The 230,686-nt window shown below is 54.9% G+C and carries 212 protein-coding genes, 1 pseudogene and 2 riboswitches (1 of these 215 running past the window's edge); of the genes and pseudogenes, 201 read left to right on the forward strand and 12 right to left on the reverse strand.

What is annotated here, in order from left to right; genetic code table 11:
• Window positions 1-28: 28 nt before the first annotated feature.
• The gene (locus VQ071_RS07045; RefSeq protein WP_340513194.1) at window positions 29-907 is read right to left on the reverse strand and encodes an Rpn family recombination-promoting nuclease/putative transposase; all 879 of its coding nucleotides are present in this window, start codon (window positions 905-907) and stop codon (window positions 29-31) included.
• A gap of 136 nt (window positions 908-1,043) precedes the next feature.
• Window positions 1,044-1,658: a DUF1273 domain-containing protein gene (locus VQ071_RS07050; RefSeq protein WP_340513195.1), complete on the reverse strand. Its 615-nt coding sequence runs from the start codon at window positions 1,656-1,658 to the stop codon at window positions 1,044-1,046.
• 91 nt (window positions 1,659-1,749) lie between these two features.
• Window positions 1,750-1,831, forward strand: a riboswitch (ZMP/ZTP riboswitch).
• 89 nt (window positions 1,832-1,920) lie between these two features.
• Between VQ071_RS07050 and rpiB the strand changes: the two genes are divergently transcribed.
• The 9 genes from rpiB to VQ071_RS07095 all read left to right on the forward strand — a co-directional run bounded on the left by rpiB (window position 1,921) and on the right by VQ071_RS07095 (window position 10,304).
• Window positions 1,921-2,379: a ribose 5-phosphate isomerase B gene (gene rpiB / locus VQ071_RS07055; RefSeq protein WP_340513196.1), complete on the forward strand. Its 459-nt coding sequence runs from the start codon at window positions 1,921-1,923 to the stop codon at window positions 2,377-2,379.
• 24 nt (window positions 2,380-2,403) lie between these two features.
• Entirely contained in the window at window positions 2,404-2,997 is a 594-nt protein-coding gene (locus VQ071_RS07060) for a TIGR01440 family protein (protein WP_340513197.1), read from the forward strand.
• A gap of 770 nt (window positions 2,998-3,767) precedes the next feature.
• On the forward strand, window positions 3,768-5,018 hold the full coding sequence (gene glyA, locus VQ071_RS07065) for a serine hydroxymethyltransferase (protein ID WP_340513198.1): 1,251 nt from the start codon (window positions 3,768-3,770) through the stop codon (window positions 5,016-5,018).
• 109 nt (window positions 5,019-5,127) lie between these two features.
• Window positions 5,128-5,273, forward strand: a riboswitch (cyclic di-AMP (ydaO/yuaA leader).
• Between the two features lie 159 nt (window positions 5,274-5,432).
• The gene (locus VQ071_RS07070) at window positions 5,433-6,512 is read left to right on the forward strand and encodes a KamA family radical SAM protein (protein WP_340513199.1); all 1,080 of its coding nucleotides are present in this window, start codon (window positions 5,433-5,435) and stop codon (window positions 6,510-6,512) included.
• Between the two features lie 174 nt (window positions 6,513-6,686).
• A complete protein-coding gene (locus VQ071_RS07075) occupies window positions 6,687-7,355 on the forward strand; it encodes a PspA/IM30 family protein (protein WP_340513200.1) in 669 nt (222 codons plus the stop codon).
• Window positions 7,356-7,564: 209 nt separating this feature from the next.
• The gene (locus VQ071_RS07080) at window positions 7,565-7,969 is read left to right on the forward strand and encodes a DUF350 domain-containing protein (protein WP_340513201.1); all 405 of its coding nucleotides are present in this window, start codon (window positions 7,565-7,567) and stop codon (window positions 7,967-7,969) included.
• Window positions 7,970-7,993: 24 nt separating this feature from the next.
• Window positions 7,994-8,509 carry a DUF4178 domain-containing protein gene (locus VQ071_RS07085; RefSeq protein WP_340513202.1) on the forward strand — a complete coding sequence of 172 codons (516 nt, stop codon included), beginning with the start codon at window positions 7,994-7,996 and terminating at the stop codon, window positions 8,507-8,509.
• Window positions 8,506-9,294 (forward strand): DUF4247 domain-containing protein, encoded by a 789-nt coding sequence (locus tag VQ071_RS07090; protein ID WP_340513462.1) that lies wholly within the window; start codon window positions 8,506-8,508, stop codon window positions 9,292-9,294. Before VQ071_RS07085 ends, VQ071_RS07090 begins: the two co-directional genes overlap by 4 nt.
• A 215-nt stretch (window positions 9,295-9,509) precedes the next feature.
• On the forward strand, window positions 9,510-10,304 hold the full coding sequence (locus VQ071_RS07095; RefSeq protein ID WP_340513203.1) for a DNA-binding response regulator: 795 nt from the start codon (window positions 9,510-9,512) through the stop codon (window positions 10,302-10,304).
• 869 nt (window positions 10,305-11,173) lie between these two features.
• On the opposite strand, the gene VQ071_RS07100 is transcribed toward VQ071_RS07095, so the two are convergent.
• From VQ071_RS07100 to VQ071_RS07110, 3 genes are all read right to left on the reverse strand, one after another.
• Window positions 11,174-12,208: an NADH:flavin oxidoreductase/NADH oxidase gene (locus VQ071_RS07100; RefSeq protein ID WP_340513204.1), complete on the reverse strand. Its 1,035-nt coding sequence runs from the start codon at window positions 12,206-12,208 to the stop codon at window positions 11,174-11,176.
• A gap of 208 nt (window positions 12,209-12,416) precedes the next feature.
• Window positions 12,417-13,739, reverse strand: a complete 1,323-nt coding sequence (locus VQ071_RS07105) for an MFS transporter (RefSeq protein WP_340513205.1) — start codon at window positions 13,737-13,739, stop codon at window positions 12,417-12,419.
• 131 nt (window positions 13,740-13,870) lie between these two features.
• The gene (locus VQ071_RS07110; RefSeq protein ID WP_340513206.1) at window positions 13,871-14,182 is read right to left on the reverse strand and encodes an acetyl-CoA acetyltransferase; all 312 of its coding nucleotides are present in this window, start codon (window positions 14,180-14,182) and stop codon (window positions 13,871-13,873) included.
• A 185-nt stretch (window positions 14,183-14,367) separates the two neighbouring features.
• On the opposite strand from VQ071_RS07110, the gene upp reads away from it, so the two are divergent.
• The 12 genes from upp (at window position 14,368) to VQ071_RS07170 (ending at window position 24,162) form a co-directional block, all read left to right on the forward strand.
• Window positions 14,368-14,997 (forward strand): uracil phosphoribosyltransferase, encoded by a 630-nt coding sequence (gene upp / locus VQ071_RS07115; protein WP_340513207.1) that lies wholly within the window; start codon window positions 14,368-14,370, stop codon window positions 14,995-14,997.
• Between the two features lie 32 nt (window positions 14,998-15,029).
• Window positions 15,030-16,169, forward strand: a complete 1,140-nt coding sequence (gene wecB, locus VQ071_RS07120) for a non-hydrolyzing UDP-N-acetylglucosamine 2-epimerase (RefSeq protein WP_340513208.1) — start codon at window positions 15,030-15,032, stop codon at window positions 16,167-16,169.
• A 750-nt stretch (window positions 16,170-16,919) separates the two neighbouring features.
• A complete protein-coding gene (locus VQ071_RS07125; RefSeq protein WP_340513209.1) occupies window positions 16,920-17,171 on the forward strand; it encodes an AtpZ/AtpI family protein in 252 nt (83 codons plus the stop codon).
• On the forward strand, window positions 17,168-17,578 hold the full coding sequence (locus VQ071_RS07130; RefSeq protein ID WP_340513210.1) for an ATP synthase subunit I: 411 nt from the start codon (window positions 17,168-17,170) through the stop codon (window positions 17,576-17,578). Before VQ071_RS07125 ends, VQ071_RS07130 begins: the two co-directional genes overlap by 4 nt.
• A 1-nt stretch (window position 17,579) precedes the next feature.
• Window positions 17,580-18,335: a F0F1 ATP synthase subunit A gene (gene atpB / locus VQ071_RS07135; protein ID WP_340513211.1), complete on the forward strand. Its 756-nt coding sequence runs from the start codon at window positions 17,580-17,582 to the stop codon at window positions 18,333-18,335.
• Window positions 18,336-18,370: 35 nt separating this feature from the next.
• A complete protein-coding gene (atpE, locus tag VQ071_RS07140; RefSeq protein ID WP_227886380.1) occupies window positions 18,371-18,592 on the forward strand; it encodes a F0F1 ATP synthase subunit C in 222 nt (73 codons plus the stop codon).
• A gap of 115 nt (window positions 18,593-18,707) precedes the next feature.
• A complete protein-coding gene (gene atpF / locus VQ071_RS07145; protein ID WP_340513212.1) occupies window positions 18,708-19,193 on the forward strand; it encodes a F0F1 ATP synthase subunit B in 486 nt (161 codons plus the stop codon).
• Complete coding sequence (locus tag VQ071_RS07150) at window positions 19,190-19,735, forward strand: F0F1 ATP synthase subunit delta (RefSeq protein ID WP_340513213.1); 546 nt, start codon at window positions 19,190-19,192, stop codon at window positions 19,733-19,735. Before atpF ends, VQ071_RS07150 begins: the two co-directional genes overlap by 4 nt.
• A 42-nt stretch (window positions 19,736-19,777) precedes the next feature.
• On the forward strand, window positions 19,778-21,292 hold the full coding sequence (gene atpA / locus VQ071_RS07155; protein WP_340513463.1) for a F0F1 ATP synthase subunit alpha: 1,515 nt from the start codon (window positions 19,778-19,780) through the stop codon (window positions 21,290-21,292).
• An 85-nt stretch (window positions 21,293-21,377) separates the two neighbouring features.
• Window positions 21,378-22,253 carry an ATP synthase F1 subunit gamma gene (gene atpG / locus VQ071_RS07160; protein WP_340513214.1) on the forward strand — a complete coding sequence of 292 codons (876 nt, stop codon included), beginning with the start codon at window positions 21,378-21,380 and terminating at the stop codon, window positions 22,251-22,253.
• Between the two features lie 76 nt (window positions 22,254-22,329).
• Entirely contained in the window at window positions 22,330-23,736 is a 1,407-nt protein-coding gene (gene atpD, locus VQ071_RS07165; protein ID WP_340513215.1) for a F0F1 ATP synthase subunit beta, read from the forward strand.
• A 24-nt stretch (window positions 23,737-23,760) separates the two neighbouring features.
• On the forward strand, window positions 23,761-24,162 hold the full coding sequence (locus VQ071_RS07170) for a F0F1 ATP synthase subunit epsilon (RefSeq protein WP_340513216.1): 402 nt from the start codon (window positions 23,761-23,763) through the stop codon (window positions 24,160-24,162).
• Window positions 24,163-24,225: 63 nt separating this feature from the next.
• On the opposite strand, the gene VQ071_RS07175 is transcribed toward VQ071_RS07170, so the two are convergent.
• Entirely contained in the window at window positions 24,226-24,846 is a 621-nt protein-coding gene (locus tag VQ071_RS07175) for a class I SAM-dependent methyltransferase (protein WP_340513217.1), read from the reverse strand.
• Between the two features lie 203 nt (window positions 24,847-25,049).
• Here VQ071_RS07175 and VQ071_RS07180 point away from each other — a divergent pair, with 203 nt between their 5' ends.
• The 85 genes from VQ071_RS07180 to VQ071_RS07600 all read left to right on the forward strand — a co-directional run bounded on the left by VQ071_RS07180 (window position 25,050) and on the right by VQ071_RS07600 (window position 144,564).
• The gene (locus tag VQ071_RS07180) at window positions 25,050-26,141 is read left to right on the forward strand and encodes an NAD(P)-binding domain-containing protein (protein WP_340513218.1); all 1,092 of its coding nucleotides are present in this window, start codon (window positions 25,050-25,052) and stop codon (window positions 26,139-26,141) included.
• Between the two features lie 641 nt (window positions 26,142-26,782).
• The gene (locus VQ071_RS07185; protein ID WP_340513219.1) at window positions 26,783-28,279 is read left to right on the forward strand and encodes an alkaline phosphatase family protein; all 1,497 of its coding nucleotides are present in this window, start codon (window positions 26,783-26,785) and stop codon (window positions 28,277-28,279) included.
• Window positions 28,276-29,010: a glycosyltransferase family 2 protein gene (locus tag VQ071_RS07190; RefSeq protein WP_340513220.1), complete on the forward strand. Its 735-nt coding sequence runs from the start codon at window positions 28,276-28,278 to the stop codon at window positions 29,008-29,010. The genes VQ071_RS07185 and VQ071_RS07190 overlap by 4 nt, the downstream gene beginning before the upstream one ends.
• 68 nt (window positions 29,011-29,078) lie before the next feature.
• Window positions 29,079-30,776: a glycosyltransferase family 39 protein gene (locus VQ071_RS07195; RefSeq protein ID WP_340513221.1), complete on the forward strand. Its 1,698-nt coding sequence runs from the start codon at window positions 29,079-29,081 to the stop codon at window positions 30,774-30,776.
• A gap of 104 nt (window positions 30,777-30,880) precedes the next feature.
• Entirely contained in the window at window positions 30,881-31,684 is an 804-nt protein-coding gene (locus tag VQ071_RS07200) for a hypothetical protein (protein ID WP_340513222.1), read from the forward strand.
• Window positions 31,685-31,717: 33 nt separating this feature from the next.
• On the forward strand, window positions 31,718-32,665 hold the full coding sequence (locus VQ071_RS07205; protein ID WP_340513223.1) for an FTR1 family iron permease: 948 nt from the start codon (window positions 31,718-31,720) through the stop codon (window positions 32,663-32,665).
• A gap of 87 nt (window positions 32,666-32,752) precedes the next feature.
• Entirely contained in the window at window positions 32,753-33,214 is a 462-nt protein-coding gene (locus VQ071_RS07210) for a Dps family protein (RefSeq protein ID WP_340513224.1), read from the forward strand.
• Window positions 33,215-33,306: 92 nt separating this feature from the next.
• On the forward strand, window positions 33,307-34,218 hold the full coding sequence (locus tag VQ071_RS07215; protein ID WP_340513225.1) for a hypothetical protein: 912 nt from the start codon (window positions 33,307-33,309) through the stop codon (window positions 34,216-34,218).
• A 124-nt stretch (window positions 34,219-34,342) separates the two neighbouring features.
• The gene (locus tag VQ071_RS07220) at window positions 34,343-38,029 is read left to right on the forward strand and encodes a FecR domain-containing protein (protein WP_340513226.1); all 3,687 of its coding nucleotides are present in this window, start codon (window positions 34,343-34,345) and stop codon (window positions 38,027-38,029) included.
• A gap of 235 nt (window positions 38,030-38,264) precedes the next feature.
• A complete protein-coding gene (locus tag VQ071_RS07225; protein ID WP_340513227.1) occupies window positions 38,265-45,869 on the forward strand; it encodes a cadherin-like beta sandwich domain-containing protein in 7,605 nt (2,534 codons plus the stop codon).
• Window positions 45,870-46,340: 471 nt separating this feature from the next.
• The gene (locus VQ071_RS07230; RefSeq protein ID WP_340513228.1) at window positions 46,341-48,527 is read left to right on the forward strand and encodes a S8 family serine peptidase; all 2,187 of its coding nucleotides are present in this window, start codon (window positions 46,341-46,343) and stop codon (window positions 48,525-48,527) included.
• A 41-nt stretch (window positions 48,528-48,568) separates the two neighbouring features.
• Window positions 48,569-48,820, forward strand: a complete 252-nt coding sequence (locus VQ071_RS07235; RefSeq protein WP_340513229.1) for a DUF1146 domain-containing protein — start codon at window positions 48,569-48,571, stop codon at window positions 48,818-48,820.
• Window positions 48,821-49,050: 230 nt separating this feature from the next.
• Entirely contained in the window at window positions 49,051-50,451 is a 1,401-nt protein-coding gene (gene murA / locus VQ071_RS07240) for a UDP-N-acetylglucosamine 1-carboxyvinyltransferase (protein ID WP_340513230.1), read from the forward strand.
• A 273-nt stretch (window positions 50,452-50,724) separates the two neighbouring features.
• On the forward strand, window positions 50,725-52,140 hold the full coding sequence (gene spoIID / locus VQ071_RS07245; RefSeq protein ID WP_340513232.1) for a stage II sporulation protein D: 1,416 nt from the start codon (window positions 50,725-50,727) through the stop codon (window positions 52,138-52,140).
• Between the two features lie 74 nt (window positions 52,141-52,214).
• Window positions 52,215-52,955, forward strand: coding sequence for a M23 family metallopeptidase (locus tag VQ071_RS07250; protein WP_340513233.1), 741 nt, complete (start codon window positions 52,215-52,217; stop codon window positions 52,953-52,955).
• A gap of 160 nt (window positions 52,956-53,115) precedes the next feature.
• Window positions 53,116-54,258, forward strand: a complete 1,143-nt coding sequence (locus VQ071_RS07255) for an HD-GYP domain-containing protein (protein WP_340513234.1) — start codon at window positions 53,116-53,118, stop codon at window positions 54,256-54,258.
• Window positions 54,259-54,464: 206 nt separating this feature from the next.
• A complete protein-coding gene (spoIIID, locus tag VQ071_RS07260) occupies window positions 54,465-54,752 on the forward strand; it encodes a sporulation transcriptional regulator SpoIIID (RefSeq protein ID WP_340513235.1) in 288 nt (95 codons plus the stop codon).
• A gap of 128 nt (window positions 54,753-54,880) precedes the next feature.
• The gene (mreB, locus tag VQ071_RS07265; protein ID WP_340513236.1) at window positions 54,881-55,879 is read left to right on the forward strand and encodes a rod shape-determining protein MreB; all 999 of its coding nucleotides are present in this window, start codon (window positions 54,881-54,883) and stop codon (window positions 55,877-55,879) included.
• Window positions 55,880-55,907: 28 nt separating this feature from the next.
• A complete protein-coding gene (locus VQ071_RS07270) occupies window positions 55,908-56,774 on the forward strand; it encodes a flagellar hook-basal body protein (protein ID WP_340513237.1) in 867 nt (288 codons plus the stop codon).
• A gap of 27 nt (window positions 56,775-56,801) precedes the next feature.
• On the forward strand, window positions 56,802-57,644 hold the full coding sequence (locus VQ071_RS07275) for a flagellar hook-basal body protein (RefSeq protein ID WP_340513238.1): 843 nt from the start codon (window positions 56,802-56,804) through the stop codon (window positions 57,642-57,644).
• Window positions 57,645-58,307: 663 nt separating this feature from the next.
• Window positions 58,308-58,541 (forward strand): DNA-directed RNA polymerase subunit beta, encoded by a 234-nt coding sequence (locus tag VQ071_RS07280; protein WP_340513239.1) that lies wholly within the window; start codon window positions 58,308-58,310, stop codon window positions 58,539-58,541.
• Window positions 58,542-58,783: 242 nt separating this feature from the next.
• The gene (locus VQ071_RS07285) at window positions 58,784-59,302 is read left to right on the forward strand and encodes a CDP-alcohol phosphatidyltransferase family protein (protein ID WP_340513240.1); all 519 of its coding nucleotides are present in this window, start codon (window positions 58,784-58,786) and stop codon (window positions 59,300-59,302) included.
• 192 nt (window positions 59,303-59,494) lie between these two features.
• Window positions 59,495-59,935, forward strand: coding sequence for a 3-hydroxyacyl-ACP dehydratase FabZ (fabZ, locus tag VQ071_RS07290; RefSeq protein WP_340513241.1), 441 nt, complete (start codon window positions 59,495-59,497; stop codon window positions 59,933-59,935).
• A gap of 100 nt (window positions 59,936-60,035) precedes the next feature.
• Window positions 60,036-61,739: a phospho-sugar mutase gene (locus tag VQ071_RS07295; protein WP_340513242.1), complete on the forward strand. Its 1,704-nt coding sequence runs from the start codon at window positions 60,036-60,038 to the stop codon at window positions 61,737-61,739.
• Window positions 61,740-62,159: 420 nt separating this feature from the next.
• On the forward strand, window positions 62,160-64,196 hold the full coding sequence (locus VQ071_RS07300; protein WP_340513243.1) for a DUF5693 family protein: 2,037 nt from the start codon (window positions 62,160-62,162) through the stop codon (window positions 64,194-64,196).
• Window positions 64,197-64,510: 314 nt separating this feature from the next.
• Window positions 64,511-65,680 (forward strand): polysaccharide pyruvyl transferase CsaB, encoded by a 1,170-nt coding sequence (gene csaB, locus VQ071_RS07305; protein ID WP_445293272.1) that lies wholly within the window; start codon window positions 64,511-64,513, stop codon window positions 65,678-65,680.
• Between the two features lie 2 nt (window positions 65,681-65,682).
• Window positions 65,683-66,450, forward strand: coding sequence for a WecB/TagA/CpsF family glycosyltransferase (locus VQ071_RS07310; protein WP_340513245.1), 768 nt, complete (start codon window positions 65,683-65,685; stop codon window positions 66,448-66,450).
• Window positions 66,451-66,597: 147 nt separating this feature from the next.
• A complete protein-coding gene (locus VQ071_RS07315; protein WP_340513464.1) occupies window positions 66,598-67,728 on the forward strand; it encodes an MraY family glycosyltransferase in 1,131 nt (376 codons plus the stop codon).
• A 239-nt stretch (window positions 67,729-67,967) separates the two neighbouring features.
• The gene (locus tag VQ071_RS07320) at window positions 67,968-71,738 is read left to right on the forward strand and encodes an S-layer homology domain-containing protein (RefSeq protein WP_340513246.1); all 3,771 of its coding nucleotides are present in this window, start codon (window positions 67,968-67,970) and stop codon (window positions 71,736-71,738) included.
• 571 nt (window positions 71,739-72,309) lie between these two features.
• Entirely contained in the window at window positions 72,310-75,027 is a 2,718-nt protein-coding gene (locus VQ071_RS07325; protein ID WP_340513247.1) for an S-layer homology domain-containing protein, read from the forward strand.
• A 185-nt stretch (window positions 75,028-75,212) separates the two neighbouring features.
• Window positions 75,213-77,351, forward strand: coding sequence for a hypothetical protein (locus tag VQ071_RS07330; RefSeq protein WP_340513248.1), 2,139 nt, complete (start codon window positions 75,213-75,215; stop codon window positions 77,349-77,351).
• A gap of 126 nt (window positions 77,352-77,477) precedes the next feature.
• On the forward strand, window positions 77,478-79,919 hold the full coding sequence (locus tag VQ071_RS07335; protein WP_340513249.1) for an O-antigen ligase family protein: 2,442 nt from the start codon (window positions 77,478-77,480) through the stop codon (window positions 79,917-79,919).
• Window positions 79,920-80,073: 154 nt separating this feature from the next.
• Complete coding sequence (locus tag VQ071_RS07340) at window positions 80,074-81,540, forward strand: sugar transferase (RefSeq protein ID WP_340513250.1); 1,467 nt, start codon at window positions 80,074-80,076, stop codon at window positions 81,538-81,540.
• 15 nt (window positions 81,541-81,555) lie between these two features.
• Entirely contained in the window at window positions 81,556-83,973 is a 2,418-nt protein-coding gene (locus VQ071_RS07345; RefSeq protein WP_340513251.1) for an O-antigen ligase family protein, read from the forward strand.
• A gap of 23 nt (window positions 83,974-83,996) precedes the next feature.
• Window positions 83,997-84,974 carry a glycosyltransferase family 2 protein gene (locus VQ071_RS07350; RefSeq protein ID WP_340513252.1) on the forward strand — a complete coding sequence of 326 codons (978 nt, stop codon included), beginning with the start codon at window positions 83,997-83,999 and terminating at the stop codon, window positions 84,972-84,974.
• Window positions 84,975-84,995: 21 nt separating this feature from the next.
• Complete coding sequence (locus VQ071_RS07355) at window positions 84,996-85,496, forward strand: hypothetical protein (RefSeq protein ID WP_340513253.1); 501 nt, start codon at window positions 84,996-84,998, stop codon at window positions 85,494-85,496.
• 116 nt (window positions 85,497-85,612) lie between these two features.
• Window positions 85,613-86,905 carry a glycosyltransferase family 4 protein gene (locus VQ071_RS07360; protein ID WP_340513254.1) on the forward strand — a complete coding sequence of 431 codons (1,293 nt, stop codon included), beginning with the start codon at window positions 85,613-85,615 and terminating at the stop codon, window positions 86,903-86,905.
• A complete protein-coding gene (locus VQ071_RS07365) occupies window positions 86,902-87,981 on the forward strand; it encodes a mannose-1-phosphate guanylyltransferase (RefSeq protein ID WP_340513255.1) in 1,080 nt (359 codons plus the stop codon). The genes VQ071_RS07360 and VQ071_RS07365 overlap by 4 nt, the downstream gene beginning before the upstream one ends.
• Window positions 87,982-88,018: 37 nt before the next feature.
• Window positions 88,019-88,999: a GDP-mannose 4,6-dehydratase gene (gmd, locus tag VQ071_RS07370; protein ID WP_340513256.1), complete on the forward strand. Its 981-nt coding sequence runs from the start codon at window positions 88,019-88,021 to the stop codon at window positions 88,997-88,999.
• A 12-nt stretch (window positions 89,000-89,011) separates the two neighbouring features.
• Window positions 89,012-89,992, forward strand: a complete 981-nt coding sequence (locus tag VQ071_RS07375) for a GDP-mannose 4,6-dehydratase (protein ID WP_340513257.1) — start codon at window positions 89,012-89,014, stop codon at window positions 89,990-89,992.
• A complete protein-coding gene (locus VQ071_RS07380; protein ID WP_340513258.1) occupies window positions 89,985-90,761 on the forward strand; it encodes an ABC transporter permease in 777 nt (258 codons plus the stop codon). The genes VQ071_RS07375 and VQ071_RS07380 overlap by 8 nt, the downstream gene beginning before the upstream one ends.
• 15 nt (window positions 90,762-90,776) lie before the next feature.
• Window positions 90,777-92,036, forward strand: coding sequence for an ABC transporter ATP-binding protein (locus tag VQ071_RS07385; protein ID WP_340513259.1), 1,260 nt, complete (start codon window positions 90,777-90,779; stop codon window positions 92,034-92,036).
• A gap of 1 nt (window position 92,037) precedes the next feature.
• The gene (locus VQ071_RS07390) at window positions 92,038-93,159 is read left to right on the forward strand and encodes a class I SAM-dependent methyltransferase (protein ID WP_340513260.1); all 1,122 of its coding nucleotides are present in this window, start codon (window positions 92,038-92,040) and stop codon (window positions 93,157-93,159) included.
• Between the two features lie 2 nt (window positions 93,160-93,161).
• Window positions 93,162-94,211, forward strand: coding sequence for a glycosyltransferase family 4 protein (locus tag VQ071_RS07395; protein WP_340513261.1), 1,050 nt, complete (start codon window positions 93,162-93,164; stop codon window positions 94,209-94,211).
• Between the two features lie 13 nt (window positions 94,212-94,224).
• Window positions 94,225-95,577, forward strand: a complete 1,353-nt coding sequence (locus VQ071_RS07400; protein WP_340513262.1) for a glycosyltransferase — start codon at window positions 94,225-94,227, stop codon at window positions 95,575-95,577.
• A gap of 48 nt (window positions 95,578-95,625) precedes the next feature.
• The gene (locus VQ071_RS07405; protein ID WP_340513263.1) at window positions 95,626-95,955 is read left to right on the forward strand and encodes a hypothetical protein; all 330 of its coding nucleotides are present in this window, start codon (window positions 95,626-95,628) and stop codon (window positions 95,953-95,955) included.
• A gap of 48 nt (window positions 95,956-96,003) precedes the next feature.
• The gene (locus tag VQ071_RS07410) at window positions 96,004-96,858 is read left to right on the forward strand and encodes a decaprenyl-phosphate phosphoribosyltransferase (RefSeq protein WP_340513465.1); all 855 of its coding nucleotides are present in this window, start codon (window positions 96,004-96,006) and stop codon (window positions 96,856-96,858) included.
• A 9-nt stretch (window positions 96,859-96,867) separates the two neighbouring features.
• Window positions 96,868-97,272: a divergent PAP2 family protein gene (locus VQ071_RS07415; RefSeq protein ID WP_340513265.1), complete on the forward strand. Its 405-nt coding sequence runs from the start codon at window positions 96,868-96,870 to the stop codon at window positions 97,270-97,272.
• Complete coding sequence (locus VQ071_RS07420; RefSeq protein WP_340513266.1) at window positions 97,269-99,056, forward strand: hypothetical protein; 1,788 nt, start codon at window positions 97,269-97,271, stop codon at window positions 99,054-99,056. The genes VQ071_RS07415 and VQ071_RS07420 overlap by 4 nt, the downstream gene beginning before the upstream one ends.
• A gap of 32 nt (window positions 99,057-99,088) precedes the next feature.
• The gene (locus tag VQ071_RS07425) at window positions 99,089-99,832 is read left to right on the forward strand and encodes a sugar phosphate nucleotidyltransferase (RefSeq protein ID WP_340513267.1); all 744 of its coding nucleotides are present in this window, start codon (window positions 99,089-99,091) and stop codon (window positions 99,830-99,832) included.
• Between the two features lie 21 nt (window positions 99,833-99,853).
• On the forward strand, window positions 99,854-100,405 hold the full coding sequence (rfbC, locus tag VQ071_RS07430; RefSeq protein WP_340513466.1) for a dTDP-4-dehydrorhamnose 3,5-epimerase: 552 nt from the start codon (window positions 99,854-99,856) through the stop codon (window positions 100,403-100,405).
• 13 nt (window positions 100,406-100,418) lie between these two features.
• Window positions 100,419-101,435, forward strand: a complete 1,017-nt coding sequence (gene rfbB / locus VQ071_RS07435) for a dTDP-glucose 4,6-dehydratase (RefSeq protein ID WP_340513268.1) — start codon at window positions 100,419-100,421, stop codon at window positions 101,433-101,435.
• A gap of 3 nt (window positions 101,436-101,438) precedes the next feature.
• Complete coding sequence (gene rfbD / locus VQ071_RS07440; protein WP_340513269.1) at window positions 101,439-102,296, forward strand: dTDP-4-dehydrorhamnose reductase; 858 nt, start codon at window positions 101,439-101,441, stop codon at window positions 102,294-102,296.
• Between the two features lie 107 nt (window positions 102,297-102,403).
• Window positions 102,404-102,679, forward strand: coding sequence for an alpha/beta-type small acid-soluble spore protein (locus VQ071_RS07445; RefSeq protein ID WP_340513270.1), 276 nt, complete (start codon window positions 102,404-102,406; stop codon window positions 102,677-102,679).
• Between the two features lie 171 nt (window positions 102,680-102,850).
• Window positions 102,851-104,056 carry a methionine adenosyltransferase gene (gene metK, locus VQ071_RS07450; RefSeq protein WP_340513271.1) on the forward strand — a complete coding sequence of 402 codons (1,206 nt, stop codon included), beginning with the start codon at window positions 102,851-102,853 and terminating at the stop codon, window positions 104,054-104,056.
• Between the two features lie 144 nt (window positions 104,057-104,200).
• Window positions 104,201-108,556: an Ig-like domain-containing protein gene (locus VQ071_RS07455; protein ID WP_340513272.1), complete on the forward strand. Its 4,356-nt coding sequence runs from the start codon at window positions 104,201-104,203 to the stop codon at window positions 108,554-108,556.
• Between the two features lie 65 nt (window positions 108,557-108,621).
• Window positions 108,622-109,404, forward strand: coding sequence for a tyrosine-protein phosphatase (locus VQ071_RS07460; protein ID WP_340513273.1), 783 nt, complete (start codon window positions 108,622-108,624; stop codon window positions 109,402-109,404).
• A gap of 93 nt (window positions 109,405-109,497) precedes the next feature.
• On the forward strand, window positions 109,498-111,687 hold the full coding sequence (locus tag VQ071_RS07465) for an S-layer homology domain-containing protein (protein ID WP_340513274.1): 2,190 nt from the start codon (window positions 109,498-109,500) through the stop codon (window positions 111,685-111,687).
• Between the two features lie 167 nt (window positions 111,688-111,854).
• Window positions 111,855-112,631 (forward strand): YveK family protein, encoded by a 777-nt coding sequence (locus tag VQ071_RS07470; RefSeq protein ID WP_340513275.1) that lies wholly within the window; start codon window positions 111,855-111,857, stop codon window positions 112,629-112,631.
• The gene (locus VQ071_RS07475; RefSeq protein ID WP_340513276.1) at window positions 112,612-113,307 is read left to right on the forward strand and encodes a CpsD/CapB family tyrosine-protein kinase; all 696 of its coding nucleotides are present in this window, start codon (window positions 112,612-112,614) and stop codon (window positions 113,305-113,307) included. Before VQ071_RS07470 ends, VQ071_RS07475 begins: the two co-directional genes overlap by 20 nt.
• 24 nt (window positions 113,308-113,331) lie before the next feature.
• Window positions 113,332-115,152: a polysaccharide biosynthesis protein gene (locus tag VQ071_RS07480; RefSeq protein ID WP_340513277.1), complete on the forward strand. Its 1,821-nt coding sequence runs from the start codon at window positions 113,332-113,334 to the stop codon at window positions 115,150-115,152.
• Window positions 115,153-115,287: 135 nt separating this feature from the next.
• Window positions 115,288-115,884: a sugar transferase gene (locus VQ071_RS07485; protein ID WP_340513278.1), complete on the forward strand. Its 597-nt coding sequence runs from the start codon at window positions 115,288-115,290 to the stop codon at window positions 115,882-115,884.
• Between the two features lie 30 nt (window positions 115,885-115,914).
• A complete protein-coding gene (locus tag VQ071_RS07490; RefSeq protein WP_340513279.1) occupies window positions 115,915-116,847 on the forward strand; it encodes a glycosyltransferase family 2 protein in 933 nt (310 codons plus the stop codon).
• Window positions 116,848-116,878: 31 nt separating this feature from the next.
• Window positions 116,879-117,661: a glycosyltransferase family A protein gene (locus VQ071_RS07495; RefSeq protein ID WP_340513280.1), complete on the forward strand. Its 783-nt coding sequence runs from the start codon at window positions 116,879-116,881 to the stop codon at window positions 117,659-117,661.
• The gene (locus tag VQ071_RS07500; protein WP_340513467.1) at window positions 117,661-118,620 is read left to right on the forward strand and encodes a glycosyltransferase; all 960 of its coding nucleotides are present in this window, start codon (window positions 117,661-117,663) and stop codon (window positions 118,618-118,620) included. The genes VQ071_RS07495 and VQ071_RS07500 overlap by 1 nt, the downstream gene beginning before the upstream one ends.
• Before the next feature lie 2 nt (window positions 118,621-118,622).
• Complete coding sequence (locus VQ071_RS07505; RefSeq protein WP_340513281.1) at window positions 118,623-119,984, forward strand: O-antigen ligase family protein; 1,362 nt, start codon at window positions 118,623-118,625, stop codon at window positions 119,982-119,984.
• Window positions 119,985-119,999: 15 nt separating this feature from the next.
• Complete coding sequence (locus VQ071_RS07510) at window positions 120,000-120,743, forward strand: glycosyltransferase family 32 protein (protein WP_340513282.1); 744 nt, start codon at window positions 120,000-120,002, stop codon at window positions 120,741-120,743.
• On the forward strand, window positions 120,740-121,654 hold the full coding sequence (locus VQ071_RS07515; protein ID WP_340513283.1) for a glycosyltransferase family 2 protein: 915 nt from the start codon (window positions 120,740-120,742) through the stop codon (window positions 121,652-121,654). Before VQ071_RS07510 ends, VQ071_RS07515 begins: the two co-directional genes overlap by 4 nt.
• A complete protein-coding gene (locus VQ071_RS07520) occupies window positions 121,629-123,155 on the forward strand; it encodes a hypothetical protein (protein WP_340513284.1) in 1,527 nt (508 codons plus the stop codon). Before VQ071_RS07515 ends, VQ071_RS07520 begins: the two co-directional genes overlap by 26 nt.
• Window positions 123,152-124,255, forward strand: coding sequence for a polysaccharide pyruvyl transferase family protein (locus VQ071_RS07525; RefSeq protein WP_340513285.1), 1,104 nt, complete (start codon window positions 123,152-123,154; stop codon window positions 124,253-124,255). The genes VQ071_RS07520 and VQ071_RS07525 overlap by 4 nt, the downstream gene beginning before the upstream one ends.
• A gap of 292 nt (window positions 124,256-124,547) precedes the next feature.
• Window positions 124,548-125,357 carry a nitroreductase family protein gene (locus VQ071_RS07530; RefSeq protein WP_340513286.1) on the forward strand — a complete coding sequence of 270 codons (810 nt, stop codon included), beginning with the start codon at window positions 124,548-124,550 and terminating at the stop codon, window positions 125,355-125,357.
• A gap of 97 nt (window positions 125,358-125,454) precedes the next feature.
• Window positions 125,455-126,126, forward strand: coding sequence for a hypothetical protein (locus VQ071_RS07535; RefSeq protein WP_340513287.1), 672 nt, complete (start codon window positions 125,455-125,457; stop codon window positions 126,124-126,126).
• Window positions 126,126-126,830 carry a hypothetical protein gene (locus VQ071_RS07540; RefSeq protein ID WP_340513288.1) on the forward strand — a complete coding sequence of 235 codons (705 nt, stop codon included), beginning with the start codon at window positions 126,126-126,128 and terminating at the stop codon, window positions 126,828-126,830. Before VQ071_RS07535 ends, VQ071_RS07540 begins: the two co-directional genes overlap by 1 nt.
• Window positions 126,831-126,873: 43 nt before the next feature.
• The gene (locus VQ071_RS07545) at window positions 126,874-127,860 is read left to right on the forward strand and encodes a stalk domain-containing protein (RefSeq protein WP_340513289.1); all 987 of its coding nucleotides are present in this window, start codon (window positions 126,874-126,876) and stop codon (window positions 127,858-127,860) included.
• A gap of 113 nt (window positions 127,861-127,973) precedes the next feature.
• Window positions 127,974-128,471, forward strand: coding sequence for a VanZ family protein (locus VQ071_RS07550; RefSeq protein WP_340513290.1), 498 nt, complete (start codon window positions 127,974-127,976; stop codon window positions 128,469-128,471).
• Between the two features lie 245 nt (window positions 128,472-128,716).
• Window positions 128,717-131,404, forward strand: coding sequence for a stalk domain-containing protein (locus VQ071_RS07555; RefSeq protein WP_340513291.1), 2,688 nt, complete (start codon window positions 128,717-128,719; stop codon window positions 131,402-131,404).
• 165 nt (window positions 131,405-131,569) lie between these two features.
• Entirely contained in the window at window positions 131,570-132,748 is a 1,179-nt protein-coding gene (locus VQ071_RS07560; protein ID WP_340513292.1) for a sensor histidine kinase, read from the forward strand.
• Window positions 132,738-133,472: a response regulator transcription factor gene (locus tag VQ071_RS07565; protein ID WP_340513293.1), complete on the forward strand. Its 735-nt coding sequence runs from the start codon at window positions 132,738-132,740 to the stop codon at window positions 133,470-133,472. Before VQ071_RS07560 ends, VQ071_RS07565 begins: the two co-directional genes overlap by 11 nt.
• A 327-nt stretch (window positions 133,473-133,799) precedes the next feature.
• Window positions 133,800-134,615 carry a hypothetical protein gene (locus VQ071_RS07570; RefSeq protein ID WP_340513294.1) on the forward strand — a complete coding sequence of 272 codons (816 nt, stop codon included), beginning with the start codon at window positions 133,800-133,802 and terminating at the stop codon, window positions 134,613-134,615.
• 103 nt (window positions 134,616-134,718) lie between these two features.
• On the forward strand, window positions 134,719-138,318 hold the full coding sequence (locus VQ071_RS07575) for an S-layer homology domain-containing protein (protein ID WP_340513295.1): 3,600 nt from the start codon (window positions 134,719-134,721) through the stop codon (window positions 138,316-138,318).
• 95 nt (window positions 138,319-138,413) lie between these two features.
• On the forward strand, window positions 138,414-139,133 hold the full coding sequence (locus VQ071_RS07580) for a TlpA family protein disulfide reductase (protein ID WP_340513296.1): 720 nt from the start codon (window positions 138,414-138,416) through the stop codon (window positions 139,131-139,133).
• 48 nt (window positions 139,134-139,181) lie between these two features.
• Window positions 139,182-140,546 (forward strand): dicarboxylate/amino acid:cation symporter, encoded by a 1,365-nt coding sequence (locus VQ071_RS07585; protein WP_340513297.1) that lies wholly within the window; start codon window positions 139,182-139,184, stop codon window positions 140,544-140,546.
• Window positions 140,547-140,967: 421 nt separating this feature from the next.
• Complete coding sequence (locus VQ071_RS07590) at window positions 140,968-141,882, forward strand: IS1595 family transposase (RefSeq protein WP_340513298.1); 915 nt, start codon at window positions 140,968-140,970, stop codon at window positions 141,880-141,882.
• A 585-nt stretch (window positions 141,883-142,467) separates the two neighbouring features.
• Window positions 142,468-142,932, forward strand: a complete 465-nt coding sequence (locus VQ071_RS07595; protein ID WP_340513299.1) for a hypothetical protein — start codon at window positions 142,468-142,470, stop codon at window positions 142,930-142,932.
• 111 nt (window positions 142,933-143,043) lie between these two features.
• Entirely contained in the window at window positions 143,044-144,564 is a 1,521-nt protein-coding gene (locus tag VQ071_RS07600) for a hypothetical protein (protein ID WP_340513300.1), read from the forward strand.
• 35 nt (window positions 144,565-144,599) lie between these two features.
• Here VQ071_RS07600 and VQ071_RS07605 read toward each other — a convergent pair whose 3' ends face one another.
• Together VQ071_RS07605 and VQ071_RS07610 are read right to left on the reverse strand one after the other, a co-directional pair.
• Entirely contained in the window at window positions 144,600-145,784 is a 1,185-nt protein-coding gene (locus VQ071_RS07605; protein WP_340513301.1) for a site-specific integrase, read from the reverse strand.
• 2 nt (window positions 145,785-145,786) lie between these two features.
• Window positions 145,787-146,440: a LexA family protein gene (locus VQ071_RS07610; RefSeq protein ID WP_340513302.1), complete on the reverse strand. Its 654-nt coding sequence runs from the start codon at window positions 146,438-146,440 to the stop codon at window positions 145,787-145,789.
• 143 nt (window positions 146,441-146,583) lie between these two features.
• Between VQ071_RS07610 and VQ071_RS07615 the strand changes: the two genes are divergently transcribed.
• The 14 genes from VQ071_RS07615 to VQ071_RS07680 all read left to right on the forward strand — a co-directional run bounded on the left by VQ071_RS07615 (window position 146,584) and on the right by VQ071_RS07680 (window position 153,750).
• Window positions 146,584-146,823 carry a helix-turn-helix domain-containing protein gene (locus tag VQ071_RS07615; protein WP_340513303.1) on the forward strand — a complete coding sequence of 80 codons (240 nt, stop codon included), beginning with the start codon at window positions 146,584-146,586 and terminating at the stop codon, window positions 146,821-146,823.
• Between the two features lie 20 nt (window positions 146,824-146,843).
• The gene (locus tag VQ071_RS07620; protein ID WP_340513304.1) at window positions 146,844-147,080 is read left to right on the forward strand and encodes a helix-turn-helix domain-containing protein; all 237 of its coding nucleotides are present in this window, start codon (window positions 146,844-146,846) and stop codon (window positions 147,078-147,080) included.
• An 18-nt stretch (window positions 147,081-147,098) separates the two neighbouring features.
• Window positions 147,099-147,305: a hypothetical protein gene (locus tag VQ071_RS07625; RefSeq protein WP_340513305.1), complete on the forward strand. Its 207-nt coding sequence runs from the start codon at window positions 147,099-147,101 to the stop codon at window positions 147,303-147,305.
• 14 nt (window positions 147,306-147,319) lie between these two features.
• Window positions 147,320-147,541: a hypothetical protein gene (locus VQ071_RS07630; protein ID WP_340513306.1), complete on the forward strand. Its 222-nt coding sequence runs from the start codon at window positions 147,320-147,322 to the stop codon at window positions 147,539-147,541.
• Window positions 147,542-148,264: 723 nt separating this feature from the next.
• A complete protein-coding gene (locus VQ071_RS07635; RefSeq protein WP_340513307.1) occupies window positions 148,265-149,053 on the forward strand; it encodes a RecT family recombinase in 789 nt (262 codons plus the stop codon).
• Window positions 149,034-149,837, forward strand: coding sequence for a PD-(D/E)XK nuclease-like domain-containing protein (locus tag VQ071_RS07640; RefSeq protein ID WP_340513309.1), 804 nt, complete (start codon window positions 149,034-149,036; stop codon window positions 149,835-149,837). The genes VQ071_RS07635 and VQ071_RS07640 overlap by 20 nt, the downstream gene beginning before the upstream one ends.
• Window positions 149,838-149,846: 9 nt before the next feature.
• The gene (locus VQ071_RS07645; RefSeq protein WP_340513310.1) at window positions 149,847-150,173 is read left to right on the forward strand and encodes an HNH endonuclease; all 327 of its coding nucleotides are present in this window, start codon (window positions 149,847-149,849) and stop codon (window positions 150,171-150,173) included.
• Window positions 150,174-150,182: 9 nt separating this feature from the next.
• Entirely contained in the window at window positions 150,183-150,914 is a 732-nt protein-coding gene (locus tag VQ071_RS07650; protein ID WP_340513311.1) for a hypothetical protein, read from the forward strand.
• Window positions 150,853-151,704 carry an ATP-binding protein gene (locus VQ071_RS07655; protein WP_340513312.1) on the forward strand — a complete coding sequence of 284 codons (852 nt, stop codon included), beginning with the start codon at window positions 150,853-150,855 and terminating at the stop codon, window positions 151,702-151,704. Before VQ071_RS07650 ends, VQ071_RS07655 begins: the two co-directional genes overlap by 62 nt.
• Window positions 151,701-152,003 (forward strand): hypothetical protein, encoded by a 303-nt coding sequence (locus VQ071_RS07660; RefSeq protein WP_340513313.1) that lies wholly within the window; start codon window positions 151,701-151,703, stop codon window positions 152,001-152,003. Before VQ071_RS07655 ends, VQ071_RS07660 begins: the two co-directional genes overlap by 4 nt.
• 347 nt (window positions 152,004-152,350) lie before the next feature.
• Window positions 152,351-152,890, forward strand: a complete 540-nt coding sequence (locus VQ071_RS07665; RefSeq protein WP_340513314.1) for a hypothetical protein — start codon at window positions 152,351-152,353, stop codon at window positions 152,888-152,890.
• A gap of 75 nt (window positions 152,891-152,965) precedes the next feature.
• A complete protein-coding gene (locus tag VQ071_RS07670; protein ID WP_340513315.1) occupies window positions 152,966-153,139 on the forward strand; it encodes a hypothetical protein in 174 nt (57 codons plus the stop codon).
• A 45-nt stretch (window positions 153,140-153,184) separates the two neighbouring features.
• Entirely contained in the window at window positions 153,185-153,541 is a 357-nt protein-coding gene (locus VQ071_RS07675; RefSeq protein WP_340513316.1) for a hypothetical protein, read from the forward strand.
• Between the two features lie 53 nt (window positions 153,542-153,594).
• Window positions 153,595-153,750, forward strand: coding sequence for a hypothetical protein (locus tag VQ071_RS07680; RefSeq protein WP_340513317.1), 156 nt, complete (start codon window positions 153,595-153,597; stop codon window positions 153,748-153,750).
• Here VQ071_RS07680 and VQ071_RS07685 read toward each other — a convergent pair.
• A complete protein-coding gene (locus tag VQ071_RS07685) occupies window positions 153,747-153,920 on the reverse strand; it encodes a hypothetical protein (protein ID WP_340513318.1) in 174 nt (57 codons plus the stop codon). The two genes, VQ071_RS07680 and VQ071_RS07685, sit on opposite strands and share 4 nt — an antisense overlap.
• A gap of 24 nt (window positions 153,921-153,944) precedes the next feature.
• On the opposite strand from VQ071_RS07685, the gene VQ071_RS07690 reads away from it, so the two are divergent.
• The 40 genes from VQ071_RS07690 to VQ071_RS29270 all read left to right on the forward strand — a co-directional run bounded on the left by VQ071_RS07690 (window position 153,945) and on the right by VQ071_RS29270 (window position 184,428).
• Entirely contained in the window at window positions 153,945-154,184 is a 240-nt protein-coding gene (locus tag VQ071_RS07690; RefSeq protein ID WP_340513319.1) for a hypothetical protein, read from the forward strand.
• 27 nt (window positions 154,185-154,211) lie between these two features.
• On the forward strand, window positions 154,212-154,988 hold the full coding sequence (locus VQ071_RS07695) for a DNA cytosine methyltransferase (RefSeq protein ID WP_340513320.1): 777 nt from the start codon (window positions 154,212-154,214) through the stop codon (window positions 154,986-154,988).
• Window positions 154,989-155,034: 46 nt separating this feature from the next.
• Window positions 155,035-155,646 carry a hypothetical protein gene (locus tag VQ071_RS07700; RefSeq protein ID WP_340513321.1) on the forward strand — a complete coding sequence of 204 codons (612 nt, stop codon included), beginning with the start codon at window positions 155,035-155,037 and terminating at the stop codon, window positions 155,644-155,646.
• A gap of 29 nt (window positions 155,647-155,675) precedes the next feature.
• Window positions 155,676-155,864, forward strand: coding sequence for a DUF3850 domain-containing protein (locus VQ071_RS07705; protein ID WP_340513322.1), 189 nt, complete (start codon window positions 155,676-155,678; stop codon window positions 155,862-155,864).
• A complete protein-coding gene (locus VQ071_RS07710; protein WP_340513323.1) occupies window positions 155,861-156,832 on the forward strand; it encodes a DUF551 domain-containing protein in 972 nt (323 codons plus the stop codon). Before VQ071_RS07705 ends, VQ071_RS07710 begins: the two co-directional genes overlap by 4 nt.
• Window positions 156,832-157,287 (forward strand): hypothetical protein, encoded by a 456-nt coding sequence (locus tag VQ071_RS07715; protein WP_340513324.1) that lies wholly within the window; start codon window positions 156,832-156,834, stop codon window positions 157,285-157,287. The genes VQ071_RS07710 and VQ071_RS07715 overlap by 1 nt, the downstream gene beginning before the upstream one ends.
• 23 nt (window positions 157,288-157,310) lie before the next feature.
• Window positions 157,311-157,598 (forward strand): hypothetical protein, encoded by a 288-nt coding sequence (locus VQ071_RS07720; protein WP_340513325.1) that lies wholly within the window; start codon window positions 157,311-157,313, stop codon window positions 157,596-157,598.
• A gap of 209 nt (window positions 157,599-157,807) precedes the next feature.
• Window positions 157,808-158,194 carry an HNH endonuclease gene (locus VQ071_RS07725; RefSeq protein ID WP_340513326.1) on the forward strand — a complete coding sequence of 129 codons (387 nt, stop codon included), beginning with the start codon at window positions 157,808-157,810 and terminating at the stop codon, window positions 158,192-158,194.
• Complete coding sequence (locus tag VQ071_RS07730) at window positions 158,191-158,790, forward strand: hypothetical protein (protein ID WP_340513327.1); 600 nt, start codon at window positions 158,191-158,193, stop codon at window positions 158,788-158,790. The genes VQ071_RS07725 and VQ071_RS07730 overlap by 4 nt, the downstream gene beginning before the upstream one ends.
• The gene (locus VQ071_RS07735) at window positions 158,787-159,113 is read left to right on the forward strand and encodes a hypothetical protein (protein ID WP_340513328.1); all 327 of its coding nucleotides are present in this window, start codon (window positions 158,787-158,789) and stop codon (window positions 159,111-159,113) included. The genes VQ071_RS07730 and VQ071_RS07735 overlap by 4 nt, the downstream gene beginning before the upstream one ends.
• A complete protein-coding gene (locus VQ071_RS07740) occupies window positions 159,106-159,612 on the forward strand; it encodes a hypothetical protein (RefSeq protein ID WP_340513329.1) in 507 nt (168 codons plus the stop codon). The genes VQ071_RS07735 and VQ071_RS07740 overlap by 8 nt, the downstream gene beginning before the upstream one ends.
• Window positions 159,609-159,863 carry a hypothetical protein gene (locus tag VQ071_RS07745; protein ID WP_340513330.1) on the forward strand — a complete coding sequence of 85 codons (255 nt, stop codon included), beginning with the start codon at window positions 159,609-159,611 and terminating at the stop codon, window positions 159,861-159,863. The genes VQ071_RS07740 and VQ071_RS07745 overlap by 4 nt, the downstream gene beginning before the upstream one ends.
• A complete protein-coding gene (locus VQ071_RS07750) occupies window positions 159,860-160,132 on the forward strand; it encodes a hypothetical protein (protein WP_340513331.1) in 273 nt (90 codons plus the stop codon). The genes VQ071_RS07745 and VQ071_RS07750 overlap by 4 nt, the downstream gene beginning before the upstream one ends.
• On the forward strand, window positions 160,129-160,470 hold the full coding sequence (locus tag VQ071_RS07755) for a hypothetical protein (RefSeq protein ID WP_340513332.1): 342 nt from the start codon (window positions 160,129-160,131) through the stop codon (window positions 160,468-160,470). The genes VQ071_RS07750 and VQ071_RS07755 overlap by 4 nt, the downstream gene beginning before the upstream one ends.
• Window positions 160,471-160,475: 5 nt before the next feature.
• Entirely contained in the window at window positions 160,476-160,919 is a 444-nt protein-coding gene (locus tag VQ071_RS07760) for an ArpU family phage packaging/lysis transcriptional regulator (RefSeq protein WP_340513333.1), read from the forward strand.
• A gap of 471 nt (window positions 160,920-161,390) precedes the next feature.
• Window positions 161,391-161,648 (forward strand): hypothetical protein, encoded by a 258-nt coding sequence (locus VQ071_RS07765; RefSeq protein WP_340513334.1) that lies wholly within the window; start codon window positions 161,391-161,393, stop codon window positions 161,646-161,648.
• A gap of 1 nt (window position 161,649) precedes the next feature.
• Window positions 161,650-162,132: a hypothetical protein gene (locus tag VQ071_RS07770; RefSeq protein ID WP_340513335.1), complete on the forward strand. Its 483-nt coding sequence runs from the start codon at window positions 161,650-161,652 to the stop codon at window positions 162,130-162,132.
• Window positions 162,089-163,570, forward strand: coding sequence for a terminase large subunit domain-containing protein (locus VQ071_RS07775; RefSeq protein ID WP_340513336.1), 1,482 nt, complete (start codon window positions 162,089-162,091; stop codon window positions 163,568-163,570). Before VQ071_RS07770 ends, VQ071_RS07775 begins: the two co-directional genes overlap by 44 nt.
• 17 nt (window positions 163,571-163,587) lie before the next feature.
• Window positions 163,588-165,333 (forward strand): portal protein, encoded by a 1,746-nt coding sequence (locus VQ071_RS07780; RefSeq protein ID WP_340513337.1) that lies wholly within the window; start codon window positions 163,588-163,590, stop codon window positions 165,331-165,333.
• A gap of 95 nt (window positions 165,334-165,428) precedes the next feature.
• Window positions 165,429-166,232 (forward strand): hypothetical protein, encoded by an 804-nt coding sequence (locus tag VQ071_RS07785; protein WP_340513338.1) that lies wholly within the window; start codon window positions 165,429-165,431, stop codon window positions 166,230-166,232.
• A gap of 20 nt (window positions 166,233-166,252) precedes the next feature.
• Window positions 166,253-167,188, forward strand: coding sequence for a N4-gp56 family major capsid protein (locus VQ071_RS07790; protein WP_340513339.1), 936 nt, complete (start codon window positions 166,253-166,255; stop codon window positions 167,186-167,188).
• Window positions 167,189-167,245: 57 nt separating this feature from the next.
• Window positions 167,246-167,593 carry a hypothetical protein gene (locus VQ071_RS07795; RefSeq protein ID WP_340513340.1) on the forward strand — a complete coding sequence of 116 codons (348 nt, stop codon included), beginning with the start codon at window positions 167,246-167,248 and terminating at the stop codon, window positions 167,591-167,593.
• A gap of 49 nt (window positions 167,594-167,642) precedes the next feature.
• Window positions 167,643-168,200 (forward strand): phage adaptor protein, encoded by a 558-nt coding sequence (locus tag VQ071_RS07800; RefSeq protein ID WP_340513341.1) that lies wholly within the window; start codon window positions 167,643-167,645, stop codon window positions 168,198-168,200.
• Between the two features lies 1 nt (window position 168,201).
• On the forward strand, window positions 168,202-170,061 hold the full coding sequence (locus VQ071_RS07805) for a glycosyl hydrolase family 28-related protein (RefSeq protein WP_340513342.1): 1,860 nt from the start codon (window positions 168,202-168,204) through the stop codon (window positions 170,059-170,061).
• Between the two features lie 10 nt (window positions 170,062-170,071).
• Complete coding sequence (locus VQ071_RS07810) at window positions 170,072-170,344, forward strand: hypothetical protein (protein ID WP_340513343.1); 273 nt, start codon at window positions 170,072-170,074, stop codon at window positions 170,342-170,344.
• 35 nt (window positions 170,345-170,379) lie between these two features.
• A complete protein-coding gene (locus VQ071_RS07815; RefSeq protein WP_340513344.1) occupies window positions 170,380-170,937 on the forward strand; it encodes a phage adaptor protein in 558 nt (185 codons plus the stop codon).
• A 4-nt stretch (window positions 170,938-170,941) separates the two neighbouring features.
• Window positions 170,942-172,351: a hypothetical protein gene (locus VQ071_RS07820; RefSeq protein ID WP_340513345.1), complete on the forward strand. Its 1,410-nt coding sequence runs from the start codon at window positions 170,942-170,944 to the stop codon at window positions 172,349-172,351.
• A gap of 12 nt (window positions 172,352-172,363) precedes the next feature.
• Window positions 172,364-173,050, forward strand: a complete 687-nt coding sequence (locus VQ071_RS07825) for a hypothetical protein (RefSeq protein WP_340513346.1) — start codon at window positions 172,364-172,366, stop codon at window positions 173,048-173,050.
• A 54-nt stretch (window positions 173,051-173,104) separates the two neighbouring features.
• Window positions 173,105-173,623: a hypothetical protein gene (locus VQ071_RS07830; RefSeq protein WP_340513347.1), complete on the forward strand. Its 519-nt coding sequence runs from the start codon at window positions 173,105-173,107 to the stop codon at window positions 173,621-173,623.
• A 47-nt stretch (window positions 173,624-173,670) separates the two neighbouring features.
• On the forward strand, window positions 173,671-175,125 hold the full coding sequence (locus tag VQ071_RS07835; RefSeq protein ID WP_340513348.1) for a hypothetical protein: 1,455 nt from the start codon (window positions 173,671-173,673) through the stop codon (window positions 175,123-175,125).
• 56 nt (window positions 175,126-175,181) lie between these two features.
• Window positions 175,182-175,541: a glucosaminidase domain-containing protein gene (locus tag VQ071_RS07840; protein WP_340513349.1), complete on the forward strand. Its 360-nt coding sequence runs from the start codon at window positions 175,182-175,184 to the stop codon at window positions 175,539-175,541.
• Window positions 175,542-175,543: 2 nt separating this feature from the next.
• Window positions 175,544-180,514, forward strand: a complete 4,971-nt coding sequence (locus VQ071_RS07845) for an LPD38 domain-containing protein (RefSeq protein WP_340513350.1) — start codon at window positions 175,544-175,546, stop codon at window positions 180,512-180,514.
• A gap of 58 nt (window positions 180,515-180,572) precedes the next feature.
• Entirely contained in the window at window positions 180,573-180,932 is a 360-nt protein-coding gene (locus tag VQ071_RS07850; protein WP_340513351.1) for a hypothetical protein, read from the forward strand.
• A 13-nt stretch (window positions 180,933-180,945) separates the two neighbouring features.
• The gene (locus VQ071_RS07855) at window positions 180,946-181,221 is read left to right on the forward strand and encodes a phage holin family protein (protein WP_340513352.1); all 276 of its coding nucleotides are present in this window, start codon (window positions 180,946-180,948) and stop codon (window positions 181,219-181,221) included.
• Window positions 181,208-181,990 (forward strand): DUF1906 domain-containing protein, encoded by a 783-nt coding sequence (locus VQ071_RS07860; RefSeq protein ID WP_340513353.1) that lies wholly within the window; start codon window positions 181,208-181,210, stop codon window positions 181,988-181,990. Before VQ071_RS07855 ends, VQ071_RS07860 begins: the two co-directional genes overlap by 14 nt.
• A gap of 330 nt (window positions 181,991-182,320) precedes the next feature.
• Entirely contained in the window at window positions 182,321-182,752 is a 432-nt protein-coding gene (locus VQ071_RS07865) for a hypothetical protein (protein WP_340513354.1), read from the forward strand.
• A gap of 68 nt (window positions 182,753-182,820) precedes the next feature.
• Window positions 182,821-183,447 (forward strand): hypothetical protein, encoded by a 627-nt coding sequence (locus tag VQ071_RS07870; RefSeq protein WP_340513355.1) that lies wholly within the window; start codon window positions 182,821-182,823, stop codon window positions 183,445-183,447.
• Window positions 183,444-183,971, forward strand: a complete 528-nt coding sequence (locus VQ071_RS07875) for an accessory gene regulator ArgB-like protein (protein WP_340513356.1) — start codon at window positions 183,444-183,446, stop codon at window positions 183,969-183,971. Before VQ071_RS07870 ends, VQ071_RS07875 begins: the two co-directional genes overlap by 4 nt.
• On the forward strand, window positions 183,964-184,083 hold the full coding sequence (locus VQ071_RS07880) for a cyclic lactone autoinducer peptide (protein ID WP_340513358.1): 120 nt from the start codon (window positions 183,964-183,966) through the stop codon (window positions 184,081-184,083). The genes VQ071_RS07875 and VQ071_RS07880 overlap by 8 nt, the downstream gene beginning before the upstream one ends.
• 12 nt (window positions 184,084-184,095) lie before the next feature.
• Window positions 184,096-184,428, forward strand: a complete 333-nt coding sequence (locus VQ071_RS29270) for a LytTR family transcriptional regulator DNA-binding domain-containing protein (protein WP_445293265.1) — start codon at window positions 184,096-184,098, stop codon at window positions 184,426-184,428.
• Window positions 184,429-184,657: 229 nt separating this feature from the next.
• Here VQ071_RS29270 and VQ071_RS29275 read toward each other — a convergent pair whose 3' ends face one another.
• Window positions 184,658-184,879, reverse strand: coding sequence for a helix-turn-helix domain-containing protein (locus VQ071_RS29275; RefSeq protein ID WP_445293266.1), 222 nt, complete (start codon window positions 184,877-184,879; stop codon window positions 184,658-184,660).
• A 58-nt stretch (window positions 184,880-184,937) separates the two neighbouring features.
• On the opposite strand from VQ071_RS29275, the gene VQ071_RS07885 reads away from it, so the two are divergent.
• From VQ071_RS07885 to VQ071_RS07995, 23 genes and pseudogenes are all read left to right on the forward strand, one after another.
• On the forward strand, window positions 184,938-185,198 hold the full coding sequence (locus VQ071_RS07885; protein ID WP_340513359.1) for a hypothetical protein: 261 nt from the start codon (window positions 184,938-184,940) through the stop codon (window positions 185,196-185,198).
• A 156-nt stretch (window positions 185,199-185,354) separates the two neighbouring features.
• Window positions 185,355-186,368, forward strand: a pseudogene (locus tag VQ071_RS07890) (helicase-related protein); the annotation flags it as partial.
• A complete protein-coding gene (locus VQ071_RS07895; RefSeq protein WP_340513360.1) occupies window positions 186,365-187,144 on the forward strand; it encodes a ComF family protein in 780 nt (259 codons plus the stop codon). The pseudogene VQ071_RS07890 and the gene VQ071_RS07895, both read left to right, overlap by 4 nt.
• Before the next feature lie 78 nt (window positions 187,145-187,222).
• Entirely contained in the window at window positions 187,223-187,615 is a 393-nt protein-coding gene (locus VQ071_RS07900; protein ID WP_340513361.1) for a flagellar protein, read from the forward strand.
• Between the two features lie 90 nt (window positions 187,616-187,705).
• Complete coding sequence (gene flgM / locus VQ071_RS07905) at window positions 187,706-187,972, forward strand: flagellar biosynthesis anti-sigma factor FlgM (RefSeq protein WP_340513362.1); 267 nt, start codon at window positions 187,706-187,708, stop codon at window positions 187,970-187,972.
• A 25-nt stretch (window positions 187,973-187,997) separates the two neighbouring features.
• A complete protein-coding gene (locus tag VQ071_RS07910; protein ID WP_340513364.1) occupies window positions 187,998-188,498 on the forward strand; it encodes a flagellar protein FlgN in 501 nt (166 codons plus the stop codon).
• Between the two features lie 20 nt (window positions 188,499-188,518).
• Window positions 188,519-190,090, forward strand: a complete 1,572-nt coding sequence (flgK, locus tag VQ071_RS07915; protein ID WP_340513365.1) for a flagellar hook-associated protein FlgK — start codon at window positions 188,519-188,521, stop codon at window positions 190,088-190,090.
• A gap of 19 nt (window positions 190,091-190,109) precedes the next feature.
• A complete protein-coding gene (flgL, locus tag VQ071_RS07920; protein WP_340513366.1) occupies window positions 190,110-191,030 on the forward strand; it encodes a flagellar hook-associated protein FlgL in 921 nt (306 codons plus the stop codon).
• Window positions 191,031-191,047: 17 nt separating this feature from the next.
• Entirely contained in the window at window positions 191,048-191,629 is a 582-nt protein-coding gene (locus VQ071_RS07925) for a DUF6470 family protein (RefSeq protein ID WP_340513367.1), read from the forward strand.
• A gap of 123 nt (window positions 191,630-191,752) precedes the next feature.
• Entirely contained in the window at window positions 191,753-192,217 is a 465-nt protein-coding gene (fliW, locus tag VQ071_RS07930; RefSeq protein WP_340513468.1) for a flagellar assembly protein FliW, read from the forward strand.
• Between the two features lie 4 nt (window positions 192,218-192,221).
• Window positions 192,222-192,482, forward strand: a complete 261-nt coding sequence (csrA, locus tag VQ071_RS07935; protein WP_340513368.1) for a carbon storage regulator CsrA — start codon at window positions 192,222-192,224, stop codon at window positions 192,480-192,482.
• A gap of 151 nt (window positions 192,483-192,633) precedes the next feature.
• Window positions 192,634-194,250, forward strand: coding sequence for a flagellin N-terminal helical domain-containing protein (locus VQ071_RS07940; protein ID WP_340513369.1), 1,617 nt, complete (start codon window positions 192,634-192,636; stop codon window positions 194,248-194,250).
• A gap of 99 nt (window positions 194,251-194,349) precedes the next feature.
• Window positions 194,350-194,640 carry a hypothetical protein gene (locus tag VQ071_RS07945; protein ID WP_340513370.1) on the forward strand — a complete coding sequence of 97 codons (291 nt, stop codon included), beginning with the start codon at window positions 194,350-194,352 and terminating at the stop codon, window positions 194,638-194,640.
• 60 nt (window positions 194,641-194,700) lie between these two features.
• Window positions 194,701-196,587, forward strand: coding sequence for a glycosyltransferase family 2 protein (locus VQ071_RS07950; RefSeq protein WP_340513469.1), 1,887 nt, complete (start codon window positions 194,701-194,703; stop codon window positions 196,585-196,587).
• Window positions 196,588-196,620: 33 nt separating this feature from the next.
• Window positions 196,621-198,204, forward strand: coding sequence for a TDP-N-acetylfucosamine:lipid II N-acetylfucosaminyltransferase (locus VQ071_RS07955; RefSeq protein ID WP_340513371.1), 1,584 nt, complete (start codon window positions 196,621-196,623; stop codon window positions 198,202-198,204).
• 226 nt (window positions 198,205-198,430) lie between these two features.
• Window positions 198,431-199,642 carry a DegT/DnrJ/EryC1/StrS family aminotransferase gene (locus VQ071_RS07960; RefSeq protein WP_340513373.1) on the forward strand — a complete coding sequence of 404 codons (1,212 nt, stop codon included), beginning with the start codon at window positions 198,431-198,433 and terminating at the stop codon, window positions 199,640-199,642.
• On the forward strand, window positions 199,639-200,217 hold the full coding sequence (locus VQ071_RS07965) for an acyltransferase (RefSeq protein ID WP_340513374.1): 579 nt from the start codon (window positions 199,639-199,641) through the stop codon (window positions 200,215-200,217). The genes VQ071_RS07960 and VQ071_RS07965 overlap by 4 nt, the downstream gene beginning before the upstream one ends.
• Complete coding sequence (locus tag VQ071_RS07970) at window positions 200,214-201,521, forward strand: nucleotide sugar dehydrogenase (RefSeq protein WP_340513375.1); 1,308 nt, start codon at window positions 200,214-200,216, stop codon at window positions 201,519-201,521. Before VQ071_RS07965 ends, VQ071_RS07970 begins: the two co-directional genes overlap by 4 nt.
• A gap of 24 nt (window positions 201,522-201,545) precedes the next feature.
• Window positions 201,546-202,574 (forward strand): Gfo/Idh/MocA family protein, encoded by a 1,029-nt coding sequence (locus VQ071_RS07975; protein ID WP_340513376.1) that lies wholly within the window; start codon window positions 201,546-201,548, stop codon window positions 202,572-202,574.
• Window positions 202,575-202,661: 87 nt separating this feature from the next.
• A complete protein-coding gene (locus VQ071_RS07980; RefSeq protein WP_340513377.1) occupies window positions 202,662-203,087 on the forward strand; it encodes a flagellar protein FlaG in 426 nt (141 codons plus the stop codon).
• Between the two features lie 63 nt (window positions 203,088-203,150).
• Window positions 203,151-205,289, forward strand: a complete 2,139-nt coding sequence (fliD, locus tag VQ071_RS07985) for a flagellar filament capping protein FliD (protein WP_340513470.1) — start codon at window positions 203,151-203,153, stop codon at window positions 205,287-205,289.
• Window positions 205,290-205,345: 56 nt separating this feature from the next.
• Window positions 205,346-205,744, forward strand: a complete 399-nt coding sequence (fliS, locus tag VQ071_RS07990) for a flagellar export chaperone FliS (protein WP_340513471.1) — start codon at window positions 205,346-205,348, stop codon at window positions 205,742-205,744.
• Window positions 205,737-206,087: a hypothetical protein gene (locus tag VQ071_RS07995; RefSeq protein ID WP_340513378.1), complete on the forward strand. Its 351-nt coding sequence runs from the start codon at window positions 205,737-205,739 to the stop codon at window positions 206,085-206,087. The genes fliS and VQ071_RS07995 overlap by 8 nt, the downstream gene beginning before the upstream one ends.
• Before the next feature lie 283 nt (window positions 206,088-206,370).
• Here VQ071_RS07995 and rffA read toward each other — a convergent pair whose 3' ends face one another.
• Window positions 206,371-207,501, reverse strand: a complete 1,131-nt coding sequence (gene rffA, locus VQ071_RS08000; protein WP_340513379.1) for a dTDP-4-amino-4,6-dideoxygalactose transaminase — start codon at window positions 207,499-207,501, stop codon at window positions 206,371-206,373.
• A gap of 307 nt (window positions 207,502-207,808) precedes the next feature.
• Here rffA and VQ071_RS08005 point away from each other — a divergent pair, with 307 nt between their 5' ends.
• From VQ071_RS08005 to argH, 16 genes are all read left to right on the forward strand, one after another.
• Window positions 207,809-208,753, forward strand: coding sequence for a formyltransferase family protein (locus VQ071_RS08005; protein ID WP_340513380.1), 945 nt, complete (start codon window positions 207,809-207,811; stop codon window positions 208,751-208,753).
• Window positions 208,754-208,921: 168 nt separating this feature from the next.
• Window positions 208,922-209,119, forward strand: coding sequence for a cold shock domain-containing protein (locus VQ071_RS08010; RefSeq protein ID WP_143106717.1), 198 nt, complete (start codon window positions 208,922-208,924; stop codon window positions 209,117-209,119).
• A gap of 247 nt (window positions 209,120-209,366) precedes the next feature.
• Window positions 209,367-209,933: a ribosome hibernation-promoting factor, HPF/YfiA family gene (hpf, locus tag VQ071_RS08015; protein WP_340513381.1), complete on the forward strand. Its 567-nt coding sequence runs from the start codon at window positions 209,367-209,369 to the stop codon at window positions 209,931-209,933.
• Between the two features lie 177 nt (window positions 209,934-210,110).
• Entirely contained in the window at window positions 210,111-210,800 is a 690-nt protein-coding gene (locus VQ071_RS08020) for a hypothetical protein (protein ID WP_340513382.1), read from the forward strand.
• An 88-nt stretch (window positions 210,801-210,888) separates the two neighbouring features.
• Window positions 210,889-212,319, forward strand: a complete 1,431-nt coding sequence (locus tag VQ071_RS08025) for a transposase (protein ID WP_340513383.1) — start codon at window positions 210,889-210,891, stop codon at window positions 212,317-212,319.
• Window positions 212,320-212,615: 296 nt separating this feature from the next.
• On the forward strand, window positions 212,616-215,132 hold the full coding sequence (secA, locus tag VQ071_RS08030) for a preprotein translocase subunit SecA (RefSeq protein WP_340513384.1): 2,517 nt from the start codon (window positions 212,616-212,618) through the stop codon (window positions 215,130-215,132).
• Window positions 215,133-215,233: 101 nt separating this feature from the next.
• Window positions 215,234-216,362, forward strand: a protein-coding gene (gene prfB, locus VQ071_RS08035) for a peptide chain release factor 2 (RefSeq protein ID WP_340513385.1) whose coding sequence is annotated in 2 segments (ribosomal slippage) — window positions 215,234-215,311 and window positions 215,313-216,362 — 1,128 coding nt in all. Because the reading frame shifts where the segments join, the coding sequence is not laid out codon by codon here.
• 224 nt (window positions 216,363-216,586) lie between these two features.
• Entirely contained in the window at window positions 216,587-217,528 is a 942-nt protein-coding gene (locus tag VQ071_RS08040) for a YitT family protein (RefSeq protein ID WP_340513386.1), read from the forward strand.
• 256 nt (window positions 217,529-217,784) lie between these two features.
• Window positions 217,785-217,994, forward strand: coding sequence for a hypothetical protein (locus VQ071_RS08045; RefSeq protein ID WP_340513387.1), 210 nt, complete (start codon window positions 217,785-217,787; stop codon window positions 217,992-217,994).
• A gap of 559 nt (window positions 217,995-218,553) precedes the next feature.
• Window positions 218,554-219,645, forward strand: a complete 1,092-nt coding sequence (argC, locus tag VQ071_RS08050; protein WP_340513388.1) for an N-acetyl-gamma-glutamyl-phosphate reductase — start codon at window positions 218,554-218,556, stop codon at window positions 219,643-219,645.
• Between the two features lie 22 nt (window positions 219,646-219,667).
• Entirely contained in the window at window positions 219,668-220,894 is a 1,227-nt protein-coding gene (argJ, locus tag VQ071_RS08055) for a bifunctional ornithine acetyltransferase/N-acetylglutamate synthase (protein ID WP_340513389.1), read from the forward strand.
• Window positions 220,895-220,907: 13 nt separating this feature from the next.
• Complete coding sequence (gene argB, locus VQ071_RS08060) at window positions 220,908-221,690, forward strand: acetylglutamate kinase (protein WP_340513390.1); 783 nt, start codon at window positions 220,908-220,910, stop codon at window positions 221,688-221,690.
• A 62-nt stretch (window positions 221,691-221,752) separates the two neighbouring features.
• Window positions 221,753-222,934 carry an acetylornithine transaminase gene (locus VQ071_RS08065; protein ID WP_340513391.1) on the forward strand — a complete coding sequence of 394 codons (1,182 nt, stop codon included), beginning with the start codon at window positions 221,753-221,755 and terminating at the stop codon, window positions 222,932-222,934.
• A gap of 670 nt (window positions 222,935-223,604) precedes the next feature.
• A complete protein-coding gene (gene argF, locus VQ071_RS08070; protein WP_340513392.1) occupies window positions 223,605-224,567 on the forward strand; it encodes an ornithine carbamoyltransferase in 963 nt (320 codons plus the stop codon).
• A gap of 56 nt (window positions 224,568-224,623) precedes the next feature.
• Window positions 224,624-225,862, forward strand: coding sequence for an argininosuccinate synthase (locus tag VQ071_RS08075; protein WP_340513393.1), 1,239 nt, complete (start codon window positions 224,624-224,626; stop codon window positions 225,860-225,862).
• Between the two features lie 481 nt (window positions 225,863-226,343).
• Entirely contained in the window at window positions 226,344-227,759 is a 1,416-nt protein-coding gene (gene argH, locus VQ071_RS08080; RefSeq protein WP_340513394.1) for an argininosuccinate lyase, read from the forward strand.
• A gap of 314 nt (window positions 227,760-228,073) precedes the next feature.
• Here argH and VQ071_RS08085 read toward each other — a convergent pair whose 3' ends face one another.
• On the reverse strand, window positions 228,074-229,021 hold the full coding sequence (locus VQ071_RS08085; RefSeq protein ID WP_340513395.1) for a LysR family transcriptional regulator: 948 nt from the start codon (window positions 229,019-229,021) through the stop codon (window positions 228,074-228,076).
• Between the two features lie 121 nt (window positions 229,022-229,142).
• On the opposite strand from VQ071_RS08085, the gene VQ071_RS08090 reads away from it, so the two are divergent.
• Complete coding sequence (locus VQ071_RS08090; RefSeq protein WP_340513396.1) at window positions 229,143-230,321, forward strand: ABC transporter substrate-binding protein; 1,179 nt, start codon at window positions 229,143-229,145, stop codon at window positions 230,319-230,321.
• 2 nt (window positions 230,322-230,323) lie between these two features.
• A protein-coding gene (locus tag VQ071_RS08095; RefSeq protein ID WP_340513397.1) for an ABC transporter permease crosses the window boundary here: on the forward strand, window positions 230,324-230,686 show its 5' end (the start). It continues 1,332 nt past the right edge of the window; 363 of the gene's 1,695 nt are visible here — the first part of the coding sequence; it begins with the start codon at window positions 230,324-230,326; the stop codon falls past the right edge of the window.

The following is a 230,686-nucleotide window of genomic DNA, read 5'->3' on the forward strand; positions in this document are numbered from 1 at the left end:
CCCCTCTGGAGCAGGCGGCGCTACTTTTTTAATGAGCGTCTCTCAGCTTCGCTACCTCGTCCGGCTGCAGATCGAGCAGGTCGGCGATCTGAGCCGGCGAGAGGCCCTTGGCCAGCAGCTTGCGCACGCTCTCTTCACGGCCCTTCTCTTTGCCTTCCTCCAGCCCTTCCTCGTAGCCCCATCGCTTCCAAGCCGGCATCAGTTCCATCACGCGTTCGGCCTCCTTCGGATCGCGGGCATGCAGCTCGCGCAGAATGGATCGGTCCTCCTCGGCTTCAGGCCGATAGTAGAGGTCAGCGATCGACATGACGAGCGCCAATCTGGCGTCGTCCAGCTTCGGATGCAGCCTCGCCAGCATCTTAAGATAAGCCATGCGAAGCTCGCGTCTATCCTTTTCATTATAACCCATCCGTGCCAGCAGCGCAGCGGCCACCGGATTGTCCGACTTGGCGAAGCGCCGCCAATCTTGGCGCGCCAGCTCCAGCTTGCGGTAGCGGAACTCGACAATTCGTTCCTCCCCAAAGCGCATCGTGTACCCGTCGGGCTCCTCCCGTCCGCCGCTGCCGGTGAATACGGCCACAGGGAGAATCACTTTATAGTTTTTGCGATGCCGCTCGAGCAATCTCGCGAAGTACAGAAACATGCGCTCCCCAAAGTCCGCCTGCGCATAAGATTGGGGCTCCAGATGGATAAGGATGTACACATTTCTCCCACGCAGACGGACTTCGACCAGCAGATCGACCGTACGTTTCTCACCCCCGACGACGTCGACCAAGAGCTCCTGCATGAGAAACCGGGTATGGGAAAAGTCGATCATACGATGGAGCTCGGGGAAAAACAGCGCCATAAATTCGGCGAAAAAAGCTTGCAGCAGCTTTTTGAAAACCTCGTCATGCGGCACCACCACCTCGACTCGTCACGCTCCCCCGGACAAACAAAAAGCGCCGCAAACTCTCGCTTGAGAGCGTGCGGCGCATGCTTTGCGTCCGTATTCGTGATCTCAGTGTACCAGGCCGACCGAATGCACGCAATGCCGAACTTCCTCAAATCTCCTCGTTCCAGTCCGGACCCTTGTCACCGTAATTATCCGCTTCGCCGAAGCCATCTCCCATATCGGCCAGTTCCTCGTTGGCGGCATTCTGGATGTCCTCGGAGCTGACGGAGAGATAGAGGTAGCCGTCCTCTCGGCTCTTGCGCAGCGCCTTCTCCTTCATGAACCTCGGGCTGGCATCCCCGGCATCCTCGTCGTAGACGAGGATGATGCCGTCTGTCTTGCGCAGCAGCAGATCGTCGCGCGCCGTGAACTGCCACGGTCCGCTGTAGGGCTGCTTGCTCACGGTGCCGTAGTAATCTACATTCTTCAGAATGCCGCGATAGTACTCCTGCTTGTCCTCGCTCCATTTTTCCTCTTGCCCCTCGAAGGCCGTCAGGATCGACAGTTTGAGATGCGGATAATCGGACTTGAGCGCGATGACGGATTCGCAGGCCCACAGATCGACGCCGTACTGCCCGGGGGTGATGACCCATTCGAGCCCCTCCTCGAGCAGCGGGATCAGCTTGCTCTCGATCGCTTTGCGAATGTAAGGGATGCCTTTGTGTTTTTGTCCGAAAATGCCCAGCTCGTGGGCGCGGTAGCCGGTAACCAGCAAATTGTTCATGCGTGCTCCTTGCTCGATTTGTTGGTTCCATTATAGTACATTTTGCGATTGACTTCGGCTTTTTCCTTCGCTATGATGTAGCTACAAGTTGCAGTTCCGGTGTAACTGGCGACACAAGTGGGATTAACCACAGTGGAGCACCGGAATGTCGGCCGGTCGCCTGGGCAGAGAGCAGCGTGCTTTGAGCACGTGTGCTCTTTTTCGTCTTTTTGCGGCAAATTCGGTATAATACATCTGACAATCAAGGGAGGTAGGTACAGTCATGATCATCGCTATCGGCGCCGACCACGCGGGCTATCGTCTGAAGGACGTCATCGTTCCGTTTCTGGAGGCGCAGGGTCACAGCATCATCGATCTGGGCTGCAATTGCGCGGATTCGGTGGACTATCCCGACTATGCAGTTCCCGTATGCGACAAGGTCGTCCGCGGCGAGGCGGAGCGGGGGATTCTGATCTGCGGGACCGGCATCGGCATGTCGATCGCGGCGAACAAGACGCCGGGCATCCGCTGCGCGCTCGTGCACGATCTGTTCTCGGCCAAGGCGACCCGCGAGCACAATGACACCAACGTGCTGGCGATGGGCGAGCGCGTGGTCGGCCCCGGCGTCGCCGAGGAGATCGTCCGCGTCTGGCTCGAGACGCCGTTCTCCGAGGGACCGCGCCACGTCGGCCGCCTGAACAAGGTCAAGGCGCTCGAAGAGCAGCAGGCGCTGCACCCTTGAGTGGATGCGGGAGGCGCGAAGCGAATGACTGACCGAGACCAAGCGATAGCTATAGCCGGCCAGGTCGAGCAGGCGCTGACGGAGCTGGCCGCGGCCGCCGCGCTGGGCGCGGGGCGCGTCGTCGTGCTGGGCGTCAGTACGAGCGAGGTGCAGGGCCGGCATATCGGGACGTCCGGTGCGACCGAGATCGCCCGGGACATCTATGAGGGCGCCATGCGCGTGCGCGAGCGGTTCGGGTTCGAGACGGTGTGGCAGTGCTGCGAGCACCTGAACCGCGCGCTCGTGACCGAGCGCGCCCTGGCCGTCGCACGGGGCTGGACGGTCGTATCGGCCGTCCCCGTCCCCAAGGCCGGCGGCTCCATGGCGGCGTACGCGTACGGGCAGCTCGCCGAGCCTTGCCTCGTCGAGGCGGTATCCGCCGACGCGGGCATCGATATCGGCGAGACGATGATCGGCATGCACCTGCGCCCGGTCGCGGTGCCGGTGCGGCCGGCGAGCCGCTGGATCGGCGAGGCGCGGGTGGTGATGGCGTATTCGCGGCCCAAGCTGATCGGCGGCGAGCGCGCGGTGTATGCGCGTCCGGCGGCCGAAGCGCCTCCGTCCGGCACCTGCGACTGAGGCGGCATGCCCGAGATCGCGAGATAGCCGGTACAATCGGCTAACGGCGCGCCCGCAGGCCGATTCTGGCCGAGATAGCCGATACAATCGGCTAACGGCGCGCCCGCAGGCCGATCCCGGCCGAGATAGCCGGTACAATCGGCTAACGGCACGCCACAGGCCGATTCTGGCCGAGAAAGCCGGTACAATCGGCTAACGGCACGCCACAGGCCGATTCTGGCCGAGAAAGCCGATACAATCGGCTGACGGCACGCCACAGGCCGGATCCCGGCCGAGATAGCCGATACAATCGGCTAACGGCACGCCACATTCCGGATCCCGGCCGAGATAGCCGGTACAATCGGCTAACGGCGCGCCACAGGCCGGATCCCGGCCGAGATAGCCGATACAATCGGCTAACGGCGTGCCACAGGCCGGATCCCGGCCGAGATCGTCGGATCAAATAACTGCAATTGTGCAGTTAATGTACCGAGAGAACGGCCGGTTTTGTCCATTACCTGCAAAAATGCAGTTATATTGCTCCGGGCGCACATCAAGCAACCAAAATGAAGAGGAATAACTGCATATTTGCAGCTATTCTCTCCTCGGCGGCGAACATAAATGAAAATAACTGCATGATGGCAGTTATGATCTTCGACCGTTCAACATGCTGGAGCGGGTCACAGCCTCATTCGGGGCCAAGTCCCCTTGCAGCCGTCGCTGTGCTTTTTTATCGCTTTTCAACGTCCTGAACAAATAAACGATGCTTATAACCCTAAGGAGGACCACCCATGACCGCCAATTTGCGCAAGCAAGATCCCGAGATCGTCAAAGCCCTGAACCTGGAGCTCGGCCGCCAACGCGACAACCTGGAGCTGATCGCGTCCGAGAACATCGTGAGCGAGGCCGTCCTTGAAGCGATGGGCACCGTGCTGACCAACAAGTATGCCGAAGGCTACCCGGGCAAGCGTTTCTATGGCGGCTGCGAGTATGTCGATATTCCCGAAGAGATCGCCCGCAACCGCGCCAAGGAACTGTTCGGCGCCGAGCATGCCAACGTGCAGCCGCACTCCGGCGCGCAGGCGAACCTCGCCGTCTATCTGGCGACGCTGCAGCCTGGCGACACCGTGCTCGGCATGAACCTGGCGCACGGCGGTCACCTGACGCACGGCAGTCCTGTCAACGCTTCGGGCCTGCTGTACAACTTCGTCGCTTATGGCGTTGACGAGCAGACGTTCACGATCAACTATGACGAAGTCCGCAAAGCGGCGTTCAAGCACCGTCCGCGCATGATCGTCGCCGGCGCGAGCGCTTATCCGCGCATCATCGACTTCGAAGCGCTCGGCCAGATCGCACGCGACGTAGGCGCGCTGTTCATGGTCGATATGGCGCACATCGCCGGCCTCGTGGCGGGCGGCCAGCACCCGAGTCCGGTGCCGCACGCGCACTTCGTCACGACGACGACGCACAAGACGCTGCGCGGACCGCGCGGCGGCCTGATTCTGTGCACCAAGCCTTGGGCGGCTGCGATCGACAAGGCCGTATTCCCGGGCACGCAGGGCGGCCCGCTCATGCATACGATCGCAGCCAAGGCGGTCGCGCTCGGCGAAGCGCTGCAGCCTTCCTTCAAGGATTATGCAGCCAACGTCGTGACCAACGCCAAGGCGCTCGCCGAGACGCTGACGGCCGAGGGCATCAGCCTCGTCTCCGGCGGCACGGACAACCATCTGATGCTCGTCGACACGCGCAGCCTCAACATCACGGGCAAGGACGCCGAGCATGTGCTTGACTCCGTCGGCATCACCGTCAACAAGAACGCGATCCCGTTCGACCCGACGAGCCCGTTCATTACGAGCGGCGTTCGGATCGGCACCCCGGCCGTCACCTCGCGCGGCATGGACGCGGCTGCGATGCAGAAGATCGGCCGTGCTGTAGCGATCACGCTCAAGAACCCGAAGGACGAGGCCAAGCTGGACGAAGCCCGCCAGCTCGTCCGCGAACTGGCTGCACAATACCCGCTGTATACGGGATTGGAATACTAAGATCCGGGAGTCGTCAGGCTCCGGAGCATCAAGCTTTTGCGCTCAATTTTGCCTGCTCAGGCTGAATTGGGCGCTTCTAATGTTTGACGATCTGGAGCAATCGGTATAAACTAAGTATACGCTTAATTCTCGGCATCGGCCGGGAAGCGGGGGAACCGAATCTTTAGGGGGCGAATTGGCGCTGCAGTTCAGGCGTCATAGGGTACCATCTTACCCGAGCCCGTCAGCTAACCTCGTAGGCAGGGGATGGGTCTCATCCAATTTATTGAAGCTTGAATGACCCTCATCGGGTCTTTTGGCGTCTTCACAAGGACCCCTCTGTCTGGCTAAGCGTATCGCGCACGCCTGCTGCAGAAGGGTCTTTTCTGTCCTTCCCGGCGTGTCGCCATTAGACCGGAGAAGGAGGAATTCACGTTGGCCATGCCGGAATACTACGCTAGGAACATGGACCAAGACGCTGCCGCCCATCCTTGCTCGAATACGTACTATCATAGTCTGATCGATTGGGACGATGCGAACGATCCGCTCCGCAAGCTGATGTCGCCTTCGCTCCCCGCATCCGGCAGCGCGGGAATATGGGGCGCCTCCGACGACGAGTCGGAGTATTTGGCTCAGGGCTACCGCCACAAGTTCCGGACAGCCGCCTTTCTGGTGCTGCCAGAGACCGAAGCCGAGGAGGGCGCCGCCCCTGCGCTCGAATATATTGCCTCCCATCCGGAGATCCGGCAGGTCATCCTTGCCGGCGGCGATTGCTTCGGCCTGCCTGCCGGCAAGCTCCGCAAGCTCATCGCGAGCCTGCGCGCGATCCCGCATGTCGGGATTATCAGGCTGAGCACGCGTTTGCCTGTCATAGAGCCGATGCGCATCGCCGAGGACAAGCGGCTGCTTCGGATCATTTCCGAATTTTCGACGCCGGCCAGGCCCATCTATCTGATGGCCCATGTGCATCACCCGCGCGAGGTGACGGATGCGGCGGTACACGCATTCCGGGCCTTGCAGAGCGCTGGAGCGGTGATCGTGAACCGGACGCCGATCCTGGGCGGCATCAACGACAGCGCCGAGTTGCTCGGCAGTCTGCTGGACCGGCTCGAGCTGGCAGGGGTGACGCCGTATTACTTTTTCGTCGACCGTCCGGGCGAGGACGGCGGGGAATTCGCGGTACCGCTGTCGCGCGCGTACCGGCTCGTCGAGGAGGCGAAGCTGGCGACGAACGCCGGCCTGGGCAGACGCGCCCGGCTCGCGCTCAATCACGATGCGGGATTCGTCGAGGTGCTGGCCGTCGAGGACGGCAAAGCCTATCTCAAGTTCCACGCATCGCCCGACGACGATATCGGCAAGTTCATCACGGCGGATTGCCCGGACGACGCGGTATGGCTCACCGATCTTCCCGGCAGCGAGTCCAAGATCGGGTCGCTGCGGATCGACTGGACGGACTCCGCCGATTACGGTCTGCGTACTTCCTACGTCAAGCGTCCATATCAGATCGGCGACTGACCCGCAGCGCATGCTGCGCCCTACATCCGGCTTTGCCTCTCGAGGCGGGCCGGATGTATATTTATGTGGGGGAATACCCGCGAGTGTTCGGGGAAATGTTGAAACGGTCGGCCTGTGTACATCGTAATAAACTACATAGCCGCGAACAAGCGGACAAGAGGAGGATTCGTGTACATGTCTATTTTCAAACGGTTGCGCGATCTCACGCTGTCTAACGTATATGCCCTGATCGAGAAGGCGGAAGACCCGGTCAAGATGACCGATCAATATCTGCGTGACATGGCAGAGGATCTCGAGGATGCGGAAAAGGCGGTCGCCGCCCAGATCGCAATCGAAAAGCGGTTCAAGCAGTTGTACGAGGAACAATCCGCGCTGGTCGCCAAGCGCGACGAACAGGCGAACATCGCAGCCCAGGCGAAGAACATCGATCTGGCCCGCCGCGCGCTCGAAGAGAAGAAGGCTGCGGAGACCAAGGTCGCCGAGTACAAGGCCAGCTACGAGCAGAACAAGCAGGCGGCCGACAATCTGCGGCTGAAGCTCGAGGAGATGCGCAAGCAGTTCACCGAGCTCAAAAATCGCCGCGAGACGCTGGTCGCGCGCGCCAACGCCGCCAAGGCGCAGGCCGGCATCAACAAGGCGATGGCGGGCTTCGGCGCAGACACCGCGCTGTCCGGCCTGAGCCGCATGGAGGAGAAGGTGCGGCAGATGGAAGCCCACGCCGAGGCGACCGAGGAGCTCAGCCAGTCCAAGGGCAAATCGCTCGACGACGAATTCGCGGCACTCGGCAAGGACAAGGCGGTCGAGGACGAACTCGCCGCGCTGCTTAAGAAGTACGAGAGCTAACGCAAGCGAGGACTCCCCAGCGGGGTCCTTTTTCTTGGAAGCTTCGCAGGAGCGAGGCGACGGCTGGACCGTTGCGGGGCGGATTCCGATTCGGATAAAATAGGAAACAAGGCTTGAATATTCGATACGGATGATGCCCGGCGGCTGCACCCTCATAATGATGAAGGCACAGCCGCCTCGCTCTATTCGCGGGAGGAGAGACATTCACATTGGCGATTGAAAATGTAGTCGGCACGCTGCTATGGACGGCGGCAGGCGCGGTGCTCCTGTTCATCCTGATGGGCATCGACGCTTACTTTACCAAGTACAAGGATATGGAAGAGATGAAGCGGGGCAATACGGCCGTCGCCGTCCGCTTTGTGCTGAAGCTGGTCGCGCAGGGCTACATTCTGTCGCGCTCGATCGTCACGTCGGACGATCTCTGGGAGGCGCTGGTCGTCTCGTTCATCTCGTTTGTAATCCTGTTCGTGCTGGAATGGATCGTCGAATTCGCCTTCAGGAAGATCGGAGATCTGCGGCTTGACGAGGGCGTGCGGGACGGCATCGTGGGACACGGTCTGATTGCAGGCTCTCTGCATCTGGTCGGGGCGCTCATTATCGGCTCGTGCCTGTAGGGCTGCGGAGAGGAGGACACGAGGATGAGCCTGTTCAAGCGGGTTAAAAATATATTGAAAAAGGCCGAGCCGCTGCCGGAGGAACGGAGCGTGCTGACGATGGGGCCGGGCGATGTGTGCGAAGTGTCGCTCGTCACCTACCAGGTGACGGGACGTACGAAGCCGACCGCGCGCAATGAAGTGTGGCTGACGCTGCGCGACGGCGCCGCCGTCCGCTATCTGAACATCGAGCAGCGGCTCGATACGGCGTATTCGCTGTTCAGTCCGATCGACGGACGCCTCGATTCGATGGACGAGGTGCCGGCGCATATCGAGCTGGACGGCATCGACTATCATCTGGAAGACCAGTACAGCACGCGAATTGCCGAGGCAGGCAGCACGCCCTTTGCCGCAGCAGGCGGGGAACTGTACGTGTGGAGGTTCCAGTCCGACGGGCGCAAGCTGCTGCGGATCGAGTGGCAGGATGGGCGCTTCATGCTGTACGAAGGTGAGAGCGTGCTGCCGGGGGATGTGGCGTGGCTGAGAGGAAGCGGACGATGAGCCGGCCTGCGCGCCGGCGGGCCGGTCGCGGCTGGCTGCGCTCCTCCATTCACCTGACAGTCATGCTCGCGCTCGTCGTGACGCTGCTGTCCGCATGCGGGCCGAGCCTTAACGTCGAGGAGACCTATCCGCTCGAGTCGGTGAGCGGCAGCGGCAGTCAGACCTCATACGTCTACCGCGCTGCGGGCGAGACAGTGCAGGAGGTCGCGACCGGACTTGAGGCCAAGAAGAAGCCCGAGCAGGTGTCCAAGGAAGATCCGCAGCATATGTTCCTCGTCTATTCGGATCAGATCATCCACGTGCAGCAGGATCCGAACAAGCCGGAGGATAGTCTGGTCGAGGTCGACTCCAAGGAGTACGTGCGTCAGAACTACAGTCCGTCGTTCCTCGAAGGATATCTGCTGGCGAGCCTGATCGGCAATCTGTTCGACTCGTCGCGGGGCGGATACTACGGCGACTATCGCGGCTACGGCAGCCAGAAGGCCCATCCGCCGAGCACGGGCACCTATCGCACGCCGACGGTCAGCGACCAGAAGACCGCCCCGCCGCTCACGGTGGACAAGAAGGGATCGATCTTCAAGCGCGGCGGCTCGTCAGGCTCAAGCTCGGGCAGCGTAGGCTCGGACGGCCTGTTCGGCAAGAAAAAAGGCACGAGCGGGAGTATCACCAGGGACGGTACGTCCGGCTCCGGCAGCAGCAAGTCGGGCTCCAGCTTCAAGCCGCGCAAGACGACGAAGCCGCGAACGAGCTTCGGCGGCTCGGGACGCATATCCAGGCGACGATGACGCCGCAAGCAAGGTGTGGCCCTGCGCTCTGATTGAGCGTGGGTTTTTTTCGAATTAGCGGAATGAACCCTTGCCGTTTGCCTGGAGATACGGTATCTTTTGGAAGAAGATGTATTCTCGGTGCGAAGCACGCGCCGTTCGTTGCTGTGATCTGCGGATTACGGTGCGGGCGGCGTTTTTTTGCGTCTTATCTCAATTGCGAAGGAGAGATTGGCATGAAACATTCAACCGACATCACACTTGCACGACTACCGGTCCACGCAGCCGAATCGTCCCCTCCCGTTACGCTGCAAGCTTTTCAACGAGACCCGGCTTACATGCAGGCAGACCCGGATTTGAACAGACAATTCGAGAGCGCGTTCGTTGCGTGGTGGTCCGGGTTGTTGCGGTCCGCCAAAGGGAACAGGCTTCGAAGGCTGAGACCCGGTCTAACCTATGCATCCATGTACTTTCTTCGGTTCACGTGGTTTGCTGCGTTCGGCAGCTTGAAGGGGGTGGAGCCCGAATATGAGGTGAAGGATTACAAGGACGGCTTCAGGTACATCGACTTTGCTTACTTCACGAATGCGTATCGAATCGCCATCGAAGTCGACGGTCGCTCATCCCATCGCGTCAACGCAACGGCCGCCGAATACGAAGATGAACTCATGCGCCAAAACCACCTCGTGATCGACGGTTGGTCCGTATTGCGCCTGGCATTTTTATCGATACGGGACAAGCCTCGGCAATCTCAACAGCTGCTGCAGCAGATGCTGGGGAGATGGAGGGATATTCGGGTCGATAAGGTGGAGCTAACGGCAGTCGAGAAGCAAATCATGGCTTATGCATGCCGTTCATCGTCCCCCTTGCAACCGGTTGAACTGCGTACTGTGCTGGGATTGCATCGAAACACGATATACAAGTATATAGACTCGCTGGTAAAGAAGGGATTGATCATGCCGGTAAGTAAGTCGCATAAGCGCAAATATCGATATTTAGTGAACGAAATGAATCCGGAAAAATCGATGTAGATGCGGGAAGGTGCACAAGAATGGTGCATGAGCGGCGCGGAAGCGGAGGGATATGGCGAGACGAGGGGGCATGGAGCACAAGAATGGTGCATGAGCGGCGTGGATGCGGGAGGAGACGGCGTGGCGAGGGGGCATGGTGCACAAGAATAGCGCATGAGCGGCGCGGATGCGGAGGGAGATGGCGTGGCGAGGGGGCATGGAGCACAAGAATGGTGCATGAGCGGCGCGGTTGCGGGAGGAGATGGCGTGGCGAGAGGCATGGAGCACAAGAATGGTGCATGAGCGGCGCGGTTGCGGGAGGAGAGGGCGTGGCGAGAGGCATGGTGCACAAGAATGGTGCATGAGCGGCGCGGATGCGGAGGGATGTGGCGTGGCGAGGGGGCATGGAGCACAAGAATGGTGCATGAGCGGCGCGGAAGCGGAGGGATATGGCGTGGCGAGGGGGCATGGTGCACAAGAATAGTGCATGAGCGGCGCGGATGCGGAGGGAGATGGCGTGGCGAGGGGGCATGGTGCACAAGAATGGTGCATGAGCGGCGCGGATGCGGAGGGATATGGCGAGACGAGGGGGAATGGAGCACATGAATGGTGCATGAGCGGCGCGTTTGCGGGAGGATATGGCGTGGCGAGGGGGCATGGAGCACAAGAATGGTGCATGAGCGGCGCGGATGCGGGAGAAAATGGCGAGACGAGGGGGGCATGGAGCACAAGAATGGTGCATGAGCGGCGCGGTTGCGGGAGGAGATGGCGTGGCGAGAGGCATGGTGCACAAGAATAGTGTATGAGCGGCATGCACCGGGGTGAAGCCGCCAAAAATGAGGCCGATGCGTAAGAAGACATGCATCGGCTTCGAGGTGAGGTGGTTAGGCTTATCGGTGCCCGGGATACCCGCGCTCGTACGCCTTCGGGATGTCGGCCTTGCCGTCGAGATGGCGCAGCGCGTCGATCGCCCAGTACGGGTTGCGCAGCATGGCGCGGCCGATGACGGCGAGGTCGGCGTCGCCCGATGCGACGACGTGCTCGGCCAGCTCGGCATCGTCCAGCATGCCGACTGCGCTGACGGGGACGCCCAGCGCCTGCTTGAAGGCGCGCGCGTACGGCACCTGGTAGCCCGGGTAGTTGCCGGGCTTGCCCTTCACCGCCGGACCGCCTTCGCCGCCGGTCGAGATGTCGAACATATCGACGCCCGCTTCGCGGTAAGCGCGCGCGACTTCGAGCATATGCTCGAGCTCGTAGCCGTACTCGGCGTATTCGATCGCGGACAGGCGCATGAGCAGCGGCATATCCGCGGGCAGTACGGCCTTGACGGCTTTGATGACTTCAACGCCGAACTTGGCGGGATCGCGGCCGAATTCGTCGTCGCGCTTGTTGATGCCCGGCGAATGGAACTGATGGATCAGGTAGCCGTGGGCGCCGTGGAGCTGGATCGTATCGAAGCCGGCCTGTACGGCCCGCGAGGCGGCCTGGGCGAACTTGTCGACCAGCGCCCACACTTCCTCGGTGCTGAGCGTGCGAGGCTGCTTGGCTTGGTCGTCGAACGGCTCGTTCCACGGACCGACGGGCGGTTCTGCATCCAGCGCCTTGCGTCCTGCATGTGCGAGCTGCACGCCGATCTTGGCGCCGTATTTGTGAGCTTCGTCTACGATGCGGCGATAGGCGGGGATTTGTTCGTTCGACCACAGGCCCAGATCGCGGTTCGAGATGCGTCCGTCCGGCTCGACGTCCGTCATCTCCACCAGGATGAGTCCGGCGCCGCCGACAGCGCGGGAGACGTAATGCACGAAGTGCCAATCGTTCGGTGCGCCGTCCTCCGCTTCGACGGAATATTGGCACATCGGGCTCATGACGATGCGGTTGCGGAGCGTTAGACCCTTTAGCGTATACGAGGATCCGAGATGACTCATTAGCTTCACTCGCTTTCCGATGAACTGTATATAAAAAAGTATCAGTTGTAATTGTAACTTGAATGCGCACAGTTATGCAACTAGAGAACTTGGAATTTGAATCGCATCACGCGTGCGCATCGACTCGGGGGCGAGCATCCATGAGCTGACAAGTCACTCGGTGCTGGAAGGCTCGAAGCCTGCCCGCATGCGTCTACCTTACCTCTCCTCAACCCGGATTTTTTCCCGTTTTCCCGACTACTGAATGTGATGCGGCGCGAAGACGTTGGCGAAGCAGCGCCCACACCAGCACAGGAGAGCTGCCGAAAATAAGCAGCAGAATCCGGATCAGCATCGGGTTCGCGCTGCGGGACACGCATGCGATAAAGACGACGGTGCCGATGAGGCGTCCGGCGTTGAGTGCCAGTTCGCGCAAAATAACCCGTTCCTCGCGTTGTCTCACATCGGCTTCGTTGCCGCCGATCTGATCGAATACGACGGATACGGACGGAATGGCGAAGAGCGGCATGAAGACAGCCGTGCCGAGACCGAAGATCAGCATGGTGGAATAGCCCGTCCCCCACAATAATGGCAAGATGAACAGGCTCATCATGAGGGCGCCAGTCAGCATGCCCCAGAAGCGGCGGCTCGGCTTGAGCAGTCTGCCCGCCACCCAGAAGCTGAGCAGCGCCGCTGCCGAGGTATACAGCGAGAAGTTGCCGAGCTTCATCTCGCTGCCGGTTGAGGTATAGACGAGCAGCGCGATGACGAAGCCGAAGATGCCTTCCCGCAGGCCCTGCGCGACCATCGCCCAGGTGATGGAGCGCCAGGGGCTGCCTCGCCGCAGCAGCGTGCCGAGCCCGATGCGCCATTCGTAGCGGCCGGACGGTTCGCGCCTGTGCAGCCAGAACGTGAGCACGGCGCCCGCGACGAAGATGGCCAGCGAGATCGCGAATATGAGCCGATAGCCGGTATTGCCACCGCTGCCGGCGATGAGCAGACCGGATAGCCAGGGCGCGAGCATTCCGGACAGCGAGCCGAGCAGGCCCGTCCAGCCGTTGAAGCGGTCGCGATTGTCCCGGTCTGTAATTTCGAAGTAAACGACATTGAAGGACAGCCAGAACAGCCCCGAGGAGATGCCCTGCACAAGTCCGAGCAGCGGCACGGCGTCTGCCGCGCGCGTCCCGAATGCCAGCACGAGCCCATAGAAGACGGCGGCCGCGATGACCCCGGCGCGCAGGGCATTCATTTTGTTGCCTTCTTTGACCCACTTGCCTGCGAGCCAGAAGGTCAGCGACATCGACAGCTGATGAACGACGGCGAACCAGCCGAGGAGCGCGTAGTCCTGTTTGATTTTCCAGATATAGATGTTAACGAAAGTCGCGGACAATGCGTTGCCGCAGGTGAACAGCGCGTGAACGGCGAGCAGCAGGGCGGCTTGACGCCCCAGCTTCGCCTTCTGCTGCGGCTTGTGGTCGGCATCCGCATAATCGCTTCCTTGTGTTCTGTCCCGCAGCGAGGACCACGGGGATTTGGATAATGTACCCGGCATTGCGACCTCCTGTGATTCCTGGCGTATCCATGCCCGGTCGGGGCGCAGCCTGATTAGGATGATCGCGAACAGGGAAAATCATGAATGAAAAAAATCCCGCGCCCTCGGCGAGGGGCGGGATCGGGCCGCGCTCAGATGAGCAGCGTAATGACGAGCAGTTCGTACAGGACGAGCGTCAAGATGGAGCTTGCGGCGAAGGCGCCGAAAAAACGGGCGTCCATCGTGCTCGGCGAGACGGCGAGATGCAGATGGCAGCCGTCGATACCGATGACGGTGCCTTCATAGACGTGGCCGTCGATCGTCTGCACGCGCACGTTTTTGTTATGGTGCCGGCCGCACACATCCGACAGCTTCTGCCGGGTCTGCTTGACGTTGCCGACCCAAGCCTGGTCGGCTTCGTAGATCGGCGCATTCGTCTCGGCCGCTTTGCTTTTTGAGGTCATGGGCATTCCTCCCTGGGCGTTCTGACATCAGCCTATGCAGCAGGCGAGACGAAGGTGACGAATATGCGGGGACGCACCGCGTTGCGCAGAGGATGCCCGATTTGCTTTGGCAAGGCATGGATGCGCCGAGGGGGAGACAATGATATAATGGACGGGCATCCGAACGGACAAAGGAGAGGAACACCATGGGGCGCTTGCAAGTATGCGACCACCCGCTGATTCAGCATAAAGTCACATTTTTGCGCGATAAAACGACAGAGACCAAGCAATTCCGCGAGCTGGTGGACGAGATCTCGACGCTGATGGCGTACGAGGCGACACGCGATTTCCCACTGACTTCGGTAAAAGTGCAAACCCCGGTCGTGGAGGCCGAGGGGCGGATTATTGCGGGCAGAATGGTCGGTCTGATCCCGATCCTGCGCGCGGGACTCGGCATGGTCGACGGCGTGCTGAAGCTGCTGCCGTCCGCCCGCGTGGGCCATATCGGCCTGTACCGGGACGAGGAGACGCTGCAGCCGGTCGAGTATTATGTCAGCCTGCCGACCGACGTGACCGAGCGCGAGCTGATCGTGCTCGATCCGATGCTGGCGACGGGGGGCTCCGCCAATGCAGCGATCTCGATTCTGAAGCAGCGCGGCTGCAAGCCGACCAAGCTGATGTGCCTCATCGCGGCGCCGGAGGGCGTCAAGGCGGTGCAGGAGGCGCATCCGGAGATTGACATCTTCGTCGCTTCGCTGGACTCGCATCTCAACGAACACGGATACATAGTGCCCGGACTCGGCGACGCGGGCGACCGTCTGTACGGAACCAAATAAAGACAAGCTAGGATTGTGGGAGGAACGTACTTGTGAAACCGATTAAGATCATGTCGATCTTCGGCGTGCGCCCTGAGGCGATCAAGATGGCGCCGCTCGTGCTCGAGCTGCAAAAGTATCCGGGACTGATCGAATCTACCGTCTGCGTGACCGCGCAGCATCGGCAGATGCTCGACCAGGTGCTCGAGATTTTCGACATCAAGCCCGATTACGACATGAATGTCATGCAGGTCGGTCAGACGCTTAACGAGATTACGATCCGCGTCCTGCAGGGGCTGGAACCGATCCTCGCAGAGGCGAAGCCCGACATGGTGCTCGTGCACGGCGATACGCTGACGAGCTTCCTTGCGAGCTATGCGGCGTTTCTGCAGCAGATCCAGATCGGCCACGTCGAGGCCGGGCTGCGCACCTGGAACAAGCTCTCCCCGTATCCGGAGGAGATGAACCGCCAGCTCACCGGCGTGCTGGCCGACGCGCACTTCGCGCCGACCCAGTGGTCGGCGGGCAACCTGCGCAAGGAGAACAAGCCGGAGGACCGGATATACGTGACGGGCAATACGGTGACGGATGTGTTCCAATACACGGTGAAGCCGGACTTCGCGCACCCTGTGCTCGACTGGGCCGCCGGCAAGCGGCTCGTGCTCATGACGGCACATCGGCGCGAGAACCAGGGCGAGCCGCACCGGCAGATTTTCCGTGCGGTGCGGAGGCTGGCCGAGGCACATGATGATATCGCGATCGTCTACCCGGTGCATCCGAATCCTGCGGTCAAGGGACCGGCCGAGGAGATTTTGGGCGATCATCCGCGCATTCGTCTGATCGATCCGCTCGATGTTGTGGAGCTGCACAACTTCTACAAGCACACGCAGCTGATCCTGACGGATTCGGGCGGTCTGCAAGAGGAGGCACCGTCCTACGGAGTGCCCGTGCTCGTGCTGCGGGATACGACGGAGCGTCCGGAGGGCGTCGGTGCGGGCACGCTCGAGCTCGTCGGCACGGACGAGCATATGATCTTCGACAGGGCGACGGCCTTGCTGTCCGATCCGGAGCTGTACGGCCGGATGAGCCGCGCCGCGAATCCGTACGGAGACGGCCAAGCCTCCAGGCGGATTGCGCAGGCGATCCTGCATCACTTCGGCAGGGGAGAGCGGCCGGAGGCGTTCGGCGGCTGAGTGGTGCGGCAGAATCGCATAACTCCGGCTCCGCGGTGCGGTTTCGTGCGAGTGGTGCGGCAGAATCGCATAACTCCGGCGCAGCAGTGCGGTTTCGTACGAGTTATGCGGTAGAATCGCGTAACTCCGGCGCAGCGGTGCGGTTGTGACCGAGTTGTGCGGCAGAATCGCATAACTCCGGCTCCGCGGTACGGTTTCGTTCGAGTTGTGCGGCAGAATCGCATAACTCCGTCGCAGCGGTGCGGTTGTGACCGAGTTGTGCGGCAGAATCGCATAACTCCGGCGCAGCAGTACGGTTTCGTGCGAGTTGTGCGGCAGAATCGCGTAACTCCGGCGCAGCAGTGCGGTTTCGGGCGAGTTATGCGGTAGTACCGCACAACTCGCCCCGCTGCTATCGGCTAATCATCATCTGCCGCAGGGGCAGGCGTCCTACCGCCGTTGCTGCTCTGCATGCGGTCGGTGTGGTGCCAAATGTCGGCAATATTCGCCATCCGGGCGGCGGATGCCGGCGCCGGAGCGGGGGCCGCGGGGGCGAAATTGTCTACAGCATACAGCGCAGCTGTATGGTTCGGAATGAGCGAAAATCCAGATTTATCAAGGGTTTGGCGGCTTGGCGTTCACATAATGTTTGATTTTATGCGAATTGACAAATCCCATCGGCCAAGGATACAATATTACCTGAACCATTAGGAAGAAAGGGCTTACTTTTAGTCGAATTTCTTGCTGATGGGATCAAAGGAGCGGATGTCCATGCCCGAATCCGAACAAAAACCGTCTCTGCCGCCGGATGAGAATCCTTGGCGAGCGGCCGGACTCGTAACCGCGATCGGTGCGGAGTTGGCCGTATGCGTAGGTCTCGGTTGGTGGATTGGGTCCGTCGTTGACGGCAACCGCGGCACCTCAACCTGGTATCTGGTCGGACTTGTCGTCGGCCTCGTCGCCGGCATCGGCTCGGCTGTAGGCCTTATTCGGAAGTACGCCGTCAAGGGAAGGGGCAAATGATGGACGATTTGCCTGCTCTGATGAAGAAGGTTTCCCGTATTACGTTCTTTTTTTTGTCCATGGGATGTCTGGGGTGGGCGGTTCTGCCCGCGTACAAGACTGTCTTCGGAGGGTTCCTGATCGGTGCGATCGGCAGCTTGCTCGTCGCCTGGCATCTGGCTTGGAAGACCGCCCGGATCGGCGAAGCCGCTTCCGGCGGACGCAGACCCCGCTCGGGGTTCGGCTTCCTCTCCCGTGCCGCGCTGGCGCTGCTGGCCGGGTACGTATCGGTCCGCCTGCTTGAATTCAATCTCCCGGCTACGGCAGCGGGATTAATTGCGGCGCCGATGGCAACACTCCTACTGGGTATCCTATCCAGGCGCCGCCAAGGCGGCCACGCCACCGATGAAAGGGGTGAAAAGCACTAACATGGATCATTTAGCGCCAATCGTCATTCTCGGCGGTGTGAAGTTCGACCTTGCGGCCATTATCATGGTCATCGTGACCAGCATTGTCGCATTCGTACTCGCACGCCTGTCCGTCCGCAACCTGTCGGTGGATAACCCCGGCAAGCTGCAGAATTTCATGGAGTGGGTCGTCGAGTTCGTCAGCAACATCATCGGGATGGCGACAGACTTCAAGCGGGGTCGCGTCTACCTGAGCCTCGGTCTTACGCTGATCATCTACATTTTCATCGGCAACATGCTCGGCCTTCCGTTCAACTTCATTACCGAAGCGCACGGTCACGCGACGTTCCTCGGAATGGATCTGTTCATGAACGGCGAAGAGGAAGCCCACTTCGCATGGTGGAAGTCCCCAACTGCGGACGCCGCTATGACGATGGGACTCGCTCTTACCGTGATCGTCCTCTCGCACATCCAAGGGTTCCGTCACAACCGCAAGCATTATCTCAAGCACTATTTCCAGCCGTGGCCGTTCTTCTTCCCGATCAACCTGATCGAGACGGTGGCCAAGCCGCTGACGCTCGGTCTCCGGCTATTCGGCAACATCTACGCCGGCGAAGTCATGATCGGCGTTATCCTCGGCATGGGCTGGGTCGGGATTCCGGCGTTGCTCATCTGGCAGGGGTTCAGTATATTCGTAGGCGCCATCCAGGCGTTCGTATTTACGATGCTGACCATGGTGTATATCGGTCAGGCCAGCATTCACGAAGAAGATCATTAATCTTTAAGTACCCAATTTGAGGAGGATATTCACAAATGGAAATTTACGGTCTGTTAGCAGCTGCAATCGTGTTCGGCCTTGGCGCACTCGGCGCAGGTATCGGTAACGGTCTGATCTTCTCCAAGACGGTCGAAGGCATCTCCCGCCAGCCTGAGCTGCGCGGCGCCCTGCAGACGACGGCGTTCATCGGCGTAGGTCTGGTCGAAGCACTGCCGATCATCTCCCTCGTCCTCGCTTTCATCTTCATGGCGAAGTAAGAAAACTTATCTATAACGGTAGGCGCGGAGAGCCACTTGCCTCCACGCCTTCCTTATGCAAGAGGGCGTAATTCGCATTCGATCGACAGTTTTTGGGTGAAAGGAGTGGCTATCGTTGACCATCACATGGAGCAACTTTTTTATTCAAGTCATCGCATTCGGCATCTTGTACCTGCTGCTGTCGAAGTATGCCTTCGGCCCGCTGTTCGGCATCATGGAAAAGCGCCGTCAGCTCGTCAAAGAGCAGATCGACACGGCCGAGCGCAACCGCTCCGAGAGCGAGCGTTTCCTCGAAGAGCAGAAGCAATCGCTGCAGCAAGCGCGCAAGGAAGCCTATGATATTATCGAGCAAGCGAAGTCGACCGGCTCCAAGCAAGCCGACGACATCATCTCCGCGGCGCGCGGCGAGTCCAGCCGCCTGAAGGAAGAGGCGGTACGCGACATCGAAGCCGAGAAGAACAAGGCAATCGCTTCGCTCAAGTCCGAAGTCGGCGGCCTGTCCGTTCAGATCGCCAGCAAGATCCTCGAGAAACAAGTCGACGCGGGCGCCCAAGGCGAACTGGTCGATCAATATCTCAAAGACGTAGGTAAAAAGTCATGAGCCGCGGCACGGTCGTAGCCAAACGATACGCCAGAGCGCTCTTCGATCTGGCAAGCGAGCAAGACGCGGTAGCCAGCACGGAGAACGAGCTGAAGCTGGTCGCGGACGCGATCGGAGCGAACGCAGATTTGCGCGTTTTTCTGTCGGCCCCGAACATCACGCTGGACAAGAAAATCGCGCTTCTGCGCAGCACGTTCGGCGACAACGTATCCCAGATCGTGCTGAACACGGTCAGCCTGCTGGTTGAACGCGGTCGCGAGAGCGAGATCCCGGCTGTGCTGGATGCGTACATGTCGGTCGCCGGAGGCGTCCTCGGACGTGCCGACGCGCTGGTCACCTCGGCCAAGCCGCTCACGCCGGATCAGGCCGAAGAGATCGCGACGCAATTCGCCGCCATCATCGGCAAGCAGGTACGCGTCATCGGTCAGGTTGACGAGTCTCTGATCGGCGGCATCACCGTCCGCATCGGCGACACGCTGTACGACGGCAGCCTGCGCGGCAAGCTGAGCCGTCTATCCAAGGAACTTCAAGCCAGTCTGTAATATATGCATGTATCTCGTAAGTAGGAGACAGGGGTGAACGAATTGAGTATCCGTCCTGAAGAAATCAGCACGCTGATCAAGCAGCAGATTCAGAACTATCAATCCGATATCCAAGTCGTTGACGTCGGTACCGTCATCACGGTCGGCGACGGTGTCGCTCGCGTCCACGGTCTGGAAAAAGCGATGGCCGGCGAGCTGCTGGAGTTCTCGAACGGCGTCGTAGGCATGGCGCTCAACCTTGAAGAAGACAATGTGGGCGTCGTTATTCTCGGGCCTTACACCGGCATCCGCGAGGGTGACCAGGTCAAGCGCACGGGCCGCATCATGGAAGTGCCGGTCGGCGAAGCGATGCTCGGCCGCGTAGTTAACGCGCTGGGCCAGCCGGTCGACGGCAACGGTCCGATCGCGACGACGAAGTTCCGTCCGATCGAATCTCCGGCTCCGGGCGTCATGGCCCGTAAGTCCGTATTCGAGCCGATGCAAACCGGCATCAAGGCAATCGACTCGATGATCCCGATCGGCCGCGGCCAACGGGAGCTCATCATCGGCGACCGCCAGACCGGCAAGACGACGATCGCGATCGATACGATCGTCAACCAAAAGGGCAACGGCGTCATCTGTATCTACGTCGCCATCGGCCAGAAGCAATCGACCGTTCGTACGGTTGTAGAATCCCTCCGCCGTCAAGGCGCGCTGGATTACACGATCGTCGTTACGGCGAGCGCATCCGAGCCGTCCCCGCTGCTCTACATCGCGCCTTACACCGGCTGCGCTATGGGCGAAGAATTCATGTACAACGGCAAGCATGTCCTGATCATCTATGATGACTTGACCAAGCAAGCCGCAGCATATCGCGAGCTGTCCCTGCTGCTCCGTCGTCCTCCGGGCCGCGAAGCTTATCCGGGCGACGTATTCTACCTGCACTCCCGTCTGCTGGAGCGCGCAGCCAAGCTGAACGACGAGCTCGGCGGCGGTTCGCTCACCGCGCTGCCGTTCATCGAGACCCAAGCCGGCGACATCTCGGCTTACATCCCGACGAACGTCATCTCGATCACCGACGGTCAGATCTTCCTCGAGTCCGACCTGTTCTACTCCGGTCAGCGTCCGGCGGTCAACGTCGGTAACTCGGTATCCCGCGTAGGTTCGTCCGCGCAGACGAAGGCGATGAAGAAGGTCGCGGGCACGCTCAAGACCGACCTCGCCCAATACCGCGAGCTGGCTGCGTTCGCAGCGTTCGGCTCCGACCTCGACAAGGTCACGCAATCTCGTCTCGACCGCGGTATCCGTACCCTCGAGATTCTGAAGCAAGGCATCAATGTACCGATGCCGCTGGAGCGCCAGGTCGTCTCGCTGTACCTGGTCACCAAAGGCCATGCCGACAGCGTGCCGGTACAAGACGTTCGCCGCTTCGAATCCGAGTTCCTGAGCTACCTGGATGCGCAGCGCCCCGAGATTCTGGGCTCCATCCGCGATTCGAAGGACATTTTGCCCGACAACGACAAGGCGCTCGTCGAAGCGATCGGCGCCTTCAAGAAGAGCTTCGCTACGACCGCTTAATTAGCGAAGGCTTCGGCCATAGAAGCTTCCGCACCGGCGCGCGACCGCGAGGTCGCCCGGCGCGGACAATAAGGTGGTGACATGAATGGCTAAAGGGATGCGCGAGATTAAGCGTCAGATCAAGAGCACGCAGAACATGAAGCAGATCACCAAGGCGATGGAGCTCGTCGCGGCTGCGAACCTCAAGCGCGCGCAAAATGCGGCGCTCGCGGGCCGGCCTTATGCCGACAAGCTCAAGGAAGTCGTCTCGAGTATCGCCGGCGGCGGTGGCGGCGTCAAGCACCCGATGCTCCAATCCCGCGAGGTGAAAAAGACGGCGTATATCGTCTTTACGTCCGACCGCGGACTGGCAGGCGGTCTCAACAGCGGTCTGCTGAAGAAGTTCGTGGACACGCTGAAGACCAAGCACAAGTCCAAGGCGGAATACGATCTGTTCGTCATCGGACGCAAAGGCCGCGACTACCTGAAACGACGCGATTACGCGATCGTCCAGGACGTCATCGGCGTGCCCGACTCTCCGAAGTTCGCGGATGTAAAGGCAATCGCGTCGGCGGCCGTAGGCGGGTTCGAACAGGGGACGTACGACGAGGTCCATCTCGTCTACAACCGGTTCATCAACGCGCTCACGCAAATGCCGACGGTCAAGCAATTGCTGCCGCTCGACGCTTCGGCGTTTGGCGCGACGAATCAAGCGGGCCCGAGCGCAGGCTACGAATACGAGCCGTCTCCGGAAGCGGTGCTTAACGTCCTGCTGCCGAAGTACGCGGAGACCTTGGTATACAGCGCGCTGCTGGAGAACAAGGCGAGCGAGTTCGGCTCGCGGATGACTGCGATGAGCAACGCGACCAAGAACGCCACCAAACGGATCAACGAGCTGACCCTGACGTACAACCGTGCGCGTCAAGCGGCCATCACGCAGGAAATCGCTGAGATCGTCGGCGGCGCAAACGCATTAAGCTAAACATTCGCTCGCGGCGGCCTGGCCGCCCGCGAAGCGAAGGCTACGGATATAGACTGAAGTTACAGGAGGGACACGAATGAGCAAGGGGCGTATTGTCCAGGTCACGGGACCGGTCGTCGATATCGAGTTCGACAACGGCCATCTGCCTGACATCCTCAACGCAATCCAAATTCATCAGACCGGCGAACGCGAAGTCAAGCTGACGGTCGAAGTCGCGCAGCATCTGGGCGACAACATGGTCCGTACGGTCGCCATGTCTTCGACGGACGGTCTTATCCGCGGTACGGAAGCCGTCGATACCGGCGCGCCGATCACGGTACCTGTCGGACCGGCGACGCTCGGCCGCGTATTTAACGTGCTGGGCGACCCGATCGACAACGCCGGTGCGGTCGACCGCACGATTGCGAATCCGATTCACCGCCAGGCGCCTCCGTTCGACGAGCTGTCGACGTCGCAAGAGATCCTGGAAACCGGCATCAAGGTCATCGACCTGATGGCGCCTTACGCCAAGGGCGGTAAGGTCGGCCTCTTCGGCGGCGCAGGCGTCGGCAAGACGGTTACGATGCAAGAGCTCATCCACAACATCGCGCAGGAGCACGGCGGTATCTCCGTATTCGCCGGCGTCGGCGAGCGTACGCGTGAAGGTAACGACTTGTACCATGAAATGAGCGACTCCGGCGTTATCGCGAAGACCGCGATGGTGTTCGGCCAAATGAACGAGCCTCCGGGCGCGCGTCTGCGCGTCGCGCTGACGGGTCTGACGATGGCCGAGTACTTCCGCGACGAAGAAGGCCGCGACGTGCTGCTGTTCGTCGACAACATCTTCCGCTTCACGCAAGCCGGCTCCGAAGTATCCGCCCTCCTCGGCCGGATGCCGTCCGCAGTAGGTTACCAGCCGACGCTGGCAACTGAAATGGGTCAACTGCAAGAACGGATCACCTCGACGAAAAAGGGCTCCGTCACCTCGATCCAAGCGATCTACGTACCGGCGGACGATTACACCGACCCTGCTCCGGCTACGGCGTTCGCTCACTTGGACTCGACGACGAACCTCGAGCGGAACATCGCGGCAATGGGTATCTTCCCGGCCGTCGACCCGCTGGCATCGTCCTCCCGCGTCCTGGCGCCGGAAGTCGTCGGCGAAGAGCACTATGCCGTCGCACAAGGCGTCAAGAAGCTGCTCCAGCGCTACAAAGAACTGCTCGATATCATCGCCATCCTCGGTATGGACGAACTGTCCGAGGACGACAAGCTCGTCGTTCTGCGTGCGCGTCGCGTCCAACTGTTCCTGTCCCAGCCGCTGCACGTCGCCGAAGCCTTCAACGGCATGCCTGGCGTATACGTGCCGGTCAAGGATACTGTTCGCAGCTTCAAAGAGATCCTTGAAGGGAAGCATGACGATCTTCCGGAACCGGCGTTCCACAACGTCGGCTCGATTGAAGGCGCAGTCGAGAAGGCGAAGAAGCTCGCTCAAGGGCTCTAATCCGCTTTTGATGGAGGTATCGGTATGAGCACCCTAAGATTGGAGATCGTCACCCCCGAGCGGACGGTCTACGAGAAGGACGTCAACATGGTTGTCGCCCGCGGCGTAGACGGGGACCTGGGCATCATGCCCCACCACATCCCGCTCGTGACGCCGCTCAAGATCGCGCCTGTCAAGGCGAAGATCGGGAACAACGATGAATACATCGCTGTTCACGGCGGCTTCATGGAGGTTCGCAAGGACAAAGTCGTCATCCTGGCAGAATCTGCCGAGCTCGGCAAGGACATCGACGTCCACCGCGCTCAGGAAGCCAAAAATCGTGCGCAGGACCGTCTGAACCACAAGCAAACCGAGATCGACCACGCGCGTGCGGAGCTTGCACTGCAGCGCGCGATCACTCGGATTCGGGTCGGCGGCGGAGATTAAGCTTATTAACAATCGCCGGGAGGCGGCACCTGCTCGCAGGTAGCCGCCTCCCGGCGATTTTTTTTATGCTTCGCGTTCGTCCGCTTGCGGCTTGGTCCACGAGAGCAAGTAGCGGTAGTAGAAGCGGCGCCGCACGACCACGCCAGGCAGTACCTCGCGGGCGGTCCGACGAATCTCGTGCAACGCTTCCTTGGGCTCCGCGATCCGGACGCCGATATCGTGCGCGGCGCCATGGAAGCGATCCATCACGCGAATCGGCAGCACGGCCAGGCCGGACAACACCATATCGGTCAATGTCTTGTTCGCCGCCAGACCGATTACGAGCAATTTGCCTCCGGGACTGAGCAGCTCCCGCATCCGCAGCAATGCTAGCCTCAAGTCCATATGGTGCAGTGCGGCCACACAGGTAATCGTCTCGAAGCGCCCGCCGAAGGCGGTTAAGGATGTGGCGACGAAATCCCCTTCCATCAGGCTATGGTTGGTGACTGCCGCCAGCCGCTGCCGGGCGCGCCCGATAACCCGGCCGTCGGGATCGATGCCGACGACTTCGCCCGCATAGGGCGCCAGGCGTTCGAGCAGCAGTCCTTCACCACAGCCGATATCCAACACACGCCCGCCGCGCCTGCGCGCGTCAGCGACGAGCAGCGGGTGATAGGCCGTATTGTGATTCCAATAGGCGTCCATGTATGTACCTCCAAGCGATCGAATATATTGCCGCTTCCATATAGAGACGAGCGGGAAGGAAGCGCGGTTACAAACGGTCGATCACTGCTATTGCCCGCAAGAGCGCCGCATGGGGAACGGTCAGACGTTTTTACACTGTGCGCCGATGGGCGTATACTAAAACGTAGCGCTTCAAAAGAGTCGGAAAGGCAGGCATTGGACGAATGGAAGATATCGTTATCGTAGGCGCGGGGCCTTGCGGGCTGTCGGCTGCGGCAGAGCTGCAGGACAAGGGCTTCGATCCTTTAATCATCGAAAAAGAAAACGTAGGCTACTCGATCTCGCGCTATCCGGTCAACATGCAGTTTTTTAGCACGGCGCCGATGCTTGAGATTGCAGGCGTGCCGTTCATCACGCCGAACGACAAGCCGTCGCGGCTGGAAGCGTTGAATTATTATCGCATCGTCTCCGAACGCCGCAAGCTGCGGATTCGCAGATACGAGGCGGTCACGTCCGTGGAGCGTGTAGGAGACGCGTTCCGCGTGACATCGGTCGGCAGATCCGGCCAGCCTATCGTCACGATGAGCCGCACGGTCGTCATCGCGACCGGGTACTTCGATCATCCGAACCGGATCGGCATCCCGGGAGAGGACCATGCGCATGTGAGTCACTTCTTCACGGAGGCGCATCCGTATGCGGGCACGCGTGTCGTTGTCATCGGCGGCAGCAACTCCGCAGTCGACGCGGCGCTGGAGATGGAGCGCGTAGGCGCGAAGGTGACGGTGGTATATCGCGGGGAGTCGGTGTCCGCGAACATCAAGCCGTGGGTGCGGCCGATCTTCGACAGCTATACGGCGAAGGGACGGATCGATCTGCGGCTGAATAGCCGGGTCGTCGAGATCGGATATGACCAGGTGACGGTGGAAACGGTCAGTGCAGACGAGAGCGCGGCCGTCGGGGGCGGGTGGCAGACGGGAGCAGAGACGGCGCCGTCCGATGAGCCGATGCCGACGGGCGGCGAAGATCGCGGCGCGCTGCCGCGGATCGCGCGCGAGACGCTGCCCACCGACTTCGTGCTGGCGCTGACGGGCTTCCGGCCGGATCGCGGCTTCCTGCGGTCGATGGGCATCGACGCGCCGGACGGCATCATCCCGCCGGCGCACAATCCCGACACGATGGAGACGAACGTGCCGGGCCTGTATCTGGCGGGCGTCGTCTCGACGGGACGCGATGCCAATGAGATCTTCATCGAGAGCGGCCGGTACCATGGCCGCAAGATCGCCGAGCATCTGGCGGCGCTGCGCGGGCAGGCTTAACGGGCTGCCTGAGCAGATTGCCTGAGCAGATTGCCTGAGCAGATTGCCTGGGCAGATTGCCTGAGCAGACAGCCTGAGCAGACAGCCTGGGCAGATTGCCTGAGCAGACTGCCTGAGCAGACAGCCTGAGCAGATTGCCTGGGCAGACTGCCTGAGCAGATCGCCTGGGCAGACTGCCTGGGCAGACAGCCTGAGCAGATTGCCTGAGCAGACAGCCTGAGCAGACAGCCTGAGCAGACAGCCTGAGCAGATTGCCTGAGCAGACAGCCTGAGCAGATTGCCTGGGCAGACAGCCTGAGCAGAATGCCCGCCTGCAGCGCGGTTCGCCCCCTGAGAGGGGAGATGCCCACGCGGGCAAATCTCAAAGCCTGCATTCATGCAGCCTTTCCCCCGGCCGCACGGGGAAAAACGAATAAAACCTGCACATATACATCCTTTTGCCGCCGATTGCGGCGATCAGCGAGCTAAAGCGCCGGAAAACCTGCATCCTCGCATCCTTTTCCGCTCGCCGCTTCCTTAACCCGGAAAAACCTGTATATTTGCAGGAATTCGGGCTTAGCAACGCCCTATCCGGCTATCGGCCGTACAAGAGAGACAGTCCCGCTAAACGATCCCATACTACCCGTCGAGGAGTTCGTCCGATGAAACGCGCTTCAAAATTCGAAATTATCGCCGCCCGGGCATGGAACGTGCTGAACGAGGGCCGGCCGTTTACGCCGGTTTTCGTGATCGGTGCTTTTCTGCTGTATCATATCGGTGATCTGGGCGCACCCGCCTTCTGGCAGGCCTTGGGCCTGTCCCTATTGAGCGCACTGCCCTTGTTCGTTATTTTTTACATGCATGACTACCCGCTCTACCTGCGCAACTATTTGTGGATTCCGCTGATGGGCGGCGTCGTGCTGTGGGGCGGCGTCGGCAACGGACTGCTTAATCTATGGCTGTTCGGCGCAGCCTTATATTTCTTTTTTACGATCTTTTTCTGGGGCACCTTCTATTATCATCTGCGGATCGGCACCTCATGGCTGAACTTCACCCGCTTCTGGAAGCTGGTGCTTCAGCACAGCGACTCTACAAGCGGCAATGCGCAGGAGCAGCTGCCCAAGGTCATGCTGCTGCTCGGTGTGCTGCATACGCTCACGGGCTGGCAAATGAACGGCGGCACCGGCGGCTCCGCTGCGGATTGGACGCGTCTGCTGCTGTTCGAGGCCGGCGTGTTCGTCTTCGGATGGATTCTGCACCGCTACCTGTTCGACTGGAAGCCGGTCGAACGGCGCGAATCGCCGGCCACGCTCCCGCCGGTCGGCGAGCCGGTGAGCCTGCGCGTGTACGTGCTCGTCATCGACGGCATGCGCAAGGACCGGTTCGAGGAAGCGGACGCCCCGTTTCTGAAGCGCCTGCGCGCACAGGGAACGGAGTACACGAGCATGGAGACGGTTTATCCGGCGCGTACGGTCGTCTGCTTCTCGTCGATGTTCACGGGGGCTTATCCGCGCGAGCACGGGATCGTCTCCAACTTCGTGCACCGGCTGGGCGTGCGGGTGGAGACGATCTTCGACAGCCTGCGGCGCGCGGGCAAGACAGGGCGGCTGCTCGGGATCGCGCATCTGATCGATGCGATGGGCGACGATGTCGACGCGATCTCGGCGGTCATGCATTACGACAAGGCCGACAGCGAGACCGTGAAGATGGCGAAGGCGATTGTAGAAGAACGCGACCCCGACCTGCTCGTAGTGCAGCTCATCGGTACGGATCAGATCGGGCACGCACGAGGCTCTCTTTATGACGAATACAGGATCAAGATCGAGGAAGCGGACCGCCTGCTCGCGGACTTCGTCGGCTGGCTTGAGCAGCGGGGCAACATGGAAGGCGCGACGATCATCGTGTGTGCGGACCATGGCCAGGCGATCGGCATCGGCAGCCACGGTCATCTCGACGAGGGGGAACGGTGGGTGCCGTTCTTCATGTGGGGGCAGGGCGTGCGCGAGGGCGTGCGGGTCGATGATGCGCAATCGCTCGTCTCGCTGGCGCCGACGCTGGCGTATCTGCTGGGCGCGCCGTATCCGGGCAGCAGCCGCGGCCCCGTGCTCACGCAAGCATTGAAGCGGTTCGGACGGCAGCCGGAGGGTGCGGGACGTTGAGGCAGGTCGGCAAGATCGTCGTATTCATACCGGCTTACAATGAGGAGCCGAGCATCGGCCGTGTCATCCGCGCCGTTCCGCGCGAGTTCCTGCCCGGCTGCAAGGTGGAGGTCGTCGTCATCGACGACGGGTCCCACGACGGTACGGTCCGGGCTGCGCGCGCCGCCGGGGCCGATCATATTCTGTCGTGGCCGTCGAACCGGGGGCTGGGCGCGGCCGTGCGCGAGGGACTCCGGCAGTGCTGCCTGCTGGACGCGGACATCGGACTGATGATCGATGCGGACGACGAGTACCCGGCCGAGCAGCTGCCGGAGGTGCTGGGTCCCATCATCAACGGTGAAGCCGACTATACGATGGGCTCACGCTTCATGGGCACGTCCCACGACATGACGCTGACCAGACGTATCGGCAACTACGGCTTCACACTGCTGCAATGCCTGCTGCTGCGGTGCTGGATTCGCGACGGGCAATCCGGGATGCGCGGCTTCAGCCGGGAGGCGATGGCGCGGGCGCGGATCGTGCACGATTACAATTATGCGCAGGTTATTACACTGAACTTGCTGCGTCAGGGCTTCCGGGTCAAGGAGGTGCCGATCCGGTACCGCGTGCGGACGCAGGGCGAGTCGTTCATCCGCTTCGGCACGTATGTGCGCAAGGTGCTGCCCGCGATCTGGCGCGAGCTGCGCTCGCCCGTGGACAAGCGGGGGACAGGCGGGAACGGGACGGCTTGAATGGTCGAAAAGGATGACGGCGGGGTCCTGATGGATGGAGGCGCCGTGCAGGGAGCGGAGGGGCGGCAATGGGGCGGCGTCACGGTGGATGGAGAGAGGATGCGCCATACGAGCGGACGGGGGCGAACGGCCGGCTGTGGGCCTGGCTGGCGGTCTCGATGTCGGGAGTCTGCGCCTTCGTCTTCGCGCTGCTGCATCTGTCGCCTTGGGCGGCCGGCTGGGACGAGGTCGACTTCGTCCTGGCGCTGGACCGCTATGACCTGCTCGCGATGCAGCCGCATGCGCCGGGCTATCCTTACTTCATCCTGGGCGGCCGGCTGATGGCGCTGTGGCCGGGCATCGACGGGCCGAGGGCGCTGGCGCTCTGGAACCTGCTGCTCACGGCATCTTCGGCCTACCCGCTGTACAGACTGGCCAGGCGCTGGCTGGGTTCTTGGTCTGCGGCGCTGGCGGCGGCGCTCGTGCTCACGCTGCCGATGAACGCAGCGCTGGCGGTGCGGGCGATGTCCGAAGGCGCGGCGCTCGCGCTGCTGTGGTGGTATTTGTGGGCGGCCGTATGCGCGGCCGAGCGGCCGACGACGGGGAGGTTTCTCGGCGCGGCATGGCTGTTCGGCCTGCTGATGGGAACCCGGCTGTCCTATGCGCCGTTCGGCCTGGCGCTCGGATGGGTGTGGCTCGCCGCGCTGGCGGCAGGTCCGGGCGTGGAGGCGGAGGGCCGCCGGGCGCCCGGCTTCGGTGCGCGGGCTGCGCGGGGTCTGCTGTGGCTGGCTGGCGCAGCCTCGTGCCAGCTGCTGTGGCTCGGCGGCATGGCGGCGGCCGAGGGCGGGGTGGGCAGCATGGTCGCGCTGCTGCGCTCGTTCGCGCAGGGTCACTTCGATCGGTGGGGCGGCGGCGCGATCGCCGATCCGATGCCGCTGTCGCAGCGGCTGCTGCTGTTCGCAGGCGACAATATGCTGTGGACGGGCAGCTTCGCGCAGCGCTACATACTGCTGGGCGCGGCAGCATGGCTGCTGGGCTGCGCGATTGTGGCCGCCGGCTCGGCCGGGACCGAGCCTATGCGCCGGGTGGCGCCGGACGAGCGGGCTGCGAATCGCACGCCGGGTCAGATAGGCGCGCCGGCCGCGGTCCGCCCGGCGGTTCGCGGCTGGCCGGCACGCATGCGCGCGCTGGCCGGATTCTGCCGGCGGCCCCGGCCGGCGGCGCTGCTCGTCGCGAGCGGGGCCGCCTACGCGCTCTGGGCGCTGCTCGGCCAGAACATCGCGAGGCCCCGCCACGCCGCGCCGCTCGCGGCGCTGCTGCTGCTCGGCCTCGCGGTGACGGCGCTGCGCCGCCGCGGGCAGCCGCGGCTGCCGCTCGCTTCGCGGGCGGCACTGGCCGGCGCGCTGCTGCTGCTCGCCGCCCAGTCGGCGGAGGCCGCGCGCCTGGTGTCGCTGCAGGCATCGCAGCGCCCGGCCGTCTACCGGCTGGCCGATTACGCCGCCGCGCACATGCAAGCGCCAGCCGTGCTGTACACTTGGGAGGAGGAACGGGTGCTGAACTACCTGCACCCGGACATCCAGGCGCGGCCGATCTATACTTACGCTTATTTTCTGGCCGACCTTCGAGCGGCGCCGGATGCGCGCATATGGCTGACGGGTGCGGTGCTCGAAGGCTTCCGCCGTCAAGGAGCGCCAGTAGAGCATGCCAGGCTGCTGGCGCAGTTCCGCTCCGACGCCAGGCTGGACCCGGTGTACGGCACGATCTCGCTCTACGAGTGGGTGAGGTAGAATAATTTATTGACACGCCATTTGAAAATGATTATCATTTACCTCGATCGATGCAATGATTCGTGTCGGCTATGCCATTCAAAAACGACCGGCAGGTGGCAACAATGAAACCAAAAGCAATATGGCTGCTGCTCATCTCGCTCTCGCTGCTCGGGCTTCTGCCCGGAACTGCGGGGGCTTATTCTTATGGAAACGCCAATACGGAAGCACTGGCCGAGTCGTTCAAGGTCGTCGCGGCGAAGCTGGCGGCCGAGCCGCCGGACTGGAAGAGCGCGCAGGCTGCGTACGAGGAGCGGCGGGCGGAGATCAAGCTGCACTTCGGCGCAGGCGTCGTCACCGAGCTGACGTCCGCATTCGAGGCGCAGGACCGGGACCGGGTCATCGCCGATATGCTGGCCACGCTCGTGCTCAATATCGAGCGCAGGTTCAAGTACGCGCAGGACAGCTTCGCGGACTACAATCAGGCGAAGCTGCTGCTGGCCAAGTCGCGGGCGACATACGAGACGCTGAAGCCCTATCTGACGGGCAAGCTGGCCGAGACGCAGATCGGGGAGCTGGACGCGGACTACGAGAAGGCGCTGGGCGCGCTCGGCAACCCGGGGCTGTTCGGCGCCGGCAAGAAGGAGCCGGACCAAGCTCTGTTCGAGCGGACGCTGGCGGAAATCGACGGGGCGCTCAGCCCGCTGTTCCCGCCGCAGGGTGCGATGATCGGCTCCGTGCCGGAGGACGAGGGAGCTGCGGAGGCAACGCCGGCTGCGTCGTCTCCGGCAGGAACGGCCGGGGGCTCGCCTTCCTCGCAGGGCGGGCAGGACAAGACCAACCCGGTCGTCACGATTGCCGTGTTGGGCGGCGTAGCCGTCGTCGCGGGGCTGGCTGTCTGGGCGACCAGGCGCCGGAGATCCAGGTAAGCGGCGGCCGCGCGCCGCGAACGGAGGCATACGATGAACCTGCAAGCATTTCTGATCACGTTCCGCGAGGCGATGGAGGCCATCCTGATTGTGGGCGTTATCCTGACGTATATTCGCAAGATCGGCGAGACACGCTGGACCAAGTGGGTATGGACCGGCGTCGTGCTGGCCCTCGCGGCTAGCTACGGCGTCGCGCTGCTGTTCCAGGTCGCCTTCACGGGCTTCGCGGCGATGTCGAACCAGAATTATATGCGGATCGGCATCATGCTCGTCTCGACAGGTTTGCTGACGCATATGGTGCTGTTCATGGGCAAGCAGAGCAGGGAATACCAGCTCAGCGTGCAGACCAAGGTCGCGACGATCCTCACGGCGGGCGGCGCCGCGAATATGATCGTGCATGCCTTCCTGGTGACGGTACGCGAAGGCGTGGAGACGGTGTTTTTCTTTGCGGCGATCGGGGGCGGCGACATCCAGGCGGCGCTGACAAGCTGGGGTGCGGTGCTGGGCGTGGTGCTCGCGGGTGCCCTCGGGCTGCTTATGTTCAAGAGCGCCAAGCGGATTCCGCTGCGCAAGTTTTTCCGCGCGACGAGCCTGTTCCTCATGCTGATCGCAGGCGGTCTGCTCGTGCAGGCGATCGGAATCGCACAGGATATGGGCCTCATCGGCTCCGTATACGAGACGGCCGGCGGCCGGCCGGGAGCGGTGTACAACATTGCCTGGCTCATGCCCGAGCACCCCAACGACGAAGCGCATTACATTCGGGATACGGGCCATCGTCCGCTGATCGGCGGACAGACGGGTGTTTTTTTCCACGCGTTCCTGGGCTACAGCCACAATCCTTCGGTCGAGGAGGTCGTGGCGTATTGCGGCTATTATATTGTGCTGTACCTGCTGCTGTCGCGCAAAAAAACGTTCACCGCAGCCCGCGACACGGGCGAATCCGACGCTGCTGCCGACAAGCGGACCGCCGAGGCGACCTGATCGTCGATCGTATCCGGCTCCCTGCTTGAATACGGCCTCTCCCGGGTAAGTTAGAAGGGCAAGCTTATTCAATCGGGAGGGATTCACATGCCTAAGATTCAGAACAGTCTCAACCAAAACCTGGCCGACTGGAGCGTCATATACTTCAAGCTGCACCACTTCCACTGGTACGTGAAGGGGCCGCACTTCCAGACGCTGCACGTGAAGTTCGAGGAGCTGTACAACTTCGCAGGGCTGTCGCTCGACGAGGTGGCGGAGCGAATCCTCTCGATCGGCGGCAAGCCTGCCTCCACGATGAAGGAATATTTGTCGCTGACGAAGGTGAAGGAAGGCGGCGACGAGACGAAGGACGTCGACATGGTCAAGGCCGTCATCGACGACTTCATCCTGCTCACCAACGGTCTGAACGAGACGATGGAGCTGGCCGATGAAGCGGGCGACGCGGCGACGGCCGATCTGCTGACCAAGCAGATCGAAGCGCTGCAGAAGCACACCTGGATGCTGAGCGCGACCGCCGGCATCAACGTGCCGACCAAGGTCAAGGCTTAAGCATATAGCATTCGAGCCGTATCTCGGCCGGTATGCCGCACTTGTGTGCGGATAACGATGCCGCGTATCGTTATTTGGCCGGTGCGCCGCATTTGCGAGCGGATAACGATGTCGCACATCGTTATTTGGCGGGTGCGCCGAATTTGCGAGCGGATAACGATGTCGCACATCGTTATTTGGCGGGTGCGGCGCATTTGCGTGCGGATAACGATGCCGCACATCGTTATTTGGCCGGTGCGTCGCATTTGCGAGCGGATAACGATGTCGCACATCGTTATTTGGCGGGTGCGGCGCATTTGCGTGCGGATAACGATGCCGCACATCGTTATTTGGCGGGTGCGCCGCATTTGCGAGCGGATAACGATGTCGCACATCGTTATTTGGCGGGTGCGCCGCATTTTCGTGCGGATAACGATGTCGCACATCGTTATTTGGCGGGTGCGCCGCATTTTCGCGCGGATAACGATGCCGCACATCGTTATTTGGCGGGTGCGCCGCATTTTCGCGCGGATAACGATGTCGCACATCGTTATTTGGCGGGTGCGGCGCATTTTCGTGCGGATAACGATGTCGCACATCGTTATTGGGCGGGTGCGGCGCATTTTCGTGCGGATAACGATGTCGCACATCGTTATTGGGCCGGTGCGTCGCATTTGCGAGCGGATAACGATGCCGCACATCGTTATTCGGCGGGTGCGCCGCATTTGCGAGCGGATAACGATGTCGCACATCGTTATCTGGCCGGTGCGGCGCATTTTCGCGCGGATAACGATGCCGCACATCGTTATTTGGCGGGTGTGCCGCATTTTCGCGCGGATAACGATGTCGCACATCGTTATTTGGCGGGTACGCCGCATTTGTGTGCGGATAACGATGCCGCACATCGTTATTCGGCCGATCCCAAAATCCCGACTGCCGGACATGTTCCGGCGGCCGGGATTTTTTGTGCGCCGCGAAGCCGAGTCGTCATACGAGTTATCATGCAAAGTTATGACCGAAAATGACAAAATCCGTGAAAATAGTCGCATATCACCGCATCGCTCCCTCCTCTACAATTGGTCTTGCGGCATGGATCTTTAAGTAAAAATGATTCGGGCGTCTCGTTAACATAGCAAAGGGTGTGGGGACATGGTTCGCAAATTTGGTCTTGCCCTGCTGGCAGCTCTGCTCGTGCTGCTGCCGGTATCGGCGGCGTTCGGGAAGGAAGCGCATGCGGCCGGTTCGTCGCGGATTGCGATCATCAAGAGTCTGAGCGGCGACGTGCAGGTGCAGAAGTCGGGGGGCTCGAAGCAGTTCAAGGCGTTCGCGAAGCTGAGCCTGAACCAGGGGGACAAGCTCGTCACGGGGAGCGAGGGCTCTGCGGTGCTGCAGTTCTCGAACGGCACGAGCGAGGACGACAAGTTGACGGTGGGGGAAAATGCGACACTGACGTTCTCCAAGCTGTCGGACAAGAAGGGTACGGTCACCAAGGTGAGCATGCTCAAGGGCACGGCTTGGGTGGATGTGAAGTCGATCAAGAGCAAGGACGACGACTTCCGGCTCGAGACGCCGACGGCGGTCATGGGCGTGCGGGGGACGGCGTTCTACGCGAGCGTGAATCCGGCTACAGGCGGGACGACGACGGCGGTGCTGTCAGGGATCGTGCGCTATACGTGGGTCGGCGGGGCGCAGCAGGATATGCCGGCGTCGGCTGGACGCGCGGGCTCGGAGGTACGGCCCGGACGGACGATCGATCTGTATCCGGCCCGGCAGCTCGCCGCTCAGCCAGGGGACGATACGAACGACCTGCACGGCCAGCTTCGGCTCATTGACATCGAAGAGATTGTGCGTGGCGCGCCGCCCGAGATTATCGAGGCGCTGCTGCGCAGCAAAGGGAAAATCGATCAGGAAAATGAGGAAATGACGGCGCGATTCCTGGCGAACGGCAAGCCGGATGCGCTGAATGGGACGCTGGACGCGTTCATCCGTCACACTCGGGAGATGCTGGGCGTCATTGCGAAGCAGGCGATCGACCAGCGCAAGATCGATCTGGCGGGTCTACGTCTCATTGAACGGCAGGAGAACGCTTCGTTCGATCTGACGAAGGACCAGCTCGCGCTGACGGAGACGGAGCGGGAGCAGCAACGGCTGGCGAGGGAAAAGGAAGCCGCCGTTGCCAAGCAAAAAGCGGCGGCCGACACGGCCAAAAAGCAGGAGCTGCAAGAGCGGCTGGCGGGACAGCTGCAGGCGATCGAGACGGCGAAGCTGGCGCAAGTCGAAGCGAACCGCAAAGCGGCGGCGGAGTCGTCGGCCAAGGCGGAAGCTGCGCTGCTGAGCGGGATGACCGACATGCAGCGGCAGCAGTACGGCAAGGACAAGGCCGCCAACGCCGGAGGCCGGGCGCCGACACCGACACCTTATGCGGGCAACGAACCTACACCAACAGCAACACCGACAGCAACACCAACAGCAACACCGACAGCAACACCGACAGCGACACCAACAGCAACACCAACAGCAACACCGACCACTGCACCGACCGCCACGCCTACATCGGCACCGACCACAACGCCGGTCGCGATGGCCGCTTACGTGGAGACGGACTATCAGACGCCGGTCGCAGGTACGCTGAGCAGCTACGGCGGCAGCGGCGCCGTAACCTACGAGATTGTGAGGAACGGCGAGCACGGCTTTGTCGCGTTGAGCGTCGCCGGCTCCGCCGCCTTCACCTATACGCCGGAAGAGGAGTTCTCGGGCGTGGACAGCTTCGAGTTCAGGGCAATCGCCGGAGGCGTCGCATCGGCGCCCGCGACGGTCGCGATTTACGTCAAGCCGTTCGACTTTGAACTGAAGGGGCTGTCCTCCTCCGCCATCGTCTGGGGCGAACAGCCGGTCGAGCCGTATTTGCTGGGCAGCTTTGCGGATGGCGCCTATCGAAGCAAGAGCTACGGGGTTTTCGTAGACGACAGCAACCGCATGCTGGACATCACGTTCGTTGTCGACCCGGCCGTCGTCACGGATGCGCAGCTGGTCTATGACGGCGAGGAGATCGAGCAGGAGCCGAACGGCACGCTGCACGGCAGCTTCGCACTGAAGGACATCGTTAACAACATTCGTCTCCAATACTCAATGACCGAGGGTGGCGGCACGATTTTTTACGAAGTCAATTATATCGTGATCGGACGGCAGCAATGGGCCGCCAATCTGCGGACCGACGGTCAGGCGGAGGTTCATCTTGTGCCGGTCGGCAACAACACGTACACCGCTTCGGTCCGCACAAGCGACGATACGCTGCTGCTGAGGAGCGAGACCTTCGAGCAAGGCTTGAAATCGGGCGTATGGTACTACAAGCCGAGTGATCCCGGCAATCCGGGCAGTCCCGCGACGCGGACCCCGGTACAGCCGAACGGAGAGGGCAAGTACCCGGTACCGCTGGCTCCCGGCTGGAACAAGGCGGATATCAGTTTGTTCTACCAAGGTCATGAGGAGAATGCCAGAGAAGGCGTCGTGTATATATGGAGAGGCGACGGCGTGCCGGATGGCTATGCGTTGACCGGTCTGAAGGGAACGCCGGTGCAGGATCCTCCCCAGGCGTCGGCTGCGCCGCGGGAGTTCATCAGAGATGCGTCGCAGCAGAGCGTATATCGCGTCGCGATGCCTGACGATACGGTGAAGGTCAAGGTGAAGCCCGTGCCCGGCGTCGGCATGAAGGTCGACGCGGTCTACTATGGCGGATACGATGCCTTCAAGCCGGCGCAAGAGTCGCCCGAGGGCTCCGGTGTGTACCTGCTGCCGATGTCGGTCGACACAATGAACTATGGATTCGTCGTCGTCAGCCCTGTCTCCGGCAGCGGCCCGCCGCTCGCATATACGCTCGATGTGAGTTCGGGTTTGACGCTGGAGCTGACGGCCCGCATCGGCTACATCGAGGCCTCGCAGCCCACAAGCTTGGAGCTGTGGGACTACGCGGGAGGACTTCAGGGCGAGCTGGACGCCTCCGCGGGGCAGCTGGGCTTCAACCTGGTCGTGGACGGTCCCGATCGGGGCTCCGAGGTTTGGGTCAATGGGGTTCGAGCGTCTTACGATTCTATAAGATACGCTTTTGTGCATCCGTTCAGCCCCGAGCCGGGATCCCAGATATTGCGGATCGAGGCGACGGATGCATACGGCAGATATGCGAGTCGGGAGATTCGTTTTTTCTACGGCGTCCGGGGCGAGCGGCTCACGCCGCCCGGGCTGGCGTCATGGAATACGCACACTGCGGGGGAGGGCGGCCCGGCACAGCCTGTATCGTGGGTGTACGACGGACAGAACCGTTTTCATATGACGGTCGCTGAAGACCAGGATCACATACAGGTGCAGTGGTCGCGCGGCGAAGGGATCGTGTTGGTCAGAATGGGGCCGGGAGGCGTCATCGGGACGGACAGCTACGCCAGATCGCTGCCGATGGGCAGAAGCGAGTATGTCCTCGAGATCAGGGATGAGGCTGGCAGCTGGCTGCAGTACGACCTGACCATCTATCGCGGTGCTCCCGTCTATCCGAGGCTGATTTACAGCGGTTGGGGATCGAGCGTCATGTTCCAATACGATGAAGAGACAGACATGTATGTTGCGAGCATCGACAACTATCCCGACAACGTCTGGATCGGGTTGAATCTGCCGGCCGGCGCCGAAGCCGAGCTCACGGTGGGGGGCGTGCCGTACGAGCCGAACTCCGACGGGCTGTATGCGCTGCAGCTGCCGCCGGAGAGCGATGAGCTGGCTGTCCATGCCACGGTTTATTTTGAAGAACGCGCCTCGTCCTGCGATCTGCTGATCCGGTACGCGGCACCCTGAGACTTAAGTTGCTTGATGAGGATGGAGACTCTCTCGTAGTCGCGTTTGCGGCTAGGGAGAGTTTCTTATTTTTTTAGTCCTATTTTTTCGAGTAATCGTTTGTCAATCGACAAAAAGAGCCCTTTTTAAGATATAATCAAGAAGTCTGTTCCATAGATTGCTTGCGTTGCCAGCTAGCTTCATAGATTCGAAGTACATACTGTTATTCAGTTCATTATAAACAGGAGTGAAGCTAATGTATCGAAGGTTGGGCATGTACCTGCTGTCGGCCCTGCTCGTGCTGCTGCCGGTGTCGGCGGTGTTCGGGAAGGAAGCGCATGCGGCCGGTTCGTCGCGAATTGCGATCATCAAGAGTCTGAGCGGCGACGTGCAGGTGCAGAAGTCGGGGGGCTCGAAGCAGTTCAAGGCGTTCGCGAAGCTGAGCCTGAACCAGGGGGACAAACTCGTCACGGGGAGCGAGGGCTCTGCGGTGCTGCAGTTCTCGAACGGAACGAGCGAGGACGACAAGTTCACGGTGGGGGAGAATGCGACGCTGACGTTCTCCAAGCTGTCGGACAAGAAGGGCACGGTCACCAAGGTGAGCATGCTCAAAGGCACGGCTTGGGTGGACGTGAAGTCGATCAAGAGCAAGGATGACGACTTCCGGCTCGAGACGCCGACGGCGATCATGGGCGTGCGGGGGACGGCGTTCTACGCGAGCGTGAATCCGGCTACGGGCGGGACGACGACGGCGGTCTTGTCGGGTGTCGTGCGCTTGACGTCCGACCATGTCGAGAAGACGTCAAGCGGCAGTGCGAGCGGGTCCTCGGATGCAGGCGGCTCACCGGCAGCCGGCCGCAAGACGGTCGATCTGTACCCGACGCAGCAGATCTCGCTCGACCCGGGTGCGAATGCAGATCCCGGCGAGCGGACCATCATCGTCGATATCGAGGATATCATCAAGCATGCGCCGCCCGAAGTCATCGAGGCGATGCTGCGCAGCAAAGAAAAGATCGACGAAGAAAACAAGCAAATGACGGACAAATTCAGGGAGACCGGGATGCCGCCGGAGCTGCAGCAGCAGCTCGAACAGTTTATGCAGAATACGCTGGCATTGCTGAATGTCATTGCGCAGCAAGCGATCCAACAGAAAAAAATCGATGAAACGAAAATCAAAGAGATCGAAAAACAGGAAAAGACGAAGTTTGAGCTGGGCAAAGACCAGCTGCCCCAGCTGAGCGAAAAGGATAAAGCCAAGCAGGAAAAAGCGAAGCAGCTCGAAGAAGAAGCTGCGAAGAAAAAAGAAATGCAGGAAGCCGCCAAGAAAAAGGACCTGTCGGACAAGCTGGCGGAGCAGATCAAAAAGGTCGAGGATGCCAAGCGCGCGTTGGAGGAAGCCAACAAGAAGGCGCTTGAAGAGGCGAGGGCAAGAGCCGAAGCCGAATTGCTCAAAAAGCTGAACGAGCAGCAAAAACAACAATATCAGCAGGACAAGACCCGCAATAATCAGGGCAGCTCACCGGGTGCGACGGAGCCTGTGCCGAGCGCGAATCTCTCGTCCAACGCGAATCTGGGGACGCTGACCGTATCCGTCGGTACATTGAGCCCGGCATTCGATGCGGGCGTAACCGCTTATAGCGTGAGCGTGACCAGCGACAAGACGAGCATCGACGTCGCGGCGAGCGTGCAGGACAGCCGCGCTGCGTTCACGATCAACGGGCAGAGCGTGTCCGGCGGCAAGCGGACGGTCAGCCTGGCGTATGGGGACAACGTCGTCGACGTGACCGTCAGGGCGCAGAGCGGTGCGCAGAAGACCTATACGTTGACGATCACAAGGCAATTGCTGAACAGCGTCAGCGTCGTATTCCCCGGCAATGACGGGATCAACATCGACTTCAATGCGGGCGGCTCCGCCCAGCCGCTGCAGATTCCGAGCGGTTCGGACAGCTTGACCTTGACCGTGCCTGCGACAGGGCCCGAGCTCGACATCTCGGTCAACGGCCAGAGCGTCATGCCGTTGCCGGTATTCCTCGCGGCGCTCGTCGTGCAGCCGGGGCAAACGTCGTGGAAATACGTGATCCCGCTTAACAGCGAGACCAATACGATTGTGATCAAGGCGACGATCGACGGCGTGGTCAAGTCCTATACGCTGATCGCCCAGCGCGCGATGTCGAGCGAGACGGCGGTCAAGAGCGTCGAGGCGCGCAGTGCGGACGATGCGGCTCAGTATGCGGTGAGCCAGACCGCGAGCGGCACGTGGACGGTGAGCGTCCCTGCGGACACCGCCACGCTGAAGCTCCGGATCGCGACGCTGAATGCGGCGGCGAAGGTGCTGCTCGGTACGGGCGAATACGCTTCGGAAGCGACGATCCCGTACACGATTGTTAATCTGAACGTACCGTTCAGGGTGAAGGCCGCCGACGGTACGCAGAAGGACTTCCTGTTGAAAATCGTCAAGCTTCCTTCGGCGAACGCGAACCTCGCTGGATTGGAGCTGTGGGCAGGCGCCATCAGCCCGACGGTGGTCGCGAACGGAGCGACGTCGTATACGGCGAATGTCGGCAACGCGACCGGCAGCATACAGGTCAAGCCGACGGCCGCTCATAGCGAAGCGACTGTCAAGGTGAACGGCTCCACAGTTCCGAACGGCAGCATGAGCGGCCCGATCGCGCTGAACGCCGGGGCGAACACGATTACGATCGAAGTCACGGCGCAGGACGGTACGAAAAAGCAGTACACCGTCACGGTCACGCGCGAGAATGCGGCACTTCCTACGCCTGTGTTCAATCCGCCGTCCGGCGCAGTAGCGTTCGGCACGCCGGTCACCATCTCGTCCGAGGGCGCGGAGCATATCTACTACACGACGGACGGCAGCGATCCGGCGACTTCGGTCACCGGCGCAACCAAGGAATATTCGGCGAGCAGCAAGCCGACGATCGGGTCCGCCGGCATGTTCAAGGCCATCGCGACCCGTGCGGGCTATCCGAACAGCGCCGTGGGCAGCGCGGAGTACACGCAGGCGGCGACTGCGGATCTGACGGAAATATCGCTTAGCGGCGCGGTGAATGGATTTTCCTTCAACGGCAGCACCTACCTGTACGATGCAGTAACGGCGCCGAACGATGTATCCAGTCTCACCGTCAAGGTGCTGGGTGCGAATACGACGGGAACGGCGCGCACGATCACGGTCAATGGCACCGTCGTCCCGAGCGGCGACATGTCGCCCCGGATCGAGCTGGGCGTAGGCGTCGCGACGACGATCACGGTCGTGGCCACAGAGGAAGGCAAGAGCTCCAAGACCTATATCATCAAGGTGACCCGTTCGGCCAATGCCAACGCGAACCTGAGCGCATTGACACTGTCCGACGGCACGCTCAGCCCTAAATTCGCGAGCGGGGTTGCGACTTATACGGCTTATGTGCCTTATGAGACGACGCAGCTGACCGTGACGGCGACTGTCGAGGTGCCGACCTCGTCGGTGACGATTAACGGTCAATCCGCCGATCAGCCGATCTCCCTGGTTGTCGGTACGAATACCGTCAGTGTGGATGTGGCGTCCCAGAGCGGCTTGGCCAAGTCCTACACGATCTCCGTCACGCGCCATGCGGCTTCTCAGGACGCGACGCTGAGCAGTCTTGAGGTTCCGGGTCAGACGCTTGTGCCCGTGTTCAATCCGGTGGAGCGTAGCTATACGCTTGCCGTACCGTATTCAACGGACGGATTGGTCGTAAATGCAACTGCAAGCTCTCAGTATGCGCAGATCGCGGGCGCCGGCCCACATGCATTAAATGTGGGAGAAAATGTGATTCCGGTGACCGTAACTGCGCAGGACGGCGTGACTGTGCTCGTATACAAGCTCACCGTCACGCGGCACGAGCCGCTGTCCTCGGACGCGACGCTGTCGAGCTTGCTCGTGAGCCCAGGTACGCTGGAGCCTGAATTTAGTCCGGTCAATCATAGCTATACGGTGACGGTGCCTGGCGCGGTGGACAGCATTCATATCACGGCGACGGCGAACGCTCAGGCTGCAACGGTTGCAGGAGACGGCGACCATGCGCTTCACGTAGGCGACAACGAGTTGACCGTCACGGTCACGGCCGAAGACCAATCTACCGGCACCTATTTGATTAAGGTTGTTCGCCCGTCCGAGAATTTGTCTCTTGTCCACGGCACAACGGCCTGGACGGACGTACGGAGCGACGATGCGGATGTCGTCTGGCATGTGAACGAGGATTATATGTACGATGCTGTCCTCTACACCGAGTTGCCGGATGAATCGGTCACGCTTGTCTCCGCGATCTCGTTCGACGAATCGATAACGGAGGCCTCGCTCAGGCGCGAGGGTTCAGAGGAGACGCTGGCCAGCTATGACGGCGGCAGTACGATGAATATCGAATTCGGCCCGCTGGAGGCCGGCGACAATGTTTTCATGCTTCATGTCTACGATGTAAACGGCGGTGCAGTGTATTACAAGCTGGACATCAAGGTGGGCGGCAGCCTGCCGGCGCTGGCGAATATGTTCGTGAATATGGACAGAGAACATGGCTCCTTGACTGCCAGCCGGATCGATACACATCACTTTACTTTGATTGTGCCGGATTCGAGCACCGGCTTCACTGTCTATCTTGTGCCCGATAGCGTCGCGTCCGATCTGGAGGTCGTCGCCGGGGATGAGGGCTACGGCGTCGAGATGGGGTCGTTCTACGTCGGCGCGGGTGCGCTTGACCAGGGCTGGAATCGGTTGACGGTGAAAATGAAGGATATCGCCGGCCATGCTGCGCCGGATACGATCATTGATGTCTGGCTGCCATCCGAGGAGGAGACGGCGGGGCCTGCATCGCTCAGCCTGAATCTCGACGATATGGCGTTCGTGAATGACGGACAATCGTTCTATCCGACGAGCATGGGCGAATTCGGATTTTATAATGTTGCGACGCACGGCAGAAGCGCCGAACTGTCTTTCTCCGCGGCGCTTGCCGACCCGGAGTCCACGGTTGATGCGGTATTCGTCGTCAACAGCGGTGAAGAAGGAGAGGCCCGGACAGAGCTCTCCCCGGATGTTGAAGGCCAGTATAGCTTCGATCTGGCGCAAGGCGACAACATTGAGATCGTCGTGCGCGATGCGGGAGATCACCGATTCAGGCACTGGATTCATATTGAGCATACCCTCGATCCCGAGGAGTCGTTGCTGCCCCGGGGTGTCCATGCCTGGAGCATCGGCGACGTCGGGGTCAAGAAAAACAGCAAGTTCAGCCGGGATTACTACTATGTCGCGCTTCCGGTGACACAGTCCAGTCCGGCGATGACATTGTCCCTGGATCCTGCGGTGTATGCCGAAGCGGAGCTGTATGCCGGGTCTGAATTTGCTATGACCGCCAGCGATCCGGTCGCGTCATGGACAGCGTCCGAGGATGAATCGCAAGCCATCGAGGGCAGCCTGTCGGGCTACAATATGTACACGCTTGTACTCTATCCCGTAGACGAGGAAGAGGAGATCGGTGTATATAAAGTAACCATCGGCAATGGGCCGGCGTCCATATACGGCCTTTCTCTTTGGGAGACGCTTAACGGCGGGGATTTTGCGGTCGATGCGGGCTGGGCGAATACCGGTACGGATGAGGCGCCGGTATACCAGGGGTACATCTACAGCACATTCCGCTATCTGCGGATGGATATGAACTTTGACAAGACGCTGGTCTCCGACGCAGCGCTCGAAGAAGCAGATTCCGCTGCTCCGCTCGCAATTAATCGATACAAAGAAGAAGGATACTATGAGTTTGACATGAATGGCGTGTCGGACGGATTGCACCACCTGAAGCTGACGGTCACGGAGGCCGACGGTTCCACGAAGCATGTATACGATCTCTACGTCCACTTCATACCTCGGGACAATGGCGTTGCCAGGGTAACCGCAGATATTGCGGGCTTGCCTGTCGCCTGGATGAAGGCGGAAGGAATCGAGACAGCAACGGAAGAAGGCCAGGTAAAGCGGGAATACGCAATCCTGCCGGCGGATCAAGGCGCGGCGGTTATGCACTGGAGCATGACGCTGGCGCCTGACTGGATAGAAAAAATGTACGAATTTGTAGATGCCGCTATCGACGGCATTGACGATGCGGTACAAATAGACGACAACGGCCAGTATGCAAGCGGAGTATTGACACTGTCGCCGGGCTATCACGATATTAAAGCCAGATACAAATCGCATTCCCCCATGCAGCCGGAAAGCGACGAGTACTTTGTCAGGGAGTGGATTGTATTCGTCGGCGATCCGTCCCATATGGCAGATGCGCCCGAAGCCGGTCTGGACGGGAGCAAGCTGATGCTGACGACGGACGATTCGTTTGAATCCGGCATTCCGCTGGAAGGCGAAGGACGCTACCTCCAGGCCGATGTGGCTGAGGACGTCGACGGCATATTCCTGCAAGTGGCCGCCTATTCGCCGTACAGCCGCGTCGATGTTCTGTATATGAACGAACGTCCCTATGAGATTGCCGAGGGCCGATTCAATTTGTCGATGCTGCACGAAGGGTCCAACCCGGTCACGATCAAGGTGACGGATCCGACGGGTACGATCGAGACTGAATATACGCTTGAGATCAACAAACAAGCGGGAGGCGGAGGCAGCCCCGGCACCGCTCCCAGGGCGCGGATCAATAGTCTCAGCGTCGGCGGCCATCAGCTGCCGATGAACGCGAATGAGGATGAATTCATCTTGACGCTGCCGTTTGAACCCGGACCGGCTCCGGCTATGACCGTGCATGCAGTCGCCGACGGACAGGCGCATGTTGACCTCACGGTCAACGGCTCGGCTTGGCAGTGGGACGACGACACCAACACGATCATGCCGGACGACGAAGGGAACTATGTCTTAAACGTCACTTCGACGGACGGTGCCTACAGCGAGAGCGTCTATCGCGTCCGTGTGGTGCGGCTGCTGACCTCCGATGCCACAATTGACGGAGAAGTGCCGATGATCTGGACTTCAGGCAGCGGGGATAGTTGGAACTCGGACGCGCTCGAGCTTGAAGACGGGGAATGGCTGCGAATGAACTTCGGTACGGCGGCGGGGTATCACCTGGAATTCGCGGTAGACGGCGGGGAGCTGGACGGCGAAGCTCATGACTGGTATCTCGACAGCGGTCCGAACAAGCTGACTGTCTACGTGAAGTCCAATATGGATAACAGCGTCGCGGCACAGTACGAATTCAACGCATACAATTGGAACTCAATGCTGGTCGCGAACGCGACGGCCGACAAGGACGCTGACCGCGTCCAGGCAATCAAGTGGGACGGACAATACTATGCGACGGTGCCGATCTCCTGGTTCTCGGGCGCGTCCGAGCAGAAGGTCAATATTTATCCGAAGGCTGGGCAGGGAGGCGGCAATCAGTTGACCTGGAACTTCACCGGCCAGATGTCCTGGGGCAATTACCAGCTGTCCGATGCGGCCGGCAATCACTTTGCCAGAAAAGTGAGCGTGTATGCGGCGGATATGCCGGATTTTATGGCCAAGTTTGAAAATTCCGGATATGGCTGGGTCTCGGGAGAATTCCGGTATCCTTATGGCCACGACGAGAGACCAGGGCTATACTTCTGGTCGGGCAGCTCTGAGGCGCTGCCTGCCAAAGTTGATTTGAGCGCCTTGCAGTCGGCCGGAGATATGCATGTCTATGCCATGAACGACGATGCGACGCCGCTCGACAGAGCCGAAATGGAAGGGCGTTGGACCTGGAATCTGCCGCTTGACAGCTTCAACAGCAATGGCGTCACCACCTTCAAGGTTGTCGTCACGCAGAACGGCAATAGGAGCGTATATTTGCTGAGCTTCGGCATCGGCAACGATCCGCTTTCCGCATAGTTTAAGCTTGTCGCCGATCCGGCCAGGAGACTGAAGCTCTCCTCGGCCGGTTTTTTACGACATGATGCCGGCAGCCCATGACCTTAGTACTCTTTTTATATCGGAAGAAGGAAAAAGATGTCGAAAAACGAATACTTAACAAATGCTTAAAATAGAGTGCGCACCGTGATAGAGCAAGGCGATCGGAGGATGATGAGCAAGCTTCGGAGCGGTGAGTAAAGCCGCGAGAGAATTTGGCAAAAATGAGAGATTGATTAAGGAACATTAACTTGTCAGCCGTGTTCCATGCATGAATAATGAATGAGCGATATATATTAGGCTGGATTCGCGGCGTCACAGATCTGTTCGGCCTTATGTCCCGCCCCCTGCAGCGTTATACATACGACGAACGACGGATAAGTGTTGGGGAAACGCCAAATAGTGGGTATATACTCATAGCTTCACTTACTGACAGGCAAGGGCGTGGCATGAATGGCGGCAGGACAATATGTTAAACGAAGCGCGATCCGGGCCGCGGCCGGGGCGGTGCTCATCGGCGCGAGCGCGCTGGTGTCCGGCATCCCCGGCGTTCCGCCGGCAGAGAGCGGGGCGGCCGGTGCCGTGCCGCTCCGGCAGCAGTGGCAGGAGATTGCAGGCGGCGCGCCGGCGTCGCCGATGAGGAGCCAGCTTGCGGATATGCCGATCAAGGATGCCGGAGTCGCGGCATCGGGAGCGAAGGTCGCTATATCCACACTCGCGAATGCGGCGTTCATCAAGACGACGGGCATCGCCGATGCCTGGAAGCTGCTTCGCGAGGATGTGACCGGCACGATCGCGATCGTGGACACAGGCGTCGATCTGAAGAACGTGGCGCTGACGCCTTATTTGACGGAGGGGGTCAACCTCCTCGATCGCGCGCAGCCGCCCCAGGACGACAATGGCCACGGCACTGCCGTAGCGGGCATCATCGCCGCTGCGGCGGAATCCGCCAAGGGGTCGGGGACGGCGGTATGGAAGATGAAGCTGATGCCTGTCAAGGCGCTCGACGAGCATGGCGAAGGCGACGAGACGCATCTGTCGAGCGGGATCCGCTATGCGATCGCGCACGGCGCGGACATCGTCGTGTTGTCGCTCGGGTTGCGCAGAGACGCGCCGGACATGCGCGAGGCGATCGAGCTGGCCGAGCAGCGCGGGGTGCTGCTCGTGGCCGCCACCGGCAACGACGCGGCCGAGTTCGGACAGAAGGCAGCGGTGCAATACCCTGCCGCCTATCCGACCGTGCTGGCAGTATCTGGCGCCGAAGACGGCCAAGGCCAGATGCATTCGACCGGAGGCCCGGAGACGGATCTGGCCGCGTCGTGGCAGGTGGAGACGCTTGCGCTGGGCGGCGGCCGCCTGTCGATGGAGGGCACCTCGATGGCGGCGCCGCAGGCCGCCGTCGCGGCGGCGATGCTGCGTGCGGCGCATCCGGACTGGAAGCCCGCACTCGTGCGGGAGACGCTGCGGCGGACGGCGCAGGATATCGGCGCCGCAGGGCGGGACGACGCGACCGGCTTCGGCATGGTGCGAGCCGATCTGGCCGTTGCGGCGAAGCCGCTGGCAGACTGGCGGGAGCCGAACGGCGCGCAGCGCTCGGCATCGCCTTTTCCGCCGGGTACAGAAGTGTACGCCGCCTGGAGCGGGGCGAAGGATACCGACTGGTACGCGGTAGAGACGCGCTACGACGGGATCCTCTCGGTCCGGCTGCAGACGACCTCTTCGGACGCCGGCGCCGGCGCGGTCGAATTGGCGCTGTACAAAGCCGGCGCTGCCCGACCTGTAGCGGTATCGCCGGGGAGCCGGAGCGATCTGGCGACTTGGAAGCTCGCCAAGGGCAAATACTACCTGCGTGCGGACGGTTCCTCCAAGTCTGCGCCGCGCGCATACAGATTAACCTCCGGCTTCCGGATGCTGCCCGACCGGACGGAGACAGGCGGCAACAGCCGGGCGGCGTATGCGATCGAGCCCCGCACGCAGACGTGGACCGGTACGTTCGATCGTCAGGCGGACGAAGACTGGACTGCGATCAAGCTGCCTCAGACAGGCGATCTGAAGGTGACGGTGGAGACGGACACGACGCGGATCGATGCCGCCGTCGCCTTGCAGCGGGCGGGCCAGCCGCTCGTGTGGACGGATGCGCAGGGCAGCGGTCTGTCCGAGACCGTGTTCCTCAGGAAGGCGTCGGCAGGCAAATACTACATAGGGGTCCGCAACGCAGCCGCCGATGATGCGCCACCCGTAACAGGGACCTATACGGTCAGGTTGGAATACATTACTACGTATGCGGATATAGGCGAGCCGAACGACGGTCCGCTGACGGCGGCCGCCCTGACCGAGGGCGCGGTCGGCACGCTCAAGGGCCTCATCTCCGACAAAGACGATGAGGATTGGTACAGATTTAAAGCGGTGAAGGGCGGAACCTATGCCTGGACGCTGACCGGCATTCCCGAAGGCTCGGCTTTCCGGCTGGAAATCTTCAGCAAGGCGTTGAAGCCGATCGGGCACTGGTCAGGCAAAGCGGGGCAGTCATCCGCCAGCGTCCGTCAGGAGTTGGCCCCAGGCACTTATTATGCCCGGATTACGGCCGATCGCGCCGATCGATCCGCTTATTATCGGTTCGGCATACTGGACGACGGATAAGCCCGATCGGCCGGCATACGCAAAAGGAGCGTTCGCGTCGGATGGATTCGATCTATTATTCGATGGGCTGGGACAGCATGTTTTCGATCTTTATTACGCTCGGATTCATCGCCGTAGCCTGGGTTGTACTGCAAGAAGTGAAGTGGGAGCAGTTTTTCCGCAATCCCAGAAGTCCACGGGCGCGTCTGGCGCAGCTGATCGCGGCCATCATCATCGGCCGGCTGCTCGCAGGATTCGTCCTCGACTACTGGAACTGGGCTTCGTCGCTTCGCCATCTGTTCGATTCCGCGTAGCGGTTGCTTATTCCGCATAACGTCGAATCAAAATGACCACAATGGGTAATAAAGCAGAAGCGCGTCGCCGGAAGGCGAAGCGTGACGAACGAAAGCCATCAATTTGTAAAAAGATGCCGCTTGTTCCGAGCCGACGGACGGTGGTATGATGGAATTTGGGTTTTCCGAGCCGGTATCGGTGTAAGTTACGGTTATCGGAAATGATTCTACACCCGCGGAGGGAACCACCCATGAGCAAAATCATCGTCCGCGGCGGCCGTCCCCTGAATGGGACTGTCCGCGTGCACGGCGCCAAAAATTCCGTCCTGCCGATCCTCGCCGCCGCCCTGTTGGCGGAAGAAGGCTCATGCGTCATCGATGACGTACCTGCCTTGGACGATGTGTATAACATTCTTGAAGTGCTCTCGGCGCTCGGCGTTCAGGCGCTCCGGCACGATTCCCGCGTGACGCTCCGCGCGCATCGGCTGATCTCCCATGAAGCGCCGTATGAGCTGGTCCGCAAGATGAGGGCGTCGTTCCTCGTCATGGGACCGCTGCTCGCCCGCGAGGGCAAGGTCAAGATCTCGCTGCCGGGCGGCTGCGCGATCGGCACGCGTCCGATCGACCAGCACCTCAAGGGCTTCGAGGCGATGGGCGCAGAGATCGGCTTCGGGCAAGGCTCGGTCGAGGCGAAGGTCGACGGCCGTCTGCGCGGCGCCCGCATCTATCTGGATGTGGCGAGCGTAGGCGCTACGGAGAATATCATGATGGCTGCGGCTACGGCCAACGGCGTCACGACGATCGAGAACGCGGCGAAGGAGCCTGAGATCGTCGATCTCGCCAACTTTCTGAATGCAATGGGAGCCAGAGTCCGCGGAGCGGGCACCGGCGTCATTCGCATCGAGGGCGTGGAGCGGCTCAGAGGCGTCCGGCATACGGTCATACCGGATCGGGTCGAGGCCGGCACGTATATGATCGCAGCCGCCATATCCGGCGGTGACGTGTACGTCGAGGGTGCGATCCGCGATCATCTCGGCCCTGTCGTCGCCAAGCTCGAGGAGATGGGCGTCGGCGTCGATTGTGACGATGCCGGCATTCGCGTCACTGCGACCCGCCCGCTCAAGGCGGTCGACGTCAAGACGCTGCCGTACCCGGGCTTCCCGACCGACATGCAGGCGCAGTTCATGGCGCTGCTGCTGGCGAGCGGAGGCACGAGCATCGTGACGGAGACCGTGTTCGAGAACCGCTTCATGCATGTCGAGGAGATGGCGAAGATGGGGGCCGACATCAAGATCGAAGGCCGCACCGCTGTCATCTCCGGCGGCAAAAAGCTGTCGGGCGCCCCGGTCTGCGCGACCGATCTGCGGGCTGGAGCGGCGCTGATCTGCGCCGGACTCATCGCGGACGGCGTCACAGAGGTGACCGGTACGCACCATATCGATCGGGGCTACATGGACATCGTCGGCAAGCTGGCCGCGCTCGGCGCGGACATCGTCCGTCTGCCCGAAGGCAGCGCGCAGGCGAGCGTCCCGGCAGCGCAGACCGTTCCGGCCGAGCCGCTCCCGGTTCGCCGCTCCATACAGGCCGCCGCCGAAGAGCGCGTCGCCTCCGAGAGTGTAGGCATGCTGCGCGTCCAGCCGACTCTGGCCTGATCTCCGCAATAGCACTTATAGAGGTACCTGAGCCTCCGCGCCTTAAACCGAGTTCAACATTCGGCTTAAGGCGCGGGGGCTTTTTTATCCCGACCCTGCCGCATGCGCTATAGTTGCTAATACGCTCTAATATCACCCGGATGGGGAGATATCGGCAGCAGCCTCTGGCGGACGGTCGCGGCGCCGACTCTCACAAACCATCGTTCTATCGATGTCCGCGCGCTCATAGATTAGTAGCGAGCGAGTGAGACAACGAGAGGAGAAGGGGATGGCATGACGAGAGGAATAAAGCATGTTGACTGGAAAAAGACAGATCGCCTGATAGGGGAGACAAAGCGGGCGAACGGAAGGATCGACGATCGTGTCACGGCATGGGAGGGGCTGGACAGCGGCGGGCCCCGCGTCCGGCTGGGGCGAATCGGCCGCGGCGGCTTCCGCCGCCGGAGGCTCAGCGCGACGCTGCTTGCGGTCGCATTCGGCTGCGGTGTGCTGCTGGCCAGCTGGAGATGGGCGGATCGGCACGCGGAGCGTCCGGATCCGGCCGCCGCCATGCTGGGAGCTGCGATCGCCGGGGGGAGTGGCTTGCCGGCGGCCATGGATTCCGCCGGACGGGCCGACCGGCAGGCGAAGGATGCCCGAGACGGCGAAGCTGCGGCGCCTGACCGTCCGGGCATGTCTGCTGCGGACGAGCGCACGGCCGCGGCGGACAAGCTGGCGGACGGTGAGGCGGACAGCCGGTCGGGCGGCACCGTGCTGTCCGCCGAAGGGGCGGCGCGCGGGCTTCAGGCGGACCGCGCGGACAGCCCGCTGACCGTCCGGGTATACCTGGCGCAGGATCGGCGGATCGAGCGCGTCAGGCTGGAGGACTATGTGAAGGGGGTCGTGGCGGCGGAGATGCCGACCGACTTCAAGCCGGCCGCACTGGAAGCCCAGGCGATCGCCGCCCGAACATACTTGATTCGCCGCTTGTGGTATGAAGATCGCACGGGCATGCCCGTACGCGGCGCAGACGTCACGGATACAGTGACGCATCAGGTGTACCGTTCGCGGGAGCAGATGGACGAGCTCAAGGATAATCAACCGAAGGCGTGGGCGGCGGTGGACGAAGCCGTCCGCCGGACGCGCGGCATCGTGATGGTATACGGCGGCGTGCCGATCGAATCTCTCTATTTTGCCAGCAGCAACGGGTATACCGAGAACGCCAGGGACGTGTTCGACGCGGACCTGCCCTATCTCGTATCGGTAGCAAGCCCCTGGGACAAGGAGGCTTCGCCCCGCGCGAAGGAGACGGTAGAGATGAAGCTGAGCGAATTTTATCGCAAGCTGGGCGTCCGCACGCTCGCCGCGCTGACGGGCGTAGGCAAGCAGCCTGCGGCGGTAATCGCCTCCTGGACCGACGGACGCCGCGTCCGCTCGGCCACCGTAGGCGGCAAGCAGCTGGCGGGCAGCGAGATTCGTAGCTTGCTGGGCTTGCGCTCCGCCGCCTTCGATTGGAAGATCGAGAAGGGGAAGGTCGTCATCACGACGTACGGCAGCGGGCACGGCGTAGGCATGAGCCAGTGGGGGGCGGAGGGGATGGCCAAGACCGGCGCGACGGCTGCGGACATTTTGCTGCATTACTACTCCGGCATTCAATTGAAGCCCCTGACGGCCATGCAGGCCGACCGCTCGGAGACTGCGAAGCTATAAATCCCGCAATCTTGCATATGACCATGTTTAAAAATCTATCACCTGGCAACACTCTGTTACTGAGGTGATAAAAAATGAATGATTCAAACAAACCAACAGGCAAGATCGAACCAAGCAGTACGAGAAGTGTCGTCAGCTCGTCGGCCAAGTCCTCGGCATGGAGAAGGTTTTTTGCCAAGCGGTGGGTATTCCCCGCCATGTACATGGCCGCAGCGGCAATCATCGTAACGATCCTCTGGCTGAACGCCAGCTCGGGAACGAGCGGCAAGCCAAAGGACGAGGCGGCCACTGCGGGCATCACGCAAGAGACGGATACGGACGGTCAGACCGCCGCCGACCCGGAAGCGCTGCCGGTCGCCGCCAGCGGCGAGAAGCTGGCCTGGCCGGTGACGAACCGCGACGCGATGACGGTGTCGCTGCCGTACTACAACCAGAACGGCACCGAAGATGAGCAAGCCGCCGCGATGGTGCAGCAGGGCAACACGTTTACGCCGCATACCGCGATCGATCTCGCCAGCAAGGACGGCAAGGCTTTTGACGTCAAAGCTGCGATGGGCGGCGAAGTGACGGTTGCGGAGCAGACGCCGCTGAACGGCTACGAGGTGCAGGTCAAGCATCCGAACGGACTGGTCACCGTCTACCAGAGTCTGTCCGAGATGAAGGTCAAGACGGGCGATGCCGTCAAGCAGGGCGACGTGCTCGGCACGGCGGGCGTCAGCGAGCTGGAGAAGAACGAAGGCGTGCACGTACACTTCGAGGTCAAGAGCAACGGCCAGACTGTCGATCCGTCGTCCCTGATCGAAGACCAACAGTAATCTAGTTCCTAAGATGGAGTTGTCCGAGCGCTACTCGTAGCGCAAGGGCAACTCTGTTTATTTTTAACAATAAATAGCTTACTAATCCATAGGACTTATGATACGATAGTACCCATAATGATACTAGAGCGTGGTAGAGATTGAGAGAGGAACGTGACAGATGAGGCTCGTGTCTGTGGGAGAACTTCACCCCGGGGATGTGTTGGACAGGCCTATATACGGTAAAAACGGCCTTGTGATGCTGGAGGCGGGTACGGAGCTGACGGCGCAATACATAGACAGACTGCAGCTGCTGGGATTCCAGGCGGTTGCGCTGGGCAAGCGGGGAGCGGCGGCCGAGGCGCTGCTGGCCTCCCGGATGCGGGTCCGCCCCGACGAGCAGGTGCGGGCTCAAGCCGAGATCGATCTGCTGCGGAGCGATCCGGCACAGCTGCAGGAGACGCATCACAGTCTGATTCGGTTCATCGAGTCGGACGAGAGCTATGGCAAGCTCGCGCTCTCCTCGGCCGAGCTCGCATCCTTCAGACGGGGCTATCGGGACAGGCTGCTGAGCGCGGTCGGCGAGCGCGCGGTGGCGGAGGAGCTCAGCGTGCTGCGTCAGACCGACCAGACGCTGTTCGACCATGCGCTGCAGGTGTCGCTGATGTCCGGTCTGATCGGCGCGGAGAGCGGCCTGGATTCGAACGAGCAGTACGAGCTGGCGGTCGGCTCGCTGCTGTTCGACGTCGGCATGTCGCGCATCTCGCCTGAGCTGCTGCAGGCCAGGCGGAGGCTGACCGATGCCGAGATGGAGGCGGTCAAGCAGCATACGACGCTGGGCTATCGGGTGCTGGGCGGCATGCGGGAGATTCCCGATTCGGCGGCCAAGTGCGCGCTGCTGCATCACGAGCGCTACCGGGGGGCGGGCTATCCGTATGGGCTCAGACAGGACAAGATCCCGGACATGGCGCAGATCGTGGGCATCGCCGACGTGTTCGACGCCCTCCTCTCCCCGCGTCACTATCGCGACCCCTATCCCCCGTACGAGGCGATGGAGTATATGTTTGCAGCCGGCAATTACGAATTCGGGATCGGCGTCGTCCGTTCCTTTCTCAAAAGTATCTCGTTGTTCCCCACGGGGCTGGCCGTGATACTGAACAGCGGGCAGACTGCGATCGTCCAGGATACCGAGGGAAGACCTGCGCACAAGCCGGTCGTACTCATCGTGCGGGAAGCCAATGGCCGCGTCCCGTCTCCGTACGCGATCGATCTGAACGAGAATCCGCGCGTTTATGTGTCGCGGGCATTGCCGCTCAAGGGCTGAGCGGTTTGCAGGATATCGTGCATAATGAGCGGGGCGGGCCTTTTGGCTCGTCTTTTTTTGCGTGAATTAGGACGCTGGATAAGGCCGTTGGGCCCACAAGTCGCGCGATCTGCGGACTTTATAGGCTTGTCAGGCTTGGTTACAAAGAATAAGTGAACGTCCCCCTCATATACTGTACCAATCAATCAGAGCAGGGAGGCGGGAGCGTGCACGATTACATCAAAGAACGGACCATCAAGATCGGCCGAAGCATCGTGGAGACGCGCAATACGGTTCGGACGATCGCCAAGGAATTTGGCGTCTCCAAGAGCACGGTGCACAAGGATCTGACCGAGCGTCTGCCGGAGATCAATCCGGATCTGGCCGATCAGGTCAAGCATATCCTGGAGTACCACAAGTCGATCCGACACCTTAGAGGCGGCGAAGCCACCAAGATCAAATACAAGAAGACGACGATCAAAAAGCGGGAGGTATTCGCGATAGCCAAGGCATGAGCGTCGTTCGACATCGGCAGCGGTCCAGTCTGTATTAATTCGTAGAATCATGAGAGAAGTTAGAGGATTTTAAAAAAAAATGGCGAATACTAAAAGGAATATCTATCTGCTGGAGGCTTGCTTTTCATATGTTTAGCAAAGACATCGGAATTGACTTGGGCACGGCGAACGTCTCTATCCATATCAAAGGCAAGGGCGTCGTGCTCGATGAACCTTCCGTTGTCGCGATTGAGAACGACACCCGCAGGGTGCTGGCTGTCGGGGAAGATGCGCGCCGCATGGTCGGACGCACCCCCGGCAATATCGTAGCGATCCGCCCGCTGAAGGACGGTGTCATCGCCGACTTCGAAGTAACGGACATGATGCTGAAGGCGTTCATTCAGCGGGTCGGGGGCCGCAATTGGTACGGCCGTCCGCGCATTCTGATCTGCGCGCCTACCAACATCACCTCGGTCGAGCAAAAGGCGATCCGGGAAGCGGCGGAGCGCAGCGGGGCGAAGGAAGTATTCCTCGAAGAAGAGCCCAAGGCCGCCGCGATCGGCGCCGGCATGGACATCTTCCAGCCCAGCGGCAATATGGTCGTCGATATCGGCGGCGGGACGACGGACGTGGCCGTGCTGTCAATGGGCGACATCGTGACGGCCTCCTCGCTCAAGGTCGCGGGGGACAAGTTCGATAGCGCCATCATGAGATATATCAAAAATAAATACAAGCTGCTGATCGGCGAGCGGACGAGCGAGGACATCAAGATCAAGATCGGCACCGTATACACGGGCGGACGCCAGGAGGAGATGGACATCCGCGGACGGGATATGGTATCCGGCCTGCCGCTCACGGTGACGATTCACGCAGACGAGGTGCGCGAGGCGCTGTGGGAGCCCGTGTCGTCGATCGTCGTCGCGGCCAAGGCCGTGCTGGAGCGTACGCCGCCTGAGCTGTCCGCGGACATCATCGATCGCGGCGTCATCCTGACGGGCGGAGGCGCGCTGCTGGACGGACTCGACGCGCTGCTGGCGGACGAGCTCAAGGTACCCGTGCTTATCGCCGAAGACCCGATGCACTGCGTCGTCAAGGGGACGGGCATCATGCTCGATCAACTGGACAAGATGGCGCGGCGCCGCAAGTGACTTCTGACAACGGGAGGACGCACACAGCATGATTAGAGGCCTATACACTGCGGCTGCCGGGATGATCGCCGAGCAGCGGAGACACGATACGGTGACGAACAACGTTGCCAACTTGAACACGCCCGGATACAAGGGCGTTAATTCCGTGAACCGCGCATTCCCCGAGATGCTGATCTCGCTCATGGGGAGCCCGGACGATACGAAGGGAACGATCGGCAAGCTCAACACCGGCGTGTTCGCCGAGGAGAGCTTGATCAACCTGGGCCAAGGCGATCTCAACGAGACGGGACGGAGCCAGGATCTCGCGCTCGTATCGGACATTCTCGTGAACGGACAAGCCTTCGACGGCTCGGGCAAGTACGTGGACGCCAACGGCAATGTCAGCTATCAGCCGCAGGCGCTGTTCACCGTCCAGAATGCGAACGGCGAGCGCCGATACACGCGCGACGGCGGCTTCCGCGCGACGGCGGACGGCATGGTCGTTACCTCGGACGGCATGCGTGTGCTCGGCACGAACGGACAGCCCATCCGGGTGGAGGGCTCCTGGGATCATGTTCAGGTGACCGCCGACGGCCGCTTGATCAACAAGGAGACGCAGCAGCCGCTGGCCGGCAACCCTGCCTTCCTGCTCACCGAGGTGAGCGATCCGAACCAGCTCGTGCGGGAGGGCGACGGCAAATACCGCTACGCGGGCGATGCGAACGGGCTGCGCCAGGTGCAGCCCGGCGAGCGCGTCGAGATCAAGCAGGGCTACCTGGAGCGCTCCAACGTGGACGCTTCGCAATCGATGGTCGACATGATGAGCGCGCTGCGTGCCTACGAGGCGAACCAGAAGATGGTCCAATACTACGACCGCAGCCTGGACCGGGCCGTCAACGATGTCGGCCGCATCTAATTATAATAGAAGCGAGGGGATTAGAGCATGAACAACTCCATCGTCAGCGCAGCCGCATCCCTGGGCGCGCTCCAGCAGAAGCTGGACGTGCTGGCCGACAATATCGCGAACGTGAACACGAAGGGCTACAAGCGCAAGAGCACGGTATTCGAGGATATCCTGACGAATCTGCAGCCGCATGACAAGACCTTCGAACTGCCGGGCCGTCGTACGCCGCTCGGCTTCACGCAGGGCTGGGGCGCCCGCGTCGTCGGGCAGCAGATCGATATGACCCAGGGCGCCATGCAGCAGACGGACAGCGACACGGATCTCGCGATCGCGGGCAACGCGCTGTTCGAGGTGCGCTCGGGCGGCACGCTGGACAGCCCCCGCGCCTTTACGCGCCAGGGCGCATTCCAGCTGTCCCCGACAGGGGACGGCGATCGCATGCTGACGACGGCTGAGGGCTACCCGGTCGTCGCATCGTCGGGCGGTGCGGATACGTTTGTCCGCGTACCCGGCAATTATGAGTTGGTCGTCGGCGCCGACGGGAGCCTCACGGCCCGTTCGCCCGATGGCAACGAATCGGTGGCGCTCGGCACGCTGCGTCTCGTGCAGGTGAACAAGCCCGAGCTGCTGCAGGCCGTCGCCGACAATCTGTACGGCGTGCCCTCGGACGTGAACGTCCAGGACGTCGTGGCGAACGTCGCCGCCAGTCCGGACCAGCCGGGCGGCGTGGCGATCCGCCAGGGCTTCCTGGAGGAGTCGAACGTCAGCCTCGGCGACGAGATGGCCGACCTGGTCAATGTGCAGCGGGCCTACCAACTGAGCGCGCGGGCGCTGAGCTCCGGCGACCAGATGTCGCAGATGGCGGCGAACCTGCGCGCTTGATTGTGGCTGAGCTGACGGCGGTTCGGGCGGGATAGCGGCAAATAGTTCCGTTATGTGGCTGAGCTGACGGCGGTGCGGACGGGATAGCGGCAAAAAGTTCCGTTATGTGGCTGAGGTGGCGGCAGTTTGGGCGGGATAGCGGCAAAAAGTTCCGTTATGTGGCTGAGCTGACGGCGGTTTGGACGGGATAGCGGAAAAAAGTTCCGTTATGTGGCTGAGCTGACGGCGGTTTGGGCGGGATAGCGGCAAAAAGTTCCGTTATGTGGCTGAGGTGGCGGCGGTTTGGGCGGGATAGCGGCAAAAAGTTCCGTTATGTGGCTGAGCTGACGGCGGTTCGGGCGGGATAGCGGAAAAAAGTTCCGTTATGTAGCTGAGCTGACGGCGGTGCGGGCGGGATAGCGGCAAAAAGTTCCGTTATGTAGCTGAGGTGGCGGCGGTGCGGACGGGATAGCGGCAAAAAGTTCCGTTATGTGGCTGAGCTGACGGCGGTTCGGACGAGGTAGCGGCAAAAGGTTCCGTTACGTCGTCTGAGAGCGCCGTCATGCGGCGAACCTGCGCGCTTGATGGCGGTGTTCGCTTGCGCAATTCCGGCACAAGGCTTAGAATAAGTTGACTCGAATGCACGCTTTTATTCGGGCTTCTTTTTTTGAAGGAGGATCTACCGTGTCAGCGACGAAGCGTCCGACGGACAAGAAGCAGCGATCCGCGGGACGGCTCTTGATGCTGATCTTATGGACGAGCATCAAGATTCTGTTTATTCCGGTGCTGTGCATTGCGGCGCTCATCGCAGGCCTTGGGATCGGATATACGGTGCTGGGCAAGCAGGAATGGTCGGATGTGTTCGACTGGAACACCTGGAAGCACATGTACGATCTCATTTTCGAGGGCAGCCGCTAGTCGCCATTCGAGGATGGATAGACACCCAAGAGATACAACAGAGAGTGGATAGACGGCAATGAGGCTCCCCGGTTACATGGCATAGGGGAGTTTTTTTATGTTTTCTTTTGATACATATGGTATCATTGGCCTATGGTACCCATGCGGTATTTTACCCGAAGCGGGACTGGCGGTATAATAAAGGCTGAATCAAGGCAGCTCGTACGCACGTGTTGCCTATTGGCGGATGGGAGGCTCCGGCGGTGAATGTGCCGAATCTGTTGACGATATCCCGCTTTCTCCTCATCCCCGTCTTCTTGGCGCTGTATTTGGATGGACATCCCGTCTGGGCGCTGCTCGTGGTGTTCGCGGCGGGGATCACGGATATGCTGGACGGTTACATTGCAAGGCGGAGCGGGCTCGTGACGCAGATCGGCATCATGCTCGACCCGCTGGCGGACAAGCTCATGATGCTGGCTGTTGTGGGCGCGCTGGTGGCGGACGGGCGGATACCATGGGCGGCTGCAGGCGTGATGGCGTTCAGGGAGATCGGGATGATTGCGACGGGGGCGTTTTTTCACTTCAGAGGCAAGCTGACGGTGCCTGCGAACTCCTACGGCAAGCTCACCACGGTCATCTATTATCTGGCGATCGTCCTGCTCATGCTGGATCAGCCGGGCGGCGTGTTTGTCCTGTGGGGCGCCGTGGCGCTGTCGTTCCTCACTTCCTTCGTTTACATCGCTTCCTTCAGGAGGCTGAACGGCGAGACGAAGGCATTGTGAGCGGCGCCGACGTTAACCCAAGACAAAAAGGACTTGCCGCAAGGCCGCGCATGGAGCGGTTGGCACGGGAGGCAAGTCCTCTTATGTTCAACCCTCGCGGCTGCAGCGCGTCGAAGGAGTTATACATAGTATGAACGTCAGGCCGCAAGCTTATTCCGGCCGCTTACAATTTGAAGGGAGAATACATACACGATGCTCGATATTAACCAGATTCAGGAGATCATTCCGCATAGGCAGCCATTTCTGCTGATCGACCGCATTCTCGAGCTGGAGCCGGGCAAGCGGGCGGTCGGCCTCAAAAACGTGACGATGAACGAGCCTTATTTTGCAGGCCACTTCCCGGGCTTCCCGGTTATGCCTGGCGTGCTCATCTTGGAGGCGCTCGCACAGGTCGGGGCGACGGCGATTCTGGGGCTTGAGGAGAACAAGGGCAAGATCGGCCTGTTCGCGGGCGTGGACGAGTTCCGCTGGCGCGGTCAGGTGACGCCGGGCGACACGCTCACCCTGGAGGTGGAGATTATCCGTCTGAAGGGACCTGTGGGCAAAGGACAAGCCTCCGCGAAGGTGGACGGCAAAGTTGTGGCTGAAGGCGTGCTCATGTTCGCGCTGACGGATCCGTCGAAGGAGAGATGAAGTGAAGATCGGCCTTGGGCGCGCCGCCGTCTCCGGTGTGACGAGGAGCGCGGCGCCTGGGTATAGATAAAGAGACCACAGACGGAAGGATGAGAACTTGATGATCCATGCTGCAAAAGACGTTTATGAATCCTGGCTTAAACATGAGAAGGTAGACGAGGCGACCAAGGAAGAGCTCCGCGCAATCGCGGACAAGCCCGCCGAGATCGAGGACCGCTTTTACCGCGAGCTTGAATTCGGCACCGGCGGCCTGCGCGGCGTGATGGGGGCGGGTACGAACCGGATGAACCGGTATATGATCGGCCGGGCGACCCAGGGCTTCGCGAACTACCTGCTGCGCAGCTTCGAATCGCCATCGGTCGTCATCGCCCACGATTCCCGCAATAATTCCGATATTTTCTCGCTGGAGACGGCGCGGGTGCTGGCCGCCAACGGCATCAAAGCATACTTGTTCCGTTCGCTGCGCCCGACTCCGCAGCTGTCCTTCGCCGTACGCGACTTGAAGGCCGCAGGCGGCGTCGTCGTGACGGCCAGCCACAATCCGCCCGAGTACAACGGCTACAAGGTATACGGCGCGGACGGCTGCCAGCTGGTGCCGCATCAGGCGGAGCAGGTGATCGCGGAGATTCGCGAGGTCGATGCGTTCGAGGACGTCAAGCGAATCAGCCAGGCCGAGGCAGAGGCGCAGGGCATGATCGTCTGGCTCGGTGAAGATGAGGACAATCGCTTCGTACATACGGTAGCCGCACAGTCCGTGCATCCCGAGGTGCTCAAGAGCGGCGCGGGCTCTGCGCTCTCCGTCGTCTTCACGCCGCTGCACGGCGCGGGCAACATGCCGGTACGCTGGGTGCTGGCCGCCGCGGGCTTCGCCAATGTCCACGTCGTGCCCGAGCAAGAGCAGCCCAACGGCATGTTCTCGACCGTGAAGTCTCCGAACCCCGAGGAGCATGAAGCGTTCACGCTCGCGATCAAGCTCGCCGACGAGGTCGGCGCCGACATCATTATCGGCACGGACCCCGACTGCGACCGGATGGGCGCTGTCGTCAAGAACGACAAGGGCGAGTATGTTGTGCTGTCCGGCAATCAATCCGGCGCACTGATGGTTCACTATCTGCTCTCCAGTCTGAAGGAGAGAGGGCGGCTGCCGGCGGACGGCGCCGTCATCAAGACGATCGTCACGAGCGAGATGGGCGCCGATATCGCCCGTTCCTACGGCTGCGAAGTCATCAACACGCTGACCGGCTTCAAGTATATCGGCGAGAAGATGACCGAGTTCGAATCGACGGGCGCGCACACATTCCTGTTCGGCTACGAGGAGAGCTACGGCTATCTGGCCGGTACCTACGCGCGGGACAAGGACGCCGTCGTTGCCTCGCTGCTCATCTGCGAAGCGGCCGCCTACTACAAGACGCAGGGCAAGACGCTGTACGACGTGCTGCTGGAGCTGTATGCCCAGTACGGCACGTACCTGGAGAAGCTCGAGTCCCGCACGCTCAAGGGCAAGGACGGCGTCGCGCAGATCGCCGCGATCATGGCGGACTGGCGCACGAATCCGCCTGCCGAGGCGGGCGGCATCAAGGTGGAGCAAGTGCTCGACTATGAGCTTGGCCTGGACGGTCTGCCCAAGGAGAACGTATTGAAGTTCCTGCGCGCAGACGGCTCCTGGTTCTGCCTCCGCCCGTCGGGCACGGAACCCAAGATCAAGGTATACTTCGCCGTACGCGGCGACGATCTGCCCGGTGCGAACGCCGTGCTGGACGCCCTCGTCGGCGCCGTGATGGCGCGTGTGGATTCGCTGAGTTGATTAATTGTTGATGTTCCGCCGGGATGACTCGGCGGGACAGGGCGCCCTGCGGCGCCCGTCCTGTTGCTGCCCGCAGCCGTCATGGAAGGCATGGCTGCGGGCAGTCTTGCGCCGGAGGGCGAATCGAGCCGGTGGACGGATACGCATGTCCGCGTGTTGTCGCATTCTGTCGCGTTATTGCGCGGGAAATGAGGACTTGTGCCGAAACCTCCGCATTCATTGACGGAATAACTGCAATACTACGCAATACTACCTTTAAATTATGGAAATCAACCGGTTCCGAGCGGGTGCTGCGAATGCGATTGCCGAACCGTTTACATTAAATGAAGCGATCGGGGCAAGAGGATGGGTCGAAGCGGGAGGAGGGCGCCAAGCGCGCCCCGCCGCCGCTCGATGAGGATAAAAGGGAGTGGAACAAGCGTGCCTGTATGGCTGGAACAAGGGAATCGGAGATTGGCGAAGTGGCTCTGGTGGGTCGTATTGATCGGCGTGCTGGGCGCGCTGCCTGTCGCTTATGCGCGTGTGCAGACGGAGAACTCGGCGGACAAAGTGGAAATCATCATGGATTACAAAGATCTTCTGCAGGTTGCATCCACGCAGTACGATTCAGAGAAGTTCGTGACGGAGCAGCTGGAAAAGCTGAAGGCGGCCGGCGTGAACGCGATGGCCTTATTCGAGAGCAATCTCGACGAGCTGAGTCTCACGGACGATGTCACCGTATATTCGGCGCCGCAGGCCGCGCAGCTCGAAGGGCGGCTCAGGGAGCCGGGCGACAGCCGGACTTATGTGCTGTTCAACAAAAAAGACAGCGCGCCGGTGCTCATGCCGATGGTACGGGAGACGTTCGAGCATAAGGGCGTCAGCGTCGCAACGTGGTCGTTTCAGGGCCGCGAAGGATTCGTGCTCGGCACGACGCCGGATGACGCCAGAGCGAGTCAGATGGAGCCGAATCCGCTCGCCATGCAGAGAATCCACGACGCGGGATTCATCGTCGTGCCGCGGATCTCGGATCGCATTGTTCCCTACGACGCCGCGCGCATCGCCGATTGGCTGGCCAAATTCAAGGCGGTCGGCGCGACGCGGATCATATTCGACGGCGACGCCGTCACCGGGTATACGGATCGGCTGACGGAGGGCAGCCTGGATGACTTTGCGAAGCAGCTCAAGGCGGGCGGCTTCGGCATCGCCGTCATCGAGAACCTGAAGGCGCCGCAGAAGGGAATGGGCGGGCTCGCCCAGAAGCTGAACTATGACGCCGTGCGCCTGCATTCAGTATCGGAGAGCGAGATGATCACCATCAGCCCGACGACGCTGAAGGACCGGCTCGTCCTCGCGGTCAAGGACCGCAATATCCGCATGATCTATCTGAATGCGACGCCTGCGCGCAACGACAAGCAGCAGATCGTGCATCCGTTCGACAAGACGATCGTCCCTGCGTTGTCCGGCAGTGACGGTGCGATCGAAGGGATGCGCCAGTTCGGCTTCACAACCGGCGAAGCGCATGCCTTCAAGGTGCATCATGCGCCGGCGGAGCAGCTGTGGCGCGGACTTGCCGTCGCGGGCGCCGTCGCGATCGTGGCGCTCATGATCGGTCTGTTCCTGCCGCCGCTGCTGCTGCCGGTCACGGTGCTCGGAGCGCTCGGCGGCGCGGCCGTGCTCGTCACCGATTCGTCGCTGCTCACGCAGGCGCTCGCGCTGTTCGCGGCGATCGCCGCTCCGACGGTGTCGGTCGTCACCTTGGTCCGCCTGCTCCGCGCGAGACGGAGCAGACCGGAGAACTTCCGCCTGTCGGCCGGCCGGCGCCTGGGCTCCGCCCTGATGCTGTACATTCGGACGGCGATCCTGTCCGTCATCGCGATCCCGCTGGTTGTGGCGCTGCTGAACCATATCACCTACGAGCTCGTGCTGCAGCAATTCCGCGGTGTCAGCCTGCTTCATCTCGCGCCGATCGCGCTCGTCGCGCTGTATGTATTCCTTTACGGGTCATCGAACGGCTTCTGGAGCAATATCCGGCGGATGCTGGAGCTGCCGATCAAGGTGTACTGGGTCGTCGCAGGCGTGCTCGTGCTCGCCGCAGGCTACTATTATCTGACTCGAACGGGCAACGGCGGCTCGGCATCGGCGCTTGAGATGAAGATTCGGCCGTTCCTGGAGTCGACCTTCCATGTGCGCCCGAGGTTCAAGGAGTTCGCATTCGGGCATCCGATCATGCTGCTCGGTCTGTTCCTGTCGCTGCGCTATCCGAAGTGGCCGCTCGTGCTCATCGTCGCCGCCACGATCGGACAGCTGTCGATGGTCGATACGTTCGCGCATATCCACACGCCGGCCGTGCTGTCGGCGACACGGGATCTGCTGGGCCTGGCCATCGGCTTCCTGATCGGTCTCGTGCTCATCGCCGTCTGGCAGGTGCTGGAGCGGATCTGGATGGAATGGAGACGGCGGATGGCCGTCAGATAAGCGCCGGCAGGCTTGCGGACGACGCCGGCATCCATGCGCTGTGTGAAAAGGATATCGGCAATCGTCCGACAGGGTAATAATGAGCGAGCGAATTCGGTGCGCAAGCGGAGCGGCGGGAAGGTTCGCGGAGCGCGGACGGGAGCGCTGGATGGCGGAGACGCCTTCCGGACAAGGCAGGCGCAGCCTCCGGCGTCCCAGGGTTGATGATCCGGTCGTCCGCGGCGAGCTCGCCACGGCATACAGGCTTAGGCAGCCCGGATTCGCGCGTTCATCTTAATTTAAGGCAAACTTAGGCGGTGCATGGCATAATGGGGATGGCAAAAACGGACCGCAAGCTGAGGCTGGTGCTGTCCGGCTACTACGGATTCCGCAATAGCGGCGACGAGGCGGTGCTGCAGAGCATTCTGAACGCGCTCGATCAGGCCGGCGAGGAGCAGGGCGTATATGTCGAGCCGATCGTGCTGTCCGGAGATCCGGCCTGGACCGCCCGGCAGTATGGCGTCTGGTCGGTGCCGCGCATGAAGCTGCGCGAGGTGCGCGAGGCGATCGCCGCCAGCGACGGCGTCATCAGCGGCGGCGGCAGCCTGCTCCAGGATGCGACCGGCCTCGGGTCGATTCCGTATTACTTGGGCATCCTGGAGATGGCGCGCTGGGCGCGCAAGCCGACGTATATTTATGCGCAGGGCATCGGCCCGGTGAAGCGCCGCATGTTCGGACCGTTCATCGCGCGGGCGATGCGGCGGGCCGCCTATGTGTCCGTGCGGGACGCCGAATCGGCCGCGTTGCTGGCCGGGTTCGGCGTGCCGGAGGACCGGGTCGCGGTCGTGCCCGACCCGGTCATGGGGCTGCCGCTGCCGCCGGCCGCTGGCGGCAGCGCGGAGGCGGATGCGCCGCGCGACGCCGAGGCGGGCGCGGGGCGCGAGAGCGAGGACAGGCCGCCGCTGGTCGGCGTGTCCGTGCGGTTCTGGCGCGGCGACCGGGCGGACCTCGACCGGACGGCCGCCGCGCTGGCGGCACTTGCGCAGCAGCGCGACGTGCGGCTGCGGTTCCTGCCCTTTCACGCGGGCGGGGACGAGGACGCCTCGCGCTACGTGATCGAGCGGCTGGGCGCAGCCGCCCGCACGGCCGGGATCGCGCCCGCGCACGAGGCGCCGCAGGAGATGCTGCGCGAGGTCGACCGCTGCGATCTGCTGGTCGGCATGCGGCTTCATTCGCTGATCTACGCCGCGAATCGCGAGGTGCCGTTGCTCGGTCTGTCCTACGACCCCAAGATCGACCAGTTCCTGCAGCGGCTCGGGGATCGGGCGATCGGCACGACAGATGCGCTCGACGTGCAACTATTTGCGGCCAGGGCCGTCCAATTAATAGATGATCCGGGGCAATGGCGCATCGATCACTACAGCGCCATCCGCCGATTGAAGGCAGAAGCCGCGATACCCGCGCAGCGTATCGTCGAATCCTGCCTGACGCTCAGAGGGAGATGAATATGTCTCAGACCGCGGATTCCCGCAGCTTTCCGACCGTGCCGATCTACGGCATTCCTTTTTCCAAAATGAATATGGCCGAAACGGTCGCGTATCTCGTTCGCGCGGTGGAGTCGAGGCGCACTCACCGTGTCGTCACCGGCAATCCGGAGATGGTCATGAAGTCGCTTCAGAATCCGGTCTTCCGCCAGGCGCTCGCGACCGCCGAGCTCGTCGTGCCCGATGGCACGGGCGTCGTCTGGGCGGCCCGCCGGGCGGGGCAGCCGGTCGCCGAGCGCGTAGCGGGGTACGATCTGCTGCATGAGCTGATGCGCGAGGGCGAACTCAGGCGTTGGAGCGTCTATCTGCTCGGCGCCTCGCAAGAAGTCGTGGATGCGGCGCATGCCAGGCTGGCCGGCCTCTACCCCGGCATTCGATTCGCAGGCATCCGCAACGGGTATTTTACCGACAGAGACGACGATGCCGTCGTGGCGGCCATCCGCGAAGCGAAGCCGGACCTGCTGTTCGTCGCCAGGTCGATGGACAATCAGGAGCCGTGGCTCGCCAAGCATCAGGCCGCGCTCGGCGTACCCGTCATGATGGGCGTCGGCGGCAGCTTCGACGTGCTGGCGGGCAAGACCAGGCGGGCGCCCGCGATATTCATCCGTCTGCGGCTGGAGTGGTTCTACCGGCTGCTGCGCGAGCCGACGCGCATCAGGCGAATGATGGTACTTCCCAAGTTCGCGCTTAAGGTCGCAAGAGACGGAGATAACCTTTTGCAAACAAAATGAAAACTCATGAAAACCGGCTGCCTTGCAGCAAAACGGCCGAATATGACGGAATTCGGCAGAATTGTTGGCTTGTTCATTCCCGTGCCGGGGCGTATAATTCATTCCGGTACATAAGCTAAAGGAGATGTCAAAATGCCGACAGGCTGGATGATTGGAATCGGGATCACCGGATTCGTGCTATCGCTCGTGCTCGCGCTCGTGCTTACGCCGCTCGTCAAGAAGTTCGCTTTTCTCATCGGCGCGGTCGACAAGCCGAATCATCGCAAAGTGCATACGCGTATCATGCCCCGGCTCGGAGGACTGTCATTCTACGCTTCGTTTACGGCTATCATTCTTCTGCTGCTCCCCCTTATTCCCGATCATTGGTTCAGCTCTCACGATAAACGACTCATCGGCGCCCTGCTGACCGGCGGTACGCTGATCGTGCTGCTCGGCGCGCTGGACGACAGGTTCCAGCTGTCCGCCAAGGTGAAGCTGCTCGTGCAGATCGCCGCAGCCTGCGTCGTCGTCTTCGGATTCGATATCCGAATGGACTTCGTCAACATTCCATTCGGCGCCGACGGGCAGGCGCTGACGGCCTGGATCAGCATCCCGCTCACGATCTTCTGGATCGTCGGCGTGACCAACGCGATTAATCTGATCGACGGGCTCGACGGTCTGGCGGCCGGCGTATCCGGCATCGCGATCAGCTCGATTCTCGTCATGTCCGCCTTGATGGGCCAAGGGACGGTCGTTATCTTGTGCGCCGTGCTGCTGGGCGGCATCATCGGTTTTCTGTTCTTCAACTTCCACCCGGCCAAGATATTCATGGGCGACTCGGGTGCGCTCTTCCTCGGCTTCGCGCTGGCGATGCTGTCCATGCTCGGGTTCAAGCAGATTACGGTCGTCTCCTTCGTGACGCCGCTCCTGCTGATCGGCGTGCCGCTGTCCGACACGTTTTTTGCAATCATTCGCCGACGCGTGCAGGGCAAGCCGATTTTCGAGCCGGACAAAGGGCATCTGCATCACTGCCTGCAGCAGCTCGGCTTCAGCCATCGCAAGACCGTGCTCATCATCTATGGCGTCGCCGCCTTTTTCGGCGCCTGCGCCGTGCTTCAATCGGTCTTCTCCAATTCGGGCGTCGGCAACTGGCTGACCTTTGTCGTCATGTGCGTGCTGCTCGTGCTGCTGCAGATCGGCGCCGAGCTGATCGGCATCGTGGACAAGACGCGCCGGCCGATCCTGAACTTCCTCGCGCGCATGCGAGTGAAGGAGACTGCAGGCACGCGTTCCAAGTAACCTCGAATTTACGACTCTGCCTCTCGGGTAGGGTCTTTTTTTTGCGCCTTCCTTTATTTCCCTGCATTCTCAACTGGGTACGGAGTCTTATTATGGACAAAATGCCTAAACATTTTTGTGCGCGCGGCCGATAACAACATTACGATAACTGTCCACTGAGGCGAGCCGGGTGGTGTGCTTCCTTTATACCGTTTGTCCGACGTTTTCATACACAACGATTTGCAAGGAGGACTTTTCCTTTGAAACTTCTGAACAACCGATTAACTGCCTGGATGCTGACATTGGCGCTTATCGCGACGCTCCTGCCATTCTCGCCGGCGACTCCCGCGAGTGCGGAGGCCTCGGCTTATTTCCAATTCGACGACTACAGTACGATCGTCGATTCGCCCACCGACGTCAACGGCAACATTATCGACATCGCAGGTACGTTCAACAGCGTGGCGCAGTCGAGCCTTGGCTACAAGATCGAGAAGCTGGTCAAGACCGGCTCGGGCACCGAAACAACCTACAAAGTAGCGGAATCCTCCATCGGCTCCAATATTCCGGTCATTACGGGTTCGAACAGCTTCCGCTTCACCGCGGTCGAGATCTATGACGGCCTGAACCGGATTACGGTGTCCGGGACGAACACCCAAGGGAACATCGTCAATGGCACGGCATACGTGAACTTCACCAATGTACCGGTCATCTCCGAGGTCAAGCTGATCGACGGAACGACGCTGCCCGAAGGCAAGTCCATCGTGACGGTGAATCCGACCGCGACCATCTCTCTCAAGGCGCCCAACGCAAGCAAGGTCACCGTGAACGGCACCGAGATGTTCGGCGGCTCCGGTTCGAGTTATGTGCTGTCGGGCATTGCGCTGAACCACGGCTTGAACAATCTGACGATCGTCGCCAGCAATGGCAGCAAGACCTATCAGCTGACACGCCAGCTGATTTATTACAACGGCGCGCTGACAGCATACAATGTGATGCTGGGCACGCTGCAGCTTGACGGCAAGCCGACGATCAGTGCGGCTATCTCTGGCAAGGCACTGAGCGGCAGATTGATTTTACCGACCGCCGATCCCGTGACGGCATCGTCCCCGGCTCCTATGTTTACGTTCCAGCTGTTCAAGACGGCCGAGGTGTCCACGGGCACACCGATCACTTCGAAGACCGCGAGCGGGACGTATATCGAATCGACCAACGAATACGCCGTTTACAGCTTTATCACGGGGGGGGATTTTTCCCTCACAGACAACGGAAATTATACGTTCAAGATTATCGGGCCCAACGGTTCGGCTGTTGAGCTGGTGTCGTTCAGCTACCTGAAGAACGGATCGCCGATCATCACGGGCGTGAAGCAGGCATATAGCGTGACGGAGGACACTAACAATAACACAATCGGTTATCAATCGATCGCCAACTTCTCCGACAGTGCTTCGATCTCGCAGTTGCCGATGTATATCGTCCTCGAAGCGAGCAACTTCGGCACGACGGGCAATGCCGATCTGAAGGTTGAACTCAACGGGGCTGACGTGACGGCGCAGGCCATATTCAACAAAGATTTCCGTACAACTGTTGGCGGTTACCCGGTCATTAAGCTCCAGTCGCTGCCGGCGGGCGATCTGAAGCTGACCTTCACGATTACAAGCGACGGCCTGTCCAACTCCATTGTCCGCAACGTCACTTATTATCCTGCGCCGGCCATTCAGATCGACAATCTGTACACTGGACAGACGTTCAGCTCGGATACCGAGTTCAAGGCTTCGAGCATCGTCGGGCGACTGCTTAACTTTACGAAAGCCGTCGACATCGCGACCGTCCAGGCGACTCTGAACGGTAAGACCGTAAAGCAAGGTCCAAACGCAGGCGATATTATAGTCGTGGCCTCCAGCGGCTCATTCTCGCTTGTACCGTCCGCGCTTACGCTGGTTGCAGGCGCCAATACCCTTACGTTTACGGGCTCTGCGGGCGGGATCCCGGTATCGACGAGCGTTACGATCTACCTGTTCTCCAAGGAAGCGCCGGCCATCACGAATATTCACCCGGTGCCCTATGTGCTGCCGCCTGCCAACGACAGCATCACGCTTCCGCAGCGCAAGTTTTCCGATGCCGCAGTCAAGTTCGCGGTGACGGACGACAACGAATACACCACGACGGAAAAGTCGCTGGACTTGCTGTTCAAGGTGATGGAGTTCGACTCGCTCGAGGTGCAGATTAACGGCAACAAGGTCGCGTCAGGCACGGCTGCTGCCGGCAAGGTAACATTAAAAGATGAGATTACGACCGACACAATCGTACCTTTCGTCGATATGTACGCGACGATGAAGCCGGTGATGGAGTATACGCTGGACCCGGGCAACAACGAGAAGGCGTTCCAGATTCGTCTGTCCGAGATCAAGCTGCCGACTTCCGGTTCGACCAACTTCACGATCATTTTGCGCAAGGGGACGAATACCGTATCGCAGACAGTGACGGTTATTCGGGATCTGTCTCCGTATCTGGTGCTCTCGCCCAAGCTGCCGAACGAAGCAGTTATTAATGCGAACTTCCTCAAGATCAGCATCAAGGCCGAAGGGGCCGACCAGGTGTTGATCGGCAAGACCGCGATGACCAAGGGCGAAGGCGATATTTTCCGCTATGAGATGCAGAATCTGAAGGCGGGCAAAAATTCGGTGAAGTTCACGGTCGTCACGGGCACGCAAAAGGTGAACGGTTCCTTCGACGTCACCTATGCAGCCGACGATTCGGTCACGGCGCAGTACAAGGCTTCGATCGCTTCGTCGGGCAAGATCAATATTTTCAAGAGCGAGCTTCAGCTATCGTTTCCGAAGAATACGTTCCTGCGGCAGGCCAATGCCAGTCCCGGTCAGGACGTGAAGACGGTCGATCTTTTCAATTCGCAGATGATCTACTTCGGGATCGCCGACCGCACGGACGGCAGAACGGTCAAGAAGTATAATCAGGTAGGAGAGACGGACGGTTCGGGCAATGCGCTGGACGGCACGATCAACACCGTGGCAGCCGATTCCTATGCAACGGATCGACTGCGGCCGAAGACCAACTTCAGCTATGCCTCCAATCTGTACTGGATCGACGCAGGCTACTTCGACGGCACGACGACGGCTGCGGGCGACTTCATGCTGGTGAACGCGATGCAGCCTTACCAGGCAGGCAATATGTTCTACGGCCGCGTATACGATCCGTCCAAATGGCTGGAGCCTTCGCAGCGCGGTACGATCACAATCAAGTACGACGCCGACATCTCCAACGCTTACGGGCAGAACCTCAGCATCTGGAGATATACGAGCAACGGCTGGGAAAATATCGGCGGTGTCGTCAACACTTCGAGCAAAACGGTAACGGCGCCGTTCGACGGCTTCGGTTACTACACCGTCATGGGGCTGCGTTACAGCTTCAGCGATATTATCGGCCACAAATATGCGAGGCTGTCGCTGGAGTCGATGTTCTCCCACGGCGTCATGAACAACAAGGATACGAACTCCTTCGGCGTGTACGAGAACATCACCCGGGGCGAATTCGCACAGATGCTCGTCAAGATGATGGGTATCCCGCTGCAATACGATCCGAAAAACATGACCTTCGACGATGTCCAGCCGTTCGATTATCCGAACCAGCCTTACTGGAATTACCGGTATGTCGAGACGGCGGTCAAGAAGGGGTACATTAGAGGCAAGTCTCCGCGTCTGTTCATGCCCAACGACAATCTGACGCGGGGAGAGGCGGCCGTCATGATCGCGCGGGCGCTCAATCTGGTGAAGAGCAATGCCGACGCGGCCAAGGATCTGGCGGCGCTGCAAAAGGTATTCACGGATGCATCCCAGGCAGACACCTATGCGGTCAGCTCGATTCTGGCGGTCAACAAGGCCGGCTTCATCGCCGGCATCGCCAACACGACGGCCGACAAGAAGGCGACCTACCGGTACGAGCCGGATTCCAACCTGACGCGGGCGGATGCCGCGGTCATCGCGGAGCGCGTCATGAAGAAGCTGAAGAAGCTGTAAGGGGAACGATCGGGAGCGGCCGCAGGCGCGGACGCTCCCGATGTGCGTTTCATAGAATTGTGCGATGGAGGAAAACTTTTGACAATGACGCCATGCTTTCCAATAGGCTATACTACAGAAGTCGCAAGTCATACATAGAAGGATGACGTCAGTAGGACGAGTATGATTGGAATGTCCTGCAATGCGTGTAAAAGTAGTCAGGGACAATCAAGAAAAAGTTTCAGGAAAAAAAGTGGATGCAAACGCAACTTTTCATGACGAACTGCGTCTAACATCATGTGGCTGGCGAGCGGGTCTTTAGAATCACGACACCCTAGCTTTTCCAAGAATTCTCTTTACGCTAGGTTTGCTCGCATGTATAATGGTCAAAGTGGCATACTTTACCCTGGCCATTTTCTGCTTGTTTACGAGTTTCTGCGACATGCTTCTACTTCAATAGACATGGCTGCAGACATCAATTATAGACAACGCTCAACTCCGGAGAGGGGGTGACACACCGATGAGAGAATCGAGCTACAATTCTTCCACACAAACATTACAGAGTCCTTTCCGAGGAGGAGAAAAAAAGGTTATGAAGAAAAGTTTGTCTCTTCTCATAGCACTCGCTATGGTATTCGGCATGTTTGCCTCTATGGCATCTGCCGCTACGACCGAACCTACTACTGCTGACAAGTATAAGTGGTTCGTCGATCAAGGTATTCTTAAGGGTACGAACGACGGCAATCCGCGTCTGAGCGACAACCTGACTCGTGCAGAGTTCGCTACGATCGCTACGGCTGTCGGCGGCCTGAAGCTGATCAGCTCTACTTCTTCTTTCTCTGACGTAAAAGTTAAAGACTGGTACTTCTCCGCTATTCAATCCGTATCCGACGCTGGTCTGGTTAACGGCATTGGCGGCGGCAAGTTCGGTCCTAAGCTGAACGTTACCGTAGAGCAAGTAATCAAGGTTGCTGCGCAAATGGCTAAGCTGACGCCTGTTGACGGCGCAGTGGTTGCTGGCGCATCCGACTGGGCTGGCCCGTACATCAAGGCTGCTACGGACGCTGGTCTGGCTGTTCCTTCGAACTACAAGTCCAACGCTACGCGTGCACAAACGATCGACCTGTCCTACGCTGTATATCAAGCTGGCCAAGTTCAACTGCTGTCCGACGTGAAGGCTGTTGTCAACCCTGACGACACGATCACGGTAACGGGCAAAGTTGACGGCAAGGTTGACGGCGTGAAGGTTGTTGTCGGCACGGCTGCTGAAGCTGCCGCTACCCTCAACGCTGACAAGACGTTCTCGTTCACTTCCGCTAAGCAATCTGCTGGCGCAGTTACCGTTAAGGTTAACGCTTATGCCGGCACGACGGTTGTGAAGTCCCAAGAAGTGTCGGTATCCATCGACAGCTTCAAGGTTGACTCCGTAACGGTTCTGAACGCACGTCAAGTCGCTGTCAAGTTCAACAAGGCCGTACAAGAAGGCACGTCGGCTGGCGGTCACAACTACGAAACGATTGACGCTACCAAGACGTACTTCCTGCTCGCGGGCAAAGCTGCCGATAAGGTATCGCTGAGCTCCGACAAGACGACGGTTACGCTGACTTATGGCGCTAATAAGATTGCACTGAACACGTATGCTCAGTTCGAAGTCAAGAACGGTCTGAAGGCTGCTTCCGGCAAGGCTCTTACCGGCTACAAGGAAGCTCTTTACCTGACCGATACGACGGCTCCGACGATCTCTTCCGTTGAGTATGTCGGCAAGAATGCGAAGCTGACGTTCAGCGAGCCTGTCCAGTCGCTGGGCACTATCTCCATCAACGGCTCTACGATTGGCACTAGCGGTTCTGTATACTACACGGCTGATTCCGCTGTGGTTGGTGGCGAGACGCAATACAACTCCGTCACGGTATACGGTCTGAGCCTGGGTACGAACAACAGCTTCTACCTGGTAGGCGGTATGGACTTCGCTAACCTCCGTTTCGACTACTCGACGACGCTGAATGTTCCGAGCGACACTGTTGCTCCGACGATCTCTTCCGTTACGGTTGAGGGCTCCACGATCAAGGTGAAGTTCAGCGAAAAGATCAGCACTGCCGGTTCGGTTTATGCTGATGGCAAGACTGCTGTAGCTGGTACCCCTGATGGCGACACGGCTAGCTACGACGTGTACAACTGGCTGAATGGCAACAAGTTCCTTACGCTGAGCGTCAAGATCAGCGGCTACGAGGATCTGCAAAACAACAAGGGTTCCGACTTCACGCAATCGGTAACGATCTCCGTTGACCAAGTGAAGCCGACGTTCTCCAGCATCATGAACGATGGCAACAAGGTTATCCTGAAGTTCAGCAAGGAGATCACTGAGGCACCTGATACCCTGGACGTGAAGTTTACTTCTCCGTCCTCGGTTGTTAAGAGCCTTGTCGCTACGCGCTCTGCATATGGTTACGACGCTGACAACAGCGGCGGCGATCTGTCCTCTGCCGAGAAGTCGTATGTCGTCTATACGCTTACGCAAACCGATGCAGGCACGTATGTGATCACGCTGAAGGATTTCAAGGATGGCGCTAAGCCGACCAAGAATACCATCGATTCGACAACTGCTACGCTGACCTATTCTTCCGGATCCGGTAGCGGTGTGCTGGTTGCTAAGATCATCACGAAGGAAGGCACGTACAACAAGAGCGGCGCACTGGTTGCAGGTTCTAAGGATGATCAACTGGGCAACGGTCAGATCAAGGTTGTATTCTCCAACGGCGGCAACATTGATGCTTCTGCACTGAGTGTTAGCCACTATCTGCTGAACGGCACTCCGTTGCCGGACGGTACGAACCTGTTCTTCCAAGAAGACCAAAAAACGGTTCTGATCACGCTGCCTGCCGGCACGATCACTGCTAGCGGCACTCGTGAGATCAAGGTTGTTGACGTTAAGGACGTAAACGGCAATACGCTGAATACGGGCAATGACGACAACTTCAAGGGCCTCTCGTTCCTGAACGAAAACGTTGCTCCGATTGCACAATCCGTCACTCTGACGAGCGACACGGTACTGCGCGTAGGCTTCAGCGAAACGTTGCTCGATCTGAACACTCTGTCTCCTGCCGTTGCTACGACTGGCGTTGAAGTGTACATCAATGATACGAAGTACACTGGCACTCTGGGCTTCTCGTATGCGAACGATGCACTGGTAATTACTGCAGCGGCTAGCAACGTCTTTAACGGCTCGCAAACGATCAAGGTTAAGTTCAACGGATCGAATGTGAAAGACCTTAAGGGCAACACGGTTGCTAACAGTGAGGTTACCAAGTAAGACCTGCAATGCAAAAGAGCAAGCCTCCGGGCTTGCTCTTTTTTTGCGGGAATTTTACATAATGAACAACTTTTTGAGGTTTGAAGTCGTATATAAAGTAACGTCAATATTAGAACATCTTCACATTCTATTCACGTTGTAACTTTATACTGATCTTAGAGTGCATATCAGGGAGGTTCAAGTTTATGGCAAGAAATGAAAGTAAAAAAAGAATCGCCATTACGATTGCTGCGGCAATAATTGCAGCAACGCCTGTCCTATCAACGGTTCCAGCTCGTGCAGCAGCCGCCACAGCGGCTGTCAAAGTCACTAGCGTATCCTCTGTAGTTAAGCCCATCTACTTGTCATCGAAGAGTTATATGAATCTGGTTGATATCGGTCTCCGTCCGACAGATGGCGGCCAGGTAGCTTCATTTACGGTAAGCATCTATAACGGAGATTCGAAGGAACTGGATTTGGGCAACTATTGGTATCGTCTCTATGGCGCTACAGGTAACGCAATTGCTTTAAAGGTGTCTAGCGCCGATGCCAAGGTGAGTAAGATTGCGCCCAATTCAAAGAAGTTTATCACGCTCTATGCAACAGTCGGGCAATCCGTGAAGCTGTCTGATCTGAAGTTCCGGCTCGTCAAGTTTGACTTCAGCAAATCTGGTTACGAGGTACCGGTTGGGACCTTTACTTTGCCTAAAAGCTACACTAATGAAGTTGTCCCCGGATCGTACAAGGTTTTGTATTTTAATAATACGCTCTTGAATTCAAAAATATATACCGCATCCATCGGCGCATCGGGCGATGACAATCTGGCTAACATTACATTTGTCTATAATAATGTTGGTAAAGCAGCTGTGACGTTAAGCAAATATAAGTATTACATTCAAACGGCTGAAGGCATTATATATGATTGTACGCCCTCAGTAACGGAGGATCTCGTCATCGCTCCGCTCAATCGCAAAGAGCTGACTTTGACAGCGGCGATCCCTTCCTCCTTGAAAACAAAGGGATGGAAGCTGCTCGTCACGAGAGATAGTGGAGGAGAAACGGCGCTTGAGCTTCCGGTAGGCGCCTACCAAATCAAATTCGGCAGTGCGACGACGACAACGACAAGTAACGAGTTCCAATACACCAATACAGAAGGAACCTATCAAATAAGCCAGCTGCGGACGCTGCGCCAGCCGTGGGACAGCCAGGATATATTGACTACGAAAATCCGGATTCAGAATAAAGGAACCGATGCGGCAACGATGCCTGCGATTTCCGGCTATTACTATTTAGATAACAAAGTAAAACTAGACTTTAAAACGATAGAGACGAACAATCAACTGGGATTAAGCGCGGGCGGCTACGTAGATGTAGACGTATATGCCAAGCTGCCTAGCGACTATAAATACAGCTCGGTTAAACTTGTATTGAACAATAAGGTCGACGACAAGACTACGACGAAGCTGGGCGAGTTGTCAGCGGCTCAGACAATTGTAATCCTACCTAGCTATAATGCAGATCAAAGCTATAAGATTACGCGCAGCGCCAATCAAGCCACTGCAGTTATCAATTCGGTTAATGTATACAAGGGTACAACGACTAAGCTGTTCACGACACAAGTCGCGCTGACCAACGATGAGTCGAGAACCGTCGATCCGATTAAGCTTACCGGTTTCTTCAAGAGTGATGACGGTGATATTTATCCGGCGACGAAGACACTGGCTGACGGTAAGATGAACCCGAAGAATAAGGCGCTGATGACCTTTAGCGCTACCGTCCCGCTGAATTACGATACAAGCAAGCTTAAGCTGATCATCGGTGAAGCCGTGACAGATACGAAGTACACGGAAGGAACAGCTGTGGCCGATGCCTATGTCAATGCAGCGCAGTTCACACTTCCCGCTGATCGTGGCGTCAATGCTTTGTACAAGGATGTACAGCTGGAGCCATATACCTTTACGATTAACAAAATTACGCCTCAGGTATTCGCTCAAGCCGAGGGACAAGAGATTCAGTTGGCGTTGACCTACGACTTGATTAAGGATGCCAGCTATAATGTCTTCTCGACGGACCGCAAGCTGCAGCTGACGGTAGAAGGCAAGGATCCTGATACCGGGACGGTATACACCTACTTTGCCAAGGAATTCACTCTTGAAGGAGAGAATGACGCGCTGAAGGTAGGAGAGGATCAGAAGATCACACTAAAGGCCAATTCCGAATACAACGGCATTAACAAAGCTTATATGTATACAGTGCGTTTGTATGAGACTGTACAAGGCGCCAAGAAACTTATTGCGGAGCGGCCGCTTGAATATTGGTACAGCGACTTGAAATGGAACGAATAGAGCGCTAATAGAACGCAACCAGAACTGCCGAAATCTCATATTTCGGCAGTTTTCTCTTTATTTACATGAAAAGTAGGCAGTGATATGCTGATGGCGTAGAAATGGTAAAGGCTGGTGGAAAGGGAAATGAAACGAAAAAGCAAAGCGAATCTTAAAATAAAAAAAGCTCATGTCCCAATAGCGATACGATTCGAGTTGATATGCATCGGGCTGGTACTGGTCATTGCTGCTTGCAACAACGGCTCTTTTGAAGGCTACGGCTTGCATGATCCGAGATCCTATAGATTCGAGAGTCCGATTTTGTACACTGGTGTGATAGCGGCGATTATACTCGGTGGGGCAGCGGTACATGTCTTAAACATTAAGTCGAGGCTCGAGATCAATCTTGTTGCAGGTACAAGCGCCTTGCTCCTTCCGTTGGCGTACCTCATCTCGCTCAATAATGCTGCTTCTCCTTATATGGCGGGATATGGCGTATTGGTGAGCGTGATGATGCTTGCCTTTTATTCAGCAGGCAGCCGGATCCAGCTCTTGCCCGACGTGCTTCGCCTCATTCCCGTCATCTATCTGGTCATCGGTTATCTGGTTGTCGTCTATGGCTACTTTAATTTATTAGGCAATGTATACTTGTTAGATTCCCTTTCTATGGTCGACGGGATTCGAATTGCTTCTATCTTTCAATACCCCAATGCATATGCGCTCTTTTTATTGACGCTATGGATCGCTATATTGCTCGAGTTGGATCGGGCGGTCGGACGGTTTTGGGTGCTGCTTCACGGCTGCATGCTCATTTTTGTCACGCTATCATTCTTGCTGACTTTGTCGCGCGGCGCAATTGTGATTTTACCTGTCATTGCGATTCTTGTGATGGCTCTGTTGAACCTGCGGCAGCAGCTCATGGCGATCTTATATACAGTGGTTGGCGTACTCCTATCCTTGACCATCTATAATCCGGTATCCGAGCGCGGGACAGCCGTTTATGAAGGTTATCAACGTGATATTGCGAATGGCGTCAACGTGCATACGGTGTCGGTGTTTGCCCAATCGAGTATAAAATATTGGGGGATGCTGATTGGTTTATCGTTAGCCGCAGCGGGCGTTATTTATTTGGTGCGTCTTAATATGGAACCGATAATCGCATCCTTTGCAGGTAAGCGTCGTTCGAATTGGGCAAACAGCGCCATTCCGGGCGCGTCCATTATCTTTTTTGCCCTAGGGGCTTTGATTGCTACCCATTCGTCTTGGCTGCCAACTGCGCTCGAAACTCGTATTGCCAATATTAATTTCCAGACGCACAGTGTATATGAACGGCTCACGATGTACAAGGATGCGCTTCATATTTGGAAGCTGCATCCGATATTCGGAGGGGGCGCAGGTGCCTGGGAAGCGTATTTTGAGCGCTATCAATCTTACCCATATATAAGCATGCAGCCGCACAGCTACTTCGTTCAACTGCTAGTGGAGACAGGAATCATTGGTCTGATCGCGATTGTTGCCTTCATTATTGCGATTATAGCAACCTATTATCGATCATACCGAAAATCACAGGAGGAACAGCGCTCGCTGCTGCGCTTCTACTTTATCGTACCTGTAGCTGTCCTACTCCATTCGACGATTGATTTCGGCATGAGCTATTTACTGTTTGGGTTCGTTGTTTTCTTTTGCCTGGGCGTATTGAGCCGGCCCGGGGATTCCTGGGTTGCGGCACGGTTATCGGACGGCGCATTGCGCATCGGGCGAATCATGCTTGCCGGCGGATTCAGTATTTTTGCCATAGCGCTTATGGTGGTGTCGATAAAGTGGTTATATGCTTCTGAGAAGTTCCACGCTTATACGCAAGCCGTAGCCGAAGAAAAATCGTATCCTGAAATGATGAGCCTCTTGGAGGGCAGCCTTAAGCATCATGCGGGACACCCGATCATGCTTAATCAAGCGGCAGCGTTGAACTATCAAATGTATAATCAGACACAGGAGTCCGCCTATCTCGATAAAGCTGAAGCTTGTGTGGATAGGATGCTTAATAGGGAGCCACACTCTCCGCCGGGCATGTACTTCAAGTATTTGCTCGCCAGAGCCAAAGGAGACGATGTGTCTGCGCTTGCAATCATACTGGACTGTATCACTTCCAATCCTTTTGAAGAGGATTACTATGAGCAAGCGATTGCGCTTCTGGTGCAGCAAAAGAAAAATGAACGACAGAACGGGAAACAAAATGAGCGTTCCAATCGTCAGATTATTGAACTGTATAATCGTATGATCGATCGCGTCGAGCGCATAGAGAAACTGCCGGATACAGTTATGCCGGCACGCATGATAGCCGCTCCTGTCACAGTACGCGCTGCTGCGGGGCAGGCGTATTACGAGCAAGCCGATTATGCCGAGGCAGAGAAGGTGCTGCAGCCGATCGTTGGAGGCGAGGCGGAGAATCTGGCAGATGAAAATATTCGCTATGCCGTCCGATATTATATTGCCGCCCTGCGTAAGCAGGGAAAGGACGACACAGCGCTATACGAAAATTTGATTCGAGCACATGCAGCAGAAAATCAAGAGATTGAAAAGTTAATGTAAGCCAAATGGAGGATTTCGATACAGTTATATTGTGGACAATGACTCATTGTGTCGGAAATTATGATAAAATAGGTATAACTATAGATATTCAATATGAACGTTGGTGATAGGTGTGCAATGGCAAAGCGGGCTCGAAGCCAAGGGGATCGCTCAGATGCATCTGAAAGCGATCGAGTCGACGGCCCAACAACGCATAAAGATGAAGAAGATCAAGCTGTATTTTCAAACGCTGTTCTATGCGTGCGAATATATCGGCTATATTCTGACCTTCTATCTGCTGATGGGCGTTCGTGTGCTTCCGGATTACCCCGCCGTGCAAACCTATAATCCTATACGCTGGACTACGGATCTTCCGGTATTTAACCATTACATGCTGCTGCTATTTCTCATTTTGTTGATCCGCGGGTTTATTCATGCTCAGAGCTATCTGTCGTCAGACAAGCGGGATCGCAGCCTGATGGAGGATTTATACATTGCCTTCAAGGCTACCGGGTACGCCTTTCTCATGTCGATCGGCGTCACTTTTTTGCTGAAAACGACCTTTATCTACTCCCGGGTTGCGCTAGTGGCATTTGTCGTACTGATGCTGGTCGAAGCTGTCTTCTGGAGAGGCTCCTACAAGCTGATCAATGCCATGCTCAACCGGCGTGGACACATCAAGGAGCGGATTCTGATCGTCGGTGCAGGCAAGGTCGGCAGCGATCTGCAATGGCAGTTGAGTCGAGAATTGGGCCACAAGGCTGAGATCGTCGGCTTCCTGGACGACTACAAGATCGGCGATGAAATTCTGGACAAGATCTCGGGGTTGGAAAAGGTGCTTCAGAACAGGCATGTCGATGTCGTCTACATTACGATTCCCTCCGAACGTTCGATTATCGAGTCTATCCTGCATACGATCTACAAGTATAATGTCGACATTCGCATTATTCCCGAGATGTTCGACCGCATGTCGACGGTATTTACCTTCCGGACGGATGCAGGCAAGCCTTATATGCAGATTGTGAAGACGCCGCTGCGCGGTATCAATGTACTGTTGAAGCGGTTTTTCGACCTGAGTATCAGCTTTTGTCTGCTGCTGTTGCTGTCGCCTTTGTTTCTTGCGCTAGGGTTATGGATTAAGCTCGATTCCAAGGGGGCAGTCTTCTTCAAGCAGACGAGGGTCGGCAAGAACGGTGTTCCATTCCAAATGATCAAGTTTCGTTCGATGCGGGCGGATGCCGAGGCGATGAAGGAAGCATTAGCGAAGATCAACGAAGCGGAGGGACCGGCCTTCAAGCTGCGTCAGGACCCTCGCGTGACGAGGTCCGGGCGATTCCTGCGCAAGTATTCGCTGGATGAGCTGCCGCAGCTATGGAACGTGTTCGCGGGCCGGATGAGCCTGATCGGACCCAGGCCGCCGCTCCCCGATGAAGTCGCCCAGTATACGAATTACCACTGGAGGCGAATGGATGTGCTCCCGGGCATGACAGGCTTGTGGCAGGTCAGCGGCCGGAGCGATCTGAATTTCGATGACTGGATCGATCTTGATATTCATTATATTGAGCGGTGGAGTCTGTCGCTGGAGATGAAGATCTTGTTAAAAACGATTCCCGTTGTCGTAAAAGGCACGGGAGCGTATTGAATAGGAGTGGCAGTCTTGAAGGGCAGAGACAAGCAGGGATTTAGAGAGTGGTTCGCTTGGACATGGCTAGTATTTATTCTTTTTATCGCAGTATTTAAAAACGGTATTTTTATCGGTATTGGCCTCCATAATCCGAACCAATATCAATTCGAGAGCTCTGTGCTGCTCACCCTGATTACAACCGCGTTCGTCGCAGTATGGATTTTGGCACAGATCGGGAATCAGGAGTTCAAGTGGACCCGCAGCAACTTGAAGATCGGGGCTGCAGCATTACTGATCCCGCTTGTCTATCTGATCAGCTCTGCTCAAGCCTTCTCGCCATACATGGCCAAGTATGGCATTCTGGTTCATCTTGCCATGTTTTTGTTCTTTGCCGCTGGCACGTTCTGGTCGAGGTCGAGCTCGCTAACTAGACAACTGCCATTTGTCTTTTTAATCTTCGGCTACATAATTGTCTTCTTCGGCTTCCTGACCATGTTCGGTAACGCCTATCTGCTCGATTCTCTGACTTCTCAGGATGGCATTCGGATAACGTCCGTATTCCAGTATGCGAATGCATACGCCGTGCTGTTGCTGATTATGTGGATCGTCATGCTGATCGAGATCAATCGGACGTCCCGTAGAGGCATTCAACTGCTGCATGGCATCATGCTCGTTCCTGTCTGCGTATCCTTCTTATTGACACTGTCGCGGGGCGCGCTCATTGTTCTGCCCTTTATTGCCATCATTACCCTTGCGATGCTCCGTCTGAAGCTTCAGATCAAGCTTATTGTCTATTCCATGCTTGGCATGGGGATATCGTTGCTCATCTATTCCAAGCTTACGGATCGGGGCATCGAAGTTATCGGCGGTATACAGGCGGCGGGGGACGCTGGGCAAAAGTTCAATACCGTGTCTATTTTCTCTGGAGCATCAATCGGTTATTGGGGTATTCTAGTCGCTGCGTCTCTCGTAATGGGCCTGTTCACTTATGCAATAGAGAGATTCATTGAACCAAAGCTTAATTCGAGAATAGAGAGGCTGTCGACCTCATATGCCAACCTGTGGCTGCCGATCGGACTTGTCGTACTGTTCGTCGCTGGCGCGATCGCTCTCATCTCGGATACTGTAACCCAGTTGCTGCCTCCGGTCCTTCGCAAGCGGATTGAGGGTGTCAACTTTGAGACGCACAGTGTATACGAACGTCTCACGATGTACAAGGATGCAATCCGGCTGTGGAAGGAATATCCTATCTTCGGCGGAGGCGGTGGCGCATGGGAAGCCTCTTATGAGAAGTACCAGTCTTATCCTTACTTGAGCGCCCAGACGCATAGCTTCGTTACACAGCTTCTGGTAGAGGTTGGTATCGTCGGTGCGGTCGCTGTCATCGGATTGATCGTCTATGTTCTCGTGAACTTCATCATTACGTATCGACGAATGGACGATAGCGAACGCAACAATGCCATTTTTTACTTTATCGTTCCTGTCGCCATTCTCTTGCATGCGACGATCGACTTTGAGATGAGTTACTTATTGTACGACATTCTCGTATTCCTTTGTCTCGGGGTACTGGCGAGCACACGTTCATCTTTGGTCGTACTTACCGACAGGCGGAGAGTATTGTCAAGGCGAATTGCAATAAGCGCGATGAGTGCTATTGGACTTGCGTTGCTCCTCATCGGCAGTCTGAGGTTTTATAGTGTCAGGCAGATTGACGAGGCGAATCAGGCTTATGCCACGCAACGGCCATTCGCTCAGATCGTTGATCCGCTCAAATCCGGTTTGAGTCTATCAGCAGGGCATCCTGTGCTTCTGCTGCAATTGGCGTCATGGAATTACCAGGCCTATGACCAGTCCAAGGACGAGAACTACCTGCAGCAGTCAGAAAAGTATTTAAGGAAGCTGGTGGATAAAGAACCATATTATCGACCGGCCATAAATCTGGAGTTCACCATTCAAAGGGTTCGTGGCAACCAAGATGCCGCTATTGAAGTTATGAAGAGAGCCGTTGAACAATACCCTTTTGAGCAATCGTTCTATGAGCAGCTTGAAGTGAATCTGTTAAACCGATGGAATCAAGAGCGTCAGGCTAACGATGCTGAAAGGGCAAAAGCGGATGCGCAGCTGATCAGAACCTATTATGATCAAGCTGTTCAGCAAGTGAAGACGACGGAAGAACTGCCGGAGACAATAGAATTGGCACGGACATTCGTCATCTCGAATCGTCTGCGGGCGGCGGCTGGCGAGGTGAGCTTCGCCGAGGGGAATTATTCCGAGACGCTCGATATGCTGAAGCCGGGTCTGCAAGAAGATCTCTCCAAGGAAGAAGATCGCACGGTAGCTCGTATCTACCTGGCGGCACTGAGGAAGCAGGGGCAAGACGATCCCGCTGTGTATGATCGGTTAGTCGCAGTTGATGCAGACGAGGCAGAACGGCTAGAATCGCTCAAGTAGAATGCAGGGAAGGAGGTACATCTATGAAGATATCGGTCATCCTGCCGACACTGAATGCGGAGAAGTATCTGCCGGAGTTAATCGGAAGCTTGCAGGGGCAAACGCTGAGCCCTCATGAGATTATCGTCGTCGACTCGCAATCCGACGATGGTACCGCACTGTTGGCCAAGAGATTGGGAGCCAAGCTTATCATGATCGAACGTGCGGACTTTGATCATGGAGGTACACGCAATCTCGCTGCCAAGAAGGCCTCCGGTGATGTAATCGTGTTTATGACCCAGGACGCTCTGCCGCAGCATGAACGCTTCCTGGAGGAGATCGTAGCGCCGTTTCAGGATACGAGAGTGGCCGCCGTATGCGGCAGACAAGTCGCCAGGACGGATTCGAACGTCCTTGAACAGATGACGCGCGATATTAATTACCCTGAATTATATATCCATAAGACATTGGCAGACCTCGATCGCTTTGGAATCAAGCTGTTTTTCTTTACGAATGTTTGTTCCGCGCTTCGCCGGGAGACTTTCTTGCAGATCGGAGGCTTCCCGTCGCCGATCATTCTGAACGAAGACATGATGATTGCGGCGAAGTGCATTACTAATGGCTTCGCGGTCGTCTATAATCCGCGGGCCAGTGTCATCCACTCACACGACTACAGCTTAAAGAAACAATTTAGACGCAACTTCGATATCGGCGTATCCATGCGGATGAACGAATGGGTATTCCGTTATGCCCGCGCCGAGAAGGAAGGCGGGCGGCTCATTAAGGAGCAATTAGGGAGGCTGTACAAGCAAGGGAAGTGGACCTGGATACCACGATGGTTTGCCGAGGCGGGTGCCAAGTACCTTGGATATCGTCTAGGTGTATCTTACAAGCGAATCCCGATGAGCCTACGCAAAAAGTTCAGCATGCACCCCGACTTTTGGCTTCACTACGACCAGTCGCAAATCGTACGGGAGCCCGTCATCTTCAAACCAGAAGCACAATCGGTCAGCCATCGGTAGCAAGAAGGAGGATGTTGAACTATGAATCGTTATACAAAAACTTTTGGAATTCTCGTCGCGGCAGCGGTCGTGGCGGGCGGAGTCAACTGGTACCAGTCTGCGTACGCCGACGGACAGCAAACGACGCCAGGCTATGCAGGCGATCCGATTGTCACCAAGAGCTATGTCGATCAGAAGGTCGCGGAGCTCATCCAAGCCGAGCTTGCCAAGGCTGGAGCGGGCAATGCAGGAGGGGCCGCTGCAGGAATGGCGAAGCTCGAGGTCGTCACCGTGCCGTTCGGCAAGAAGATTGTGGTCGAGGACGGCGGCGAGCTCATCGTGCGTACGGGCAAAGCTATCGCCTATAGTACCGATGCCAACGGCCTTTCGGACATGACGGCGGGATTGGATATCGCGCCAGGCAAGCCGGTAGCTACGAACCACCTCATTCTATTCCCTCGCGGCGGGCGCGGCGTAGAGGCAGATCCGAAGCAGAAGAATGGGTTGACGGTGTTGGTGCGTGGGGGATACGCTCTGAAATAGGGTATTAATTCTAATTGAGGTTTTATTGTCCAAAGTCTTCTATATGTTTCTATGTTATAATATTGAAATAAGTATTTGCAGCGAAGTTATGGGTTGCATTCATGGTGGTGTCCGTTATGAAGCAGTTTTTTTTCACAATAGTATATAGAACGGCAATTGCATTCAAGAGAATTATCTTCCCCTTTATTCCGCAGGGGGCCAGAAAGCGTTTGAAGAAGAAAGTGTTGAACAATGCATTTTCGCTAAAAGAAATTAATATATCTTCTGCTTTACTAGGTGAGGAATTTCAAGTAAACGGTATTAATCTGGTTGGATATGCTAGGGCTGAGATGGGGATTGGTGAGTCATGCCGATTAGCAGCCAGAGCGATCTCTACTACTGAACTGCCTTTTGGTATTATAAATTTTGGCGGTGCCAGCACTGCCAGAGTGTCCGATAATAGCTGGGCACACAAGGAATTAGAATCACCACGGTATAATGTTAACATCCTCCATGTGAATGCAGAGCAAATGGTAGAGGTGTATACAAAATACGGATCTTCTCTTTTTAAAGATCGTTATAATATCGGTTACTGGCACTGGGAACTGCCTATATTCCCTGACGAATGGTTGGACGGATTTAAGTTCGCACATGAAATCTGGGCACCGACCAAGTTTGTCGCCGATGCAATTGCAGCTAAGACTGAACTGCCGGTCATTATCATTCCCCATGGTATTGAAGTAAAGATAGCCGAACAACGCGATCGTTCGTACTTTCAACTTCCCCAGGACGCTTTTCTCTTTCTGGCCATGTATGATATGAATAGTTTTCAAGAACGCAAAAATCCAATGGCCGCTATAAAGGCATTTCAACATGCATTTGCACCTGATGATCGCGAAGTCGGACTTGTTATTAAAATAAATAATGCATCCTCGAATAAAGAGGATCTACAAAGGTTAAAAACGGAGCTTGGTCATTATAAGAACATATATTTTATTACGGAGATCCTTAGCAGAATTGATACGAACGCGCTAATCGCGACTGCCGACTCGTTTATTTCATTGCATCGTAGCGAAGGATTTGGTCTGGGTTTGGCCGAAGCCATGTATCTAGGCAAGCCGGTCATCGGAACTAATTGGTCGGCGAATATCGATTTTATGAATGCCGAGAACTCGTGTTTGGTTGACTATAAGTTAGTAGAGCTTGAGCGTGATTACGGACCATATCAGCGAGGACAGGTTTGGGCCGATCCGAGCATTGAGCACGCAGGAGCATATATGAAGAAGTTATACGAGGATATTGACTATCGGGAAGTAATTGCACGCAATGGGCAACAGGAGATTCATGCTAACTTTTCTCCAAAAGCTGTTGGGAGTCAAATCATCAACAGACTTCGAGAAATTACCAAAATTGTCGGAGGTCGTCCATGACGATTACTAGCGTAATAATGGCGGGGGGGAAAGGCGAGCGATTCTGGCCGAAAAGCCGTACCCATCTGCCAAAACAATTCCTCAATATATCCGGAAATAAATCTATGATTCAACAAGCGGTAGCCCGATTAGAAAGGCTCATGGATATCAGCCGAATCTTTATTGTGACAAATGAATCTTATGCCGAACTCATAAGCATGCAGATTCCCCATTTGCCTGCAAGCAATATAATTATTGAGCCGATCGGTCGTAACACAGGTCCTTGTATCGCTCTGGCTTCGATGATCGTCGAGCAGCAATATCCTGACAGTACAATGATTGTATTGCCTTCGGACCATATTATTAAGGACGAGGGAGAATTCATTACTATACTTGAAGCAGCTACTCGGGTCGCTGCCCAGCAGGAAAATATCGTCACCCTAGGAATTACTCCAACCAGTCCTGAAACAGGATATGGTTATATTAAACGAACTGAGGATATGTGGGAGAGCCTTAGTACACCTGTATATAAAGTCAATCAGTTTGTTGAAAAACCAGATCTAGAAACAGCAAAGGAATATGTAGAGGCAGGGGATTTTTACTGGAATAGCGGCATCTTCATCTGGAAGACGACAACCGTTCGCCGCAAAATTCAACAGTATATGCCTGAGATTGAAGCGGTCCTAAAAGAGATTGAGCCGTCCTTGGGCACACCATGGGAGAGCGAAGAAATTCGCCAAAAGTTTGTACTCATGCCGGACCAGTCAGTGGATTATGGAATAATGGAAAAGGCGGATAATATATATGTTGTGCCATGCCAGTTGGGATGGGATGACGTGGGAAGCTGGACGGCGCTAGACCGGATTGATAATAGAGATGATGATGGAAACGTAATTCGAGGAAATATACTGAATATCGACACGAAAAATTGTATTATTGAAAGTAACGACGGAAAACTGATTGCGACGCTGGGGATCGAAGATCTCATCGTGGTAGATACGGAAGATGTCACGCTTATATGTACGAAAGATAAAGCGCAAGAAGTGAAAAAGCTGCTTAAAGAGCTTCGAACGCAAAAGCGGGAACAATATTTATAAGAAGATTGATAAACTATAATCAGAGGAGAAATTTTCGATGAACAAAAAGGCATTAATCACAGGGATTACGGGACAAGACGGCTCATATCTGGCGGAGTTGCTTCTTGAAAAAGGCTATAAGGTATATGGACTGCGTCGCAGAACGAGCATTCCAATACTTGAGAACATCGAGCATATTCAGGATGAGATTGAATTTATCGAAGGTGATCTGCTGGATCAAGGCTCTTTGATCAATGCAGTTAACCTATCTCAGCCGGATGAAGTCTATAATCTTGCGGCCCAATCGTTCGTGGGAACGTCGTGGGATCAGCCAGTTTTGACCGGATTGCAAACCGGGATCGGCGTCACGAACATTTTAGAAGCTGTTCGGATGGTCAAGCCCGATGCACGTTTTTATCAAGCATCGAGTAGTGAAATGTTCGGTAAAGTAGTAGAAACGCCTCAGCGAGAGACAACCCCATTCTATCCGCGTAGTCCTTATGGCGTTGCCAAGGTATATGGTCATTGGATTACAGTTAATTATCGCGAGAGCTATGATATGTACGCATGTTCGGGAATTCTTTTTAATCACGAATCTCCTCGTCGTGGTGTTGAGTTTGTTACCCGCAAGGTAACGAATGCTGCAGCGCGCATTAAGCTGGGACTTCAGAAAGAGCTCCGTATGGGCAATCTTGACGCACAACGTGATTGGGGCTTTGCAGGCGATTATGTTAAAGCCATGTGGTTGATGCTTCAGCAGGACAAGGCCGATGACTATGTCATCTCGACTGGTGAACTGCACAGTGTACAGGAGCTTGTCGAGATTGCTTTCGGACATCTGGGATTGAATTGGCGTGATTATGTCGTTGTGGATCCGAAGTTTGTACGACCGGCAGAAGTCGACTTGTTGCTTGGCGACTGCACTAAAGCGAAAAAAAAGCTTGGTTGGGAACTTGAAGTTGGATTTGAGCAGTTGGTTACAATGATGGTGGAAAACGACATGGAGAAAAACTCAAGGTTTAGCAAGATTTTAATTTAAAGCGGTGATAAAATGAAGGCGCTAATAACCGGGGGCACGGGTTTTGTAGGAAGATACCTTATAGAGCATCTAACTCAGCTTGGTTATGAGATTGCAGTAGTTAATAGAGCTTCTAGTTCGGCATTACCTGGTTTTAAGAATGTCCAGCAGCATCTCATTGAGCTAGCGGATGAGAGTTTAATGCAAAAGTTTATAAACAAATATCAACCGGAACATATCTACCACCTTGCTGGTTTTAGTTCTGTCAGAGACTCATGGGACTCTAAAAAGGAAGCCTTTCAATCTAATGTAATGGATACTTTAAGTTTTTTTGAAGTTATTCGTAAAAGTAGTGTTGCTCAAAAAGTCCGGGTATTAACAGTGGGGTCTTCGGAAGAATACGGTAGAGTTACGGACTTAATGAAGCCGATTGTGGAAAATACAAAGCGGAATCCCATAAGTCCATACGGCATTTCAAAAGCAACAACACAAATGCTGGCGAAACAATACTATGAATCCTATGGGATCAATGTGATTCATGCACGTCCGTTTAATCACATTGGTCCCAGACAGCGTCTTGGATTCGTTGCTACAGATTTCGCAAAACAAATTGCAGAAATTGAAGTGAACTTGAGGCCACCAGCACTCAGGGTAGGGAATTTAATGGCTGAAAGAGATTTTTCTGATGTCAGGGATATTGTGACGGCTTATGAAATGTTGCTAAGATTGGGCGAGTCTGGTCAGACATACAATGTGTGCTCCGGTGTTCCAACTGCTATAAAATCGATTCTGGAGTATTATACTTTTTATAGTATTCGAAAGGATATTACAATAGAAGTTGATCAAGCCCTATTTCGTCCAATAGATGTTCCTAGTTACGTTGGGGATCCGCAGAAACTTAGGAATCAAACGGGCTGGGAGAATCGCATAGCACTTCAGGATTCATTAAAAGATGTGCTGAATTACTGGAGAGGTGAAATAAGAGCAACAGAGGGGTACTTTAGTAATGTTTGAAAAAATTAAAGAGGTTTATGCATATAGACAAATGCTTGAAAGTCTGGTTCTGACGGATTTAAGAACTAGGTATAAGGGGTCCATTCTAGGCTTTTTTTGGACCCTCCTAAATCCCCTGTTACTGTTATGCGTGTACTCGATCGTCTTTAAATTCGTAGTCCGTATTCAAATGGACAATTATTCATCTTTTCTTTTTATCGGCTTAATTACATGGAATGTTTTTAGTCAATCTATCCTTTCTGGTGCTGGAGTGATAATAAGAAACGCAGGACTAATTAAGAAAATTTATTTTCCAAAGGAACTTCTCCCTCTTTCTGTTGTAATTGGAGGAGTTCTTAATTATTTCTTCAGTTTTTTAGTGTTGCTATTTATTTTGATTATTAATAAAATTGCGATCGGTTGGCCGATTCTTCTTTTTCCCTTAATATTGTTTATTTTATCGATCTTTACCTTAGCTTTAACTATGTTAATCTCTGCATTGAACGTGTATTTTCGCGATTTAGAACATATTGTAGGGATTTTGATTATGGGGTGGTTTTACTTAACTCCCATAGTGTTTCCTTCTAATATGATACCCAATGAGCTTCATTTAATATTTGACTTGAATCCTATAAGAATATTTGTTGAAGGTTTTCAAGATATATATTATTACAATAAATTTCCTAATTGGTCCGAGCTTTTGGTGGGTACAATTGTATCTTTTGTTTTGCTTGTTATTTCTATGAAAATATTTAAAAAATTAAGCAGAAACTTTGCAGAAGTTATATAAGGATGGTAACCGCTTATGGAAGTAATCAGGGTAGAAAATGTGACAAAATCCTTTAAGATATATAAGGAACGTGCCGTTACGCTCAAAGAAAGAATTTTAGGTCGGAAAAATAAGGTAGAAATTTTTGAAGCATTGAAGAGTGTTTCCCTATACGTTCAAAAAGGTGAAACGGTGGGGCTACTTGGAAGAAATGGGTCTGGAAAAAGTACACTTCTTAAGATGCTAACCGGAATTTTATATCCCGATGAGGGACTTATTCACGTCGAGGGGAAAATTTCAAGCCTGTTAGAGTTAGGTGCTGGTTTTCATCCTGATTTTACAGGAAGAGAAAATATATTTATGAATGCATCCATTCTAGGGCTAAATAAGAAAGAAATACGCGCAAAACTGGATGATATCATCGCATTCTCCGAATTAAAAGAATATATTGAGAATCCTGTTCGAAATTACTCGTCAGGGATGTACATGCGCCTCGCATTTTCTGTCGCAATAATGGTAGAACCAGATGTCCTTTTGATTGATGAAGTGCTTGCTGTTGGAGATTCTGCATTCCAACAGAAATGTATGGATCAATTAATGAAACTTAAGGCAAAAGGCACAACTATTGTATTTGTTTCGCATGACCTCACTGCAATGGAAAAGTTGTGCGATCGAGTGGTATGGATTAACAATAGTGTTATTGAAGATGAAGGATATCCCAAAAAAATTATAGATAAGTACTTGACATTTCTGGCAAACGAAGAAAACACCCGTTTGTTGTCTACAGGAACTGAGTCTGGCAATCAAGATGAATCTCAATCTACAAACGTTATTGAACCTATTGAGAAGAATGAAAGTGATCGATGGGGAAATAGAGATATTGAGCTTACAGAAGTCATATTTAAAGACTCGGAAAATAACAAACGGCTGGGCTTCATGTCTGGGGATACTGCGACTATTAATATTAAATTTAAAACTAATAAGGAAACCAAAGAGCCTGTGTTTGGAGTGGGGATATCGAATCTTGAAGGTGTGAATTGTTATGGCACTAATACTTGGATTGATCACTATAAAATAGATGTTTTGCATATGTCTGAGATTGGCGAAATAAGCTTCAAAATTCCCTCTTTAGATCTGGTCGCTGGGACATACCTGATTTCTGTTGCGGTTCATGATGTTTACGGCAATCCATATGACTACCATGATAAACGGTATACTATTAAAGTATCCAGTATTACGAGCGATATTGGGGTTGCAAAAATTAAACACCAATGGATCTTAGAAAGGAAGAAATGAAGTGGAGGAAAAATTTTATCATCGAATCACTAAAAAGCTCGAAGAACTCGACAGTCATGTAAACAGTAACTCCCCACTATCTAAATTCGATTTAAAGGATCTGGAATATAATGTTAAACAAAACAATCTCTTGTGGGATATTCCTACGAACGAAAATATTAGTTCTCATAGAGCTAAAATAGGACATCTTATAGTATTCGGTAAGAAAGTTGTTCGAAAAGTACTATTTTGGCTTGTTACTAAGCCGTTAATTCAACAACGAGAATTTAATGGTTCAGTTACACGTTCGCTTAATGCAACCTTGAATTTAGTAGCTCTTATTAACAACAAAGAGGCAGAAATTAGTACGATTCAAAATCATATAGAGGAGTTGAAAACGCAAAATAAAGAACTACTAAATGAGGTAAATAAACTTCAAAACATGATACAAGATTATAAGGAGAAGGATAAAGAAAAGGAAAGTTTTCCGATCAATTACAAAAAGTTTGAGGATCGCTTCAGAGGTCCTGAGGAAAGTTTGGTTGCAGGGCAACTAGAGGCATACCTTCCTTTTCTTGCCAACAAAAATACCATTGTCGATCTCGGATGTGGGAGAGGAGAACTTGTAGAGGCTTTAAACAATATTGGGAAATATACAATTGGGATTGACTTGAATAAAGACTTGGTAATACACGGAAGGGAAAAAGGTTTAGAAATAATCAATGACGATATGATCAGCTGGCTTCGAGAAGATAAAAATGAAAAGCATGATGCAATCACTTGCCTTCATGTCATTGAACATTTATATCCCCACCAAATTGTGGAACTTGTAAATGGAGCATATGATAATTTGAATGAAAACGGGATTCTAATAATAGAAACGCCTAACCCCGAAACATTATATAATTTGGCCTTTGGTTTTACGATTGACTTAACACATAAAAAATTGATACATGCCTATACAATGCGATTTATTTTAGAAGAAGCGGGTTTTCGGGATATTGTAGTTAAGCATTTAGCTCCGACTGATAAATCTGTTGCGCTCGAGAAAACCGAAATAAGTCGCATAAATGATGAAAATGTTGATAAAATCAATACGCTTCTTTATGGTTATATGAATTACGCCATCATAGGAAGGAAATGAAAATGAAGAAAAAAAGAATTGCCGTTTGCTCTGCTCAAATTCCTTTTAACTATGGGGGGGCAGAAATACTTGTAGAAGAACTAAACTTTCAGTTAAATGCACATGGTTTTAATAGTGAGATAGTTAATATTCCGTTTAAATGGTATCCCAAAAAGCGATTGATTGAAGAAGCATTTATATGGAATATGGTTGACCTCACTGAAAGCAACGGAGAGAAGATTGATCTTGTTATTTGTACAAAGTTCCCTACATATACAGTCAAGCATCCTAACAAGGTCGTTTGGTTGTTTCATCAACATCGTCCTGTTTATGATTTGCTTGGAACTCAATTTAGTGAGTTTTCTAAATCCAGTGAGGATTTGCGAATAATAAATCATGTTAGAGAAATTGATAATAAATTTCTCCCTCAAGCACAGCATATTTATACTATATCTGAAAATGTAAGAAAACGACTTTTGAACTTTAACCAAATTGAAAGTTCAGTTCTCTATCCGCCAACGAAGCTTGATGGAAAGTATAAGAGTGAGGGAGATGGAAGCTATATATTTTCAGCTGGTCGATTGGATCCTTTAAAGCGTGTAGAGCTATTAATACAATCGCTTAAATTTATGGACCCAAAAATAAAGTTGAAAATAGCTGGAAAAGGAAAACATGATGAGATACTTCGTAAATTGGCAAGAGATGAGCGACAAGAACATAGAGTTGAGTTTCTAGGATTTGTCTCTGATGAAAAAATAATTGAGTATTATGCAAATTGCAGTCTTGTATATTTTGCGCCAAGAGATGAAGATTATGGTTTTATCACAATAGAGGCCTTTAAAAGCGGTAAGCCGGTTGTGACGACCAATGATTCTGGTGGTGTTCTGGAGTTTGTTAAACATAATGATAATGGCTTGGTTCTTAATGCGGACCCCAAAGAAATAGGAACTGAAATTAATAAGTTGATTTTGGATAGGGCTAAGTTAGAAAGCTATGGTCGGAATGGAAAAAAGACTGTTGAAAACATAAACTGGGATTATGTCGTTAATGAATTGACTAAAACCATACAGTAAATGAGGTTTTTGAATGAAAGTCGCATTCTTTTCACCTCTGAATCCACAAAGATCAGGTGTGTCAGATTACAGCGAAGAGCTTTTACCTGAACTAGAAAAACACTTAGAAATTGATTTATATATAGGGGACTATACGCCAACAAATGAAGATATAAGTAGAAGTTTCCCTGTTTTCCCAATTTCCTCCTTCGATGATTCTTTATATCAGGAATACGATGAAGTAATTTATCATATTGGAAACAATACGAATTTTCATATGGAAATCTATTTGACTGCATTAAAATACCCGGGTTTGGTGGTGCTCCACGACTATTCAATTCATCATCTCATTGCTAATCTAACAGTCGCTAAAGGAGATTGGGGAAGCTATATCCAAGAGATGAGCTATAATTACGGAAAAGAAGGTGAGGAATTTGCAAGGTTAGCTTCTCAAGGTAGAATGAAGGTAATGTGGGAAACCGATCAAACTATTAAATATCCAGCCAATAAAAGGTTGATCGATCATTCAAAAGGTATAATCGTACATTCGAACTTGGCCTTGGAGGGTGTAATTCATAATAAAAAAGATGCTTTTGTTCAATATGCCCCTTTGTTTACAAGCGATTTAAAAATTGTTAGTGAAGTTGAAAAAGCAAGTCTAAGAAATAAATACCATATATCTCAAGATACACTCGTTTTTGCCTCCTTTGGATTTGTATCCAAAGCTAAAAGAATCCAATCCATTTTAAAGTCACTTAAAAAACTCCTTTTGGAGGGCTTAACCAATTTTTTGTATATAATTGTTGGAGAAGAAGAAACAGGTGTCCGGGATATCGAAAACTGGATTTCAGAATATGGTCTTAAGAATAAATGTAGATTCACTGGGTTTGTCACCCTTGAGGAATTTAAGGAATACATCATGCTATCCGATGTTTGTATTAATCTTAGACATCCCACGCAAGGAGAGACATCGGCAAGTTTACTTAGAATCCTAGGATACGGGAAGCCTGCGATAGTTAGTAAAGTTGGAACCTTTTCTGAATTTCCTGATGAGTTCGCGCTTAAAGTTAACTCAGCAAATGAACAAGTAGAAATTGAACAGCTATATTCGCAAATAAGAGCCTTTATAATAAATCCAGACTTAAGCAGCCAAATGGGAGAAAAGGCTTATGAATATGTGAAAAATAATCATACAGTTGAAATTACTGCAAATTCATATTTAAATGCGATTAGCAAAATTAGAAACCATTCTGCGTTTTCTAACGAGGTCAGATTCTACTACGATTATGTAGATCATATTGTCGAAGAAACTCAACTGATATTGAGAGATTCTCCAAATCTTCAAAAAGACCTCGCTGGCCATTTGGCCGCTTTTTTTAGAAAGTAAAAGTTAATTATTACAGTCATATCTGAATATGTTAAGAGGTTGTTATATATGTTGATTTATTTAGCTATTTTTGGATCCATTGCACTAGGAGCAGTTGCCCAGATTTTAATGAAATATGGTTCAAATGGTCTTGCGGGAATAAGCCTGTTTTTGAATCCGTATGTAATTGCAGGATTGTTTGTATATGGATTGTCGTCAATACTATGGATTTTGTCTTTGCCTAAGGTACAATTATCTCTAGCATATCCTATGGTTTCTTTGGGTTATGTGTTGGTATTTGTCTTATCGTACTTCATTTTCCATGATACTATAAGTTTAATGAGGATGGTTGGTCTAGGAGTCATTGTTGTAGGTGTTCTTATAATCGCAAAATCATAAGGGAGGATCATGGTGAAAGTATTAGAGGCAAATAAAAGCACCAATGCGATGGTCTTAATGTTTATACAGATGAGACCAAAACAATGGACTAAAAATCTACTATGTTTTTCGGCCCTCATATTTAGTTTTGAGAAACTAGCGGAATATTCGCTTTTAAAGTCGCTGGCTGGTTTTGTGATTTTTTGTTTTGTTTCATCATGTGTTTATATATTAAATGATTTTTTTGATAGGGAAGCAGACCGACAGCATCCAACAAAACGTTTTCGGCCAATGGCCTCAGGTCAATTAAATCCGACTCTTGCGCTATGTACTGGGGCAATGATCCTATTATTAAGTTTGCTTTCATCTTTTGTTTTAGATAGCTACTTTGGATTAGTCGTTTTATTTTACTTTGTACTCAATGTAGCTTACAGTATGAAACTGAAGCATATGGTAATAATCGATGTAATGAGTGTTGCAACCGGATTTGTAATTCGAGCGGTTGCTGGAGGGCTTGTTATTGGCGTTAACCTGACGCCTTGGTTTTTACTCTGTACTTTGCTGCTTTCATTATTTCTTGCAATCAGTAAGAGAAGGCATGAATTTATATTAGCACAAAGTGATGATAGTAAACTTAGATACGTTCTTCAGTTTTATAATAAGGATTTACTTGATCAAATGAATGGAATTGTTACGACGGCAACAATAATGTCTTACGCCTTGTTTACATTTACATCGGGACATTCACTTTATCTTATGACGACGATCCCATTGGTTCTATATGGTGTTTTTCGTTACTTCTACTTAATGCATGTTGAAGGAAAGGGAGGAAGTCCGGATAAGCTGCTTTTTGAGGATAAACATATTTTAATAACAGTCTTGTTATATGGATTACTTGTGGCGCTAATTCTGAAGTTTGAGTGAGGGGTCAAAATGTATTATTTTATAGCACCAATGGTTGGTTGGCTAACTTCAGGAGTATTGAAGTTTGCTATTAATTACTTTCGTTTTGGTAAAAAGGCTAAGGAGAAGATTGGGAACGGCGGATTTCCGAGTACTCATACGACGATCGTTGTAACAACCGTATCTTGTATAGGGTTTCAGGAGGGAATAGAAAGTCCTGGCTTTGGTTTAGGTGTAGCTTTTGCCTTTATTGTTATAATAGACGCTATGGGGCTGAGAAGGGCAGTAGGAAAACATGCGGCACACTTGAATAAATTGAACGGTGACATTGTTTATCGAGAGAGTATGGGACATAACAAATATGAGGTTTTTGGCGGAATATGTTTAGGTATCATACTGGGAGCAATTTCAAAATTTTTGCTGGGGGACTTATGAAAAAACGTGCACTTTTATTCTTTTTAATATTTTCTGTTTCATTATTGATAGTTACAAGCGCTAAGGCACCTCGATTGGCGGGCGATGGTGGGGAGTATTTAGGGATGACCGTTTCCTTTGCCAATCATTTAGGGCCTGACTTAACCGAGAAAGATATTGTGAAGAGGGAAGAAGTAATTCAAGCAAATAAGTTGTATTGGTGGGAGGATGGTTTTAACCATTTCGGTTATTTTAAAGCATTAAATGGCCAGGAATATTCCTATCATTTTTGGGCTTACTCACTTGCAAGCACATTTGTTTATAAGATATTAGATCTATTCAATTTGAATTTATTATCTACCTTCCAAATTACTAATGCACTATTGATGATTTTATTGCTATATTGGATTATTTATAGAACTAAGGCTGATAAAAAAGCCAAGACGTGGTTGTTGCTCTGTTATTTTCTGAATCCAATTTGGCTCTATTTACCATGGACGCATCCTGAGATATTTAGTTTTGTATTCTTGTTTCTTGGTCTATTGCAGCATATACAGAAAAAAAGAAAATCTGCTTTGTTATTTATAGCAATTGGGTCCTGGCAAAACCCCGCAATTGCTTTGGTCGCGTTATATATATGTCTACTAGAGCTAATTGATATATTTAAAAATAAAAAGATACTGAAGAGACACATATTTGCAGCAATGATATCATTGAGTGTCTTTTTTCCTTATGCTTGGTATTATATCCATTATCGAATGTTTAGTATCATCGGCGATACATACACAGGGCCAATAAATCTACAAAAGGCAATCAGTTTATTTATAGACCCTAATATGGGTTTAATTGTTTACTCCCCATTTCTTGCTATTTGTTTGGTGGTTTTTATATTTAAACGTAATAAAGAGGCCTTGATAGGATTTATAATTTTAGGATTGATGGCTTTAATTTGTTCAGTTCAGTTGAATTGGAACAGTGGGATGCAATTCATAAACCGGTATTCGGTTTGGATGATACCTGTTGTAATAGTTTTCCTAATCTCAGCAATTAAAAAACTGAAAAATTATAAGATGTGGATGACAATTCATGTAGTAATTAGCGGTGCTGTTTTATTAGGATGTCTAGTTACGTATTCTTCATATAGCTATGTCAAAAACTCGGGTTTTGCCAATCTGATTTACTCTTCAATACCAGGTCTGTACAATCCCCCTTATGACGTGTTTGTTGAACGAGCACTTGGTTATGAAGTTTCTGATTACAAAGAATCATTGCCGATCATATTAGCTACTAAAGATGGAGTAAGGAAAGCGCTAATTAATGAAAACACAATAATAACATATACTAACTCGAAAAATATAAGTTTACCAACCTCACGCTTGTTTTCTTTAAAGAGTATTGCAAAAGAATCGGATATATTCAAAGAAACTAATCCAAACATATTCGTGAGCTTTTTGAAAGGGTTTTATGGCTTAGAAACCAATAATGAAATTAGTTATAGATGGATGAGCAAAAACTCTAAATTAATACTCTTCAATAATTCTTCATCTTTGATCAAAGAACTTGAGTTCGACTTAGTGAGCTTCTACGAACCGCGCGATTGTAAAATATATTTAAACAATGTAGAAGTGTTTAGTGGAATAATAGGTTCGAATGCACTTACACATGTGAAGTTACAACTAGATATGGAGCAATTTATTAAGATTACTTTCGATAGTGATAAAGATGTTTCCCCTTCTGACGTATTGGGTGCTCAGGATGGAAGGCCGTTATCTCTAAGTATTTCTAATCTATCTATTAACTCGTAGAATGTACTCCAGGAGTAAGGAAGTGTCTACTAGTGAAAGGCATCATTTTAGCGGGCGGCACCGGCTCGCGTCTTTTTCCTCTCACCAAAGTCACAAACAAACATCTACTTCCAGTTGGGAAATACCCGATGATCTTCCATTCAGTGGCCAAGTTGAAAGAAGCGGAGATTGACGATATTCTTGTCGTTACCGGCAAGGAGCACATGGGAGACGTCGTCAATTTACTGGGTAGCGGAAAGGAAATGGGCGTCAATTTTACTTACAAAGTCCAAGATGAGGCTGGCGGAATTGCACAGGCATTAAGCCTATCTGAGAACTTCGTTAATGGTGATTCAATGGTCGTTATTCTTGGAGATAATGTATTCTCTGACAGCATAACACCGTATGTACAATCGTTCCGTGAAAAAGGCGGAGGCGCTAAAATTCTTATTCAGGAAGTCCACGACCCTAAACGATATGGTGTTCCTGAGTTGAATGGAGATAACATCGTTTCGATCGAAGAGAAGCCGCGAACACCCAAGAGCAATTATGCAGTTACAGGCATATATATGTTTGATGCACGAGTGTTCGATATTATTCGAACATTAAAGCCATCTCATCGTGGCGAATTAGAAATCACGGATGTAAATAATGCGTATATTGCTTTCGGTGCGCTTGGTTACGATATTTTAAAAGGCTGGTGGACAGATGCTGGTACACATGCATCGCTTACCTATGCGAATGAATTGGCAAAGGATATTCTATTCGGGGAAGAATTCGGTGAGCTTAAATTGTAGAAGGGCGATTGGAGAATGGAGATGAGGATAAAAGGAACTAAGCTTCCTGGCGTCAGGCTAATCGATCCAGCCGTGTTTGGCGATGATAGAGGCTTCTTTATGGAAGCATACAATTCCAAAATATTCTTGGAACACGGTTACGATATCACATTTGTACAGGACAATCACTCGCTGTCGACAGAAGCGGGCGTGCTCCGGGGACTGCACTATCAACTCGAACCGAAGGCACAGACGAAACTGGTGCGTGTAGCGGCGGGCGCTATTTATGATGTGGTGGTAGACATTCGTAAAGGCTCGCCGACATACGGTCAATGGCAAGGCTTCATTTTGTCGGCGTCCAACAAAAGACAATTGCTTGTGCCGAAAGGATTTGCGCACGGTTTCTGCACGATCGTGCCAAATACCGAGGTGTTATATAAAGTGGATGAGCTATATTCGCCCGAGGATGAAAGAGGCATTGCTTGGGATGATCCGGCACTAAGCATAGATTGGCCAACACTGAAGCCGATACTCTCGGACAAAGACGCCGAGAATTTAAATTTAGCCGAAACCGAAGCTAACTTTATTTACTAAGGGTGAATGAAAAATGAAATTGTTGGTCACTGGAGGAGCGGGGTTCATCGGCAGCAATTTTGTTCATTATATATTGAACAAATACAAGCAGGTTCAGATCGTCAATATTGATGCGCTCACCTATGCGGGTAATGTTAAGAATCTCGCTGTTTTTGAGAACAATCCGAACTATCAGTTCATTCGAGTCAATATAATGGATCGTGCAGTAGTGGCAACATTGTTCGAAAAGGGCATAGATGCAGTCGTTCATTTTGCTGCCGAATCACATGTTGATCGAAGTATTCTTGATCCGGATATATTCGTTCGGACCAATGTTTTAGGCACCCAGACATTGTTGGATCTTTCCAAAAAGTATAATGTCGGTAAGTTCGTCCATGTATCGACAGACGAGGTCTACGGTACGTTGGGCGATACCGGTTTGTTCACAGAGCAGACGCCACTTGCGCCAAACAGCCCCTATTCCGCAAGCAAGGCTGGATCGGATCTAATGGTCCGTGCCTATCACGAAACTTTTGGAATGAATGTTAACATTACACGATGCTCGAACAATTACGGTCCTTATCAGTTCCCCGAAAAGTTGATTCCGCTTATGATTCAAAATGCACTAGAAGATAAGCCGCTCCCTGTCTACGGCGATGGGATGAACGTCAGAGATTGGTTGTACGTTGAGGACCACTGTAGTGCCATCGACTTGGTTCTGCGTAAAGGAGTCAGCGGCGAAGTATACAATATAGGTGGCAACAATGAACGGACGAACATCCATGTTGTGAAGACAATCCTCCAAGAGCTCGGCAAGCCGGAGTCTCTGATTCAATACGTGGAAGACCGCTTAGGACATGATCGCCGCTATGCCATTGACGCGACCAAGATCCGGACGGAGCTAGGCTGGTCTCCGAAGTACGACTACGAGTCGGGCATTCGCGAGACAATTCGGTGGTATCTTGCTAATCAGGATTGGATGGAACAAGTGCGTTCAGGTGCCTATCAACAATACTATAATACCCAGTACGGCGATCGACTGGGAGGTTAGAGCGTGACGGCAGAACGGAAAAAATTGATTGTCACAGGGGCTAATGGTCAGCTGGGCCAGGAATTGGTTCGATCTAAGGATGAACGCTACGACATCATAGGCCTCGATCGTAAAGGGCTCGACGTTACCGACCTGGTGCAATGCAAGCAGGCTTTAGCCGAACATAAGCCATCCGGAATTATTCATGCCGCAGCGTATACGGCAGTCGACCGAGCAGAAGCCGAGCCCGATGAGGCCTACCGGGTCAATGCGCTTGGCACGCGGAACTTGGCTGTTGCAGCCCGCGAGGCAAACGTGAAGCTATGTCTGATCAGCACTGATTATGTGTTCGATGGGCAAGGCGTACAGCCCTATAATGAATACGACCAGACGAATCCCCAATCGATATATGGCAAGTCGAAGCGAGCGGGGGAAATGCTGCTGCAATCGATTTGTCCCACTTATTTTATCGTGCGTACCTCGTGGGTATACGGAAAGTTCGGTAATAACTTCGTTAAGACGATGCTTAACCTTGCAAGGGACAAGAATGAACTCCAAGTCGTCCGCGATCAAGTCGGTTCGCCGACTTATACGAAAGATCTGGCGATGTTCTTGTTTGATCTGATTCAGACAGAAGCGTATGGAATTTATCATGCCTCCAATACCGGCACGTGCAGTTGGTTCGAGTTCGCGCAAGCCATATTCGAAGAGAGCGAGATCCAGGTGAAACTGACGCCCTGCACGACGGCGGAGTTCCCTCGTCCTGCGCCGCGTCCGCTTTACTCCGTGCTGGATCATTCCGCCATTAGACAAAGTGGCTTTAAAGACTTACCGCCTTGGCGTAGTGCGCTTAGGTCGTTTCTTTCTGAGCTCGAGCAATAAAGAAAACGAGCCCCTTTATTTTCCCCGTCTCCCATTAACTCATACGCCTCCAGCGATCTTGACCTGGTCATACTACACCTGTCAAATTCAATGGAGGTGTATGACATATGGCAAACAGACGCAATCGCAAGCTGGTACCGGAGAGCTACAAGGCGCTGGAGTCATTGAAGTATGAGATCGCTTCGGAGCTTGGTGTCGACTTTGGTCAAAATGGATCGGTGGCTGGAGCCGGCGACACGGAGTTTGCTGGTGATCTGGGTGCATTCTCCGCTGGTGGCGGCGGGGCGCAGTACTTGGGTAATCTGACTTCGCGGGAAGCGGGAGCGGTCGGCGGTGGCGTGACGAAGCGGTTGGTTCAGCAAGCCCAGCAAACGCTGATCTAAGCTTGCTCAGAAGGTCCGGCCAGGAACGGCTCGATGCCGTTTGTCATGTCCGCGCCAAGCGCCGAACATTGACACTCCTCGACAATTCCGGTATCATTAATCAGAAGGTCTGTCTAACAACCTTTTCCTACCGGAAAAGGTTCATTTTTTGTGTAGGGGAGGTTGAAGATATTGTCGACAATTAAGGGCCGGCATCTCTTCACGTCCGAATCGGTCACGGAAGGCCATCCGGACAAAATTTGCGATCAAATCTCTGACGCAGTACTTGACGCGTTCCTCGCGGCTGATCCGAATGCCCGCGTAGCTTGCGAAGTATCTGTAGCAACCGGACTTGTACTTGTCATCGGCGAGATCTCCAGCACCGCCGACTTCATCGATATCTCATCCATCGCGCGCAAGACGATCCGCGAGATCGGCTATACGCGCGCGAAGTACGGCTTCGACTCCACGACTTGCGCTGTGCTGACGTCGCTCAACGAGCAGTCTGCCGACATCGCGCAGGGCGTCAACGCCGCGATCGAATCGCGCGACGGCAAGGACGTGCTCGTCGAGAACGCCGACATCGGCGCCGGCGACCAAGGCCTCATGTTCGGCTTCGCGACGAACGAGACGCCTGAGCTCATGCCGCTGCCGATCGCGCTGGCGCACCGTCTGTCCCGCCGCCTGTCCGAAGTGCGCAAGAACGACACGCTCGGCTATCTGCGCCCGGACGGCAAGACGCAAGTCACGATCGAGTACGTAGACGGCAAGCCCGTCCGCGTCGACACGATCGTCATTTCCACCCAGCATGCGGAGGAGATCCCGCTCGATCAGATTCAAGCGGATATCCGCGCGCATGTCATCGCCCCCGTCGTGCCGCAGGAGTGGCTGGACAGCGAGACCAAGTTCTTCATCAACCCGACCGGCCGCTTCGTCATCGGCGGACCGCAAGGCGATGCAGGCCTCACCGGCCGCAAGATCATCGTCGACACGTACGGCGGCTACGCCCGCCACGGCGGCGGCGCCTTCTCCGGCAAGGACCCGACGAAGGTCGACCGTTCGGCAGCTTATGCCGCTCGCTATGTGGCGAAGAACATCGTCGCAGCTGGCCTTGCCGACAAGTGCGAGATCCAGCTTGCCTACGCGATCGGCGTAGCCAACCCGGTCTCGATCAACGTCGACACCTACGGCACCGGCAAGATCGCCGAGGACAAGCTCGTCGAGCTGATCCGCGAGCACTTCGACCTGCGACCGGCCGGCATTATCAAGATGCTCGACCTGCGCCGCCCGATCTACAAGCAGACGGCCGCTTACGGCCACTTCGGCCGCACGGATATCGACGTACCTTGGGAGCGCACCGACAAGGTCGAGCTGCTCAAGGCTGGCGCCTGGGCTTAATCCTTACCCATACCGCTGCACTATCTCGCCGTCTCCGCGGATTCTAATCCGCGTGAGGCGGTTTTTGCGTTGTCACTAAAATTCTCCAGCATCCCCGCCGACATATAAGGTACAGTATGCCTTAAGGATCTGGAGGAATCGCAATTGCAGCAGCAGCGTCTTCGATTAATTCCCGTTATTTTATTGCTCGCACTCCTGTCCCAAGCATTCGGCGCGCTAGGCGCCTCGGCTGCGACCGGCGGGCCGGTCGCGGTCACGCTTCAGCCTGCGGACAACAACCCTGTCGTTCCGGCCAATGCGCAGCTTTCCATCGTGTTCGACGAACCCGTCTTCCGGGGCAGCGGAGGTTCTGTGCTCATCAAGGAGGTTGCGACGAACAATACCGTAGCCAGCCTCGATGTCGCGACGTCGTCCCAGATCCAGATCAGTCCGAACAACAAGGTCAATATTCAGCCGCCCGCCAACGCGCTTCAAGCCAACGTAGATTATTACGTGCAGGTCACGCCGGGCGCATTCACGTCCGCTAACGGCTATTTCGCGGGCATTACGGATGCGACAGCGTGGAATTTTCACGTGGTCCCGGCCGACATGTCGCCACCGACCTTCGTCACGTTCAACACCGCATCTACAGGCAGCATCCCTGCCACCGGAGCGCTCTCCATCACGTTCAACGAGCCGGTCCAGGCTGCGTCCGGCAGCATCCAGATTGTGCGCAGGGATACGCAGGATCCGCAGGTCATCTCCGTGCTGTCCTCTGCGGTGACCGGCTCCGGCACCAATACCATCCGCATCCAGCCGCCGACGCGCCTTGCCGCAGGCACGCAGTATGACGTGCTGATCGATAGCGGCGCTTTTGTCGATGCTGTCGGCAACCCGTTTGCAGGGATCACCGGCCCGTACATATGGTCATTCTCCACGGCCGTCTCTGCCGTCGCCGCACCGCAGCTCGTGCAACCCGCGAACGGCGCGAGTGGGGTCAGCGGCGATTCGCCGATCACGCTACAGCTTCAATTCCAGACCGGGATGAAGGCAGGGGCTTCAGGGAATATTACGGTCAAAAAGGTATCGAATAACGAGACGGTCGACACGGTACCCGCTGCATCAGGCCGAATCAGCGTGAGCGGCGGCAAGGTGAGCATCCCGCTCTACAACACGCTCGCGCGCAATACGAGCTATTACGTGCTGATCGACCCGGGCGCGTTGCTGACGACCGGCGGCGAATCCTATGAGGGCATCGTGGACCCTTCGGTCTGGCGCTTCACGACGGTTGCATCCGTTGATACGACCCGACCCGTCGTCGTCTCTACGGCGCCTGCGGCCGGCGGCACGACGACAGATCTCACCGGCACACTCAGCATTCAGTTCGACGAGCCCGTCGTACCCGGCTCGGGCAACGTCGTCATTCGCAACGCCGACACCAATACCGTCTTCTGCTCCATCCCCGTCGCCTCTCCGGCGGTCACGGGCGGCGGCACGGCGACGATCTCGATCAAGCCGTGCGCTTCCTTTGCCCCCAATACCAGCTATGCCGTGCAGATCGGCACGATGGCCTTCGCCGACATGTCGGGCAATTACTACTTGGGCATCGGTACCGCGGACTATAATACCTGGCGCTTCCGCGTCGCCTCGGACACGACGCCGCCGGAGCTCGTCTCGACCGACCCGGCGCCGCTGCTGACCAGCGTGCGCAAGAACGCCGTGCTGCGTATGATCTTCAACGAGCCCGTCAGGCTCGGTCCGTCCGCAGCGACCGCCAGCGCGATACTCGTCGGCAGCAGCGGAGGGACCAAGATCCCGCTCACACTCGCCGTGGACAGCTCCGACCCGCGCATCGTGACGCTGACGCCGGGTTCGGAGTTCGCTGCGGCATCCGGCTATATCGTGAACGTACCAGCGAGCACGATCTCCGATCTGGCAGGCAATGCTTACCCGGGCATTCTGAACGATTATCGCTGGACATTCCAGACGATCGGCACGGACACGACGCCGCCGGCGCTCTCCGGCGCGGCTATGGACAGCGCGGCCATCGTGCTGCTGACTTACAACGAGGCGCTGGACGAGGTCTCGATCCCGTATGCCTCCAACTACTATGTCACGGTCAACGACGTCCCGCGGCAGGTGAATGCCATTGGTGTCAAAGGGAACCAGGTGCGTCTGACGCTGCAGTCGGGGGTCGCGGTGGGGCAGACGGTCAAGGTGTCGTATACGCTCGGGGCAGTCAAGCTGAAGGATCTGTCCGGCAATGAGGCTGCAGCGCTGAGCGCGACGAATGTCGCCAACACGGCGGACACCACGCTCCCGCGGCCGACAAGCGGTGTCGTATCCGGCAGCACGCTCACGTTGACGTTCAGCAAGACGCTCGTATCCGTACCCGCGTCCGCAGCATCGCAGTTTACCGTTAAGGTCAACGGTTCCGCCCAGGGCATCTCGTCCATCTCCTCGAGCGGCGCGAGCGTGACGATCGGACTGTACACGACGATAGGCAGCAGCCAGTCCGTATCCGTCAGCTACACCCCCGGCAGCGTCAAGCTGGCGGACCTGTCGGGCAACGAGACGGCGGCATTCAGCGATTTTTATATCCAAAATGCAAGCGATACGACACCGCCTTCGCTCACGGGCGTCAGCGTGCTCGGCAATATTGTAGTGTTGACGTACAATGAGGGGCTGTTGACATCGTCCGTGCCGCCGAAGTCGAGCTTCTCCGTGCTCGTCGGCGGATCGGCGGCCGAGATCTCTGCGGTAGCGCTCAGCAACAACGCCGTCACGCTAACGTTGGCTTCGACTGTCATGCCGAATCAGACAGTTACGGTGACGTATATTCCCGGCGCGTCGCCGATCAAGGATCTGTCGGGCAATCAGGCGGTGCTCTTCACGGGATACTCGGTCACGGCGGGCTCTACGGCCACGGCTACGCTGTCCGGCATCTCGGTCTCCGGCACAGCCGTCACGCTCCAATATTCGGCGGCGCTCAATGCGTCGACCGCGCCTTATCCTGCGCAGTATACGGTGAAAAACGCCGACGGCGGCCTTTTCGGCATCAGCGGCGTCCGTGTCAGCGGTTCTCAGGTCGTATTGACGCTCACCGCGCCGATTGAAGCGGGCAAGTCCGTGACCGTCAGTTATACGACGGCCGGCAATGCGCTCAAGGATGCGGCGGGCAACACGATAGCCTCCTTCGGCGACACGTCCGCATCCAATCAGACTTCGGCAGCTGCGGGGCTTCCCGACTATCTGACGCTGGACGGCGCGGGCGGTCTGCTGCTCAGTCAGTCGGCGGCCGCGAAGGTGCCGAGCGGTACACCGTCAGGCAAGGCGGCGAGTCGCTACAACCTGGACAGGGACAGGGTGACGATGGCGTACTCGTCACTGGAGGCTGCGCAGGCTGCTGGCACGGCGAGATTACCGCAGATCTCATTCAGCGTGCCGCAGAGCGAAGCGGGTGCGATCGTCGCCATTCCGGTCGTGGCGCTCGTCGGCGCCGTGCAGCGGGATGCATCCGCCATTTTCAGACTGGATTATGGGGATCTGCTGTTCAGCCTGCCGCTCAAAGCGCTGAATTACAGCCAGCAGGTTCAGGCGAGCGGAGGGGACATCTCCACCGCTTATCTGGTGCTCAAGATCGAGAAGCTCTCCAATACCGCGCTCGCCTCTGCCCTGAATAACAAAGGCATCACTGCAGTATCTCCGGCTGCCGACTTCAGTGCGTCTATCGAGGTTAGCGGCACTGAGCGGCAGATCGACGAATACGGCACCTACGTCACGAGGACATTCCTGCTGCCTGCGGCGAGCGCTTCTGCGGCTGACGCGACAGTCGTCAGGCTCGACGGCGATTCGGGTGAGATCGTGTACGTGCCGACGGAGGCGTCCGTCAGCGGCTCGACGCTCCGCGTCGACTTCAAGCGCAAGAGCAACAGCATCTATGCCGTCATCGCGAAGCCGGCGGCCACGTTCAGCGATATGACCAAGCACTGGGCAGGCGCGGACGTCGCTTCGCTCGCGGCGAAGTTCGTGGTGAAGGGCAGCTCGAGCACGGCGTTCGCACCGGAGCGCAAGATCACGCGCGCCGAGTTCGCCGAGTTTATAGTCCGCGGCTTGGGCCTCAGCGGCAGCGCTGTATCTGCGGCGCGCTTCTCCGATGTGGGAGCAGGCGGGACTGCGGCTGCCTATATCGGCGCCGCCGCCAAGGCGGGTATTGTGCAGGGGGGGACGGACGGTCTGTTCAGACCGGGAGCGACCATCACGCGCGAGGAGATGGCCACGATGATGCTGCGTGCCATGTCTTACACAGGGGTGATGCCTACGGTGACGGGCTCGGAGCTCGCTCCGTTCGCCGACCGCGCCAAGGTCAGCAACTGGGCCAAGGATGCCGTCGTCGTTGCCGTCAAGACAGGGTTGATCAAGGGTGTGAGCGCGACACAGCTGCAGCCCAAGGACAATGCGACCCGCGCGCAGGCTGCCGTCATCGTCAAGCGTTTTCTGGAGTTTGTAGAATTGATGTAGAATAGTAGAATGCGGGGGCGCCTCGGCGCCCCTGTTACATGTCTGCCGAAAGTGGGTACTGATAGATGATAGATATACATTCTCATATATTGCCCGGACTCGATGACGGCGCGCAGGACTGGAGGGATGCGCTGAATCTGGCGAGAGCCGCAGTTGCAGAAGGGATCACGACAATCGTCGCTACGCCGCATCATGCCAATGGCGTGTATACCAACGACGCCTCCGCCGTTGGGGCGGCCGTGAACGAGATGAACGATCGCTTGGCTGCCGAAGGCATAGCGCTGACCGTGCGACCGGGTCAGGAGATCCGGATTCATGACGATCTGCTGGAGGCTTGGTCGCGAGGCGAGTTGCTCACGCTGGCCGGTTCCCGCTATGTGCTGATTGAATTGCCTTCCTCGCGAATTCCCCGCGGTACGCTGGACCTGCTGCACGAACTCAAGCTCATGAATCTATCGCCAATCATCGCCCATCCGGAGCGCAATGCCGAGATTGCCAGCCATCCCGAGCGATTGGCCGAGTTGGTCGCTGCCGGCGCTTGCGGTCAAGTGACGACCCATTCGCTATTGGGCGGCTTCGGACGACGGATCGAGCAGATTGCTTGGGGTTTATGCAGGCGAGGCCTGATTCATCTCGTGTCCTCTGATGCTCATCATGTGGAGAAGCGCGGGTTCCTGCTTCGAGAGAGTTATAGCAAGGTGAGCAGCGTGCTGGGAGACAATTTTGAGCTTTTCTTTAGACAAAATGCGGAAATCGTGTTGTATAATGGGGACATACATGTACATCCTCCGATTGCTCGAAATGAGAGTATCTGGAGGAAGATCGCAAAAATTCTCAGGAAAAGTTGACCTTCCTACTAAGTATTCGGTAGAATACTTGTTAAGGTAAGTAATTTTTAACATCCTTAAAACAAAAAAATGGTAGAGGTGAGATTCTTGGTAATGAAGAAAAAGGTAATTGCCGGCACGATCGCGGCGAGTTTGGCGGTCACTGCGCTGGCGGGCCTCCCGCTCAGCAACAAGGGACTGGCGGAGAAGCTGGGAATTAGCGTCGCTTATGCGGCTGACAGCTTCAACTATGCGGATTTTGCAGATAAGATCAAGAAGCAGCTCTCGATTAACGAGGCTGTGTATGCGCAGAGCGTTGCGGATGCAGTCTATCCGACCGGCAAAGGCAACAGCGTTGCCAGCGTTACATACACGACGTATGCCGGAGCAGGTTACGACTCCGTATCCCAGACTGTATACGCGATCGGTGATCCGGTCGTCGGCAAGCTGAACCTCGGCGGCGAGAACGATCCTAAACGTGCTGCTGTAGACACGCTGCTCGCAGCTTACATCAAGTTCATGTTCGACCAAAATGCGACTGCGTTCGGCGTAACCAGTAGCAATGTTGCTGATGAAGTACACGCTGGCACCGGCTTCTATCCTTCGGATATCAACGCATTCCTGTTCGACTCCCAGAACAGCGTTCAGTCTGTTGTCTATTCTACGCTGAACGGCAAGTCTCCATCTTACCTGGCAGGGCTTGAAGGTGCTTCTAACTCTGAGGCAGTCAAGGGCCTCCTTACTGAAGTGTTCGATCAAGTACTGAAGACCAACTCGACCGAGTTCAACGCATATCTGAAGGGCAGAGCAGTTACCGGCGCTGACTTCGCGAAGGTATTCACGAACTTCCGCAGCGCAGTCACCAAGGGCGGCTCTGACGCGGACGTATTCGACAAGGCGGTAGCCGAGCTGCTCGCAGCTTACATCGACGTGAAGAATGTCAAGGGCACCGAGCCTGTCTACACTGGCGGTGGCGGCAGCCCTGTAATCTCCGATCCTTCCGTTAGCCAACTGGTCAACGACCTCGCTGATCTGAAGAACAAGATCGCTGCAGCTACAGGCGAAGAGAAGGACAAGCTGGTCGCTCAAGCGATCGCCAAGGCGAACGACGTTGTCGAGAAGCTCCTGACGATCGACGCTTCCAAGCTGGTGCAGAATGTCAACGGCAAGGCGTCGCTGACGCTGTCCGCAGCTGATATTTCCAAGTACATCTCCTCGATCGCGAGCGTCAAGACGGCCCTGGCCGGCGCAGTCGGTTCCTCCGACGGTCTGGACATTGGCGACATCACGATCGATTTGGGCGCGATCACGCAATCCGGCGCAACCGTATCGTTGCCGCCAGAGCTGTGGACGCTCACGTCCGACGTGAAGGCTGACGGCGTCGCCATCAAGATTGGCACGCTGACCGCTACCCTGCCGGTAGGCACCTTCACCGAGGCGGTAACGCTGAACGTCTCGATCGAGGCAGGCAGCACGGCTCCTGCGAACGGCAGATCTGTCGCTTCCGACGTATACGGCTTCGATCTCGAAGTCGGCGGCAAAGCTGTTGACGAGTTCAACAAGCCGATCAAGCTGCGTCTCCCGCTGAAGGATCTGACCGGTCTGGACAAGGAGCTGCTCTCCACGGCCCGCTACGAAGCAGACGGCTCGCTGTCGATTCAAGGCGGTACGCTTGACGGCGACTTCATCGTCGAGCCGCGCTACAGCCTCTCCAAGTATGTCGTTATCGAGAACAAGGTTTCCTTCAACGACATCGCCAAGGTTCAGCCATGGGCTGGCCGTCAGATTCAAGTGGTAGCGGCGAAGGGTGCGATCGAAGGCAAGGCATCCGGCGTCTTCGCTCCGCAGGACAAGATCACCCGCGCTGAGTTCGCCAAGATTCTGATCACGGCACTCAACCTGGACAACAAGCTCGCGACTTCGTCGAAGTTCACCGATGTTCCGTCGACGCACTGGGCTGCGCCGTACATCGCCGTAGCTGCAGAGCAAGGCATCATCAACGGCAAGACCGCTTCGACGTTCGCGCCGAACGCGACGATTACCCGCGCCGAGATGGCAACGATGATCGCACGTGCGCTTAAGTCGACCCAAGGCCTCAAGGATATCGACAATGCCGAAGCGGCGCTGTCCGTATTCAAGGATGCGAGCAAGATCGGAGCTGCGTTCCGCTCGAGCGTAGCATGGGCCGCAGCCAGCGACATCATCATCGGTTCGAACGGCAAGTTCCTGCCGAACAACAATGCGACCCGCGCTGAAGCTGCAGTTATCATCTATCGTGCGCTGAACTTCAAGCCGCAAGCTTAATCGTACTATAGCATTCTTCATTCCCTAGTTTAGATGACCGAATAGAGACATCCTCCTCTCGATATTTTGAGGGGAGGATGTTGTCTATGGTCGGACAGTCTTGGCGAATTATGGTATAATAAAGTAATTGACTGCACCTTAGGACTCATGCTATGGAGGGAAATAGAGTGACTAATGAATTGGACCTGAAAGACTACTTCCGAATCATTCGGAAGCGGCTATGGTGGATCGTCGGGGTCGTACTGATCGTGACGGTTGCCGCAGGTCTATACAGTACATATGTAAAGGATCCGATCTATCAAGCTTCGACCAAGATCATCGTCAATCAGTCTGCATCGCAGGTGGCTGCGAATCAGCAGCTCAACAGCGATATGGTCAATACCAATATCAAGATGATCGAGACATACAAGGAGATAATCAAGACGCCGGCGATTCTCGACAAGGTCGTAGAGCAATATCCCAATCTCGGGCTAACCTCCGAACAACTGGCCGGCAAGATCAAGGTTAGTTCCGTTAACAATACGCAGGTGATGACCGTTGGCGTCACCGACCTCTCTTATCGCAAAGCCGCCGAGACTGCGAACGCAGTATCGGAGATTTTCCGCCAGGAAATTCCCGGCATATTCAAGGTCGAGAACGTATCGATACTGAATCACGCCAAGATTGACCCTGCTGACCAACCCGGCCCCATCTCACCTAACATTCCTCTGAATATTGCGATCGCCTTTATTGTTTCCTTAATGCTGTCCGTCGGGGTAGCGTTCCTGCTCGAATATATGGATGACAGTATCAAGACGGAGGCCGACGTAGAGCGGTATCTGGAGTTGCCGGTGCTGGCATCGATCTCTAAGGTCAACTTCGATGAGCATCAGGCGGGCAATGCCGAACGGCACAATCAAGTCACAAGCGCGGGAGAACTGAATCATGTCTCAGCAGGCAAGTAACAGACGGCCGCTCATTACGCTGACGAATGCCAAGTCGCCGGTGTCCGAATCTTATCGTTCGCTCAGAACCAGCATCGACTTTTCCTCGGTAGACGAGCGGATGCAGGTCATCGCAGTGACTTCCGCCGGGCCGGGAGAAGGCAAATCAACGACGATAAGCAATCTGGCAATTACGTACGCGCAGTCGGAGCGCCGTATCTTGCTGATCGATGCCGACCTGCGCAAGCCGACCGGACATCATACGTTTAATGTATCGAACCGTTGGGGCCTGACTTCTGTGCTGTCTCAGCAATCGGAGCTTAAGGATGTCATCCAGCAGTCATCGAGCGTTCCTAACCTGTCCATCCTCACATCCGGTCCGATACCGCCCAATCCGGCCGAGATGCTAGCGTCCAAGCGCATGAGCGCGCTGATCGATCAGCTCAGAGGGCAGTATGATATTATCCTGATCGACACGCCGCCGCTGCTTGCAGTGACGGATGCGCAGGTGCTCGCTACCAAGTGCGACGGATACATTCTCGTGCTGGATCAGGGCAAGGTGAAGCGGGAAATTGCGGTGAAGGCCAAGTCCAACCTGGAGAAGGTCGGAGCGCGGATACTCGGTGTCGTCCTCAACAATATCAAGCGCAAGAAAAGCGAAGGCTACTACTACTACTATTACGGTGACAATAAATAAAGATCAAGGCGGAGGCAAGCATAAATGGCGGTCAAGAAAAAGCTGGCAGTCCTGTTTATCGTGGATCTGATCATCATCTGGTTTAGTATCTACAGCGCCTACTACTTCCGGTTCGAAGGAAAGCTTGTGGAACCGTATGTGAACCAGATGTTCTTGTACTGTGCCATCTCCTCCGTCTTGTGCGGGGCATGCATGGCTTACTTCGGCATGTACCGCAAGATGTGGCAGTATGCCAGCATCTCCGAGATGTTCGCGATGTGTCAGGCTGTCGCGATCGGCTGGGCTTTGTCCTATGCAGCGGCGAGCGTGCTGTCTGAAGTAAGAGTGCCGCTCGCGGTTGCTGTCCGGACGCTGGAGACCAGCCTTCTGCTCGTGGGCGGGGTGCGCGTCATATGGCGTGTGATCCGTCTCAGACAGTCCAGCGGTATGGACAAGCGTATTCCTACGCTAATCTACGGTGCCGGTGATTGCGGAGCGCTCGTCGCCCGGGAGTTCAAGGGGGCGGCGATGGCGGACCACAAGCTGATCGGGTTCGTGGACGATGCCAGGGACAAGCTGCATCTGACCATTCACGGTCTTCCGGTTCTGGGGAATCGCACGGATCTGTCTACGCTGGTCGAAGTTTTTAAAATTAAAGAAATCATCATCGCGATACCTTCCGTACCGCGTTCGCAGGTGTCTGAGATTATCAATCTCTGCATGGCATCGGGCGTCCAGATCAAGATCATCCCCGCCATCAATGATCTCATCAAAGGCAAGATCTCGGTTAACGCTATCCGCAATGTCGATGTCGAGGATCTGCTTGGCCGCGACCCGGTTCATGCTGACTTGCAGGGGATTGCCGATTATGTACACAACAAAGTCGTGCTCGTCACGGGCGCCGGCGGCTCGATTGGCTCGGAGCTATGCCGTCAGGTTGCTTCATTCGCTCCAGACAAACTGCTGCTCCTCGGACATGGCGAAAATAGTATTTACACCATTGAGATGGAGTTGAAACACAAGTATCCCGGCATGCTGTTCGAGCCGATCATCGCGGATATCCAGGACCGCAAGCGGATCGAGGAAGTGTTCGATACATATCGTCCGCAAGTCGTCTTCCACGCGGCGGCTCACAAGCATGTTCCCCTAATGGAGAAAAATCCGGCGGAAGCCGTCAAAAATAACGTCTTCGGCACCCAGAACGTCGCAGACTGCGCGGACAAGTACGGTACCGAGCGCTTCGTCCTCGTCTCCTCCGACAAAGCCGTCAATCCCACCAGCGTCATGGGGGCGACCAAGCGCATCGCGGAGATGTATGTTCAGAGCCTTAATGCGTCATCTCGTACCCGATTTGCGTCAGTTCGTTTCGGCAATGTCCTCGGCAGCCGCGGCAGCGTCATCCCTGCCTTCAAGGCCCAGATCGCCCGCGGCGGCCCCGTCACCGTCACCGACCCGCAGATGGTCCGCTACTTCATGACCATTCCCGAGGCCGTCCAGCTTGTTATCCAAGCTGGCGCAATCTCGCAGGGCGGAGAGATCTTCATCCTTGATATGGGCGAGCCGGTCCAGATCCTCAAGCTGGCCGAGGACCTGATCCGTCTCTCCGGCTACGAGCCGTACATCGATATTCCGATTCACTTCACCGGTATCCGCGAAGGAGAGAAGCTGTTCGAGGAGCTGCTGACTGCTGAAGAGGGTGCGACGAAGACGCAGCATGCGAGGATTTATATTGGGAAGCCGGAAGTGATTCAGCAAGAGGACTTATATGTGGAGTTACAAAAATTAAATAATGTTGTACTCGGCAATTCCGAGGACTTAAAAGATGTTATTGTGCAATTAGTTCCGCTATTCGCGCGTGTTTCATAACTTGAAATTTAAAATCAATGGCTCCAAGAGTTAGGATCTAAGTCATCATATCCCATGAGTTAACTAAAGTTTAAATCAATTAATGTTCCTGTGTAATAGGCATAATTACTACCCCCTTAGTGGAGTGAATGTTCAATGTACTTAAAAATAAAACGAGGAATAGATATTCTAGCCTCCTGCATTGGTTTAGTTACTCTTCTTCCTCTCTTCTTGATTCTATGTGTGTTGGTTACACTTGATTCTAAAGGACCAATATTCTTTACACAGAATCGAGTTGGTGTTAATAAAAGTATATTTAAGATTATCAAATTTCGAACAATGAAAATAGAGACGCCAGGTGAAGTGCCTACCCATTTGTTAGTTAATCCGGATGCATATCTAACTAGATTGGGGAGAGTATTAAGAAAAACCTCTCTAGATGAACTGCCTCAACTTTGGAACATTTTTGTGGGGAATATGAGCTTGGTTGGACCTAGACCAGCTTTGTGGAATCAATGCGAGTTAATTGAAATCAGAGATAGGTATGATGCTAATAGTGTACTCCCCGGACTGACAGGGCTAGCTCAAGTGCAAGGTAGAGATGAGCTGTCCATTGAGGTCAAAGCAAAACTTGATGGAGAGTATGTACGGAATATGAGCTTTCTCTTAGATATGAAATGTATTTTAAAAACGATCGGTGTTGTTATGAAATCAGAGGGGTTTGTAGAAGGTGCCGGTCATCAAAGAGATTGAATAATTGGGTGTGGAGTTGGTGCATCTATAATGGAGATTGAGAGCCCTGAGTTATTACCTTTAGTTAGCGTAATTGTGGCAACCTATAGAAGAGATAAAACTTTGTTTTCAGCATTAGAATCAATTATTAATCAGACTTATAAAAAATTAGAAGTGATTGTGGTTGATGATAACGCCGAATTAGAATGGAATAAACGTGTACAGAAGATATTTTCTGACCTTGAGATGTATAGTGGTTGTGTAATGAAGTATATAAGGAATACAGAGAATTTAGGATCCGCGGAGACCCGAAACATTGGAATTCGAAATGCTTTAGGTGAATACATCACTTTTTTAGATGATGACGATATATACTTGGATTTAAAAATTGAGAGACAAGTTGTTCCTATGATTGAAAATGCCGCTGATTACTCTATTACGAATCTCCTATTATTCGATGAAAATGGAATTTTGATAGATCAACGTATAAGGGACTATTTGAGAAATGTAGATGAGAAGACACAACTCATAAAATGTCATTTGAAATTTCATATGACAGGTACTGATACATTGATGTTTAGGAAGAAGTTTCTTGTACAAATTGGAGGGTTCCCTCGGATAGATGCTGGTGATGAATTCTATCTTATGGAAAAGGCGATATTGGCAGAGGGGAAACTTTTATACTTAAATCATTGTTATGTAAAAGCCATCATTCATTCTACGACAATTGGAATGTCGAGCGGAGATTCGAAGATAAATGGGGAAATTGAGCTGTTTAAGCATAAAAAAAAATTTTTTGAAATATTGAATAATGACGATATCAGATATATTAAGGCAAGACATTATGCAGTTTTAGCATTTGCAGAATTAAGGAGAAAGAAAAAAATAAAATGTGTAAAATATTGTTTTTTTGCGTTAATGTCGGGGCCAATAAGCTGTTTAAGAATAATTTTGAGTACAAAAGTAAGCTCAAAGGAATTATGAGCATTAATACAATTCTTGTGAGGCTGAGAGCATGGGACTTCAAGTACTAGTTTCATCACTGAATCAAAATGTATATAGTATTTTGAAGAATATGCGAATTCAAACTGATGCAATAATTATTAACCAATGCGAGAGAACTGAGTGGATTAAACTTGAACACAATGGATCCATAATTAATTTTTATTCGTTTAATGAAAGAGGAGTAGGCCTTAGTCGAAATAATGCTCTTATGAGAGCTACAGCAAGTATATGTTTATTTGCTGATGAGGATATGACATATGTTGAGGGTTATGAAAAAATTGTATGTGATGCTTTTAAAAAAAATCCAGATGCCGACTTGATTGTTTTTAATGTTCCTAGCATGAATCCTGAGAGACCTACGTATAATATACTTAAAAGTGCTAGAGTGCGGTGGTTTAATTGCTTGAAGTACGGGGCTGTAAGTATTGCTATCAGAACTGAAAAAGTTAGGCAGGCTAATGTAAACTTTTCCCTCTTATTTGGAGGGGGAGCTAAGTATAGTGCTGGAGAAGATAGTTTGTTTATCGTAGAGTGTCTTAGAAAGGGGCTTAAGGTCTTCACCAACACTGCTGTTATTGGACATGTTAAACAGGATAATTCAACATGGTTCGAGGGATATACCGATAAATACTTTATAGATAAAGGTGTGTTCTTTTCATTTGTATCTAGACGGCTGGCAGGAATTTTGAGCCTTCACTACGCGATTAGGTATAGAAAAAAGTTTAAGGGTATTAAAAGTTGGAGGGAAATTTATCTACTTATGAAAATTGGAATCAGAGAAATAGATCGGTGATGAAAAAAATGCATCCCCTAATTTCAATTATTGTCCCAATATATAATGTGGAACAGTATATTCATGCTTGTATTAGCAGTATTATTAATCAAACATATCAAAATATAGAGGTTTTTCTTGTTAATGATGGCAGTCCAGACAAGTGTCCGGAAATATGTGATTATTATGCAGAAATAGATAATAGAGTTACGGTAATACATAAACAAAATGGTGGTTTATCAGATGCGCGCAATGCAGCTTTAAAGGTAGCGAGAGGAAAGTATATTTTATTTGTAGATTCAGATGACTTTATTGAACTAAATGCATGTGAACAATTGATAAACCAGGAAAAGGGAAACGATCCTGAAATAATTGTTGGAAATGCATGGAGAATAGAGGGCAAAACGAGAAAACCCCTGTATAAAAGAAATAATTCAAATGAATATTTCATCACCGGAACTCAATATCTGCTGCAAGAACTTCAAGCTGGTAACATGCACATGGCTGTCTGGCTAAATTTGTATAAGAGGGATTATCTAATTAGCAATAATTTTGAGTTTAAAAAGGGCTTGCTCCATGAAGATGAACAATTTACTCCAAGAGTATTTTTAAAAGCTAAGAAAGTCCTAAAAACAGAGATTCTTTTTTATAATTATATTATTAGACAAGGGTCAATTACCAACGGAGAAAATAAGGAAATAAATGCTCAGCATATGATGAAAACGTTTAAAGAACTAGAGGATATATACAAAAATATTGAACCAGAAATTTTAAGAAAGTTTTTAAATAATGATCTGGTCGACAAGTACTTCCATATTGTTCATTCTGCAAAATTACACAAAAAGGAGTATTCGTATTTAATTGATAAAAGTTTTCTGAAAAATAAAGCCTTTACGAAGAAAAATAAATTTAGAGTGATGGTTTTTTTGGTTAGTAAAAAATCATATTTTTTAATAAATAAGTTGTATAAGATGGTGTGAAAATGGGAACTATACAGAACTATATTAAGACAAGTAAAAAACAAAACAATGATATTATTTACTTTCCTTTGAGCATTCACTTATTTATACATACTTTCCTTTATATATTGTTAGCAATTGTTTCTTTAAATAACTCAGTGATCGCCACATCGATTATTTCATTAATAATTATCATTTATTTTTTAGTATCAAAACCAAATGAACACTTTTATTTTATATTAGGATTTGTTCCTTTTGAAAATTTGGCACGAGTCGGAGAAGTAAATGTGTTTTTTTTGTTTTTGCTGATCTCCCTGGGTAAATTAATAATTAGCAACAAAGAGGCGAAGTATAATGTTATAGGCATAATTGGTTTTATGTATTTAGTTGGAATAGAAGTTTTTAATGAAATAAATAACATATCGATGGGTGAATTAATCAATGTATTAATTATAATTTTGTATTTCTTCTTCTTTATAGCTTTGTCGAATGTGAAATTTTATGACGTATCTAGAATGATTCAAAATTACATTGCAAGTTATTTAGTTGTAATTGTCCAAGTCATTGTCTCATACGGTTCATTAAATAATTTCATGATGTTAGTAGCATCAGAAAGTGAAATTACTCGATTTGGTGAAGAAGCAACCAATTTAGGTGGCGCAATGGGGTTGCCGATTTACTCCGCCATCGTGGTTTCAATGGTAACCTCTTACTATGTACTAAATTCTTGCTTAAAGCCTTTTATTAGAGGCCTGATAATATTAATCGGTCTGACCGCATCCTTGATTGGTATTTTAACAATCAGTAGATCATTTTTGATGATGATGATAGCGTATTTATTAATAATAGTATTGTCAGGAAGCGGATTTTATAAAAAGAAAATAATCAAAGTGCTTTCTTTGATTTTTGCAATCTCATTAGTAATGTATTTTATGTATTCAGATATTATTAACAATCTTATTACTAAATTTCTAATAAGGGTGAATTATGATTCTGGTGTTGGTATAAGGGGGGAGATTTGGGGAAGTTGTTTTGTATATTTAAAAGAACACCCTATCGGGTACATCTTCGGCTATGGAATTAGAAGTTACGTTAATATCGGTCTAATTAACAATTTGGAGTTTAAAGCTTTAGCCCATAATCTTTATTTAGATAGTATTATGTCAATCGGACTTGTAGGGGTCGCTTGCATTTTTTATTTATTAAGTATTTTTCGAGCAAAGTTAAAGAACACTTTTAACACACCTGTAAAGCTTATATCTAGTATGCCTTTAATAGTGTTTTTAGTATTTGGGTTTTCTGGTTTGTCTTTAAACTATTTAAAGACATGGATTTATGTGTTAGCATTCATTGCTTTTACTTATGCACTCCCAAAGAAACAGTAGTAAGGAGGAGAAAAAGTGGGCAATGAGCGCATACCAAAAATAATACATTATTGCTGGTTTGGAAACAAACCTTTGCCTCAGAATATAATTAAATTTATAAACAGTTGGAAGGAACACTGCCCGGACTATGAAATAATTGAATGGAATGAAGATAATTTTGATGTAAATAGTAACGTTTACACAAGAGAAGCATATGCTTTGGCAAAGTGGGCTTTTGTTTCCGATTATGTTAGGTTAAAAGTATTATGGGATTACGGTGGGATTTACATGGATACAGATGTAGAAGTAGTTAAGCCTCTAGATGAGTTTTTAAAATTACCAGCTTTTTCGGGGTTTGAGGGAGATAATAATATACCTACTGGAATAATAGGGGCTGAGAAGAATAACTTATGGATTAAAAATTTGTTACAAGAATATGATAATAGAAACTTTATAAAAATAGACGGAACTATAGATTTAACAACTAATGTTTCTTTGATAACACAAAAAACAAAAGAACTATACAGTATAAAATTGGATAATTCGTTTCAAGAGCTAACTGATATGACAATATTCCCATATGAATGGTTTTGCTCGAAGTCTATATTCACTGGACGGATTACACGGACAGTAAATACCTATACTATTCATCATTTTTCAGGATCCTGGATGACGAAATCTCAAAAATTTAAACTGAGGCTAACGGGAGTGATCGGGAAACCAGTTATGATTAAACTATCAAAAATGAAACAGTTGCTTTTAAAGGTGAAAAAAAAGTGAATATACTAACTATATTTACTCCTACCTATAACCGAGCGTATACTCTTACGAACCTTTACCATAGCCTGTGTTTTCAAACTAGTAATTGTTTTGAATGGTTGATAATTGATGATGGATCTGATGACAATACCGACGAAAAAATAAAAGAGTGGATTAATGATAATAAAATTCGTATTAAATATTACAAACAAAAGAATCGAGGAAAGCACATCGCCCATAATAGGGCTCTGAAATTATGCAAGACAGATTTGTTTTTTTGTGTTGATTCAGATGATATTCTAGATGAAAGGGCTGTGCAATGGGTCCTTGAATTAAAAGAGGAAGAAGAAGGAAATAATATTCTAGGTTTTTATATGCGTAAAGGTGATCTTGGCGGAAATGCTAAAGGAGAAGGATGGCCAGAGAATAAAAAATATCTATACTTGAATGAACTATACCAGCAATACAATTTTAAAGGAGAAGCTGCAATAATATTAAAAACAAAATTAGTCCGAAATTATATATTTCCACCATTTAAACAAGAAAAATTTCTTCGGGAATCTGTATTCTATGACCAAATAAATAAGTTGGCTCCAATGCGCTTAGATAACAGAGTCTGTTATTTCTTTGAATATAAGGATGATGGTTATACTAAACAAGGTTGGAGATTAGAATATCGAAACCCTATTGGGGCTGGTTATAATTTATTACATCATATAGAATATGAATCTCGAAAAAAAGAGAAAATTAAGCATATGGGTATGTTTTTCGCTTGGAAAAAGGTTATGAAAGTCAACGATCCACTGTATAAAACAATTTATGTTCCTGTTTATGTTAGATTTCTAGGATACTTCTTAACAGGACATTATAAAAAACTTTTTGTTAAGCATAAAGAGGCGTTTCAAGATGAAGTTAAATGTTTCATTAATTAATACTATATCCTCAGTTCTTATGCAGCTAGTAACTTTAGTAATTGGCTTTGTTTTACCAAGACTATATTTAAGTGAATACGGTTCTGAAGTAAATGGAATTATAAATTCTATTACACAATTTATTATGTATTTAACCCTAGTTGAAGCGGGGCTTTCAAGTGCTATTATTTCATCTCTTTATTATCCTTTATCTCAAGGGAATAATCAAAAACTGAGTGAAATACTGTTGGTCGCTAAAAAGTTTTATATTAAAACAGGTTATGCTTTTACTGGCTTACTAGCTGTCATGGCATTTTTATATCCCTTATTGGTTTCACATGTAAATTTAAGTTATTTAGAAATAGTCCTTTTAGTATGTATATTAGGATCAAACATATCGTTTGAGTTTTTTTTCTTATCGCGTTATAAAGCATTATTAACAGCCGATCAGAAATACTATGTTGTAGCAAATACAGCTATATTATTTAATATACTTGGTTTTGTGATAGTGGTTATCAGCATTAACTTGTCATATAGTGTTATCGTTGTCCGAGCAATATGGGGGATTTTCGGAATATTACGAGTGATTTTTATTAATTTCTATGTTAAAAAGAAATATAAATTTGTTGAATATTCACTGAATACAGATAAAAACACTCTTAATGCACGATGGGATGCTATGATTCTGCAACTATTGGGATTGGCCCAAACATCTTTTCCCATTTTGATGATTACAATTGTTCTAAATGATCTAAAATTGGTCAGTGTTTATAGTATTTACAATATGGTTGCTTTAAGCATTGTATCAGTTCTTGCAGCTATAACTAATGGCTTCGCTAATTCATTTGGCAATATGGTGGCTAGAACTGCGAAAGAAGAACTTAAAAAAAGTTATAGATCATTTGAGTTCCTTTTCTGTAATTTAATAGCGTGGATATATTCCTGTGCGAATATCCTCTATATACCCTTTGTCTCCGTTTACACTTCTGGTATCAGTGATACCAATTATATCCAACCATTAACTGCGGTATTATTTGTTGTAAATGGCATATTATATAGTTTGAAATCACCAGCAGGTATGTTAATTGGTGCAGCAGGTCTCTTTAAAGAAACCAAAGTAGCAACAATTATTCAAACTATAATCTTAATGATTTTATCATTTGTCTTAGTCCCAACTATAGGGTTAGCAGGAATATTAATTGCACTCATTATATCGAACCTGTATAGAACAATAGAATTGGTTATATTTATGGCTAAGAATGTTACACACATTCCTCATAAAGAGACATTTATTCGTATGGGGAAATCAGTAATTGCTATTTTGATGGTTAATTTCCCTTTTTTATTTATTGAGATTCATCCTTCAAGATTGATAGATTGGATCTTTTGTTCTTTGGCAGTAGCTGCGTGGAGTCTAATATTTTTATTTGTTTTTAATGCGTTATTTGCAAGAAAGGATCTAATAAACCTCATCTCGTTATCTAGTCGTTTTAAACATAATCATAAGGGAGTTATAAAATGAAAATAGGAATAGTAACTTTTCATAGAGCTTTAAACTATGGTGCTTTGCTGCAAGTGTATGCGCTTCAGCAAATTTTAAAAGAATTAAATATTGAATCGGAAATTATTGATTATAGAAACTCTGTCATTGAGGATATATATAGGCTTAAGGGATTCGGTGAGAGAAAGACTATTAAGGAGAAACTAAAATATGTTCTTAATAAAAAATATGAAGTAAACCGGAGAACTAATTTCGAACGTTTTAGAAAGGAAAAATTACTTTTAACAAAGAAAGTATTTAGAAACGATGGTGACCTAAAAGAGATTTCAGATAGCTTTGATTTTTATATTACTGGAAGCGACCAAGTTTGGAATTATAATGCCCATGGCTTTGATGGGAATTACTTTTTGAATTTTGTATTGAATAGTAACAAACGCATGTCATATGCGGCGAGCTTTGGAATCTCTTCTATTCCTGAAGAACACAAAGATAAGTATAAGTCCCTTTTACAGGGAGTTACTCAGCGATCGGTTAGAGAAGTACAAGGAGTTCAAATCTTAAAGCAAGACTTCAACCTAAGCGCTAGAATTGACTTAGATCCCACATTCCTTCTGTCAAAAGAAATGTGGAAAGACAGAGTGCATTTAGGTGAAAAAACAAATAAGTACATATTGTTATATTGCTTTGAACTTACGAAAACAATGAAAGAGTTTATTGAGAAATTATCTCATGCAACAGGTTTGGAAGTACGTTCCTTTGGAGAAACGTTTAGAAATCCATTAGGTGTAAAGAATGTACGCATAGGAATGTCAGGCCCAGTAGAATTTGTGCAAAGTTTTTTAAACGCCGAATACATAGTAACTAATTCTTTTCATGGTGCAGCGTTTAGTATAAACTTTAACAAACCTTTTTTTGTAGAATTGCTAGTTGAAGGAAGCGATGTGAATAGCCGCATCGAGAATATTATTGAGACTGTCGGTCTAAAGTCGAGGTACATTCAAAACTATAAAGCTGGGATGCCGTTCACTGAAGAGATTGATTGGAATGTTGTGAATGAGATTATTTCTAATAAGAGAAAAGAATCGATTTCTTACCTGAGAGAAACACTTACTTTGAATTAATTAGTTAGTGGTAGCTTCATGTATTATTCATTATTCACAAATTTATTATAAATCAGAAGTATAAATATGTAGAACCTAGAGGTTCGGGGGAATATAAATGAAATTGGTCTTAAAGAGGATATTACCGAGGAGAATCTTCTTATTCTACCGACTAATTCTGCTGTTTCCTAAACTACTTTCAACTTATATGTATGATTTCAATAGGTACTTAAGGTATTCTTCAGAAGTCAATGTAATTAAATTAGAATCCTTAATCAGCGAGACTTATCATGTGTTAGAGAAAGGTCTAACTATGAATAAGGCTAAAATTGCATTTGGGAAAGATAAGGTAAATAATTTATTGAATATTTTGCAGAGATATATTAATGCTGGTTATGCACAGGATAGGACACAATTTCAAAGTGCCCTAAATGTACTTGAGAAGTACTATGAGCTTAATAGTCATTCAAATGACATAGAAGTTAGACTGTTAGAGGAACGATATATAAATTTAATAAAAACGGTATCCGTAAGAAAAGTAGAGATAAAAGGCGGAGGTACTATTGTTGAAAAAAGTGACTTACTCAAAGGGGGGAAGGGGAACTTTCAAGAGCTAGCTTTCAGCAGACATAGTATTAGAAACTTTAGTACTGAAAGTGTTGATATAGATAGAATTAAAAATGCCATAAGAATTGCTCAGCAATCCCCTTCTGCATGTAATAGACAATCGGCTCGAACTTATATAATTAAGGAAAAAGAACGAGTTGAGCAGATATTATCAATTCATCAGGGAAATAGAGGTTTTGGCCATTTAATTCAATGTATATTGATCGTCACATCAGATTTGAATGTATTCAGAGGAGCTAACGAAAGGAACTCAAATTTCATCGACGGTGGATTATTTGCAATGTCATTGTTGTATGCTCTCCATTATGAGGGGATTGGTGCTTGTCCATTAAATTGGGCCGTGTTAAAAGAGAATGATATTAAACTAAGAAATTGTGTTGGGATAAATGACTCTGAGAATGTTATCCTCATCATTGGAGTGGGGATTATTCCCGACGAGTTGAAGGTTGCTTCTTCTCAAAGGAAATCGGTTGAAGAGATAACTATAGTCATATAACATTGATACGGCTATGGAAGCTGGGTAAACTGGGCTTAATACAACTAAGAGTAAACGATCAACGGTCTATTTTAGCCAACACGAGGAGAGTATTATTATGAAAAGGAAAAATAGATTAAAGAAATGGCTAGTGGGACTAAGCTGTTTTCTCGTGTTGGTAATCGTCGGGGCCTTTTTCAGTATCAATTTTGTGGCCGATAAGGTTTTGGACAAGCTGTCTGACTCCATACTGGAGAGCGCTATGGCTTCGTCAAGTCCTTCAGGTGAGGTGGGTCAGTCTTCCCCATTGCCTACAGGCTCTCCGACTTCATCCGCTTTACCTATTAAGGGGACCGGACCGGTAGATCCCGACCAATCCGAGCTTGGTAACTCCGGCGCTGCTATCCAGATGGAGACCGATCCTACCGCTACCAACACGACCAGCATGAACGGAGATTCTACAAAGATATCCGGAGATATCCCGAGTCACTCTTACAGCGCAGAAGTTTCGGTCGATAAGGCGCAGACGGTAAAAGAAGAAATTACGTTTGCTGAAAAAACAAAGTTAATGACGATCATGCTCAAAAGGTTAAACGCCAATGACATTAAAACATTGTCCGATCTGGCCGGCGGTGGTCTTAGCGTAGAGAAAAAGAAAGAAGCCAAGAAGATTATTCTGGAGAAGCTCAGCGAAAAGGAATACGACGAATTGATAAAAATTGCCCAGAAGTACGGATTAAGTGAGGGCAAAAGCTATGAAGATTCGAAACAAGAAAAAGGGATGCAATAATGATGAAATTAATCCGGACTTGCATGCCCTTAATAATTGGGGTAATTGGACTGACGATCATTGCCGGGTGTACTAAAGGGAATAGTGTGGACCTTGCCAGCCCAACTTCATTTGCTCCTCCTGTGACTGCTAGGGCAACATTGCCCAATAGCCCAGCGGCTAGCAATGAGCCGGAAGCTACTCTTGCTCCACCCAGTATTCCTAGTAATCACGACGTTGAAAATGCGCCTACAATTACTCCGGATACAGTGCCGACTCCTAGTAAGGGCGGCAGCTCGGATTCACATGAACCGCTTCAGTCTCCTACTAATCCTCCGAAGCCGTCCCCATCGAATATAAAAGAGCGCACAGCAATCGGTAACAAATATGACTCCAAATTCTCCGCCATCCAATCCACCTGTAAAGCAAAAGTTAGCAACTTAACTAGCGAAGTCACGTCTTATATTGCAGGGGCAAAAGCGAGCGACGGTGAGGTGTCGATCGCGGATCTGCAGAAGCAATTCCTGGGCAAGGTGGTTGCTGCTGAGGGGAGCTGCGATCAGCAGTTCAACAGCACGCTGGCTCAGGCGGAGCAGGCCTACAAGGACGCTGGAATCGTGGAGACACAGATCGACAGCTGGAAGCGCCAATATGAGAGTGGAAAGTCTAAGGCGAGGGTCACGGCGATGTCGAAGATTCTGGCGGCCTGGAACGCTGAATATTAGTCAGGACAAGCAGCAATTATCGCGCTAAGGAGATGACATAAGAATGAACAGCAAGAAATGGATGGCGTCCGCAGCGTTGTTGAGCGCCTTGGCGTTAGCCTTGCCGGTGTCGGCGTCAGCGGCATCCAAGCCAATCAGTGTTGAATCGAAACCGGTAACGATGCAATTTGACGGGCAACAGTTGGCTCTACCTGCGGGGCAGGTTGCGTTCATGTATCAGTCGAGAGTATACATACCGCTTAGATTCGCTTCGTATGCGCTGCAGAAGCAGGTCGCCTATGATGCAAAGAGCAAGACGGTGATGGTGACCGAGCCGACAGCATCGCAGAAGGTCGCATTGAAGGAGTATCTTGCGAATGCAGCCGCAACTGGGCAAGCCGTGTCCACTTCCGCAAAGGTTCAGCTTACTGAAGCTAGCGTGAAGTTGGTATTTGACGGCGTGGAGAAGAAGCTGCCTGCGGGACAGCAGGTGTACAATGTCGGTGGCACGATCTATGTGCCGGCTCGGTTCGTGTCTGAAGCTGTCGGAACGACGGTGCTGTGGGATGCAAAGACGGGTACGGTCACGGGTCAGTCCAAGGCTTATCGGGATGCACAGGCGAATGGATCAAACGGAAACGTGGGAGGTACGGGCACAGGAAGCGGGACAGGGACCGGATCGGGTAGCGGACCGGCATCTGGCAGCAACGGAGCATCCGGAGACGGCGGCTCGTCCGCGCAGCCTGCCTATGAAGCTATTACTTCCAACGCATATAGCCAGCTGGATGCACTGAAAACAAGCTGCACGAACTCAATGATAAGTATCGCGCTGCAATATAAAGCAGCAGCTAACCAAGAGAGGCAAGATGCGCTGAAGGTGAAGGCGACCGACACATTGAGCGCATGCACGGCCAAGTTCGAGTCTATCATGAGTGATACAGAGGCGAAGCTTAAGGCTGGCGGCTATAGCACGGATATTCTCGCAGAGTACCGCGCGACATTTGAAGCGACATTGGAAGCGGGCAAGGCGAGCCTCAAAGCAATGATGTAGTAATTTTATCGATCAACGGATTACAAGCTATTCCCGCGAACGGCCGATGAGCCGGGAACGGGAGTAGCTTTTCGTGCAAGGAGGACGAGTTCATCGCAACGCTGAAGAAGCTTTTGTATCTTTTACCAATGTTGGCCTGGCTGTCGCTGATCTTCGACTTCTCGTCGCAGACGTATACGCAGCAGAGCATTATCCCGTTCATGCAGAAGCATATCCAGGAGCATCGCCTCCAGCAGGCCGTGCCGAATGTGACGATTCGCTACAATCATAGCGAGATTCGCGCGAAGACTGACCCGTACAAATTCGTCGAGTTTATTTTCCGCAAGGGCGCGCATCTGTTCATGTACTTCATGCTCGGATTGTTCGCGCATCTCGCACTATTGCCATGGGTGAAGCGGCTCATGCTGCGGGTCCCGTTGGCACTTCTGATCGTAGCTGTCTTTGCCAGTCTGGACGAGTGGAACCAATCGTTCACCGGGGATCGGACGCCGACGCCGCTGGATGTGCTGGTGGACCTGAGCGGGGCTGCTATAGGCCAGATTGTATTGTTAATCGCGATAGCTATATGGCTTAGAGTCAGGCGGCCGAGGAGCGGTCACATATACAGCTAACCCTGAGGTAACCGCAGATCGACGCTTCGCAATAGAAGTGCATATAACCCAGTGATCTCTCCGGCCACCACCGGCAGAGATCATTTTTATTTTGTGAGTGTGTCAATTTTATATAAATCTATGATCGGATGTAACTTTTTGTAGATTTATGAGTCTACTAATAGAGAGGGGCGTAGGTCCTGCACAAAATCTATGACAACATGGGAGCGTATATCTGACCAATGTCTGAATCGAAGTTGAATAGGTTGAGTGTCGCTAGAGTCGTATGTATACCGGTGCTGGCGGGGACGCTGGTGGTCACGTCGCTGACGGGCGGATTCGCCCAGGTAGCGCCGCTGAAGGCGGGGATTGCGTCGGCTGCGACGGCGGCGGTGACGTACAAGCTGGTGAAGCAGGATGAGGCGATGGTGACGTCGGGCGTGAAGCAGCTGAATTATAGCTGGGTGCCGTCGGATACGAAGAGGAACACGGAGCTCGTGCATGTGATGCAGATCGATCTGACGAATCCGTATGTGCAGATGAATGCGTTGACCGGGAAAAATGGCAGCGTCACGACCGGTCAATCGGTCGGGGCGATGACGAAGGCGGCGGGTGCGGTAGCCGGGGTGAACGGGGACGTATTCAATACGGGCTCCGCGAGCGAGGGCGCGCCGCTGGGTGCGGAGCTGGTGTCCGGGCAGCTGCTCGTCGCGCCGACGAAGCTGCAGGGCATGTACGCGTTCGCGCTGACGAAGGACAAGACGCCGCTCATCGATCAGTTCTCGTTCTCGGGAAGCGTGCAGGCGGCGGACGGGACGACATGGCCGCTGGCCGGGATGAACAACTCGTCGTACACGACGTACCCGGACAAGACGGTGAGTCACCTGAACGCGCTGTACATATATACGAGCGCCTGGACGGCGGCGCAGCGCCCGGCGAACAGCGGGACGACGCCGACGGAGGCGCTCGTCGTGGACGGCGTCGTGACCGAGGTGAGCGACGGCGTGCAGATCCAGACGCCGATCCCGGCGAACGGCTACATCCTGCGCGGGCACAAGGGCAAGGATTCGGGCAACTTCATACTGAACAGCCTGCAGGTCGGCACGAAGGTAACCAGCAATTATAATCTCGTATCGCAGACGAACGGCAAGACTTACAGCGAGAGCGACTTTCAGATGATCGTGAGCGGGCACACGCTGCTCATGGACGGCGGCAAGGCGTCGGCGTTCAGCCGTGATGTCAGCGGCGTCAGCGGCAATGGGGACCGCGCCCGCACCGCGGTCGCGTATTCCAAGGACGGCAAGACCGCGTACCTGGTCACAGTCGAGGCTTATGGCGCGCTGGACGGCGTCACGCTCGCGGACTTTCAGAAGATCCTGACGTCGCTCGGCGTCTGGAAGGCGGTCAACCTGGACGGCGGCGGCTCGACGACGATGATCACGCGGCCGCTCGGCGACACGGCGACGACGCTGGCGCATCCGACGACGTCGGGCACGTACCAGCGGGCGGTGGCCAACGGCATCGGCGTATTCACGACGGCGCCGGCCGGGGAGACCAAGGGCATCGCAGCGAGCGGGCCGAAGACGCTGTTCATCGGCGAGCAGGCGTCGTATTCGCTCAAGGCGTACGATACCTACTACAACCCGGTCGACCCGGCGGGCCTGACGCCGAGCTGGAGCGTGAGCGGCGGCATCGGCAGCTTCGCCGGCGGCGTGCTGACGGCAGCGAAGGCGGGCACCGGCGAGCTGACGGTCAAGGCCGGCGCTGCGAGCGACCGCGTGAGTCTCGAGGTCATCGGCGGCGCTCAGATCAACCGGCTGACCGTGACGCCGAGCACGACCGTGCTGGCGCCGGGCGGCACGATCACGGCCAAGCTGACGGCGACGCTCGCGGACGGACGCACGCTCGACGTGCCGGCAGGCTCCGTGAAGTGGGAGTTCAAGGGCTTCACGGCAACGGTCAGCGGCGGCGTCATCACGATCGGCAAGGTCGGGGACAAGACGGAGACCGGCTACGCGGTCGCGAGATACGACGGCTACTCGACGGCGTTCGCGCTGAGCGCAGGCTCGGAGCAGAGCTTCGAGACGTTCGAGAACGCGGCCTTCCCGGTTGCGTTCGACATGCTGCCGGCCGAGTCCAAGGGCACGGCCCAGATCGTGACGGGACTGCCGGAGCGCGAGGCGACCAAGGCGCTGCAGCTCACCTACGACTTCACGTCGAGCGCCGGCAAAAAAAGCTACGCATACGCAGTGTTGAACGGCAGCTCGGGCCTGCAGCTCCCGGGCAGTCCGAGCGCGCTGATCCTGGACGCGTACGGCGACGGCAGCGGCAACTACATGCGCGCCGAATTCAAGAACGCGGCCGGCAAGATCGTCTACGCCGACATCGCCCGCAAGATCGACTGGACGGGCTGGAAGCAATTCCATATCGATCTCGGGAGTCTGGAGAATATGTCCTACCCGGCGACACTGACGAAGCTGTATGTCGTCGACCTTGAGGAGGATCAGGACGAGCGCGCATTCACCGGCATGGTGGCGTTCGACAACCTGAAGCTGCAGTATCCCGCATCCACGGCGGCCGCTCAGGAGACCAATATCGTGCTGAAGCTGGGACAGAAGTCCGCGTCGGTGGACGGCAACAATGTCGCGCTCGACATCGCGCCGCTCGTGCTGGACGGGACGACGTACCTGCCGCTCCGGTTCGTGTCGGACGCGCTCGGCGGGCAGATTGCCTGGGAGGGGCAGTCCAAGAGAGCGACGGTGCTCGGCGGAGGCAAGCTGCTGGAGCTGTGGGCCGACAAGCCCGAGCTGATCAACACGGGCGTGCGCGAGGCTGCCGCTGCATCGCCGATTATCCGCAGCGGCAGAGTGCTGGTGCCCGTGCGCGTCGTCTCTACGGAGCTCGGCCGCAAGGTAGATTGGGACGCGAAGACCAAGACGATTACAATTCGCTAATCTTGCGTTAGGCGTCCTGGCAGACGCGTTCACGAGGCTCGCAAATATGGTATGATGGAGGCAATACCTTGTCTCCATCCATGCCATCCATGCCTGCCGAATCGGGGCGGGGAGCACTTGACGCGGGACAGTCCGGGGCGGATAACGCGGAGGGGAGTTGCTCGATTGGACTATCGGGTAGAACAGATCGATCGGGTAATACAGAATGCGATGCGCGTCATGGAAGACAGCAAGATGCAGGTGTTCGAGATCTGCGAGGCTGCCAGGCGCGAGCTGCTGTCGCTCGGACAGGAGCTGGAGAAGGTCCTGAAGGAGACATCGGCTACCATCGACAAGGTCGATGCCCTCGAACGCGACTACAAGCTCTCGCGCATCCGGCTCACCGAGGTGAGCAGGGACTTCGTTCGGTTCACGGAGAAGGATATTAAATCGGCCTATGAAAAGGCGACACAGCTGCAGTTGGACCTGACAGTCTACCGGGAAAAGGAAAACTATCTGAAGGCGCGGCGGGACGATCTGCAAGGCCGTGTCCGCAACGTAGAGATCTCTATCGAGCGGGCGGAGATGATCGGCTCTCAGATGAACGTCGTGCTCGATTATTTGTCCGGTGACCTGAACCAGGTCACGCGCATACTCGAGTCAGCCAAAAATCGCCAGCTTATCGGCCTCAAGATTATACTCGCCCAGGAAGAGGAGCGCAGGCGCATGGCCCGCGAGATCCACGACGGGCCGGCGCAGTCGCTCGCGAACCTCGTCCTGCGGACCGAGATCGCGGAGCGAATGCTCGATACGAGAGATCTGGAGCTCGTGCGCAGTGAATTGGTGGATTTGAAGACGCAGATCCGATCCGGATTGGGGGAGATACGCAAGATCATATTCAACCTTCGTCCGATGGCATTGGACGATCTCGGCCTTATCCCTACCCTTCGCAAGTTCGTACAGGACTTCGAGGAGCGCACCTCGATTCGCTCCGTCTTCGAGACGAGCGGCAGAGAGAAGCGCATCTCAACCGCGCTCGAAGCCGCGATGTTCAGGCTTGTCCAGGAGGCATTCAACAACGCCTTCAAGCATGCCGAAGCCTCGTACATGTCGCTGGATATCTCTTACCAGGACGAGACGATACGTATGGTCATCAAGGACAACGGCAAGGGCTTCCATACGGATCTGGCGGAGGCGCAGGCGAAGAAGTCGGCCAAGTTCGGTCTCATGGGCATGAAGGAGCGCGTGGACCTGCTGATGGGCGAGATCAACATCGATTCGGCGATCGGTCAAGGCACCACGATTACCATCCAAGTACCAATAAGAGCAGAGCTGCGGAAGGAGTTGGACATTAATGGAGAGTAAGCTTTCGAACACCGCCTCGGGCCGCAAGATTCAAGTCCTTCTTGCCGACGATCACCAACTGTTCCGCGAGGGACTGAAACGGATATTAAATATGGAGCCCGACCTTGAGGTCATCGGCGAATGCGGGGACGGCATCCAGGTGCTGGAATTCTGCAACAAGCAGAAGCCCGACGTTGTCCTGCTCGACATCAACATGCCGACGGAGAACGGCGTTGTCGCGACGGAGAAGCTGCGCGATATTTTCCCGGAGATCAAGGTCATCATCCTGTCCATCCACGACGACGAGAGCTACGTGTTCGAGACGCTGCGCAAGGGCGCCACGGGTTATCTGCTCAAGGACATGGAGGCGGAGTCGCTCGTCGACGCCATACGCACGGTGGCCAACGGACATGCCTACATTCATCCGAAAGTAACCGGCAAGCTCATCAACCAGCTGCGGAGAATGACCTATCTCGACGAGATCGGAGCCGCATCGGGCGCAGCGGCGAGCCGCGAGACGATCACCAAGTTCGTGCCGCGGGGCAACAACCCGCTCACCCGCCGCGAAGCCGAGGTGCTGCGCCTCATGGCGGAGGGCAAGAGCAACAAAAATATCGGCGAGAGCCTGTTCATCAGCGAGAAGACGGTCAAAAACCACGTCAGCAGCATTCTGCAGAAGATGGAAGTCGACGATCGTACGCAAGCCGTCATCAACTCGATCAAGTTCGGCTGGGTGACGCTGTAGGGCAACACGCAAGATCGGAATCATACATATGCACACGGCCCTGGCGCCGTCTGTTGATCTCAAGGATCATGCGGGCGGCGTATTTCTGTGGCTGGATGTTCGACAGAATACGTCGGACTCGGTCACTCTCTCTAAATACTAGTTGACAGGTCGGAATTATCGAATTATTATAAGTCCATAACGGCTGCTAGCCAACCGAATAAAATAGCTCCCGAGTCGACTGGACCGCCAGAGATTCAACCTGAAGCGCCTTTTCAAGGCGCTCCATGTTGGATCTTTTTTTATTCTCCAGCAGCGCCAATCATGTCCGAGAAGGGATGAAGTTGTATGAAAAAGAACCTCGCACTATCCAAGCTGTCGGTATCCGTCATCGCGGCCACTGTCGTATTCGGCGGTCTCACCTACGCGGCCGTATCGGCGAATCACAAGACCGAGGCGGCTGCGCCAGCGGTTGCCGAGCAGCAGGCAGCGCCCGCTGCGGCAGCTGCTGCGGCGCCAGAACAGCAGGCGGCACCCGCCGCGGCCGAGGCCGGGCAGCAAGCCGCCGCGCCTGCGGCCGACGCAGCGCCATCGGCCGGTGCGGCAGCGGCAGCGCCCGAAGCTACGGCTAACGCGGCGGGCGCACAGGCTCCGGTCCCGGAGGCCGCGAGCCAGCCCGCAGCGGCAGACGCCCCGGCAGCTGCCAACGCCGCCGTCGAGCAGGCCGACCTGCCGAAGAGCGAGCCGTCGGCCTCCGCAGGCGCCAAGCAGGCATCGGCCGCTCCTGCCGGCACAGCGAAGGCAACCTCCGCCTCCTCCGCCGGCGCTGGCACAGCAGCCGCGGCTGCTCCCGCCGAAAAGCCGGCGGCGACGTCCGCGCCGGAAGCTACCCCGGCTCCGACCGCGAAGCCGGCCGTCGCAGCAGCTGCCGCGAAGGCCAGCCCGACGCCGACGCCTACCGCCGAGCCCAAGGCTTCCGCGAAGGCAACCACTTTTGTCAAGAAAGTAGACGCGCCCAAAGCATCCGCATCCACTGCGGCCGCAGTTGGCACGGGCGCTTCGTCTTCTTCGTCTTCCACGAGCTCGTCTTCTTCCTCTTCGTCCTCTAACAGCTCGTCTTCCTCGGAGGAGATCTGCCCGCCGGAAGAAGAGATTTGCCCGTAATGCCGCGCTGGCGGGACCAGCTCCAGCTCCAGATGCAGATCCAACTCTAGCTCCGGCTCCGGCTCAAAACTAACTAACTTTTAATAGAAACGAGGCGTTTAGATTGAAATTGAAAGCCCAACGAATTCTGGCCCTGCTGCTCGCCGTGTTCGTGGCGCTCCCGGCGCTCGCGGCCCATGCGGCCGAAGCCGCGCCGGAAGGCGTCGTCGCATCGAACGGCGCCGGCGTCAGCCATTACGATTATTTCAGCGACGTCTACCCGTCGTTGAACAACGAATCGCATGTGTTTCAGACGGCGACCTATGAAGATATCGTCCAAATCTTCAAGACGCCGGGTACGTATGCCGTCGTATTCGGCGGCGCAGCGAACCCGTCCACCCAAGCGCAGCTCGCATACATCAATCAGGTGGCCAAGGAGAAGGGCATCGCGAAGGTATACAACTTCGATACCCGCCTCGACGGCAAGGACGATCTGGATATCGCGAACAGCGCCAATGCTTTTGCTTACAAGTATACCGATCTTATTAATACCTTCCTGCAAAATGCGCCAGAAGCGGCGAACGTGCAAAATCAAACCTACGTCTTTGTTTACAATAAAGACAACAGTGGCGGCCCGGTCGTCGCAAGCTACAAGAGCGGTTCGGTAGCGGCGGACTTCCAATCAGGCGGGACTGCGGATCAGTCCAAGATCAACGCGTACAAGTCGCAGATCCGCAGTTTGTTCGGCCAGGCAAGTGCGTACAGCACGATCAGCGCGTATGACCTGATTGCACCGGGCTTCAACCACAACGGTCCGTTTTACGCGCCGACGGCAGCCCCGATTTTCGACGAATCGGACAAAGACCTCGTGCTGGAGCATGTGACCTATGACGAGCTGCTGGGCATTCTGCGGAGCGAAGGCGACTACGTCCTGCTGTTCGGCGGCTCCTGGTGCCCGAATACGCAGGCGGCGATCAAGTACATTAACGAGTATGCGAAAAAGTACGGCGTCGATAAAGTGTACTTCTTCGATCCGCGCATCGATGCGGGCGTCGACGTGACCAAGCCTGAAGCGAACACGCACGACAATGACAAGCTGATGATTCGTGACAGCAAAAATGCTTTTGCATATCTGTACGTCGATCTGGCGAAGCAATACTTGACCAATCTGCGCGCAGAATACGAGACCAGAGCGACCTCGAATATTTCTTATACGAACGGCAGCGGCGCCAAGGTCGAAGCCATTCGCCTGCAGGTGCCCTACTTCTTCACTTACAACAAAGCCAATAAGGACGCGGACGGCAACGCAGCCCCGATCCTCGGTCATATTGAACTGATGTACGGCTGGGGGGATACGTCCAAGAAGGATGCGGACCCGACCAAGTCCTATCAGAATTACATCGAAGCGCTGAACAGCGTGCTGTCCCGGACCGAGTCGCTGCCGAGCGGACTGGTCGGCGTAGCGCCTTCCCAGTTCGGCGGCACGGACGGCCGGATCGACGGTGTCGACCAGAAGGCGCTGGAGTACAAGAAGGCTTCGGACACCGAGTATACGGCCGCATCGGGTACATCGATCTGGCGGCTCGCACCGGGCGATTATGACGTGCGGTACAGCTCGATCTTCGGCGCGCAAAAGAAGAATTCGTCGACGAAAAGCTACGACAAAATCGTTTACAAGCCGGGTCAATCCGTGCGCATCACGGTGCCGCAGAACACGACGCCGCTGCAGCTCCAGGCCCCGCAAGGCCTGAAGGGAGTTGCAACGTCTGTAGAGACGTCCGTGTACGGCGGCCAGATCACCGGCACGGCAGCGGGTCAAGAGTACAAGAAGGTCGGCGCCGATGCATATCTGACCGCACCTGTGCCGTCCATCACGGGACTTGTCTACGGCGACTATCTCGTGCGCAACAAGGCCAGGGACGGCATCAACGCCAGCCCGGATACGCTCGTGACCGTACCGAAGTTCGGACAACAATCCGCGCCGGCCGGGCTCGAAGGCGTGGCACCGAGTGCGCCGGGCCTTAAGGACGGCCATATTACAGGTGTTACGACAGGCTTGGAATACAAGGATGCATCGGTGGCGTCCGCAGTGTATACGAAAATCGAAGGCAACGGCACAGACGGCGTGCTGACCGGCCTCGAGCCGGGCACTTACACGCTGAGATACGCTGCGACTGATTCGCTGGTCGTCGGCCCGTCGGTCGAAGTCGTCGTACCGACGAAGCTGGAGCAGGCCGCTCCGACCGGTCTTGAAGGCGTAGCACCTACGAGCTCGGCGAACGACAACGGCAAGATTGCCGGCGTGAACGCAGATCTGGAATACCGGGCGCACGGCGCTGTGGCGTATACGCCGGTGACCGGCACCGTGATTGAAGGGCTTGCCGCGGGTAAGTATCATGTGAGAGCCGCCGCCAAGCCGGGCTACTATGCGAGCGCGGACGTAGAGGTTGTCGTGCCGGCATACGAGGCGCCTTACATCCCGCCAGCATCCGCTACGCAGACGCCGGCGCCGACGACGGCTCCGGGGAATACGCAGTCGCCTGACGGCAAGACGATCGTCTCCGCGACGCTCGCGTCGAAGACCGACGAGGCGACCGGTCTGACCTCGGCATCCGTCACGGCGAGTGCAGTCTCGGGTCTGGTCGATGGTGCGAAGCAAGCCGAAGCTGCCGGCAAGCCCGCAGTCATCGAGCTGAAGATCGAGGCGGGCGCAGGCACGAAGTCGGCGCTGCTGAGCATTCCGCGCGATGCACTCAAGGCGATTGCGGGCGCGACGCAGGCCGAAGTCAGAATTAACTATGCGGGCTTCGGGGCGATCACCTTCGACGCCACAGCCTTCGCAAGCCTCGGCGCCGCCGAGGGCACGGGCGACATCGCTGTCCAGATCACCAAATCCGAGCTTACCGACGAAGGCAAGGAGGTGCTTGGGGATCGTCCGGTTTACGACCTGGCCGTCACTGCAGGTGAAGCTAACGTATCCGTATTCGGCGGCGGCAATGTACACGTGAGCCTGCCGTATTCGCTGAAGAGCGGAGAGTCGGCGCACGCCGTCGTCGTCTACTATGTGAACGAAAAGACAGGCGAGCTGGAGACGGTGCGCGGCAAGTTCAATGCGGCATCGGGTCAAGTCGACTTCACGACGACGCACTTCTCGCAATACATTATCGGCTATAACAAGGTGAGCTTCGCGGATGTCGCCGATGCCTCCTGGTATGCGGACGCGGTCGGCTTCCTGGCTGCGCGGAGCATCACGACCGGCACGGGTGCCGAGCTCTACAGCCCGAACGCGAACGTGACGAGAGGCCAGTTCGTCACCCTGCTGCTCAAGGCATACGGCATCGCCCCGGTTGCGGGCGCGACGGACAACTTCGCAGATGCGGGCGCCAAGTATTACACCGAATATTTGGCGGCAGCCAAGCATCTGGGCATCGCGACCGGCACGGGCGACAACAAGTTCGCGCCGGACAGCAACATCTCGCGCCAAGAGCTGTTCACGCTGCTCTACCGCGCGCTCGGTGCGATCGGCGAGCTGCCGTCTGCCAAGACGGATGCGACGCTCACCGCATATAGCGATGCGGGCGACATCTCGGGCTATGCGAGAGATGCATCCAAGTCGTTCGTAGAGAGCGGCGTCATCACGGGCAGCGGAGGCAAGCTGGATCCGTCCGGCGCGGCGACCCGCGCACAGGTTGCGCAGGTGCTGTTCAACCTGCTCGCCAAGTAAGCAAGCGATAGAACACGAATAGCAAGCAGCGGGAATGGGCGGCCTCCGGTCGTCCATTCCGCCCGTGTCGACACGGATGCGCGAGGAGCATGCGAATGAACAAAAAATGGATCGTGTTCGGCGCCGCGGCCATCCTGCTCGCAGCAGCCATGTACGTCTCGAGCAGCTTCAGCGAAGACGGCAGCTACGCGCAGGTCAGGCAGGAGCGGCAGACGCTGCTCGGCGGGCGGGATAGCGGCGAAGTATCTAATGCAGGTGTCGGCAGCTCTGCGCTTCACGATGAGGCCGACAGCTCTGCGCATGGCGATTTTGCAGGAGGTTCGTCGCGTGGCGATCAAGCAGGAGATTCGGCGCGTGGCGATCAAGCTGGTGGTCCTGCAGACGTTCCGGCAGCGGACGAGGCGCTCGAGGAGGCGCCCGACTTTACGTTGACGGATCTGGACGGCAACACGGTCTCGCTCCGGGATCTGAGAGGCAAGACCGTCTATCTGAACTTCTGGACAACGTGGTGCAAATGGTGCAAAAAAGAAATGCCGGCCATGAAGCAAGTTTATCAGGCGTTCGAGGACAAGAACCTGGCGATTGTAGCCGTCGATATTGGCGAAGACCGAGAAGAAGTCGCCTCGTACATCGCCAAGGGCAGTTACCCTTTCCAGGTGCTGCTCGATTCGGACAAAAGCGTCTCCGAGTCTTACCGGGTGACCTCCATCCCCGTCTCCGTGTTCGTGGACAAGGAAGGCCGCGTCGCCTATCGCAAGCTCGGTACGATGAAGGAAGACGAGATGCGGGCCGTCATCGCATCGCTCGTCCAATGAAGTTTGACCGCAATCACATTAATCGGGAAGAGAAGAGATGATAACCCTATGAACAGCGTAGACAACAACCTGCTCTCCGCCATCGAGACGAATTGGTACAGCTTCGTCGTTGCGATCTTCGTTTTCTTTATTTTATACTTTATGGCCAAAAAGCGCGTCGGCTTCGGCATTCGCGTGCTCACGGGCCTGGCGCTGGGTCTGCTTGCGGGTATTATGCTGCAAAATCTGGATCTGGACACGAAGGCAATCACGACATTCGGCAGCATCTACGTCAGCCTCATCAAGATGCTCGTCATCCCGCTCGTATTCGTCCTTGTGCTGAACAGCATCGCTTCGCTCACGAGTCTCGAATATTTGCGCAAGATCGGCTTCAAGACATTCGCCTGGTTCCTCGGCACCACGGGCGTAGCTTCCATCATCGGACTGGTCATCGCCCTGCTGTTCAATCCGGGCAAGGGCATTCAGCAAGCGGTGCCGGAAGGCTTCGCGGCGCGCGAGATTCCGACATTCTCGCAGGTCATCCTTGACCTCGTGCCCTCCAACCCGGTGCTGGAGGCGGCCAACGGTAAAGTCGTGCCCGTACTCATCTTCGCATTGTTCATCGCCGTCGCCATCATCAAGGTCGGCTCGCGGAACGCAGAAGCCGTCCGTCCAGTCCGCGAATTGATCTCGTCACTGACGCAGGTGCTGCATCAGGTCGTCAAGTTCATCATCCGCCTGACGCCCTACGGTGTCTTCGCGCTCATCGCAGGCATCACGGCCAAGTACGGTTGGGAAACGCTGCAAGAGCTCGGAAGCGTCATCGTCACCTCCTATGTGGCGTTGATCATCCACTTCGTGCTCGTGTTCGGCGGTCTCGTGCTGCTTGTGGCTAGAGTAAACCCGCTTCGTTTCTTCAAAAAAATCTATCCGACGATCGCCGTCGCCTTCACGACGCGCAGCAGCTTCGCCGTGCTGCCGGTCAATCTCGAAGTTATCACCAAGCGTCTGCACGTGTCCGAGAAGATCGCCAGCTTCGTCGCACCGCTCGGCGCCTCCGTCAACTTCAACGGCTGCGGCGGCATCTGGCCTGCGATCGTAGCGGTGTTCACCGCCCAGGTGTACGGCATCGACCTGACCGGAACCGACTACATCGTCCTCGTGCTCGTCAGCATCATCTCCTCGATCGGCGTCGCGGGCGTGCCTGGACCGGCTGTCATTTCGACAACCGTCGTACTGACCGCGCTCGGGCTGCCGCTCGAAGGCATCGGCATCGTCGCCGGCGTCGAAGCGCTCATCGACATGGGCCGCACCGCCGTCAACGCGACCGGCACCACCGTCACCAGCTTGCTCGTGGCCAACTCCGAGGGCGAGTTCGACCGCGAAGCGTTCAATCAGACTGAGGACGAGGATCTGGTGCTGAATCCGACATAAGTACTTGCATGTAACGTATGTGTCCACATCACTCGGTACACATGCATACGCGGCTATGAGCGTGTTCAGCTACTCCCACTCCCTCTCTCTACAACATCAAAATGACCGTCAGGGTGATTTCCCCTGGCGGTTTTATATAGATCATGCCTTCCGCCTCGGCGTAAATTTACTCATCGCGGGCAATGTGCCGAGCATTCCCGCCGTTCGACCAGCCATCGCCGATGCGCCCGTACTGCACAACAGGGTTTGCCGACCTTTTCGGGCCTTATCCCTTTCGCTCAGTCCGGGCCCCGCGATCATCCCCTTTTCCTCCTTTTCGGGGCTCATCCCGCTCGCTCAACGAATTTCCAGGGAACAATTGACAACCGCTTTTGTCACCATTTAAAATGGGAACAAATGTTCCTTTTTGGAGGCGTGACCTATGCTGTTGATCGATCTGCCTGCAGGTTCCTGGGAGTCGTGGACGGAGGCGCAGTGTGTCGAAGCGCTGTACCAGGCGCGCTGGCCGCACGGCTTTCGTTGCCCGGATTGCAACTACGCGCACTGCTCGGTCCTCCGGACGCGCAAGTATCCGCTCTACATCTGTTCCTCCTGCAAGCGGCAGACGTCGATCACGGCAGGCACGGTGATGCATGGCACGCGCACGCCGCTTCGGCTGTGGTTCCGGGCGATGCTGTGGGTGGCGGAGGAGGGCACATCCGTCGAGCTGGCGGAGATTCTCCAAGTGACCTACAAGACGGCATGGCTGATCGGTCACAAGCTGCGCGACGCGCTGACGCAGGAGGCGGAGGGGCAGCAGCTCACAGGTGCAGTGGCGGTTACGGGCGGCATCTACGGATTCAAGTGGTATTCGGGCGGCAGCCTGCATATGAAGCCCGAGCATCAGCCGGTCGTGATCGGCGCGGCGATGGACGATAACGAAGAGCTGCTCGAGATCAAGATGGAGCATATGGACCGGAGCGTGACGGGCAACTCGCGGCTGCTGGGCCGGTTCGTGTACGAGGAGTTCGCGGAGCACCATGCGCCGGAGAGCGTGAAGTCGATGAAAATGTACCCCTACTATGGAGTCAAGAGCCTGAAGCCGCTGTCGGCGCTACTTCGGCATGCGATGAATTGGTTCGACCACAAGCTGCAGGGGATCGGACCGAAGTATTTGCAGGCGTATTTAAACCATCAATCGTTTGTGTTCAACATATCGAGGCGCGGCAGCAACCAAGTGCTCGGGCATCTGCTGCACCTGTGCGGGACGCGGCGGACGGTGACCTGCCGTCAACTGACGAGGCGGTGTCTGCAGCTGCGGGTCAGCAAGTGGAGAAAGTTTTTAAGCGTTTGTTAGCAGAGGCACTTCAGATCGTTACTGTCTGCAGCCATCTTTCTCTTAACCAGTAATTCTAAGTAATACGATGCCTGTAACACAAAGAAACCAATACGAATATCAACATACGCTCCCGCGCATTGAACCCAGGGGATAAGCGCTGAAAAATTACATGATGCCTTTAAGTCGAAGGAAGCAACGCGAACACCAACACGAACACCAACGCGAACACCAACACCAACACGAACACGAACACCAACACACGCGCACGCGCATTGAGTGAAGGGGATAAGCGCCGAAAAGTCATGAAAGCGCATATAGATCACTCCCCACCTGAGCGAAGGGGATAAGCCTCGAAAAGGAAAAAAAGCTTATATACCTCACGCGTCCTGCCACCGTGCCAACGATTCAGGTGTCCTACGAGCGGCCGTCATTCGATTGGATTATCAGAAGCTGGTTTCCAGGTCCGTCTGCTCCCGCGATTGATTCGTAACCGCCGTTCCCGGTGCGGCATATATTGTCGCATAGCAGAGCGGCCGGTCCGGCGAAGCGCGTTTCGCCCGGACGCAAGCGACATAGGCCGCCGACGACGAGGAGGTGGCCGACATGATCGCGATGCTGCTGTGGATCGCCGGTTGCTACGCGGTAGCCGCGGCCTGCGCATACCGTCTGTTGAGGCGAAGGAAGCAAGCCGGACGACGGCATTATGTGATCGTCGCGTGCAATCACGAAGATCAGATCGAGTGGGTGATCCGGTCGCTTCGATACCAGGGCAGTTTGTCGGGAACGGATATCGGTATTACTGTATTGCTGGAGCCAGATGCGGTAGACGGAACCGCCTCGATCGTGGAGAAACTGGTGCGCACGGAATCCGGCGTCAGCCTGATTCGACAACTTCCCGAAGCGGGTGAAGAGGTCGCGGCAGGCAAGCTGCGTTGGGAGCAGGCAAAGTCCGCTTATGCCGAAGCCTGGACCGGTCCGGATACGGTATGGATGGAGCTGACGCGCAGCGGGGACGAGGCGGGTGCGAGCCAGACTGAATTGACATCGGCGTCCGATCGTTTACAATAAGATTAATGAATAACGACGAGTGAAGCACACTCGCTTGCGGCCCTACGCGGCCGAGGCGGTGTGCTTTTTTTGCGTTTGGACGCAATCATTCGGGGACTGGGAGATGAGAGGATGAAGGCTTGGGTGTATGCGGTGAGACTGGCAGCCGGTTGGCAGGCTCGGTTTACGGTCGCGTGGGAGATCGACGAAGCATACTGGCTGGATCTGGACTATAGAAAAGGCGCAATGGAAGCATGGGGGGATTGCGGCATGGCACGGAGCATTGGAGAACGGCAGGCTGCGGTAGAGGACCCCTCAGTATTTCCTACGGAACGCGCAGAGGTCATGATCAGGCTGGAGCGAATGCTGCCGCTCGGCGAGGCCGAAGAAGGATGCGAACGTCTTCAAGCGAAGCTGCGAAAGGCGTTCTCTGGGCGCAACAGCCAGCATCGGGAGCGCGGTGAACAATCGGCCAAGAGCGAGATTCTATCGGTGGGCGAATGGCTCCGGGATTTGGCGGGTGCAGGGGAGCGGGAAGACGCTGCAAGCGTTCGGCAGCGGTACACGCTTGAGGGGCTCCGATTGGCTGGGCGTTCACAATCGCTGCCGCTCGCTTCGACCGGGGACTGCCGTGGGAAGAATGATATGAAGCAGGCCTTCGAAGTGCTGTACGCCGCTTCGGCGCTGGCGAGATCGGCGTCAGAGGTGGAGCGCAGGCGCGCGACCGGCCGGGACCATGCTTTGCGGGTGAAGCAGGCTGTGCCGCTAATCGAGGGACGCGCACTTCTGCGGGAGGAGGCCACCGCATTGCTGACCGAGCTGATGCCGTCAGGCTACGTTGTCGAGGGAGCGGCCGCTCGGGTGGGTTCGTCGCTCGCGATTGCACGAGGAGACGTGATCGGAGCAGGTCCGGCTGCTCCTGCCGCCGGACCCGCGGCGTATGGCAGTGTCGGGATCAATACCGTTCCGACACTGCGAACGCCAGTTGCCGACGCAGCTTCGCCTAGCGACGGCAGCACGCTCGCGCTGCTGCAGCTGGGCGCGCTGCTCGGCGCCGTGCGCCTCGCGGCGGCCGTCGCTCCGCAGCCGGCCAACCGCCGCAGGCCGCAACAGCGCTGTAGGCGCTGCGGCAGCGGCGAAGCCGCCCTCAGGCGCACGCCCTGCGCCTCCTGCGGCAGCAGCGGCTGCGCCGTATGCGAGGCCTGCCTGGCGCTGGGCCGCAGCCGCGCCTGCGGTCTGCTCGTGCGCGGCACAGCGCCCGCGGCTTCGCCGCTGCGGTCGCCGCAGGCGGAGCGCCTCCCGCAGGCGGCGGACATTTGCGCGCGCTGGGGCTTAAGTCCCGCGCAGCGCGCCGCCTCCGAGCAGGCCGTGGAGTTCCTGCTGAGCGGCGGAGAACGCGCGTCTGTCCCGCATACGCCGGCATCCGCCGCCCGGGCCAGCGTGGCCGTTCCTCATGCCCCGGCGCACACAGAAACGCCGGCGCCCGCAGCCTGGCTCCGTCAGCTTGCCGCCTCATTTATCCGCGGCTACGGGGGGCGGGGCGTTCCCTCCGACGATCCGATGGCGATCCAGCCCCGCTCTTTTCTGCTCTGGGCCGTCACGGGAGCCGGCAAGACAGAGATGATATTTCCAGTAAATAAAAATCCCTTATAATAAAGGGATAGTAAAGCCTGTTATTATTGATTTGCTCACATTGTGACCACTTTGCTCATGAGTTTGCTGAACTTGTCCGCTGCACCTTTTTTCATTTCTTTCGTAACATGGAGGTATATTTCTCGCGTTGTTTTATCGTCCTTATGTCCGAGACGTTCCATTATTTCAGGCAGGGCCGCGCCAGCTTCCGCCAAAAGAGTTGTGTGGGTGTGTCGAAGTGAGTGGGGGGTTAGATCGGATTTCATATTCGCAGCTTCAAGAATTTTTTTCATGCGCTCTTCGGGCCCTTTTTGCACATCGGGATAACCAGGGTAACGCCCTCGCATGTTAGGGAAAACAAAGTCGCCTTCATACCACTTGTTTCTATATTTCATTTTCGTTTTATTCAACAGCGAGCGTTGTGACTCCAGCACCAATTTTATTGTTTTGTCGAATTCTATAACGCGAATCCCGGCTGCTGTTTTGGGAGGGACCAGACCGAATTCCCGCACGTTGTTCCTGTTGTTTTGATACGTCTTTGTAACCGACAATGTATGTTCCTCGAAATTTATATCCTTCCACTTCAACGCAAGCAGCTCGCCGATCCTAATTCCGGTGTATGCCAGAATCATGAAAACATGATAATCCTTGTCTATTCCGAACGCCTTGCATGCGTTCAAAAACTTAGCCAGCTCTTCCTTTTCCATATACTTAGGCAGGCTGGAACCATTTTCAATTTCCTCTACAGTTTTTTGTTTTCTCGGGACTTTTGAATATTTTGTCGGATCTGATTTTAGCAACTCAAGCTCCAATGCTCTTCGAAATATCATCTTTGCCGTTGCGTGAGTGCTAATTATCGTTTCATCCGAGTACTTCTTTTTTAAATCGATAAGCATGTTTTGGTAATCCATTCTCGAAATGTCCCTTAAGCGAGCTTCCCCGAAGTAAGAATTTAGTTTATTGATTCGCCCCTTTCTTACGGTCACGCTTCCGGGCTTAACGGCCCCTGTAGCTTCGTAAAACTCCAGCCACGACTTACTAAATTCTTTAAAAGTGAATGTTGTATTCTTTACAAAATTTCCGTCCGCCACTTCGGTTTCGGCACGAGCTGCGGCAGACTTAGCTTCCTCTTTTGTGCGGAACCCTGATTTGGTCTCTTGTCTTCTTTCGCCGGTCGCGGGGTTGCGCCCAATGTCTATTGTGTAAGACCAGGTCTTCCCGCGCTTTCGGATATATGCCATGATTATTCCCCCTTAAGCGGCTTGAAATGCCCCATGTAAACTCCGCAAACTTTAATCTGATTGGGCACCACCTCGATAGTGTTATAATCTTCATTCTCAGGGGAGAGTTTGATCGCGCTTGATTCATCGGACCACCTGATCCTCTTTAGCGTCCCATCTTCTTGATTGTTTATAAGCACGGCTACGATTTGCCCGTTATGTTCCGCCCAGTCAGCATGTTTTAGAAATACAATGTCGCCATCGTCAATGCCGGCCCCGATCATCGAATCTCCTTTTACGCGCAAGGCATAATCAGGCTGCTTTGCATTCATAAAAGGATAGTGAATGTAATCTTCTACATTAGATTCGGCAAGCATACCGTCGCCGGCGCAAATAGTGCCGATCATCGGAATACAACGGGGTACAGCGGTAGCTTCTCTATTGAGGTTGGCGATATCCGTAGTTTGAACTTTAAGGGCATCCGCAATTAAATTAAGGTTTCCGAATGATACGAGCGTCTTGGCGTTGACGTAGTCGGAAATTGTACTCGTAGGCAAACCGGTTTTTTCGGCCAGCGCGGTCTGGCTCATTCCGCGAGATCTCAAAAGTCCTTTTAGGTTAACTGCCGCTTCTTCCATTACCTTCTTTTCAAAGTCCGAATACGCCTTGCGTGCCAATTGGAACACTCCTATAAAATCCGATTTTTCCTAACTGATTCTGATTATATCCGATTAAATCAAAAATTAAAAGCTTTTTGCGTAATTATTCGGTTGACATTCCGATTTAATCGGATTATTCTATATTCACGGGAGGTGAACATATGCCGGAATACAAGGTCACCTGGAGAGCCGCCCGTGTAAATGCGGGCTATACCTTAAAGGAGGTTGCCAATCTAACGGATCGTAGCATCGATACCATCCACAGGTATGAAAGGGATTCCAGAGACATCCCCTTCGATCTGATGGGGCAATTGCTGTCGTTGTATTCAGTTCCGCAGGACATGGTTTTTTGCGGCAAAGAGTCCGATTTAATCGGAATCAGAAAAATAATTCCGGCTTAATCGAATACCGAGGTGAGCGCATGAAGAATCCATCTTTTGCAAAACTCGAAGATTTACCGGATGTATGTACTCCGCAAATGGCTGCTAGCTATCTTGGGGTTTCGAGGCAGTACATCTACGAACTGTGTCAACTTACGCCGGCGCTCGGCGGGTTGCCGAGTTACCAAATCGGGAAAAATCGGCGAATCGAGAAGGAAGATTTATTGAAGTGGAAGGAAGCGCGGCGTCAGGAAGGCGCCGATCGCTTCGCCCAATGAAAGGAGAGATAAAGGGGAATGGAAAAAATCAAATTCCTCGCCCGCTTACGTCGCAAGTCCGACGGCGTAATCTTCCCCGGCGAATTCGAGGCTGAACGCGACCTGGAAGCAGCTCTATGGGCGGCGAATCACAAGTATGGGGACAAGCATGCAATCATCGCTGTTTATCCAAAGGATCACCACTTGCGTGTTAACTTTCCGGATCGTTTGCCAATCGGAGACTAAAGGGGGACAAGCCCATGAAACTCGCATTAACCGGAACCCCGGTCATGGAGAACGCAAGCCACATCATCATGCAAGAAGGCGAAGCGACGGTAACGTACAGCCGGCAGTATTACAGGCTCTCCGAAGAGACTTCTGGCGCGGGCGAACCGATTGCCATTCACATGACGGACAAGCTGCCGCTGCAACTCTCCGGCAACGATCTCGGACATCGTATCGCTGTTCCGGTGATTACATGACGACCGCAGCATTTCTAATCGGATTCGCATGCGGAGTCGTCGCAATCATCCTGCTCGCTGTGTTTTATCCCGTCAAGCCGCATAACGATCTGGTCAAGTATCGTCGGGAGGATACAGAAGAAGTAGCAAATATCGTTGATGAGAGGGTGTAGGGCGTGAACCAAGTTGACAGAGAACAAATGCAGGCGGCTTTTCGGGATCTGGCGTCATTGTCATGGGACTTGTATCAAAGGCTCTTGGCTCACGGATTCAAGCCAAGCGAAGCCCTTCAGTTGACGGCCGCATTTGTCCAAACGTCTTTTGCTCCGAAATGAAAAAATCCCCTAGCGCGAGGTGAGAGTCGCGATAAGGGAGCAAAAGTAAACAACTTACCGCTACATTACCACGAAAGGAGACGGCTTGACAATGCCTATCCTTGATGCTGCACACAACGGCCGACCCGATCCGCAGGACAAGCCTCTTGATATTATCGCAGAGTGCGCCTGCGAATGCGGTCAATATATCTATTTTGGAGATCGTGGAGTATTGCGATACGACGGCGATTACTTTGCCAGCTATAGGTGCTTTGGTCGACATTCTGGTGTCGAGGAGATGGAGCGCGAATGGTCCTGAGCGCCTGCTGTAGCGCCCCTGTCGTCAAGCGCACCTGTCTATCATCTGTCTTTACTGTCCTCATATGCGCCCATTGTGGCGCATTATATCCCCATATTAAGGAGGGTCCATATGGCCCAGCAAAACAGCCAACTGTCGGTCATTCACAAGAACCTTGATTCGTTACTGGAATCGAAGCGTGAAGCGATGCCTTCCGGATTTAACAAGACAAGGTTTTTGCAGAATTCTATGGCCGTGCTGCAGGACACCTACAATATCGAAAAGTACGAGCCTACGAGCGTCGCCCGAACGATGTTGAAGGGTGCATTCCTTGGTCTCGACTTCTTCAACAAGGAATGCTATGCGGTCCCGTACGGCAATACGCTGCAGTTCCAGACGGACTACAAGGGCGAAAAGAAGTTAGCTAAGAAATACAGCGTCCGCCCCGTGAAGGACATCTATGCGAAGGTGGTCCGCGAGGGTGACGAGTTTATCGAGGAGATCGTTCATGGCAAGCCGTCCGTATCCTTTAAGCCTAAGTCGTTTAACAACGGGGAAATACTCGGAGCATTCGCGGTTGTCCTTTACGTTGACGGAACGATGGATTACGACACAATGACGTCCCAAGACATTGAAGACATCAAGAACAACTTCTCCAAGAAGAACAAGGATACAGGGCAATTTTCCAAGGCGTGGACCATTGAAGCTACCAAGCCGGAGATGTACAAAAAGACGGTTCTCCGCCGGCTCTGCAAAAACATCGAACTGGACTTTGACACGATCGAGCAGAAGAAAGCTTTCGAAGATGCTGCTGACATGGACTTCAACCAGGATCCCAAGCCCAAGCAACAGAGCCCGTTCAATCCTTCGGTCGTTGAGGCTGAGTACGAGGTGTTACCTGATGCTGCTGACCAAGGATAACTATTACTCTGTCGAGGCCAACCGCGAATACCTGTCTGTTAGCCAGTTTAAGGGCTTCCTTCCCTCTTACGGGGGATGCGAAGCCCGGTCGATGGCGGAGCTTGCAGGGGAGTATACACGGCCAGACAAGACGGCATTTGACGAGGGCCACTATCTCCATAGCTGGAATGAAGGCACGCTCGCAGAGTTCAAGGCGAAAAATCCGGATCTCTATTCCAGCCGCGGCCCAACTGCCGGGCAACTAAAGTCTAACTTCAAGCACTGCGACAAGATGATAGCCACATTGGAGAGCGACGAACTGGTGATGAAAGTGTTGGCCGGTCAGAAAGAAGTCATCCGGACCGCTGAACTGTTCGGCGCCCAATGGAAAATCATGATGGACAGCTACCAACCGGGCATAGCATTTGCGGATCTCAAGGCGATCAAGGACATGGACGACAAGTTCTGGAACGGGCAGATATACGAGAATTTCATCGACCATTACGGATACAACCTCCAAATGGGGATTTACGCCGAAGTCGAGCGCCGAGCTGACGGCCGGGATAACTGGTTGCTGCCGCATATGGTGATCGTTACAAAACAGGATCCGCCCGACAAAGCCATTTACTATTTTGCCTTCGCTGAGATACAAGCCGGCTTAAACATCGTGGAGAACAACATTGGACGGGTGCTAGACGTGAAATCGGGCCGGGCAGCGCCGGTCCGCTGTGAAAAATGCGACTATTGCCGGGCAACCAAGAAGATCAAGACCATCAAGCACGTTTCCGAACTATCCCTTTACTGAGGTGATCACATGCCGATCGGAGATTTTAACCCAGCGCCGAAGCCATCGGCCAAGAAACAGAAGACAGTACAGAGCCGGCGCGGAGATATTGGAGCGAAGGCAGATAAGCAGCTTAAAGAGCGCTCCAAGGGCATCTGTGAACGCTGCGGAAAGGCTGAAGCTACCGAAAGGGCGCATATCACCGGGCGTCCCCATATCGGCCATAATACGACCGTCTTGGACTTGGTACACCTATGTGCCGCTTGCCATGACTGGCTTGATGAGAGCCCGGACGGAATCCAGACCAAACGCATGGTCGCTAACATGCTCAACTCAGCAACGATCGCACAGGAGTAGGTGGGAGGTATGAACGGATGGATTAAACTCCATCGCAACATGCTCGACAATCCTGCTGTTTGCAAGGACGCCGAACATCTGGCCGTATGGGTGTTTTTACTCCTCAATGCGACCCACAAACCATACGACACGATGATCGGCGGTAAGCGTGTAACCCTCCAACCGGGGCAGCTTGTAACGAGCAGAGTCACGCTATCTGACGAATTGGACATTTCGCAGTCGAAGGTAGAACGCATCATAAACTTGTTCAAAATCGAACAGCAGATTGAACAACAAACTTTCTCAAAAAACCGCGTCATATCAATACTTAATTGGCACAAGTACCAAGAGAGTGAACACCAAAATGAACAAGAAGTGGACACCAACCGGACACCAAGTGAACACCAACCGGACACAAACAAGAATAAAAGAATTAAAGAACTTAAGAACACAAGAACTGAAGAACAAAAAAACCTATTGTTCGCTGCTTACACATCGAACCCTGATTTAATCTCTTGTCTTGATTCATTTTCCGAATTACGCAAGAAAATCAAAAAGCCTTTGACGGATAGGGCGATAACATTACTACTCGGTAAACTGGATGAACTCGCAACCGGTGACGTTGACAAGATCGCCATTTTAGAGCAATCCATCTTGAACAGTTGGCAAGGTATATTTCCGCTGAAGGGAGAGACGGGAAATGCACAACCTAGGGGACGCCCTCCGCGAGGCAGTGGAGAATATGACCTCCTCTCCCTCTGAGGACTATTACTGCCCGATCTGCAAGAATCTCGTCCCGAAGAAGATTGTTATGCTTCTCGGCAAAGAGAAGACGGTGCAGCCGCGCTGCTCCTGCGAAGTCGCTGCTCACGAAAAAGAAGTCCAGGCGATGGAGGATCGAAAGGCTCAAGCAGAGATCGAGCGGAAGTTCCAACACGCAGCCCTCGGCCAACGCTTCCTGACCTACACCTTTGAAAACTTCGGCAATCGGCCGGGCAGTGAGCGAGCGGTCGACATCGCCCGGAAGTACGCACAGAAGTTCAATCCAAAGAACGGTTTATCGCTCCTGATGTGGGGCGAGCCGGGAAACGGAAAAAGCCACTTGGCCGGTGCGATATACCATTCGGTAAAGGGGCACGGTTTCATCTCGGTATTCCAGAGCATGCCTGAACTACTAGGCCGAATTCGCAGCACCTTCCGCAACCAGTCGAAGGAATCGGAATACGAGATCATGGATGCCGTTCTCAAATGCGACCTTCTGATTTTGGATGATATCGGCGCTGAGAAAATCAGCGATTGGGTTGTCGAGGTCATCTTTCGAATCATTGACGGCCGGTATCGAGACAAGAAGCCGATCCTGTTCACAACCAACTTTACGCCGACCGAGCTTCTAAACCGATTTATGCCTGAGAAGCCCACGGTCGAGCAAGAGATTGCAGCCAAGCGAATCCATGATCGGATACTTGAAATGTCAGTCATCGTCGAGAACAAATCCAGCAGTTACCGCAGGGAAGTCGCGAACGAACGAGCGCGGAGGCTCATTGAGGAATGATGCGCTACGAAATCCTCAAGGAAATGGTCAAAGTAGCTGAGGCGCTGGAGCGACCGGGACTAAGCCGAGAGCAGTCGACGAGAGGTTGGGCTAAGTACAACGAACTCGAATCAAAACTTGCCGCTCTAAACGCCTCTGAGAAGGCTGCAACACACTCGCCGCTACAAGAATACTCGGAAGATTCTGAAAAGACTGAAAACGAGCCTGAGAGCGTCCCAAGCGATCCCCGAGAGCGCGCCGCTCAGTACGTGCGCAGGATACTCGCTCCCGAAGCGAAAAAGCGAGGGCGAGCCAAATGAATCGGTACAGGCACAGCGAAGCGCCGGCCGTATGGGAGAGTTACAAATGGCTGCTCAAGGACAAACTCGAATATATCGACCGACTAGCTAGGTTGATGTACTCGGACTTGATAAATACTGGCATGCGGAAGACCGAGGTACTAGCGTTCATGCGCGAGCACTTCGCAGGACTATGGGAAGAGGTCGCAAGTGAACAAGAAGCCATAGTGAACGGGAGGAAGCCTCGATGAGGCTGGATCCACTTTTTCAAACGACGTACCAAGAACTTATTTACGACGACGACGGGCTGATCGGCGAAATATACACGCTGCCTGAACGGATGGCAGAGAACAAAGGAGCGAAAGCGCATGACAAGATACGTGGGTATCGATCCCTCAACGAAGACCGGACTCGTCATCTTAGACAAGCACGGCGAGCTGATTGACGCGGTAGAGATCACCGCCGAAGGCAAGGACCCCAGCCGAATGATCGACATCATCGAGCAAGTCATGAGCAGCATCGAAGATAACGACTTTGTCACTATCGAGGGATTTGGCTTTGCGTCACAAAGCGGATTTTTGCTCGGCGGTATCGGCTGGGGAATCCGCATGGACCTCTACTCGCGACGAATCAGTTACGACGAGGTCGCACCGAATGCTCTGAAAAAATTCGCGGGAGCGAAGGGCAACGTCAAGAAGGACGAGCTGGCTGTTCACATCTACAAGCGTTGGGGCTTCGAACATGCCTCTGATAACGTCCGTGACGCCTATGTGCTAGCGCAGATCGCCCGAACCGTCCGTGAGGCTAAGAGGGGCTATTACGATGGTCTCACAGCTTATCAAAAGGACGTTGTAGATGTCATCCTGACGCCTCCGGTTAAAAAGCCGCGGAAAAAACGTGGTGCTTGACCATGGCCCAGTACAACGAACCAGGAGAGCAGGTAATCCTATGGCCGGAAATGGGCCCAGCGGAGGCAGAGGGCGATGAAGTGGACGAACGCGACGGATAGCGAACTGCTGACGATTATGGCTCATGACACAATGGCGAGAGCAAGCGACATCATTGCAGCATCGGACGAGTACAAGCGGAGACATCCTGCGCCCAAATATCGCAAGGTCGATTTACAACAGATCATCACGAGGAGGCCAGCAAAATGACAGACAAAGAGCCGCTGCCTTTTGCGGACGAGGAGGCGTTGGACGATGACGGCGATAAGGCCGGTGTATGTATACCAACTGACGCCTGAGCAACTTGCAGCAGTTGATGCTGGCGGCGTATCTATTGCGGGATTGCAATTCGGAGAGCCGATTCGGATCGAGCAACCGGATAGCATAATCAAGCGAATTGACATTGAGATAATGCCACAGAAGCGCAAGGGGCCCCCAAAAAAAGCGTTTGTCTCATACGAGCAGTATCTACAACTCCGCAATACCGGATTCACACGTCTGGAAATCTGCGCCAAGTACGATATCCGGATCAGCCTGTTAAAACGGTATCTGACCACTTGGGGCATTGGCAGCAAAACCGACGAAGCAGCAGCAATGAGACAGGCCAAATAAAGCGCTAATAGCGCAATAAGGCGCCCAGTAAATCCATAAAGGGAGATAGAGATATGACCGCTCGAGACAGCATAGCAGAGGACTTTAGCGATATGTTCGCGATCGGCTATACGGTAGAACAGGCCGTTAAAGTAATGCGTGATGACGCGAGTGTCGACCAAGACGCTCTCGACTCTTACATCGCGGAAATGGAGGCGGAGGAGGTCTAAGGCGCGTTAACCGCCGCCTCATCCAGCATTAAACGGAAAGCCGTGACCTCTCTCCGCATCAAATCAGCCGGGATACGCTGAGAGAGTAACCACCTCTCAAAACGGCGCACCCGGTCACCAGATAGATAGGCATCTGCCTCGGCAAAGTATTGATAGGCGAGTTCGGACATTTTTAGCACCTCGGAGGGATCTATATGCAATGGGACGAGAAGCAAAACCCGACAATGGCACTCGATACGCTAATCGGAAGCAAAATTCGCTTCACTGGAAAAGGCGGATATGACAGCGAGAACGAGCGAGCAAACAGGATGCTCGTCGTCGGAGAATCGTACACCCTAGAATCAATCGATGTTGGCGGATGGAGATCGGAAGTTCATCTCAAAGAGATCCCCGGCGCTAGATTCAATTCGGTAATGTTCCAAAATCAAGTATAACGCATGTTCGCGGGGAAGGGGATAAGGATGAAGGCACTCAGCCTGTTTTCGGGAATAGGTGGTATCGATTTGGCCTGTGAGTGGGCTGGCATCGAGACAGTGGCCTTCTGCGAGCGCGAGCCGTTCCCTCAGAAAGTGCTGCGCAAGCACTGGCCGGACGTCCCTATATACGACGACGTATGCACCTTAACGAAAGAGAGGCTAGACGAAGATGGAATCGGGCCAATTGACCTTATTCACGGAGGATATCCTTGCCAGCCTTTTAGTACAGCCGGGAAGCGAGAAGGCGAAAACGATGACCGTCACCTCTGGCCGGAGGTACGCCGACTACTTAAAGCCATCAGACCCCGTTGGTTTGTTGGAGAAAATGTTGCTGGTCACGTCTCATTGGGCCTCGACGAAGTGCTTTCTGACCTGGGAGACGATGGATACACCGCAAAAGCGTTTGTTATTCCAGCTTGTGCCGTCGGGGCATTCCACAAGCGATCCAGAGTCTTTATTGTGGCCCACCTTAACGGCGTCCGAGTGGAAGGGAGCAGCGCGGAATCGCTACTGGGGAAGCCCAGAATACCGTACCGACAAGCTCAGCCCTCGTTTCAGGACGCGGAGAGAAGACATGACACATTTGAATCCAGATTATGCCGAAGCCTTCATGGGCTTCCCGACGGGGTGGACCGTGTTAAAGCCCTCGGAAACGCAGTTGTCCCTGCCCAAATCTATCCCATCTTAGCAGCTGTCAAGCATCTAGACGACATGCTCTTTGCGCGAAGCGCCATCGTCGCGACCGAATCACCCAGGGCGTAGCCCGGAGGACGAATCAGGTCTATCAAACCCATTAAGGAGGATGGATATGCGACGGTTCAAGAAGCGCCAGTTAAAGAAATACTTCCGGCGAGCAGCAGAAGGCATGAAGCGCGGCAAACTCACTCCGTTTTATGCGCATCGCATTGCCGAGTGGGTGTCCTTGTACATTGACAATAAGTATCTGACGGAGTTTCGTCCGTGGTGGTATGACCAGGGCTGTCGACACACTAAATCCGACTTGGCCGCAGAATATAAGCGCCACTTCGAAAAATGGTTTGCGGAGATGGAGCAGATCTCAGGAATCGAACTTATGCCTATTAACGAATTCAGACGATCGCTCCCTAAGCGGGTCAAGCTTCGTCCGCGCCAAATGCGCAAAGAGAAAGAGCAACCGATCCGCAAACTGCGAAACCCACAGTTATTCCGCATCAGGACCAATAAAGGAAATGAGTACGTCACAGGCGAGAAGGTATTCGAGATTAACGAACACGCCTTCTTCGCCCATCACAACGGCGATGTATGGGTCGTGAGCGACGTCGCCATCGGAGCAGCCATCACCTATGACCGGCGCTACAAACGAGCCGTTGAGCGCGCCAGAGAGGTCATTGAGAGGCGATTCGATCAGTATCTCGATTTGCTCGCAAGACACGGAGCTTAACCCATTAGCCCAAGGAGGCATATACGGATATGCAACTCACGGTCAATAAAACCGAGTGCCCGCGATGCGAGAAGATGTTTTTCGAATGGGACTCAACCAAGCAGGAATATACCGGCTCCGGCATCGTCATGCGCGTGACCTACATCCTTGCCGATCCTGAGTACGTACGAGACGGACAAATCATTATGGCAATCGAGCCATGGAGGGAAACGGCATGACGGATACGGTAAACAAGCAGCACGCTTTCGAAATGCTGAAACGCGAGAGCAAGGACGGCAACTGGAGAGAAGATGTGCAAGTAGGTCTGAGTGTAGCTGCTGAAATGATCTCATTGATGCCGCCCACCCCATCCACCCCGGTACAGGGATACCGGGAGGCGCTGATAGATCGATGCGCGGACCTCAATCATTACGATGATGATCAGTTTACGCCGCCGATGTGCATCGACGAGCTGCCGGAGGCTGATGCCGACGATGTTATGGATTGGCCGTACGATATACTCCGCGCCTGTGCAGACAACGTATACGGAGTAATGGAGGACGACGGCATGCTCTCCGGTGCGCAGCCTGCGGACCAGCTTCGGGAGGCGTTGGATGTCGGCAATGACGTGCTGACCGCGCAGCTCGTCGACGAAGTTCAACGGCACGCTAAGGCGGTAGCGTCAAACCATCGATTGCGGGCGGCGCTGGAATCAATCAGCGACGAGATGTGCGATGACGACTCTCCAAGAGCGCAGCGCATTAATAAGATCATCGACCCAGCCCTCTCCCAGACGGACATACAGCCTAGCGGATGGATACCGGTAAGCAGACGTATGCCGGAGGTACAGACGCCCGTTCTCGCAACATATTCGACAAAAACATATATGGACAAGACTCGGAGCGTCGTAGTCATGGCGCAGTATTTTCCGGCGAAAACGGTCAAGGCTTGCGACTTTTTGCAAGATGGCGTGGATGGCGATTACGACGAAGACCAGGACGAATATTTCGTACCCGAGGGATGGTGGGAGTCTTCAGACGAAGCCGAAACGGTGTACGCTCTGACGCATGACGTAACCCACTGGATGCCGCTGCCGAAGCCTCCCGGCATCAATAGCACAGAGGACCAGCCCAGACCAAGACGGACGACAACGATGCGTGAGTTGATGTACGAGTGCGACATCGGCACAGAGGACGACCAGCCCTGATGTACTGGCAGATCATCGACAAGGGAGACAGGCGCGCCCTCGCCCTCGCGGATCGGCATTATACCCGCCAGACACCGGGCAGCAATCAATTTTGCAGGCCCGGTCGTAACCTGGTCCTGCTCGGCCAGGACGCAAAGGCGCTATGGGTAACATGGTCCGGCATACGGGACGACGGCTGGGAGGCGTGGGAATGTACGATTTACCGCAACGAGAGTCCATACCTCTCTAGCCACCTCATAACGCTGGCGATCGGCATCACGAGCCGCGAGTGGGGCGCGCCGCCGCCTGACGGCCTGATAACGTACCTCGGCAAGCACCTGCGAGGAGGATGCTTCCACGCGGCAGGCTTCCGTAGCGCTGGCCGGAGCAAGTCGGGCAAGGAGTTGCTGCAATTGACCGCAGACCGCTGGCCTCCGCCGTTGGAGGCATACGAGCCGCAGCAACGGTTATTTTGATAGCACAGAGGAGGAAGAGACGGATGATTAAGCTGACGGAAGTTTTGTTAGATGGGCAGCGAAATGTGAAGATGCAAAATCCCGTGTATGTGCCAACTGAAGTTGTCGTCAAACCTTGGCATGAGTTTACATCGGTAATTGTGCCCAATGGTGGACAATACATCGTCACCGAATCCCCCGAAGAAGTCGTCCGCAAGATCGTGGATTATAAGCTGGCGATGGTGCGGTACGAATCAACCCACCCTTGGTTGATCAGCGACGGTCTGGCTACTCTGTGCGATCTCGCAGGAATAGGAGCTGACTCCAAATGAGCGATAACACAATACGAGAATTGTCGGACGCCCAACTGTTCCAAGAGTGGAAAATCAACAATAACAATAAAATCATGTACGAGATCAGCCGTAGGCAGCAGATCGCGGCAGGGAAACGTTGTTTAATCTGCGGCCATACAGAGGCATGGACCGGTCCGATTACTTCCTGTGGATGCGTAGATTGGAATGATTAGGAGAGGAGACCATCCATGAGCGATAACACCCCTAAGCCCATGAGCAAAGCCCGCCGGGCCATATGGGACAAGTCAGGCGGCAAGTGCTGGTATTGCGGATGTGAGTTGCCGGAGCGCGGCTGGCATGCGGACCATTTTGAGCCTATTCGACGGAACTGGTGGACCGATACCTGCCTCAATCCGCACAACGAGCGTGAGGACAACAAGGTCCCAGCCTGCGCCTCCTGCAACGTGCAAAAGGGTCCCCTGTCGCTGGAGCAGTTCCGGGACAAGATTGCTGGATTTATCAATAGCCTCAACCAGTACCACACACAGTACGACGTAGCCAAGCGCTACGGACTCATACAGGAGACACAATCACCGGTTACATTTTGGTTCGAGACGAGGGAGGCGCATCCATGACCAACACCTCTGATATACAGACGATATGGCAGGGAGACGACGCCGAATACGTCTACTACACCGAAGCGCAGTTTGACGAGATCGTAGCCGAATTCGTAAAGAAGCCAGCAGACGAAGAAGACCGCCGCCGCCAAATGATCGTTCTCAAGCTTGTATGCGACCTCCGCAATTATCGCGGGCAGGCACAAGCCCAGCTAGACGCCAAGGATACGGAGATAGCCCGGTTGACAGGCCGCATCATGCAGCATCGTATTGCATTGGGCTATGAGATCAGCTATGAGATTGAGCCGGACAGTGACATCCGGAATCACTTGGAAGATACTTTCCGCGCCCAGCTCGCCGAGAGAGACGCCACAATCGCAAAGCAGGCCGCGAAGATCGAGAGCATGCAGAAGGTCGCTGACGCCAAATTCGTGTTTTGGAACAAAGGCGACGAAGAGGCACGATGGGCGATGCAGGAGGAGAACATTCGTCTGCGAGCTGACCACAAGATTATGCAGGAGAGTTTGGGCAGCATTCGCGAGTACAGTTCGGACCCCGAATCCCGGCGAGCTGCTACGGCCTGCCTCCAATCCCTAAAGGATCCAAACCCATGATCAAAGATCAGGCAGCGCAACTCGCCCATAACATGGACGACGCAGAGGTCAAGCGACGTATCCAGCAGATCGCACAGCGGCAATGGGATCACTGGGGCATATCCATCCCCAATACCAAGGTGATGCTGCTGGCAGAGCTTGAGCACTACAAGGATAGGGCAGATCAATTAGAGGCGCTGAGAGGCGAGCTAGAGGCCAAAGACATTGTTCTAGAGCGCATAGCGACGTATGGAGGTCTTAAGACGGGTGACGTTGCAATGGATATGCAAACGGCGGCAGACGAGGTCCTAAATCGTTTCAGGAAGGAAGAGATAGATGGCTAGGGCGATAAGATTCCGGGGACGTCGCAAGGACAATGGTGAGTGGATATACGGATGGTTGGTCATCCAGCCTGACGGGACGGCCTTTATCTCGCAATTCTACAAGCGCGGCGAATGGGTTGAGGTCGATCCCGAAACGGTAGGGCAAATGGTCGATGAGCGCGACGGTGTTGAGTATTTCGAAGGCGATACCGTCAAGTACATCTCCAAAGAACAAACCGGAACGAGAGTGAAGTACAAAAGACGAGGATACGATTCTTTTGCTGAATATAGTGACATCGAAGTCACAGGAGTCATCACCCGAGGCGAACACGATGGCATGCTGACTTGGATTGTGAAGACCGATCAATGCACGAAATATGAGAGCTATTTTTGGGGCGAAGGAAAGCGATCAGACAAGCCTCGTATCATTACCAATAATTTAACCAAACCATTCAGCATAAAGCGCAAATACGAAATAGTTGGCTCTCCCCATCTACTGGAACAGGGGGAGAAGGGATGAAAGTATGGGTCGTAAGATATGCGCTGTCTGCGGGCATCAAGGAGTGCGAGGGCGAGGTTTCGAATACAAGCAACGATATGGTTGTTGTAAACCGTAACCAATTCTACCACGGCAAAAATCGTGACTGGTTTGATAATGAGGCTGACGCAATTAAGGCAGCCGAGGCGATGCGTCAAAAGAAGATAGAAAGCCTCCGCAAGCAGATCGCCAAGCTTGAAAAGCTGTCCTTTGAGGGAGGAAAGACACTATGACCAAGAAGAGTATCGATTTTTTCAAAACGAGCAATATGGCGGTCGAGATCAACATTATGCGTTGCGTTCACTGCGAAGGTGAGTTTTACGAGCTGGAGGACAAGGAGCTAGACGATTGCCCTCTATGCGGCAATGGATTTGACGAGGAGCCGGTCAAGGAGGCGTACGATTCGGAAACGTATACGCTGATCGTTGACCACAAGACAGGTATTCCAAGCGTCATCCGTAACGACGAGTACGAACCAGTCACCAAGGAGCCAACACTATGACCAGTACCGAGCCTATGACCTATAATCCGGGGCCGGAGTTTGATAGACGAATTGCAAATCTGATCGGTTACGTGTCGATGACAACAGCCGTAAATCTTGACGGGACATACGGATACACGCCTGCATACTCCACCACCTGGGAAGGAATGCGCTTAGTCGTAGAAGAGATGCAGCGTAGGGGATGGGACTTGGGTTTGTTCACGGACCATGAGGGCTGGCTGGCTGAATTCATCATCCTTGAGAACGGGAGTTTAGCTAAGGGCCGTGCAGAAACCGCACCTCATGCTGTATGTCTCGCCTGTATAGCTGCTATAGAGGGACAAAAGAAGGAGGTATAAACCATATGGGAGCCATCCAAATATCACTTGACATATACAAGATGGACGAGGAGGCGACCAAGCAAGCAGTCGAGAAGTACCTCAAATATGCCCGAGAATACAAGGTGACCGAGTACATCCCCGAAGAGCCGTCCATGACCGCATCCTACAGCGACATGCCAAGGAGCTACACTGGCCTCACAAGCAATCAGACGGGGGCGCTGGCTATTGCCAACGTAAGCGAGCAGGAGAGGCGCAAACGGCACGTAGAGCGCGCAGAGCAGGCCATATCAAGGCTAGGGACGCGGCAGCAAAGGCTCATCCGCATGCTGTATCTCGATGATGACGATGTAGCTGACGCAGACGTCGCCAATGCGCTTGGGTTTAGCGATCGACACTATAGGCGCATAAAGTCATATGCGATATACCGGTTAGCCACATCACTAAGGCTGCTCGTACTTAAGGAGTAAAAATTATGGCCGGTTTATGTCCGCTCTGTGTCCGATTAATTGACTAAAACCATGATATATTTATATTAGGTCAGACGTTATTCGTGGGGTGCGGAGGCACTCTCTTGAGGACGACGAATGACGTTTGACCATCACATACGACATAACTACCACTGACTTCGGTTAGTGGCTTTTTTTATGATCGGAGGGATCGGCAATGGCGCGATTGCTCGAAGGAAAGCGAAGGATATGTACCGGAGCCTACTACACGATGGAACCGGTTGGACTGAAAATACGCATAAAGATCGTTGTGAGATGGTACGCTTACCCGTTCTTGTGGTTTAAGTATCGGAATAGTACAAAGGAAATGCCGGAATAGACGGGTAAATACTTCGAACTTCTGCAATAAATGCAAAAACACCGCCGGATGCTTTCCGAGCGGTGCAAAGCTAGTTTACCAAAAATTAGATGATCTGACAACGGGGTGAGTCAATGAGTGTTACATTCGTCGTCCTGTGCCTTGCCGCCACAGTCTTGTTCGGCGTCTCCAGCTATTTACACGTCGAGCGAACGTCGAAGATATGGGCCGCCGAACGGCGCGACATGCTGGATCGCCTGATGAGCAAGGACCTCGTCGAGTACAAGCAGATGCAGCCGGCAGCCGCTGCGCCGAAGTCGGAGCCGATCGATATGACCGACGAGGAAGAGTGGGCACGCGAGATCGAGATGCAGAAATCGGGGGCTGGTTAAGATGGCCGCTTCGAACAAGATTAGACACCCGAAAAAGAGGGCGTTTCTCGCGGCATATGCCCAAACGGCGAACATAACCCAATCGGCGAAGGCGGCAGACGTCGAGCGCGGACTGCATTACGTCTGGATGCAGAATGATCCGGTATACGCCGCTGCCTTTGAGTCTGCCAAGGAAGAAGCTGCCGAATATTTGGAGCAGGAAGCCCGCCGCCGTGCCGTTCATGGCGTGGATGAGCCTGTATTTTACCAGGGCGAAGCCGTCGGTAAAGTCCGCAAGTATTCGGACACGCTGCTGATCTTCCTGATGAAGGGCGCTATGCCTGACAAATACAAGGACCGAGTCGCACAAGAGCATAGCGGCCAGATGCGGCATGAGGTGAATCTGGAAGGGTTGAGCGAAGATGAGCTCCGCGAGCGAATTAACGACGAGCTTGCGAAGGTTGCAGACCTACAGGCTCGAACTGGAGCGCCGCCTCAAACATAACCGGCTTGAATACTATCGGCCGCACCGCAAGCAGGAGGCTTTCCACCGCTCCGCCAAGCGCAACAAGTGGGCGTTCGGCGGTAACCGTACTGGGAAGACGGAGTGCGGCGCCGTAGAGGCTGTGTGGCGCGCTAGAGGCAATCACCCTTATCGCCGGATCGGTAGGCCGACGAATGGCTGGGTTGTTTCTCTGACGAACGAAGTGCAGCGCGACGTCGCCCAAAAAAAGGTGCTGTCTTACCTGAATCCCGCATGGATCAAGGATGTGTATGTGCGGCAGGGCAAACGCGACGATCCAGAGAATGCGATCATCGACTTTATCCTGGTTGAGTCCGTGCACGGCGGCGTCAGCACGATCGCGTTCAAGTCTTGCGACCAGGGGCGAGCCAAGTTTCAAGGGACGAGCCAGGACTGGGTATGGTTCGATGAGGAGCCGCCCGACGACATCTATGCCGAATGTAAGATGCGCGTCGTGGATACGCGGGGGGATCTGTGGGGCACGATGACGCCGCTGCAGGGTCTCACGTGGGTGTACGACACGATTTACATGAACGAGATCGGGGATCCGCAGATTGAATATTGGCTCATGCAGTGGGCCGATAACCCGTTCTTGCATCGGGACGAGATCGCACAGCTCGAAGCGACGATGTCGGAAGAGGACCGCGAGGCCCGGCAGTACGGAAAGTTCGTCGCGATGTCCGGCCTCGTCTATAAGGAGTTCGATGAGGACGTCCACGTCATTGACCCGTTCGATGTGCCGAAGTCCTGGTACGACAACATCAGCATTGACCCAGGCCTGGACGCGCCATTGTCGGCTCACTTTTACGCGGTGGACCCGACGAGCAACACGGTCTATGTGATCGAGGAGCATTATCAGGCAGGCCAGTCGGTCGAGTGGCATGCCGATGAGCTGCGCAAGATCGCTGCGCGTCTTGACTGGCAGTTCACGCCTAACGGCTACCTACAGACGCTGATCGACTCGGCGGCCAATCAGAAGACGCTGGCCGCCGAGAAGACGGTCACCGAGCTGTTTTGGGAGCATAAGGTCATGGCCGATACCGGCGTCGAGAAGGATGTCTGGACCGGCATACAGCGCGTTAAGCAATTCCTGAAGCTTCGGCCCTATTCACAGCCAGATGTCTGGCCGCGTGGGAAGCCGAAGCTTTTCATATTCCGCAATTGCGTGAACATGATCCGCGAGATCAAGTCGTATCGCTGGAAGCCGCAGCATACGGCGCAGGACGGTCCAGAAAAGCCGATCAAGAAGAACGACCACGCGATGGATGACCTGAAGTATTACATCATGTCACGGCCGGACCTGGTGCCCGAAGGACCGAGCGTGCAGAACGCCGTGTCGCACGTGCAGCAGCTCGATCAGCAGCATCTGCCGGCGGCGCTGCGTGAAGACAACGATCCGGTATCCTGGCATGACCTGTAAGGGGAGGAGGTGGAGCATTGGCTGACAAGATCACGGAAGAGATGGAGTACCACCAGATCGAGGACGAGTTCAAGGCGGCAGACTCCGCGCTGGCGCAGACGCATGCGGAGTGGCGCGAGTACGACGCCTATTACATGGCGGACCAATGGGCCAAGCAGCGTGCGAGCTGGCGGCCCGATCCCGTCGTGAACTACGCGAGCTATATCGTCGACCAGAAGCGTCCGCAGCTCACGAACAGCCGTCCAACCGGCATACTGCTGCCGACCGCGCAGGGCGACGAGGATGCGGCGAAGCTGTTCACACAAGTCACCGACGTCATTGGCGAGCGCGTCGACCTGGACAGCCGCACGGAGGAAGTCGTGCAGGCAGGACTGCTGCTCGACATTGGATGGTTCAAGGTTTACTGGGACCAGTCGCTGAAGGGCGGCCAGCCAGGCAAGGGCAATGTCTGGCGCGGTGACGTCGCCGTTGAGGCACCGGACCCGGCCAATATCTACTTTGACCCGCAGGCGGCAACGGTGGAGGAGTGCCGGTACATCATCTACGCGGTGCCAAAGACGGTCGCCTGGATCAAGGACAAGTTCGGCAAAGAGGTCGAGGCCGATTCGTCCGGGCGCTTCAGCACCGATATCTACGACCGTCCGTACGTGGATCGCAAGGATAGCGTGATGCTGTTCGAGCGATGGGCCAAAGAGGACGGCAAGCTGAACGTGACGTACGCGGCAGGCGGCAAGATCCTGAAGAAGATTAAGGACATCTACAAGCACGGCCGGTATCCGTTCGTCCCGTTCGTCGCGAAGAAGCGCCGCAAGTCGATCTTAGGCATTTCGGAGATCCGCAACATCATGAGTAACCAAAAGCTGCTGAACAAGCTGGTCGAGATGCCGTCTACGGCGGCACTCCTCACGGCTAACCCGATCGCGCTGATTGATCCGATGTCCGGCATCGACAAGAACAAGTGGATCAGCAAACCGGGTATGACCTGGTACGCGAAGGATCCTCAGAAATCGGTTCATTGGCTTCAGCCGCCGAGCTTCCCGGGCGACGTGTACAAGTTGGCGGACATGCTGCAGGGCTACATCGAGCGCATCGGCGGCGTATATGACGCGCTGACGGGAGAGACGCCGAGCGGTGTCACGGCGGCCGCGGCGATCCAACTGCTTCAGGAGCAGGGTAGCATCCCGATCAAGGGGATCGCCCGCAACCTGTACGCCTCTATCACCGAGGTGTACAAGCAGATGGTCGAGCTGGTGAAGCAGTTTTACAACGAGACGCGGTACATCCGCATCACGGGCGAGGATGGCGGCTATGAGTTCATCGAGTTCGAGGCAGCCAAGTACGCCGACGTGGACTTCGACATCAAGGTGAGCGCCGGCGCCGGTACACCGACCAGCGAGGCGTTCATCGCGCAGCTCGGCGAGGAGTTGTTCAGCAAAGGGCTGCTTTTGGGTTCGGAGTACGTCGACATGCAGAAGAACCTGCCGAACAAGGATCGCATCGTCGCTCGTCTCCGCGAGCAGGAGGCCATTCCCGCGCCGGCCGCGCAGCCACAGACGGGTGGAACGCCGCCGGGCGCTATGCCAGCACAGGCACAACCAGCGATGCCGGCGGCCGCGCCGCTCGGTCTGCCGGAGCAACCGACGCTGGATGACATATATGCCGCGTCTCCGCCGGAGATTCAGCAGCAAATTGACTTGATGGCCGGACAGGGTATGAGCGAGCAGCAGATCCTGGAGCAGCTCATGCAGATGGTAAAACGATAACGGGCCGCCGGTGAGAGTCCAGTGGCCCTTGCTATAAAACATAACCCGCGGCGTTGATCGAGTGGAGTTGCGCCGCCCACTCAGGAGGTATTCATATGTTTAGATTCAGACTGCACCCCCTCTTCGAGGAAGACGGGGGCCTTGACGTTGGCGGCAGCGCCGCAGCGTCCGATACTGCGCCGCCTAGCGTTGCGGCAGATGGTGATCCATCCGGTTCGGGGAGCGCCCCCGCGCCAGGCGCAGAGGGTACGACAGCGACGCCGGACGTCACGCACCAGGAGTCGTTCGCGGCTCGGCTCCGGGAGGAACGGCAGAAGCTGGAGAAGGATTACGAGCCGCTGAAGGGCGTCCAGTCGACACTGGAGCGCATCGCCAAAGCGGCCGGGTTCGATTCGCACGCCGAGTATCTGGCCGCGCTGGACGAGCATGTGTCGCAGCAGGCAGCGGAACGCGAGGCGCAGCGGCTTGGCGTTGACCCGGCGACGTACGACCAGTACTTCAAGCCGGTGAACAAAGAGCTGGAAGCCACGAAGGCCCAGTTGCAGAAGCTTCAGCAGGCGGAAGCGGAGCGCCAGGTGCGCGCCGACATCGACACGCTGAAGGCCAAATACCCGGACTTCGACACGTACCGCGACAAGACATTCGACCTGGCGATCCAGAGGGGCTACAGCCTGGAGGACGCCTATATCATCACGAGCCATGCGGACAAGCTGGCCGCGGTGAGCAAGGAAACGGAGCAGTCCGTGCTGGCGAATCTCGCGAACCGCGAGTCGCGGCAAATCCTGCCGGGCAATGACAAGCCCGGGGACACGACGCTGGACGTCTCGAAGATGAGCGTTAAGGATCTCGAGGCGATCTCGCGCCGTGTCCAGAATGGGGAGCGCATAACGCTCCAATAACAACGTGAGGTGAATCATCCATGGCAACGACGCAAACCACGGGCACGGCTGGCCTGGCCCCTACGATTCAAACGTACTATGACAAGAAGCTTGTCGCGCGCATGCTACCGAATCTGACGTTCATGAAGTACGCACAGAAGCGTCCTATTCCACGTAATGGCGGCAAGACGATCAACCTGCGCAGCTTCACACCGCTTGCGCCGGCCACGACGCCGCTTACGGAGGGCGTAACGCCTGCAGGCAACACGCTCGCGATGACCGAAATGACGGCGACGGTCCAGCAATACGGCGACTTCGTACAAGTCTCCGACGTGCTTGACCTGACGGCCATCGACCCGGTCCTGGACGAGACGGCCGATCTGCTCGGCGAGCAGGCAGCGCAGACGCTGGACGCCGTCGCACGGGACAACCTGAATACCGGTACGTCCGTGCAATACGCGAATGGGCGCGTCAGCCGCGTCACCGTGGCCGCAGGCGATAACCTGACCGTGCTGGAGATCCGCAAAGCGGTTCGTACGTTGAAGCGTAACAACGCCAAGCCAATCGACGGACGGAACTTCGTGGCGATCGTCGAGCCAGGCGCCACGTTCGACCTGCAGGGCGACTCGAAGTGGGAAGAGGCGGCCAAGTACGCTGGATCGACACAGATCTTCGATGGTGAGATCGGCCGTCTGTACGGCGTTCGCTTCGTCGAGACGTCGCTGGCGAAGAAGTTCGCAGGCGCCGGTGCCGCAAGCGTGGACGTGTACAGCACGCTCGTGTTCGGCAAGGACTCCTATTTCATGACGGACATCGAATCGAGCGGCGCGGTGAAGAACATCATCAAGCCGCTGGGCTCCGGCGGTACGAGCGATCCGCTCGACCAACGTGCGACGTCCGGCTGGAAGGCGCTGTTCACGGTGAAGATTCTGCAGCAACTGGCTATGGTGCGCATCGAGCACACGGTCAGCGGCTAAATCGGAGGAGGGGCAACCCTCCTTCTATCATTTCAACAATTATTCGGAGGTGCCGACATGGCAGAGAACCAGAAGACGGCTGAAGAGCTGGCGGCAGAGAAGGCCGCAGCGGATAAGGCAGCGAAGGCTGCGAAGGCTGCGGAGAAGCTCACGGACAAGGACTTCGATAAGGCGGCATTGTCGACCGGCGAGCAGCTCGCGCTGCAGGACAAGGTGCGCGTCCGCGTTTACCTCGATCCGGATGCCCGCGACCAGCTGGAGGCGCAGGAACAGGCAGGTGGTAAAGTGGTCTGGCCGTACACGACGGTCCAGATCAACGGCTATACGTACCAGATCCAGCTCGGCAAGGAAGTCGAAGTGCCGGAATCCGTCGCTGAAGTGCTTCGCCAGTCGAAGCTGATCTAAATCCATTACAGGAGGGCGCTCGCCCTTCGCTGACAGGAGGGTGAGCGTCTTGCTTTTAATCGAGATCGTCGAAGAGATTCAGGAGCGGTCGACCAAATCGCTTTCTATGCCGTCCATCATCCGCAAGATCATCCAGGTCAAGAACAACATCAAGCGCATGCACAGCACTGACGTCGAAGTATCCCGGCTCGATCTGGAGCCGAACCTTTCCACTTACCCGTTACCGTGCCCGGCCGGCAGCATCGTCGAGGTGCTGGTCAACGGTGCGCGATGTCCGCAGCAGGGACTACAGGAACACGGGCATTCCCGGTACTATTCCATTCTCAATAAGACCATCGTCATACTCCCGGCGCCTACGGAGGCGATCACGCGGGGGCTGACGATATTCCACAAGACATCAAGCCGGGCCTTAACGGTAGGCGATCTGAACGCTGAGCCGGATATGGATCCGGATTATCATATGCTGCTGGTTTGGGGCGTCCTGCAAGAGACGACCGTAGGCGCCGAGGCAGCGGACTATAAAGCGCGGTACGACAATCTGCTACCGGACTATGTTATCGCAAACCAAGCGCCTGCTGCATCACAGATACGACTGGAGGAGTGGTGAGATGAGCCTCGAAGATATTGCCAAGGTTACGCAGGAGACATACCAGGATTATGACAAGATTAAGGGCTTCGATGATGTCGGTCATTTCCTTAAGTCCTATGTGGTCAGCGGCGCTGTCGCGAGCAAGAACGTCTATCGAAACAACGTTGTCGACGTGACGGGGGCTATTGCGGTCATCGGCGGCAGCGTGATGAAGCGCGACGGCACAGCATTCATGACGGCCACGCCGAACACGACGTATTATCTGGACTTCAAGGCATCGGGCGATTTCTCTTGGCTGACGTCGCATGCACCGGGGGCGGCGGGTACCGACTATATCACCTTGGCCGAGGTGACGACCGACGCGAACGGGAACGTGAGCACGATCATTGACAAGGCCGATCCGCGCGGCGGCTTCCGGCTTAGCGATACATTTGGCCTGGAAGGCTACGCGACTAGTGCGCAGTTGGCGGATATTGCGATAAACGTAAAAAGCCCACCAGCACCATTGATCGGGGCAAAGGGCGATGACGTCACGAACGATACTGCTGCAATTCATGCTATTATCAGTTACGCCAGGGCGAATGGGAAAAACGTCATTCTCTTTCCGGCCGGAAAATATCGTGTGAATCTGGTCGTCTCAGGGCTGGGGTTAATTATCCAAGGACGCGGAGTGACGGGTCTTAACGGGGAATATAACGGTTCTGTATTACTGCCTGCGGATGCCTCTAAACCAGTGTTGCAAATAGGAGACGGGACCACGCTTACAAGCGGTATTTCCGTTAATGATTTCGCAATTGATGCTCAGGGTCAGACGGGTGGAGTCAACGGAGCAAACGTCGGCTTGTACGTCTATGGCGCAGAGCATCTATCCTTCAATAATTTATATGTTGCCCGGGCCAAGCAGAAGAACATTTATATCTCCAGCTCCTCCAGTAGGAGATCATCGATCATCTACTTCAATCGCCTCGACTCCTCGTATGGTTTGGGCAGTAATTTGTATGTCGAGTGGGGGTTGACCTACACGACTGGCGTATATGTAGAAGATTTCTACTGCATGCCAAATGAATCTTTCCCAACCACATCGCACGCCATCACGCTTGATAGTGTAGATATGACGCTAAATGATGCCTATGTGGATTGTCCGAACTACGATAGCTGCGGGCTGATCCTCAAAAAAACATTCGCCAGCGGTGCCGAGCCTCAACTAAGAGGCGAAAACATTGCGCTGGATAATGTCGGCAAAGGCAAAGTGGTCGTATATGACTCATACCGCAGCTCGGTCGGTATCGGCAGATATGGATTCTTCCAAGGTGTCAATTTGATCACGAACGGCGGAGTCATCGAGTATTCAAACGGAACGAAGACTGCGATTCCTGATCCGATCACCATTCTCGGAAACGGAAACAAGGGAACGAAATTCGGATTCGTCGAAGTTAACGGAAGCATCACTATTATTAGCGCAGCCACAGGAACAGAAATCGCAACGATATCTGGTAACGGCTCGAATCTTGAAGTTATTGCTTCACAAACCGGCGCAGATATCTACATGAAGCCAGGAAACGGCGGTCGTCACCGGCACTACGGCGGGAACTACTTTGTTCCGTTGTACTACGAATACGGTTCAAATATGTTTTATCAATGGCTCGACAGCAACGGGTACTTACGGATTAAGGCTGTTACAGATCCAGTCGCACAGAAGCCTGCTGGCGAATCCGAAGGCATCCCCGTAATATCGGCTTTGACCGGAACGACAGCTCAACGTCCCGGTGCTGGCGTTAGATATGTGGGGATGATGTACTTTGACACGACACTCGGAAAGCCGATATGGCGCTCTGCTGCAGCTACATGGGTAGATGCGACCGGAACAACAGTAGGATAGGGGGGATATTATGGCGATCATTACGAACGTAACGCTGGAAAGCGGTCTAGAAGTGCAGGATTCATACGCACGCATTGAGTTGATCCAAGGCGATAAGACCAAATTAACGGTCGGACTCTTTTTCTACGTAAATCAGCAAGCGATTGAGGGAGGCAAGGACACAGTCACGCGCAAGTATTATGACTTCGTACCTGCAGACGAGGACGATTCAGTTCGGTGGGACAAACAGGCATACGAATATCTGAAGGCACTGCCAGAGTTCGCAGAGGCAGTAGACGCATAGTCGGACCATACTGCGCAGCAAAGGAGGGACGCTGAGTGACATTAACCCTTCAGCAGATCATCGCCGAAGCTGACATCCTGGCGCCGAACGGCGTCGGGACAGCTGACAAGGTGCTGATGATCAATACGATCAACGGCGACTTTTTCAACGTCGTGAAGATCCCGGCGGCCCATCGATTCGCTGGCGACGTCGCGCAGACGGACTACACGCTGCCGGCCGCCGTAAGGGAGAAGAATATCGACCTCGTTCAGATCGGGCTGCTTACCTATCGCAACCTGCAGCGCGAAGCCGTTGCACCGACGGACATTACATTCAGCTTCGACGATGCAAGCCATATCCTGACGCTTTCCCCTGCGCCCTATCAATCCGGGTTGCAGGGGATTGTTCGTTATCACCGGATTGCGACGACGACATTTACCTCTGACAACCTAACGGCTACGCCGGACGCGCCGGAGGAATATCACTGGTCGTATGTGCTTGGCCTGGCGGCGAAGCTGGCGGCAGCAGAGGACGATGCAGCGAAGGCGGCCAACTACGAAGCCGAGAAGGTTGCAGCTTGGAACACGGCCGCGCAGAACTATCAAACGGGGTGAGGGCATGAGGCTGATTCAGCAGCAGGCGCCGAGCGTGCAGGAGCTGCCCGGCGTCACGGAACCGATTCCGATTCGGGAATGGCGCGGCGTCAATACATTCGATCCGCTCTCGATAGACGACGCCTATCTCACGGACGCAGTGAACATGACGACGGCGGACTATCCAGCGCTGGCTGTGCGGCCGGGTTACACCGTCCTGGGCGGTGCGATCGGCGGTAAAGTGCTGGGCCTCGGCGTCTGGAAGGACACGGAGCTGCACGCGGTATTCGCGGACGGCACATGGCGGAAATGGACAGGCAGCGCATGGTCGACGCTTAAATCCGGGTTGCACACGACGACCGACTGGACGTTCACGAACTTTCAGGGCGGTTGGGCGGATATCAACCTGGTCGGCGTAAACGGCGTCGACGGCATGTTCCGCTATGATGGCAGCACGGTGCAACTGTTCGGCAATGCGCCTGCCGGTTCAAGCTACGTGACCACTTATCAAAACCGGTTGTGGGTGGCGTTTGGGCAGGAGATCCGGGCGAGTAAGCTCGACGAACCGGAGATCTTTGACGCCTTCGGCGGGACGGACTCGGATAGCTACGGCAAAACGATCGAGACGGCGCGGGGCGAAGATGTGATCGGGTTGTCGGCGGGATTGTCGCGGCTGACGATCGCGACGCCGAATTCATTGCTGCGGCTGAACGGTTCGCTTCCTTCCGACTTCCAGACCTTCCCCATTACCGAGGACGTAGGATTCGCGAGTAATAAGAGCGCGGTGACGCGGGACGGTGAGCTGAGCTTTATTCATCAGCTCGGCATTTACGTGTACACTGGCGGCATGCTGCCCGATAGGGCGTTCAGTGAGATCGTGAAGGGTTATCAGACCGGCATCAGCCAGAGCGCGGCAGGGACGGACGGGGATCGGCTGTATTACACGCTTCGGCCCGACGTGACGCTCGTCTATGATCCTCGTTCGGGCATCGAGGCGTGGAGCGTGTACAAGGGCTTCACGCCGACATGCTATGCGAGGATGCAAGGGCGATTGTACGCAGGTGACGCCGCAGGGCGCGTCCTGCGGCTCGAAGACGGCGCGGACGATGCGGGACAACCTATAAGCTGGCGGGCCGTCAGCAAGGCGTTTACGAGCGCTGCAATCGCGCGCCGCGCGCGCTGGCTCAAGCTGTGGGTTGTGGCTGAGATGGCGGCGGGCGCTACCATGCACGTCTACCTGTCCAAGTCGGCGGCGGGGGATGCGGATTGGGAGCTGATGCAGAGCGTGACCGGCACCGGCGCGATGGAAGCACAGCGAGTGATCATCCCGGTCGGCAAGTACGCGCTCGAGCGGATCGTCCGCGTGAAGCTGGAGGGCACTGGCTGGGTGAGAATACACGAGCTGGCGAGGCAGGTTCGGAAGCTATCTTTGTGAGGAGGGGTTGCAATGAGTCTTGCAGACTTGCCGCAGGTCAAGCGCAAACTGACCGCAGATGAATTGTCCGAAGTTCTATCGATCGTCATCCAGGAAATTGACTTCGCGTTCAACGGCAATATCGACGCACGGAATATTCGGGCAAAGTCAATCACGGCGGAGAAGATGACTGTCGAGGAACTGTCGGCGATCTCGGCAAACTTAGGCCACATTATTGCGGGCTTGATCGAGTCGGTGCAGATCTATGGGTCGTACATTGCGACGCGGAAGGATTCGTATCCGCGGGTTGAGCTGAACAGCTCAGGGGATCTCATAGCCGTTTTATTGGATGCGAATAATTCGATTAAGTTTGTTGCGGGTGCAAATATTTCTCCTAATATCGAGTTCCATAGAAATGGAAATATTGCAGCTACTTTGAAAATGCTAAATCTGGGATTAGAGCTTTCGTTAGCTAATGGAGGTTTTTTTCACGTTACTGGAGGAGAGCTATTCGTCGATGATGTGAGTAATATAACCGATGGTATTAGCACACTGGGAATGCTGTTAGCCGGGAAGGCGAGTTACAGCGATCTAGCCAGTGTATCAGCTTCTGTAAGTTCGATGGCCAGCAATTTGACCTATGACCCGACTGCGAAAAACTTGAAGCTCTGGGCAGCTAATGGGTCTTTGCTCGCTCAAGTCAATATTGCGGGTGCTTAAATTCCCGGAGATGGTATACTGGATAGTATATTCCATTTCATGGGGGAGACAGTCATGAAAAAAAGTTTTATCGTCGGTTTCTTTGCGGGTGTAATGATGACGGCTTCTGTCAGCTCATTTGCGGCTACTAGCAGCGTTGTAGGAAAAAAGGTGCAAGGTGAATTTACAGTCGTGGTAGATGGAGCTGCTCTTTCGCAGAAAGCCGTTGTCATTGACGGATCAAGTTATGCGCCTTTGCGTTCGGTAGGCGACTCAACGGGATACGATGTGTCGTTTGAGGACAAGACAGTAGCTTTTACAAAAAAAACAGAGGTGGCGAATTCCACGGTGAGCGAGAATGCAAATGAACTGACCGCAATAAATCAAGAACTCTTGGCTCTGACAATGAAACTCAAGATATATTCCGAAGAAGTTAATAGGCTTGAAACTGAAGGAAGAGCTAACCCTGACAAGCAAAAAGAAATTTCCAAACAGATAGAAGACCTAAATGTTGAATACGATCCGATTGCAAGCAAATTAAAAACTCTGCAAGCCCGTCGAGATGAACTCCAAAAGCAAATCAACCAGCGATAAGACGCCTTCGTGGGCGTCTTTTTCATTTCTAGAAGCGAGGTGCGATTATGGCCGTTAACGCCGGTTACGTGGCCAGCCAAAACAAGCGCTGGCAAGATGCCAATAAAAGCAACGATACGGATCTTATGCAGCGCCTGAAGAACGACTCGGTTCGCGCAGGGTATGAACTTAAGCCATACACGCCAACAGCAGCTGCGCTTCAAGCGGTAAAAAGCAGCCCGACATCAACTGCGTCCGCCTCCGTTGCAACGCTGCCGACAACAAGGACGGAGCAGACGCTAAGCGCGATCAACTCAGCGGCGACAGCCGAGCCGTTCAAGTTCACGCCTCCGGAAAAGTTCGAGTATGACAAGTACAAAGATCCGAACTATGCGAATGCGATCGCGAGCGCTAAAGCAAATATTGCCCAAGAACAAGCCGACACCGGGGCGAGACTCCGAGCAAACGGACAGGGAAGGTCATCCTACTCTGAGGGCGTTGCTCAGCAAGTCGCTACGAAAGGTATGGCACAGGTGGAGACGGATGTCCTGCCGAAGCTTATTGAAAATGCATATGCGCAATACGCCGATTCGGCGAATCGGGATCTCCAAGTCCAGCAAGCGAACTATGGCGTCTCGCAGGATCGTATGGCAAACCTGGCCAATGTCTACGGCTTGCAGCGCCAGCAAGATTTTGCCGATCCTCTCTCGGAAGCGCAGACGACCGGCAACTACTTATCTGGAGAAGCGCGTCAATATATCGCAGCGATTCAGAAGCTTAAGCAGCAGGCAGAGACGCCGGGTATTACAGTTGCAGAGCGAGCGGGACTGAGCCAACAGGCTGATGCTTATCGCGCTGCGCTCCAGGGATTGGGCGTCGATTCTACTCTGTTCGGATCTGGAGTGTCTCTGTCAGGAACGCAAGGCAATATCGCAAAGGCGGGAACGCCGACGCTCGTCGCACAGGGGCAGCAGTTTGAACAGGGCGTGGCGATGGCAGGACTGACGGGTCGCCTACCAGACGGTCAGCAGACGGTTCAGGAGCAGCAGCGTCTGTTTACGAACGATCTGACGCAGCAGCAATTCGATCAGGACAAGGAAATGCAGGGCTTGCAGTATGCGCTGAGCAAGCAGGTGCAGCTTGGCAATCTGGACATCAACCAAGCGCAGCTTCTTCTGCAGCAGGATGACAACGACCGGCAGTGGGCGTCGCTCGATTGGCAGATGTCGCAACCGTCGTCTTCGGCCCGTCAAGGGATGAGCGCGAACGATGTTCTGTCGAATATTAAAAGCCTTTATACCGAACCAGTATACGATCAATCGCCTGTATTACCCGGGCAGGAACGGAAAAAGTTGGGTGAGCAGTTGACGACAGACCCTGCGAAGCGTGAGCAGATGTTCCTGAACGTCGTGGACTCCGGGCTTTCTGACCTTGAGACGAACCAAGTGCTTGCCGGACTCGGCATGACCAAAGCTGAGATCGACCGATACAAGGCGAAGTACGGGGCCAGCTCGGGAAAGTAAGTAGCCCCACGGCGACAGCTAGTGGGGCCAAATTAAATAAATCTCTCGGCGGCGTATTGAGCGGGTCTGGAGACGTTTTCGCGGCGTCCGGGGCCAAGTACGGCATTGACCCGGCGTTGCTAGCCGCCATCGCAGTACATGAGACCGGAAACGGAACGTCCAATGCCGCAAAAAACAAGTACAACGTCGGCGGGATGATGGGCAAGAATGGCCTCATGTCTTTCAGCAGCTTGCAAGAGGGAATCGACAAAATGGCGAGCAACCTGAAGCGGAATTACTTCGACCAAGGATTGACGACCATAGCACAGATACAGCGTAAATACGCGCCTGTCGGAGCATCCAATGACCCATCCGGTCTCAACAACAATTGGATATCCGGCGTGTCCAAGTATTACAAAATGTTTTCGGGGGGATAAGCATGTCGGAATTCGATAACGTGCGCCGGCGGGCGCAGGGGCTGGCAGCTAGGGAATCGGTTAAGAATCGCTTGTCCGGCGTTAGCTCGCCAAGTGCGGCGCCAGTTAGCGAGTTCGATGGGATTCGTAATCGATCTGTAGCGCCGGTTTCCGTGACTGTGCCGAACGCGAATCCGATGATAGCCCCGCAGACAGTGACGCCGCTTGATTTCCTTCACGTCCAGCAGGCAACGATCGCGAAGCCTTCGTTTACCGTTTCGTCGCCATCATCGCCCATTGCTCCTTCTACTGACCCTGGTGCGCAGGAGTTGGCAGCGCGCGACGCATCACGGGCAGGTGCTCCGAAGCTGCTGCAGAAGTTCGGGCATGCGATGGACAAGTTCATGTTGACGACGAAGCCGGGCCGCTGGCTCACGGGATTTAATCGAGGTGCAGAGGAGACGCTGACAGGTGTGCAGTCCGCGTCCCCGGACGTCGGCGGCAAAGGCGCATATATCACGGGCTCGCTCGTAGGCGGCGCGGCCATTAACCCGGCAGCGCTCGAGCAATCGCTGGTCAAAGGCGGCTATGATCTGGCGGCGGGGGCGCTTTCAACGCGTCTCGGCAGCAAGGCCGTCGGTAAGCTGGGACAGGTCATCGAGGGTGCGCCGGGCGTCAGCGCCAATACGGCGCAGCGGCTTGCGACGACGGGCGCGCGAGGCGCCATCGCTGGGGCGTACCAAAATGTTGGCCTATCCGCTGCTGCTGGACATACGAGTCCGCAGGAGATTGGCGAGGCGGCTGTGCTGGGCGGTGCGCTTGGCGGAGCTGGCGACACAGCGGTGAGCGGCCTCGCTTCCGTCCTGCGTCGTTATCGCGGTTCGGCAGCTAATCCCGAGACGATCGACAAGCTGCTAGCGCTGCCGGAACCGCGGGCACGTGGGCAGGCCAATGTCGCTGAGACGCCGGATGTCATCAACGTGCCAGAGAGCGGACCGCGCGGGCTGCCAGAGCCTTCTGCCGAAGAGGCGGCACGCTGGCGGAATATCAACGAGTCGCAGGTGGAGATCTCCGCAATCGACGACGAGTTGCGCGCGCTCGAGTCCCGTTACCAGCAGGCCGTGAACGATCAGTACAAGTATCTGAAGCAGTCGATGGTCGATCGTGGAGGCGTTGAGCAGGGAGCGCTGCTTCGGAATGAAGCCGGCGACGTAACGGGACGCCTTGGCCGACAGTCGAACAACCCGGAATGGTATCAGGAATTCTACCGGACGAACGGCCGAGCGCCGAATAACAAAGAGTTGTTCGCGCTCGCGAAGCAGCACGTCGATGAGGGCTTCACGGATGGCGGGCAGCAGCTGCCGAGCTGGAGGGCAGAGAACGGCTACGACGAGACGGTCGCCGCACTGCAACAGGTAAAGGGCCAGCTGCAGCGGGCGCACGAATCGCTAACGTCTGGGAAAGTCATTCCCGAGCCGAATAATCTTCAAGAGCTGTTACGTGCTCGTGGGATGGACGATACGCCGGAAAATATCGCGCGTGTCTACAATACAAAAAACTGGTATCACGGGACCGGCACTGATAAGCTAACGGCTGAAATGCTCGACCCGTTCGTCGGTTCCCATGAATCTCTATTCGGGCAGGGCGTATACCTGACGGACAATCCTTCTATCGCGGAGGGATACGCCAACAGCCGAGGGCGTAGGTCAAAAACGCCGACTGTCTACGAGCTCAATACGAGCGTGAACCGGGTGCTCGATCTCGAAAAACCCCCATCGCCAGAGGCAGCGGACGCTTTACGAAAGTCGGTTCAATCTCTCGACTATGCATACGAAAGAGAGTTCGAGGAGGCGAACCACTTTACAAAATTACTGGACCGCGAGCTTGGGCAAGGCGCAACGACGGAACAAATCATACAAGTCATACGCGGGGAAATAGAAAGCTTTTCGCATGAGGCGGGCATTTCAACGAATTCGTTCGTCGAAGACATGCAGGAGCTGGCGATTAATCTTAAAAAGGCCGGCTATGACGGACTAACACATACCGGCGGACACCGGACAGGTAAGGACCCACATAGGGTCCTTATTTTGTTGGATCCGCAAAACTGGCATGGCACGGAGGATGGTCCGCGACAAGTATCTCGGATGGATAAATACCAACCAAAGGCCGAACCTGCGATGTCTCCGATCGTCAGCTCGCCTGCAGCAGCTCCGCAGTCGGTACCGGCACGCGCACCGGGGGTTGATCCGATCCCAGGAACAGGACGGCAATCTGCTCCGAGAGCTGCCGAACCGCGTGTTGTAAGTTCGCCTGAACATGTTAAAACACAGCCTCCAAAGGTTGACTCAGGGCCGCTCGGATTCGCGGCAGGCGGCGGAAAGAACGGGAAGTTTACCAACCCGACAGACACCCGGACGTACATCGAGACGAAGACAAGCCGGGAGCCATTCGACATTGCGGGCATGGCCGACGATTTCTACCGCAAGAACGTCGACAACTTGCAGAGGATCAATCAGCTCGATAAATACGTTGAAGAAATAATGGGCAAGCCTTTGCCCGCAGACCAGAAGGCTTATGTCCAGGCGCTTAACACGCGTGGCGCAGACGTTATCGCTAAACACATCTTAACCGAGCGGATGGTCGACGCGAAGGGGAATGCGATCGGCGAAGCGTTGAAAGATATCACGAAGCAGATCCCGCGGCGGTCATATACCAATTTCCTCGATTACTTGATCGCGCGGCATGCCGAGACACGGATGGGCCGCGGAGAGACGGTGTACGATCGCCGTGTCGGCATGACGGCAGAGATGCTGGCGGACAAGATTCGTACGTATCAGGACACCTATCCCGAGTTCGAAGGGATTGCCGATCAGCTCTACGCCTGGAACGATAAGCTCGGCCAAGCATGGCTCGTCGATACTGGCATCATCCCCGCGGATTTGTGGACTGTGTGGAAGGATGCGAATCCGTACTGGGTACCGAACAAGCGGTATTTTTCCAAACTCGAGCAGAGTGGCCGTCCTCCAGGGAAGGCACGCCGCGGCTTCGCGGGCCAAGGCAACCCGGTCAAGAGCTATTCGCCAACCGGTTCGGAGCGTCCGATCATTGACCCGATCGAGTCGATCATTGAATACGTCGACAAGTACGTGAAGACGGCCAAGCGCAACGAGGTCATGCAGACCGTAATCAAGCATTTGAACGAGGAGCCGGAAGCGCTGCAGGGCTTCGCGGAGCTCGTGCCGGAGAATCAGAACATGCACCAGTCATCGCTCAACGCGATAAACAATATGATCAAGGACGAAGGTATCGAATCGCTGCTGGAGAAGCTCGACGGGGAGTTTGAAGCTGCATACAACAAAAACCAGAAAGAGCGCGTCGCAGGCCGCGGGAACATCGTGACGGGTATGGTGGAGGGTAATCCTGTCCAGGTGCAGGTGAACGATATCCCGCTGCTTGAGGCGCTGGCAAATCTGACGCCGCAGACATCAAATGCGGTGGTCGAGGCCGCCCGCAAGGTGACGAACGCGATGAAGTTGCTCACGACCGGAGTTAACCCGGTGTTCAGCTTGACGCGAAATATCTGGCGAGACATTCCGACGGCGTACATCTTCAGCAAAACGACGAACAACCCGTTCCGCTTTGCGTGGGATCTGCTAGATGGCGTGGTCAGCACGTTTGGTAACAAGGAGCTGTATCAGCGGTATAAGGCAGTTGGGGGCGGGCACAGCAGCCCGGTGGCCGCAGATCGCAACTTGCTTTCACAGGCCAAACGCGAACTGCTCCCCCAGCAGAAAAAGGGTATGGGGTTGCTGCCGCGCGCGTATGGAGCGCTGGAGAACTTGTCCAACGTCATCGAGTCGGCGCCGCGCGTGGGCGAGTTCAAGCGAATCACGAAGGCGGGAGGCGACAGCTACGCGAGCCGGCAGGAGGGCCTGTTTCAGGCGAACGACTTGACGACGAATTTCAAGCGCAAAGGCTCGACGATCAAGGACGCGGACGCATTCCTTCCATATCTTAACGCCGCTGTACAGGGCCTCGACAAGACGGTACGGGCTTTCAAAGACAATCCAGGCGCTGTATCGGCGAAGGCGTTCCTAGCTATTACAGTGCCGACGATCGGGCTTTACGCGATCAATCACGGCAGGCAGGATTATCAGGAGTTGTCCAACTATACCAAGGACAACTTCTTTTTGATTCCGCGCGGTGACGGCCAGTTTATCAAGATTCCGCGGCCGCGTGAGCTCGGCATACCGTTCGGCGCGCTGCTCGAGCGGACGATGCGGGCATGGGCCGACGAAGATCCGGAATCTTTCCGCGACTTCGCTGACACGGTGACGACGGCTTTCGCTCCGCCGGGCATTCCTGCGAAGGAACTCGCGCACGGCGACTTCATGGGCGCGGCCATCGCGCCGGTGAGGGATACGGTGCTTGGGCCGATCGTTGACGTTGCTTCGAATGAGAACTTCGCGGGTGCTCCGATCGTCCCGCAGTATCTAGAGGGCGTTTCTCCGCGCTACCAGTTCGACGCGAATACGTCCGAGGTCGGCAAGAAGATTGGCGACGTGCTGAACGTATCCCCGAAGCAGGTCGATCATCTGATTCGATCCTATACGGGCGTGCTCGGGCAACTCGGTCTGCCGGCGACTTCCCAGGGCGCAACGGTCGGTGAGACACTGACGAAGCAGGTCACAGCCGACTCGGTGTTCAGCAACGACGCGACCGGCGACTTCTACGAGTTGAAGGATAGGCTGGGTCGGAAATATGCGGACATTAAGCTGACCGGGGACATCCCGCCTGGCTACAACGATGCGCTCCGCAAATACATCGATCAGACGGCCAGCGACATCGGGGACGTGACAAAAGCAATTCGCGCTGTCGATAAGATGCCGCTGAGCGCCGGCGAGAAGAAAGACAAGAAGCGCGAGCTGACGGAGCTTCGGAACGACACGGCCCGGCGAGCGTACATCGCGGTGCGCGATCAGATGAAGAAGTGAAGGGTTCCGCACACGCGGGGCCTTTCCTATTGGAGGTGGGCGAGTGGGAGAGACAGACGTGCAAACAGAGATCCTTCAACGACTCACTCGTGTCGAGACGAAGTTGGATATGCAGCTCGATGCGCGCGACAAGGCGGCCGAGGCGCTCCAGTCAGCTAAGGCGGCACACCATCGACAAGACGAGTCTAAACAGCGACTCGAAGAGATGGACAAGCACTACGATCACGAGATCCGGCTGCTTAATGCTCGCGTGGAGACGGAGGCGGCAGCGCTCAACGCTCGGATAGAGGCCGAAGCCCGGGCAGCGGCCGAGCGGCTCAAGGCCGAGCAGCGTGAACGCAAGACGGACCGGCATTGGCTCATCGGCATCATGTTCACGGCCGGCAGCTTGATCATCGCTGCATTCAAATTATTTTAAGGGGCGCTCATCCATGGAATGGACTGTTATCGAAAATCTTCTTGACCCGCAATTACTGATCGTGCTGACCGTCTGCTGGGTGCTCGGCTTCATGCTCAAGCGCACACCGCGCGTCCCGGACTGGTCGATCGTCTACGTTGTGACGCTCGTCGCCGTGTTGCTGGCCGTCTGGATACTCGGCCCGGGCCCGCTGCCGCTGCTGCAGGGCTTTCTGTGCGGCGCGGTCTCTGTCTATGGCTATCAGCTCGTCAAGCAGACAAAGGAGGGTGTAACCGATGGCAGCAATTAAGGGCATCGACTGTGCAACGCCGCTCACGGCCAAGACGGCCGCCGCCATTGCGGCAGCAGGCTACAAGTGGGCGGCACGGTATCTCGTGCCGATTGCCTACAAACATAAGCGTCTGACGCGCGCGGAGGCGGTCGCCATCACAGCAGCAGGCATGCAGGTCGTAAGCGTGTTCGAGACAACGGCCAGCCGGCCCCAGGGTGGCGCCACGAACGGGCAGAAGGACGGGGCGGCGGCATACCTGGAGGCGCGGGCCATCGAACAGCCGATCGGCAGTGCGATCTACTTCGCCGTCGACTACGACGCACAGCCGAAGGACTACGACTTGATCGAGGACTACCTGCGCGCGGCCGCCAAGGAGATCCCGGGCTACCAGATCGGTGTGTACGGCTCGTACGCCGTCGTCGAGGAAATGTCGCGGCGGGGAGCCTGCACGCACTTCTGGCAGACGTATGCGTGGAGTAAGGAGCGCAAGAGCAGCAAGGCCAACTTGTACCAGTACAAAAATGGCACGTCGGTCGGTGGCGTGACAGTCGACTTGAACGATTCGTACGGCGGAGAGGGTTGGTGGAATACGAAGCCTGTCGCCCCAGCGCCGCAGCCGACCGCAGCGGAGATCGTGCCGAAGGTCGTGCGCCTGGCAGACAACGCGCTGATCGCGACAGGAGAGCTGGTCGACGGCCGCATGGTCGCGCCTGTAGCCGCTGTGCTCGACGCGACAGGTGTGCGGTACAAGTGGGACAACGATACCAAAAAGCTTTATCTGCTCTGATTCATTCGCCCGGGGGCTTCGGCTCTCGGGCTTTTTTATTTTTTGGTAGTTGTCGCCTATTGATTAAGTTCGGGTGAACTGGTTAATATAAGAACAAATGTTTGTATTTTGACGAATCGAGGCGATCAGCATGCAACTCGATAAGTACATAGGACGAAATGTCGATTTGATCTACGAGGACAGCAACGGGGCGTTTACGCAGCGCCGCGTAACCGTCTCCAGCGTCTCGGGCGACATTGCCAAGGTATTTGACCACGACAAGCGGCAGCCCCGTACATTGACCGTTGAGCGCGTCCTGGCGTGCGTCCCATCCAGGGGGTATGGCGCCTCATGAGCTACATGCATTATGAGGATAATGACGATCAGACAGGGCGATTAAACACACACGAGATGTGCATGCTCCGTGACCTCCTTATCGCCCCGTATATGCTTGATTTGGTGGATGTCCATAAAGGGTATGCTGATCGATCAGGGGCGGTCCTGCGCAAACTAAATGGCCTATTGGCCGAAACATTGATGGACATCATCACGCAAGACCTATCTGACTTGCGAACAGATTTGCGGAGCAGACAGATAAAAACGTGGGAGATGGACCAGGATCATATTGCGCTGTACGTCGGCTATAACTGTCGTGGCTACTCCGATAAATTTGGGATGACCAAAGAGGCAGCGCGCGGAGAGATACGCGTCCAGCTCGGGGAGTATATGGGCGATGTTATTCAGCACTTGCGAGTGCTGCCAAAAACTCGGCAATCAAAGTAATTATTTTGTCGTCGGCGCACTCCGATAGATGCTAAAATAAGGGTATCAAGTCTTACGGAGTGATACTTTTGTCGGAGTTTATAAAGTTTGTCATTTTTTCAATGATCGAGGTTTTCGGCGCTCTGACGATAATCTTAGCGCTATTTAGGTACAAAGTAGTCCACTATCTAGTGCCAGCGATTGCAGTTGATTTTGTAATGGCCCTGCAAAGCTATACGCTACGAGAGGAACTTACACTAAGCTATTTAAGCCCGGCGATTAACCTCTTGTTGATAACTGTGTTTGTTTGGCTGATTGTGCGTGTGCCGCTGTTATGGTCTTTTGTCGTAAGCCTGCTAGGGTATATTGTATCGGTGCTAATGCAAGCGCTCATTATTGTTTTGTCTTTTGGATATTTAAGCCCGGCCGCCGCACAGGTGATGCCGGTCAGAGGATACATACTACAGTCAATAACGGGAGTTGTCCTTTTTGTAATCGCGCAGTATTTGTACAAGCGAGGTCTGGGGCTGTCCTTTAGATTCGATCCTCTCCGGCACAAATGGGAGAGAGTGATGGTAATAGGCTTTATTGTCGTTATGGTAGTCGCTTTTAGTGTGATGCTGTACTACCGCGAGGTCTATTTTGATTTATTGCTGCTACTTGTATCTCTATTATTTTTTGCTTACTACCTTATTAATAAGGAGATGCAGCGATGACGGATGCAATAGCTGTCAGGTTAGCTCATCGCATTAAACGACTAGCGCCCGATAACCCTGCAAGTGTAGAGGTAATGGCATTTGCTTTATCGGCCTACATCAATTTAATTGCAATCGTGACAACATCGCTCTTAGTATCTCTGGCTACTGGACAGACAAAGGGAGCGTTGGCCGCGCTAATATCTTTTGCCGTAGTGCGGCAAGTATCTGGAGGATATCATCTTAAAAGTGGTGCGCTGTGCATTGCTGTGTCTGTGACCGGCATTACCACCTTGTCTTATGCAGATTTTGGTGCAGTAGTGTCATTGGTGCTATCCGCTATCAGTGCCGTACTGGCGGCAATATATGCGCCTTCGCGGATCGACAACCAAACCCGCATACCGCGGCGTTTTTATCCACATCTCAAGATAGCATCCATCGTTTTAATTTGTATTGGACATGCGATCGGATACTCTCCAATAATTGCAGCCATGTTTGTTCAGGCATTAACTTTAATTCGGAAAGGAGGTGAAAAAAATGCGTAAACTGGCTAATCTGTTGGCGACTGGTTTGGCATTGTCGGCTGTGGTATTTGTCTCGACGGCGAGTTTGTTTTACATCAATCAGCCCAAAGTGCCGCGAGAATTGCTTAAGTAAGGAGATTTGCGTATGATACTCCAATTGACCAAGCATAAAACGGGCGAGGGAGGTTTTTGCGAGGTTGATGCTACTGACATATTGTATCTCGAGCCTTTAAAAACCGAAGATCGTGTTGTGATACACGCCATCGACGGAGAGTATTATATGCCGGGCACGCTTAAGTATTGGCACATTGCGCTAACCTCGTCAGGATTGCAATTTGATTTTGTAGATCGCAACTCATTGGCATATATACCCAACATTGCAAGGATAGACAAAAAGCTGAGAACTGTGCATTTTAATCGGAGCACTAAATATTGCACGGCATCAGTGGGTAATTTGTCGATATTTGATAATAAATAGCCGCCTAATGGGCGGCATTTTTATTTGTCAATATATAATTTGTCGAATGACGCCTTACATCTATCTATTTTCGGCGCGCCGAATTATTGTTTACACAGTTAATATTTTGAAAGATAATGTTGTCAATACCCCATTTAATAAAATGAAAGGGTGGTTGACATTTTTATAGTATCCTCCATTAGATACCTCAGCAGAGGGGAGGGGCATTACTGCCCTCGCCTCTGCGAACCTACCATTTGTACTCGTACAAGTCGTCCATCGTTACATCAAATACGATAGCGCAAGCCTTGCGAACGAGATCAGGCAAATCACGATCGCCAATCTCATACTTACTCAAGGACGGCACCGGTACATTGACGTAAGGCTTTAATCGCTCAGCTAATTCTTTTTGTGTCCAGCCTCGACTTTTACGCAGGTCCGGCAGCAGGCATCTCCCCCTGGTAAGGGACATGTACTCCTGCTCCTAGCATGTTTTTCCTACATTATAGCAAAGAGGAGCGAGCGACGTCATGGAAGTTTATAAATGGTTGGAACCGTCAATAAAAGCAAGGGTCAAAGAAATTAAAGAAGATTGCAAAATCAAATACAGGAAGACCTTTTCTGAATTCGAAAAAGTGCACCAGGATATGCTTAAAAGTCATCCTGAAGTATTCGATGAATTACTTCGACTGGAGACACTATTCATCGAAAAAGATCAATTAATAGATCACGCATACAGGTGCGGATTTAGGGATGGAGTAGAACTTTTGAAGTATGTTCAGAGTAGATAATAGAACGTGAAAATTGACCACAATTTGACCACGCCGCTCACAATTTGACCATCTATCGTGGTATCAGTTATTTATAATGGTTATCAATATTAACAGTAACTATTGGGCATTAACATCTTTGGTTATCACCAGTTATCACGTTGCACACATCAATAAAAAACAGAGATGGTGTTCCCCCTGCTTGACGCCGTCTTGCGCGCGGGCGGGAGGGCGCTTCTCGCTACGCCGCGGCGGGACGTCGTGCTGGAGCTGGCGCCTCGGCTTGCCAAGGCGTTTCCGGAGCGGACGCTTGCCGTTCTCTACGGCGGCAGCGGCAACCGCTGGCAGCGTGCGGAGCTGACGCTGGCAACGACGCATCAGCTCATGAGGTTCCATCAGTCGTTCGACCTCGTCCTGATCGATGAGCTGGACGCCTTCCCCTACCACGGCGATCCGATGCTCCACTATGCGGCCGCCGCCGCTCGCAAGCCGGATGGCGCGACCGTCCTGCTCAGTGCGACGCCGCCCGCGGCGCTGCAGCGGGCGGCACGTCGCGGACGGCTGCCTCATGCCAAGGTGCCCGTGCGTTATCACAGGCACCCGTTGCCCGTGCCGACGCTCTTGCGCCTGCCGCCGATGCGGCGCTGGTCCGTCCCGACGGCGGGTGCGCCGAGGATTGGACGTCAGCTACCGACCAAGCAAGCCGCCCGGCTATTCGCGAGCCTTGGCGAATCGCTCGCGCGCGGTGCGCAGGTGTTCGTGTTCGTGCCGTATATCCGCCAGGTCGACGGACTCGTCTCTCTGTTCAGGCAACATGCCGCCGCATGGGGCATACCAGCCGCAGCTGTGGACGGCACATCCTCGCAGGATGACGGCCGTAGGGACAAGGTCGTCGCCTTCCGCGAGCGCCGGCTGCGGCTGCTCGTGACGACGACTATTCTCGAGCGCGGCGTGACGGTGCCGCGCAGCGACGTCTTCATCCTGGACGCGCACGCCAAGCTGTTCGACGAGGCGGCCCTCGTGCAGATGGCGGGCCGGGCGGGCCGATCGGCGGACGATCCGGCCGGCAGAGTGCATTTCTGCGGCGAGTACCGGACGCAGGCGCAGGTCGGCGCGATTCGGCAGATCGCCGCGATGAACCGGCTGGCCCGGCGCGGCGGCTATCTGCTGGAGGGAGGCGGCAGCAGATGATCGCCGCATTGCTGGAAGCCGCCTATCGCCTGCTACGCCCCAATCCGCATCTATGCTTGCACTGCGGCCGCGAGGAGCGCCGCCCGGGTGCCGGCGGCCTGATCGCTCCGCTCCGCAGTCCGGCCGCCCGCGCGGCCCTGAGCGAATTGTGCGCCGCATGCCGCGCGCGCATTCCCTGGATTATGACCGTCGCATGTCCTGTCTGCGGCCGATCCGAGCGCTGCGGAGATTGCCTGCGCCGTACCGCCCGGCACTTCGAAGCGAGCCGCGCGGCAGTCCGCTATGACGACGGCATGAAGGAATGGCTGGCCGCCTACAAGTATCAGGGCGCAGAGCGCCTCGCCCCGCTCTTGGCCGCGATGCTGGCTGCCGCGCTGGAGAGATATTCCCAGGCTCCTGCCCAGTCATTCGATCTGATCGCCGCCGTCCCGCTGTCTGAGAGCCGCCTGGCGTCACGCGGCTTCAACCAGGCCGAGGGCATGGCGACGATTCTCGCGGGTTGGTACGGCATTCCTTATGCGAATCTGCTCGTCCGTACGAGGGACACCGAAAAGCAGAGCCGCAAAGGCCGAGGCGCCCGTATTCGGGACATGCAAGGCCTCTTTCAGCCAGCTATGCCCGCCATTCATCCGTCTTTTCAGCACTCATCAAATCCGCGAATTCTCCTTGTCGACGATATCTACACGACCGGCAGCACGATGAACGAATGCGCGCGGGCGATTCGCCAGGCGTTTCCCACGGCCCAGATTTTCGGGCTCGCATGGGCGAGAGCATGACTGCGGACGGTTACAACGTCATCCATTTCATGCTAGAATAGCATTATCTATCGAGATGACCGGGAGGGGAACTCTCAAGTGGCTTTAGCGAATTGCCCGCGCTGCGGGAAGCTGTTCAACCGCCATATCCGCACCATATGCGACACATGCCATGCGGGAATTGAGCAAGATTACGAGAAATGCTTCAAGTTTCTCAAAGACCATAAAGGTGTAACAATAAACGAGCTGTCCGAAGCGACCGGGGTGACGGTGCAGCAGATTACGAAGTTTATCCAGGAAGGCCGCATCTCCAAGGCAGTCGCGCCCAATCTGACCTATCCCTGCGAGATGTGCGGGGCGGCAATCCGCGACGGCAAGGTGTGCTTCAACTGCCAGAACAAGCTGAAGAAGGGTATCGCAGGTCCAGCGGCGGGCCGGCAGCAATCGGACATTCGCAACGGATTCCGCATTCTTGACAGAGACGATCGTTAAAAGCAACTATTCATAATTCGCGCCTGGCGACCGATAATAGGAATAAATCTATTATCGGTTGTTTTTTTGGCGGCGGAAGGGGTGCCCATTATGAAAATCAACGAGACGCAGCGTATAGCCAATATAAGAAGCGTGTATGCCAATTCCGGCGATCATGCCGTGAGCGGCAAGCCGGCGGCGAAGAAGAAGGACAACGTGTCCATCTCGCCTGAAGCGCTCGAACTGCTCCAGTCGCAGCAGATGAGCGAGGCTGACAAGACGAAGAAAATCGAACAGCTCAAGAGCGCCGTATCCTCCGGCACCTACCATGTCGATGCGGGCAAGATCGCCGACAAGCTGCTGCCGTTTATCCTCTAAGAGTTGACAGATAGGAGTGAGCGTATTGGAATCAGCCATCGAGGCGATATTGGAGCCGCTCGACGGTCTCGCCGCCCTCTACGATCAGCTGATCGGACTTAGCCGCGCCAAGCGCGAGGCGGTGATCGCCAACCGGGTCGACGAGGTCGCAGCCATTACCAACCGCGAGGCGCGGCTGGTGCAGCAGGCCGGCGAGCTCGAGAGCAAGCGTGCGGCCGCCGTCCAGCAGCTCGTGTCCGGGATGGGACTGGGCACCAGGCCGGTCCGCATGGAGCAGCTTATTCGGATCGTGCCGAGTGCCGAGGCCAAGCGTGCGCTCCAGACCGTCACGTCACGGCTGGCGGAGTCGACGGACGAGCTTCGGCGGCTCAATGACGCCAATCAGCGGCTGATTCGGACGCATCTCGAGTTTATTCATTACTCCATCGACGTGATCGCGGGTCCCAGCGAGGACGAAGCGACGTATCACCGTTCCCTGCAGGAGCAGGGCTTCTCGAGACCGAGCCAGTTCGATACCCGCGCATAATGAGAGAGGTGAATTGACAAGTGAGATCTACGTTCCACGGTCTTGAGGTTGCCCGGCGTTCACTGTTTACGCAGACTGCGGCATTGTACACGACAGGCCACAATATCGCCAACGCCAACACGGCAGGCTATTCCCGCCAGACTGTCAATATGACCGCTGCCCAATCCGTAGAGGCCTACGGACTCATCCGCTCGACCGTACCCGGACAGATGGGCTCTGGTGTCGAGTTCACGTCCATCACGCGGATTCGGGAGAAGTTCCTCGACGACCAGTATCGCAACGAGAACAAGTCGTTCGGCGATTACTCCATCCGTCAGGACACGCTGGCGAAGCTCGAGACGATCGTCAACGAGCCCAGCGACAGCGGCGTTCGCACGGTCATCGCGAACTTTTTCAACGCCTGGTCCGAACTCAGCAAGTCCCCGGAGAACGCCGACGGCCGCAAGATCGTGCGAGAGCAGGCGCTGGCGTTGACCGACGCGCTCAATCACACGGCCAAGCAGCTCGGCGATCTGAAGAACGATCTGACCGAGAATGTCGCGATTCGCGCCGGCGAGATCAATTCACGGCTGCAGAGCATCGCGCAGCTCAACCGCAGCATCGCCAAGATCGAGGGACTGGGCGACGACGCCAACGATCTGCGCGACCAGCGCGATCTGCTGACGGACGAGCTGTCCAAGATGATCAACATCACGGTGACCGAGCAATCGGACGGCTACAAGATCGATATGGGCGGCACCGAGCTCGTGTCCGGCTACGGAGAGCCGGAGCCGGTGACCGGCGAGAGCCTGACGGATGCGGTCGCAGACGGCACGCTGACGGGCGGCGAGGTGTACGGGATGATCCTGTCCCGCGATACGTATGTGCAGGGTTATATCAACGATCTGGACCGTCTCGCCAATACGCTCGCCAACGGCGATATCGAGGTCACGCTGCCCAAGGGCTCCGTCATCCCGACCGGGACGACGCTGACCGGGACGGACGGATCGACGACAACGTATTCCGGTTCGGTTGCCGCTCGGACGCTCGGCAGCGATACCAAGGTTGTGCTCAAGGGACTCAACGCACTGCACCAGCTCGGCTACAACACATCGTCCACGCCGACCGGCCTTCCTTTTTTCACCAATGCCGATGGCAGCACCGGGACGATCACCGCGGCTTCGATCACGCTGAACAAGCAGATCGCGGACAATCCGACCAAGATCTCCGCCTCGATGCGGGTGAACGACGACGGCACCCTGATCGAGGGCAACAATTCGCTCTCCGTTCTGTTCTCGCAGGCGCGGGACACGCGCTTCAACTTCGGCACGGCCGCCGATCCGAATCTCAATACGGTCGATGCGTACTTCCGCTCGATCGCCGGCCAGCTCGGCGTGCAATCCGAAGAAGCGATCCGGCAGATGAACAATTCCAAGAGCCTCGTCGACCAGATCGACGGCAACAGGCAGTCGGTCAGCGGCGTGTCGCTGGACGAAGAGATGTCGAATATGATCAAGTTCCAGCACGCTTACAATGCGGCTGCGCGGAATATGACGGTGATTGACGAGATGCTCGACAAGATTATCAACGGCATGGGCGTCGTCGGTCGATAATGAGATGAGGTGACTTCAAGTGAGCATTCGAGTAACGCAAACGATGATGAATACGCAGCTGCTCAGCAACATCACGGGCAACCTCGGGCGGATGAACAATCTGATGGACCAGCTGTCGACCGGCCGCCGCATCAACAAGCCGTCGGACGATCCCGTCGGGCTGACGTTCTCCATGCGGTACCGCAGCGAGATCGACGCCAACGACCAGTACGTCAAGAATACGGACTCCGCGACGTCGATGCTCGACTTCACGGACACGACGCTCGGCCAGGCCGGCGACGTGCTCCAGCGCCTGCGCGAGCTGGCCGTGAAGGGGGCGACCGGCGCGCAGCCGCAGGAAGCCTATGACGCCATCAATCTGGAGGTCAAGGAACTGTACAACCAGATGGTGGAGATCGGCAACAGCAAGTTCAACGGCAAATACGTATTTAACGGCGAGCAGACGCAGAAGGCGCCGTACCCGGCGACCAAGATCGACGATGCCTCCGGTACGATGGCATATGCCGTGAAGACGGATGAGGGTCAGACCCAGTACGAGCTCGGTCCCGGCGTTACGCTCGGCGCGAATCTGACGGGCAACGAGGTGTTCGGCAAGGACACGGACAGCGACAATATCTTCCTCGTAATCAAGCAGATCAGCGATGCGCTGAAGACGGGGGACTCGAACAAAGTCTCCGACCTGCTCGGCAGCGTCGATACGCGGCTCGGCACGCTGCTGGAGAAGCGCGCGGAGGTCGGCGCGCGTACGAACCGCCTGGCGCTCGTCAGCGACCGTCTGACCGAGACGGGAGTCAACTTGAAAAATATCCAGTCCAAGACGGAGGACGCGGATATGTCGGCTGTCATCACGAACCTGAAGACAGAAGAAAATGTGTACCAAGCATCTCTGTCTGCCGGGGCGAAGCTGATCACGCCAAGCTTGGTCGACTTCCTGAAGTAAGGGACGGTGGATGACGGATGAGAGGCATCGTGCCCGCGCCCCAGATTCAGATTCAGCAGACGTATGCGCAGCTCGGCATCGACGCCGATCTCGGCACGCAGCATATCGAGCAGCCGAGGCCGACATTCGAGATGGAGCAGCCGCGGGCCAAGCTCGAGATCCAGTCGCCGAACGGGCGGCTTGAGATCGATCAGTCCAAGGCATGGGATGCGCTCGGTCTCGGCGGACATCTCAACGTGATGAACAATATTTACTCCATGGCGCCGCAGATCGCACTTCAGGGTCTCGCCCGCATCGTGGACGAAGGCAACCGGATGGCCGACCTGACGAATCCCGGCAACCCGTTCGCCGAGTTTGCCATGGACTGGCGCCGCACGTTCGACGAGTTCGACTTCCGCGGGCCGGCGGCTTACAACAACGTCAGCGTCAACTACGTTCCGGGCAATCTGTCCATAGAGGCCTCAGCGAGTCCGGTTCAGCTGCGCACCGCGGTCAACGCGCCTATTCTGTCTTACGACAGGGGCAAGCTGGACATCTATATGCAGCAGTACGGCAGTGTGCAGATCACGCCGCCGCCGCTGGTGAGCCTGCAAGGTTGAAATTCGACTACAATTTGGCGACACTATAAGCTATAGTCCTGTCCGGCGTGTTGTCGCTGATGCGGGCGCTATAGCTTTGTTTTTTATACACGCGATTAATATAGAAGGTAAGGAGCCGTGACTATGCTTATAAAGTCCGCCGTTCTGGGACAAGTCGAGATCGAGCCTGATAAAATTGTACGCTTCACGCAAGGCATGCCGGGGTTCGAGGATACGAAGTCGTTCGTGCTGCTGCAGCCGGATCCGATTCTGCCATTCACGTATATGCAATCGATCGACCGTGCCGAGGTCGTGTTCCTATTGACGGACCCGTTTGTGTTCTCGCCCGGCTACGACCTTAGGCTGACCGAGGATACGCTTGAGGAGCTTAGTATTAAAGGCGAGCAGGACGTCCAGGTATGGGCGGTAGTGACGCTGAAGGAAAGCGTGACGACTGCGACGATGAACCTGCTGGCTCCCGTCATCGTCAATGTCCGCGAGAAGCTGGGCCGCCAGATCGTGCTGACCAACTCCGGCTATTCGACCAGACAGCTGCTGTCCCCGCCTAACCGGAGCGACGATACTATATCTGCACAGGACGGAGCGTGAGCGTATGCTGGTATTGTCGCGCAAAAAAGGAGAGTCCATCGTTATCGGTCATGACATCGAGCTTGTCGTCCTCGGAACCGAGGGGGACACGGTCCGTCTTGGCATCAAGGCGCCGCGGAGCGTCGAGGTATACCGCAAGGAGATCTATGATGCGATTCAGGAGTCCAACCGCGAGGCCGTGAACCTGAAGGTGCCGCTGGCGGATTTGCACAAGCTGTTGGGCGGCAATAGCGTTTCGAATCCGGCGGGAGATGCCGATCAATAATTTTCGATAATTTTCGCATTTTGCTATTCACAACTATTCGGCAGCATTCGATATATATTGTAGGAGCAGAGGGACGGGGCGGCCGACCCTGACCTCAGCTAACTAAACCCCACATGGACGTGGGAACCGACCTTCAAGGAGGAAGAAATCAATGCGTATTAACCACAATATCGCAGCTCTGAACACGCACCGTCAACTGACGGGCAACACGGCTGCTGCCAGCAAGTCCCTGGAAAAGCTGTCTTCCGGTCTTCGCATCAACCGTGCAGGCGACGACGCTGCCGGCCTCGCGATCTCCGAAAAAATGCGCGCTCAAATCCGCGGCCTGGACATGGCTTCGAAGAACGCGCAAGACGGCATCTCCCTGATCCAAACGGCTGAAGGCGCGCTCAACGAGACGCACTCCATCCTGCAACGTATGCGCGAGCTGGCCGACCAATCGGCTAACGGCACCAACACTGGCGACGACCGCGCTGCCATTCAAGAAGAAGTCAAGCAACTGAAGGACGAAATCGACCGCATCGGCAACACGACCGAGTTCAACACGCAAAAGCTGTTGAACGGTGCGCTGAAGTCGGCTGGTACGGCTAATGTTGCTACGGATACGACGAATGGCGCAGTAATTGCGAAGCTGACTGAAGGCAAATTGGCGGCTTCGAATGCACTAGGCACTACTAATGCTAAAGTCTCGACGGCTGAATTCCAGAAAGAAACAATTAAGATTGACGGAAATGACATCGACATCAACTGGCAGAACCTTACGACGGATGAAAAGGCTATTCTGACGGGGATTAGCTCTACCGACAAGGTATCCCAAACGAAAGCAGCTAGTCTGATCGTAAACAAAATCAATGAAGCGATCGATGCTTCCGGCAAAAACATTGCTCATGTTACTGGCTATGTTGATGACAGCAGCAAGCTTGTTCTTCAAAGCGGCACTAAGGGTGTAGATTCCAAAGTTGAGCTTGCAACAGGTGCTGCTGGTGTACTTTCCAAGGCTGCCAAGGGCGCTTCGACCGCAGGCACGACTAACTATAACGGCTCTGCAATCTCTGCGGGTGCTAAGATTGATATCAAAATTGGTAACATCGGTCTCCAAATTACGATTTCTGCTGTTACTGCGAACGAATCGATGGCATCGGTTGCTAAGAACTTGCAAGATGCCCTCAAGGTTGCCACGAGCGCGTACAACAATCTCAATGGCAAGACGAAGGGCCAAGATGGGTACATTGAAGACATCAAGGTCAATGCTTCCAAAGACGGTCGTCTTGAAGTGGTTGGTCAGAACGGACCTATATCGTTCTCGGATCTGTCGGGCAAGACGACTGCAGCCGACCTTGGCCTCAGCCAAGCACAGACGGAAGCAGCCGGCAATGGCGGCGTAACGTTCCAGATCGGCGCTAACCGCGGCCAGACGATTTCCTTCGGTATCGGCGATATGCGTACCGCTGCTCTGGGATTGGCCAACGTAGACGTATCCTCGGCTAGCTCGGCTTCCCAAGCGCTGACTTCGCTCGACTCTGCGATCAAGAACGTATCGTCGCAGCGTTCCAAGATGGGTGCTGTACAGAACCGTCTCGAGCACACGATCAACAACCTGCAAACCGCTTCCGAGAACCTGACGGCAGCTGAATCCCGTATCCGTGACGTTGACATGGCGAAGGAAATGATGGACTTCACGAAGTCCAACATCCTTTCCCAAGCAGCTCAAGCAATGCTGGCACAAGCGAACCAACAGCCTCAAGGCGTTCTGCAGCTGCTGCGTTAATTTCTTTCTACTCATTAAAGAGGGCAAGGGGCTCTGGTTATTCCAGGGCCTTTTGTTTTACAATAGTGATTCTATTTCTTTATTCAGGCGGTGCTTAATGTGAAAATAAAGGTTCAAATTGACGAACTTGTCGAAAAGATCGACAGGCTTCGCTTGGAACTTGAGCAAGAGGCGAATAAGATGAACTTGGTTAGCCCATTCGTCAATCAGTTTGCGAATTTGGCATTCGAAGCAGATAAATTGGATAACCCGTCGCTTAATATCGAAGAATTTAACGAAAAGCTGAGCGGTCTCCTGTCAGCTGTAGAACTAGGCGATTTTGATCTGTTTGCCGACCAGATGGAATTTGAAATGAAGCCGTTACTAGAGCATTGGAAATCTCTTATTTAACTTTTGAAATAGCGACGGTGAATAGTTATGAAAAAGCCTTATAAGCTGAGTATCTGCATGATGGTAAAAAACGAATCCAAAAACTTAGTAAGATGCCTGAGCAGCATGGAAGCCCTGCTTGCCAAAGCAGATGCAGAGCTCATAATCGTGGACACGGGCTCTGAGGACGATACTGTCGAGATCGCCCGTAAATATACCTCCAAAGTTTACTTTCATCCGTGGAACAACAACTTTTCGGAGATGCGCAACCTGTCCATTTCCTATGCGCTTGGAGAATGGATCTTGATTGTCGATGCTGACGAAGAGCTTGAGAATCCCCAGGAACTGATCAAGTTGATGAATTCCAAAGATCTGAGTAAAGCCAATACGTATCAATTTACAATGCGCGATTACGTAAGAGAATCCGATGCAAAAAGGTTTGTAACCTATTCATCCTACCGCTTGTTTCAAAATGACGGTAAGTTCGGCTACTCGGGAGCGGTCCATAATCAGCCTCGGTTAAAGGATCCCATTGCGGCAGCTCCGGTGATCTTGAATCACTATGGCTATCAATTCGATAATAAAGAGCTGCTCGAGCGCAAGTTTAAACGTACCTCGGCGATTCTGCTAAACGAGCTCAAAAAGGATCCGGAAAACCTCTATTATCGCTATCAGCTAGCGAATAGTTATTTTATACATGATGATTTTGTCGAAGCGTTTGAGGAGATTAGTCAAGCGTACAGAATCTTGTCGTCGCTGTCGCCAGCGGAGCGCGGGAACCATGCTTATGTGTATGCGGAGTATGGTCGAAGTGCCTTCGTAAACAAGGCTTTTAAAGAAGTTCTCGAGGTATGTGAAGAAGGTATCGAGCTTAAATCCGACTACGTTGATTTATATTTTTACTGCGCAGTCGCGAGTCAGGCATTGGGTGATGATAGCAAGGCGTTAGCATACGCATTGAAGCATCTAGAGTTGATGGATCGATATAATGAATTGCAGATTGTCAAGGACCCAGCCATTATCATACTCTGCGCCGATCAAAATTCACTATATATGATGCATGCGATAGCGGCTACCAAATATTTTAAAGACAAAAATTATGAACAGGCATTTATCCACGCGGTGCAGATGGATGATACGCAGGATAAGGCCAATATTTATATCGACATCTGCTTTAATCTAAGAAAATTCGAAGCTTTAAAGGAATACCTTTCAAGCTTGAACGCAAATGAAAAAGAGGCGCTTCTGTACAAAGTGGAACGCTTGTACCAGCAGACGGCGAGCGATATCAAGTCATTATTCGTCGATGCGTTTCTAGTCGGCCAAGATGAGTATGCCATGCTTAATAAAATCAGAAAAGCGACTGGCGAGCTTGAGGTCTTATTAACGAAAGAATTTATCAAAAGCTGCGACTTTAGTCGTCAGCCCGTCTATTTTGCCGAAGTTTTCAAGCACTTTTCCAGAGATCAAAAAGAGATCGTACAAGCTCTCAAAAAAGTGAATAGCTCTCAGATTAAATTATTGGTCCAGCATTTATTGACATACTACACCGCGCCAAGGGAAGAGATCGGCAACTATCTTCTTGAGGAACAGACGAGATCAACGGATTATGAAGGGAATCGTGTCCTGTCTGCAGTCGCGAACGTCCTGCTTCTAAATGAGAGTGAAGCCTCCAAGGAAAAAGCGATTGGGGAAAAGTATTACCGTTTATTTGATAAATACGTTGAAAGCAGCATTTGCCGAGTGAATCTTATTTATCAATTGAATAAAATGAAGCTTTATTACAAGACGCTTGACGAGGCGGAGGATCAGTTTATTATGCTTATCCACTTTGCCAAGGAAGCTTCTGAAAAAGGAAACTATCAAGCGTCAGTAAAATATTTGAAAGAAGCCGTATATATCTATCCATACATGGCTTCACTAATGTCTGACTTCGAAAGCCGTCTTTTCAGTCCGCTAGAGCGTTAAGTAAAAGGCTTGATCAGAAAGGGATTATGCTGAATGAACCTCGCTTCCATAAAAGAAAGAGTACAAGAATTCATTTTAACTCAACAGTATGGCGATGCAGACAGTAAGTTACTTGAGTTGGAAGCGATCTTTCCGGAGGACCCGGATCTTTACGCGATGCGGGCGTTCATGTACTTTCAGCAAGGTCAGACCGATCAAGCCAGAACCATACTTGAAAAAGCCATTCAAAGTCATATTGTGAACGGCGATATTCTTTTTAGCCGCGCACAGATTTACGAACTGGATCGTGAGTTTTTGCGCGCAGTCGAGTTGTATGAATTTCTCCTTTTCAAGTGTCAAATTGAGGATGAGAGAGCGGAGCTGCTGGAGCATCTTAACGAGCTGCAAGAGCAAAACCAAGAACGTCTCGAACAAGAACTGGCCGATGAAGAGATGGGCGACGCTCACCGCTTGCTGCGAGAGAATTCACCCGTCTTGCATGTCCATCTGTTGTACGATAGTCAATACTGCGACAACTTTATCCGGATGGTTCATGAAGGCATGGATGCGACCCATCATGTTTTTTTGATTGTGGCCAACAGGAACCAAGAGTTTTCCACGATAACTGAAGTCACCCTCAAGCTTCCGGGCGTAATTAGAATCGACATCGATGATCATTTAAATCAGTTGATTGAGTATCTTAGCAGAGGAAGCGCTATATATATTCATTTTTTGTTCGATTATATTTGTGAACTCATCTGTAAATTGGATCTAAAAACCAATTTAAACTGGGTTGTTTGGGGCGCGGATTTATACAATTATGTGGATTATAAATTGTATGATCAACAAACGTCGGCGTATCTAAGCCGAATTGGTCTAACATCTTCTAACCAAATCGATAAAAAAACGCTCTCGTATTATTACAGGAAATCAGCCGTAAGGAGAATTTCGAGAGTTTTGACATTGTTTGATGGTGATTTCGATATTTTGAAGCGAAACTTCATAACCAAAGCCAAAAGGTATGAATTTAGTTATCCTAATTTCGTCGATTTTGTCCATCTCACTCCCATTTATTCAAAGCGAGTGATCGATCACCAACATCAAACGACTATTTTATTAGGTAACTCGGCGAATCCTAGCAATCAGCATATTGAGTTGATCGATATGATTTCACCTTATAAAGACGAAAATATTAAAGTCATCATGCCCCTATCGTACGGTGGATTTCAACCTTACATCAACGATATTGTGAAGCTTGGCAAGGAGACGTTCGGAGATAAGTTTACGCCGATTTTAAAATTGTTAGATCTAAAACAATATGCAGACCTGCTAGCGGATGTTGATATAGCTCTGTTTAATAATCGCCGACAGCAAGCGGTAGGGAATATTATTGCTTTGCTCTATATGGGGAAGAAGGTGTTTATAAATCCTGCAGCTATCACATTTGATTATTTCAAAAAATTGGGGGTCAATATTCACGATATTCACTCTATTGAAAAGCTGTCATACGCAGAACTAAACGCAAATATTGTCGACGTGCAACGGGAGCAACGTTTAATAAGCAGTAACTGGTCGAAGCATCGTTCTCTCGAATTGTTCCTTGACATCGTAGACATAAACGAAAAACGAGAAGGTTGAACAAAGAAAAGGCAATCTCCCTTCAGGGAGATTGCCTTTTGAAGCATTGCTAAACAGCAAAAATAGGAACGGGTTATGCGCATTGGGGCCCGAATCTAGATGGAAAAATGTTTTATATAAAGTATTAACGGTATAAGTACGATAATTTATAATGGGCTGCTAGACATGAAAAGGGATAATTTAATCGATGATCTTCTCGAAGTATACTTAACTTTGGAGGCGGCGCATGAACATACCTCTTTTAAACTTATCCAGGCAGCATGAAGTCATTCAGTCAAAACTTACGGAAGCCTTATTAAAGGTTGTAGATTCGAATAACTACATCATGGGTGCCGAAGTAAGGGCCTTTGAAGCCGAGATAGCGGCGTTTCTGGGATGCAGGCATGCGATTTCTTGCGGAAATGGCACGGATGCTTTGGTTTTGTCGCTGAAGGCGCTAGGCATCGGAGCGGGGGACGAAGTGATTACCTCGCCGTTTACTTTTTTTGCGACAGCAGAAGCAGTCTCAGCAGTCGGAGCAACCCCGGTATTTGTAGACGTGGACCCTGTTACATTTAATATAGACGCAGCACAGATCGAATCCAAAATAACTGTACGCACCAAGGCGATATTGCCCGTTCATGTTTTTGGTCAGCCTGCGGATATGGATGCGCTGCTGGCGCTGGCGCGCCGCTATCGCCTTCATGTAGTAGAGGATGGATGTCAGGCCATCGGAGCGTCTTACAAAGGCAGTATGGCCGGCACGATGGGGGATATAGGTTGTTTCTCCTTTTTCCCGACGAAGAACTTGGGAGCGCTTGGCGACGGAGGTCTGATCGTTACGAACGATGACCGTCTTGCCGCGATTTTGAAGGGCCTGCGCGTGCACGGTAGCGGTCCGGCGGGACTGCAAGCCTTGAAGGCAATGCAGCAGCTAGGTGGCGGCGCTGATAACGCCAGTACAGTCAGACATCCGGAAGCGGATGATCCCGGAGCGAAATATTACAATTACGTAGTCGGAGCGAATTCGCGGTTGGATGAGATTCAAGCAGCTGTGCTCAGAATCAAGCTGCCGCATCTGAAGAACTGGAATGAGGATCGGATCCGATTGGCCGATGTCTATCGGAGGGAATTATCTGTCTCTTGTCTTCAGCACCCCGCGCTCGCCGAAGATGTCATACATGTGCATCATCTCTACATCGTCCAATCTGCATGCAGGGAAGAGCTGATTTCCTATCTTAATGAGAAAGGTATAGCGACCGGTATCTATTACCCGGTACCTTTGCACCTGCAGAAGGTTTATGAGCGTCTAGGATACCGTGAGGGAGACTTGCCTGTAGCGGAGTATCTGTCGACACGCACGTTCGCGCTTCCTCTGTATCCCGGCATGTCGGATTCCGAGCAAAATTATATTATCGCAGCCATCCTCCAATTCGAGAAGGAGCGGATGCCCCAATGAACCGGGATTATTTTCTCCATGAATCCAGCTATGTCGATGAGCCAAGCGAGATCGGAAGCGGCACGAAAATATGGCATTTCAGCCATATCATGAGTGGCGCGGTTATCGGCGAGAATTGCAATTTGGGACAAAATGTCGTCATCTCTCCGGATGTAAGGCTTGGCAACAATGTCAAAGTCCAAAATAATGTCTCCGTCTATACTGGCGTTGTGTGTGAGGATAACGTATTCCTAGGCCCTTCTTGCGTGTTCACGAACGTTATCAATCCGAGAAGCCATATTAGTCGTAGGGACGATTACAAGCGGACACTCGTTAAAGAAGGAGCCAGTATTGGAGCGAATGCAACCGTCGTGTGCGGACATACGATCGGCCGGTACGCGCTCATTGGAGCGGGGGCAGTCGTAACGAGGGATGTTCCTGATTACGGATTAATCGTGGGAGTTCCTGGTCGTCTGGCCGGTTGGGTATGCGCCTGCGGCGAACGGCTTCGATTCGTATCCCAAACTGCAGTTTGTGCAGTTTGCGGGCTTTCCTACCAACTGTCTGATAATGAAGTAACGGAGGTGCGGGAATGAGCAACGAGCTGCTTTGCAAAATAAACGATAAGTCCGCTGTAATAGGCGTCGTGGGCTTGGGCTATGTGGGCCTCCCCCTTGCGCTGGAGAAGGCAAAAGCAGGTTATAAGGTGATCGGATTCGACATCCAATCCGAGAAGGTAGATAAAGTAAATCAGGGTATCAACTATATCGGGGATATTGTCGACAGCGAACTGACCGATATTGTGAGACGCGGCAAGCTGTCGGCCACTTCCGACTTTTCTTTCGTGCGCGATGTGGACTGTATCGCGATCTGTGTGCCGACGCCGTTGGACAAGTATTATCAACCCGACATTTCTTATGTCGTCAACTCCACTCGGGATATTGCCGAGCATCTCGATAAAGAGATGCTCATTATTTTGGAGAGCACGACTTATCCCGGAACGACGGAGGAAGTGCTTAAACCCATACTAGAAGAAGGCGGGCGCGTGTGCGGAGAGGACTTTTATCTCGCCTTTTCTCCTGAGCGAGTGGATCCCGGGAACAAACTCTACGGCACTAAAAACACGCCGAAGGTTGTGGGGGGCGTCGGCACGCAGAGTACCAGGTTGGCGGCGGCGTTGTATCGGAACGTGTTGCAGAGCGAAGTTACCGAGGTGTCGAGTCCTGCGGTGGCTGAGATGGAGAAGATATTGGAAAACACGTTTAGAAACATTAATATCGCGCTCGCGAATGAGATGGCGATTCTCTGCCACAAGATGAATATTAACGTCTGGGAAGTCATTGACGCTGCCAAATCCAAGCCGTACGGCTTTATGGCCTTTTATCCGGGACCCGGTCTGGGCGGGCACTGCATCCCCGTCGATCCATTTTATTTAACCTGGAAGGCCAGAGAATATGATTACCATACGCGACTGATTGAGACTGCCGGGGAGATTAATCTTTACATGCCTCAGTTTGTCGCGGAACGGAGCATGAAGATTTTGAACCGGTTTCGCAAGACGATGAACGGGGCGAGCATTTTGTTGCTCGGCGTTGCCTATAAGCAGGATATAGATGACTTACGGGAATCTCCCGCCCTGAAGGTTCTGGAGCAACTGGAAGCTGAGGGTGCGGAGGTAATCTATCACGATCCGTTTATTCCGCGATTCAGGCTTAATGGTAAATCATACGAATCGGTGGAATTGAGCGCGGAGAGCTTGCAAACTGCTGATTTAGTCATCCTTACGACGATGCACAGCACCTTTGATTATGTCCGAATTGCGGCAGAGGCCAGCTTTATTTTCGATACGAAAAATGCATTCAAAGAAGTAAAGCTGCGCGATAACATTGAGGTTCTTTAGGACATAGCGGGGGAGTTTTCGATTATGAAAATCAGAATAGCCCTGGTAGGATGCGGCAGAATCTCGGTGAATCATATTCAAGCTATCCAGAGCTTGAGCGATTATTTCGAATGGACAGCCGTATGCGACGTAGACGCCGTAAAAGCAGAGGATGCCGCGCAGTTGACTGGCGCTAGGCCTTTTACGTCTTATGAGAAGATGCTGGATTCGGAAAAGATCGATGCGGTATCTATTTGTACGCCGAGCGGCTTGCACGTCGAGCACGGCATCCTGGCAGCTCGCAAGGGAATGCACGTCATCACGGAGAAGCCGATGGCGACAAAACTGACCGATGCGGACCGACTCATTCGCGCATGTGAACAGGAAGGCGTCCGCTTGTTCGTCGTTAAGCAGAACCGCTTGAATAGTACGCTGCAGCTGGTCAAGCAGGCCATAGACGCGAACCGGTTCGGCCGGATCTATATGGCGACGGTAAATGTGTTCTGGCAAAGACCGCAAAGCTACTACAATGCCGCTCCCTGGCGAGGAACGTGGGCGCTCGACGGCGGAGCCTTCATGAATCAGGCAAGCCATTATGTCGATATGCTCGAATGGCTGATCGGCGACGTGAGCAGTGTCTTTGCCATGACGGATACAATGGGGAGAGAGATCGAGGCAGAGGATACGGGAAGCGCCGTGATGAGATTTGGCAATGGAGCGATCGGCAATATGAATGTCACCATGCTTACTTATCCCAAGAATCTCGAGGGCAGCCTTACAATTCTAGGCCAAGATGGGACCGTTGTCGTTGGCGGCACATCGGTAAATCGAATTGAAACTTGGGAGTTTGCCGATCAAAGGGCGGAAGATTCACTGCTGGAATCGGTTAATTATAACCCTCCTTCGGTATACGGTTATGGACATTCGGGCTATTATCGCAACGTGGCTCAAGTATTGTTAGAAGGGGCTGCGCCACTGATTGATGGAAAAGAAGGCCGCAAATCCATTGAACTGCTGGAAGCTCTTTATTTGTCGGCTAGGGAACATCGTGAGATCAGCTTGCCGCTGAAATAATATTGTGGAGAAGTCCGGATCCCCCTTAATTGAAGACATGGATATTCCGATATAGGAATAAAAGCCATGTTTTCTGGAGGGATATGGATGGATGCTATTGCTTTGGGCTCGACGTCTGGATTTTCCGGGCCCGATCGTGCGCAGCCTGCGCAACCCGTAGAGGCGACCAGGTCGGAGTCTTCTTCTTCGGATACTTCCGACGCATCAGCGGCTGCTCTCACGGCGGGGGGATTGCCGAATTTTACGACGCTTAAGCATGCGGAGCAGGCTGGCGATCAGATCGCGATTAGCGATGAGCAGGTGTTGAAGGCAATTGAGAGAGCGCTAAAAAACTTGGCGGGCAAGACGACGAGCCTTCAGTTTTCCATTCATGAGAAGACCAAACAGGTCATGGTGAAGGTCGTTGACAGCGAGAATGGAGACATCATCAGAGAGATTCCCCCAGAGAAAAATCTCGATTTCTTGGCTACCTTATGGAAACAAGCCGGCATCTTGGTGGATGAGCGGCGCTAAGCAACTTTCTCGAAAGGGTGTGAGCATGAAGTGGTTAATCGCATAACAGGCCTGTCTTCCGGCATGGATATCGATTCGATGGTCAAGAAGCTTATGGATGCCAATCGGATACCGCTGACAAAGCTGAACCAGCAGAAGACGACGTTGACCTGGCAGCGGGATGCTTACCGTGCCGTTAATACGAAAATATCCGACTTCCGGAACGTAGCATTCGATATGAAGCTGTCCAGCAGCTTTAGCAATCGCAAAGCTGTATCGGATGCGGACGATGCAATCTCGGTCTCGGGCACTGCCACGGCAACCGAAGGTGTTTATCAGATTCAGGTCAAGCAAGTCGCTGAGACGGCTAGGCTCACTTCTAGCGGTCCGGTCGGGGCCAAGGCCAAGAGTGGTGTCGATACAAAGCTGCAGGACCTTGGACTTACTGCGGGGACTACGCTCACAATCGCCGGAGAAAAAGGGAGCGCAACCGTCACCGTAAAAAAAGACGATACGCTCGATACCTTGGTCAGATCCATTAACAACAAGGCTAACTCTACAGGTGTCAGGGTGAGCTATGATGCTACCCTAGATCACTTCTTTTTCTCCTCTACTGGTACAGGTTCGGCAGCAAAGGTCGATCTTCAAAGCGATGATAGCAGTTTGATCAACAATGTCTTCAAGCTGGCAACGCCCAATACAGTAACGGGCAGTAAGGCATTTGCAAATGCATCGACGCCGATCGATTCTGCTCTGGCGGCACCTCAGTCGCTCAGGATCGCGTACGATGGGAAAACGAAGGACTTCACCGTCGATGCCACAACCGATATGAATTCGCTAATTAATGATATTAACAACTCCGACATTGGCAAGACTGGCGTCAAGGCATATCTGGATGCCAACAACAAGCTGGCATTTAACAATCCCGATTCCTCCAAGTCGATTACGTTTGTGAATCCGACGACTAATGATAGCGATATCGTTGATAGTCTTGGTTTGACAACGACGACCAGCACGAATACAAGCGCGCGAACGGGGAACCTGAGCACAGGAACCGTTACCTTCGCCGACGGTGTGACGACAAAAATCAACGATAAATACACGGCAGATCAGAAGCTCCGTATTGCGTACGACGGCAAGACGGTCGATTTCACGGTGAATGCCACTACGCAGATCGGATCGCTGATCGATCAGATCAACAGCTCGGACATCGGAAAAAAAGGCGTTACCGCCTACTTGGATGCGAACAACAAGCTTGCTTTTACAACTCCCGATTCCAGTAAATCCATCACGATCTCAGACGAGACTTCGGATAGTAAAAACGTGGTTGACGATCTCGGCATGTCTGCTCCGACGGTCACCACGAGAAATACTTCGGGAACGGTCAATTCAGGCAAGGACGCTATCATCGAATACAACGGTGTTCAGGGAACCTATTCGACCAATACGTTCTCCATCAACGGCCTGAACTTCACGGCCAAAAAAGTGATGACGGCCGCTTCAAATATTACTGTCAGTCAAGATACGGACGCCATTTACGACAAGATCAAGAACTTCGTTGACAAGTACAACGAGATGATCGGCTCGATCAACACGACGCTCGATGAGAAGAAGTACAGCAACTTTGCTCCACTGACGGATGAGCAGCGTTCTTCGATGAAAGAGGACGAGATCACCCAGTGGGAAGCCAAGGCGAAGAGCGGTCTGCTGCGCAACGATCAGATGATCTCCTCGGCGCTCAATGGATTCCGGCTGGCACTGTCCTCCGACGTAGCTGGATTGCCAAGCGGCGACCTTAAAAAGCTGTCCCAGATCGGCATTACGACGGGCACTTATAGTGAGAAGGGCAAGCTGTATATCGATCCAACCGCGCTTAAAAAGGCGATCGCAGAGCATCCGGAAGAGGTCGCAGCACTGTTCACGGCAACGGACGGGGGCAACAAGACATCGAATACGAGCGACGGCTTGGCCACGAGGTTGGTCGAACAAGCCGACAATCTGATGGCCAACCTCAAGACCAAGGCCGGTACGGCTTCGAGCGTGGATACGACGTACACCATGGGCAAAAGCTTGAAGGACTATGACAAGCGGATCAGCACCTTAACGACGAAGCTTGACGATATGGAGACCAAGTACTATAACCAGTTTTCGGCTATGGAAAAATACATCAATCAAATGAACGCTCAGAGCGCCTATATGTCCCAGCAATTCGGCACAAATTAGCAGCTCTGCTAGCTTATCGTTTGTAGTAAGGCAACAATGAGGAGGATGCGGTTATGATGCCAGCAGCAACCCGCAATAAATATATGGAGACGGCCGTCCAGACGGCCACGCCGCAGCAATTGCTCATTATGCTCGTTGACGGCGCCATCCGTTTCTGCCGGGCCGGGATCGAAGGAATCAAGCAGGCACAGTGGGAAGATGCGAACACACAGCTCGTCAAGGCGCAAAATATTATTAGCGAATTCGCGATTACGTTAGATCGGGACCAAGCGATTGCCACTAACCTGCTGCAGCTGTACGAATACTTCAATTACCGGTTGGTCCAAGCGAATATACACAAGTCCGTCGAGCCCGCCGAAGAGGTGCTGCATTACCTACTCGAGCTTAAAGAAACCTGGATTCAGGCTGCCAAGCTGGCTGCAGCACCGCCTCCAGTGCAGTCGAGTCATGGATAAGCTGTTCGAGCAATTGCTCGAATTGACCGAGGAAGCCGCGGCCCATTTGGAACAGATGACCGACGAGGACTGGCAAACCTTCATGGCGCGCAGGACGGATCTGATGATTCAGATCCGTCGCGAAGATGCGGAACTCGATGAGGATGCGCCGATTCGGCTGCAGTTGAGGCTGATCGCCGATCGTTTGGCTCGCTTGGACCGTCAGATCGTTGCCCATATGACGAGTCTGAGGGACGAGGCTTCCAGACAGCTGAGGAGCATCAAAGACGGACGGAAGCAAAAGCAAGTGTACGAGCAAGAGGAACTGATGGAAGAAGGCTATTTTGTCGATAAACGGCGATAGCCTTTTTTTTGTCGATCTCTGTTATCGCTTTCATTTCCCCGTTGACTGACACCTGTTCTAACGTCAACCATCCTTGGAGCTAATCCGGTATTTTCTACAAGCTAGCAGACGAACACAACAGATCAAAGGCCTCCTTACGATCAAGATTAATGAGGAGATTTTTCGAAATGCTTTAAGATTACGTCATCCGTACATTCATTTCACCGATGGTACGAGCGGGACGGCGCGTTATCAGCCAGATAAAAGCGGTCCGGATCGTTCCAGACCGCTGAAATAAATGGCCTTACTGAAGGAAAAAATTCCCGACTGCTTCGACGACTAATCCGGCTTGTTGTTCGGATAAATCGTAAAATAAGGGAAGTCGCAGCAATCTCTCACTCTCGGACGTCGTGTATCGATCTTCTCCATAAAACCTTCCGTATCTCGAGCCCGCGACTGAACTATGGAGCGGGACATAGTGGAAAACCGCGTTGATATGACGCTTGTTCAGGTAAGAGATCAGACGGGCCCGGGTATCCAAATCCCGAAGTTTTAAATAAAACATATGCGCGTTGTGCCTGCAATCGGCAGGTATGCTTGCCAGCTCCACCATGCCCTGTGCAGCTATATTCGACAGCCCCTCCCGATAAAGATTCCATATCCGGAGACGCTTCTCGTTCAATTCATCTGAGCGAAGCAACTGTGCATAGAGTACGGCAGCATTAAGGTCGCTCAGCAAAAAAGAAGAGCCGATGTCGACCCAACTGTACTTATCTACCTGTCCACGAAAAAAATTCGCGCGATTAGTACCTTTTTCTCGGATAATCTCCGCTCTTTCGATGAACGCCGGATTATTAAGCAGTAGTGCTCCACCTTCGCCGGAGCTAATATTCTTGGTCTCATGGAAGCTGAGGCAGCCAATATCCCCTATAGAACCTAGTGGCATTCCATCGTAGGCGGAGAATATACCTTGCGCGGCATCTTCTACGACAAACAGATCATAGGCCCTAGCGATCTCCATAATTCGTGTCATATTGCAGCTAACTCCGGCATAATGCACGGGGACAATCGCTTTTGTACGCTCGGTTATGGCAGCCTCGATTAAGGATTCGTCGATATTCATCGTATCCTTTCGGATATCGACGAATACAATGTGAGCGCCTCGAAGTGCGAACGCATTAGCAGTCGATACGAAGGTATACGAAGGCATAATGACTTCGTCCCCTTCGCGGATATCCAAGAGGATCGCTGCCATCTCGAGCGCGGACGTACAGGAGGTCGTGAGGAGAACCTTGGAGACACCCAGCTTCTGTTCGAGGTATTCACTGCATTTTTTCGTATACCAGCCATCCCCGGACAGATGCCCTCTTTCAAACGAATCTCGTATGAATTGAAGCTCAAGCTCGCTGGAGGAAGGGCGATTGAAAGGAATCATGATAGATACACCTCGATTGAGTTAGGTAGAGCGCATTAAAAAAGTTCGTACTATGTATAACGGTTGCGTAAGGCCGTTGTATGATATAGAAATCAAATATATTTAGAAACGACAGATTACATTTTCATACATGACGCCTTTGGGTGCGGGTTTTCGGGTATGATAAAATGAAGATGGCAAAGTAGCCAATCCTGATGAATCGCTAAGCGCTTTGCCGTGTATTTTCTCGCGAGGATTTTGTGTTTGAGAGATTTTTTCTTTTAGATTTTTTTAATTATTCAAATAAAGAAGGGCGAGTAGAGAAGTAATGAGTGGAGAAACGAAAAGCACTAAATCAAATAAAAAGCTATTATGTTTATTCGCCACCGAGAAAGGATATGTTACTCTCGAAAAGGCGTTGCAGCAAGGTTTCAGAGAGAATATTGGTTGCGTAATCTCCTACCAGGATAAGCAAGTTAGTTTTGATTATGAACAAAAAATATATACATTATGTAAAGAATATGAGGTTCCCTATTATAATTGGTTTAAAAATAAAGATAAGCTGCCTGAAATCATTTTTAACCATACAATCACTGGGGCAGTGGCAGTCTCTTGGCAGTATCTGATTGACCTAAAAATAAATAGCCTTTTGCAGGATAAAGTCATTGTATTTCATGATTCTTTGCTTCCTAAATACAGGGGATTTGCCCCAACTCCTACAGCGATGATTTGTGGTGAGGAAGAAATCGGTATATCCGCGATATTTGCAGAAGAGGCCGTGGATAGCGGCGACATCGTACTGCAAAAAAAAATGAGGATATCAGGTGACGACTATATTAAGCATATTATTACAAAACAATCACTTCTTTATGCGGAAGCGTTTGTAGATGTTCTATATATGATGAAAAACGAAAATATAATTTCGTATCCGCAGGACGAGGAACAGGCGACATATAGTATTTGGCGTTCCATAGAAGATTGTCGTATAAATTGGTCTGAATCATCCGAGAAAATATATGCTCTTATACGCGCGGTTGGGAACCCGTATCACGGGGCATTCACATTTTACAATGAAAAAAAGGTTATTGTTAATACCGCTGAGGTGGCAATTAACGACATGAAATTTGCTATCCGGGATTACGGAAAGATATGGACCATAGAGGAAGGCGCGCCTGTTGTTATATGTGGCAAGGGGATGCTGAAGATAACGGATGCAGTGTTTGAAACCGGCGAGAAAGTGCAATTTGAGAAACTGAGGGTGCGATTTGGTTGATTCATTAGTTGTGCTATAAAATAAAGGGAGATTTGTTGAGACCGCTTTCATTTTTCCCATTGACACAAAACTTTCCATGATGGTATATTCGGGATGTGGGCCAGGCCAAATCGCCTATAATGTCATTATTGATGCCATTGAATTGAAGATGAAGGGAATGTTATGCACATGCAAGGTAAAGTAAAATGGTTCAACGCAGAAAAAGGTTACGGCTTCATCGAGGCAGAACAAGGCGGCGACGTATTCGTTCACTTCTCCGCGATTCAAATGGACGGCTACAAGGCGCTCGAAGAAGGCCAGCCGGTTGAGTTTGACATCGTGCAAGGCGCACGCGGCCCGCAAGCAGCAAACGTCATCAAAATCTAAAACTAAAAGCGTCTCGGGACGCTCGCTCACGTATAGATAGACAACGGTCCTAAATACGATTTATGGCCACCCCGCCTCGGAGCAATCCGAGGTTTTTCTCTTATCCAGGGGAACGCAGTAGTCTACTTCTTAACTGCTTCCAGCGTGCTCTTTCGAGATAACAGAATATTCAAAACAATCTGCGGAATGCTTTGAAATCGGTCTTGCGGGTATGTTAAAATGAAGTCAGCAAAGGAGGATGCAGCATATGAACTATAATATTCGTGGTCAGCGTATGGATGTCACGCCAGCTCTTCGGGATTATGTCGAGAAGAAGCTCACCAAGCTGGAACGGTATTTTGAAGCGCCTCCCCAATCCGACGGCACGGTGACGCTCAGCGTCACGAAGAACAGCAATGCCGTCGAGGTAACGATTCCTCTGCAAGGACTGCTGCTCCGGGCCGAGGAGAAGAGCAACGATATGTATGCCTCGATCGATCTGGTCGTCGACAAGCTGGAGCGCCAGATCCGCAAGCACAAGACGAAGGTCAACCGCAAGGTGCGTCAAGCGGCAGGAGCGCGCGGCGTTTTCAAGGAAGAAAATGCAAGCTCCAATGCGACGGCTACGCTCGTTCGGGATGAGGAAGACGAAAAGTTCGAGATTGTCCGTACGAAGCGTTTCCGCAGCGAGCCGATGACCGTCGAGGATGCGATCCTGGAGATGAATCTGGTCGGACACGCCTTCTTCGTATTCGCGAATGCCGACACCAAGGAGACCAACGTCGTATACCAACGCGATGACGGCACCTACGGCTTGATCGAATCGGTCGTCTGACGATTAGCTTGTACAACAAACCTTAATGAAGCGATGCCAAGCCTTCTCGTTCTCACGAATGAGAAGGCTTTTTGCTTTTCTTTTTAGAGGGGGCAGTTCAAACAAGATTAACTAACGGAATAGAATATTCTTTCCGATTTTAATAAATAGAGTACTTTTGATAAAAGGGGTTCAAGGATGAGCAAACTTATGTGGAATAAATCCTCTAGAGACATCGTGTACGTTTATGCAGCTATATTTCATTTTCTGCAATATTTATCGTTATTTATTTTAGTAAGAGCGATATGCAGGCGGATTTGGTTCAGCGTAACCTATCGTAAATTGCGTAAAAGTATGCCCACCGAGCTTCTTAGAGAAGGGCAGCTTTCAGTTCTTCGGAATTTAGCACATCGCGAAGCCGATAAGAAGTTTGGTTCTAACTTCTCCTCATGGTGGGTTGTTGGGCATACTGTTGGATCATTAGTTATTTTATTGATCGTCGTTAATCTAAATGTAAGTAAGTTTCTCACAAGTATTTTCTTGATATACGGTGTATTACGTATTTTCGAGATCATGGTTTATCAGATTAATGCTCTTTTGTTTGATTCCTATAAATCATCCGATTATAAAATTCAAGGAAAGACACGCATCATTATTTTACTGTTGCACAATTATGTGGAGATTGTATTTTGGTTTGCGGTAACCTACTATTCTAATATTCACATTTACTTTGCTGGCGATAATCCGGAGGGAATAACGCCGATTCATAATACGTTTGTTCAAGCCATGTATATTAGTTTTGTCACTATGACTACGTTTGGACAAGCTAATTTTGAAATTACAAACAGCCTGAGTCAATTTCATAATTATAAAGCCATATGGCACTAAGGCTTTCAGGCACAAAAAAAGGAGTACCTACCCAAGTTGTAGAAGTGAAAGGTTACCACACCACACTCTCAACAAAGGAGGTACTCTGTTGTATTCGATTCGCCAAGAAGAGCTGTTTTCCCTGCAAGAATTGATGGAAATGTCTCCCGATGACAAGTATGGACTGATTTTTAGCGAACTGGACTTGGCCCCTGCCCTGCGTGTGGTAAATAAACAAACACATCGGGGGCGTCCGGAAGAGTTGAATACGGCGGCCATGATTTATGCGCTGCTGATTTCAAAAATAGAACGTATCCCGACCACTAAGGATATGCTCCGACGTTTAAAGAGTAGTGTGGAGTTTCGAATGACATGCCGTTTTCGAGGCTCCGATGCCTTGCCAAGCGAAGCGTCATTTTCACGACTATACACCAAGTTGGCGGATAGTGGCGTGCTTTGGACGTTGCATGAGCAAATGATTCGGCTAGCGTACGCTGCCGGTTTTATTTCCGGTGACATTCTCTGCATGGACTCCTCTCACATCGAAGCGGACGAAAACAGTCCTGCTCGAAAAAAGGCCAAAATAGCCGCACCTGATACGCCGCACCCTGCGCTCATCACGGAGGCGGCGGTTAGCGTGCCTGCGCCATCGCCGGTAGCTGATCCTAGAAAACAATACAAGCGAGGGCGTCCAAAAGCGGAAGACATGGAGCGGCGGCGGCAGGAGAGAGCCGCATGGGAAGCCTCATTGCCCTTGTTTGAGCGAAAAATCGAAGAAATGCTGCCGCTCCCTTTTGAAGATCTGCAACCGCACATCCCTAAGCATCCGAGCTCTTCGAGCAAAACGGGCAGCGACGGAAAGCAGAAGTGGTGGTACGGCTACAAGCTCCACGCGCTGGCAGACAGCAAAAGCCAGTACCTGGTGTCGGCTCTCTTCAGCTCCGCGCATGTCAGCGATGGACGAATAGCGATTCCTTTGCTGAAGAAGTTTACCGGAGATCTTCCAAACTGGTCTGTCCGGCATGTGCTCGCAGACGCGGGCTATGATTTTATGGCCGTTTACAAACAAGTACGGGAAATGAATGCTTGGCCGCTAATTGATTTCAACGAACGCAGCGATAAGCCGCCCGAAGGATATAACGAGCAGTTCAGCCCGATCTGCAAAAAGGGGCACGCCTTCGTGTATGACAGCTTCGACGCCGAGTATAAGCGATTAAAGTTTACCCGTCCGAAGGAATGTGCAACCTGCCCGCTGCCGAGTAAGGACCAATGCCAGAAAATAAAAAAGATTAAAGTGGGACAGGATCTAAGACGGTTTACTGTGCCTGCGCGAGCGAGCCAAAGCTACGAGGAAACCTATGACCAACGAACCGCGGTTGAACGTATTTTTGCTTACTTAAAAGAATATTATGGCCTGGGTCGTTCTGAGCACCGAGGAAAACGTGCTGAGGTCGATGCAGCGCTAAGCGTATTAAGCTATACATTATGCCGATTTGCGGTCGACAGGAAAAACAGCCAAAGCCAAAAGCAAGCCTCTTAAAATTTGTGCAAAAAAGAGATTTCCTCGTTTTCTGCCCTCTTAAGCTACTGCTATGATTAATTATGAAATTGACTCAGCCTTAGCGCTATAATATTAACTATTCAATCTATGGCTGGACTAATTATGACAATGTTTACATTAGCGCGATTTATATCGCTGCTTCCAAATGTCGATTCTGAAGATAAATATTGAAGGGAAGCTTATGAATGAGCCGTTGGCCCTTTCCTTGCCCCCCTCCCGCTTAACTGCTAAAATATAAAAATACGGTCATCCCGCATAAGGGGAAGGGGTATCATATGCTCGGAATAGTGAAGAAGATATTCGGAGACGCCAATGAGCGCGAAGTGAAGCGGCTGTCCAAGACGGTCGATGAGATCAACGAGCTGGAGTCTTCAGTTAAAGGGCTAAGCGACGAACAGCTCCGTGCCAAGACGGAGGAGTTCCGCAATCGCCTGAATAAAGAAAATTTTGAACTGGACGATCTGCTGCCGGAGGCGTTCGCGGTCGTACGCGAGGCTGCGGTGCGGGTACTGGGGCAGCGCCATTACGACGTCCAGCTGATGGGCGGCATGGTGCTGCACAGCGGCAAGATCGCCGAGATGAAGACAGGCGAAGGCAAGACGCTCGTCGGCACGCTGGCGGTCTATCTGAACGCGCTGGCAGGCAAGGGCGTGCACGTGGTCACGGTGAACGATTACCTGGCCCAGCGGGACAGTCAGCTGATGGGACAAGTGTACAATTTCCTGGGCATGACGGTCGGCTGCAACCTGCACGGTCTTTCCCATGAGGAAAAGCAGGCGGCCTATGCCTGCGATATCACATACGGGACGAACAACGAGTTCGGCTTCGACTACCTGCGCGACAATATGGTGTTGTATCAAGAGCAGATGGTTCAACGTCCGCTCTATTACGCTATTATCGACGAAGTCGACTCCATCCTGATTGACGAGGCGCGTACGCCGCTGATCATCTCCGGCCAGGCGCAGAAGTCGACGCAGCTGTATTATCAAGCGGACCGCGTGGCCAGCCGGCTGAAGGATACGGAAGACTTCACGATCGACGTGAAAATGCGCAGCATCGCCTTGACGGAAGCCGGCGTGACGAAGGTGGAGCAGGCGTTCGATATCGACAACTTGTTCGCGCATGAGCATGTGCTGATCAACCATCACGTCAATCAGGCGCTGCGCGCTCGCTTCATTATGAAGCGGGACGTCGATTACGTCGTGCAAGAAGAAGAAGTCGTCATCGTCGACGAGTTCACGGGCCGTCTGATGGCGGGCCGCCGCTACAGCGACGGGCTGCATCAGGCGATCGAGGCGAAGGAAGGCCTGAACGTTCAGAACGAGAGCATGACGCTCGCGACGATTACGTTCCAGAATTACTTCCGCATGTATCGCAAGCTGGCCGGCATGACCGGCACGGCGAAGACGGAGGAAGAGGAGTTCAAGCGGATCTACGGTCTCGAGGTCGTACAGATTCCGACGAACCGCCAGAATATCCGCAAGGACATCCCGGACGTCGTCTACAAGACGGAGAACAGCAAGTTCCGCGCCGTCGTCGAGGAGATCGTGAAGCGCCACCAGACGGGGCAACCGGTGCTGGTCGGCACCGTATCGATCGAGAACTCGGAGCGCGTGTCGGAGATGCTGAAGAAGAAGGGCATCAAGCACCAGGTGCTGAATGCGAAGTACCACGCTGAGGAAGCGGAGATCATCTCGAGCGCAGGTCAGCGCGGCACGGTCACGATCGCCACGAACATGGCCGGTCGCGGTACGGACATCCTGCTCGGCGAGGGCGTACCGGATCTCGGCGGCCTCCACATCATCGGCACCGAGCGGCATGAGAGCCGCCGGATCGACAATCAGCTCCGCGGCCGCGCCGGCCGTCAGGGCGACCCGGGCTCCTCGCAGTTCTACCTGTCGATGGAGGACGAGCTCATGCGCCGGTTTGGCGCGGACAACATCATGGGCATGATGGAGCGCCTTGGCTTCGACGAGGAATCCCCGATCGAGAGCCGTCTCATCACGCGCGCGATCGAGTCGGCGCAGAAGCGCGTCGAGGGCAGCAACTTCGATGCCCGCCGCGTCGTCCTGCAATATGACGACGTCATCAACCTGCAGCGTGAGAAGATCTACGGCGACCGCCGCCAGATTCTCAGTGCGGAGAAGATCCGCGACGTCGTCATGCCGATGATCAAGTCGGTCGTCGAGCGCGCAGTGGACAAGCACTGCCCGGGCGACGATGTGCCGGAGGATTGGGATCTCGAAGGTCTCGCGGGCTACGCCCATGCGAACTTCCTGCCGGAAGACCGCGTGAACAAGGACGATCTGTGGGGCAAGGAAAAGGAAGAGATCGTCGACCTGTTGATGGAGCGCATCGAGCAGCTGTACAACGAGCGCGAGCAGATGATCGGCGAAGAGACGATGCGCGAGTTCGAGAAGGTCGTCGTCCTCCGCGCCGTCGACAGCAAGTGGATGGACCACATCGACGCGATGGACCAGCTGCGTCAGGGCATCCATCTGCGCGCCTACGGCGGCAACGATCCGCTTCGCGAATATCAGTTCGAGGGACATAATATGTTCCTGTCCATGATCGAGCGGATCGAAGAGGAAGTGACGCTCTACATCATGAAGGCGCAGGTCGAGAGCAACGTGAAGCGCGAAGCTGTCGCCGAAGGCCAGGCTGTCGATACGAAGGTCGAAGCCGGACCGAAGCGCCCGGCCAGGTCGCCTGAGCAGCGTGTCGGACGCAATGACCCCTGTCCTTGCGGCAGCGGCAAGAAATACAAAATGTGCCACGGTCGCATAGACTGATCTGGCACGGGGGCGGTGCTCCGCCGGGCGGTATCGACGACACCGCGCCGGGGAGCATCGCTCTTGCATGTCGGAACGATTCTAACTTGAGGTGATCTTACATGTCCGTTAACGATTACACAGCCAAGCAAGACCTTCGCGAATCCGCGAAGCGACTCACTTACCTTAGGGGGTCTCTTTGACTTAGATCTCAAGCAAGAGATGATCGCGAACTTCGAGGAGAAGATGAGCGCACCCGACTTCTGGGACGACAACGAGAAGGCGCAGAGCGTCATCTCCGAGCTCAATGCGGTCAAGGGTGTCGTCGAGCAATACACGACGCTTGCGGCCGAGCAGGAGGATCTCGAAGCGATGCAGGAGATGCTTGAGGAGGAGACGGACGCCGATCTGGAGGCCGAGTGGGTCGGCAGCGTCAAGGCGCTGTCCAAGAAGGTCGACGACTTCGAGCTGCAGCTGCTGCTCAACCAGCCTTACGACAAGTCGCACGCCATCCTTGAGCTGCACCCGGGAGCTGGCGGCACGGAGTCGCAGGACTGGGCTTCGATGCTGTACCGGATGTATACGCGCTGGGCGGAAAAGAAAGGCTTCAAGGTGGAGCTGCTCGACTATCTGCCGGGAGACGAGGCGGGCATCAAGAGCGTCACCATCATGGTGCGCGGCTACAATGCCTACGGCTACCTGAAGGCCGAGAAGGGCGTACACCGGCTCGTGCGCATCTCGCCGTTCGACGCGTCCGGCAGACGCCATACGTCCTTCGTCTCCTGCGACGTCGTGCCGGAGATTCCGGACGACATCACGATCGAGATCCGGCCCGAGGATCTGCGCGTCGATACGTACCGGGCGAGCGGCGCCGGCGGCCAGCATATCAACAAGACCGACTCGGCCATCCGCCTCACTCACTTGCCGACCGGCATCGTCGTCGCCTGCCAGACCGAGCGCTCGCAGATTTCCAACCGCGACCGCGCGATGAAGATGCTGCAATCCAAGTTGTATGAAAAGAAGATCCAGGAGCAGCAGGCCGAGCTGGCCGCTATTCGCGGCGAGCAGCTCGACATCGCCTGGGGCAGCCAGATCCGTTCGTATGTGTTCCACCCGTACAGCATGGTGAAGGATCATCGGACCAGCGTCGAGACGGGCAACGTGCAGGCGGTCATGGACGGCGAGCTCGATCCGTTCATCGACGGTTACCTGCGCAGCCAGATCAAGCAAGATCCGGCGGCGGCGGAGTAAAGACGATTCTGCTCGCTTCGCATAAAGCACACGGCAAGTTCCGACACTATTGGCAACGCGAGGAAGAGACTTTCCGATTGCCGGCACGGCTCACCCGCTACGTGGGCCATGACCGGCCTCCATCGGCAAGCGTGCTCACCGTGCGGTGCCGGGTGCGGAACTTGCCTTTTCATATGCAGCCGCCTTCCCATGAATGATCCTAACCGAGAGAGAGTGCCTTACAGATGGACAATACGAACGGTGCACGCCAAGCAGGACACCCTCAGGATGTCAGACCTAACAAGCGCCGCCGCAAGCCGAGATCGATACTTTACCGCAATAGCGAGTCCATGGCGCTGCTGCTTGTCGGCTCCTTTTTGATCGCAGTCAGCTTCAATCTGTTCTTTCTTCCTAACAAGATCGCTTCCGGCGGCGTCTCCGGCATCTCGGTCATCGTCAACAGCTTGACCGGCATCAAGCCGGCCTACACCCAGTGGACGCTCAACATCCCGCTATTCATCGCAGGCATTGCCGTCTTCGGCAGCCGCTTCGGCATCAAGACCGCCGTCGGCTCCATCGTGCTGCCGCTGTTCGTGCTGCTCACGGCGCATTGGGCGCCGCCGACACACAACCCATTGCTCGCCGCCATCTACGGCGGGCTCGGCGTCGGACTTGGCCTCGGCCTCGTCTTCCGCGGCCAAGCCTCCACCGGCGGTCTCGATGCCGCCGCGCAGATCGTCCATCGCTACACCGGCCTGCGTCTCGGACTTGCAGTCGCGACGCTGGACGGCCTCGTTATCCTCTCGGCCGGCATCCTCATCGCGCCCGAGAATGCGCTCTACGCCCTGATCGGCCTGTTCGTCACGAGCAAGACGATCGACGTTGTGCAGACCGGCCTGCAGACGTCCAAGGCCGCCTTCATCGTGACGACGCAGCCGGAGAGGGTATCGCAAGCCGTGCTCATCGACCTCGACCGCGGCCTCACCAAGCTGCAGGGAGAAGGCGGATTCACGGGCGAGCAGCGCCCCGTGCTCATGACCGTCGTCGGCCAGAACGAGGTGACCCGGCTCAAGCTGCTCGTGCAAGACGCCGATCCCGGCGCGTTCGTCATCATCACGAATGCGGCTGAGGTGCTGGGGGAGGGGTTCCACGAGCCGCAGCTGCCGGGAGGGCGGAAGGCGAAGTAAGAATGGTGCTTGGCCGGATGGAACAGGACGGTCATATGTTGGCGTGCGCAGTTGTGACATCGAGTGCTTGGACTGCAGCATGCCGAGATACACGGTACAATCGTGCAACACTCCTTAAACGGCCGCATCCGGCAGGAGATACACGGCAGAATCGTGTATCTGGCCCGGAATGGCCGCATCCGGCAGGAGATGCACGGCAGAATCGTGTAACTCGGCCCGGAAAGGCCGCATCCAGCAGGAGATACACGGCAGAATCGTGTATCTGGCCCGGAATGGCCGCATTCGGCAGGAGATACACGGCAGAATCGTGTATCTCGCCCGGAATGGCCGCATCCAGCAGGAGATGCACGGCAGAATCGTGTATCTGGCCCGGAACGGCCATATCCGGCAGGAGATACACGGCAGAATCGTGTATCTCGCCCGGAATGGCCGCATCCAGCAGGAGATACACGGTAGAATCGTGTAACTCCGCCCGGAATGGCCGCATCCGGCAGGAGATGCACGGCAGAATCGTGTATCTGGCCCGGAATGGCCGCATTCGGCAGGAGATACACGGCAGAATCGTGTATCTCGCTCGGAATGGCCGCATCCGGCAGGAGATACACGTACAATCGTGTACATACTCGCCCAGAGGGAGCGCAGCCGGCCCGCGGCCTCCTCCTCAGCCCCAGTACATCGACGCACGAACGGCAGCATCCCTGATTTGCACCACCGCGCCAAATCACCCACCCCGCAAACTTTTATTGAATAAATAATCATTCGAATGTATAATGATACACATCGATCTCCGGACCCGGTGGGCCGCAGCGCTGCCGCTCTCGCACTCGCGATACTCAACATCGGCCGCACGAGGGGGCAACTGAAGCACCTCTCCATACATAGCCATGAACGCGACGGCGGGCTTAACTTGCTTTAGACAACCCCTCCGCGATCCGGTACAATGGAAATAGTTTGCTATGAACGGCGGATGCCTGCCGACCTGCGGCGGCATCCCATTCCTTTATACAGCAAGGAGTGTATGTAAAATGCAATCATCATCATTCGCATCCGATTCGTCATCATCGGCCGCGCCCCATGTGCGCGTCGCAATCGTCGGCTCTACCGGCTACGGCGGCGTCGAGCTGATCCGGCTGCTGGCCGCCCATCCGTACGTGACGATCACGTCCGTGATCTCCTCGTCCAACGCGGGCGAGCCGATCGCGGCCGGCTATCCGCATCTGACGGAGATTCGCACCGACATCCTCGATGCGGTCGACCCGGATCTGATCGCCGGCAAGGCCGACGTCGTCTTTTTCGCGACGCCCCACGGCGTCAGCACGAAGCTGGCGGGCTCGTTCCTCGCGGCGGGGCTCAAGGTCATCGACCTGTCCGGCGACTTCCGGCTCAAGGACCGGGAGAGCTACGCCAAGTGGTACAAAAAAGAGGCCCCGCAGCAGGACGAACTCGACCGCGCAGTGTTCGGCATGTGCGAACTGTTCGGGGACGAGGCGCGCGGAGCCGACTTCATCACCAATCCGGGCTGCTTCCCGACGGCGACGACACTCGGTCTGTATCCGGCGGTCAAGGCCGGCTGGATCGATCCCGACAGCATCATCATCGACGCCAAGACCGGTGTGTCCGGCTCGGGCCGCGGGCTCAATATGAGCGCCCACTTTTCCGAAGTCAACGAGAACTTCAAAGCCTACAAGATCCACCAGCACCAGCACACACCGGAGATCGAGCAGACGCTCGCGCGCGCGGCGGGCGGTCCGGTGACCGTGTCGTTCACGACGCATCTCGTGCCGATGACGCGCGGCATCATGAGCACGATGTACGCGAGCCTGACCGACAAGACCCGCACGACCGCAGACTTCCGCGAGCTGTACGCACAGTTCTACGAGGGCCGCAAGTTCGTGCGCGTGCGCCCCGAGGGCACATGGCCGGCGACCAAGGAAGTGTACGGCTCGAACTACTGCGACATCGGCGTGCTCGTCGACGAGCGGACCAAGCGGCTCACCGTCGTGTCCGTCATCGACAACCTCGTCAAGGGCGCGTCGGGCCAGGCGATTCAGAATTTGAACTTGATGATGGGCTGGGACGAGACGACGGGTCTGACGTTCCTGCCGGTCTATCCATAACGGACGGGGGAACGGGAGCGACATGGGGAAGAGCTATCTCATCGTGCCGGACGGCGGCGTGACGACGCCCAAGGGCTTCAAGGCGGGCGGACTGCATTGCGGTCTGAAAAAAACGGATCGTCACGATCTCGGCGTCATCGTGAGCGAGGTGCCGGCAGCGGCTGCGGCGGTATATACGACGAATTTATTCCAGGCGGCTCCGCTGCAGGTGACGCGAGAGAGCCTGGCTGAAGAAGGCCTGCTCACCGCAGTGCTCGTCAACAGCGGCAACGCCAACGCCTGCACCGGCGCCCAGGGCGAGGCCGACGCGTACGCGATGCGCGCGCAGATCGCCGAGGCGCTCGGCGTGGCGAAGAACCGGGTCGCCGTCGCTTCGACCGGCGTCATCGGCGAGCCGCTCAAGATGGACCGCGTCAGCGCGGGCATCGAGCAGCTGCCGGAGCGGCTCAAGGGTGACGCGTCCGGCTCCGACGACTTCTGCCAGGCGATTCTGACGACCGACCTGGTCAAGAAGACCGCCTGCGTCCGCGTCGTCGTGGACGGCGCAGAGGTGACCATCGCCGGCGCCGCCAAAGGCTCCGGCATGATCCACCCGAACATGGCAACGATGCTCGGCTTCGTCACCACGGACGCCGCTATCGGCTCGACGGCGCTGCAGACGCTGCTGCGCGACATTACGAATCTGACCTTTAACATGATCACCGTCGACGGCGACACCAGCACCAACGACATGCTCGTGGCGATGGCGAACGGACTCGCGGGCAACAACGAGCTGACGCCGGCGCATCCGGACTGGGCGGCGTTCGCCGAAGGGCTGCGCTACGTCTGCCAGGAGCTGGCCAAGGCGATCGCGCGCGACGGCGAAGGCGCCACCAAGCTGATCGAGACGATTGTCACCGGCGCCGCGAGCGATGCGGACGCCCAGGCGATTGCCAAGACGATCATCGGGTCGAGCCTGGTCAAGTCGGCCGCATTCGGCGCGGACGCCAACTGGGGCCGGATCATCGCGGCCGCGGGCCGCGCGGGCGTCCCGCTCAACGTCGGCACGGTCGACGTGCGGCTCGGCGACATTCTCGTGCTGGAGCAGTCACGTCCGATCCCGTTCGACGAGGACGCCGCGCTGGTGTATCTCAAGGGCGACACGGTCGCGATTCGCGTCGACCTGCATACGGGCAGCGGCCAGGCGCTCGCCTGGGGCTGCGACCTGACCTACGATTACGTGCGGATCAACGCCGCATATCGGACGTAAGGGGGGCGCAGCGATGGCATTTGTCATGAAATGCGGCGGCAGTACGCTCGCCGCGCTGCCGGACGCGTTTTTCGAGGATCTGCGCGATCTGCAAGAGGGCGGGGCGCAGCCGGTCATCGTGCACGGGGGCGGCCCGGCGATCAACGAGACGCTCGGCCAGCTCGGCATCGAGAGCCGCTTTGAAGGCGGCCTGCGCGTGACCGACGAGCCGACGCTCGAGGTCGTCGAGATGGTGCTCGCCGGCCGCATCAACAAGCAGATCGTGCGGCGGCTGCAGCAGAGCGGCGCGCGTGCGCTCGGCTTGTCCGGTACCGACGGCCGGCTGATCGAGGCGCGGCCCGTGGCGAACGCGGATGTCGTCGGCCTCGTCGGCGACGTGACCGGCGTCAACGCCGAGCTGATCCAGGGCATCGTCGCGCTCGGCTATCTGCCCGTCATCGCGCCGATCGGCATCGACGCGGCCGGCCAGCGCTACAACATCAACGCCGACACCGCCGCAGGCGCGGTCGCCTCTCATCTGGGCGTCGCCACGATGATCGTCGTGACCGACGTGCCGGGCATCATGCGGACGGTGGAAGGCGAGAAGCAGGTGCTGCCGCAGGTCACGTTCGCGCAGATCGAAGAGATGATCGCGAGCGGCGAGATATACGGCGGCATGATCCCCAAGGTGCGGGCCGCGATGGCCTGCCTCACCGGCGATGTGCGCGAGGTGCTGATCGTCGACGGCAGCGCGCCGCGCGTGCTAAGCCGGGCGGTGAACGAGGTCAACCTCGGCACCCGCATCGTACGGGGCTAACGATAGATGGCGGGAGACGCACGGCGCCCTTCGCGAACGAACCTTTAAAAGGAGTGGAAAACATGAGCAGCTTGTTCCCGACCTACGCACGCTATCCGATCGCACTCGTCAAGGGCAAAGGCAGCCGCCTGTGGGACGATCAAGGCAAGGAGTATCTCGACTTTATGGGCGGCCTGGCCGTCACCAATCTCGGTCATGTGCCGGACGAGGTGAAGGATGCGCTCGTCGCGCAGCTCGGGGAGCTGTGGCATGCGTCCAACCTTTTTGTGAACCCGTTCCAGGAAAAGGCCGCCAAGCTGCTGACCGACAATAGCTGCGCGGACGCCGTGTTCTTCTGCAACAGCGGTGCCGAGGCGAACGAGGCCGCCATCAAGCTGGCCCGCCGCTATCACCAGAAGGTGCTGGGCACCGGCCGCTACGAGGTCATCACGTTCACGCAGTCGTTCCACGGACGTACGCTGGCGACGCTGACCGCGACCGGACAGGACAAGGTCAAGGAAGGCTTCCTGCCGCTGCCGGAAGGCTTCGTCCATGTACCGCTGCACGATCTGCCGGCGCTCGAGGCGGCGATCACAGATCGCACGGCCGCGATCATGCTCGAGCTGGTGCAGGCCGAGGGCGGCGTCATCGTCGTCGATCCCGACTTCCTGCGCGGCGTCCGCGAGCTGTGCGACCGCCACGGCTTGCTGCTCATCCTCGATGAGGTGCAGACCGGCATGGGCCGCACCGGCAAGCTGTTCGCACATCAGCACTATGACGTCGAGCCGGACATCTTCACGCTCGCCAAGGGCATCGGCAGCGGTTTCCCGGTCGGCGCGATGCTCGGCAAGGAGAAGCTGATCCCGGCGTTCACGGCCGGCTCGCATGCGACGACGTTCGGCGGCACGCCGATCGCCTCGACGGTCGTGGCCGCCACGATCGAGTCGATCCTCAAGCAGGACGCGCCGGCGCGCGCGGCGGAGTCCGGCGAGTATCTGGTCGCTCAGCTGAGCGACAAGCTGCTGGATCTGCCGCTCGTGACCGAGATTCGCGGCCGCGGCCTGCTCATCGGCATCCAGTGCACCGAGCCGGTCGCCGACTGGGTGAGCGAGCTGCATCAGCGCGGCCTGCTCGTCGTCTCGGCGGGACCGACGGTCATCCGCCTGCTGCCGAGTCTGCTCGTGTCGCGCGAGGACATCGACCGCGCGGTCGAACTTATCGCCGCCGTGCTGACCGAAGCGGCCGCCGCGAAGGCGACGAACTGATCTGCAGCCGGCTCGCAGCCTATCAGCGACATAACTGCGAATATGCAGTTGCGCACAGCCTATCAGCGACATAACTGCGAATATTCAGTTGCGCGCAGCCTATCAGCGACATAACTGCGAATATGCAGTTGCGCACAGCCTATCAGCGACATAACTGCGAATATGCAGTTGCGCACAGCCTATCAGCGACATAACTGCGAATATGCAGTTGCTCGCAGCTTATCAGCGACATAACTGCGAATATGCAGTTGCTCACAGTTTATCAGCGACATAACTGCGAATATGCAGTTGCGCACAGCCTATCAGCGACAATAACTGCGAATATGCAGTTATTTGCCCGAGGCGACGGCATTTCCGGCGCGATAGCTGCAAATATACAGTTAACCCCTCGCACAGCGGCCACAATCCGGTGCAGGAGTGGAATTTAGCTGTATAAATGCAGTTATCGCTGCCCGAGGGCGCGGTCCGGGATCAATTAACTGCAAATTGGCAGCTAATTGAATGCGATCCGCACCGTGCTGGCCGACGCCCATCACGCGCGCTTAGCCCGCGAGCATCGGTGCGAATCCGCCCCCTCGGGGGCAGCCGTTCCGCACGTGCGCGCTTGGCGCCGTCGCTTGAACATTTTCGGGGCCGCCGCGTCCCTTGACATTGACTAGGAGGTATCGCCATGCCTAACCCGGCCGTCAACGCCGAAGAACTCGCCCAAGGCCTCAAGGGGCGGGATTTCCTGGGGCTCGTCGATTACCAGCCTGACGAGATCCGTTATCTGCTCGACCTCGCCATCGAGCTCAAGCGCAAGCAGAAGAGCGGCGAAGTGTACCAGCCCCTCAAGGGCAAGACGCTCGGCATGATCTTCGAGAAGTCTTCCACCCGCACACGCGTGTCGTTCGAAGTCGGCATGTTCCAGCTCGGCGGCCACGGTCTGTTTCTGAGCAAAAACGACATTCAGATGGGCCGCGGCGAGACGATCCGCGATACGGCGCAGACGCTGTCGCGCTACCTGGACGGCATCATCATCCGCACTTTCGGCCACCGCAATGTGGTCGAGCTGGCGCGCGGCGCGACGATCCCGGTCATCAACGCGCTGTCCGACCAATCTCATCCGTGCCAGGCGCTCGCCGACTATCAGACGATTCTGGAGCACAAGGGCAAGCTCGAAGGGCTCAAGGTCGCCTACATCGGCGACGGCAACAACATGGTGCATTCGCTCATGATCGGCGCGAGCAAGCTGGGCATCCACTTCGCCAGCGCTTCGCCCGAGGGCTACGAGCCGGATGCGGAGCAGGTCAAGCTGGCCCGCGAGTTCGCGTCCCAGTCCGGCTCCCGTGTCGACATCGTGCGCGACGCCCGCGAGGCGGTCGAAGGCGCCGACATCATCTACACGGACGTGTGGGCGAGCATGGGCTTCGAGGCCGAGCAGCAGGAGCGCGAGCGCGCGTTCAAGAACTACCAGGTCAACGAGGAGCTGGCGGCGTATGCCAAGTCCGACTACCTGTTCATGCACTGCCTGCCGGCGCATCGCGGCGAGGAAGTGAGCGAGGGCGTCATCGACGGCCCGCACTCCATCATTTTCGACGAAGCTGAGAACCGCCTGCACGCGCAGAAGGCCGTCATGGCCGCCATCATGTAACAACCGGCCGCCGCGCCGCATCCATTTTTCACAATAGAGGAGCGTTCATCCCTACCATGGCAAAAGAAAAAATCGTGCTCGCCTACTCCGGCGGCCTGGATACGTCCGTCATTCTCACGTGGCTGAAGGAGACGTACGACGCAGAGATCATCACCTTCACGGCCGACATCGGCCAGAAGGAAGAGCTGGACGGCCTGGAGGAAAAAGCGATCAAGACCGGCGCCTCCAAGGTGTATATCGACGACCTGCAGGACGAGTTCGCCAAGGACTTCATCTATCCGATGTTCCAGGCCGGCGCGCTCTATGAAGGCCAGTATCTGCTCGGCACCTCGATCGCGCGTCCGCTCATCGCCAAGCGCATGGTCGAGATCGCCCGCGCCGAAGGCGCCACCGCCATCGCGCACGGTGCGACCGGCAAGGGCAACGACCAGGTCCGCTTCGAGCTGACCGCGGCCGCGCTCGCGCCCGACATCAAGGTCATCGCGCCGTGGCGCGACGAAGCGTTCCGCGAGGCGTTCCCGGGCCGCGCCGAGATGATCGCCTACGCCGAGAAGCACGGCATCAACGTGCAGGCGTCCGCCGCCAAGCCGTATTCGATGGACCGCAACCTGCTGCACATCAGCTTCGAGAGCGGCATGCTCGAGGACCCTTGGTTCGACTCCAGCGCGGACGACGTGCAGGACATGTACGTGCTGAGCGTATCTCCGGAGAAGGCGCCGGACGAAGCCGAATACGTCGAGCTTGACTTCGAAGCGGGCAACGTCGTCGCCGTCAACGGCGAGAAGCTGTCCCCGCTTGAAGTGATGAACAAGCTCAACGAGCTGGGCGGCAAGCACGGCATCGGCCGCGTCGACATGGTCGAGAACCGCTTCGTCGGCATGAAGTCCCGCGGCGTGTACGAGACGCCGGGCGGCAGCATCCTGTTCACCGCCCACCGCAAGATGGAGTCGCTGACGATGGACCGCGACGTCATGCACCTGCGCGACTCGCTCATCGCGAAGTACAGCACGCTCGTGTACAACGGCTTCTGGTTCGCGCCGGAGCGGCTCGCCATCCAAGCGCTCGTGAACGAGAGCCAGAAAAACGTCACCGGCACCGTGCGCCTCAAGCTGTACAAGGGCAATATCCTGGCCGCCGGCCTGAAGAGCCCGGTCAGCCTGTACAACCCGCACATCGCCACGATGGAGGCCGACCCGACCCAAGCCTACGACCAAGGCGATGCGACCGGCTTCATCCGCCTGAACGCGCTGCGTCTCAAGGTATCGTCCGGCGTGAACGGCGCTTCCGGCGTCTAAGAACCGCGCACAGATAAGCGGTTCGTCCGCTGGCAACACCCGCAACACCGCAACACCGCAATACCGCAACACCGCAACACCCGCAACACCCGCAACACCCGCAACACCCGCAACACCCGCAACACCCGCAACACCCGCAACATCCGCAACACCGCAACATCCGCATCGCCACGGAGATAACTGCATTTGTGCAGTTATCTCGTTCCCTTTTCTAGCCGAAGAATGAATAGATGCAAATATGCAGTTATTTGGCCGGATCGCCGATCATTTGCGGGAAAAACGGCAAATTAGCTGCACATATGCAGTTAAACGCCATTTGCTTACGTCATACCGCTCATTTAACTGCATATATGCAGGTATTCGCATGAGGCGCGCAAAGCGAGGGTGCCGGACAACAATATGCGGCAGCGAGACCGCCGCGTTATCCGCCTGAGCCACGAAGAGGGCAGCACGGAACTTGAGAGAGGGGCTAACTAGCGTCATGAGCAAGCTGTGGGGCGGCCGGTTCACGAAGAAGACCGACCAGCTGGTAGAGGAATATACGGCGTCGATCACGTTCGACAAGGAGCTGGCCGAGGAGGATATCCAGGGAAGTCTCGCGCATGTGACGATGCTGGGACGCTGCGGCATCCTGCCGCAGGAGGATGTCGAGACGATCAAGGCGGGCCTGCTGAAGGTGCAGCAGCGCATCCGCAGCGGGGAGCAGCAGTTCCTGATCGCCGACGAAGACATTCATATGAACATCGAGAAGGCGCTCATCGAGGAGATCGGCCCCGTCGGCGGCAAGCTGCACACCGGCCGCAGCCGCAACGACCAGGTCGCGACCGATATGCACCTGTACCTGCGCAAGCGCGTCGTCGAGTTTGTCGGCCTGCTGGCCAAGCTGCAGGAGGCGCTCATCGGCCAGGCCAAGGCCAACCTCGACACGATCGTGCCGGGCTATACGCATCTGCAGCGCGCGCAGCCGATTTTGTTCGCCCATCATCTGATGGCGTACGTGTCCATGTTCGGCCGCGACATCGAGCGGCTGCAGGACAGCTACAAGCGCATCGACGCGCTGCCGCTCGGCGCGGGTGCGCTCGCGGGCACGACGTTCGCGATCGACCGCCTGTACACAGCGGAGCTGCTGAACTTCGGCCGCGTGTACGAGAACAGCCTCGACGCCGTCAGCGACCGCGACTTTATCGTCGAGTTCCTGGCCGGCGCATCGCTCATCATGACGCATCTGTCGCGTCTGAGCGAGGAGCTGATCCTCTGGTCGAGCACGGAGTTCCAGTTCGTCGAGCTGGACGACGCTTTCTGCACCGGCTCGAGCATCATGCCGCAGAAGAAAAACCCCGACGTGCCCGAGCTCGTGCGCGGCAAGACGGGGCGCGTGTACGGCAACCTCGTCGGCCTGCTGACCGTGCTGAAGTCGCTGCCGCTCGCGTACAACAAGGACATGCAGGAAGACAAGGAAGGCATGTTCGACACCGTGAAGACGCTGCAGGGCGCGCTCCAGCTGTTCGCGCCGATGATCGCGACGATGAAGGTGCGCAAGGACAAGATGCGCAGCGCCGTCGACCAGGACTTTTCCAACGCGACCGACATCGCCGACTTCCTCGTCAACAAGGGACTGCCGTTTCGCCAGGCGCATGAGGTCATCGGCAAGACGGTGCTGTACTGCATCCAGCAGAACAAGTTCCTGCTCGACCTGACGCTGGACGAGTTCAAGCAGTTCTCCGAGCTGTTCGACGACCGCATCTACGAGACGCTGAAGCCGGAGACCGTCGTCGCCGCGCGCAACGTCTACGGCGGCACGGCCGCGAACCAGGTTGAAGCGGCAATCGGCCGGGCTGAAGCCGCGCTTGCCGAGACGCAAGCATGGGCGGACGAATACGCCGAGAAAAGCCGCTAAGCCGCTAAGCCGCTAAAATCGGCTGTCGAAGCACAAAGCCGCAACCGGCTTGACGCCAGCTGAGCGAAGCTGGACCGAGCAAGCGTTCCGACTGATGCGTTATAGCAATCCCCGTCCCGATGACGCCGTGCGGCGCATCGTCGGCGGGGATTTTTTTGCTCGCGTGAGCTGCTTGGCATCGATGAACGCTGCCTGGTGCCGCGAATCGAAGCAGGGACTTCCGTGACAGATGCAGCCGAAGACGCACGCAATACACAAGGCTGAGCGAATAGACGATGCACGCCGGGCAACGATGACGGCGCGAGTCGGATGCGCTATACGCTCAGCTTCTCCCGCATAAACGCGATAAAAGCGGCGGCCTGGCGGTTGGGCGCATCCTCCTTGCGGTAGACGAGGCAGATCGTCCGCGGGCTGACCTTGCCGGGCAGCTCCCGCAGCGCGAGCTCGCCGCCCAGCTCCTCCCGGCGCACGCTGCGGCGCGGCAGGATGCCGATGCCCATGCCATGCTTGACGGCCTCCTTGATCGTCTCGATGGCGCCGAGCTCCATGCGGATCTGCCAGCGCAGGCCGTTGTCGGCGGCCCATCGCTCGGACAGCCGGCGGGACGTCGAGCCGGGCTCGTGGACGAGGAACGGCTGCCCCTGCAGCTCCGCAATCCCGACCTCGCCTGCGGCCAGCGGGTGGAAGGGGGCCAGCGCCAGCGTCAGCGGGTCCTCGCTCAAGGGAACGATGTTGAGGCCGGGATAGGGCTCCTCGGCCAGCGAGACGACGGCAACGTCGATCTCGTAGCTCTGGAGCAGGGAGAGCGCAGCGCCGGCCTGCTTGACGGTCAGCGTGGGCAGCGCCAGCGGATGCTGCATCTGGAACTCGGCCAGATAGGCGGGCAGGAAGTAGGTGGCGGGCGTGTAGCTGGCGCCGATCTTCAGCTTGCCGCGCCCCTGTTCCCTGTAGTCCGCCATGAGCTGCTCCGCTTCGTCCAGCAGTGCCGATATTTTCGCCGCATAGGGGAGCAGCGCTTCGCCCGCATCCGTCAGGCGCATGCGTCCCCCTTGCTTGCGGAACAACGACACGCCGGCCGACTGCTCCAGCTTTTGCATATGGAAGGAAACGGTAGGCTGCTTCAGGCCGAGCGCGACGGCGGTCTCCGTCAAGCTGCGGCCTTCCGCGGCCTGCATAAAAATTCGAAGCTGCTGAGGATTCATATGGCTGCCCCGCTCTCTTTTGCGATCGTAATGAGCTGCTAAAATCACTATAGATTTCATCTATGATTTTATCAATATACATAGATTATATTTAACTTCGATTTATCGCGGGCTTTACGCCGAGCTGACAAACCTCCCTTAAAGTGAAGCTATCACGAACGTATACGAGGGGGATATCCAAATGAATCTTGTCCAGCACCGCAAGCACCGCAAGCACCGCAAGCACCGCAAGCTCGCCGCACTGGCGATGATCGGCCTGTCGCTGACGGCGGCCGGATGCGGCAACGCGAACAACAATGCCGGCGACGCGGCGGCCGCGACGGCCTCGGAGACTGCAGCGTCCTCCGCCGGGACTTCGTCCTCGCCCGCATCATCCGCACCCGCGGCTTCACCGTCGGCGAGCGCCGCCGCCTCGCCTGCCGCAGGCAACGGCGAGACGCTGACGGTGTACCTCAATGACTTCGACGACATCGTCAAGCCGATGTTCGAAGCGCAGACCGGCTACAAGCTCAACATCGTCAGCGGCAACGGCGCGGAGATCATGTCCCGCATCGAAGCCGAGAAGGGCAACCCGCACTGGGACGTCGTCTGGATGGACGCGATGCCGTCGATCGAAGGACTGGGCAAGCAAGGGCAGCTGCTTGAAGGCTGGGAGCCGGCGGCCGCCGCGGGTCTGACGGACTTTGCCAAGACGTTCGTGCCGGCGAGCAAAGCCTACTATCCGACCGGCGCCCATGCCGCAGGCGTGATCGTCTACAACACGAAGTCGTTCAGTGCCGCGGACGCGCCGAAGAGCTGGGCGGACCTCGCGGACGCGAAGTACAAGGGCACCGTCGGCATGGCCGATCCTGCGGTAGCGGCGCCTGCCTACCCGTTCGTGTCGTGGTTTTTCCAGGACAAGGGGATCGAGGGCGGACAGTCTTACTTCGACAGTGTGCTGAAGAACGGGGCGCATGTATATCCGAAAAACCCGAACGTCGCCAAGGCGCTGACCGGCGGCGAGATCAAGGTCGCGGCGCTGCAGGAGAGCAACGCGTATGCGCTCAAGAACGGCGGCGAGCCGATCGAGATCGTCTGGCCGGAGGAAGGCGCGCCTGCATCCGTACGCGTAGCGGCGATCCAGAAGGACAGCCAGCATCAGGAGGCGGCCAAGGCGTTCGTCGAGTTCCTGCTCGATCCCAAGACGCAGCAGGCGCTGATCGACCAGGGCGACGAGAGCTACTTCGAGCCGAGTGTCGCAGGCGTGACGGTGAAGGCCGACCGTGCGCAGAACGCCAAGCTTGTCGTGGCGGAAGCGTCGTGGGCGGCGGATCATGAGGCGGAGATCAAGCAGTGGTTCGCCGATCGTTCGGTGAAATAAAGATGCGGGTTTCGCTTTTCGCTTACGGAAGCAGGACGGGCTGGCTGGTGCTGGCCCTTCTTGTTTTGTTGATCATGCTGCCGCTCGCCGCCGTCATCCTCCAGGTGCTGCTGCCCGGCTTTTTCTTCGGCAGCCGCCGGATCGGCGACCTCTCTTTGCTGGGAGAGATGTTCCGCCGGCCGCTCTGGTATTTGTCGCTCAAAAACACGCTTGTGCTCGGCCTCGGCACGATGGCGCTCGGCACGGCCATCGGCGCGGCGCTGGCGACGGCCCGGTCCCGCTGGTCGTTCCCGGGCGCGCGGCTGCTCGACGGAGCGGTATGGCTGCTGATCGTGGCGCCTTCCTTTATTCTCGCCCAAGGCTGG

Source organism: Cohnella sp. 56 (genome assembly GCF_037963805.1).
Lineage (GTDB): Bacteria > Bacillota > Bacilli > Paenibacillales > Paenibacillaceae > Cohnella.

What these genes read in the sequence shown, in the direction of transcription:
- VQ071_RS07050 (WP_340513195.1), bottom strand. Translation starts at nt 1,658, where the DNA reads ATGAACAATTTGCTGGTTACCGGCTACCGCGCCCACGAGCTGGGCATT.
- rpiB (WP_340513196.1), top strand. Translation starts at nt 1,921, where the DNA reads ATGATCATCGCTATCGGCGCCGACCACGCGGGCTATCGTCTGAAGGAC.
- VQ071_RS07060 (WP_340513197.1), top strand. Translation starts at nt 2,404, where the DNA reads ATGACTGACCGAGACCAAGCGATAGCTATAGCCGGCCAGGTCGAGCAG.
- glyA (WP_340513198.1), top strand. Translation starts at nt 3,768, where the DNA reads ATGACCGCCAATTTGCGCAAGCAAGATCCCGAGATCGTCAAAGCCCTG.
- VQ071_RS07075 (WP_340513200.1), top strand. Translation starts at nt 6,687, where the DNA reads ATGTCTATTTTCAAACGGTTGCGCGATCTCACGCTGTCTAACGTATAT.
- VQ071_RS07085 (WP_340513202.1), top strand. Translation starts at nt 7,994, where the DNA reads ATGAGCCTGTTCAAGCGGGTTAAAAATATATTGAAAAAGGCCGAGCCG.
- VQ071_RS07090 (WP_340513462.1), top strand. Translation starts at nt 8,506, where the DNA reads ATGAGCCGGCCTGCGCGCCGGCGGGCCGGTCGCGGCTGGCTGCGCTCC.
- VQ071_RS07095 (WP_340513203.1), top strand. Translation starts at nt 9,510, where the DNA reads ATGAAACATTCAACCGACATCACACTTGCACGACTACCGGTCCACGCA.
- VQ071_RS07100 (WP_340513204.1), bottom strand. Translation starts at nt 12,208, where the DNA reads ATGAGTCATCTCGGATCCTCGTATACGCTAAAGGGTCTAACGCTCCGC.
- VQ071_RS07105 (WP_340513205.1), bottom strand. Translation starts at nt 13,739, where the DNA reads ATGCCGGGTACATTATCCAAATCCCCGTGGTCCTCGCTGCGGGACAGA.
- VQ071_RS07110 (WP_340513206.1), bottom strand. Translation starts at nt 14,182, where the DNA reads ATGACCTCAAAAAGCAAAGCGGCCGAGACGAATGCGCCGATCTACGAA.
- upp (WP_340513207.1), top strand. Translation starts at nt 14,368, where the DNA reads ATGGGGCGCTTGCAAGTATGCGACCACCCGCTGATTCAGCATAAAGTC.
- VQ071_RS07125 (WP_340513209.1), top strand. Translation starts at nt 16,920, where the DNA reads ATGCCCGAATCCGAACAAAAACCGTCTCTGCCGCCGGATGAGAATCCT.
- VQ071_RS07130 (WP_340513210.1), top strand. Translation starts at nt 17,168, where the DNA reads ATGATGGACGATTTGCCTGCTCTGATGAAGAAGGTTTCCCGTATTACG.
- atpB (WP_340513211.1), top strand. Translation starts at nt 17,580, where the DNA reads ATGGATCATTTAGCGCCAATCGTCATTCTCGGCGGTGTGAAGTTCGAC.
- atpE (WP_227886380.1), top strand. Translation starts at nt 18,371, where the DNA reads ATGGAAATTTACGGTCTGTTAGCAGCTGCAATCGTGTTCGGCCTTGGC.
- VQ071_RS07150 (WP_340513213.1), top strand. Translation starts at nt 19,190, where the DNA reads ATGAGCCGCGGCACGGTCGTAGCCAAACGATACGCCAGAGCGCTCTTC.
- atpG (WP_340513214.1), top strand. Translation starts at nt 21,378, where the DNA reads ATGGCTAAAGGGATGCGCGAGATTAAGCGTCAGATCAAGAGCACGCAG.
- atpD (WP_340513215.1), top strand. Translation starts at nt 22,330, where the DNA reads ATGAGCAAGGGGCGTATTGTCCAGGTCACGGGACCGGTCGTCGATATC.
- VQ071_RS07170 (WP_340513216.1), top strand. Translation starts at nt 23,761, where the DNA reads ATGAGCACCCTAAGATTGGAGATCGTCACCCCCGAGCGGACGGTCTAC.
- VQ071_RS07175 (WP_340513217.1), bottom strand. Translation starts at nt 24,846, where the DNA reads ATGGACGCCTATTGGAATCACAATACGGCCTATCACCCGCTGCTCGTC.
- VQ071_RS07180 (WP_340513218.1), top strand. Translation starts at nt 25,050, where the DNA reads ATGGAAGATATCGTTATCGTAGGCGCGGGGCCTTGCGGGCTGTCGGCT.
- VQ071_RS07185 (WP_340513219.1), top strand. Translation starts at nt 26,783, where the DNA reads ATGAAACGCGCTTCAAAATTCGAAATTATCGCCGCCCGGGCATGGAAC.
- VQ071_RS07195 (WP_340513221.1), top strand. Translation starts at nt 29,079, where the DNA reads ATGGGGCGGCGTCACGGTGGATGGAGAGAGGATGCGCCATACGAGCGG.
- VQ071_RS07200 (WP_340513222.1), top strand. Translation starts at nt 30,881, where the DNA reads ATGAAACCAAAAGCAATATGGCTGCTGCTCATCTCGCTCTCGCTGCTC.
- VQ071_RS07205 (WP_340513223.1), top strand. Translation starts at nt 31,718, where the DNA reads ATGAACCTGCAAGCATTTCTGATCACGTTCCGCGAGGCGATGGAGGCC.
- VQ071_RS07210 (WP_340513224.1), top strand. Translation starts at nt 32,753, where the DNA reads ATGCCTAAGATTCAGAACAGTCTCAACCAAAACCTGGCCGACTGGAGC.
- VQ071_RS07220 (WP_340513226.1), top strand. Translation starts at nt 34,343, where the DNA reads ATGGTTCGCAAATTTGGTCTTGCCCTGCTGGCAGCTCTGCTCGTGCTG.
- VQ071_RS07225 (WP_340513227.1), top strand. Translation starts at nt 38,265, where the DNA reads ATGTATCGAAGGTTGGGCATGTACCTGCTGTCGGCCCTGCTCGTGCTG.
- VQ071_RS07230 (WP_340513228.1), top strand. Translation starts at nt 46,341, where the DNA reads ATGGCGGCAGGACAATATGTTAAACGAAGCGCGATCCGGGCCGCGGCC.
- VQ071_RS07235 (WP_340513229.1), top strand. Translation starts at nt 48,569, where the DNA reads ATGGATTCGATCTATTATTCGATGGGCTGGGACAGCATGTTTTCGATC.
- murA (WP_340513230.1), top strand. Translation starts at nt 49,051, where the DNA reads ATGAGCAAAATCATCGTCCGCGGCGGCCGTCCCCTGAATGGGACTGTC.
- spoIID (WP_340513232.1), top strand. Translation starts at nt 50,725, where the DNA reads ATGACGAGAGGAATAAAGCATGTTGACTGGAAAAAGACAGATCGCCTG.
- VQ071_RS07250 (WP_340513233.1), top strand. Translation starts at nt 52,215, where the DNA reads ATGAATGATTCAAACAAACCAACAGGCAAGATCGAACCAAGCAGTACG.
- VQ071_RS07255 (WP_340513234.1), top strand. Translation starts at nt 53,116, where the DNA reads ATGAGGCTCGTGTCTGTGGGAGAACTTCACCCCGGGGATGTGTTGGAC.
- mreB (WP_340513236.1), top strand. Translation starts at nt 54,881, where the DNA reads ATGTTTAGCAAAGACATCGGAATTGACTTGGGCACGGCGAACGTCTCT.
- VQ071_RS07270 (WP_340513237.1), top strand. Translation starts at nt 55,908, where the DNA reads ATGATTAGAGGCCTATACACTGCGGCTGCCGGGATGATCGCCGAGCAG.
- VQ071_RS07275 (WP_340513238.1), top strand. Translation starts at nt 56,802, where the DNA reads ATGAACAACTCCATCGTCAGCGCAGCCGCATCCCTGGGCGCGCTCCAG.
- fabZ (WP_340513241.1), top strand. Translation starts at nt 59,495, where the DNA reads ATGCTCGATATTAACCAGATTCAGGAGATCATTCCGCATAGGCAGCCA.
- VQ071_RS07295 (WP_340513242.1), top strand. Translation starts at nt 60,036, where the DNA reads ATGATCCATGCTGCAAAAGACGTTTATGAATCCTGGCTTAAACATGAG.
- csaB (WP_445293272.1), top strand. Translation starts at nt 64,511, where the DNA reads ATGGCAAAAACGGACCGCAAGCTGAGGCTGGTGCTGTCCGGCTACTAC.
- VQ071_RS07310 (WP_340513245.1), top strand. Translation starts at nt 65,683, where the DNA reads ATGTCTCAGACCGCGGATTCCCGCAGCTTTCCGACCGTGCCGATCTAC.
- VQ071_RS07315 (WP_340513464.1), top strand. Translation starts at nt 66,598, where the DNA reads ATGATTGGAATCGGGATCACCGGATTCGTGCTATCGCTCGTGCTCGCG.
- VQ071_RS07325 (WP_340513247.1), top strand. Translation starts at nt 72,310, where the DNA reads ATGAAGAAAAGTTTGTCTCTTCTCATAGCACTCGCTATGGTATTCGGC.
- VQ071_RS07330 (WP_340513248.1), top strand. Translation starts at nt 75,213, where the DNA reads ATGGCAAGAAATGAAAGTAAAAAAAGAATCGCCATTACGATTGCTGCG.
- VQ071_RS07335 (WP_340513249.1), top strand. Translation starts at nt 77,478, where the DNA reads ATGAAACGAAAAAGCAAAGCGAATCTTAAAATAAAAAAAGCTCATGTC.
- VQ071_RS07340 (WP_340513250.1), top strand. Translation starts at nt 80,074, where the DNA reads ATGCATCTGAAAGCGATCGAGTCGACGGCCCAACAACGCATAAAGATG.
- VQ071_RS07350 (WP_340513252.1), top strand. Translation starts at nt 83,997, where the DNA reads ATGAAGATATCGGTCATCCTGCCGACACTGAATGCGGAGAAGTATCTG.
- VQ071_RS07355 (WP_340513253.1), top strand. Translation starts at nt 84,996, where the DNA reads ATGAATCGTTATACAAAAACTTTTGGAATTCTCGTCGCGGCAGCGGTC.
- VQ071_RS07360 (WP_340513254.1), top strand. Translation starts at nt 85,613, where the DNA reads ATGAAGCAGTTTTTTTTCACAATAGTATATAGAACGGCAATTGCATTC.
- VQ071_RS07365 (WP_340513255.1), top strand. Translation starts at nt 86,902, where the DNA reads ATGACGATTACTAGCGTAATAATGGCGGGGGGGAAAGGCGAGCGATTC.
- gmd (WP_340513256.1), top strand. Translation starts at nt 88,019, where the DNA reads ATGAACAAAAAGGCATTAATCACAGGGATTACGGGACAAGACGGCTCA.
- VQ071_RS07375 (WP_340513257.1), top strand. Translation starts at nt 89,012, where the DNA reads ATGAAGGCGCTAATAACCGGGGGCACGGGTTTTGTAGGAAGATACCTT.
- VQ071_RS07380 (WP_340513258.1), top strand. Translation starts at nt 89,985, where the DNA reads ATGTTTGAAAAAATTAAAGAGGTTTATGCATATAGACAAATGCTTGAA.
- VQ071_RS07385 (WP_340513259.1), top strand. Translation starts at nt 90,777, where the DNA reads ATGGAAGTAATCAGGGTAGAAAATGTGACAAAATCCTTTAAGATATAT.
- VQ071_RS07395 (WP_340513261.1), top strand. Translation starts at nt 93,162, where the DNA reads ATGAAGAAAAAAAGAATTGCCGTTTGCTCTGCTCAAATTCCTTTTAAC.
- VQ071_RS07400 (WP_340513262.1), top strand. Translation starts at nt 94,225, where the DNA reads ATGAAAGTCGCATTCTTTTCACCTCTGAATCCACAAAGATCAGGTGTG.
- VQ071_RS07405 (WP_340513263.1), top strand. Translation starts at nt 95,626, where the DNA reads ATGTTGATTTATTTAGCTATTTTTGGATCCATTGCACTAGGAGCAGTT.
- VQ071_RS07410 (WP_340513465.1), top strand. Translation starts at nt 96,004, where the DNA reads ATGGTCTTAATGTTTATACAGATGAGACCAAAACAATGGACTAAAAAT.
- VQ071_RS07415 (WP_340513265.1), top strand. Translation starts at nt 96,868, where the DNA reads ATGTATTATTTTATAGCACCAATGGTTGGTTGGCTAACTTCAGGAGTA.
- VQ071_RS07420 (WP_340513266.1), top strand. Translation starts at nt 97,269, where the DNA reads ATGAAAAAACGTGCACTTTTATTCTTTTTAATATTTTCTGTTTCATTA.
- rfbC (WP_340513466.1), top strand. Translation starts at nt 99,854, where the DNA reads ATGAGGATAAAAGGAACTAAGCTTCCTGGCGTCAGGCTAATCGATCCA.
- rfbB (WP_340513268.1), top strand. Translation starts at nt 100,419, where the DNA reads ATGAAATTGTTGGTCACTGGAGGAGCGGGGTTCATCGGCAGCAATTTT.
- VQ071_RS07445 (WP_340513270.1), top strand. Translation starts at nt 102,404, where the DNA reads ATGGCAAACAGACGCAATCGCAAGCTGGTACCGGAGAGCTACAAGGCG.
- VQ071_RS07460 (WP_340513273.1), top strand. Translation starts at nt 108,622, where the DNA reads ATGATAGATATACATTCTCATATATTGCCCGGACTCGATGACGGCGCG.
- VQ071_RS07465 (WP_340513274.1), top strand. Translation starts at nt 109,498, where the DNA reads ATGAAGAAAAAGGTAATTGCCGGCACGATCGCGGCGAGTTTGGCGGTC.
- VQ071_RS07475 (WP_340513276.1), top strand. Translation starts at nt 112,612, where the DNA reads ATGTCTCAGCAGGCAAGTAACAGACGGCCGCTCATTACGCTGACGAAT.
- VQ071_RS07480 (WP_340513277.1), top strand. Translation starts at nt 113,332, where the DNA reads ATGGCGGTCAAGAAAAAGCTGGCAGTCCTGTTTATCGTGGATCTGATC.
- VQ071_RS07485 (WP_340513278.1), top strand. Translation starts at nt 115,288, where the DNA reads ATGTACTTAAAAATAAAACGAGGAATAGATATTCTAGCCTCCTGCATT.
- VQ071_RS07490 (WP_340513279.1), top strand. Translation starts at nt 115,915, where the DNA reads ATGGAGATTGAGAGCCCTGAGTTATTACCTTTAGTTAGCGTAATTGTG.
- VQ071_RS07495 (WP_340513280.1), top strand. Translation starts at nt 116,879, where the DNA reads ATGGGACTTCAAGTACTAGTTTCATCACTGAATCAAAATGTATATAGT.
- VQ071_RS07500 (WP_340513467.1), top strand. Translation starts at nt 117,661, where the DNA reads ATGAAAAAAATGCATCCCCTAATTTCAATTATTGTCCCAATATATAAT.
- VQ071_RS07505 (WP_340513281.1), top strand. Translation starts at nt 118,623, where the DNA reads ATGGGAACTATACAGAACTATATTAAGACAAGTAAAAAACAAAACAAT.
- VQ071_RS07520 (WP_340513284.1), top strand. Translation starts at nt 121,629, where the DNA reads ATGAAGTTAAATGTTTCATTAATTAATACTATATCCTCAGTTCTTATG.
- VQ071_RS07525 (WP_340513285.1), top strand. Translation starts at nt 123,152, where the DNA reads ATGAAAATAGGAATAGTAACTTTTCATAGAGCTTTAAACTATGGTGCT.
- VQ071_RS07530 (WP_340513286.1), top strand. Translation starts at nt 124,548, where the DNA reads ATGAATAAGGCTAAAATTGCATTTGGGAAAGATAAGGTAAATAATTTA.
- VQ071_RS07535 (WP_340513287.1), top strand. Translation starts at nt 125,455, where the DNA reads ATGAAAAGGAAAAATAGATTAAAGAAATGGCTAGTGGGACTAAGCTGT.
- VQ071_RS07540 (WP_340513288.1), top strand. Translation starts at nt 126,126, where the DNA reads ATGATGAAATTAATCCGGACTTGCATGCCCTTAATAATTGGGGTAATT.
- VQ071_RS07545 (WP_340513289.1), top strand. Translation starts at nt 126,874, where the DNA reads ATGAACAGCAAGAAATGGATGGCGTCCGCAGCGTTGTTGAGCGCCTTG.
- VQ071_RS07565 (WP_340513293.1), top strand. Translation starts at nt 132,738, where the DNA reads ATGGAGAGTAAGCTTTCGAACACCGCCTCGGGCCGCAAGATTCAAGTC.
- VQ071_RS07570 (WP_340513294.1), top strand. Translation starts at nt 133,800, where the DNA reads ATGAAAAAGAACCTCGCACTATCCAAGCTGTCGGTATCCGTCATCGCG.
- VQ071_RS07580 (WP_340513296.1), top strand. Translation starts at nt 138,414, where the DNA reads ATGAACAAAAAATGGATCGTGTTCGGCGCCGCGGCCATCCTGCTCGCA.
- VQ071_RS07585 (WP_340513297.1), top strand. Translation starts at nt 139,182, where the DNA reads ATGAACAGCGTAGACAACAACCTGCTCTCCGCCATCGAGACGAATTGG.
- VQ071_RS07590 (WP_340513298.1), top strand. Translation starts at nt 140,968, where the DNA reads ATGCTGTTGATCGATCTGCCTGCAGGTTCCTGGGAGTCGTGGACGGAG.
- VQ071_RS07595 (WP_340513299.1), top strand. Translation starts at nt 142,468, where the DNA reads ATGATCGCGATGCTGCTGTGGATCGCCGGTTGCTACGCGGTAGCCGCG.
- VQ071_RS07600 (WP_340513300.1), top strand. Translation starts at nt 143,044, where the DNA reads ATGAAGGCTTGGGTGTATGCGGTGAGACTGGCAGCCGGTTGGCAGGCT.
- VQ071_RS07605 (WP_340513301.1), bottom strand. Translation starts at nt 145,784, where the DNA reads ATGGCATATATCCGAAAGCGCGGGAAGACCTGGTCTTACACAATAGAC.
- VQ071_RS07615 (WP_340513303.1), top strand. Translation starts at nt 146,584, where the DNA reads ATGCCGGAATACAAGGTCACCTGGAGAGCCGCCCGTGTAAATGCGGGC.
- VQ071_RS07620 (WP_340513304.1), top strand. Translation starts at nt 146,844, where the DNA reads ATGAAGAATCCATCTTTTGCAAAACTCGAAGATTTACCGGATGTATGT.
- VQ071_RS07625 (WP_340513305.1), top strand. Translation starts at nt 147,099, where the DNA reads ATGGAAAAAATCAAATTCCTCGCCCGCTTACGTCGCAAGTCCGACGGC.
- VQ071_RS07630 (WP_340513306.1), top strand. Translation starts at nt 147,320, where the DNA reads ATGAAACTCGCATTAACCGGAACCCCGGTCATGGAGAACGCAAGCCAC.
- VQ071_RS07635 (WP_340513307.1), top strand. Translation starts at nt 148,265, where the DNA reads ATGGCCCAGCAAAACAGCCAACTGTCGGTCATTCACAAGAACCTTGAT.
- VQ071_RS07640 (WP_340513309.1), top strand. Translation starts at nt 149,034, where the DNA reads ATGCTGCTGACCAAGGATAACTATTACTCTGTCGAGGCCAACCGCGAA.
- VQ071_RS07645 (WP_340513310.1), top strand. Translation starts at nt 149,847, where the DNA reads ATGCCGATCGGAGATTTTAACCCAGCGCCGAAGCCATCGGCCAAGAAA.
- VQ071_RS07650 (WP_340513311.1), top strand. Translation starts at nt 150,183, where the DNA reads ATGAACGGATGGATTAAACTCCATCGCAACATGCTCGACAATCCTGCT.
- VQ071_RS07655 (WP_340513312.1), top strand. Translation starts at nt 150,853, where the DNA reads ATGCACAACCTAGGGGACGCCCTCCGCGAGGCAGTGGAGAATATGACC.
- VQ071_RS07660 (WP_340513313.1), top strand. Translation starts at nt 151,701, where the DNA reads ATGATGCGCTACGAAATCCTCAAGGAAATGGTCAAAGTAGCTGAGGCG.
- VQ071_RS07665 (WP_340513314.1), top strand. Translation starts at nt 152,351, where the DNA reads ATGACAAGATACGTGGGTATCGATCCCTCAACGAAGACCGGACTCGTC.
- VQ071_RS07670 (WP_340513315.1), top strand. Translation starts at nt 152,966, where the DNA reads ATGAAGTGGACGAACGCGACGGATAGCGAACTGCTGACGATTATGGCT.
- VQ071_RS07675 (WP_340513316.1), top strand. Translation starts at nt 153,185, where the DNA reads ATGACGGCGATAAGGCCGGTGTATGTATACCAACTGACGCCTGAGCAA.
- VQ071_RS07680 (WP_340513317.1), top strand. Translation starts at nt 153,595, where the DNA reads ATGACCGCTCGAGACAGCATAGCAGAGGACTTTAGCGATATGTTCGCG.
- VQ071_RS07685 (WP_340513318.1), bottom strand. Translation starts at nt 153,920, where the DNA reads ATGTCCGAACTCGCCTATCAATACTTTGCCGAGGCAGATGCCTATCTA.
- VQ071_RS07690 (WP_340513319.1), top strand. Translation starts at nt 153,945, where the DNA reads ATGCAATGGGACGAGAAGCAAAACCCGACAATGGCACTCGATACGCTA.
- VQ071_RS07695 (WP_340513320.1), top strand. Translation starts at nt 154,212, where the DNA reads ATGAAGGCACTCAGCCTGTTTTCGGGAATAGGTGGTATCGATTTGGCC.
- VQ071_RS07700 (WP_340513321.1), top strand. Translation starts at nt 155,035, where the DNA reads ATGCGACGGTTCAAGAAGCGCCAGTTAAAGAAATACTTCCGGCGAGCA.
- VQ071_RS07705 (WP_340513322.1), top strand. Translation starts at nt 155,676, where the DNA reads ATGCAACTCACGGTCAATAAAACCGAGTGCCCGCGATGCGAGAAGATG.
- VQ071_RS07710 (WP_340513323.1), top strand. Translation starts at nt 155,861, where the DNA reads ATGACGGATACGGTAAACAAGCAGCACGCTTTCGAAATGCTGAAACGC.
- VQ071_RS07715 (WP_340513324.1), top strand. Translation starts at nt 156,832, where the DNA reads ATGTACTGGCAGATCATCGACAAGGGAGACAGGCGCGCCCTCGCCCTC.
- VQ071_RS07720 (WP_340513325.1), top strand. Translation starts at nt 157,311, where the DNA reads ATGATTAAGCTGACGGAAGTTTTGTTAGATGGGCAGCGAAATGTGAAG.
- VQ071_RS07725 (WP_340513326.1), top strand. Translation starts at nt 157,808, where the DNA reads ATGAGCGATAACACCCCTAAGCCCATGAGCAAAGCCCGCCGGGCCATA.
- VQ071_RS07730 (WP_340513327.1), top strand. Translation starts at nt 158,191, where the DNA reads ATGACCAACACCTCTGATATACAGACGATATGGCAGGGAGACGACGCC.
- VQ071_RS07735 (WP_340513328.1), top strand. Translation starts at nt 158,787, where the DNA reads ATGATCAAAGATCAGGCAGCGCAACTCGCCCATAACATGGACGACGCA.
- VQ071_RS07740 (WP_340513329.1), top strand. Translation starts at nt 159,106, where the DNA reads ATGGCTAGGGCGATAAGATTCCGGGGACGTCGCAAGGACAATGGTGAG.
- VQ071_RS07745 (WP_340513330.1), top strand. Translation starts at nt 159,609, where the DNA reads ATGAAAGTATGGGTCGTAAGATATGCGCTGTCTGCGGGCATCAAGGAG.
- VQ071_RS07750 (WP_340513331.1), top strand. Translation starts at nt 159,860, where the DNA reads ATGACCAAGAAGAGTATCGATTTTTTCAAAACGAGCAATATGGCGGTC.
- VQ071_RS07755 (WP_340513332.1), top strand. Translation starts at nt 160,129, where the DNA reads ATGACCAGTACCGAGCCTATGACCTATAATCCGGGGCCGGAGTTTGAT.
- VQ071_RS07760 (WP_340513333.1), top strand. Translation starts at nt 160,476, where the DNA reads ATGGGAGCCATCCAAATATCACTTGACATATACAAGATGGACGAGGAG.
- VQ071_RS07765 (WP_340513334.1), top strand. Translation starts at nt 161,391, where the DNA reads ATGAGTGTTACATTCGTCGTCCTGTGCCTTGCCGCCACAGTCTTGTTC.
- VQ071_RS07770 (WP_340513335.1), top strand. Translation starts at nt 161,650, where the DNA reads ATGGCCGCTTCGAACAAGATTAGACACCCGAAAAAGAGGGCGTTTCTC.
- VQ071_RS07785 (WP_340513338.1), top strand. Translation starts at nt 165,429, where the DNA reads ATGTTTAGATTCAGACTGCACCCCCTCTTCGAGGAAGACGGGGGCCTT.
- VQ071_RS07790 (WP_340513339.1), top strand. Translation starts at nt 166,253, where the DNA reads ATGGCAACGACGCAAACCACGGGCACGGCTGGCCTGGCCCCTACGATT.
- VQ071_RS07795 (WP_340513340.1), top strand. Translation starts at nt 167,246, where the DNA reads ATGGCAGAGAACCAGAAGACGGCTGAAGAGCTGGCGGCAGAGAAGGCC.
- VQ071_RS07805 (WP_340513342.1), top strand. Translation starts at nt 168,202, where the DNA reads ATGAGCCTCGAAGATATTGCCAAGGTTACGCAGGAGACATACCAGGAT.
- VQ071_RS07810 (WP_340513343.1), top strand. Translation starts at nt 170,072, where the DNA reads ATGGCGATCATTACGAACGTAACGCTGGAAAGCGGTCTAGAAGTGCAG.
- VQ071_RS07820 (WP_340513345.1), top strand. Translation starts at nt 170,942, where the DNA reads ATGAGGCTGATTCAGCAGCAGGCGCCGAGCGTGCAGGAGCTGCCCGGC.
- VQ071_RS07825 (WP_340513346.1), top strand. Translation starts at nt 172,364, where the DNA reads ATGAGTCTTGCAGACTTGCCGCAGGTCAAGCGCAAACTGACCGCAGAT.
- VQ071_RS07830 (WP_340513347.1), top strand. Translation starts at nt 173,105, where the DNA reads ATGAAAAAAAGTTTTATCGTCGGTTTCTTTGCGGGTGTAATGATGACG.
- VQ071_RS07835 (WP_340513348.1), top strand. Translation starts at nt 173,671, where the DNA reads ATGGCCGTTAACGCCGGTTACGTGGCCAGCCAAAACAAGCGCTGGCAA.
- VQ071_RS07845 (WP_340513350.1), top strand. Translation starts at nt 175,544, where the DNA reads ATGTCGGAATTCGATAACGTGCGCCGGCGGGCGCAGGGGCTGGCAGCT.
- VQ071_RS07855 (WP_340513352.1), top strand. Translation starts at nt 180,946, where the DNA reads ATGGAATGGACTGTTATCGAAAATCTTCTTGACCCGCAATTACTGATC.
- VQ071_RS07860 (WP_340513353.1), top strand. Translation starts at nt 181,208, where the DNA reads ATGGCAGCAATTAAGGGCATCGACTGTGCAACGCCGCTCACGGCCAAG.
- VQ071_RS07865 (WP_340513354.1), top strand. Translation starts at nt 182,321, where the DNA reads ATGAGCTACATGCATTATGAGGATAATGACGATCAGACAGGGCGATTA.
- VQ071_RS07875 (WP_340513356.1), top strand. Translation starts at nt 183,444, where the DNA reads ATGACGGATGCAATAGCTGTCAGGTTAGCTCATCGCATTAAACGACTA.
- VQ071_RS07880 (WP_340513358.1), top strand. Translation starts at nt 183,964, where the DNA reads ATGCGTAAACTGGCTAATCTGTTGGCGACTGGTTTGGCATTGTCGGCT.
- VQ071_RS29270 (WP_445293265.1), top strand. Translation starts at nt 184,096, where the DNA reads ATGATACTCCAATTGACCAAGCATAAAACGGGCGAGGGAGGTTTTTGC.
- VQ071_RS29275 (WP_445293266.1), bottom strand. Translation starts at nt 184,879, where the DNA reads ATGTCCCTTACCAGGGGGAGATGCCTGCTGCCGGACCTGCGTAAAAGT.
- VQ071_RS07885 (WP_340513359.1), top strand. Translation starts at nt 184,938, where the DNA reads ATGGAAGTTTATAAATGGTTGGAACCGTCAATAAAAGCAAGGGTCAAA.
- VQ071_RS07895 (WP_340513360.1), top strand. Translation starts at nt 186,365, where the DNA reads ATGATCGCCGCATTGCTGGAAGCCGCCTATCGCCTGCTACGCCCCAAT.
- flgM (WP_340513362.1), top strand. Translation starts at nt 187,706, where the DNA reads ATGAAAATCAACGAGACGCAGCGTATAGCCAATATAAGAAGCGTGTAT.
- VQ071_RS07925 (WP_340513367.1), top strand. Translation starts at nt 191,048, where the DNA reads ATGAGAGGCATCGTGCCCGCGCCCCAGATTCAGATTCAGCAGACGTAT.
- fliW (WP_340513468.1), top strand. Translation starts at nt 191,753, where the DNA reads ATGCTTATAAAGTCCGCCGTTCTGGGACAAGTCGAGATCGAGCCTGAT.
- csrA (WP_340513368.1), top strand. Translation starts at nt 192,222, where the DNA reads ATGCTGGTATTGTCGCGCAAAAAAGGAGAGTCCATCGTTATCGGTCAT.
- VQ071_RS07940 (WP_340513369.1), top strand. Translation starts at nt 192,634, where the DNA reads ATGCGTATTAACCACAATATCGCAGCTCTGAACACGCACCGTCAACTG.
- VQ071_RS07950 (WP_340513469.1), top strand. Translation starts at nt 194,701, where the DNA reads ATGGTAAAAAACGAATCCAAAAACTTAGTAAGATGCCTGAGCAGCATG.
- VQ071_RS07955 (WP_340513371.1), top strand. Translation starts at nt 196,621, where the DNA reads ATGAACCTCGCTTCCATAAAAGAAAGAGTACAAGAATTCATTTTAACT.
- VQ071_RS07960 (WP_340513373.1), top strand. Translation starts at nt 198,431, where the DNA reads ATGAACATACCTCTTTTAAACTTATCCAGGCAGCATGAAGTCATTCAG.
- VQ071_RS07965 (WP_340513374.1), top strand. Translation starts at nt 199,639, where the DNA reads ATGAACCGGGATTATTTTCTCCATGAATCCAGCTATGTCGATGAGCCA.
- VQ071_RS07970 (WP_340513375.1), top strand. Translation starts at nt 200,214, where the DNA reads ATGAGCAACGAGCTGCTTTGCAAAATAAACGATAAGTCCGCTGTAATA.
- VQ071_RS07975 (WP_340513376.1), top strand. Translation starts at nt 201,546, where the DNA reads ATGAAAATCAGAATAGCCCTGGTAGGATGCGGCAGAATCTCGGTGAAT.
- VQ071_RS07980 (WP_340513377.1), top strand. Translation starts at nt 202,662, where the DNA reads ATGGATGCTATTGCTTTGGGCTCGACGTCTGGATTTTCCGGGCCCGAT.
- fliD (WP_340513470.1), top strand. Translation starts at nt 203,151, where the DNA reads ATGGATATCGATTCGATGGTCAAGAAGCTTATGGATGCCAATCGGATA.
- fliS (WP_340513471.1), top strand. Translation starts at nt 205,346, where the DNA reads ATGCCAGCAGCAACCCGCAATAAATATATGGAGACGGCCGTCCAGACG.
- VQ071_RS07995 (WP_340513378.1), top strand. Translation starts at nt 205,737, where the DNA reads ATGGATAAGCTGTTCGAGCAATTGCTCGAATTGACCGAGGAAGCCGCG.
- rffA (WP_340513379.1), bottom strand. Translation starts at nt 207,501, where the DNA reads ATGATTCCTTTCAATCGCCCTTCCTCCAGCGAGCTTGAGCTTCAATTC.
- VQ071_RS08005 (WP_340513380.1), top strand. Translation starts at nt 207,809, where the DNA reads ATGAGTGGAGAAACGAAAAGCACTAAATCAAATAAAAAGCTATTATGT.
- VQ071_RS08010 (WP_143106717.1), top strand. Translation starts at nt 208,922, where the DNA reads ATGCAAGGTAAAGTAAAATGGTTCAACGCAGAAAAAGGTTACGGCTTC.
- hpf (WP_340513381.1), top strand. Translation starts at nt 209,367, where the DNA reads ATGAACTATAATATTCGTGGTCAGCGTATGGATGTCACGCCAGCTCTT.
- VQ071_RS08020 (WP_340513382.1), top strand. Translation starts at nt 210,111, where the DNA reads ATGAGCAAACTTATGTGGAATAAATCCTCTAGAGACATCGTGTACGTT.
- secA (WP_340513384.1), top strand. Translation starts at nt 212,616, where the DNA reads ATGCTCGGAATAGTGAAGAAGATATTCGGAGACGCCAATGAGCGCGAA.
- VQ071_RS08040 (WP_340513386.1), top strand. Translation starts at nt 216,587, where the DNA reads ATGGACAATACGAACGGTGCACGCCAAGCAGGACACCCTCAGGATGTC.
- argC (WP_340513388.1), top strand. Translation starts at nt 218,554, where the DNA reads ATGCAATCATCATCATTCGCATCCGATTCGTCATCATCGGCCGCGCCC.
- argJ (WP_340513389.1), top strand. Translation starts at nt 219,668, where the DNA reads ATGGGGAAGAGCTATCTCATCGTGCCGGACGGCGGCGTGACGACGCCC.
- argB (WP_340513390.1), top strand. Translation starts at nt 220,908, where the DNA reads ATGGCATTTGTCATGAAATGCGGCGGCAGTACGCTCGCCGCGCTGCCG.
- VQ071_RS08065 (WP_340513391.1), top strand. Translation starts at nt 221,753, where the DNA reads ATGAGCAGCTTGTTCCCGACCTACGCACGCTATCCGATCGCACTCGTC.
- argF (WP_340513392.1), top strand. Translation starts at nt 223,605, where the DNA reads ATGCCTAACCCGGCCGTCAACGCCGAAGAACTCGCCCAAGGCCTCAAG.
- VQ071_RS08075 (WP_340513393.1), top strand. Translation starts at nt 224,624, where the DNA reads ATGGCAAAAGAAAAAATCGTGCTCGCCTACTCCGGCGGCCTGGATACG.
- argH (WP_340513394.1), top strand. Translation starts at nt 226,344, where the DNA reads ATGAGCAAGCTGTGGGGCGGCCGGTTCACGAAGAAGACCGACCAGCTG.
- VQ071_RS08085 (WP_340513395.1), bottom strand. Translation starts at nt 229,021, where the DNA reads ATGAAATCTATAGTGATTTTAGCAGCTCATTACGATCGCAAAAGAGAG.
- VQ071_RS08090 (WP_340513396.1), top strand. Translation starts at nt 229,143, where the DNA reads ATGAATCTTGTCCAGCACCGCAAGCACCGCAAGCACCGCAAGCACCGC.